A 230,686-nucleotide genomic window follows, 5' to 3' on the forward strand; every position below is an offset into this window, starting at 1 on the left:
ACAAAAAAACAGGTTTATCCTTCTGCAAAATGGGGAAAAATAACCTTAACCCTTTTTCTTTCACATATCGCCTTCAAAAAGGCGATTTTTCTTTGATGTAAAAAAAAAAGCGAAGAGCGCACAAAAAGCGACGTACGAACTGCGCCTGGCCATGCCAGGTGGCTCCATGTTGCCACGAAAAGTGGCGGTTTTAATGGAGCATTCCCCGCCGTAGGAGATAAAGGAATCACGATGAGGTACGAATCGATGATGACTTATTGTACGGAGGTGAAGGAAGTTGCGCTAGTCGCTGTGCGCTCTGAGCTAGACAAAGAAAAGCGCAGAGCACACGTATCAAGGAAGACCGACTAAGAACGCCACGCCTTGTGGCAACGCCGGCATGACCTGGATCCACCGGGCCCACGTTGCTCTTCTAACCTAGTATTCCTACATAACATACAAATGAAGTTGTCCACTTCCTAAATGACGGAATTCATGAGATAATCTAGTGTGATATTTTAGAAATACTAGCCTGACAACATGTAATACAGGCCTATCTTGCATAGGATAATATGAATCCAACAAATTAATCTGTTGGAACTTACACTCCCTGACATGTTAAATAAATTCAAACAGCTAGGTGTGGGATATTAATGAAAAAACGTAATGTAATAATACTTATTTTGCTCTCCGTTCTTATTATCGGTATCGGCATGGTTGTTATCTATTCTTACCAACCTAACTCGCAATTTAAAGATGTAACTATTATGGAAAGCGAATTGCCGGAAGAAGAGAAAGAAGACCTTGAGAAAGAAGAAGAAGAGCAGTCTGAACAAGAGTCAGCTAGCGAAACAGAACAGAAGCCCCTGTCAGAGATCGTTGTTAATGTGGTAGAAAGCACCTTGGAGTTCTTTTCATTAAGAGAGACACATGTAACGGCCATCGGTGATTCGCTCACCCAGGGGGTTGGGGCGACAAATGAACAAGGTGGTTATGTCGGAATATTAGACCGTTCCATTAACAAGGAAGAGGATCTTGTAGCATTTGATAACCTTGGAATACGCGGTAATCGCTCAGATCAGTTACTCTCTAGGTTAGAAGATCCCGAGGTAGTAGACTCCATACATCAGTCAGACATTGTCCTTATCACGATTGGTGCGAATGATATTATGCAAGTGGTAAAAGAAAATTTCACCAACCTAAAAATGGAAGACTTTGATGAAGCACGGAACTCGTATGAAGATAGATTAAGGCAAATCTTTTCTAAAATCCACGATATTAGTCCGAAATCTCAAATATACTTATTAGGTTTTTACGATCCTTTTAGTAAATATTTCCGAGAAATTAAGGAGCTTAGCGTTATCGTCGAAGAATGGAACGGTACCAGTCGTAAGGTCACGGAGGAACTGGATAATACAATGTATATTCCAACGAAAGATCTTTTCGAAGGTTCAGAAGCTGATCTGTTTTCCGAAGATAACTTCCATCCCAATGACAAGGGATATAAACGGATTGCTAAAAGGGTGCTTGAATATCTTACAAGTGAAGAAGGATGAAAACAATGACAGATCGAAAAGAACGTAGGAAAGTAAAAAGTAAATGGAAAAAGTTATTTTATAGCTTATTAGCGATAAATGTTGTAGTGGTAGTCATCCTCCTTGCGCTTATCTTCTGGCCAGTCCCTGATGCTTCCTATCCCGAAAATGAGGCTACATCTCAGGATGAAAGCTCAGAATTTGTTGTAAGAACGACAAAACAAAATCTTAATGACCTAATAAACGCTTATACAGACCAATTATTGAAGGGCACGAGTCATCACTACCGTATCGAATTAGATGAGGATGTACACCTGATTGGAGAACTTCCTGTATTCTCCGCAACGGTTCCGCTCTCTGCACACCTAGAACCATTGGTACAGGAAAATGGGGATATTATATTGAAGCAAAAATCAATATCCATAGGGTTACTTGAATTACCGAATCGAAAAATAATGGAGTATATTGGAAAGTACCTCCCAATGCCAGACTGGGTGACCGTGAATCCAAAAGAGGAAGAAATCTATGTTGCCGTAACCGAAATGGATATTCGAAGTAATTTCGAAGTTGGTGTAGAGCATATTGATCTTGAGGCAAATAATCTTGCTTTCCGTATCCGAATCCCTTATCAGACCTTAGGTATTGACTAATGTTGTTGGGAGAGGAAAAAGTAATCGTAATTGCATCGTAATTCTCTCCTAACATAAAAAAACGAGCAATAGCCCGTTTTTATCGAATAACAAATCGTTTAACTTTAGAAGATAATAGAAAAATAAATGATTGCTTTTGTTCTGTCTGCGTTCCAGTTACCAAAGTTTTCTCTTGCCTCATTAAATGACGCGGATAATGTTCTAATTTCCCTTGATAAATTAATTGCATACCTTCCAGCGTTCGTAAATCACCAGGCCTTATAAAATGGGATGGTTTCTTTACCTGGATTGTATTTACACCCTCTAGTACTGTCGCCACAAATTGTGAGCAAAACAGGGCGTTTTTACGATTTATTTTAACATGAAATAATACGCCAAAAAGTCCAATGAAATTATATCGATAATTATCTTTCTTTGCTTCAATTTCTTTTATATTTTCCATGATCTGTTCGCATTCTTCTGCTGAAACGCTACAACTGTAAACAGCACATTGGGAGTTTCTTAGAAAATCACTTGTTACGTCTTCTTCTACAAATCCTCCAATAAAAGGGTTTCTTGGACGTTTTCTTCCAAAGCTATATACTTGCCTTAGCTCTCCATCAAGAGAAATGGAAACGTGGTTTAGCGATTGCCGTGTACAAAAGTTTATGGCCTTTGCTAAGTAAGTACCTGTATCAGTAAATAGCAAATAAATTGTTCGCTCTTGCAAATCAGTCCCCCCTCTCCAATCTTACTTCTCTCTATATGTTAAGATGCTTGTTTCATAATCCCTTTTTATCTACTATTGCAAAAAACGAACAAATATACAAGTAAATTTTTAGAAAAGATTACTTCCTATTATAATATATGCGTGTTATACATTGACGAAACCTCTTAAATACCGTAATCTAACTGTGACTGCAATTTCATTTTTATTGGAGGAATCGGTTATACATGATTAATGTAAATAATGTAAGTTTACGATATGGAGATAAAAAATTGTTTGAGGATGTAAATTTAAAATTTACACCCGGCAATTGTTATGGCCTAATTGGGGCCAATGGTGCAGGTAAGTCAACGTTTCTGAAGGTTTTATCGGGGGAAGTTGAAGCCCAATCCGGAAATGTAAGTCTTTCACCAGGAGAAAGACTTGCCGTATTAAAACAGGATCATTTTGCTTATGAAGATCATCAAGTGTTGGAAACAGTTCTGATGGGTCATGAGGAACTATATGCTGTCAAACAAGAAAAAGATGCTATTTACATGAAAGGCGACTTTTCCGAGGAAGACGGTATGCGTGCAGCTGAACTTGAAGGTGAATTCGCTGAAATGAATGGTTGGGAAGCTGAATCTGATGCCGCTGTTTTATTAAAAGGACTAGGCATTGACGAATCCCTTCACATGTTACAAATGGGTGACCTTGCTGCAGACCAAAAGATTAAGGTACTCCTTGCTCAAGCATTATTCGGTAATCCAGATATTCTTCTACTGGATGAGCCAACAAACGGACTAGATATTCAAGCTATCCAATGGTTAGAAGAATTTCTAATTAACTTTGAGAATACTGTTATTGTGGTATCCCATGATCGTCACTTCTTAAACAAGGTATGTACACACATAGCGGATGTCGATTTTGGTAAAATCCAAATTTATATCGGGAACTATGATTTCTGGTACGAATCCAGCCAGTTGGCTGCACAAATGGCACAAAATGATAACAAGAAAAAAGAAGAAAAAATTAAAGAATTACAGAATTTCATTGCCAGGTTTAGTGCAAACGCCTCTAAATCTAAGCAAGCAACATCAAGAAAGAAAATGTTGGATAATATTACACTAGATGATATCAAGCCATCATCACGTAAATATCCTTACATTGCTTTCACACCTGAACGCGAAATTGGCAATGATCTTTTACGTGTAGAAGGATTAACAAAAACTGTTAGTGGTGTTAAGGTCCTTGATAATATCAGCTTTACAATGAATAAGGACGATAAAATTGCCTTAGTCGGTAAAAACGACATTGCAAAAACAACGCTATTTAGAATCCTTGCAGGCGAAATAGAGCCAGATGAAGGTACGTATAAATGGGGCGTAACAACATCTCAGTCCTACTTCCCTAAAGATAATGCTGCTTATTTTGAAAACAATGACCTACCATTGGTTGACTGGCTTCGTCAATATTCACCAGAGGATGAAACAGAAACATTCCTTCGAGGCTTCCTTGGAAGAATGCTATTCTCCGGTGAGGAAGCACTTAAAAAAGCAAGCGTCCTTTCCGGTGGTGAAAAAGTGCGTTGTATGCTTTCTAAAATGATGCTAAGCAATGCCAATGTTCTAATGTTAGATGAACCTACTAACCACCTTGATTTGGAATCCATTACTTCTTTAAATAATGGACTAATTAAATTCAAAGGTTCGATCTTGTTCACATCACATGACCACCAATTTGTGGAAAGTATTGCTAATCGTCTAATTGAAATTACTCCAAGCGGAATCGTGGACAAAGAAATGAGCTATGATGAGTATGTTGCAGATAAGAAGCTTCAAAAAGAAATTGCTGCAATGTATGCTGGTTAATCTGTTACACTAAACATGAATTCGAGCGAATAACGCAACAAGCGTAATTCGCTCTTTTTTTACCTTAAATACTCGACTTTTTTGTAAAAGTTTGCCTCCCTAAAAAAACACCCCGAAAGATAGTGCCTACCCTTCGGGGTGTTACTTATTGAATTCTTATTGTTTTACAAGCTTCTGTTCTACTTTTTCCAGCATTTCTTTTGTCATTCTATCAATATCATAATCTGCTTTAAAACCCCATTCTTTCGAGGCAACAGATGAATCTATGCTATTCGGCCAGCTGTTAGCGATGTTTTGTCGGACTGGGTCCACATCATAGCTTAATTTGAAATCTGGTATATGCTTTTGAATCGCTGTTTCGAAGTCTTCTGGCGCAGCAGATATCGCAGAAATATTAAAAGCGTTACGATGTTCCAATTTAGCAGGATCAGATTCCATTAACTGGATAATCGCATTTAAAGCATCCGGCATGTACATCATATCCATTTTCGTGCCTTCGCCTATATAAGAGTGATAGGCCTTCTTTTTAGTTGCTTCATAATATATCTCCACTGCATAATCTGTGGTTCCGCCACCCGGCGGTGCTACATAAGAAATTAGGCCAGGAAAACGTACCCCTCTCGTGTCCACACCAAAGCGGTGGTAATAATAATCAGCTAATAGTTCCCCTGCTACCTTATTTACGCCGTACATTGTGTTTGGACGCTGAAGCGTGTCCTGTGGAGTGTTATCTTTTGGCGTAGATGGACCAAATGCGCCGATTGAACTAGGCGTGAAGAATTTTAGATCCAGCTCACGCGCTACTTCAAGGGCATTTACAAGGCCGCCCATATTGATATCCCATGCGACTTTTGGATAGACCTCCGCTTTTGCAGACAGCAATGCAGCCAAGTGCATAACTGTATCTATATTGTACTTGTTTGCTACTTCATGAAGTTGTTCAGCATTCGTCACATCGACGATTTCAAAAGGGCCATCATTATGGCTGCCCTCTGCTTCTCGAATATCTGTACCAATAACATTGTCCGTGCCATAAGTCTCTCGTAGTTTGCCCAAAAGTTCGGAGCCAATTTGACCTAGGGCTCCTGTCACTAGTATTTTTTTCATTTTTTCAAACCCCTCATCTTCGTTGATGCTAGATTATACCCATCTCTTTACCTACTTTTTCATAAACCTTCAAGGCGTTATCCAGCATTTCTTTCGTATGTGCAGCAGTTGGCATGTTACGGACACGCCCCGTGCCTCGTGGAACTGTTGGAAATACAATGGATTTTGCATATACACCTTCTTCATAAAGCCTTCTGCTAAATTTTTGGGTATCATTCTCATCCCCAATTACACAAGGGGTGATTGGTGTTTCACTATTCCCAATATCAAAGCCTAATTCTTTCAAACCGGCTTTCAAGTAGTTTGCATTTTCCCATAGTTTTTCATTAAGTTCTGTGCTTTCCATTAATAACTCGATAGCTCGGGTACTTGCAACTGCATCTGCTGGTGAAACGGCTGTAGAGAAAAGAAATGGACGAGAGCGAACTTTCAGCCAATCAATTAAATTTGCCTTACCAGCGACATACCCACCAATAACGCCAATTGCTTTAGAAAGTGTCCCCATTTGGAAGTCCACTTTATCCTGCAATCCGAAATGCTTCACAGTACCAGCACCTTTACCAAGTACTCCTGATCCATGTGCATCATCCACATAGGTGATGAGATCAAACTCCTCTGCAATTTCTACTATCTCAGGAAGCTTGGCAATATCACCATCCATGGAAAATACACCATCGGTTATAATCATTACTTTATTATAATTGCCTGATTCTGTTGCCTCTTTTGCTTTCTGACGAAGATCTTCCATATCAGAGTGATTCACACGAATTATTTTCGCTTTAGATAGACGACAACCATCAATAATGGATGCATGGTTTAATTCATCTGACAAAATCGCATCATTTTTATCCATAACAGCAGAGATTGCTGCCATGTTACAGTTAAAACCAGATTGGAAGGAAATTGCCGCCTCTGTCCCTTTAAATTCAGCTAGCTTTTTCTCTAAATTTAGGTGGAGGTCCAATGTCCCATTAATCGTACGTACAGCACCAGCTCCAACACCATGTGAATCTACAGCTTCTTTCGCAACCGCTTTCAGTCTATCATCTGTTGCGAGACCTAAATAGTTATTGGAAGACAAGTTCACTAACGACTTTCCATCAATGTTAATTTCCGGTCCGTTTGCACCGATTACTGGATCAATTTCATTATATAATCCACGTTCTTTAAGTTCAGCAATATTTTCATTTAAAAAGTTATTTAGTATCTTACTACTCATTACTTTTTCCTCCTTATATGGCAACCACATGGATTTGTCCCGGTGCAACCGTCCGTAAGTCTCCCACTTCTAAACTTGAGGTGTAACTGTATGTTTTTAGTGGGAGAAAACGGACGCTAACACTCCGATTCGTTCAACTAACAATCAGTGGGGGAAGAATGAACCCCCACTGATTGAAGTTTCACTTTGTTGTACTTCTTCTTTACTTTAAGTTTAACACAAAGCCAACTAAATGTTTAATGGAAGTAGGTACCTGTTAAATAGTCTTACTCTTCTAAAACCCTTACAAATTTGTAAGAATTACCTGTAAAAATGTAACCAAAAAGCATAGATAGGAATATCAATCTCGATTATACTTAAAATATAACGTGAACCTTCAATTGGTGGTGGATTACTGTCAGTTAAGGAGGGATAAATAAATTAATGGAGGCATCAGCATCATGAAGAAGTTACTTGTAGCCTTATTTGCAGTGCTCATCGTTGGATTTGGCGTAATTGGTTATACTCAAGTCAATGATGACGCAACAGAAATAGTTGACGAAAACTCGCATTCTATTAGTGTACAATCTTAAATAATATATGTTTAATATAAAAAAATAAAAGGAAAACATCTACTAAACGATGCTTCCCTTTTATTTTATAAAGCTTATATTTAATTTTATTGTTTACTTATTCAACAACAGTAACATCTACTGTACGAACGCCCCAATCATAAGCGGCATCTTTATTGGGTACGTGCAAGTCAATTTTATTACCTTTAATTGCACCGCCGATATCGGCAGCTGTTGCGTAACCATAACCTTCCACATATACTTTAGAACCAAGTGGAATTACATTAGGGTCAACAGCGATTACTTTTGCATCAGGGTTTTTATTTAAATCAACACCTGTTGAAGTAACACCAGAGCAACCATCACAATTTGCAGTGTACGCAGTTGCTGTTACAGAGATAGTTTTCCCTTCTGCTTTTTGATCGGAATCTGAAGTTTGTTTTGTTGTTTTCTCTGCTTTCGCTTCTTGCTCTTTTTTATCGGCTTTAGCAGTGTTCTGTGTATTTACTTCTTTTTCCTCTGTTTCTTTCTTTTCAACTTTGGTAGCTGGCTTGTTTTCCTCTGCAACGTTTACACCCTGAATTTTTAACTCTTGTCCAATTGTAAGTAAATCAGAGTCTAATTCGTTCCAGTCTTTCAAATCTTCTACCGTAGTATCAAACTTTTGAGAAATACCAATTAACGTATCTCCTTTTTCTACCTCATACATTTCATTAATAAATAATGTTTGTTTTGGTAGTATTACAGTGGATTTTAATTCATTTATGTCAACTAGATCGTCTACGGTTGTATTATATTCGTCTGCAATGTCCCACAGGTTGTCTCCAGGTTTTACCTCGTACTCTTCTGCTGAAACAGTTGTTGCAGCAGCGCCAGCAATAATAATGCCTGTTGCGAATGAAGCTACTAATTTTCTCATTCGATAGTCCCTCCTTGAATTTCTGACATTGACTATCGTACCACACGGGTAGAGCCAATGCAGTTACAAGACTTTTAAGAGTCTATTACAAGCATTACCAAAACTAGCCTCAAATATTACAAATATAATAGATTTGTGTCAAATTACCTATATATCTCACTAATATTACAATAGATTGCTAATATGCCTATCTTGTTACTTAAATGCACACAGAAAAGAAGAGGATGGGACAAAGTTATTTACCCAAATGATAAATCCGAAGGAATGGTGTCTGAAAAACCGCTTCAGAAATATACTTCGCTTTCCATGGGCGGCTGGTGAGCCTCCGGATGCTCCGCATTCCGGGGTCTCGCCTATGCCTTCCTCCCATAGGACAAGGAAGACTGCGACAGCATTGCATCGCACGCAGAAAATCGTTTTTTGATTTTCAAGGAGTCTTCGTATATTTCTTACGCTTATTCTAGCTATCATCCGTCTTTTGACTAAAACTTTCTGTTATGTCCCGTCCTCTTCTATCTATTAATTAGCCTGTTTTTGTTTGTATTCTTGATTGTACTTATCATTATACAAGTGGCATGCAACCCAATGCCCTTCTGTATGCTCTTGCCATTCTGGTTCCACTTTAGCACAAGACTCCATAGCAAATGGGCATCTTGTTCTAAAACGACAACCGCTTGGCGGACTTACAGGGCTCGGCACATCGCCTTCCACTATAATACGCTCGCGAGAACGTTCTACTTCTGGGTTTGAAATGGGAATAGCACTTAGCAATGCCTGTGTGTACGGATGTAAAGGCTCAGCGTACAAATCATCACTTGGCGCAATTTCTGCCATTTTCCCTAAGTACATAACTCCTACCCGATCGCTGATATGTTTTACCATGGACAGGTCATGAGCGATGAACAAGTAGGTAAGCCCATGTTCCTTTTGTAATCTTTTAAGAAGATTAACAACCTGTGCTTGAATAGAAACATCCAGTGCAGATATCGGCTCATCCGCTACAATAAATTTAGGGTCTACTGCCAATGCACGGGCGATACCAATACGTTGACGCTGCCCTCCACTAAACTCATGGGGATACCTGTTACCATGTTCACTGTTGAGTCCCACTGTTTCTAGCAATTCATTTACCTTGTCCATTCTTTCTTTTCTTGAATGAGCCAGCTTATGAATATCAAGCCCTTCTGCAATAATATCCTTAACCGTCATACGTGGGTTTAATGACGCATAAGGGTCTTGGAAAATCATCTGCATATCCTGGTTAAACTTCTTTAATTCCTTTTTACGTTTCTTCCCATGTACGTTTTCGCCATCAAAGTCAACTTTGCCTTCTGTTGCCTCGTATAATCGCATAATGGTTCTTCCTGCAGTAGATTTTCCGCAACCAGATTCCCCTACAAGTCCAAAAGTTTCACCTTTATATATATCAAATGAAACACCATCGACAGCTTTCAATATATTTTTTCTATCTAGTTTAAAATGCTTTTTTAGATCTTTTATTTCTAGTAATTTTTCTTTGCTGCTAAGCATGTGTCTTCACCCCTTCAACTCTTGCAGATTGAGGTGGTTCCACATCAGGAGCACGCTCATCTAGCAACCAGCAGGCTGTTTTTTGTGTTGCAGAAACATCGGTATATTCCGGCATGTGATTCTCACAAACTTTCATTGCATAGGGGCAACGGGTAACGAAAGGACAACCCTTTGGAGGATCCTTTAAATCTGGTGGAGACCCTGGTATCGCCTCCAATTCTTCCGCTTTACTATCTAGACTTGGCATGGAAGAAAGCAAGCCCCATGTATATGGATGTTTTGGTTGATAAAAGATTTCATCAACATTCCCTGTTTCTACAATTTTCCCACCGTACATTACAGCAACCCTACTCGCCGCATTCGCAACTACGCCAAGATCATGTGTAATGAGAATAATAGCTGTTCCAGTTTTCTTTTGGATTTCACGCATCAGATCAAGAATCTGTGCCTGGATTGTTACATCTAAAGCCGTAGTAGGTTCATCAGCTATCAATAGCTTTGGATCACAAGCAAGTGCTATTGCAATCATAGCCCGTTGCCTCATCCCCCCCGAATATTGGTGGGGGTATTGATTGATTCTAGTTTCAGGATTTGGAATACCTACAAGTTTTAGCAACTCAACCCCACGATTATGGGCTGCTTTTTTCGACATATTTTGGTGCTTAATCAGGCCTTCAGCAATTTGCTTTCCAACTGTCATAGTTGGATTTAATGACGTCATTGGATCCTGAAAAATCATACTAATGTCTCTTCCACGAATCTCTTCCATTTGCTTGTCCGACTTATCGACAAGATTTTCGCCATTAAACATGATCGAACCGCTGGTAAATTTTCCGGGAGGCATCGGAGTTAATCTCATAAGTGATTGTGCAGTTACACTTTTACCTGAACCAGACTCTCCGACAATGGCCAACGTTTCCTGTTCATGTAGGTCAAACTCTACACCACGGACCGCCTGAACTTCTCCTCCATACGTATCAAATGCTATCGAAAGGTCTTTCACCTCTAATATTTTACTCATTTGTATCTTCCCCTTTTCTATCTTTCTTTCGGATCTAGAGCATCTCTCATTCCATCTCCAATTACGTTAAAAGCCAGCATGGTCAAACAAATGAAAAAGGCTGGAAAGAATAGCTGGAATGGGAAGTACTGAAACGATGCTAAGGCATCAGATGACATGGTTCCCCAACTAGCAAGTGGTGCAGGGACACCAAGTCCAAGAAAACTAAGGAATGCTTCTGTAAAGATTGCAGTCGGAATAGTTAGTGTTAACGTAACAAGGATCGGGCCCATTGTATTTGGCACGAGATGCTTAAATAGCAACCTTACATTACTCGCTCCTAGTGACTGTGAAGCCAGCACATATTCCTCTGACTTTAATTGCATAACCTGCCCTCTAACAATTCTGGCCATATTTATCCAACCAGTGATCGTCATTGCTATAATCAGCGTCCATAGCCCCTTTGGAAGTATTACCATAAGCAATATTACAACAAGAAGATATGGCACACCGTATAGAATATCTGCAACACGCATCATATACTCATCTACTTTTCCACCAAAGAAGCCTGCAATGGAACCCCAAATAATCCCAATAATAAGGTCAATCAAGGCTGCCATTAGTCCAATAAACAATGAAATCTTGGCACCATACCACGTTCTTGCAAAAATATCTCTACCAAGGTTATCTGTCCCAAACCAATGTTCCGCAGAAGGTTGTTTGTTTGCACTTAAAAGGTCGTTTGAAAAATAATTATGCCCTGATATCGGTCCGCCAAGAAAAGACATGATTCCTAATAGAATGATGACGACTACGCCTGAAAGTGCGAGTTTATTCTTTTTAAAACGACGCCACGCATCCTTCCAATAGGAGTTACTTTCCCCAGCAATTTTCTCAGCTTCACTTTCATCCACATATAGTGGTTCGAAATCTGAATTCTTCAATTGTGTTTGTGCCATTACGATTTGCCTCCCTTGCCAGTAACCTTAATTCGTGGATCAACGAGACCATATAATAAATCCACTAGAAGAATTGATATAAGTAGTAGTACACTAAAGAATACTGTCGTACCCATAATTACGGTGTAATCCCGATTTGTTACACTTTGTACAAACTCACTGCCCAATCCGGGAATACCAAAGATACTCTCAATAATAAAACTTCCCGTAAGGATACTGACAACCAGCGGCCCCAAATAAGATACTACTGGAAGGATGGCATTTCGAAGTCCGTGCTTGTACGTTACTACTTTTTGACTCATCCCTTTGGATTTTGCCGTCTTTATATAATCCGAATTAAGTACTTCCAGCATACTGGAACGCATAAGTCGTGCTATAAATGCTAATGGTGTCGTAGCTAGTGCAACGGCAGGAAGGATGGAATGCCAGAAGGAATCAAATCTAGCTACAGGTAACGCGCCCAGCTTTATAGCAAATATATATTGAAGAATAGTTGCCATTATAAAGCTCGGAACCGAGATACCCAGTACTGCAATTACCATTGCCGCATAATCACCAAACTTGTTATGCTTTATAGCTGCAATAACGCCGAGTAACACGCCAATTGATAAGGCGATAAGAATAGCTTCCAGTCCTAGTATTAGGGAATACGGAAAACTCCTTGCAATAATTTCCGTTACATCTTGACCAACATATTTAAAGGAAGGGCCAAAATCAAAGGAGAAAGCGTTGACCACATAATTCATATACTGTACGTGCAATGGTTCATCCAACCCATATGCTTCGTTCATTTGAGCCTCTATTGCAGGAGTCAATTTTTTTTCGGCTGCAAAGGGACCACCTGGGGCGGCCTGCATTAAGAAAAAAGTAATGGTTACGATTAAAAATAAAGAAACAACAATGTAAACAAGTCGTTTCAGCAGATATCTAGCCAAATGTACACACCTCCACTTTTCTTTCTAAATAAACGCAGTATTTAGTTAATTCCAAATTTAAAGGGGGTGAAATGGTTCACCCCCTAAAAAGTACCGAGTCACCCAACATGTTGGTGTCAGATACACAACTGATAAACAAAGCTCTAGTAGGAACTTCGCTATTATGTTCATTATTCTTTCTAGGAGTTTAATAGTCGTGTTGTTATTTCCTGGAATTTTCTATGTTAAAAGATATGGGGAGTATAGGGGTATATAAATTATATACCCCTATACTCCATTATTGTTTATTATCTTTTTTTACTCTTCTGTTAGATAACCCCACTTAAATTGTACTCCTCCAAGACCAGAAACTTCGATATTTTTAACATAGTCTTTACTTAACCATGCGTTTGTATAGAAGTATACTGGGGCAATTGGCATCTCATCCATAAACAGCTTCTCTGCTTCACGTAAGATTTCTTTACGTGCATCAGCATCGCCCTCTGTTCTTGATTGCTCAAGTAGATCGGAGTACTCTTCGCTCTCCCAATTTGTATAGTTATTTCCACCAACTGATTGGAAGATTTCAAGGAAGTTGATCGCATCGTTAAAGTCAGCTAACCAACCCATTCTTCCTGCTTGGAAGTTTCCTTCGCTCATGCTGTCAAGATATACGTTCCACTCTTCATTATTTAATTCAACATCTACACCAAGATTTTCTTTCCACATATCCTGTACGGCCTGCGCAATTGCAGCATGCCCTTCATCCGTGTTATAAGACAAGCTTATTTGTGGTAATTCGTCCATACCTAATTCTTCTAAGCCAGCTTCCAAATATTCTTTTGCTTGCTCAGCGTTATTGTCTTCAAAATATCCTTCTTCATTTTCTTCCCAGATTGATGGAGGAACTAATGCCATTGCAGGCTGTTCTTCACGCTGTGTAATACTTTGAACAATTCCTTCACGGTTAATCGCTGAAGCAAATGCTTTACGGATATTTGCATTATCAAAAGGCGACTCTTCAGTGTTAAATGCATAATAGTATACACCTGCTAGTGACGATAGATTTAACGATCCGTCCTGCTTCAAAGATGGAATTGCTGGAAGTGGTAATGAGCTTGTTGGATCCCCTGCCCAATCTAATTCTCCATCATTGTACATTTCAAGTGCTGTGTTAGCATCGTCAACCATATACATGTTAATTGTTTCAAGTTTTACAGTTTCGGCATCCCAGTAATCTTCATACTTCTTAAGTACTACCTGATCTTTATGTGCCCATGATTCCAAAGTGAATGGACCATTTGTTACATACATGTCAGATGCTTCCTGTGCCCAGTCATCATTACCTTCTACTACGTTGTGGTTAACTGGATAATAAGTATAAAATGCTGTTAGATCAAGGAAATATGGAGTTCCTTGGTTTAATTCTACGACAAGTGTTTTGTCATCTTCTACCGTGATTCCTACATCATCCAAGGATGCCCCTTCTTCTTTTGCTGCTTGAGCTCCTTTAATTGGATATAGCTGGTAAGCATAATCAGTGTCTGCATGGTCAGGATCTAATACCCATTTCCAAGCATATTCAAAATCCTGTGCTGTTACAGGATCACCATTTGACCAAGTTGCATCCTCACGAATTTTAAACGTGTATGTTTTTTGGTCATCTGAGACTTCATATGACTCAGCCATTGCTTCTTCCACTTCGCCATCTTGGTTAATTCGCATTAGACCTTCGAAAACCTGATCAAGCACAGCTCCGGAAGTAGTATCCGACGCGGTCCCTGGATTTAATGAAGGTGGCTCTGTTTTTATGTTTATATCAAATGTTTGGTCAGAAGCAAGCTTCTCTTCCCCATCTGATCCTTCTGAATTATCTGAACTGTCTTCCCCTGCATTACTGTCTCCACTGGATTCTTCTCCCGAATCATCCCCGCTACATGCTGCTAATAGAAGACCTAAAGCAAAAACCAAAGTTAATAGCAAAAACCATTTCTTCTTTAACATTCATTGACCCTCCTAATTCTTCTCTAGTTTAATTAACAGATAATTCGAAATTACCCATGAGCAAATTATACTACTAATTTAGAATTATTTCACTACTTTTTTGCAAAAAAATTAGTATTATTAGATATTTAAAATATTCAGTTATTTATCCATACACGTTTCAACCCCTTGCTATTACTTGGATATAGACTGGTAGAATTAAGAGTTTTTAACTTAAAAAATTTTGTGATTACTCTATTTAAAATACATATAACCTAAAAAGCTCCGATTACCAAATCTGATAATCGGAGCCTTCTATTTAATTAGGCAAATTAAGTTGTAGTTTCTCTCTAGTAAAACCTTTATACAATATACTTTGCTTTGTATTCTGCAAACTCTTTCTCTGAACAGCTGACAAAATGCCCTGGTGCTACTTCACGCATTTTTACCTCTTCCCCTTGCTCATACTTATGCTGACTAGCGTCATAAGTTTTTCGCACTCTTGACCGCTCGTAATCAGGGTCTGGAAGCGGAATAGCTGAGAGTAATGATTGCGTATAAGGATGCATGGGGTTACGGTATAAATCCTCTGCTGGAGCAAGTTCAACTAACTTCCCAAAATACATAACTCCAATGCGATCACTTATATATTTAATCATGGACAAATCATGCGCTATGAATAAATAAGTTAACTCTTTTTCTTTTTGCAATTTCTTCAACAGGTTAACTACTTGCGCCTGAATCGATACATCCAAAGCCGAAATAGGCTCATCAGCAATGATAAATTCAGGATTTACTGCTAATGCTCGAGCAATACCGATCCTTTGTCTTTGTCCACCAGAAAATTCATGGGGATAACGATTGGCATGTTCACGATTAAGACCTACTGTCTCCAACAATGAGTATACTTTTTCCATCCGCTCTTTTTGTGATTTGGCAAGCCCGTGGATATCCATTCCCTCTGCAATAATATCAGATACCTTCATCCTCGGATTTAAGGATGCATAAGGATCCTGGAAAATCATTTGCATTTTCTGGTTAAATTCCTTTAACTCAGAACTAGATTTTTTTCCATGAACATTTACACCTTTATACAGAACCTCACCATCTGTAGCATCGTATAAACGTATTATCGTTCTTCCGGTTGTCGATTTCCCACAACCAGATTCCCCAACAAGCCCTAATGTTTCGCCTTTATAGATATCAAAAGTTATCCCATCAACAGCGCGGACCTCTTTCGGTTTTCCAACATTAAAATGTTGCTTAAGATTTTTTACTTCCAATAGCTTTTCCGTCAAGTCACTCTCCCCCTTTCAAAGAATCAGCTTGTTTCGCGTGGAATTTAGCCATTCTTTCTTTGACCGCAGTAGGTGGCTCTACTTTTGGCGAATTAGGGTGCAGAAGCCATGTGGCTGCAAAATGAGTGTCTGACACTTTGAACATTGGGGGTTCTTCTTCCAAATCTATCATCATTGCATAAGGGTTCCTTTGAGCAAAAGCATCACCCTTAGGGGGATTAAGCAAGTCTGGTGGAGTACCAGGAATCACGTAGAGCTCCTCTTCTGTACTATCCAGGCTAGGCATTGAGCTAATTAGCCCCCATGTATATGGATGTTGTGGATTATAAAATATTTCATCCACTGTTCCAATTTCGACAATTTTACCACCATACATGACTGCTACACGGTCAGCAACATTTGCTACAACCCCTAAGTCATGCGTAATAAAAATAATCGATGTCTCAATTTGTTTTTGTAGATCTTTCATTAAGTCCAATATTTGGCCTTGTATCGTAACATCCAAAGCAGTTGTTGGTTCATCTGCAATCAGTACTTTAGGAGCACAAGCGAGTGCAATAGCAATTACCACACGTTGTCTCATTCCTCCAGAGAATTGATGCGGATATTGCTTTAGGCGAATTTCCGGTTTGGGAATTCCGACTAAATCCAACAATTTAATTGCACGTTCCTTTGCTTCCTGTTTGCTTAACTTTTGATGTTTTAATAAAGGCTCCATAATCTGCTTTCCTATTGTCATTGTAGGATTCAAAGAGGTCATCGGATCCTGGAAAATCATCGAAATATCCTGACCACGCACTTTTTGCATCTCTTTTTCCGATGCTTTGGTAAGATCTTTACCATTAAAAAGGATGTTCCCAGCCTTTATTTCAGAATTCCCTGGGGGTAGCAAGCGCATAATAGACTTGGTTGTTACCGATTTACCAGAACCAGATTCTCCTACAATCGCAAGCGTTTCTCCTTCATTTAAATCAAAGTCCACTCCACGGATTGCCTGTACTTCTCCTGCAAATGTATGGAACGATATATGAAGATCTTTCACTTCCAATAGTTTTTTCATATCCATTTCACCTCAATTTTAATCGCGCATTTTTGGATCAAATGCATCACGAAGTCCATCTCCAATTAAATTACATGTTATTAAAATAATACAAATCACAATACATGGAATAACCATTAAGTGAGGCAAGAATTGGAACGTTTTATATCCGTCGGAAATTAATGTACCTAGGGATGCTTCTGGTGCCTGTAATCCAATTCCAATAAAACTTAGAAAAGCTTCAAAGAAAATAGCACTTGGTATCGTGAACATCGTGTTTATAATAATAACGCCTGACAAATTTGGTAATAAGTGTTTGAATAGCAATCGATTGTTCTTGGCTCCAAGTGTTCTTGAAGCTAAGATATACTCCTGATCTTTTAGTTTTAATACTTGTCCACGTACTACCCTAGCCATTCCGATCCAGCCAGTGATAACCATGGCAATTGTAATGGATAAGATACCAGGATTTAAAATCAATAACATTAAAATTACAACGATCAAGTTCGGTATACCAGAAAGTATCTCGAGAATTCGTTGCATGACATTATCAACTCTTCCGCCTTTAAAACCAGAAATCAAACCGTATATCACACCAATGAGCATATCGATAACTGCTGCTAAAAGTGCTATATATAACGAAACTCTAGTTCCCAACCAAGTACGAGTGAATAAATCACGTCCAAGGCTATCTGTTCCAAACCAGTAATAATCGTCTATATTGAGATCTTCATATTTATTTACTTCTTCCCCACCAATTTTCTGGGTACCATCAAATATCCCTAATTTTTCTAAACCTTGGATACGAGGCGCAAGGTTGTTTCTTGTAACATCTTGTTCGTACCCGTCGTGAGGAGAAAGATGTGGGCCTATTATAGCCATGAGAACCACAATCGCCAAAACAACTAAACTAATGAGCGCCCCTTTATTCTTTCTAACACGAAGCCAAGCATCTTTACTAAACGAAAGTTGTGGTTTCGCGATTCTCTCATTATCACCATTCTGCTGAGGAGCAGGTGCAAACCGGTGCTTTTCTATCTCTTCTGCACTTTTTGTCATGATTTATCCCCTCCAGCCAAGCGGATTCTTGGATCAATAATTCCATAGAGTATATCGATAATCAAAATGATCACTGTTAACAAGAAAGCAAAAAACAGTGTTGTCCCCATAATGATTGGGAAATCATTTGTTTGAATGGATTTTACAAACTGCTCACCAATTCCTGGAATAGCAAATATTTGCTCTACAACCATGGAGCCGGTCATTAATCCAACGGCCATTGGCCCTAGTACAGTTATCAGGGGAATGAGCGCATTGCGGACAGCATGTTTGAAGGAAACTTCCATTCTGGAATTACCTTTTGCTTTAGCTAATGTGATATAGTCAGATCCTAAAACATCAATCAGTTCCGTTCTCATAAAACGAGCTGCTGTTGCGATAGGGAAAATTGCTAATGCAATGGTAGGCATGATTGATGAGGAAAATCCATCCCATGAAGCGACGGGGAGCCATCCGAGCTTAACTCCTATTACGTATTGAAGGAGTGCTGCAAATACAAAGGATGGTATTGATTTTCCAAATACCGCCAAAAACGTACTCCCGTAATCAATCCACGTATTTTGGAACATTGCAGCCAGTACACCAAGTAAGATACCAATTATTGTTCCTACTAGCATTGCTTGAAAACCAAGCTGTAATGATGGTCCTACTCGATTTGCTAATAGGTGCGTTACAGATTGATTGTCAAATTGAAATGATACTCCCAAATCACCTTTTACAATATTGATCATATAATTCGCATATTGTACAGGTACCGGTTGATCCAAGCCATACTTCTCATTTAAAATTTCTCGCTGTTCAACTGATAATTTTTCTTCATTTTGAAATGGGGTACCAGGCAGAAACTTCATTAAGAAAAATGTTACTGAAGCTATAATAAACAACGTAATAACTAGAAAAATTATACGCTTTGTAATATACTTCGCCATCCTGTTTCCTCCTAAACACAAATAAATGAAAATTTTCTAAATAAATGGGTACAAAAACGGGTAAAAGAGAGTATATGAAATACCCTCTTTTACCATTTTGCTGGTTATTCTTTTAATAATTACTTGCCTTACTTTTCAATTGTTACATTTTTAAGTGAATAATCTGGGCCAAATAAGTGTTCTTCTAGCCCTTTTACATATGGTTTAATCAGTGTTAATCTACCGCGTTGGTAAATAGGTGCAACTACTGTATCCTCTTGTACTAAAAGTTTTTCAGCTTCTAACATTACTTCCCAACGTTTAGCAGGATCATTTGCATATTTCACTTTAGCATCGTCAATTAACTGATCGTATTCTTCACTTGAATAACCAGTATTATTGTTTCCACCGTCTGTAACATACAAGTCAAGGAAGGTCATTGGATCTAGATAGTCAGGTCCCCAACCATGCATTACAATATCGTAATCTTGCTTCGTCACTGTATCAAGACGTACTTTAAATGGTACATTTTTCAGATTAACAGTTAGACCTTCAAGATTTGTTTCCAATTGATTTTTGAAATACTCAGACGTTTTTTTGGCATTTTCTGTATCATCACTTAGATAATCTAGGTTAAGTTCATCAACGCCTAATTCTTTCAAGCCTTTTTCCCAATACTCTTGAGCTTTTTCTACATCATAGGAAATTAAGCTTCCACTTTCTTCTCTGAAGTCTTCACCAGTCTCCGGATTTTTTGCCAAGCCTCTTGGCACATAACCGTCAGCTGGAACGGAACCGTTAGATAGTACCTGTTCAGTATAAGCCTCTTTGTCAAAAGACATAGCTAACGCTTTACGAATATTCTCATTAGCTAATGGCGTTTCTTCACCATTACGTTCTTGGTTAAACTTCAAATACCAAGAGCTTCCTTCTTCAAAGGTAGCAGCATTTTCGTTACCTTTGTACTGTTTCGCATATTCAGCGCTTAGGGCAGCTGTACGATCTGCTTTTCCAGTCTCAAATAAGTTAACCGCAGTACCTGGTTCTTTGGAAATCTGTACATTTACTTCATCTAAGCTTACGTTGTCTAAATCGTAGTATTCGTCATTTTTAGTATATTTCCAATTTAGGCCTGTGCCATCCCACTCTTCAAGTACAAATGGACCGTTTGCTAGCATATTGTCACTATTTGTACCAAAATCGTCACCTTTTTCTTCAACGAACTCTTCATTTAATGGTAAGTAAGTTCCAAATGCAAGTAATGAATTCAAATACTCAACCGGTTCTTCAAGAGTTACCTTTAAAGTGTAATCATCAGTTGCTTCTACACTCAATTCTTCTGGATCAGCTTCTCCATTTACGATCGCCGTTGCATTTTCTATAATCCCAGAAAACATGTAAGCGTATTGTGACCCAGTATCAGGATCTACTGCTCTTTTCCAAGCATAAACAAAATCGTTTGCAGTGACTGAATCACCGTTAGACCATTTTGCATCTTCACGCAATTTAAAAGTGTATTCTTTTCCATCTTCACTTATTTCAGGCTCCCCATCGGCTATTGCTGGGATAGGGTTATCATTTTCATCTAAAATATATAGACCTTCCATTGTTTGTCCAAAAACAATAAAGCTTGAGGCATCTGTAGCTAGTGCCGGGTCGCCAGTCGGAATTTCTGCTGTTTCTATCATATTTAGGACTTGTTTCCCTGAGTCTGAGGAATTGTTACTATCTCCTCCGTCACCACTGCCAGAATCTGAACCAGAGTTACAGGCAGAAAGCACTAATCCTACTGTTAAAGCTAAAGCAATAATGAGATAATATTTTGACTTTTTCACTTTTTACACTCCCTTTTCTTATTCACAATAGTTATTATACAAACAAGGAAATTAATTGTAAATTGTCTTTTAATTCGATAAAATTTGACATTTTACGTCGTAAAATAGGTCAAACTGTTGTGTTATAAGGGTTTATAAGGGGAATCTTCAAACAATTTTCGACAAAATCAGCGCTTTATTTCATAATTTTTCCAATCTTTAAAATACCAAATTCTTTCAGTAATTCCAACTAATAGTTACTTAATCACTAAGGACTTTAGACTATCTAGTGTTAATGGGTACCCCTTGTTTTACCTCTTTTTCTCTGTCCAGTAACATAGAATTTATAATTTCTAAATAACTAGTGATATAATGATTCATATATTCTTTTAAGGAAGTTGATAATATGTTAAAAAAAGTCTTGTGGTGGATTGTCATCTCACAATTATTAATCCTTTTGTTCTCTTTTATTTTTTACAAAGGGATTAACCTTCTATCCTATACAAATGTCTCCTTTATTGTTGGTACCTTCTTCATTCTTTATTCATTAGCTGGTTATGTATTAAAAGGGCGATTTTTTGATATTGTATTCTATAGTTTTCAGCATTTTTTTAGCCGCATGCAGGATAAGGACAGGCGTCCACTATCAGAACTCGTACCGCAAAACTACTTAATCCCTTTCATAGTAGGTGTAATAACAATAGCTGTAATGCTTTGCACTTTATTATGGTATAACCTATCTATTTAAGTATGGTTACGTATCTATAAAAAAATAATCACAATAAAAGCACTTATAGCCCCGCGAGGTCAAGTGCTTTTATTGTGATTTTTAAAATCTGTACTTAAATGCAATCGTTTGTAAATGGTTTTATCATTTGGTAAAGATGGATAACACCCAACCTTTGTTCCACACATCCACTAATTATATCTAGTTAAATAATCCTTTTATCATATTACTGAGAGACTGGAAAATTTCTCGGAAAAAGTTTCCTACCTTCTCCCAAAAGCTCTCATCTAAACCGAGTTCATCTGCTTTATCTTTAATTGTTGAAGCAATATCTTCTAATTGATTTTTTACCTGATCAAAATTTATATTAAGATCACGCATTCTATTAAATAAATCAACTAGCATTTGTCTATCCGCATCACTTAACGTGATGTTTAACTTGTTTAATTGATCTTCAACAATTTGTTCAACTTCCTCTTTTGTTGCAGGGTTTTGCTCAGCAATCATCTTCTTGATCTCTGCTAATAACTCACTTACTTTCTCTTGGTCCATACCTTCTTTTTCCGCAAGGTCTGTAGCAACATCGAGCTCGTCACTAGCTAATTCCATCCGTTCCTTATCGAGCTCTTCTCCCTCAACATCATACGCTTTATAAATACCTGTCAAAGCAGAATGACCACTAACCTTTACCGGTGAGGCAACATCAACGGTGGCATTTTCAACACCAGCAGTAAGCAACGCATTGGCATACATTTCCTTTGTTACTTCCGTTATATTTTCTGGTGTTACAATATTGATCGTCAGCCCATTTCCTTCCTCTTGTCGCACTATCTTTGCACTTGAATACATATTGGAGTGCACATCACCGTTAATATATTTCGCTATATCCTCTCCTGTAACATTGTATTCTTGTACTGCTGTAGCATCGGCAACCTTCAGTAAGCTACGAACCTCTTCTCTCTGTGATTCTGATAAAGTGTCACCATAAACAACAATTGGAGCTCCGAGCTTTTCATTGATACTGTCTGAATCACTGGCACCACTATCAGCCATAACCTGTACGGAAGTTCCCAACATAAATAATGCAATAAGCATAAAAATGAAGACTTTTTTTATCGTAAATTTTTTCATCTTCGTTTCCCCTTTTTCTTAAGATAATAAGAAGGTTATTGTGCGAGGGTTCAACTCCATGCGGCTTTCTGCACTTTTTAGCATATGCCTGTCCATTTGGCAATATCCCTCATTACTATTATACATTTTTCCGTAATAAATGAATACAGTTGAATTGTTAAGAAAAGGAATGCAAATAACTTTAAACAAAGGGTAAAATAAGATATATTTAGGGTAACGAAATATTTTTAAGAAAGAAGGGCATTGCAATCATTGATCATAATAGTTTAGTAAAACGAAACTTAGCTATCATGTGGTTAGCTAACTTTTTTATTGCAGGAAGTATCACAATGGTACTGCCGTTTATCTCTTTATATATAGAATCTTTGGGAAATTTCTCTGATGCTTATGTGCAAAATTGGTCTGGTTGGATCTTTGCTATTACGTTCGTATCTGCTTTTCTCTTTTCACCGATATGGGGGAGAATTGGTGACAAATACGGCAGAAAAAGGATCCTCATTATATTAGCCATTGGATTAGGTTTATCTGTATTTTTAATGGGCTATGCCACCACCGTCTGGCAGCTTTTTTTATTGCGATTGTTTATGGGTATCGTAACTGGGTTTATCCCAATGTCACAGGCGTTCATTTCTACACAAACTCCCAAAGAAATTGCTGGGAAAGTCTTAGGAACCTTGCAAACTGGGAGTATTACAGGAACGTTAATGGGTCCATTACTCGGTGGGGTCCTCGCAGATGCATTTGGCTATGCAAGCACCTTTAAATGGGTATCTCTAACCGTATTTCTTTCTGCTATTATAGTATTCTTTGGCATTAAAGAACTGAATTTGAGAATTTCTGAAGATGATTCGGATTATAAATCCTACTCGAGTAAAGAGGTCATTCTTCATATTATAAGAAAACCCGTCTTACTTGTAGTAATGTTGATTTCTGTACTTGTTCAAATAGCACACTTTAGCATTCAGCCGATCCTGTCATTGTTCGTCGCCGAAATACACGGCCCAGCGAGTATTGCTTTCTTTTCTGGCATGGCCTTCTCTGCAGCCGGGCTCGGTAATTTACTTATGACTAGAAGGTGGGGAAGGTTAGGTGATCGAATTGGCTATATCAAGATTCTCATCTTCCTTTTATTCATGGCAGGAATCGTCTACTTACCTGGTGCATTTGTTACAAATATCTGGCAATTAGTAGTTCTAAGATTTTTGCTGGGGATTTCTATTGGCGGTATTATACCAGTACGTATAGCATATATAAGGCAGGAGGCGCCACTCTCCATGCAAGGGGAAGTGCTCGGGTATAACACCAGTCTACGCTTTCTTGGAAACATTATTGGCCCTGCGTTAGGAGGAGCGCTGTCTGGATTCTTCGGCTTCTCCTCTGTATTTGTTGTGACAAGCGTACTACTTATCATTAGTGGGGTTATCATGCTTGTGACATGGTATAAACATGAATATAGTGGAGGACACAGTCATTCCTTTTCCGCCTCACGACATTAGCTAGTTAACCACCTTTTTAAAATGCATGACGCTCTATAGCATCCCAGGGAGCCTTTGCCCCCTTGGGATGTTTTTTATTGTCATCTTCTAGATGGCGAGGGACTACTTGTCCAATTGGGATAGGTATTAATGTAATAAATTTGTACCTTTTTATTTTCTCAAATAAAAGGTAGACTGTCTTTATTGCCCAGAACCAAATTGCATTTATTAAGCCATTAGTTAATGATTATATATTCTTTATTTTAAAAGGAAAGAGGGGTCTGTATGAAAGAAAATAAAACGAAGCATCTCACGTTATTCGCTCTTACGTGGCCTATTTTTGTCGAAATACTACTGCACATGCTGATGGGAAATGCCGATACACTTATGCTCAGTCAGTATTCGGATAAAGCGGTTGCCGCTGTTGGTGTATCCAACCAAATACTCTCTGTTGTAATTGTTATGTTCGGTTTCGTAGCACAGGGGGCAGCAATATTAATTGCACAAAACCTGGGGGCAAATCGCAGCAAACAAGCCGGAGAAATTTCTGTGCTTTCAATCAGCTTAAACCTTTGGTTCTCCCTTCTATTAAGCGTCGCACTGTTTTTTGGCGCAAAAGCTATCCTACGTATCATGGATCTTCCAAATGAAATTATGGGTGAAGCTACAGCCTACATGCAAATTGTTGGGGGACTTATTTTTGTTCAGGCACTCATTATGACAACTGGTGCTATTTTGCGAAGCTATGGACATACAAAGGATACAATGATGGTCACTATTGGTATGAATATCTTAAATGTGATCGGAAACTACTTCGTTATCTTTGGACCGTTCGGATTTCCTGTCTTTGGTGTAGCAGGTGTTGCTTATTCCACCGCCATTAGCCGTTTCATCGGTTTTGTTGTACTGTTATTACTCCTTATTAAACGTACGCAAGGCGAGCTAGACTTTTCGCGATTTCTTCGCTATCCAAGGCAGCATGTAAAAGGGTTACTGCAGATTGGTATTCCATCTGCAGGTGAACAGCTTTCCTATAATGCTAGTCAAATGGTTATTACATACTTTGTAGCACAGCTTGGTACAGTAGCTATTACAACCAAAGTATATGCCCAAAATATTATGATGTTTATTTTTCTCTTCTCGATTGCCATTGGCCAAGGAACTCAGATTTTAATTGGCCATATGATTGGCGCTGGGAAGATAGAAGATGCTTATGAACGTGCGATAAAGAGCCTGCGAATTTCTATTTTCATTTCCTTGGGAACAGCAGGCCTGGTCTATATACTTCACGATCAATTACTTGGCATTTTTACAGACAATCCAACCATCCTAGAAACTGGTGCCTTCCTTCTACTGATGACTGTTATTTTAGAGCCAGGAAGAGCATTTAATTTAGTAATGATCAGTTCATTACGAGCAGCTGGCGATGTAAAATTCCCCGTTTATATTGGCATTGCTTCCATGTGGGGAATCAGCGTAACGTTTGCATGGTTCTTCGGAATCTTTTTGGACCTTGGCCTCATTGGAATTTGGATTGCGTTTATCGCGGATGAATGGCTAAGAGGAGTCTTTATGTTACGTAGATGGAGGAAACGTCACTGGGTTAGCATGAGTTTTGTTGATCGGACAGAGCAATAACCATCGGGTTTGTTGACTACGCCTACATTGCTATCTAGCCAAACTTATATACACTTCCAGTGCAGTACAAAAAACCAAACGATTGATTTCTTTTAAAATATATGCTAAAACTAACAGAGTCCTATATTAGGATAGAATTTCAATAGAAGGTACGTGATCGTATGGGTATAGTCGTAGTTGAGGTCTGTGACGGAAATGCAATCACTACAATTAATATAGAAGAAATTTTGGAAAAAGAATTTCCAGAAGTAGCCGTTTTGATGAACGAATGTTTATCCTTTTGCGGTTTGTGCAGAGTAAAGCCATATGCACTTATTAATAACAGACGCATTTTCGGTAACACACCTGAAGAATGTTTAGATAAAATTCGCATAGCAATAAAAGAAGAACTGGCCGTTTATCAATAAACAGTCAGTTCTTTTTTTATATAGAAAAGCGCGGAATCATTCATAATGAGCGAATCCGCGCTCTTCTAAACATAATACGACAAAACAATTTCCCGGGAAATATTTCGTCAGATTTTATAAACTTGCTTTATAAATTTCGACAGCATCCTCTTTAGTTAGCTTCTTAAAGTTTCCAAATTCCGGACTTGCTACAACCGTCTTTTCAGCCATGTCCTGGACGCTACTCTCTTCAATATCGTAATCAGCAAGTGTTGCAGGTGCCCCAATGCTACTCCAGAATGCTCTTAACTGGTCAATTCCTTCTAGAGCTACTTCCCTGTCGGACTTCCCAGATGTCTCTACATCAAATACCCGGACTGCCATCTGCTTGAAACGTCCTTCGTTCTTCTCATCAATTACATGCTTCATCCAGTTCGGGAATAAAATTGCCAATCCACCACCATGGGGAATATCATGCACTGCTGAAACGGCATGTTCCAAGTTGTGGCTTGCCCAATCTCCTCTGAATCCCATGTTCAGCATATCATTTAAAGCAAGGGTCCCGCTTAGCATAATCGTCTCACGGTATTCATAGTTCTCCATATCTTCCAAGAGTTTTGGAGCAGTTTCCATTACTGTTTTCAGGATTGATTCACAGAATCTATCCTGTATTGGCGTGTTCGTCGTTTGATGGAAATAGTGCTCAAGCACATGTGACATCATATCAACAATGCCATAGACTGTTTGATCCCGTGGTACGGAATACGTATGGGCTGGGTCCAAGATAGAGAATTTTGGACTTGTGTATGGAGAGCCCCAACCATGTTTTTCGTTTGTCTCCCAATTGGTAATAACAGAACCACGATTCATTTCTGAACCGGTTGCTGCTAAAGTAAGAACTGTACCGAAAGGCAATGCGTCTGTTGCTTGTTCTTTCTTCGTCACAATGTCCCACATATCTGTATCTGTTTTAGCACCTGTAGCGATAGCTTTTGTGCAGTCAATTGTGCTTCCGCCCCCTATCGCAAGCAAAAACTCGATTCCTTCCGTTTTACAGATATCTACTCCTTTACGAACAGTAGAAATTCTCGGGTTTGGTTCCACTCCAGCTAATTCGAATACTTCTGCATCAATTTCATCAAGCTTTGTTAGCACACTATCATAAATTCCATTACGTTTTATGCTTCCACCGCCATAGACAATAAGCACTTTTTTCCCATATTGTGCAACCTCGTTAGGCAATGCATCCATCTGACCTCTGCCGAAAATTAACTTCGTTGGGTTATGATACGTAAAGTTTTCCAAAATATAAACCTCCTATTATTTGCGATAAACGACGACGTCCATTTCTACGAGGACATCCTTCGGTAATCGGCTAACCTCTACGGTAGCTCTCGCTGGATATGGTTCAGCTAAATACTTTCCATAAATTTCATTTACGGTCACAAAGTCATCCATGCTTTTCAAATAGATCGTAAATTTTACAACATCTTCAAATGTGGCCTTTGCTTCTTCCAGTATGGCATTTAAATTTTGTAACACTTGCTCTGTTTGACTTTCAATTCCTTCTACTACCTCACCTGAGGAAGGGTTAATCGGAATTTGCCCTGATACATAGACAAAATCGCCAGCCTCGATTGCTTGAGAATAAGGGCCAATTGCAGCAGGTGCATTATTAGTGAATATAGCTTTCCCCATAAACATTGCCTCCCTTTAATTAGATATTAATTATTCTTCTGTCTGTTCATCATATCATGTTTCACTGAGCTTCTGCTTCTATGACGTCTCGATACCCCATCACCGCTTTAACATAGTAAATGTCTCCATAGCATGCATCTAACTCACGTGAGCCTTCTCTCAAACATCGATATTTTTCTTTATCCGGATCCTGTTCATACATATACTGTGAAAAGTTGATGGCCGTCTCTTGAGTGTATTGTCCAGACCGTTCATGAACAAAATCAATAAACCCTAATCCGAAGTTATACGATTGGACAGCAAGCTGCATATCCCCGTTTGCTTCATCTAATGATTTAGAAAAATAGGAAACTCCCTGTTTTATGGAAAGCTCTGGATCCTCGATACAGTTTCTTTCCCCACAATAGCTTTCAGAAGCCTGCATGGGGTCCTGACCTCTCCCGCCAGATTCCTGCATCATAATTCCCAGGATGACATCCATATAGTTTCCGACACCATATTGCTCTGCATACTTTTTAACTAAAGGCTGGTACTGTCTGACTTCCTCACTAATCTTTGGCTTCGTACTATTTTCTGTAATACTGCTTTTCTCACTCGTCAAAAAGGAAAGGATTAAAAATATCCCACTAAATAATAAAAATAGTATTGTGGCACGTTTAATCGCCTTTATGTGACGTTTCCTAAGTTTCATGAGGGCATCCTTTCTAGCTTTTGCAAGAAGATGCCAACGATTACGCCGTATAAAAGATGCCCGATTATCCAATAAAAGATGGCGAAATAGTCAAGAAGCTCTGGGGTCCGGGTAGAGAAAGCGGTTGTCCCATAAAGCAGAATCCCTATAACACCATTTGCCAGCACATATGGGAGGACACGATACTGCATGTCCCATCGTTTGAAAATAGCATACAGGACAAAAACAACTATTACCGATACGATAAGATGCAAGACAAGTTCGGTTATAGGATGCATATTCCATTCCTTCAATACAGGAATATAGTCAACATTTATTAGTAATATATATACATATTTTGTCGTTATAATTTGAACGCCCCACAAGAATGCCCCTAAAAATAATCCTGAAATGATTCCTATGAAAGCCAATTTTAAACGTTTCACATTTATCCTCCATGCCTTTTCTTAAATAGTTCCTTCTTCCTCCATCCGCCAAACCGGTAATACAAATAAGCAACCAGACTGCTGATAAGAAAACTACTCCCCATCCCTATCGCTATACCTGTTTCACCTAGCATTCCTGAAAAGAACGCAGTTAATGGATAGCGCAATACCCAAAAGGATAGTATGTTTAATGCCAATACCTGATACATTGCACCGGCTGCTCGCACGATACCATTTAAAATGAAATTTATGCCAAGAAACGGATAGCAAAAGGCAATGATTTGCAAATAAGTGGTACCAAATGCAATGGATTGAGGATCATCAATAAACAACCGAATACCGTAATTTGCCAAGAGAAACACAAGGAACCCAACTAAGAGCATAATCGTAAAATTATATAAAACGCCATATTTAGCAATTTTATTTACCCTACCCCAGTCATCAGATCCGATGTTTTGTCCGGCCATGCTACTAACAGAGGTTCCAAGTGCATGGGCGGGCAGCATGAGAAGACTATCGAGCCTTTGCGCAGCACTAAATCCAGCCACTACACTAGGCCCAAACCCTGTTACCACACTCATAATAGCTGCCACTCCTGCAGAAATAACAGCCATTTGTAAACCAGAAGGGATACCTAGATTTAAAATCAACTTAATTTCATGCCGCTGAGGTAGCTTAGGTACAGTAAATGGTACTAGTTTACGATGGAATATGAATATCAACCCAACGATAAAAGAAATTCCTTGGGATAAAATAGTTGCATATGCAGCACCCTCGACACCAAAACCGAAGTAACTGATAAACAAAGGATCAAGGATGATGTTTAAACAAACAGCGGTTACGACGAACAATAGCGGTGTCTTACTATCACCTATAGAACGTAATATAGTACTGATAAAATTGTAGCCAAATAAAAACAAAATCCCTAGGAAATTAATCCTTAAATAACTTGCAGCCAAACCCATCATCTCTTCAGGCGTGCCCAGAACGGTTAGCAGCCAATTTGTCAGGAAAAAACCTGCAATACCCAGCCCGATAGAAATTATTGTTAATAATACAACGAAGGCGTTAAGATAATTCTTCAACCCAGTAGCATTGTTCATGCCCTTTTGTTGAGATAAGATAGTTAACGCCGCATTATTCATACCTATAACAAAAGATAATACGGTGAAGACGATCGTACTGGACACTGCGACAGCACCAAGTGCATGAGCGCCCAGCAGATTTCCCACCCATAAACTGTCGACAACCTGGTAAGACGTCTGAAGTAGGTTCGCCAGCATGATAGGTCCAGAAAAGAGTATGAGCTGTTTTAATATATTACCCTGTGTAAAATCATGCTGTTTCTTCATCCTTTTTCCTTCTTTCTTTTGTGCTTCATCCAATTATGTGATCTATCTATTTTACTATACTCCCTACTCAATAGTAACATCGCAGAGCATATTATTAGAAGAACTCGCAACGCTCGTCCTTTAGTGAATATGTACGTTTTTCTTATACTTTCCTAATGTATAAACGTGAAAAGGTGACCAGGCTATCGAGTTAGCCGGTCACCTTTTTATAGACATAATGGTCGAAAAATTAATTACTTACTTGTTGTTTTTCATCTGTCTGATTTCCTTTTTTCCAGACAAGCTGCATAACAATCATGACGATAAATGCCCCTAGTCCGAATAAGTCTGTATTTCCTTCTGGATAGATAAGGAATAGCCCGATTACTACTGATAAGATTCGTAGTGTCCAGTGTAACTTACGGTACCAGAATCCTATTAAGCCAGCCCCTATAGCAATCATCCCACTAATTGCCGTAAATAATATCCAAATGATTTCCCAGAAGTGGGTATCAATCATTAAGAGCTGTGGCTGGAGGACGAACATATACGGAATAATAAACGCCCCAATCGCCAATTTCGAAGCATTTACTCCTGTTCTAATTGGTTCACCACCAGATATACCCGTTGCCGCGAATGCTGCGAGTGCTACAGGCGGCGTAATATCTGCAACGATACCAAAATAGAACACAAACATATGTCCAGCTAAAACAGGAATTGCTACTTCAAGCTGGTCATTCAAAGCCAAGATTGCAGGCAATGCAATTGTAGAAGTAATAATATAATTTGCTGTCGTTGGCGATCCCATTCCCAAAATAATGGAAGCGATCATCGTAAAGAATAATGTCAACAACAATTGAGCTTCGGGTGAGCTTGCTAGAGAACCTGCAATATCTACAAGGCTGTTTCCAAGCTTCAAACCAAGGCCCGTTTTGGTTACAACGCCCACGATAATCCCTGCACATGCAGTAGCTGCAGCAACCCCTAATGCGGTTCTCGCACCAGACGTTAAGGCAATCACGAATTTACCTGGGGTAATCCGTGTGTCTGCTCTAAATAAACTAACTAGAACAGTAATCCCTATCCCGTATAATGCGGTTCGCTCTATACTATAGCCTTGGAACAAAAGAAGAACAATTGCCACAATTGGCAAGAGTAAATGTATTTTTTTCAATACAGATTTCTTACTCGGTATTTGTTCCTTAGGCAACCCATGCAGTCCCATTCGCTTTGCTTCCAAATGTGTCATAATCCAAATACCAGAGAAGTATAGAATAGCTGGAATTGTCGCCGCCTTAGCGATTTCCCAGTATCCAACACCTGCAAACTCAATCATGAGGAAGGCAGCTGCCCCCATTATCGGTGGCATAATTTGACCACCCGTTGAGGAGGCTGCCTCCACCGCTCCGGCAAAGTTTGGTCGATAACCAAGCTTTTTCATCATTGGAATGGTATAAGAGCCCGTTGTAACAGTATTCGCTACAGAGCTTCCAGAAATTGTTCCATTTAACGCACTGGAAAAAATCGCAACTTTCGCAGGTCCACCTGTACGTTTTCCAGCAAGCGCAATAGCAAGGTCATTGAAATAATTCCCTACACCTGTTTGTACAAGAAAAGCACCAAATAGTAGGAATAAGAAAATATACGTGGAAGATACTTGTAGCGGTGTTCCGAGTATACCTTCTGTTGTAAAGAACATGGAATCAATTAGCTGCTCAAGTGATAGACCACGGTGCGCAAGTCCTCCTGGCATGTCCGGGCCCAGCAATGCATAAATCATAAATAAAATAGCAATGATTGTAATTGGAAGCCCAACTGCTCGTCTTGTCGCCTCTAATACAAGAAGTATGGCAAGTCCACCAATGATTACCTGCGCCTGGTCAATTCCACCAATTTGCTGAACTAGCGTGTCATAATATACCGGCCAGTATCCACAAACGATGATTGATAATAAAACGAGAATATAATCATACCAGGCAACCTTCTTTTTATCCCCCTTCTTCTTACTGGCAGGAAACAAAAGAAAAATTAGGGATAGCGCAAACCCTAGGTGAACTGTTCGCTGAATATATGCTGTATATTGGCTGAAAGCACCTGTATAGAGCTGAAATAGAGAGAATGCAAGTAACCCAAAGAAAACAATTTTGGCAGCAACACCACCTAGTTTTCTTGTATTTGCTTCTGCATCATATTTTTGTATTAACTCTTCCTGGTTTGTTTCGGTTAGGTTTTCTTTCGTTGAATCACTCATGGATTCTCACTCCTTTCATAGACTGCCATAGTGAGAGTTTCTCTACCTTTAATTTAAACCATGCCCCTGGCTCAAAATATTCGTTAAAGTAAACGAGATGTTCATCGTTCTCTCCCCATACGAGGCGGTTTTCTGAGACCGTTTTGCCGTTTCTTACATTCATTGAAGGAAAGATATTGTCAAGGTCTGTTATATGGTATTTTCCATCCTTATATTCAAACTTCTCCCCTTCTTGAGCATTGGAAGGCATTCCAATCCCAAACTCTTCGTAAACAATTTCGTACTGTTTAATATCGTGGTTGTCCATTACGATGTATTTTTCTATCACATCTGTCAGGTGTATGGAGTGTGTAAATATAATTTGAAAGGTATCCCTTTCCTGCACTGGAAGAAAGGCCTCAATCTCCTCTGTATTTTCTTTATAAAATACAAGTGCTGTTCGGAAAGGAACAAATAGAAGTAGAGAGAAAAGTGCGAGTAAAATAATTAGAATAGAAACTTTTATCTTTTTATTGTGTTTCATCATTTTGCCACCTGAAATCTTAAAGAATTACGTTGAGCACGCAGAGCAATCCTCCACTCTGAACTACTTACATAACATGAAAAAATGGAGCGACCGACGCAACTCCTGACTAAAGGATTCACAGTCGGCCGCTCGTCACATCATGTTTATCCTGCATGTAACTGGCAGTATGAGCCTAACGAAAGAAAAGGAAAAGGCTAATTAGCCGTGTATCCAAATTTTCCCTAGAACGTTATGAAGTAAGGAACTACAAATTGCTTACTCAGCACTTACTCCTACTTCATCAAAGTATTTCTGTGCACCTGGGTGTACGTCAATCCCGATACCATCTAGAGCAGAATCAGTTGAAATAAACTCTGCTTTTGCGTGAGCCATTCCATCCGTGTTTTCGTAAATCGCTTTCGTAATATCGTAAACAGCATCTTCGGATAAAGAATTGGTAACAGCAAGCATCGCCAATACAGCAACTGTATTTACTTCTTCAGCCTGCCCACTATATGTTTCAGCTGGAACCGTATCTGCTGCATAGTAAGGATACTTCTCAACTAGGGCATCTACTTTTTCCTGTTCAATCGGAACAATGCTAATATCGACAGTAGCCGCTAGCCCTTCTACTGCACCAGTTGGTGTACCAGAAGTAATAAAGGCTGCATCAATATTCCCATCCTGGATCCCACCAGTTGATTCACCGAAGTCAAGGTTCTGTTGATCAATGTCATCCATCGTCATCCCATGGATTTCTAAAATCTGTTCTGCGTTAACGAAAGTACCTGAACCAGGTGCCCCAACAGAGACCGTTTTGCCTGCAAGGTCCTCAACTGATGCAATACCTGAATCGGCAGTCGTCACAATTTGGATTGTTTCCGGATACAAAGAACCAATTGCTGATACGTTGTCTACAGGGTTGCCATCAAAAGAATTAACACCGTCAATTGCATTTGCGGCTACGTCGGTTTGAACAAAAGCAAGCTCTGCTTCGCCTTCCTGAAGAGAAATCATGTTATCAGCAGAAGCATTTGAAGATACTGCATTTGTTTCCATACCTGTTTCGTCAGATATGATTTTGGCCATTTCGCCACCGAGTGGGTAATATGTACCGCTTGTTCCACCTGTTAGCATTTGTAAAAACTCAGGTGTTTCTCCACCTTCAGCAGAATCACCATCTCCATTATTAGCCTCGTCATCTCCACCGCAGGCTGCTAGGAACAAGGCAAGTACTAAAATCATAGCAAATGAAAATAGATAGTTTTTCTTTTTCATACAAACTCCCCCTATACTCTATAGTGAATTTTATTTTACAGTTGAATCTATAAAGTTGTCAAACTCTTCTCAACTCAGAGACTTTTTTTCTCCCTTCAAATTTGGCTAAATACATAGATTTGACACCTTTTAGGCCCCCTATTTTGTACCAATAATTTCTAGTTTTATACAATACTAGACTATCACATTATTAGTACATTTGTGTCTAACTTCGTTGCTTTCTTAATATAATTATTATTATTTTTACAATATTATGATATATTTGAACGAGTACTATACTACTTTTAAGGAGTTGATGAGAAATGATGCACGTCCCAATGACCGTTGGAGCTATGATGGAGCATGCAGAGAAATTTTTTCCTAAAAAACTTGTGCACTCCCAGACACATGACAAGCTACATTCGTTGACTTACAAAGAGATTGGCGAAAGGGTCAGAAAATTGATGAGCGTGTTTGCAGAACTTGGTGCTAAGAAAGGAGATAAAATTGGTACCCTTGCCTGGAACCACCACCGTCACTTAGAAATTTACTTTGCTGCACCTGGTATGCATGCAGTATTGCATACTATTAATATTCGCCTCACCCCAGAACATATCGTCTACATCATTAATCATGCAGAGGACAAAATTTTATTAATTGATGAAGACATCCTTCCACTTGTTGAACTAATAAAGGACGAATTGACCACTGTTGAAGCCTTTATTGTAATGACAGATAAGCAAGAACTTCCTGATTCATCCCTACACCCATTGTACTCCTATGAAGAATTACTCAGCACCGGCGATGCCGCATTTCCTTTCACAAAAGAAATCGATGAGAATGATCCTGCAGGCATGTGTTATACCTCAGCCACAACGGGCAAGCCAAAAGGTGTCACATACTCTCACAGGGGCATTGTGCTGCATAGCCTCGCACTAGGCTTAGCAGATTCAGCAGCGCTATCTGAGTCGGATGTATCCATGCCTGTCGTTCCTCAATTTCACGTCAATGCATGGGGGACACCTTTTGCCTGTACATGGTTTGGTTCTACACAGGTATTGCCTGGTCCCCATTTCACGCCAAAGAGGTTAGCATCTTTTATAGAGAAGTTTCGGGTTACCATATCAGCTGGAGTTCCAACCATTTGGATAGGACTTCTCCAAGAGTTAGAGGATGGCGACTATGATACTTCCAGTTTAAGAGCAGTACTATGTGGGGGCTCGGCTGCACCTTTCGGCTTAATACGAGCATTTGAAGAAAAATTTAATATTCCTTTCTATCATGCATATGGAGCAACAGAAACAACACCATTGGCAACTATTTCACGATTGAAGAGCTACCAACAGGGGTTGAGCCAGGAGGAAAAGATAAAAGAGCGTTCTAGACAGGGCATCCTTGTTCCAGGCCTTGAAATGAAGGTGAAAGGTAAAACGGGAGATATCGCATGGGATGATCAGGAAATGGGAGAATTGCTTTTACGCGGAAACTGGATAGCAAGTGAATATTATAAAGATGATCGTAGTGACCAAGCGTTCCATGACGGATGGTTCCATACTGGCGATGTCGTGACTGTTGACGAAGAAGGAACGATAAAAATAGTTGATCGTACCAAAGACTTGATTAAAAGCGGTGGAGAATGGATTTCTTCAGTTGAAATTGAAAACGCTATCATGAGTCACCCAGATGTTTTGGAAGCAAGTGTCATCGCAATTCCAGATCCAAAATGGCAGGAAAGGCCTATTGCCTGTGTTGTACTAAAAGATGGAATAAAAGAGGAAGGCACCAAAGAGAAATTACTGTCCTTCTTAGAGCCCCAGTTTGCTAAATACTGGCTACCAGATGATATTTTATTCTTAAAAAATATCCCTAAAACGTCTGTCGGTAAGTTTCTGAAACGACAGCTGAGAGAGGAAGTTAAAACCTATTACCAAATAAAGTGAAACTTCATTGGTGGGAGTGTCCCTACTTCTGCCAACAAGTGTTAGTTGAACAATATGTACCTTTACTTCCTGGTAAGGCGCATAAAAAAGATATTACTTCGTTCACTGTATAAGGGATTAGCCATAAGCTAATCCCTTTTCTTTATCCCCTTGTCCCACAAACCTTGTCCATAAAACATTTAAGGCAATTTTGCATAAGCTATTCTTGACAATTTTTCGAAAATTCAATACTATATAACTAATTATTAAATATTGTTGCAGTTTTCAATTTCGTTCTACCTACAATATACCTAGTTTTCCATTAGAAAGGACTATTCATAACGTTATCACTATCAATATTTTCTATCTGCTACTTTACTTGGAAAGGATAATGATTGTATGAATCTAGAACAGCTTAAAACATCTATCCTCGGAGAAATCCATGATCCACAAGCACAGTACTCTGTCCTTCTTACTTCAGGCGAGGGAAGCTTGGCCATTAACGAACAACAGTTACGTCCTGCTGCAAGTCTTGCTAAGATACCAATTTTGATTGAGGCATGCCAGCAAATAGATAGTGGTCGGTTACATCCTGACAAACTTGTCTACATAGAGGAAGAACAGTTTGTAGGAGGGTCTGGCATTATATCCTATCTTACAAATTCCCATATATATAGCTATATGAACTTAATTGAACTTATGATGATCGTATCTGACAATACTGCTGCCAATGTACTGCTCGAATCATTGGGAATGGAAGCTGTTAATCAAACGATAGAGCAGCTTGGCGCTAAAAACACAATTGTACAGCGTAAGTTCATGGATACGAAAGCACAGCAAGAAGGACTTGAAAATTATACGACTGCTTTGGATATGGTTACGTTATTGAAGGCAATTTCTGAAGAAAAGAACCATTACATATCTAGTAAAAGTAGAAAGTTTATGAGGAGTATACTAGCTAAACAACAGTTAACGAATAAACTTGCGAACTTTTTACACCCTAGTATGCCTGTAACGATTTTTCATAAGACTGGTGAGTTATGCGGAATAGAACATGATGCTGCTATTCTAGAGTGCAAGGAAGAAAGGGTATACATAACTGTGCTAAGTGACCACTTACCATCAAACGCAGAGGGACAGCACACTATTGCCCAAATAGGAAAGCATGCAATCGATTATGTAATAACAAGATCAAAATCTACTTTATCTAATTTTTAATAGGAGTGTCGTCATGAAGGCAAAAGTAGCGGTGTTTGGTCCAGAAAATGTGGTCGTTAGAATTCAAAAATTAAAGAAGGAATTCTCCAACTACGAATTGTTCCCCTTTATCTATTCAGAAGCTAATCAAACTCCTGATTTGTTAGAACAGGCTTTCCTATGTGATATCTTTCTATTTACAGAGTCCATTGCCTATTATTATGTTAAGGAAAAAACAAAAAAGCGACGCCTCTCAACGATTGTCATTCATTGCGATGAATACATTCTAACTACCGCTCTTCTCCACTCACTGTCCGATATGCTTCCTCAAAGTCGTATTTCACTTGATGGGACAACTGAAGAAGTAGTTCAACATGTCCTTACACCATTAAAGGAAATACAAGTTGACTTATTTCCATTCTATGAAGATGTTTGGGATGGTCGTACCGTAGAAACCATAGTGGACCACCATCGGAAACTTTGGGAGGATCGAACCACCGACTTTGCACTTACAGCTTATAGCGAAGTAGCCAAGCGCCTGCAAAAAGAAAACATCCCGGTGCGTCTTATTACGACTCCTGACCTATGTTTTAAATCTGCTCTCGAAACGGTGGAAAGACGTATCACCTTCCATAACAATACATCTGTACAACACGTCATTGGATATTTCCGTTTTAAACATCTTGAGCAACTGCCAAGCTCACTAAAAGAAATGATTCTTTTTAGAAGGCAGGCTGAATTAGACAATTTCTTGCAGAAATTTGCTACACAACAAGATGCTATTGCGTTACGTAACAATCAGCATGATATGGTATTAATTGGCTCCAAAAAATTATTAAATTATTTAACTAATCATTTCGGGAATTTCCCACCGCTACAAAAAATTGAGGAACAGATCAAGGAGCCTGTAGGGATTGGCTTTGGACTCGGGCTTACACATCACCAAGCGAAGGAGCATGCATTACTCGCATTAGAGATGACAGCTAACGAGGAAGGTAGCTCGTGCTATATCGTCAATGAAAGTCAGGCGAGTATCGGACCTGTGGGTGTGAAAAAACAAATAAACCCATCCTTTCTATATCAATCACTGATCCATAAAGCGAAATTAAACAATGACCTATCCTACAACTTTATTGAATTTATTAAGATGCGAAATAATAAACCATTTTCATCTCATGATGTGGCTAACTATTACAGCGTGACAAAACGAAGTGCAGAGCGGACAATAAATAAGTTATTATCCGCAGAAATAATTAAGGTAGCTGGGTCAGAAAAGCCTTACCAAAAAGGGCGGCCTAGAAAACTATTCGCACTTCGTTAAGATAAGGAAAGACTACGTTATTCATTTTTATACCCTTTACTCTCTGCAAGTATGGAAATCGCTTGATCGTAGTCTTCTTCCTCTACCTTTCCTTCCAATAAGTGTGTTATTTGGCCATGCTCCTCTCGATTGTTATCCGAAACGTCAGCCACCCCTAGACCCATAACTCCAGTTCCCGTGCTCATCGTTCCAGGAGTGCCCATTCCAACGATAGGAAAATAAGCGTTATGCTTTTTTGTTTCAGGTAGTTCATCTACCAAAACATTGGAGACTCGCAGTTTTTCTAATTTTGCCTTTGCTGTTTCTGCATCATTTTCCGATTTAAAGTATGCCACAAAGCTTTTTGTCATCGTGTAAACATCCTTTCTTTTTCTTTTCACTATTCCCCCGTTCAACCTGTTCTAACCAAAGTATGCAAAAAAGCCAAATGAATTCGATTCTCGTTCGTTCGAATGCTCATTTGGCTTTGAAAAACTTCTTTCTATATGTTCAATAACTCACGGACGTCATCTTCGCTAAGTCCAGAAAGCATGGTTTCACCAGGCTGGATCACCTGATCGATTAGTTCTCGTTTCTTTTGCTGGAGCTCGTAAATCTTTTCTTCGATTGTCCCTTCTGCTAAGAGACGAATGACTTGAACGACATTTTTTTGCCCAAATCTGTGTGCCCTCCCTGTAGCTTGGTCTTCCACAGCAGGGTTCCACCACAGATCGTATAAAATGACCGTGTCTGCACCTGTCAAATTGAGACCTGTTCCTCCAGCTTTTAGGGAGATAAGGAAGACACTTTTCTCCCCGTTATTAAAGCTTTCACTCATTTTCACTCGCTCTTGGGATGGTGTCTGCCCATTTAGATAAAAGTATTCAATATTTTCTTTCTCTAGTTGCTGAATAATAATCTCATGCATGCTTGTAAATTGCGAGAATATTAGCATTCGCTTCCCGTTCCCAATTGCGTTCCTAACGGTATCCATTAACTGTTCAAGCTTGCCTGATTGCCCTTCATAGTTTTCAATAAACAAGGAGGGATGACAGCAAATTTGTCTTAAACGCGTAAGACCAGCAAGAATTTTCATCCTGTTTTGCTGGAACCCACTTTCTTTCATGGACTGTGCCGCCTCAATTTGCAATTGCCTATGGTAACCGAGATAGAGATCCTTTTGTTCCTTAGTCAGCTCTGAAACATGAACAGACTCAATCTTGTCAGGTAGCTCCTTCAATACATCCTTCTTTAACCTTCGTAAGATAAACGGCCTTGTGATAAGTGCTATTTTTTCATTAGAGAGCTGTTTGAACTCTCGCTGTCTTGGCATTAGACCTGGTAGTACCACCTGAAAAATGGCCCAAAGTTCATCAATTGAATTTTCTATAGGTGTACCACTTAGCGCAAACCTTCTACCAGCTTTAATTTCCCGGATCGCCTGGGAGGTCTTGGTTACATAGTTTTTAATATACTGCGCTTCATCTAGAATCAATGTTTGAAAACGTAACTGCCTGTAATATTCAATGTCCTGCCTTAGTGTTGCATAGGAGGTAATCCAGACATCTTTCTCTTTTTCTTCCTCCAACCGCTGCCTTCTTTCTGCAGGGGTTCCTGTCAACACTGCCACAGAAAGACTTGGCATAAATTTTTCACACTCGTTTTTCCAGTTGTATACCACAGAGGAAGGTGCGACGATCAAATGTGGTAAATCACTAGGCTCAGACGCGATATAAGCAATGCTCTGCAACGTCTTCCCCAAGCCCATATCATCCGCTAAAATTCCACCTAGGTGATAATGACTTAATGACTTAAACCATTGAAATCCTGTTTGCTGGTAATTCCTCAGATTCGCTTGAAGCTCTTCCGGCAATGGATAAACCTGTTCCTCTGGTGACTTAAGCTGATGCAGCAACTTTCTAAAGGATGGATCATAATTTTTATTCGTTTCAATCAGTGCATCTACTTGCGTCCCTCGATAAACAGGAACATGTATATTACCATCATTTAGATCCTTTTTATCTACTTCCATATCCTGAAAGAACTGCTTCATGGAGCTGAATTCTTCCCCTTCCAAAGATAGAAGGGCACCACTATCTAAACGGTAATACCTTTTCTTTTCAATTACTGCTTGAAGAATACTGGAAACCTCTTCATCCTTCACACCCTCTATATCAAAGCCAATTTCCAGAAGGTTAGAGGAGGATTCAAGTCGCACACTTGTATTCGGCATAGGCTCCCTATCCATAATAAAACTGCGAATCTCCGAGGTTAAGAATAGCTCTAAGTGTTCATCAAGCAATGGTAAGACATAATAAAGGAAATCATAAATTTCTTCCTCTGCTTCTGCTTCTGCTTCAATATAGAGTTCTTTTCCATTATATTTAAAGTTGGCATATTCGATTAGCTGCATGATCTGCTGCTCTTTCTCCACATCCCGTATAATAATGATGTCATGCTCTTCCCTGCCACCAAACGGGTTGATGTAATGTTCTCCATAATAATATTCCAGTTTCCCAACAATCCAATTGTCGCTTACTTCTAAATAAAGCCTTGCCTGTAAAGGTAGCTGAATGATCTCTTCTGTTACCTTCTCAGAAATTTCCACTTCCCCGACTTTTTTCAATGAAGGCAATACTTCAGATAAGAATGTGTCTGCTTGTTGCTTCGTTATTGGCAATTGTAAATCAGATAATCCAAATTGGCTTACCTGCTCGACGACGGGAATCTGCTCCTTCGAAGGAAAATAAAACACACCATCAGAAAAAAGAATATGGTAATGGCGTAAGTATGTGCCACCTCGAAGTTCTGGCATATTTAATATTAATTCATTCCGCTCATTTTTTGATAAAGAAAACTGAAATGGTAGCTTTTCTTGCGCTATCTCTACAGGATGATAACTCTTCTTGATGGTATCCACCGTGAAATCGCGATTTACCAGCTCTTCAAGCAAAGCTTTCGCGGCTAATGGTGGGATGGTTATATAGCGAGTATCCTTATTACTGTTCCGAAAAGAGGAAAATTGTCTTTGTTCCTCATACATCTGCTCATTGTTTAATATTTCCCGCAATGTCTCAAAAATTGCTAAGTCCTCTGGCTGAAAATAATGTTGGTCAGGGCTATAAGTAAATGCCTTTGTAAAATAATGCTCTTTTCCATCTAAAACACTATCTAAAAACAGGCCAGCATCTTTGACAACATAACAGCGTTTCTCACCTGCTTTAAGTTCAAGTTGCAAGCTATTTTCTAAGGTCCAACTACAGAAGTATTGAACTTGCATCTCCCTTTTTTCCGGAAGAATATCATGTGTTGCCGTCGTTTGCGGTACATTCGTCAATGCCTGGATAAAATGATTTGTTGTTTGGTAATCAAAATGAGGGAGCGCTGGCGGGCGGTCCGTCTCTTTCTGGGAAATACCGATCAAGGTTGCTGCAACATGCTTACAGGAGCCGAATGTATCAAATGCAGGGCAGTCACAATACGTATCAATGGACCCGTCTGCAAATTGGCTCATATTTATTTCTACAAAGTAGTCCTCAGACCCTTTCACGGTTGCCGTCCAGACCTGGTAGTTAAGATCGTATAAAAGATCCATTACTTTTCCTCGTTTATAATATTCCAGCCCACGCTTATAAATAATGGCCGGAAAAAGCTTTTGGATGTTAATATCGCTGAAACTTTTCAAAATACTAGCAACCTACCTTCCACCGTTCTTCTTCTCTCCATTGTAAACGAGTTCCCTCTGTTTTTAAACTATTCCCTTTCTTAAGGATAGGATGACATCAGCTATATTATACGTTTTAGTTGTTTCTATCTTATCCGCCCCTTTCACTTTATCCATTCTTACAAAACTGTAAGCTACCTGAAAGAAAGATACATAGCAGCCTTTCTCTATACTGTTTACACTGTAAATAGATTCAATAATATTGGAGGTAAGTGTAATGAAACAGTCCGTACTTGATGTACATCAATTAAATAAGATTTATGGGAAAAAGAGCGAGAAACAATTTCATGCATTAAATAGTGTTTCTTTCGCTATGGCTGAAGGAGAGTTTGTTGGCGTAATGGGGCCATCAGGAGCAGGTAAAACCACATTACTTAATGTCATCTCAACATTGGATACCGCAACAAACGGCTCCGTTAAAATTGCTGGAACAGACATCACCGCAATGAAACAAGGTCAGCTGGCTGATTTTCGTTCAAGTCAGCTCGGCTTTATTTTTCAAGACTTTAATTTATTGGAGAATTTAACGGTTTATGAAAATATTGCCTTGCCCCTCTCCTTACAAAGTGTTGCGGTGCGAAACATTAAACCGGCTGTAGAAAGTGTTGCGACAAAGCTTGGGATTGAGGCAATTTTAAATAAGTACCCTGTCACTATTTCTGGTGGACAGAAACAGCGCGTGGCTGCTGCTCGTGCATTAGTACATGAACCTGCATTAATTCTTGCAGATGAGCCAACAGGAGCACTTGATTCTAAAAATGCTCGAAGCCTAATGGAGACGATGGTCCATTTAAATGAAAATCACGGCACCTCGATCATGCTTGTAACACATGATCCATTAAGTGCGAGCTATTGTGAGCGCATCCTATTTATCCAAGATGGAAAACTGTATAAAGAAATTCACCGAAACAGCACTAGAAGCGCATTTCATCAGGATATCCTTGACGTGCTTGCTCAATTTGCGTCACCGGATATGGACTAGGGGGGAGTGTACAATATGCTGCTAAAATTATCTTTAACGAGTATGCGAAAACTAGCAAAAGACTATTTGGTCTTACTATTTGGTTTAACAATTTCCATTTCGATTTTTTATATGTTTGAAACACTTGCCCAAAATAAAGTATTTCTTGAAGCGAATTCCCTTATTAGCTCTATTGTCTTCGTATTTCATGTAGGGACATTTATTCTTGGCATTATCACAGTTTTCTACATTTTTTATGCGACATCCTTTCTTTTATCTTTGCGGCAAAGGGAATTAGGCATGTACATGACGTTAGGTGCTAAAAAGCGTAAGATCACCCAGTTAATGTTTATGGAAACTTTTTTTGTCGGCTTAACTGCCCTCATTATCGGGATTGTACTAGGTGTTGGACTATCCTATGGGATCGCCGAGCTACTTATGTGGCAACTTGACTTTCAAGGTGGAGGATTTCAGCCACTTTACTCTTCTTCCCTTCTGATCACAGTGCTATTTTATGTCGCTTTATTCTTCCTTACTTCCATTGTAAATGCTTGGAGAGTTGGCAGGAAAAGTGTGCTTAGTCTGTTGCGTTCAGGTCAGCAACAAGATCAGATAAAAACAAGTGGATTACGTACTTTCTTTGGCGTTTTGTTATCCGTCATCTTGATTGCTGTCGGTTACTATGCAATGGTGCATATTGCAGAATTGATGCAGTTCGGTATCATACTTGCGACCGCGACCATCATACCGGGGACTTACCTTATCTTCATTTCGCTATTGCCATTTTTGGTTAAAAGACTGAAGCAAAATCGCAACTTAAATGAAACGGGCATCAACTCATTTACATTGGGGCAACTCCGATTCAGGATGCTAAACCTGATGATGGTACTAGGTACTGTGGCGATGCTTATTGCGTTAGGATTAGGGGCAATGACAGCTGGGACATCGTTTTACCATAATATCGGGATACAGGCCTCTATGTTCCATGCCAATGATGTTGTACTTTATGAGCCAAACGAAACCGAGAAACAAACATTGGCAACAATGGATGTGACAGAAGAAGAGGATTACCGCTATAAGTACAATGAGGAGGGAGTCTATTTTTTAAAAACAGACCTTGAAGCAGCACCACCTGAAGTCATGGCATTTGAAGAAGGATCGGAAGGTTTTTCACCTACTACTCCTGATGCAAAATTGTCTAAGGACGAATATGCATTATATGGTGGAGAAGGCGTGACTGAATTGCCAGGAAACTGGTGGACCGCAGTTAGTACAGAATTAGGGGCAGGCTCCATGTTTGGCAACAGATCTATTTATATCTATGGAAAATCTAGCTACCAAGAGGTAGACGGAGAAGAACAACACGTCACATTAGCGAAATTAAATGATTTTACAGCACACCTACCTGAATTAGAAAAATTGGATGCTAGCCAAAAGTCTCTCGCTGAAACATATACTGGTAATCAAGTTGAACAACTTGGTGGGAAATACAGTAATTATGTTGCACTTAAAGGGTTTGCCAGTGGAACTATTTTTATGGGAGTGTTTCTTGGTATTGCTTTTCTTATGATGATGGCAAGTGTTCTCATGTTTAAACTTCTATCTAGCGCTGGTGCGGATGTCCATCGTTATAGTATGCTACGCAAAATTGGGGTTAGGAAGACACTACTCGTTAGGTCAATTTACCGCGAGCTGTTTCTGCTATTCCTCTTCCCAGCCATTGTTGGGATTGTCCATGTTATCGTGGGAATGCAGATGTTTTCCTTTATTATTATCGAACCATACACAAAAATATGGATCCCGCTTACATTGTTCTTCGTAATCTATGGTATTTACTATTTCATTACAGTGCAAATGTACAAGCGAATTGTACTGCCTAAGCAGTTCTAAAGGGTTGCTAGTTAATCATTAGAAAAACTCGCATTCGCTCGGCCTTTAGTGAATGTGAAAGTTTTTCTTATACTTGGAACTTCAAAATTTTCACTGCGTCGACTTTGCTTCCTTGCTGAAATTTTTACTTTCCTAACGTATACAAAAGGATGCTGAAATCGAACAGATTCTAGCATCCTTTTTTAGTTTACTTTAGTTTTCTACATACCGCGCTCGTGCCTTTAACAGCAAGTAGACATATAGAATGATAGAAAGAAGTACAGATCCAGCTGCGGTTAAATAAATAATTGCATAACCGAATTGAAAAGCGAGCTGTCCAAATACGATAGCTCCGAGTCCGACACCTAAATCAAAAAAGGAGAAGAACGTAGCATTGGCCATTCCTTTTCGATTATGCGGGGCCTTATTTACAGCCCATGCCTGTAGTGCTGGCTGCACACTGCCGAATCCCAGTCCATATAAACCTGCCGCAATAAGCAGTGCAGGAGTGCTAGGAAGCCAAGAAAGCAAAAGCATAGCAATAAAAATTAATACCGTCCCAGGCAAAAACACATAGATATGGCCTCGTTTATCATAAATTTTACCCGCAAAGGTTCGTGAAAGCATAAGAAAAACAGCAAACACTAGGAAGTATAAACCGATCCCTTCGACCCCTTTCTCCTCTGCATATAATGGTAAAAAGGATGCTATCCCTCCGAATGTTACCGTAATGAAAAATAATAATACTGCTGGTTCTAAAGCTGTTTTCTCAAAAATATCAAATTTCACCGTGGTAGATTTAGCAGGGGATTCTTCTACCTTTTTATATTTAATTTTTGCTGATAGTAAAAAGGCAACAAGTCCCAATGCAGCACAGATAAGAAACAACTGTGTGAAGGAGATGATCCCTGCCAGTTGTAGACCTAATGCAGGTCCAAATGCCAAGGCAATGTTCCCTGAAAGGCCAAAGTATCCCATTCCCTCGCCACGGCGCTTTTCAGGAATCAAATCTGTTGCAATGGTACCTGTCGCAGTGGTCGAAAAACCCCAGCCTACTCCCTGTACGACGCGCATAACCAGCAATACTGCAATACTACTAATAATAGAGAAGGAGGCCACTGAAATAACAAAGATGGCAAGTCCTGTCATGTAAACAAATCTCCTGCCCTTCGAGTCAAGCGCATGTCCGGCATAGGGTCGTAACAGCAATGCGGAAAAAGTAAAAATACCAACAATAATACCAATTAGTTGATCACTTCCCCCCAGCTCATTAACAAACAGTGGAAGTGTCGGTAACGTCATCTGAAAGCCAAGAAATATAAAAAAGTTCGCAAGGCATATTAAAAAAAAGTCCTTCGTCCAGATTTTATCTGAAGAAGTCTGTGCGTTGATCGCTTTTTTTGTATCCATCAAGATCGCCCTTTCTTCGATACTCGAAATATAGTATACAGGAGATGATCCGCAAAAGGAAGGTACGAATGGAGGGACTCTATAGGATTTTAAAAGTGAGAAACATAGAAAACATACTATTATCCAGCCACTATAAAAGCCCGGAATCCTCCGGGCTTCTCTTTAACCGCCAATAACGCCACACGCGACTCGATCACCTGCATCCCCTGACGGCTGGGAAGCGTAGTCATCAGCCCCTGCATGGATAACTAATGCTGTACCATTTTCTTTGAAAACCGAATTCAGCTCCCCTTTTTTCAGGGTAACCTTTTCTGCAATTATTTCTGTATTTACCGTTCCATCCTCTGCCACTACAATATTACGCAAATCACCAGCATGCGATCCATCGTGATGCTCTTTACCATGCTTGGTATCCTCTGGATTGTAATGCCCCCCTGCTGTCGTAAAGTCTGGTGCCTTGCATTCCCCCGTTTCATGAATATGGAAACCGTGTTCACCAGGAGAAAGTCCTTGCCCTTCCAGTTTTATTTTTACATAATCATCCTCTTGCGTTAAATTCGCAACTGCTACCACATCTCCAGCAGCATCTTTAAGGGAAACCAACACCTCTTCTTCCACTACATTCGCGACATCCTGTGTTTCCTTATTTCCCATCTTATCGCTTTCATTGCTTTTGCCGCCTTGCTCCTGTTTGGTCTCATCCCCACCACACGCCGTTAGGAGAAGGACTAAAAAAGTCATAACAGCAAATATGTACATTCGTTTCACATTCATTGCTCCCTTCCTTCGTTATAGCCCTATTTATTTCCATTTAGAGAGCATTTAAACGTTAGAAGTCCTGCTTTGATTGTCGGGCACAAAAAAGCCCGGATTTCAACCGGGCTTCTTTTGATTTACTCGCTCTTAAAACTGTTATCGTTATTTGACTACGCGACCGCTAATTCTTTTTTCTCTTTCTTATTACGGCGAGGCTTATGATTTTTCAAGAATGGTACAACCCATCTGTCTAAACCAAATCGTCCGGCGTTATACCCAGCTGCTATAATAAATACGGTTAGTAAAACCATTTGTGCATTCGTGCTTACTGTTCCACTAAATAGGAAAGCGAAATTCATTGTGATTGCCATTAATGCTGCAAAGTTTGTAAAGATTCCTAAAATCAACGCTGCTCCTACAAGGATTTCACCCCACATAACCATGAAGCTGAATAAGCCTGCGTTTGGAAGAGCAACCGTTTCTAGGAAAGTGGCCCACCAACTTTGTACAGCAGGGTGATCTCCACCAGCACTGTTAATAGCACCTTGTATAAACCCAGTTGCATCAAATCCACCACCCGTTAGTTTTCCCCATCCACCTGTTAACCATTGATATCCAAGATATACTCTCAAGAACGTTAAGATAGCTGCTGCAACACTACTTTTTCTAATAAAGTTGTTCATCATTTTTACCGACTCCTTTTTATTTTTAAATGATTGCTCAATACTTCACAATATATTGTGTGTTTCCTTCTTACACTTATATCTTAGCATCTTTTTCCAATAAAAAAAGACATTTGCTCACTATTTCACAATTAAGACACAAAGTTATGGCAAACCTGTGTCGTGGTGCGCTTTGCCGTGAAGTTATGACGTGTGAATCGAGAGAAATGCTTGGCAGAATGATCATCATTGACCCTATGACGGGCATATCGAGAAAATTACCTTGGCAAACTGCACATCATCCGTTTTATCTTAAAACTCTCTTGACTTTGAATCTACTATTGACATATACTGTGTATATAAACATATACAGTATAACAGTTAAGGGGTTGAGATTATGTCAGAATGGAATCAGGCCTATCAGCTCGCTAAGCTTGAGCTACGGGCTTCAAAACTTAGTTTTATCTACGGATTTGTACTCACGATGTTCGTAACACTATTTCTCATTACCACATTGTCATCTTATTTGGACAATGGGTACGTTGGTTTTGATTTCTTTTTTCTGCTTTTATTTTCTGTAGGTGCTATTTGGGCAAAACCAAAGGAGTTTCAAATTCAAAAGGTTAGTGGTGTCCTCCTAGCATCCCCCATATTAATGATGCAGCTGGCATTACCTATAAAGCGTTCGGTGTTGGTAAAAAGCAGGTTTATCATTCAGTTTTTTTACTCTTTCCCGTATCAACTGCTTTTCTTAATCGCCTTCTATATCTTTTCTCCCATTAATAATGTATTGAGCACACAAGAATATTTAGCTTTTGCAGCATTATGGATATTGATTGGCATATTTTTTGGCTCTGCCCTGCCAATAGCAGATGCTGGGGATACGAGTAAGCTTACTACAACGGTTGCTGGATCTATTTTTTCTAGTTTAATATTACTCATTGGCTCATTCACGATCCTTACAACAGTGCATGTCAGCACAGGAGAAGGACCCGTTTATTGGAGTTTAGTAGCAGTTAAAAAATGGCCTGTCGCCTCTCTAGCGGTTGCATTACTACTTACCTTTGGGACAATGGGATATTGGATTTCCTACATGAAAAAACGAGTAGGGAAACAGGATTATCTATAAAGGAAGGATGTTTACAATGGAGTTACCAATAAGCCTTTCCAAAACTTCTCGTGAACCAATTTATCATCAAATTGAGAACCAAATAAAAGCACTCATTGCTGGTGGTTATTTAAAGGCCGGGTCTCCACTTCCCTCCATTCGCCTTATGGCAAAGGATTTAGAGACGAGTGTCATCACGATTCGTCGTGCCTATCAGAATTTGGAATACCAAGGATTTATCCAGACAGAACAAGGCAAGGGTACCTTCGTAGCAGAGATTGCCAACGAAAAGAAACAACAGATTAAGGTAACAGCCGTCTATCAGGCGTTTGAAAATGCCTTAGACGTCGCGCTCAGCTACGAGTATACAGTAGATCAAGTGAAAGAAATATTCGCGGAAGTTGTAGAATCTCGCAAGCCTAAAGGAGATGCATAAACATGAAGGCATTAGCAGAAGTAAAACAGGTACAAAAAAATGTGGACGAATTTAAACTCGGTCCAGTAAGTTTATCAATTGAAGCCGGGACGATAACAGCATTAGTTGGAACGAATGGTTCTGGAAAAAGTACGCTCCTTAAGCTGATGATGAATCTAGCTAAAGCAGATGCTGGCAATATTAAAATCCACAACATGTTTGTGAACGGTCTTAATGAAGAGTGGAAAACCCATATCGCCTACCAGCCACAAACGATGATAGGTTGGGATGCCTTTTCTGGAAAAGCGTTAAGAGACTTTATTGCACCATTATACCCGGCGTGGGATGATCAGCAATTTAACGATATTATTCAAGCCTTTTCTGTTCCATTAAATAAGCGGTTTGGAAAGCTCTCTCAAGGAATGCAACAAAAACTTATTCTTGCGTTAACTGTTCCAAGAAACACCTCCATCCTACTTCTTGATGAACCAACAGCGTTTATGGATATTCCCTCCAAGCAAAAGTTTGTTGATTTGCTTATAGAATGGATGGAATCAGGGGATCGTGCCATCGTTATGAGCACACACCAAGTTGCCGATATTATGAAACTTGCTGACTACTTGTGCGTATTACAAGAGGGAAAATGGATGGGGACATATGAAAAAGAAACGATTCAACATATGTATTGTCAATACTGGATGAGGGACGCATTACCTTCAGAGTCCCTACCCGGCGAAGTTTCCAGGGAAGGAAACCAGTTTATCACAAGCAAACCGGAAGCAATGGACGCATACATGCGAGAACATGACCTCCATTGCGTAAATCAGAAAACGTTGAACCTCGAAGAATCCCTCAGCCTATTACTGAATAAATAAGAAAAAGAAAGGAAGAGGAACATGGATAAGATGCTCTCTGTTTCAAACTTGGGGAAGGCTTTTAAAGACAAACAAGTAATTTCCAACATCTCTTTTGAAGTACACAAAGGGGAAATCATGGCTATCTTAGGCCCTAACGGTGCCGGCAAGTCTACCACCATACGCAATATTATGGGAATCATGTATCCAGATGAAGGAAGTATTCACTTTCAAAGTACCAATGGGAAGGAAATTCCAAGACATCGGATTGGTTACCTTCCCGAGGAACGAGGTTTATATAAAAATGTAAAGGTAATGGATATTCTTCTATATTTGGCTGATCTCAAAGATTATCCGCTAGATAAAGCGCGTACGAGAGCACTCGAATACTTAAAAAAGTTCGACTTGGAAGGAAAGGATAAGGTTTCTGTAGAAGAATTATCTAAAGGTATGGGGCAAAAGGTACAGTTTATTGCTTCGATAATTCATGAACCAGAACTACTCATTTTAGATGAGCCATTCTCCGGGCTGGATCCTGTTAGCCAGGAATTATTTAAAGATGAAATTCGCAATTTAGCAAAAAATGGAACAGCTATACTTCTATCTTCTCACCAAATGAACCTTGTCGAAGAAATGGCTGACCGTTTATTCATGATTCATCGTGGAAAAAAGGTTATTTACGGGACGATGGACGATGTGAAGCTAGAATATGCCAACTTCAAATGCACCATTCATGGGAATAATGATCCTAAACAATTAGAGTTACTACCAGATGTTCAGCGAATTGAAGTAAATGAGGGAAGTACCATCCTCTATTTGGATAAAGATGTTAACCCAAACAGGTGGCTTAAACAGCTACCAGAAGATCTACAAATACTTGAACTAAAAATAAACAGAGTGTCCTTGCACGAAATCTTTATTGATATAGCATCAGATAAAAACCTCTTACAGGAAAAGAAAGCGGGTGAAGTGTATGCGTAACACGTTGAAAGTCGCCAAATGGGAAATCAAGCGAAACATGAAAAATAAATCCTATCTTATTGGTCTAGTATTAACTCCTTTACTTATTATCGGATTTATGGTGATTAGTAGCCTCTTTGATGATTCCGAGGAAGAAACAGCAGATTCGGCAATGGTGTTTGTTAACGATCAACTTGATGTATATGACGAAATGGCAAGAACGTTAGAAGAAACAGGTATTAGTTGGAATTTTATGCAAACAGATTTAACAGAGGCTGAAGCACAAGAAGAACTGGAAAACAGTGAAGAAACAGCCTATATTTTCGTTGACCAGGAAGGTGTTGAAGAAGGAGCATTATCTGTTTACACGTCCGACGATATGGACTCCTTCTTTATGAGTGAAGTTCAGATATTAACTGGTCCTATTCAATCGAAGCAAATGGAAGAGCTAGGGTTAACAGACGCCCAGCTTGCGGGCATTAACCAAGGAGTTCAATTCGTAGAAGCTGGTGATGACACCGCTGCTGAGGCCAGTGAAAGCAGCTTAGCGGGAATGGAAGAAAATCCATTACAAACCTTGGTACCTGGAATCTTTGGTGGCTTTGTCCTATTATCCGTTGTCTTTACAGGGATGGCTATTTTTCAAAGTGCTTCCCAAGAGAAAAAAGATAAGATCGCAGAGATCATTCTGTCTTCACTAACGCCAACTGAATTGATGCAGGGAAAGATTATCGGTTATTTCGCTTTAGGTCTCATTCAAACGCTTGTCTCTACAGTACTTCTATTGCCAGTTTTAATGTGGCGACTGGATGAACCACTTCTAGAATATTTATTAGTTCCAGAGCTTGCCTTGTATCTACTTATTGCAATTCTTGGCTATCTGCTATTCGCCTCTATCTTTGTAGGTATTGGTGCGACGATGGCTGATGTTACAACTGCAGGAAACTTCCAAGGCTTTGTCATGATGCTACCATTTTTACCATTTGTCTTTATCGGGCCTGTATTAAGTGACCCAAGTGGACTTATGGCTCAAATAGGTACCTATATTCCATTCACATCGCCTGCAGTCCTGCTGCTTCGCTTAACCACACTGGAAGAATGGCCATGGATTGAAATTGGAATCTCCTTAGCTATTCTTGCTATAAGTGTTTGGGCATTTATGAAACTGGCAGGAAAAATATTCAAAGTGGGTATTCTGATGTATGGAAAAAATGCGACACCAGGGGAAATCATAAAATGGCTTAAAGCTTAAATTATTGTAACGATAACGGGACAAAAGGATTTACGCAAAAGATAAAGTGAAACTTCAATCAGTGGGGTTTTCATTCTCCCCCACTGATTGTTAGTTGAACCAATGGGGGGTGATAACGTCCGTGTACTCCCTCTTAAACATCACTGTTTCACCTCATATTTTTAAGTGGGAGACTTCGTATATTTCTTACGCTTATTCTAGCTGTCTTCCGTCTCTTGACTAAAAATTTTTGTTATATCCGGTCTCGTTTTTCACATGCCAAATCAAGACCCATTTTCAGCTGTAGTTTGTTGATAAAAGGTGATAAATTGTTCTAAATTACGACCCATTTCTCCATAAAGATTTCCTATTAGAATGCGTAAATCCTTTCTTGTCAGCCCTTCACTCATTTGAATAAAGGTAATGCTATCCTCTAATTCTATAGTAGCATTCAAAGCGGTTTTCAAATACATTCTTGCTTCATTACTGTAGGTTTCACTAAAGCTTAGCGTAATAAGCATATCGCGGTATGTTGCTACTTGAAAACGCAACTCCTCTAACGTATCATCAGTCATTCTCCATTCATGTTCGTTTTCCATCAAAACCTGTTCAAAAAAGTCAAAGGCCGCTACCGCTGTAGCATATGTGTTTGTTTGCTCCTTGTTTTCATTTATTAATTTCTTATATGATTGTAATGTGTCTACATATTGTTTAACTACAATAGGGTCCTGTTTTATTGTATAGGCCTTTGCAACACTTAAGCTCGCATAGGGAAACACCCACGTTACGGTAAGAATGGATAGGATCAAGATAACGATTACGATACTTATTCGTTTAACTAGGATTTTATAATTTTGCACGACGTCTCCAACTCCCATTATAGGACTTTTTTAACCTAACTAGAAAAGAACTTTACTTCTAAATTACATTATGATGAATAAACTTAATTAGACCGCTACTATATACCTCAATGAATGAAACTTATCCTCCAACCACTGTTATGGTAGCAATAGTATGCCGCAAAGCTCGAAAAACAAGGAGGGTATATAATGAAGATCGCTGTGTTTCACGGCTCCACACGAGAAAAAGGAAATACGGAATATTTAGCGTATCAGGCCGTACCAAGGGATAAGGCCACCCATCTCTATTTAAGGGATTATGAGATTCAGCCTATTACAGACTTACGCCATTCACCAGAAGGGTTTCCTGACATACAGGATGATCATTTACAATTGGTTGATCAAATGCTCGAACATGACATTATTGTTTTTGCTACCCCTATTTACTGGTATGGAATGGCCGGCCCATTAAAAGTATTTATTGATCGCTGGTCCCAAGTAATGAGGGATACGAATTATGCCCATTTCAGAGAAGAATTGGGCAAAAAGAAAGCCTACTTCATTCTTGTAGGCGGGGACCAACCAACTGTAAAAGGCTTGCCCCTTATACAACAACTGACATACATCTGCCAATTCTACGATACAAAAGTGGGAGGCTATGTCATTGGAGAGGCCCGGAAGCCTGGAGCGATAGTTGAGGACCACCGTGCACTTGAAGCTGCTTCAACGTTAATTAGCGAACTTCAATAATTTCTATTAAAACAGCTGCCCGCTTGGACAGCTGTTTTTAGTTTACCTTGGATTTCCTGAATGCCCACGAGAGAACCAGTACAATGAGAAACGAAAGTAAGACATGGAAAATGACTCAAAGAATTTTAGTGAACGCTTACTAATACTATTCTTTCTAAATATATATGGGTTTTCTGAACGCTTTAAAAGTTCTTCTTACCTAAACATATTCTACAATGGTCCTCCTTTTCCTGCTTCCTTCTCATTTCTTACTATATTCTAGTCCTTCCGATTTGTTTTCTATAAAGCACGTTTAATTTCTAGCAATCTAGGAAAATACTATGCCATAATAAAGTTATTCAATTAAAGGAGGCTATCATGAAGATTAGTAAAGCACTTATTATTTTTATTGTCTTAGTCGGAACCTTTATCTCCCTACCAAAACAAGGGAGTGCAGAAAGTGGTGACGTCTATGAAGTTGGCGACATTGTATTAAACGTAAGAAGTGAGCCATCTAGCACGGGCCCTGTAATCGGCAAATTACATAAAGGAGACCAGGTAATTGCCTTTAATGAACATTATGGCTGGCTACAAACCTATTATGATGGCGAGGAAGCATGGGTTGCAGCACATTATTTAACCAAGGAAAATCAAGAGAATCCCATTTCAAAAAGTGAACCTCAAGAGCTTGAGGTAACAGGTCAAAGTGTTTATATCCGTTCAGGCCCAAGTACAGACTTTGCCATTGTGGGTTCTGCCACTATAGGTGATACATACAGCACGGTAGAGACAGAAGCTGATTGGTACAAAATTAAACTACACGATGGTTCAACGGGATGGATTGCCTCGTGGTTAACGGACAAATCGATTAAGGCGGATGCTTCCAAGGAGAAAACCGGCAAGAAGGCGGGAACTGTTGCCGAGGAGGTAAAAGGTGTTTCCACTAGCAGCCCACTTGATGGGTATAATATCGTAATTGACGCAGGGCATGGAGGAAAAGATCCAGGCGCCATTGGACTAAATGGTACGGAAGAAAAAACAGTAAATAGTCAAACAGCAAGCGAAGTTGCTAAAGTCTTAAGCGCTAAGGGAGCTACTGTCATTCAAACTAGAAGCAAGGACACCTTCCTCTCACTCGACAGGCGCGCAGAGATAAGCAACACCTATAATACAGATGCGTTTATTAGTATTCATTATAACGCGTTTCCCGTCCAATCGGTTCAAGGCATAGGTACTTATTACTCCTCCCTGAATAAAGACCATGCATTAGCAGAAGATATTCAAAATAAACTATCCGGATCTCTCCCTCTTTATAACCGTGGGTTATTTCAAGAAGAGTTTCGGGTGTTACGTAAAAATAATGCACCAGCAATATTACTTGAATTAGGCTTTCTCACAAATCCTGGTGACTATGCAACCATTCAGACTACCGGTTATCACCACCAGGTTGCAGAAGCTATTGCAGACGGGTTGATAAATTACTTTCATTAAATGTAGACAAGGTCGGGACATAACAAAAAGTTTTAGTCAAAAGACGAATGATAGCTAGAATAAGCGTAAGAAATATACGGAGACTCCTATGGGAGGAAGGCCTAGGTGAGACCCCGGAATGCGGAGCATCCGGAGGCTCACCAGCCGCCCATGGAAAGCGGAGTATATTTCTGAAGCGGTTCTTCAAAGGACATTCATTCGGATTTATCTTTTGATTAAATGCTTTTGTCCCGTCCTCCTTTTAAATTTAATAACTTAGAAAAGATATATTGTTCACCTGATTTCCCATTGATTCTTCGACCTGTATCATGGAAACCGCTCTTTTTATATAATTGCTGTGCGACACCATTTGCACTATTAACGGCCAGAACAACTTCATCTATCGTTGGGAATGATTCTGCTAAAAACAAAGTGAGTAGTTCCATGGAACTTTTTGCAATACCTTTACCTTGAAAGGCTGTCTGAACAGAATAGGCACGCAATAGAATAGCGTTAGGATTTTTCGAATAGGGTCGTACCCCTATCTTCTCATGAAGTACGAAAAACCCTGCAGGAATTATTCCGGTTAAAATGACTAAAGGGTACCGACTTGGATCTTCCTTACACTTTTTCAGTGCATCGATTGGATGCGCTGTATATTTTAATTGCTGCTTCGTTAAATGATACGATTGCATCTGAGCCTTATTTTCAGTGGAATAAACCTGTAAGGATACCCTTTCCATTGTTTCACCTTTCATTTTCAACATGCTTCCTAGCATAAATCATACTTAAAATAGAATTAAACTGATGCGTTTCCACCGTGTAATCATGTTTCTCCAACCAATCAACTAGTTGTGAACGATCTGCATAATACTCATCTTCTATCGCCCCAATTGCTTCAACATTACCTTCTTCCCGAAAACTTTGCATGATATGCTGTCTATGTTCCTCATTTAAAAACATGAGGTCTGCTATGCAGATTTCTCCATGCCTTTTCAAAACACGATCCATTTCTTCCAACGCTAGCAACTTTTCGTCATCGGTTAAATGGTGTAAGGCATAACTGGAAACAATGGCATCTACCTGCATGTTCATTACTGGGAGAGCTAGAAAATGACCCTTCCTCGTTTCAATCTCTGGATGCTTCTCTTTACAGACAGCAAGCATTTCCTCGGATTGATCTACGCCAATAACCTTTGCTCCACTTTCTATAAAACGTGACCCCAAATTACCCGTGCCAATCCCTATATCAAGAAAAAGATCACCTGAATTTAGCTGAATCGTATCGACCACTTTATTTAACGCTGTTTCATAATCTTGATGAACATTAAATTTGTACCCATGCATTTTAATGCTTTGGTCATAGTCATGGGCTTGGCTATCAAAATTCCATTTATCCTGCCAATTTTTACGCATTGCTTTCAATGTTTTCAATTGTTTCGCCAATCCAAACAAGTCGTTGGTAACACTATCTCCTTTTCCAGCTCGTTCTGTCATCAGATCAAGAGTCTGAATCATGTCTTTCAGCTCTAACCATTGCTCATAAAGCACGCCTCGCTGCACATTTAAATAATCATCCACTCGCATATCCTTATCTTTTAATAAGCTATGAATCGCTTCAACTGGAAGTCCCACTTCACGAAGTGACAGGATCGTACTCAATCTTATCAGGTCTTCATCATTAAAAAACCGGTACTGATTGTTCTCTTCCTTTGCAGGAGTAATAAGTCCCTTTTCCTCGTAATACCTAATTGTCCGAGTTGATGTCTCTAATTTTTTGGCTACTTCTTTTATATACATATATCTCACAACCTTTCGTCTATTATACTAAACGTTAACGTGACGAGAAGGTAAAGCATTTTCTTTTTACCCTGATTACACCATGTTATACTTAAGGAAATTGTAGGTAAAGTGAGGACTAAACATGAATGAACGATTACAGGAGCTGGCTGACTCCTGCCAGAAAAATTATGGCCTTGATAATTATTACTTAGAAAGATACCATCTTTTTCGTGACGATAACAGCAACGTAGAAAACGCCTTTCTTTTCTCAATGGAATGGGTTCCGAGAGTCGTAGAAGGAGAAGTAGAGGAAGGGCTAAATCCTCCAGGTACTGCTGTGATTGAAATAGAACTTGAGTCGAAGAAACTACGTCACTTCACATTTGTACAAGACGCAAATTTAGTGGAAGAACAATTTTTTCCACAGTTAAAGGACGGTAGTGAAGCCATCATCGAATGGGTAGAAGAAACTACCGCCCTGGAATTCGGAAGACAGTTCCAGCTAAAGGATGAAGCGGAAAACGGTCTTCGCTTTTTGGCAGCAGCTGATAACATCCCCGTATTTCCTGTTGGTACAATTGAAGTAATGTTTAACGAAGAAGGTAAGCTATCCCAATTTTCCATGGATGGCAGTTTTCCGCAAGAAGATCAAGTTAAATGGGAACCATTCGCTCTTACCTCTTCTATTGTAGATCCCATTATCCTTAATCAGCTTCAATTATTGGAGATTCCTATTGAAGAGGAGGAGCGTTGGCTTCCGGTTTTTGGAACTACCACTACATTCATAACCAATGACAAGCAGCATATCATCCCGTTTGAAAAAGCAGAAATGCGGGATAGCTATGAAATCGTAGATAGAAATATAGAATGGGACTCCGAGGCTACGGAAGAAACCTTCGTTCCTCAAGAGATTGACTTATCACATGAGGTGTCTTTAGAGGAAGCTTTAGCAAACAAGCCAGACGAAAATAAACGTCCTTTAACTCCAGAAGATATAGAACGGAGTTTTGAGGCTGTAGGTGCCTTTACAAAGGAAAAATACCCAGAGGAAAGTGGCAAATGGAAGCTATACGCTATTTTCCGCGAACACGGTTATCTGATTGCAGAGATTTGGCCTAAGGTGCAGGATAAAAAAGTTATACAGCATAAGCTAAAGCTGTTTATTGATCCAGCCACATACAGGGTACTCAATTTTACAGATAACGAGTTTATACTTGAAATGTTTAACCATTTTTCTGAAGCTGAATCTCCTGTGTTAACCAGGGACAAAGCATTCGAAAAATTGCATAGCTATATTGAGATCACACCTGTCTACATTTATGAACCTAATAGTGAAACCTATCAACTTTGCGGTAAGGTCGACTGTTCTTACGGGGTAAATGCTTCGACCGGTGACGTGATTTTATTAGACGAACTATAATGAAAAAGCCAAGTCACTTATGACTTGGCTTTTTCATTTTTGATGTTAGGAAACCAGTTTCAAACCAATCACTGCACCTAATATCATTGTAATAAACATAATTCTCTTCCATTCTTTTGATTCTCCGTAGAGGATCATGCCTAAAATGGCGCCCCCTGCTGCGCCTATTCCTGTCCAAATGGCATAGGAAATTCCCATTGGAAGTGATCTCATTGCATAGGCAAGGAATAGAAAACTAGCACTAAAGCTAATGATTAACAGAATTAACGCCTGCAGATTACGATCCCTGTGCAATTTATTTATCATGGAAACTCCAAGCATTTCAAATATACCTGCTACGATTAAAGAAGCCCAAGCCATTATGATTCCACACCTTCTTTTACATTATCCTGAGTAACTAGTTTCAGTCCCATTACTCCTGCCAATAAAATCAAAATTAAAATGACTTTAGGTAAGTTGAGTGGTACCTCAAAAAACATAAAATCTGCAAGGACCGTCCCACTAGTGCCAAGCCCAACAAACACTGCATACACAGTTCCTACAGGAAGTTGTTTACTAGCCATAATCATCAAGTAAAAGCTGACATAAATAGCGATTATTGTTCCAGTCCACTCCCAAATTCCATCAGCATGCTTTAAGCCGATGACCCATAAAACCTCGAAAATCGCGGCGATTATTACTTTAACCCAGTTTGCATTCATTTTAGCCGTACCTCCATTTGTATTCCCAAAATAAAAATGCCCGAGAGAACTATAAAATCGTTCCTCCCAGGCTTTTATCCTTCCGTGACACAGCAAAGGCTGTGAGTTTTCTCTCGGACCAGACCAACGTGTTTCGTTGCGGAACCCTAGAAAACTTATCTCATATGCTATTATTCATTATTATATATCCCATAATAAATTAGTCAAGGTTCATCCCTTTTACCTTTATACGACACTGTCCGCTCCAATTGGTAGAGTACTATATAGAAGGAATCTAAGCTGTTTATGTTGAAGTAGTATATGAAAGTTCATATTTAGATTTTAATACTCTCCGTATATAGAAGGAGGAATAATGAAAAGATTAGTTATCATGACTGTTGGTAAAACACATAGTGGCAAAACTACATTTGCTAGAGCCTTAGATAAAGAATTGGATAACTCTTTCGTAATGGACCAAGACAATCAAGCAGCGTTCTTAAACACTTTTTATGCCAAACTGCAGCCAAAACAAGGACCAAACATACTTAAACACAGCCTCTCTCAGTTAATTGTTCATTATGCTATAGAAAATACTGAGTTACACCTTATTGTTTGTAACTCAAACCGAAGCCAAAAAAGTCGATTGGAGTTACTAGAAGGACTCTTTAATAAAAAACAGTTTGTTCGTATTCTGGTTCATTTTGATATCCCAGATAATGTTCTCATGGAGAGAATTATCCGAAGCAGGCGTAGTACAAATATATTTAGAGGGGCTTATACTAGTTTTGGAATTGCACCTAAGGCAACAAGCTGAATCCCAATTAGAAGACATCGTAGATCCTAAAGAGGAAGAAGCAGACTATCTATTTGTAATGAAGCATACCGAAGAAGTAGATTCCGTGATTAAGAGGATTGTGCAAATCTCTAAGATGTTATAATCACCTTTAGAGTAATTATGATAAAAAACAAAGGAGATACACATTGAAAAAGATATTAAGAAAGTGGTGGTTATACGTGTTAATTGGAATCGTTTTGTTAATCGTATTCTTTTATTATCAAAACAATTCTATCGTAATCAGTAAACATACGAAACAATCGGATAACCTGCCAGAAGTGTTTGATGGATATAAAATTGTGCAACTATCTGATTTACATAACAAGTCTTTTGGGGATGATCAAAGCTACCTAGTCGAAAAAATTAAAAAGGCAGAGCCAGATATCATTGTATTTACAGGTGATGTAATAGATTCAAGGCGATATGACGTGAAACCTAGTATCAAGTTGATGGAAAAAATCGTGGATATTGCCCCAGTGTATTATGTAACAGGAAACCACGAATGGCGGTCACAGAAATTCAATTCATTAGAGGAAAAGTTAAAAAATACTGGTGTACATGTGATGAGAAATGCAACAGAGGAAATCACTCTAGGGTCAGAGAAAATTAGACTAATAGGAGTGGATGACCCTTCGCATAACAATGGGATTGAGTCTGACGTCGTGACAACCGGAGATTATATTGAGAGTGCTTTAAAAGATGTTGACGATGAGGAGACGTTCCAAGTTTTATTATCACATAGACCTGAATTATTATCTCTTTATAGTAAATATGGGATTGACTTGGTGTTTTCAGGACACGCTCACGGAGGACAGGTTAGAATTCCATTTATAGGTGGTTTAATTGCCCCGAATCAAGGGTTATTACCTATGTATACTTCCGGTGAACATATAGCAAACGACACGACAATGATTGTAAATAGAGGGCTCGGTAACAGCCTTTTTCCACTAAGAGTTTTTAACCGCCCCGAAATTGTTGTCGTTACATTACGTACAGATGAATAAGGATTCGATTCATATAGCAAAGATGCTTGGAGATTATCCAAGCATCTTTATTTAAACTATCATTTTACAAGTCATCAAAACCGTTTAGGTCACTTGTTTTGGTATATTGTCTTGATTTCTGTTCAAAGAAATCCGTTTTTGTACCATCAAAGTTATCCACATAAGCGCGAATCCACTTCATAGGATTCTCTAAGTTCTCTGGATATATCTCGCTTAATCCAAGCATCCGAAGCATTTTGTTAGCACGATATTTAACATAGCCTGCCATCTCGTCCAAATCGATTCCTTCTACATCTTTTAGGACATAAGTGGACCATTCGATTTCTAAGTCAACAGATTCTTTAAATTGCTCATATACCCATTCAATGAACTCTGGGGTATTATAAGAAGGGTTTTCATCCAATGCTGCCCGGAATAGTTCCGCGATAAACCGGCCATGCTCTAGTTCATCCCGGTTAATATAACTAATCATCGTAGACGTCCCGACCATTTTATTATGTCTAGCCAAATTATAGAAAAAGGCAAACCCAGAATAGAAGAACATCCCTTCAAGTAATGAAGTGTAGACAATCGTTTTTAAAATGTTTTCCATTGTTGGTTCTTCCACAAAAGCATTGTATTGCTTAACGAGATTCTCATTTCGCTTTAGAAGAATGGGGTCTTTCCGCCCAAGCTGAAATGCCTCATTCTGTTCATCCAGGGAAACAACGGAAGACAACACATAAGAATAACTTTCATTATGCACTGCTTCCTGCTGGGCGATTACTGCCATAATCGATTGAACAGAAGCATCACTCGCATACAAAGAAAGCAATAATGCTGTCCGTGTTTGTGGTGCATCCAATGTTGACAAGAGACCAATAATTTTTAAATAGGCATCTTGCTCAGACTTATCCAGTGAAGCAAACTGTTTTACATCACTGGACATATTGACCTCATCGGCTTGCCAATAGTTTCCGATCAGTCGCTTGTACATCTTGTACCAGTGTGGGTAGGCAATGTCATTCCAGTTTAATATGCCGCTGGATTTCCCACCGAAAATTCCCGTCGATTTGTTTGGGTTTAACGGCTCTAGTGTTTTAGCCTTTTTAAGCATAGCTTCTTGCATAATTAAGTACTCCTTCCACCCAGTTCTTTACTTTCTTTTCCTGGCTGCCACGGGGGGATTGTTCGATTTTTAGTCCAGCCCATTTGCTGTGATAAAATGTTGTGAGCTTATCTACTGCCTTACAGAACAGTGCATCGCCCCCAAACTGGGTATCCCCTGTGCCAAAGACAGCTACGTTTTCAGGCTTGTAGCCGACTTCGAGCACAAAGTCCTTCACTTCATCAGGGGTGGAACCCATATCCCACGTAAAAGTTCCAAGAAAAATAAAATCATAATGCTGCGCATCTATAGGCTGGTCGATACCAATTCGGTGAATATCCAGCTGAAGGCCTTCAGCCTCCAGCTGTTCTCCAATAAGTTCCGCTACCTCTTTTGTATTACTACTATAAGAAAGATACGCTATTAGTGCATTCAACTTTGACACCACTCACATTCTTCGACATCGTTGGATGTAGAACGGACATAGTAGGTTGTTTTCAATCCTTCACTCCAAGCGCGCATATGAAGATCAAGTAAAACAGATGCTTTTATTGTATTTGGCACATAAAAGTTAAATGAAATGCTTTGATCAATATGTTTTTGTCTTGCAGCATTTTGCTTAATAGACCAGCGTTGGTCTACGATATACGCAGAACGACGATAGATATCGTACGTATTATGGTTTAAGTCAGGTGCCGTTGTTGGAATTTTAAAGTCCTTCTTCTCTTCGTTGTAGAAGGCCTTGAATATCGGATCAATACTTGCTGTTGAGCCTGCAATCATAGCTGTAGTTGAGTTCGGCGCAACCGCCATAAGATAACCATTTCGCATCCCGTTAGCTGCAACTTCTTCTTTTAATGCAGTCCACTTCTCGTCGGTATAACCTTTTTTCGTGAAATAGCTTCCTGTTTCCCAGTTACTTCCGGCAAACGCTGGATAGCTGCCTTTTTCCTTACTTAATTCCATACTGTTTTTAACCGTCAGATAAGCAACCTGTTCATAAAGGTCATCTGCAAATTGAACAGCTTCCTCTGTCTCCCACTTCATGTTCTTCAATGCTAGAAGGTGATGCCAGCCAAATGTTCCAAGCCCGATAGCACGGTATTTTTGGTTTGTCATTTGCGTTTGCTTGATTGGCAATGTGTTTATATCAATAACGTTATCAAGCATGCGAACCTGTATTTTAATAAGGCGGTCTAAAACACCGTCAGGGACAGCTTTACCTAGGTTAATGGAACTTAGATTACATACCACATAATCGCCAGCTTTATATTTCTTAACAATGGTATCTTCATTTTCTACATATTCTTCCAGAAATTCAGTCGGTGACTGATTTTGCGTTATTTCCGTACAAAGGTTTGAACAGTAAATCATACCATTATGCTCGTTACTGTTCTGTCTATTTACTTCGTCACGGTAGAACATGAATGGTGTACCTGATTCTAATTGTGACTTCATGATGCGTTTCATAATCGAAATAGCAGGTACTTGTTTCTTTGTAAGAAGATCAGACTGTACACACTCTTCATACTTCCTGCGCCATTCGCCATCACCTTTTTCTTCATCATAGAAATCTTCAAGGGAATATCCCATTACTTCACGGACTTCATGTGGATCAAATAGATACCAGTCTCCCCTGTTTTCTACCTGCTCCATGAAATAGTCTGGAAGGCAGACACCAGTGAAAATGTCATGTGCGCGCATTCTGTCATCGCCGTTATTCAACTTAAGATCAAGGAATGCTTCAATGTCATGATGCCAAACGTCAAGGTAGATTGCGATCGCACCTTTTCTCGTTCCAAGCTGATCGACGTTGACTGCCGTATTATTTAATTGCTTAATCCACGGCACGACACCGCTTGACATGCCTTTATAGCCTTTAATTGAGCTACCACGACCACGGATTTTACCCATATAAACACCAATTCCGCCACCGTTTTTCGATAACTTGGCAATATCTGTATTACTATCATAGATGGATTGCAGGCTATCGTCTACTGTGTCAATAAAACAGCTGGATAATTGGCCATGTGTTTTCCCTGCATTTGTTAGCGTTGGTGTTGCCACTGTCATATATAAGTTACTTAAAGCCCAATACGCTTCTGTAACAAGTTGCTCTCTTTGGGAGGATTTCTCATCTTGCATAAGATACATCGCAATAACCATCCAACGTTCCTGTGGCAGCTCGTAGATATTCTTTTCATGATCTGTTGCAAGGTAACGTGTTGCAATGGTGTGTAGTCCTAGATAATTAAATAACAGATCTCTTTCAGGGGCGATCATGTTCGCAAACTGATTAATTTCAGCTTTGGTGTATTTATCTAGCAGGTTTGATGCATAAACACCTTCATTTGTTAGTGTCTGGATCAACTCGTATAGATCTCCGTATTTTTTTTCAGGTGCGTAATGGCGGTTTTCACCCGCAAGACGGTAAAGACGATTCAGATAGATTCTACTTGCTAGATATGTCCATTCAGGTGCTGCTTCATCAATATTTTCCAGCGCATTTTTAACAAGTGTATCTGTCACTTTTTCATCAGTCATCTCAGCATGAATGGCTTTTGCCGCTTTTTGCTTATAAGCCTCTGTATTGACATTCAAACCTTGTGCTGCCTCGTCAATTAACTGCATTATTTTTTCTTCGTTGGATAGAATTACGGTATTCACGATGAATCCTCCTCTTAATCTATGTAATTGCTTCCCCTAGTTTTCTCAATATAAAACCGCTCATCAGACTAATAATGAACGATTTTTAACCGAGAATACACACGGAGATTCAAAACGTTAAGCAAAACTAGAAGTTCACTAAAATTTAACTACCTTTTCTAGGTTGTTTTATGGTAAAGTAGAACGTGCGCGATTATGCTTTTTAGCGCCGTTTTCCGGTGTTTTAATCATGTTGCTAATATATTATAAACTATAAAAAACACTATATATAGTGTTTTTTTCTTTACAATCACCAATATCTTGTATTTAAAGACTACCATATTGCAAAAATGAAATCAAGCAAAGAAGAACTCCAAAAATGCTCATAAAAATCTAGGATTTCTTATCATTTCGTTGTTTTTCACCCATTATCTATTTAAAAAATATTTTTTCTCTCTCACCTATTTTTCTAGTTAATAGAGAGGAGGGATTCTATTAAAACATGCCGAATGAATTTAAGCAGTTATTAATGCTCAACTACCATTCGGCATTTGTGTTTCCCTCAATTCTGTTTATCTCTCTCCTTCTACATATCGTCCGTGACTCGGAACGGCTATCTCTTTAAAATGATCAGCTAGATATGTTAACCCATCAAGCAACTTGTCACCCGAAACAGGTACACCATGCCCCGTGACACCATGAAGTGGTTTTAGATGTACTAATTTTTTCACTGACGCTTCTGCAGCCTCCCAATCAGGCGTAAAATACCTTGGTGGCCCATGAATCTCCATCTTCTGTTGTACAACCTCCAACATATCTTCCTGTTTCACTGTTGTAAACGCATCCCCTGCAATTAACGTCTTATCAGTAAAACGAAATGCAGAAATATGTCCTGGTGTATGGCCAGGGGTATGGATCCATTGCCAACCAGGCATGAACGGAATCGTCCCATCGTGTGGCAACTTATGAATGTGCCCTGATAGATCGACTGGTCTATTTGGGAAGAATGCAGATAACTTTGCAACCATACCACCTGACACGCTTGGATCGGGTTCATTGTAACGCGTTTCACCTGTTAGGTATGGAACTTCTAACGGGTGAGCATAAACCGGCACACCCCACTCCTCTACAAGCTCAACTACAGAACCTACATGGTCAAAGTGTCCATGTGTTAAAATAATTGCCTTTGGCTTTGCTCCTTCTCCAAACAACTGCTCTGCCTCTGCCTTAATCTTAGAAGCAGAACCTGGCATCCCTGCATCAACCAGCACCCATTCCTCTTTATCACCTACATAACATACATTCACAATTTGGTTTGTATAGCAGTGCACCTTATCAGCAACTAATTGTACGTTTCCACTCCCGACAGATGTGAAGGGCATTTTTCTCCCTTCATTCTTGTGGTTCATATGTCCTCTCCTCTCATTTATGATTGTTTATCCTTTCCCTTTGTTTCCATCCAGATAAACAAGACTTGTCGCATAGTGCTTTTGGATTATTTTTCATTTATCTTCCTAGTTTATTGGGATAATTTGCTATACTATCCATAACAAAAAGCGGGAGAGGAAACGGATGAAAAAGTGGGATGAGGCATACCAGCTTGAGCGATTTGCAAAAACAGAGGAAGAATTTGATGCGTTTTATGAAGAAGAGCTAAAAAGCGATGTTGAACGTCTGGAAGCTGAAAGAAGAAAAGCAATAGGCCTTACCAAAAAACAGGCAATGAAACTATTGCCCGCTGTTGTCGTATTACTATTAAGCTATTTCTTTTGGCCCTTTATTATAGGCTATCTATTTTTTGGCATCCTTTTTATTTGTACCTTTCTTTTTAAAGATATAGAAAGAAATCGTAGGGAACTTGAAAAAAAGATAAAGGAAGAGCTTGTCACAGATATTGTGAAGTTTATTAACCGAAGATTTACTTATTCTCGAAGAAGGTACGTTCCGCAAGAGGATTTTATTAACTCAAACATTTTCGATATCGACCCAAATCGGTATAGAGGAGATGACTTAATTAAAGGAAGTGTAGGCAGCAGTGTAAAAGGAAGTAAGAGCCAACCTAAAACGGAGCTAATGTTTTCGGAAGTTAAAGCCTTCCACGTTGTTCCCTTTAAAGATAGAGAAGGTAAGAAAAAGCAACGTATCCGCCCATTATTCAAAGGCCTCTTTTTTGTGGCTGATTTCAATAAAGATTTTGATGGGCTTACCATTGTCACCCCACAAAATGACCGGACGGTAGCCAAAAAGCAGAAAAAGAACAGTAAGGATAGGTTAGAAGCGGTAGAACTGGAAGACATCGACTTTATGGATACTTTTGATGTTCGAACAACAGATCAGATTACAGCGAGATATATCCTGACACCAAATTTCATGAACAGGTTACTTTCCTTTACAACACGGGATCGAACAAAAGAGATCCCCAAACCAGCTTCATTTAAAGAAGCATCTCAAATTGCGATGAATGCACGATACTCCCCACAATTAAACTTTGTAAATCCACCTTACTTCTCTTTTAAGGATGGTAAAATGTATTTCTTGCTACCAACAGAAAAAGAGCATTTTACGTTTAGCATCTATTTGCCTTTAACGAAAGAAGTAATGAAGGGTTACTTTCACGACATTAATATTGCCCTAGAGCTAGTGGATGAACTAAATCTTAATTTAAGAATATGGAATAAGGAATAAAGCGTAACGAGGAGGGTTTATATGGATACAGGCATGATAATTATTGTAGCGGTAGCGGTTATTTTTATTTTATTTTTTATCTTGAGCTATAACAAGATGAAGAAACAGGAAGTAAATGTGGAAAATGCTTTTAGTGATTTGGATGCTTTTTTAATGAAGCGAGTGGATCAACTGGACAATCTCGTCCAAACAGCTAGAGTTGCAACGGATAAAGAAATGGAAGTATTGAAAGATGTAACAGCGTTAAGAGCAGGTGTCATGAATGCGCCTAATATGAATGAAAAAATTAAAGCGCACAATACCCTTCAGCAAGAAATGCCTAATATTATGATGAACATGGAAAGCTACCCGGAAATCCAGTTTAATGAGAACTACCTGCATATTCAGCGTTCGATTAATAATATCGAAGAACAAATTCAAGCAGCACGTCGCAATTTTAATGCGCATACAGGGAAGTATAATCAGCTGATTTCTACCTTTCCCCGTAATCTTATAGCCGGGGCTTTTGGTTTTACAAAGAAACCTATGTTCGAGACACCGCCCGACAAGAGGGAAAACGTCGACATGAAAGCACTGTTTGATAGATAAGCTACACTGAAAATATATTTTTGACTTTATCTGCGCCCCCCTTAACATTTTAAATTAAACGTTAAGGGGGAACCAATAACACATTATAATCTCATGCTGTTCTTTTATCTGACTCTAATCCTTTAAGAAATTGACTACTGCAACCGTTTTGGCGGTGTATTCTCATGATGCTTATATTCCACTTCCTTGAAAAGCCCCTCTGAATCAACATTAGATTGTTGAACCTGGGCTGATAAAGACGCTAGCTGGTTACGTAGCTGTTCTACTTCCTTCGTTGGCGTCATGGTTTGTAAATAAGTCTTTAAATCATCAGCCAGCTGTTGAAATTCCTTTTTTGTTACTGGCTGTGAATCTGGCTTTAAGGTGAAACCAACCTGGCCATTGGGCTCAAGTGTTGCCCACTGAACGTCATTTATCCGCTGTACGTTCTGTTGGCGCAGATTCATCTCCAATTGATCTACCGTTAACCGTAGCCTCTTCAAACTCGCTTCTTGTATAACCCCATCTTTTATTAAAACCTTGGACTTACCTGTAATAAGATTTTCGAAAAAATCCCCTTTAATTTGGATAAACTCCATCGCAATTAATGTTAAAACAAGAACTGTACCTACACCTAGCGTGGTCCAAATATTCGCCCCAGCAAGTGGCTGAATTAGTAGGGAACCAATCCCAATCATAATAACCGTTTGAGCCAACGTCATTTGTGAGATTGACTTTCTACCTGCTAACCGTAATAAAAAGGTCCCTCCTAATACAATGATAATTGACTTCCAAATCCAGTCGAATTCCATCTAAACAACTCCTATGCCCTTCAATTCTTAGAGTTAGTTTGACACACATCTCTATTATTATGCTGGCATATTAGGAAGTCATCCTAGTAGGCTGCTTAAATTGAGTTTGGGTGCTTACGTCATATTCCTTATCAATAACGACTTGGTGCCACTGCATGAACATTAGAATTGTCCATAGCTTGCGAGAATAATCCCTTCTCCCGGTAGCATGACAATCCAATAACTCCATGGCAACCTGCTTCCTTAGCAAGTGATCTGTTTCGCTTTCATTAATAAGCATTTTAGCCCAATCATACAGTTCGTTTCTTAACCATTCCCTGATTGGCACAGGAAATCCTAATTTTCTTCGATCCACTACATGTTCTGGAACAATTCCCTCGGCTGCTTTTCTTAGGATTGATTTAGTGGTGCCAGATGTAAAGTTGGTTTCCACCGGTAGACATCTTGCAATCTCGAATACTTCCCTATCTAAAAATGGAACCCGAAGTTCAAGCGAATGTGCCATTGTCATTTTATCTGCTTTCAGCAAAATATCACCAGGAAGCCATGTGTGTATATCGATATACTGCATCTGATGAACCTTATGGGAATTTTGCACATTTTGATACAGTGGGGAGGTCCAATTTTCATACCTCGATTCTTTATAATAGTATTGAAGTAATTGCTCCTTATCCGCTTCCTCAAACATTTTGGCATTCCCAATGTACCTTTTTTCAAGTGGTGTCGTTCCACGTTCTAGAAAGCTTTTGCCTTTCGCCCCTTCTGGGAAAATAGACGCTAGCCAATTTAAGAGATGGAGCAGTTTCTTTGGCATATAATCAAAGCCCTTTAAAGATGCGGATTCGCGGTAAATGTTGTAGCCACCAAAAAGCTCATCTGCCCCTTCACCAGAAAGAACTGCCTTCACATGCTTCCCCGCCTCTTGGGCAACAAAATAAAGCGGTACACAAGCCGGATCTGCCAATGGGTCATCCATGTGCCACATTATCTTAGGCAGTGCATTCACATATTCTTCTGCCGTGATATGATAGCTGGAATTTTGTACCCCCAATGCTTCGGCACTTCTTTCTGCAACAGAAACCTCGGAGTAACCGTTCTCCTTAAACCCTACCGAAAAAGTTTTAATGTGTGGATTAATTTCTTTTGCAAGTGCAACAATAAAAGTCGAATCGATGCCGCCAGATAAAAAGGCTCCCAGTGGCGCATCACTTTGCATATGTTTTTCAACGGAGTCAATTAGCACGTCTCGGACACAACGAATAATTTGCTGTTCATTCCCTATTACCGGCTCAAAAGTTGCATGAAAATAACGTTGTTTTTTAATAGGCTCTTTCCATTCTTTTATAAAATAGTGCCCCGGCTCTAAACGTTTCACCCCTTCTGTTAGACTCATCGGATCTGGTACATACTGAAATGACATATAATGTTGTAATGCTCTTTCATTTATTGCTTGCTGTTGAGATAAATAGGTAATGCTCTTTTTTTCGGATGCCAGTATAAGCTCGCTGTCACTCTCCGTATAGTAGAATGGTTTAATTCCAAAGGCGTCTCTTGCACCATATATTACTTTTTCTTGTCTATCCCATATTAAAATCGAAAACATTCCCCGTAATTCTACAAAAGCATCTACTCCCTTATCTAAAAACATTGCACCAACTACCTCTGTATCTGACTTTGTAATAAACTCATATCCTTTTTCCTCAAGTTGTGAGCGTAATTGTTTAAAGTTATAAATTTCACCATTAAAGACCATACGATAGCGATCTTCTCCAAATGCCCATGGTTGTTGGCCACCTTCATGATCAATTATACTTAATCGCTTAAATGAGAGGGCTATAGTAGAATCGGAATAGAATCCATCCTCATCAGGGCCACGATGGTGAATCAGGTCGCTACTAGCCTTGATTTCGTCTAAATGATCTGGGCTAAATTGTAGTGCATCCTCTTTTAATAAAATCCCAACAAAACCACACATGTTAACACTCCTCTTCTATTCCACTATTTCAAAGCTCTCCAGCATATAATGAAAACGTGCTCCGTGACCTTCTTCCGCCTCAAGGAAATATGCCTGTTTAATAACAAACACTTGGTTTTCTCTTGTTTCTGTCACATAGTATCGGTGAATTGGTGTATCCCATTGATGTCCTGTTTTGCCAGATTCGTTCGTTGTTTCCTTCCCCATCCCTTGAATTACTTCTGCTTCAAGCGGCTCTGTTACATGTTCCTGCCTAACTACTTCTAATCCGTCAGCTGTTATTTCTTGTTCGATATCTTCCAAAACGTCTTCCGTTGTCGTATTCTCTCTTCGGCTAATCTCCATATAAACATCGGGATAACGATCACCTAACGGCTCTTTTGTTTCGATACGGTCAACTTCCTCTCCTTTAACCATTTTGTATCGGTCTTCGTCGACATAGATGACATAGCGCAATGCTTCATTCGTTTCCAGTTGGGTATTGCTCTCTTCCTTTTGACCTTCTATTTCAATTTCTTCCTGTTTTTCCTCAACAAACATATCTTTCAAATTTTGGAGCATCGCCTGGCCAGTATCTGTCATAAGCCCGAACGTAAGGAGTATAATTGCTGCTGCTATAGTACCTAATGCCGCAACGAAGCTTTTCTTCTTCGATTTGCTTGGGCGTTTAGCTTCAAATATAGTTTGATGAATTTTGTTCCATGTTTCTTCTTTTAGTTCGGAATCAACGTGAATACGTTTTTGCATTTCTTCTCGCAATTTATCATCAAATTGTTGTTTATTCCTCATCTGCGACACCCCCCATTAACGTTTTCAGCTTCCTTCGCGCTTTATACAGTCGTGATTTAACAGTATTTAGATTCAACTCAAGAATTTCCGCTATTTCCTTTTCTGTAAAATCGTTCAGGTATTTTAATATGAGTACAGTACGGTGGTTTTCTTCCAGTTTATCCATCGCATTTTCGAGATCCTCAAAATCCACTTCATCTTCTGCGCCTGTATGCAAATAATCAAGTAATTCTTCTGATTCCACACTGATTGCCTGCTTTGCCTTTTTTCCAATATACCGCCTTGCCTCGTTTACTAATAATTGATAAAACCATGGCTTAAATGGCCTTTTCATATCGAATAAGTGTATGTTTCGGTATAATTTAATAAAAACTTCTTGCACAATATCAGCCGCGTCAGCCTGGTTTCCGGTAATGCCATACGCTGTCCGGAGGGAGTAGTCGGCATACACGTCATACAATTTCTTAAACGCTCGCTGATCGCCTTTTTTAATCTTCTTTATGAGCTTGCTTTCTTTATCCATCAACAGCGCCAATCCTCCTTTTAAATAACGTTATACTCTATATACCTTAAAAATCTCACAAAAGTTTTCGCAGATAGCTTATTTATTATATTTTTCATTATGAAAATGAATGTATTAACCTATTTGTGGTTATCACATTTGCTCTTCTTTTAGCAATCGTGTACGCGTCCCCAACACCTAGGGCTATTAAATTGTATACTTTCCGAGCACAAAAAAACTGCCATAATAAGTATGCTCACTTATCATGACAGCTTTCTATTTATTCATACTGGCAAAGAAGTCACCTAAGGGATTTTCCTCTTCTTGCTCTTGCTTCACACTCTCTGTTGGCTCTATCTCCAAGCCATCTATATCGACATCATCTAAGTCAAACTCCACGTTTTCCGGAATCTGGAACTCTTCTTTCTCCGTTTGCTCCTTGGCCTCATACGTAGGTGGTTCTTTATCTAGATCATAAGCGTCTCTGTTAAGTGAAGCAAGCAAGGTTGTAGCACGCATTGGATCACTTAATAACTGATAGATAAGACTTCCGATCAGCGCTTCCGAATGTTCATGCTTAAGCCAGCTTTTTTGTTCTTTTGTTAGCTTTTGGGGGAGGGGAACGGTAATGGTTTCCCGCTCCCTTGTATGATCCTCATTTAGCCCCTTTAAGACAAATTGCGCAATTTCACTTGAAAAGTTTCTGCGCGCTGTTTCTTTTAATTGTTGAAGCTGCTTTAAAAGATAATCAGGTGTATCAGAAGGCACACGGAATGTGATCGACTGCCCTCTTTCAATTGTTTTCTTTGTCATGCACACTCACCCTACTTAGCTTTAGCTGTGGTAGTTGTCTCTTCTTTTACTTTCTCTTTTTCTTTTTCTGCTTTTCTCGCAAAGTCTGTAACTAGCTTGTAGTAAGCATTTGCCATCATCCAGATACTCTCATTTTCATCTTCAAAAAACTCGATATTGTACCCATCAAGCTTATTATTTAATGCTTTCAGATAATCTTTAAGGACAGCAGATCCGCCTCCAACAAAATAGCAAATCTCGGATTGAGAATTTTTTGCCCATACATTACGGAGGAATCTATATTCTTTCTTGGCGAGTTCAAGCAAAATGTGATCTGTAATATCATGCACATTTGTTCTGCTTCCCTTTACCATAATATGGTGTCTGTCATTATTTCTGGTTATAATGTCCACCACATCTCTACGGCTGTCCAGTTCTACACCATGTTTAATCCGTATTTCTTCGCGAATTTGCTCCAATGACTCGGATACCCCTAGATTAAAGCCTTGTGCTTTATCATCATCCACATTACGATTGCGGATAACCGCAATATCTGTTGATAAACCACCAATATCCTGAATAAGAATCTGTTTATCAATTAATTCCTTGTTGATAACGTTAAGATCGTTATCCATGATGAGGTTAACATAGGCAGCGAAGCCTTCAGGATATACCTTTACTTCATCAAATTTGATGTTTACTTTTTTACCTTGATGTTTAGGTGTAATTAAAAATTCAATTTGATGCACGGAACCTAGGAGCTGGGATCTGTAGCCAACATCCTTTCCTTCTTTTACTTCACGCAATGGTAATCCAGTACCAAGCGTGTAGTTGGCATCTATGACATCGTTTTTGCCTGCTTTGAATGCACCTGATTCTACTGCATCCAACGCTAGAGAGGCAAATAGCATTACAAGTGTTTGATCCTCTTCGGATTTATTACTTCCAATGTCCAGCTCTGTTGAGTTATTTGTTTTTGTAGCTAAATTACCAACACGATAAACGACGTTGTTCTCCTCTAGGGCAGGGGAGTGTACACGTATATGTAAATTATCTAATACATCTTTTTCATCCAATTCTTCTATTCCGATAACTGGACGGTCCTCCATGTCCTGTGCAACCACATTTGGAATATAGACGTCATTCTCCATTTTTCCAAAGTTTGCTTTCAAGGCATCATTTCCTACATCCACTGCTGCAATTCTTGATTTTGTCATAATAGAAAATCTCCTTTTTATATAGATAGGAAAATATAATTGTAAGACTAGCAAGTTCACCGCTTCCACATTACTTAATGGCCGATCTCGCTTTTCCTTGTCTAGCTCGGTCGCCCAGCAATTTGCATACTTCGATCTTCTTCCTTCAATAAGTCAACCTCGCTTCTCTTCGTTCCGCGGGTTTCCTTTATCTCCTCAGCAGCTCTCCAGTATGTCCATTGCTTAACGGGCTTCTCGCTTTTCATATTACATTAACCGTAATTACTAGGTTAATAGTTTTTTTGGAAAATAGCAATCCTACTATTTTCGCATTCTTTTATGTATACATGTGTGCATTTTTGCATTCGTTGTTATATCAGCTTGCAAGCTAGTTTGTATACATGTTTACATTATTGTTTTCTTTTGTATACATATTTGTATACATGTTTACAGATAACGCACACATCGAATCTTAGGTAAATTGATGACTAACTTTTAGCATGAGCGGGTATCGGAGAAAAACAAATTTAAAAATTGGAGATGACAACATGACAGGATTTGAAGATTTAATCGCAACCATATCCGATTTCTTTTGGACTTATGTATTATCCTTTCTCTTAATCATTACAGGGTTAGTTTACACCTTCCGTTTAAAGTTCTTTCAATTTCGGATGTTTGGACACATCATTAGCAAGACAATTGGACAAGTATTTAAAAAGAACAAACACAAGGGAACCATTACCCCTTTTCAAGCATTCACTTCTGCTCTCGCGTCAACAGCCGGTGCTACAAACATCGTTGGTGTTCCATAGCCATTTCACCCGGGGGACCGGGTGCACTTTTTTGGATGTGGATGGTAGCCTTAATAGGAATGGCTACGAGGTATAGTGAGATTGTGCTTGGTATGAAATACAGAGAGAAAAATGAAGAAGGTGAGTGGGTAGGTGGCCCGCAGTACTATATACGGAAAGCTTTAGGCTGGAAAGTAGTCGCCACCTTATTTGCAGTGTTTTTAATGCTAGAAATTATTCCTAGCGTTATGGTACAGTCAAATTCGATAGCTACACAGCTTCAAGGGGCATTTAATTGGCCAGTACAAGCAACAGGCATCGGAGTACTTCTTGTAATTGGCGTCATTATCATTGGTGGCATAAAAAGGATTGCCAACGTTACCGATAAACTTGTTCCTTTTATGGTTTTGGCGTATCTAACTCTAGCTTTAATTGTTATTATCGCAAATGCGGACCAGCTAGGAACTGTGTTTAGCTTAATTTTCACCCATGCATTTACCCCAATCTCTGCAACAGGAGGTTTTGCCGGTGCTGCAATCGCTCAGGCCATTCGCTGGGGGATCGCTCGCGGGTTGTACTCCAATGAAGCTGGTTTAGGTACTGGGCCTATCGCACATGCTCCTGCACAGACAGATCACCCTTCGAAACAAGCTTTCTGGGGAGTCTTTAGTGTTTTTATTGATACCATCGTCATATGTACGGTATCTGGTATCCTTGTCCTCATCACAGGTGCATGGACAAAAGTAGAATCAGCAAATGCCTCTAGCATGATTACCGTTGCCTTTTCCGATTTCTATGGAACAACATTTGGTGGCATATTTGTTGCTATATTCCTATTGTTCTTTGTTATTACAACGATTGGGATTCTCATATTCTTTGGAGAAAAACAGGCAGAATTCTTATCAGGATTAACCGCCGCGAAATCGATGCGTATTGTATACCTTGTGGCAATATATATTGGAGCAATTGGTGGCTTGCAATTTGTTTGGCAATTCCTTGATCTAATGCTCGCCTTTGTTGTCATCTTTAACGTGATACCAATGCTTTTCCTTAGCAAAGAAGTTAAAGCCATTACCGACGACTATGTTTACCGCTTATATAAGAAGAATGGCGGTGAACCTAGCGTAACCCTCTTTACAGACAAAGAATAACGCCATAAAAAAAGGTTCCAGTTATCACCTTATGATAACTGGAACCTTTTTTATCTCCTAGATTTTATCTTTATCCTACATCTCTTTCCCAGAAACGGTGTTGTTTTACAGCCTCTGTAAACCGAGAAACAAAGCTCTCCGTGGAATCTTCTGTAATTACACCAGCAGCTATAGAGGAGATACCGAGGTGTTTTAAGAGTTCCTCTCCGTCATGTGTAGCACCAATTGGCTTGAAATGGGAGTAGGCTTCTTTCATAAAGTATCCGGCCTTGTCCTGGAAGGTTTTGTCTTGCCCGGCCCCACCAGCTACATACACGGCGTCATATAGTACAGAATCTACTGTCAGGAAAGTGTTATCCACTTCAAACTGAGGACCTTTGTCTGTTTTCAACTTTCCTAGTTTCGAAGCAATGATTTCTGGTTCCATCCCCTGCTTCTTCAATTGCTGTACGATATTGTTTACCACCTCACCGTTATAGCCTTCATCTAGTAACACAGCGATTTTACGTGTTGCCACGGATTTTGTACTGTTTTCCTGACTTAAGGCTGGAGATACCTTTGTTACTTCTGATCCACCCTCTGTAGGTTCCTTTACTCCTATGTTGTCCGCAATTTCTCTAGCCATATCTAGATTAACATTTGCAAACATATCTACTACTTGCTGCTGAACATCTTTGCTTTGCACCTTCCCAAGCTCAAAGCAAAAAGCCTCTATGATATGTTCCTTTTCAGGTTTACTCATGCTATTCCAGAATAATGTAGCCTGTGAGAAATGATCCTTAAAACTATTGCTCCTTGCCTTCACCTTTCTTCCTTCCATCTTCTCTTGGTAATGTTCATAGCCACCCTCTTTTGGTGCTACGGTCTCCGGAGTATTATTAGCAAGGCTGTTTTTATGATAACTTACTTGGCCTTTATTAATTGTGTGTCTGCCGTATCCATCCCGCTGATTATTATGAAAAGGACACACCGGTCGATTAATAGGCAGTTCATGAAAGTTAGGTCCTCCAAGACGTATTAACTGTGTATCTGTATAGGAGAATAACCTCCCTTGTAGTAATGGATCGTTGGTAAAATCAATCCCCGGAACAACATGCCCCGGATGGAAGGCAACCTGTTCTGTCTCGGCAAATACATTGTCGACATTCCGATTTAAAGTCATCTTACCAATGATTTTTACTGGAACATCTTCTTCTGGCCAAATCTTTGTTGGGTCAAGAATATCAAAATCAAACGAAAACTCTTCTTCTTCAGGGATAACTTGGACTCCAAATTCAAACTCTGGATAATTGCCACTTTCAATTGCATCGTATAAATCAGCACGATGGAAGTCAGGGTTCTTCCCATTAATCTTCTGTGCCTCATCCCAAACGGTTGAATGAATTCCCAATTTTGGCTTCCAATGAAACTTCACAAAGTGCGCTTTTCCTTCCTCATTCACAAAACGGAAAGTATGTACTCCAAACCCTTCCATCATGCGAAAGCTTCTCGGGATTGCCCGATCTGACAAATGCCACATAATCATATGTGCTGTTTCTTGATTGTTTGCTACAAAGTCCCAAAATGTATCGTGTGCAGAAGCTGCCTGCGGTATCCCGTTATGCGGTTCTGGTTTCACGGCATGAATTAAATCCGGAAACTTCACTGCATCCTGAATAAAAAATACAGGAATGTTATTTCCCACAAGGTCATAATTTCCTTCTTCTGTGTAAAATTTGGTTGCAAATCCACGAACATCCCTTGCCAGTTCACCAGAACCCTTAGATCCGGCTACAGTCGAATATCTAACAAAGACCGGCGTCTTAGAACCCGGTTCCTGCAAGAACTTAGCTTTTGTATAAGGTTTCATTGATTCATATAATTCAAATTCCCCGTGTGCTGCGTAGCCTCGTGCATGCACAATTCGCTCCGGAATACGCTCATGGTCAAAGTGTGTCATCTTCTCACGGAAATGAAAATCTTCCATTAGCGTGGGACCTCTTTCACCTGCTTTAAGAGAGAACTCATCTTCAGCTACTTTCAATCCTTGATTTGTAGTTAGCACTTTTCCTTTGTCGTCTACTCGGTATTCTTCCAGTTGCTCATTTTTACTGTTGCCATCTACTTTACGTTTATCACTCATGCGACTTAGCCTCCTCAAATAATAGTTAATGATGTAATGTAACTAGACTCTCCCCTAAACTCTACCCGGATGATAATCTTGATAAACAACAAGGCTGTCCTACTAATAAATAATTATGATAATATTTTGAACATATTGGAAAAAAATGTGCTAATATTATAGTGAAAGTAGGATTTTATGCCTACGTTCTAGAAAGGAAGATTAGGTATGCGACTGAAACTATTTATAATAAGTATTTTCATTGTTTCATTGATTGTCGCACTATTTTATGGTGAGATTATAATTAGTAAAGCCTTGTTTTTTAAAGCAATTCTATTATATTGGCTTTTTTCTACACTTTACTCCAACCTAACTATTGTTGTTAAAAAAGGAAAAGTAAATATGGACTACGGCATCTCTTATGGTCTATCCTTTGGATTATTGGCAGGTCCACTTGGCCTGTTCATTTTTGAATTTGTTCAACGCTTTATCGTCTATTTTAATCGCAAATACTCCAACACCGCTGATTTTGATGAATTTCTACATACTTTTTACAATATTGGAGCATTTACTTTAAATAACTCTATTGCGTTTTTCCTATTCCAAGCCTTGTATCCTTCGTTTCAAGCTATTCCTTTTGGATTCTGGTTATTAGTTATTTTACTTGTAATTGTGGTCTCTCTACTATCTGATCTATATTTAATTACTATATTTTCTTTCACTGGCGATATTACTTCAAAAAAAGAAGCATGGGACTTTTTAAGAAGCCGCAGCATGCTCGACATGGGGAAAACAGCATTCTCAAATGGATTGCTTGTCCTGCTTCTCATGGAACAACAATGGGAAATGGTAATTGCTCTATTTATTTTGAACTATCTCGTCAGTCGCTCTTTCATGGTAAAATCTCAAACGATTCAGCATAAATTGGAACGGGATCAATTTGAACAAATGGCGTATACTGATTTCTTAACAGGGGTGCATAATCGCACCTATATGGATAAAATTATGCAAGAACTGAATAAAAGCGGTGAATGTATTGGGGTACTTGTTTCGGATATCGATACATTTAAACGAATTAATGATACGTATAATCATGCGGTAGGAGACCACGTGATTCAGCATTATGCCACTACATTGCAGAGCAATCTTCAGGGAAGTGATTGTTTAATAAGGAGTGGTGGCGAAGAGTTTACCATCTTCCTTAGGCACCGCTCATACCAACAATGTGTGGAGCTTTTGGAAAAAATACGACTGGATGTCGAGTGCAGCCCGGTCCAGACAGAATACAAGTCAGATCAGCTAGCCATCAACTATACTGCCTCATTTGGACTATATTATTATAAAACAGGGGCTGAAACAGAAATAAAACGAGCCTACGTCTACGCAGATGATTTACTGCTACAGTCAAAAGAAACGGGGAAAAATCGGGTCACTGCAAAAAATGGTACAGCTACCCTGCCATTATCCGCTAGGTTTAAATAAGTAATGAATCGCCTTATGCTCAATCATACTAAAAAACCTGAACCGACACTAATTAGGCCGGTTCAGGTTTTTCCTTATATCCTTATACTACGTTCGTTTTCTTTATTTGCTTACTTCGTAGCTGTCCACAGGCTGCATCGATGTCTGCGCCATTTTCCCAACGAACACCACAGTTGATTCCCTTTTCCTTCAAGGTTTCAAAGAATGCTTGAATAGTAGCAGATTCACTGCGCTGATATTGGTTATGCTCATCAACAGAGTTATATGGAATCAAGTTAACATAGGCCAAATGGCGATGGTTGTAAAGTAACTTTGCCAGTTGCTCCGCTTCTTCTTTATGGTCATTAACATCCCGTAGCATGATGTATTCGTAAGTTATACGGCGATTGGTTTTTTCCAGGTAATAATCTACAGATTTCATCAGCTTTTCAATTGGGAATGCTTTATTTATCTTCATAATTCTGGTTCTTAGCTCATTATTTGGAGCGTGGATCGAGATAGCAAGATTTACTTGAATACCTGTGTCGGCAAATTCATAAATTTTATGGGCAAGTCCACTAGTCGATACAGTGATATGGCGTGCACCAATATTTAATCCTCTATCGTCATTTACGACATATAGGAAGTCCATTAGATTTGTGAAGTTATCAAAAGGCTCGCCGATTCCCATTACGACGATATGACTAACTCTGTCCCCGTCTCCACGTTCATCCAAATGCTTCTGTACGTTCATGATTTGCTCAACAATTTCCCCGCTTGTTAAGTCTCTGTTTTTTCTTAGCAGTCCGCTTGCACAAAACGTGCAACCGATATTACAGCCGACCTGTGTCGTAACACAAACAGATAAACCATAATTGAAACGCATTAACACGGTTTCAATCAGATTGCCATCTGCTAGTTTAAACAGAAATTTAATGGTTCCATCCTTCGATTCTTGCTTAATTTCTTCGTCTAAAGTATGCAGGACAAAATGTTTTTCTAATAGCTCAATGGTCTGTTTGTTCACATTTTTCATTTCAGAAAACTGACTAACGCGTTTTTTATAGAGCCAGTTCCAAACTTGGTCAACTCGGAACCGTTGTTGACCACGTTCCATTAACCAATCAGATAATTGATCATATGTCAGTCCATAAATGGATTGTTTACTCATTTTTATATTTACCCTCATTTCCAGTAACTCCTCTTCAGAGAAGAGAATTTACTTAAAAAGCATTGCAAATTACTTACCATACTATATTACTTCATGTCACTATCTCTTGCAAACCCAATTGAAGGAATGTTACTCCTTATGTCACAAGTTGTCAAGCTAGAACCAAAAGAACTCGGACATAACTAAAGTATCAATGCTTAAATGCGAATAATACTTCTAGCATCACTTTGGCAGAACGCTCCGCTTTCTGCCTACGCTTAAATAAAAAATAACCCGAACTAAGCAATCCTTCATTCAAGGATTTACATAATAGTTCGGGTTTTCATGTAGCTAAAGTACTTTTGGCCAAGCCTATTTGTGTATGTTTATGGTAAAACTGTTTCTCCCATTAGGTAACGATCACATTCTCTTGCCACTTCTCTGCCTTCGTTTATAGCCCAAACAATGAGGCTTTGACCGCGACGCATGTCACCAGCAGCAAAAACGCCATCTACGTTCGTAGTGTATTCACCATACGTTGCTTTCACTGTAGATCTAGCTGTTGTCTCAACTTCCATTTGGCTAATAAGGTCTTGCTCAGGTCCCTTAAAGCCGATGGCAATTAATACGAGGTCCGCTGGCCAGACTTTTTCTGTCCCTGGGATTTCCTCCCTTACTTTGTTGCCATTTTCATCGAAACGTAGCTTCACATTGATCGTATGGACTTCTTTAATATGTCCCGTTTCATCACCCACAAATTTCTTTGTCATGACAGCAAAGGCACGAGGGTCCTCACCAAGTACACTTGATGCTTCCTTATGTCCATATTCTACACGATGTATTGTCGGGTACTGAGGCCATGGGTTCGTTTCGATATCCCTAACCAGCCCTTTTTTATCGTATATATCAAATTGTGTGAGACTCTTGCAATTATGTCTGACAGAGGTTGCCAGGCAATCTGTTCCTGTATCCCCACCGCCGATTACAATCACATTTTTATCTTCAGCTGATATATAGTTTTCATCCTCCAAATTAGAGTCAAGGAGGCTCTTCGTATTAGCATGTAGGAAATCCATTGCTGGATGTACGCCCTTTAAAGAACTTCCTTCTACTTGGATATCACGGTGCACGGTGGCTCCTCCGCAAAGGATGGTAGCATCAAAAGATTCCTTAAGTTCCTGCACCGAAATGTCTTTCCCAACCTCCGTATTCGTAATAAACGTGATCCCTTCTTCTTCTAAAATAGAGACACGGCGCTTTACGACATCATAGGAGAGCTTCATTTCCGGAATACCATAAGTCAATAACCCGCCGACACGGTCGTTTCTTTCAAAAACCGTTACCGTGTGTCCAGCTTTATTAAGTTGCGCTGCAGCAGCCAGACCAGCTGGTCCTGAACCGATTACAGCCACCTTTTTACCGGTACGTTTTTCTGGAGGCGTAGCTACAACCCAGCCTTCTTCAAAGCCCTTCTCAATAATGGACCGTTCAATCGTCCTTATTGCAACGGGTGGCTCATTTATCCCTAGTACACATGCCCCTTCACACGGAGCAGGACAAGCCATTCCGGTAAATTCCGGGAAATTATTCATTTCATGCTCTCTTTCCAGTGCTTCCTTCCATTTGCCTTCATAGACTAGATTATTCCATTCAGGGATAAGGTGATAAACTGGACAGCCTGAAGTAACCCCATTTAGCTCTAATCCCACATGGCAGGTAGGGACGCCGCAATCCATGCAACGTGCCCCTTGTACTTGTACTTCCTTTTCTGTCATCGGAATTGTGTAATCGTTCCAATCCTTAATTCGGACCTCCGGATCCCTCTCGTCCCTGACCTTTCTTTCATATTCCATAAAAGCCGTTTGTTTCCCCATCGATAGGTCCTCCTTTTCTATACTTGGAACACGTTATTGCAGAGCGCCTACTGCTGTTACGGTTTTCGTTTTTTCTACTGGCTGCTTACTTTCTTCAAAAGCTGTCATTTCAGCCTCAAACTTGGTTAATCCACTTTCTCTCAATACTTTAATTCGATCTTGGACTTTTACATAAGCTTTTGGAATTACCCGAACAAATTGCGGTATATATTTATCCCAATAGGTTAAAATTCGTTCAGCATGTGAGCTATTCGTGTACAGGACATGTTGTTGAATGTGCTGGTACAATGCATCCAGTTCTTCTTTATCTTTGACTTGCTCTACATTTACGAGCTCTGCATTGACTTTGGTGTGGAAGCTTTCGTCCTCATCGAGAATATACGCAACACCACCTGACATCCCTGCGGCAAAGTTTCTGCCTGCTGTCCCCAGCACAACAACCTTCCCACCTGTCATATACTCACAGCCATGGTCCCCAACACCTTCTACAACGATAGTGGCACCACTGTTTCTTACAGCAAAACGTTCACCTGCTATTCCACGAATGTATGCTTCCCCACGAGACGCACCATAAAATGCCACATTTCCAATAATGGTATTTTTCTCAGGCGGGAATGTCACGATTGGATCTGGATGGACGATAATTTTACCACCAGATAGGCCTTTTCCTACAAAATCATTGGCATCCCCAATTAAACGTAACGTCATTCCAGGCGGGATAAAGGCACCAAAGCTTTGTCCGGCAGATCCATTAAAATTCAGCTTGACTGTATCTTCTGGTAATCCTTCTTCACCGTATAATTTGGTTATTTCGCTACCAAGTAACGTACCGGTAACCCGGTTAATATTTCGGATTGCGGTAGTAAACTCTACAGGTCTCTTTTCTTCAATAGCTTTTCTGCAATTAGGAAGTAACTCTTGGTAGTCCAAAGTTCTCTCAATTCCATGGTCTTGCTTTATAGTCGCATATCTACCTACTTTAGCAGGAAGATCTGGCTGATAGAGTAGTGGGCTAAGGTCGATCCCTTTCGCTTTCCAATGATCAACCGCATCATTCACTTCAAGTACATCTGTACGGCCAATCATTTCATTTATCGTTCTGAAACCAAGCTCTGCCATTAATTCACGTGCCTCTTTAGCAATAAATCGCATGAAATTCGCGACATGCTCAGGGTCTCCCATAAATTTCTTGCGGAGTTCTGGATTTTGTGTGGCAATCCCAACAGGGCATGTATCCATATGGCAAACACGCATCATGACACAACCGAGCACAACGAGCGGAGCTGTTGAAAAACCATACTCCTCTGCTCCAAGCAAAGTGGCAAGCACGACATCGCGGCCTGTCATCATCTTTCCGTCTGTCTCTACCACAATGCGATCACGTAATCCGTTCAGCATTAAGGTTTGGTGGGTTTCAGCAAGGCCAATTTCCCAAGGAAGACCTGTATGCTTCAAACTTGTACGCGGGGCTGCGCCAGTTCCACCGTCATAACCGCTAATTAGAACTAAATCTGCTCTCCCTTTTGCAACACCTGCAGCTATCGTTCCTACACCGACAGCAGATACAAGCTTTACGCTTATTCTGGCATTTGGATTCGTATTTTTTAGGTTATGGATCAGCTCTGCCAAGTCCTCGATAGAGTATATATCGTGATGTGGTGGCGGAGAAATCAACTCAACTCCGGGTGTAGAACCGCGGACTTCAGCAACCCATGGGTATACCTTTTTACCAGGTAAGTGACCACCTTCTCCTGGTTTTGCCCCTTGAGCTATCTTTATTTGAATCTCGTCAGCATTCACAAGATAATGACTATTTACGCCAAACCGACCCGAAGCAACCTGTTTAATCGAGCTTCTTCTGGAATCTCCGTTTTCATCAGGTGTAAAACGATCAGCAGACTCTCCGCCTTCCCCTGTATTACTTCGTCCACCAATTCGGTTCATCGCAATGGCAAGTGCTTCATGCGCTTCCTGACTTATCGAGCCGTAGGACATGGCACCTGTTTTAAATCGTGCACAAATCTCTTCAACTGACTCAACCTCTTCAATTGGGACAGGAGTACGTTTTTTAAATGATAGTAACCCTCGTAGTGACTGAAGATTGTTTGTTTCATCAGTCAAAAGGCTCGTATATTCCTTAAACACATCAAAATTATTGGTACGACAAGCATGCTGAAGTGTATGAATCGTTTTAGGGTTGTATTGGTGATCTTCACCATTTCCTCTATATTGAAATTCGTCACCAGCTTCTAAGGCATAATTGGATCCGCGCGCTTCTTGAAAGGCTTTCTCATGGCGCATGATGGTTTCTTTTTCAATCATGTCCATACCAATTCCACCTAAACGAGAGGCAGTGCCGGTGAAATACCTATCAATTACGTCTGTATGGATACCAACTGCTTCAAAGATCTGCGCTCCACGATAACTTTGGATGGTTGAAATCCCCATTTTCGAAAGGATTTTGATAATACCATCCGTCACAGAGTGAACATACTGTTCCACAGCTTGATTAGGTGTAATAGCCTCTAACTCTTGCTTATCTACTAACTCATGAATAGTATCAAAGGCCAAATATGGATTAATTCCTTCCGCACCATAACCAATTAGTGTCGCAAAGTGATGCACTTCTCTAGGTTCCCCAGATTCTACAAGTAAGCTGACTTTTGTACGTATCCCTCTGCGGATCAAATGGTGATGCAACCCAGATACGGCCAGCAATGCTGGGATAGCAACTTTTCCTTCACTTACTCCTCTGTCGGAAAGAATTAACAGGGTAGTCCCTTCTGCTATTGCTTCATCCGCTTTAATAAATATCTTTTCCATTGCTTGCACAAGGTTTCCCTCTGCTTTACTACGTTTAAATAAAGTGGAAATGGTTGCGGTCTGGAACCCATCAATTTGACGAACTCTTAGTTTCTCCAACTGACCATTCGTCATGATTGGTGTTTCAAGGCGAATATGCTTACAGCTGTCAGCTTGGGGAGCAACCAGATTTCCTTCTGCACCAATTGTTGTTTCGACCATTGTAATGATTTTCTCACGAATAGCATCAATAGGAGGGTTCGTAACCTGGGCAAACAATTGCTTAAAGTAGTTATATAAAAGCTGTGGCTTTTTCGATAGAACAGCAAGCGGCGAATCGTAGCCCATCGAACCAATTGGATCTTTCCCATCTTCAACTAGCGGCTTAATAATTTTATTCAATTCTTCTCTTGTATAACCAAAAGCGAACTGCTGCTCAAGTAACTGCTTCCCCTTATACGATGGTTGGTTATTCGTGACATCAGGGATGTCTTTTAGATCAATTTTATTTTTCAACCATTCCTTGTAAGGTTCTTCTGAGGCAACTTGCATTTTGATTCCTTCATCAGGGACAATAATTCCCTTTTCCAAATCAACAAGAAGCATCTTCCCAGGCTGCAGTCTGTCTTTATACAGAATATCATCTGCGAAAATATCAAGTGCTCCAACCTCGGAGCCTAGCACGATCATCCCACTTTTCGTTACATAATAACGTGCTGGGCGCAAACCATTACGATCAAGACAGGCACCTATCTGGTTACCATCAGTAAACACTAGTGCTGCCGGGCCGTCCCATGGTTCCATTAATGTACTATGGTATTCATAAAAATCACGCTTTTCTTCCTTAATGGACGCATCATTCGCCCATGGCTCAGGTACCATCATCATGGCTGTATGCGCAAGGGATCGTCCTGATAAGTGAAGAAACTCAAATGTATTGTCAAAGATAGAGGAATCACTGCCATCTGCATCAATTACAGGGAGGATTTTTTCCATATCTTCTTCTGAAAAATGCTCTGATGCACATAATTGCTCACGAGCGCGCATCCAATTTACATTCCCCCGCAATGTATTAAATTCTCCATTGTGGATGGTATATCTATTTGGATGTGATCGTTTCCAGCTTGGAAATGTGTTCGTACTAAACCGTGAGTGAACTAGCGCTAATGCTGATTTAAAATCTGGATGATTTAAATCAATATAGAACGCATCCAACTGTTCTGGGATTAACATTCCTTTATAAACAATGGTGCGAGAAGATAAACTACTTATATAAATGTCATCATACTCAGGAATCTTAGCCACTTCCTGTTCGATTCGCTTCCGAATCACATACATTTTTCTTTCAAACGCCATCTGATCCTTAATATCTTCTGACTTCTCAATGAAAATCTGTCGTATAGTTGGTTTACTTTTCGATGCTACTTTTCCGATGAACGATTCATTTGTCGGTACCGGCCTCCAACCAAGAAATGTTTGCCCTTCTTGTTCAATAATCTCTTCAAACAATTCCTTGCTCCGCATCCTTACCTCATGATCCTGTGGAAGAAAAACCATTCCTACTCCATAATCGCCCTTGTTAGGTAACGTAATATTTTCCTTGGCACATTGTTTTTGAAAAAAACGATCTGGGATTTGTGTTAAGATCCCTGCTCCGTCCCCTGTGCTCGTGTCAGCTGACTGCCCACCCCGATGCTCCAAATTACAAAGAATATTTATCGCATTTTGAACAATATTATGTGTTGGTTTACCATTTATATTTGCAATCATCCCTATGCCGCATGCCTCATGCTCAAAATCCGGATGATAAAGTCCCTGCCTTTGCGGGAAGCCATTCCTTGTCATCACAACATCTCCCTTCTATCGTTAAGCGTACATTTTGGTCCTTGAAAAAGTTTATATGGGGGGATCAAACCAGGGTGGTTAGAACATCCGCATTCGCTCATCTTTTAGCGAATATGGAAGTTAAAAATGTTAGCTATGCTGACAGTTCTTATATAGCTAAGATTTTTAACTATTCTAACGTGTAAAAAAGGATAGTAGAAATATCATATCATAAATTACTTTTTAACTCAAAATTCTGATAAGTTATGTTCATGCATTTTTATAAAAATTCAGTAAATGTAAACGCTACCAAATCAGCGTTCTTCTTTTTTATATACGCTTACAATGTATAAAAGACAAGGGTTTTACATTACCACAGGAAAATTCACAAAAACTTTAAATTTATGACATTTTTCTTTCGTTTCTTTGTTTTAAATTTTAACCTTGAAACAAACGAAGTTTCCCAACTTCTTTTGAATTATTTCAGTCTGTTATTACCAGAAAATTGGCAGGCTGATTAGTGGACGTTTGGCGATTTTAGACGTAATATTTCTTAATAAGAAATCGTGAGGAGTGAATACGATGACAACAAAATCAAAAACATTTCAAAATATACCTCTCTCTGTCCTTGATCTTGCAGCAGTAAAAGAAGGAAGTAATCCACGAGAGTCGTTTCAAAATAGTGTACAGTTGGCACAGCATGTGGAAAAGCTAGGCTTTAACCGATATTGGCTTGCAGAGCATCATAACATGCCTGGTATTGCCAGTTCTGCAACTTCTGTCATTATGGGGCATATAGCTGAAAAGACAGAAAGAATCCGAGTGGGTGCCGGTGGTATTATGCTGCCAAACCACGCAACAATCGTTATTGCCGAACAATTTGGCACATTGGAGTCTTTATTTCCTGGTCGAATCGATCTGGGCTTAGGACGTGCACCTGGCAGTGACCAGGCTACTGCCTATGCACTAAGAAGAACACTTGGAATGAGTGTAGAGGACTTTCCTATGCAAGTAAATGAATTGCAGGACTATTTCTCAGACGAACCTGTATCACGGGTAAAAGCTGTCCCAGGTCAAGGATTAGATATTCCAATCTGGCTGCTTGGATCCAGTGACTTCAGCGCAAGGCTTGCTGCACAGAAAGGGCTCGCGTTTTCTTTTGCAAGCCATTTTGCACCAGCATACACTATACCTGCATTACGTCTTTACCGAGAGAATTTCCAGCCAACGGAGAAAATGGAGAAACCATATGCAATGGTAGGGGTTAATGTTATTGCAGCCGACACGGATGAAAAGGCTCAATATATCGCCACATCCCAACAACAGCAATTCCTAAGTATCCGCAAAGGGAAACCGACAAAACTTCAACCACCAGTAGAAAACATGGATGAAGTTTGGACGCCTATGGAGAAAGCTGCAGTGGAACAATCGCTCGATCCTCGAACTACCATTATTGGTAGCAAAGAGACGGTCAGAAAAGGGCTCGAAGCATTTCTTAACGAGACACAAGCAGATGAAATGATTATTAGTGGCCAAATCTACCATATGGAAGATCGTTTACGTTCGTATGAAATTGTAGCAGAACTAATGGATGAAGCTTAATCCTTGCTAATCAATTATCATCAAAAAAGCCGAGCAAGCATGCGCAAACTAACGCGAACTTGTTCGGCTCTTTTTTTCGTTATAGAAACGATTATTCATTCCTTCTTTTAAGTAGCGATTTAATTTCAGCCAATTCCTTTTGTACCTCTGCCAATTTAACATCTGTTGGAGAAGGTGTCTCCTCTCGGTTAGCCTCTTCCACATTGTTCACAATGACGCCAACAAAGAGATTCACGATAACAAAGGCGCCAAATAAAATAAATGTGACAAAATACCACCATGAAGATGGATCCTCTGCCAAAATTGGACGCATAACGCCACTAGCCCATGACTCAAGGGTGATAACTTGAAATAACGTTAGCAATGAATCATGCAATGTTCCAAAATATTCCGGTGCAATTGCGTGAAACAGCGTTGTACCAATCACACCATATACATAGAAGAACAAACCAAGTAGCAGCATAATTGTCCCCATGGATGGGATTGTAAGAAGCAACGCATTTACTATTTTTCGCAATGATGGAATGATAGAGATTGCTCTCAACACCCTCAAGACACGTACAATTCGTAGAACGGTTATATAATGAGAGCCTACCAATACGAGGCTAAGCAAAACGATAATAAAATCAAATACATTCCAGAAGTCTTTAAAAAAGGCTCCAAAGGATTTTGCCCCAAGCAATCGAATAACTATTTCTATTGAAAAGATACAGATCAAGATTAGATCTGCTATGTATATCCACTCTGCATTAGCAAAGATGCTATATGTCGCTAATCCAGCAAGCAGTGCGTTAAAAACGATTAATGTAATAATCACCTTTGTAAATAAAGGGTGTTCCGCAATCTGCCCACAAAATTGTTTTATCTGTTTCATGTGTGCTATCCCCTCTCTTCATCCATTTTACTTAGTACTGCCTCATTTGTCACTTTTAGTTTTAAATGTGCCCAAACGGGAATCGAGAAGAAAAAGAGATGGAAAGGAAAGATGAAAGTGGAATCTTATTTTCAGAAAGATTACGAAACCTCGAGAGCCGTTTTTCGCAGTCACTTAGACAAAGTAAAGTCAGTCTGGCCTAATGCTTCTTTAGAAACAGTAACCATCGGAAAAGAAGCAGATGACAACACCATTGATATCATACGTGCTGACGCCACAAGTGAAAAAGACAAGATTGCACTACTTTCATCAGGAGAGCATGGGATCGAAGGATATGCTGGAGCTGCTTGTATCCACATGTTTGTCGAGGAATGTATGGAACACATCGAGCCAGAAACGACTGGCATTTGCCTTGTACATGCAATTAATCCATGGGGTATGCGAAATTTTCGCAGAGTTACGGAAAACAACATTGACCTAAATCGAAATTATATTGATGAAGAAGGACCATTACCTATAGATGTGAATAAAAAGTACGAAAAAGAAAAAGAGCTTTTCCTTCCAAACGGGAAAATTAAGGATATCACGGAGGAGCAGAACAGACTATTTAAAAAACTGACGAAGGCTCTTGCTAAAGAAGGCTATGCGAACATGAAGCATGCTAAAAGTATGGGGCAGTATGAGTTTGAACATGGTGTATATTATGGTGGAAGGGCATTAGAGGAGTCCGCAAAATATGTACGATCTCTACAAATCGATCTGCTTGAACAATATAATCATATCGTCCATATGGATTGGCACACTGCTTTAGGACCAAGTAATGAACTAACAATGGTCGTTCCGCCAGATGAAGAACAAGATCTGGAAGAGATCCAATCACGTTATCCACTAAAAAATATCATGAAATTCTCGGACAAGAAAGTTGTTGGAGATTCAAATCAACACTTCTATACTGTCCAAAAGAAGCATTACCCTGATACAAAGCTTTTTTCTGCTTTATTTGAATTTGGAACCTTTGGAGATGACAAGAAAGCAGAACTAAGAGAACTTATGACAATTGTTTTAGAGAACCAGCTTTATTGGGAAGGCGCTGAAAAGGAATCTTATAGAAACTATATTTTAAATGAGTTTCAAGAGATGTTCTATCCTCAAGACGAGGTTTGGCGATGTGATGTCATTAAGGAAGCAAGAATAGCAGTTAAAGTAGTACTTGGTGAGGAAAAGATCCTTTCTTCTTAAGCTATATCTCTATAAATATGGAAGATGATGCTGTTGAAGTCAGCATCATCTTTTTCTTATATAGTGAGCCAAAACAAGTGAAAGGATTCTGGAGGCCAATTGGTTGCTGCTTAGCATTCAGGATCCTCACGCTTTACTTAACCCTTATATTTTCCATAATAAAATTGCTTTTTGGGTGTGTTGGAATACGCGTCATACTATAGGTTAAATCTTGGGGAGGAACTTCATAAGTAAGATCCTGTGTCAAGAAGGTTAAACTCGTTTGCATGAGTTCAATGGTTAACCATTCACCGGCACAACGATGACCCTTATCGTAATCTCCCCCACCCTGTGGGATAAAGTCAAAAGGACTTCCTTGCCAGTCTTTAAACCGCTCTGGTTTGAAGCGATTCGGCTCAGTCCAAAGTTCTGGACTATGATTTGTTCCATATATATCCAAGATGACCAAGGTATCTTTTTTAAAATGGTACCCCTGCCAGTCGAAGTCTATCGCTGTTAATGCCCCTGTAAAGGGTGCAAACGGATAGTACCTACGTATTTCTTGGACAAACCACTTAACATATTGTCCATCCTCATGTGTTAGTTTCTCTCTCGTTTGAGGAAAATCATAAAGCGCTAACGCCCCAAACGTAACAAACCGGGCAATTGCCACAATCGGCCGTAAAAGGTTCAGAATTTCAACAGCAGCGGTTTGTGTATCAAGTAGATTCCCATCAAGGTCACGATGCCACGCCACAACATATAATGGCTTTGTTTCCTCTACATACAATTCATCGTTGCGAACGCGTTCTACTATGTCTCTAATCCATTTTTCAGCTCGATTTCTACCCACTCGGCCTTTCCAGTGACGTGGACCAGCTGCGCCAAATGCATCAATCATGTCACTCAGATCTTTAGTGCGTATGGAGAGATCTTTAGCCCACAGTGGTACACCAACCCACTCACAGGCTGTTCGACACATAATCTTTTCTGCCTCCGGGAAAAGTTCAATCGAATCCATCGTTTCCCATTCCGTAGCTGATTGTTGCCATTTTCCTCGGCAAATCGCTGCTATCTTCTTCAGACTTTCCTTGGTCATAAGCGACATAAACAAGTGCTTTCGATGGCGATGGGATTCCCCATCCATTCCTTGCACACCGCCTACACCAAACAAGCTTTCTTTAATTCGCTTTGGTGCTGCCCCTTGGCGTTTAAAACGTTCATTATCATAAAATAATTCGGCTGCTTGTTTTCCACTAATACAAAGAGCCTTTTGACCACCCATCATGCGGGTTTGAAATATATCGGAGCGAAATCTTTGGAGTCGATTCGGAACAAAGCGATATCCCTCTCGCAATAATGCTACACTGTGGTCCATGCCTTTTTCTGTTGGTATTTGGTTACCTGAATTCACCTATATGACAACTCCTTCGCTTATATTTGCTATTAATTTAAGTTTACCCATGTCAGGATTTCTGAAACAGGGAGAGAAGGTAAATTCAGTGAGTGTAGAGTTTTCTAAGGTAGTGTAGTTTGAACTGTGGAGTTGATTGGGGCTCTCTTATGATCGATTGAGCAGCTCTTGTAGTTGATTGGAGCTCTCCTATGCTCGATTGAGCTGCTCGTGAAGTTGATTGGACCCCTCCTATGATTGATTGAGCAGCTCTTGTAGTTGATTGGAACTCCCCTACGATTGATTGAGCCGCTCTTGTAGTTGATTGGACCTCTCCTATGAGCGATTGAGCCGCTCGTGTTATTGATTGGAACTCCCCTATGATTGATTGAGCCGCTCGTGTAGTTGATTGGAACTCCCCTATGATCGATTAAGCCGCTCGTGTAATTGATTGGAGCTCTCCTATGATCTGGGATCAGCTACCGACTAAAAAACGCTTTATATAAAAAAAGGGCTGATGTCACCATCAGCCCTCTCAAAATTCATCTCTATATTAACCGTTTAGTTTTGCAGCAACTTCAACGGTACGTTTTACTTGGTGCTTCACTGCTGGTTCAACGTTCTCAACCATTTTCCCATCCTGTCCTTGCGTTACACTTGTTCCGTATGGGTTCCCACCTGCAGGGGCAATCGACTCATCGGTATAGCCAGGTGCTACGATAATTGCACCCCAGTGCATCATTGTAGTGTAGAAGGAAAGTGCTGTTGCTTCTTGTCCACCATGTGCATTTGATGCTGAAACCATGACACTGACAGCTTTGTTAACTGTTTTACCAGTAGCCCAAAGACCACCTTGTGAATCAATATATTGTTTCATTTGAGACGGGACATTACCAAAACGTGTCGGCATGCTAAAGATAATTGCATCTGCCCACTCAATATCATCAGAAGTTGCTTCTGGTACATCCTTTGTAGCTTCATAATGCTCTTTCCAAGCAGGATTTGAAGCAATTGCAGCTTCTGGAGCTAATTCAGGTGCTTTTACTACACGTACATCTGCGCCAGCTTCCTTCCCTGCTTCTTCTGCCCATTTTGCCATTTGATAGTTCGTTCCTGTAGAACTATAATAAATTACTGCTAATTTTACGTTTGCCATTGTTCAATCTCCTTCTGCCTTATAAATTATGTTAGTTGTAATGTACCCAGCCTATATTTTTCACTTGCCATCACAATTTATGCAAGGAAAACATACCATAATATACTGCTTACTTTACGTCACTATCGTAATAGAGATAGAAAGTGAAGTCAAATAACAAGCTTATAATAAGTAAGTATAAAGACCAATGCACTCTAGTTCTATCGAATCCGTTCAGAGTACCCCCACTTCAAATTTTCGTTAGGAAATTAAGTGGCGGGAGTATTCATGATATTTGTTGATAACTACCCTATCAAAGGATATAATAGGACTATGTGAAGGCTTCACAAATTCACTGCAAACATTGTAAAAATCTCAAAATCTATTATAAAGGGTGAGGACGTGGGTAAGCGAATTTTTTACTTTTTACTAACGAACGTTTTAGTACTAGCAACCATTTCAATCATTTTCACACTAATACCTGGCACGTGGAATTATATTGGACCAGATGGCACCATTCAATTTGGCACATTGCTTATTTTTAGTGCTGTTATCGGTTTTACTGGCTCGTTTATTTCTCTAGCTATGTCAAGATGGATGGCAAAGAAAATGATGGTGGTTCGCGTCCTTGATCCGAACGGAGCCTTATCTCAATCTGAGCGAGAGGTTGTCGAAAAGGTTCACCGACTTTCACGTGCAGCTGGACTTATGCACATGCCAGAGGTCGGAATTTATGATTCACGCGAAGTAAATGCTTTTGCTACAGGGCCTTCTAAAAAGCGTTCCCTAGTAGCCGTTTCAACAGGATTACTTCACGAAATGGACGACGATGCCATAGAAGGCGTTATCGCACATGAAGTGGCTCACGTTGCAAATGGTGATATGGTTACGATGACGCTATTACAAGGTGTCGTCAACACTTTTGTTGTATTCCTTGCACGGATTGCTGCCTTTGCTGTTACTCGATTTGTTAAGGAAGAACTTGCACCAATTGTCCACTTCCTTGCGATTATCTTTTTCCAAATTATTTTCTCAATACTTGGAAGTTTGGTTGTTTATGCCTACTCACGCCATCGTGAATACCATGCCGATCGTGGAGGCGCAGACCTAGCTGGTAAAGATAAAATGAAGCACGCGCTTGAGTCGTTAAAAGCATATGCTAACCGTGTACGCGGTGATGATACATCTGTTTCTACATTAAAGATTAATGGAAAACGTAAATCAAGCATCTTCTCCACCCATCCAGATCTTAATGAACGGATCCGCCGCTTATCTTAACGTAAAAGGGGCTGGGACATAGTCCCAGCCTTTTTAAAATACGAACGATAATAAACCAACTTCTTAATTACCGCTCAGGAAAATACTCCGCTTTCCGTGGGCACGGCCTCAGTCTCCTCAGAAGCAAAAATCGCTTCTTGCGGGGCCTTCGGACTCGTGCTGTTCCCACTGGAGTCTCCGCATTTTTCCTTCGCTAAAGTGTTGTTCAGATAACCCAAAATTAGGATCTATCCAAATGTATTCGAACTTTTTCTGCAATACTCCTTTAGATGTACGGCTTTTTCTTGTTTAACTTTTTTATGTCCCATCCTCTTTTTGGCTATATTGATTCCTTTTGCATTAGAAAAACGCGCATTTGCTCGTCTTTTTGCGAATGTGTATGTTTTCTTATACTTGGGACTTTAAAATTCAGCTACGTTATCATTGCCTGCCTCTTGGCTAAAACTTTATACATTCCTAATGTACAATACTAGAACCAGCCTTGCTCCTTGAATTTAGAGATCGCTTCTATCCTATTACTGACCCCTAGCTTATCTAAAATGACCGACACATAGTTTCGTACTGTACCTGTGGTAAGATACAGTTCCTTGGCTATCTCTTTTGTCGTCTTTCCATCAGCAATGAGTTTAATCACCTGTTCTTCTCTATCTGTTAAAGGACTCTCCTCACGATACGCCATATCAATTAATTCTGGCGCATATACCCGTCTGCCATCCATAATGGTCCGTACTGCATCTGCTAACTCCTCACTAGGACTATCTTTTAATAAGTAGCCACTCACATTGGCAGAACGTGCCCGCTGAAAATACCCACTTCGTGCAAAGGTCGTTAGGATAATGACGTGACAGGATTCGTCTTTCAGCTGTTCTGCTGCATCAAGTCCACTTTTTACAGGCATCTCGATGTCCATAATGCAAATCTCCGGTTGAAGGCTTTTCACCATTTTGACTGCCTCTTCCCCATTCTTCGCTTTCCCGATCACTTCCATATCCTCTTCCAAATTAAGCAAAGAACCAAGTGCACCAAGCAGCATACCTTGATCTTCTGCAATGACAATTCGTATCATTCAAGTCCTTCCTTTCCCTTTTGCTGAATCACCTTAGGAATCTTTATGGTGAGAGTTGTGCCATTTGCTGTGTCGATAGACAGATTCCCATTTACAAAATCCAGCCTTTCCCTTATACCCTGAAGCCCGTTTCCTATTTTTACTTCGCCGGTTTCTATTGCTCCTATCCCATTATCCTGAATAATGAGCACCTGCTCACTCGGGGTATTACTAATTTCAACCTGGCATACTGTCGCCTTACTATGTTTTACCACATTGGTCACAGCTTCCTTCAAACACATTCCAAGCACATTTTCCACTAAAAGTGGCAACTCATTTTTTGTGTCTTCTCTATTGAATTGAAAAGAAATACCTGCAGCCTCAAGAATGTGTCTTGCATGAATGACTTCATCCTTAAGTTTTGCGTTTTTCATATCAGATACCATTTCTCTAACTTCTTTAAGTGCCATACGTGCCGTTTGATTAATATCCTCGACTTCTTTTTTGGCTGTTTCTGGATCGCGCTCTATAATTTTTCCTGCCAGGTCACTTTTCAACCCGATAAGGGAAAGCTTCTGGCCAAGTGTATCATGAAGGTCTCTAGCAATCCGCTGACGCTCTTCGATTATCATCAATCTGGATATCTTCTTATTTGCATCCTCCAGCTTCCTCTCGAGCCGCTCCCGTTTGTTCCGACTATTTAGCGTGAGGGGAAGAAGAATAACACCGACGATACTAATGACAATAAAAGGAGTTTGGGCAATAAATTGCGGGCTTTGCATTAGAAAACCAACACTGACTGCCGAAACGGTTGTAACAAGGTTAACAATGTAGAGCACGAGAAAACCTGCTTTACTTTCTATATTACCTATGTAAAATGCCAGGAATAGCGAGAAGTAGACATAGCCGAAGTAGAGAATCATACCTATACTAATTGCCATTTCAATAGAAACAGAAACATACACTGTCCAGCCCTTTTTAATAAAAGAAAGGCGGTATGTTGCGAAAAAGAGCAGAATCAGCACAATCCCTAGCAACGTTTCCACTAGTGAGGTCGATCGGAAAATAAAATAAAAAGGAAGCAAACAAAAAACAAGCCATGCAAACGCACTAAGTCCTGTATTCTTTGGAAAAATATGATACCAATTTTGCATGGATGACACCTCTTTACCTTTGCTGTTTTCTCTATACTATACCAAAAGAAGGCAAATCAAAACCCTTCAAGACACCTTGAAGGGTTTTGTATAATTACTCTTCCTGAAAGCTTGTCTTACCTGTGTTTAACTTTAGCTTAGTCTTTTGGTTTTTCAATAACGCCTTCACTTCTCTAAAGCTTACAAATGTCCTGCTCGCCTCATCATATAAACGAAAGCGTATTGACTGCAAGCTAGTCTTCAGTGTTATCGTCGTCGCTTTTTGAAGCGGTGGTGTGGATTCGTGAGCTTCTTCCAATCGGTAATTTGGTACTCTCGGGCTAAGATGGTGAACATGATGATAGCCAATGTTACCAGTTAACCATTGCATAACTTTTGGCAATTTATAATAGGAGCTTCCATCAACGGCAGCTTTTACATAATCCCATTCTGCTTCATTTTCGAAATAGGAATCCTCAAACTGATGCTGTACATAAAACAACCAAATTCCGAGAGAGCCCGAGATAAACAGGATAGGCAGCTGGATAATCAAAAATGCCTGCCAGCCAATTGCCCAGATTAACAATGCATATATCAACACGATGGAAGCATTTATTAAATACGTATTCATTTTTTCTTTTTTCCTTGCACCTTTTCGGTTAAAGCGATTGGAGATCAGGAACAAGTAAATCGGTCCTAAACCAAACATAACGAACGGATTACGATATAAGCGGTATGCGAGCCTTCCCCAAAATGAGGCTTCTTTGTATTCTTCCACTGTCATAACCCATACATCACCTGTGCCGCGTTTATCCAAGTTACTGCTTGTAGCATGATGGATGGCATGGTCTCTTTTCCATTTTTCAAAGGCAAACAAGGTAATGATACCTGTGATAGTGCCGACTATTCGGTTTGCTTTACTCCCCTGGAAGAATGAACCATGGGTACAATCATGAAAAATGATAAAGATGCGAATGACAAATCCTGATGCAACAACAGCTAATGCTAGTGTAAGCCAAACAGAAACAGCTAGACTCTGATAGGCAAGAAACCATAACAAGAAGAAGGGAAGTACTGTGTTTAAAAGTTGTATAATACTAGCCTTACGATCTGAACCTGCAAAGGTTTTCACACTGTTTCTTAATTGAGCCTGTTTTTGTTTACTCATATATATCCTCCTACGTTTAAGTGACGATCTATCTCTTATATATAGAATATAAAAATCAGATAGATTTTATAAGTCATAAACGTCAAGAAGCATACATGACAGTTGTCATGTTTTTCAGGATATACTGCTTTCCTTTTCCAATTTTGGTTGATCTAAAAATGCAAAATTGGGTAGCAGCATTCCAAGGAGTGCTGCTATACATATTATTCCTCCGATTAATATATACAACGGCCTTATTCCCCATAATGTACTGCCTACACTTCCTAACAGTACACCGAGGGGCATCGCTCCTCTAATAATGAGTAATCGCACGGAAAATACCTTCCCCATTAGATGCTTTGGAACTAGCTTCTGGCACAGCGTTAGATTTTGTACATTGAAAACGGCCATGGCTATCCCACCCATCACCTCTGTTATAACTGCAAGGAGATAAGAGGTGGAGAAACCAAGAATAATAAAGGTTGCTCCCCCTGTTGTTAAAGCACCAAGCATGATTTGTCTTCGAGTTCCTTTTTTAATCTTTCCTACCAGAATAGAACCGAGCACATACCCCAGCGGGAAACCCGCCATGAAAAATCCATATTCTGCAGTATTTCCATTTAGTTCATTCGTAATATAAGGGAGGTTTATTACCATCGTTACCCCTACCCCAAATTGCACAAATGCAAGGAAAACACCAAGCCAGACAATAATTTTTTGCTTGAAAAAGTATTGTAGACCCTCGGTAAATTGCTGCAACCATGTACTACGGACAGGATGATGTACCCTGTTTTCATGAATCGGTAAAAGTAAAAACCCACTAACAACGAGAAAGGTCCAAACAAATAGCATTGTTGACTGTATTCCTATGTACTCTATAACAACCCCTGCTGTAACAGGGGCTATAAACATCATAAGACGGTTTGTCCCATCCACATATCCATTTGCAGTAGCTAACTGTTCCTTTCGAATGATAGATGGCAAAATTGCCTGGTTCGCTGGGACATATAGTGGTGTAATGAGACCAACAGCCAATTGCACAGCATATATGTGCCAAACTTGAAGCATATCTGTTATGAAGAGAAGGAAAAGCAAAGCAAATAAAAAACCTCGACTCCATAAAGCAATAACCATAATCCACTTTCTGCTCCATCGATCAATATAAGGTCCAATAAATAGTTGTAATACAAGCGATGGCAGAAAATAAAGTAGCCACATGCTCCCTAAGGCCATCGCGGAACTTGTCAGTGTAAAAATAAGTAGACTGTTGCAAAATGTGCCAAATGATCCTCCCAATTCCGAAATGGCATTTCCCAGCCAGATTCTTGTAAAAGCTTTATTTCTTAATACATTCATGGAATTGCCAGCCCTTCATTTACGACTACCTGTCTATTCTTGGTGAAGGTATAATTCCAGTTCTTCTGAGAGAGAGAAAAGCGCATGTTGTTTCAGGACATAACGTGAGTTCTTTATCTCTACCAATTTAGCAGAGCGAAGTATTTTAAGATGGTGATGAATAGTTGATTTTCCTAGCTTCAATAAACCTGTTAATTCATTTAAGCTACGGCTCTTTTCAAATAAAAGCTTTACTATGCGCAACCTCATTTCATCTCCTAAAGCCTTATGCCTCAGAACGAGAAAGTTATTTGGCATATACGAATCTTCAGGAGCAATACTCTCATTTGCCACTGGATAATAGAACACTTTTGTATCCTCTAAATCAGCTACGATGCTCCATGGCCTATAAATCATATGGGGAATTAAAAGCACACGATGGACTCCAGGTTCTGCTGCATAATTAATCCCTGATGTAGCCCAAGCCACTAATGCTTCTGATGTCATTTTCTCTTTCGCTAACAATTTAGCTTCTATATCGGTATGGAGGATTTTTTGCACATTTTCCTTATCAGGAGCTATAATTGCGTCATACCACCCGGTCATCACTGCTACCAAATGACGTTTAAGATCTTCCACACCTACTTTACAAATGTATTCAATATAACGAGGGAAGAATGGATTTTCCTCTGTCTTCGTCTGTAATTGCTCCATTGCTTCCTGGTCACCATCGGCAGCATCTCTCCTTAACACTTGCTCCTCCATCCCCACAAAAGGAATACATATGTAGCGGAATTCCTTTTCGTCCAGGCTATGGATAAAGGTTGCAAAATCCTTTAGATCTAAAAAATCCCTTTGATGTAGCAACTGTAGCAAAGCCTTCCAGGTGTTGTGCTTCTCCACCCATTCCAAGTGATGTCTCATATCATTAGAAAAGGTCTCTCTAACAGTTTTCCAATACTGCATCGGTTTCTCCAAGGAATCCAGCAAGGGTGTGTTTGTTATAGCAGCTATTCCAAGTGCACATTCCCACAACAAAGAGTATTTTACATCGACTTGATAGGTTTTTCTTTTTAAGCTCGTTGCATTAATTACTTCCATCTCATACCGACCTCCTTTCTACATTCTATATTAATAGAATGTATCGTTCAATATATTTAGAATTATTTATTTCTATTAAAAAACCCGCTCTATAACAAGCAGGTTTACATGTTCTATATTTTAGTTATGAAAGCGAATTAGTTAAATGCTTTGCCGCTTCCAACAAATCCTCAAATACCAAATCTGCCTTTACCTTCTCTTTATCCCGTGTGCCGACAAGTATCGTTTTAGTACCCGCCTCCCTACCAGCAATAATATCCGGCTCACGGTCCCCAATCATGTAGCTCTTACGCAAGTCGATATCCCATTTTCTTGCCAAATCATGAATCATCTGAGGCTTTGGTTTTCTGCAAGGGCAATTTTCATGTGGTTTATGAGGACAGTACGCAATCTCGTCGATATGCGCATCAAAAAATTGCAATTGTTCCTTCATGTGGTCATGCACGTTATGCAGCATTTTTTCATCCATAAATCCGAGTCCAATGCCGCCTTGATTGGTCACAACAAAAATTTTGTAACCAGCATCTTGAAGCAGACGTACCCCTTCGCCTGCCCCTGCCAGTAAATAAAATTCCTCTGGCGTGTTCACAAATTTTACTCTGTCTGTTAAAACTTCATTAATGACACCATCACGATCTAAAAATACAGCCTGATTCATTTGAAAACCGCACTCCTTTCTCCCTATAGTTTTATCTTAAGCATGGAATACATTCAGGCAATTGCACAGAGCGGTAGCATTTAACTATCAACTCAACCACGGAGGCGTTTCACTTTCTGCTCACCTAAAAACCCCCCCAAAAAAGCCACGCGTAAATGCGTGGCTTTAATCTACATCATGCTATGTGATCTTCACAGGCAATACTTTTTGAATCTCCGCGAAGTATTTCTGTTTATCTTCTTCTGTCATCCAGATATGAATAACCCCATGGTCGTTGCTTGTCCGAATTAATCGTCCAATACCTTGGCGTAAACGAAGCAACATATAAGGAACATCTACATCTGCCTCAGGACTCTCCACATGCTTACGTTTCGCCTCAAATACAGGATCTTTTGGTGGAAACGGCAGGGATGCAATAATGACTTGGGTCAGTGCCTCCCCTGGAACATCAAGTCCTTCCCAAAGATGGTAGGCACAGAGCACAGCTGATTCATCAAGTTGGAAGCCTTTGACTGTCTCACTAATTTCTCTGTCCCCTTCATACAACATAGGGAAGTCCCATTGCTGTTCGTCTGCCCATTTGCGAAATGCCTTCATCTCCTGAGCCGTTGAAAACAGAACCAAGGTTTTCCCCTTATTCTCTTTGATGTCTTTATGAATTGATTCGAATTTCTCCAGTTTATCTACCTCAACATGGCTAGACAGTTGCATTTTTTCTTCATAATCAAATGGCGAGTTAACGGAGAAGGAATCGTAGGACGTGATTCCAAGGCTGTCTGCTAGATACGTAAAATCCTCTCCCTGTGCCAAGGTAGCAGAAGAAAATACGAACGGAATGTCCTGGGAAAATACTTCTTTCCTTAACACTTCCTCCACTAGTCTCGGCATAATCACTAGACTTGTCTCACTATCTGTTTTTTCCAGCCAGTATATCCCCTCATCCTCCCGCAATAGGATAGATAGTCCATAGGAGAAAAACTCCAAATATTCTTCAATGATTTTGATATGGTAGTCATCAATGGTAAAGAGCTCCGCATCAAAGACAAGCTGCTCCAGTAACTCCTGTACATTATGATGAAGCTTTTCAGCAAGAGACTTTAACTTCCCAGTGAAGGTTATCTCATAGCGATCTGATCCTTCTACAGCAACCGCGCTCTCTTCCAGTAAGTCAAACCAATCATCGTTTAAACCGAGTATATCCTCAATTAGGAGCAAGGACTCTTCCCGCACATCCTGTCCCATATAACCTGTCAGTACCCTGCTTAGTGCATGAAAATTAAAGCGATATGTGAGACCTTTCTGTGCTGCAAATTCTAAAAGATGCCCTTCATCAAAAACAACACAGCTTGATTCTGGAAGAAGAGGCATTTGCCCTTCTCGTTTACGTGATTCTTTTGTCCAAATATGTTCCATATAAAAGTCGTGTGAGCAAATAATTAAGTCAGTAGCATGACGATAGTATTCCCTATTCAGCGTTTGCCCACTTCGATGGCGCCATTCACAGGTCGAGCACTGTTGTAATTGGTCCCACCCAATTTCTTCCCATTTCTCGTTTGGTACCCAAGGGTATTCCTTTCGATCCCCATATCGTTCAAAGGATTGCATGGAAGCCCCAGTATCAAATACGAAATCAGGAATCTCATCATGTACCCGGAGAATGTCCTCATCATCCGTTTGATTGGCAATAGGATCAAGCTTTTTCATACATACGTAATTCTCTCTCGCTTTGGCAAGACGGACATCAACGTTAAGGCCTAACGCTTCTTCTAGCTTTTCAATATCGCCGCCCTTTTTAACGAGCTGTTCAATTAACGTCTCATCCGCACAGGAAATGATCGCTGGCTTTCGTTTGTATCTCGCATAACAAATCGCGTATAGCAAATACACAAAGGTTTTACCAGTTCCCACACCTGCTTCAGCGAAAATCGTTCGTTTATTCTTAAAAGCCTGTTCCAGTTGGAAGGCCATATATATTTGTTCATCCCGTAGCTCATACCCTTTTTCCGGCAGGATATCATAAAATACATCTCCAACATAATCCCCAAGCCGGTCAAAGAAATTTTCTGTCTTTGAAACAGTAAACGGAAGCGCATTTGGTTTCGTCATGTAATACTCCTCTTTTAACATGGTTTAAAAGAGTAATTATACGTGATTTAGATGCTTCTGTCACTTGCTATATCTTTTCCGACACATGTGAAAGCTTCGAGCGAATGAAGGTTCACTTTATAAAAGTTTTAGGCATAATCGCTGTAATAACCTCTCCTTTTGCACAAAGTGTATCTTTTGCATACATTTCCGTACGGACCTGCCACTTCTTAGGGTGTATCTCCTCTACCTTACCGATTGCAGTAAGCGAAACATTCTGTGGGATTGGCTTGAGATAGTCAATATGAAGAGATGCCGTAACAAACCGTGGAGGTTCTGGCCCTTCCCCTGGCTCAAAACCATTTTTCCGATGCAGGGCCAACGCCGCTGAGGCTGTGCCATGGCAATCGATAATAGAGGCGATCAATCCGCCATAGACAAATCCGGGTATGGCCATATGCTCTGCGCGTGGAAGATAGGTCGTTACGGTTTCTTCCCCTTCCCAACGCGTCTTAATTTGTAAGCCTTGTTCGTTTAATCTCCCACAGCCGTAACACCAGGAATATTTTTCATCATAGGTGTCCTGAATAGCTGTACTAATTCGTTCTGCCATGAAAACCCCTCCTTTGTCCGTAGTATAGCATATAGGATATGTCGATTTGTGAAGAATTCAGTCTTATGGTGACATACGCTTACATATTCGCTAAAATAGAACTATACATATTTATTCTTTACTTAGAGATGGGGTTTTGTTATGAAGCGATTGGTCGTATTAGGTGGAGGATACGGGGGATTAAAAGTAGTTCTCGGATTATTACAGCATCAGTTACCGGAGTCTATTGAAATCACCCTAGTAGATAGAAATCCATATCATTCTATTAAAACAGAGTTTTACACGATAGCTGCTGGGACATCTGCAGAGAAGGACGTTCGTTTAAGCTTTCCAGATGATGACCGCGTTCAATATGTTTATGGAGAAATTATGAAGATTGATACGGAAAACGAACAGATTTCGTTCAAGGATTCAAGTAAAATTCTATCCTATGATTATTTGGTTATTGGACTCGGATGTGAAGACAATTATCATGGCATAGAAGGTGCAGAAGAATTCACTCATAGTGTACAAACGTTTGAGAAGGCTAGAAAAGCAGGGCTTGCGGTTTGTAATTTAAAAGCCTATGGAAAAGTCTCCGTGGTAGGCGCTGGTCTTAGTGGAATTGAAGTAGCTTCAGAAATTAGAGAAAGCAGACCAGACTTAAACATTCGCTTACTTGATCGTGGGGCCACTGTATTAAAAGCCTTCGATAGTAAAATTCAAGAATATGTTGCAGAATGGTTTGTGAAAAACGAGGTAGACGTCTTACACCATTCAAATGTGGAGTACGTGGAAAAAGACGGGGTCTGTAATAATGGAGTGTGTTATGTAAATGATGTAACAATCTGGACAGCAGGTGTACAGCCGAACTACCTTGTAAGAGAACTTCCTTTTAAGAAGGATACACAGGAAAAGGTCATCCTGAATGACTATTACCAGGTGCCAGATCATCCAAACGTGTATGTAGTCGGGGATTGTGCATCGTCTGAATACTCTCCAAGCGCTCAGCTTGCTGGGCAGCAAGGGGAACAAATTGCAGAAGTTTTACTAGCTGTTTTACAAGATAAAGAACCGAAAAAACCGAAGGAAATAAAATTAAAAGGGACACTAGGATCATTAGGTAAGTCCGATGGTTTTGGTAACATGATGCAAAAACCGATGACTGGCCTCCTGCCAAGACTGGCGAAGTCTGGTGTTTTATGGTTAAACAAACGACATTAGAAAAACCAACATTTATGAGTCCTTTAGCGACTAAGTATACACAAAACCCAAGCCGATAGTAGACTTGGGTTTTCATAGATTATAATAATAGCGAGATAAGAGCTGGGGAGATAATAGAGACCACCACGGCACTCATTACCATGGCAACTGTACTAACAGAGCCTTCTAATTGGCTATCTTCCATTAATGTTGCTGTACCAATTGCATGGGATGCACTGCCCATTCCAACCCCTCTTCCAAGATAGTGATCCAAACGGAATAAGCGAAATACAAGATTGTGGATCATGACACCCCCAATTCCAGCAAACATTACAAATACTGCTGCCAGTGGAATGATGCCTCCCAGCGTTTCCGTTACTGCCATGGCAACAGGAGTCGTAACCGATTTGGGCGTTAAAGCATAAATAATTGTTTCCTCAAATCCCGCCCATCTTGCCATTAGAACACCTGAGGAAATTCCTACTACAGCTCCCATTGTTGTGCCAACAATTAAGGGAACTAACAACTTTTTCAAAGTATTTCGTTGATTATATAAGGGGTATGCTAATGCAACAACTGCCGGGCCGAGTAAATGATTGATCCATTCTCCTCCAAGCATATACGTTTCATATGGGATGTGGAATACTAAAAGTACACAAATAATGAGTACAGTAGAAATGATGACAGGCGCTGTAATCGTAACATTCCACTTTCTATGAACACGTACCGAAAAAACATACGCAATACATGTAGCAATAATGGCAGCTATGCCAATTAAAAAATCACTCATGCTCTTCCGCCCTCCGTCTGACCAACCATTGACTAGTCGCCCCTGATATTCCCATGACTAACATCGTACTAACTAAAGCAATTAAAATTAACAATGCACCTTTTCCTGCAAATACATCATAGTATTCTAATATCCCAACGGTGACCGGAATAAAAAAGAGCGCGAGATTATCTACGATAAAACGAGCTCCGTTTTCTATCCATGTAACCTTGATCACTTTCAAAGATAAAAATATAAAAAGCAGGATCATTCCTATTACACTACCAGGCACAAACAGTTGAAACGTAGTTTGAATCAACAATCCCACCTGATAAAACCCAATTAACACAATCGTATGAAGGATTATCTTCCCGAAATTTAACATGATGTCTGACACTCCATTTTTAAGCGAATATAGTTATTATAGCATCAGAAAAGGTGAGCCGTGTATACAACTGCTCACCTTTTCTATCGCTATTTTCTTTTCCTATTTCTGAACAGTGTTGATAATCTTTTTCAGAATCTCCATTAAGATTACCGCGACCAATGATAATCCTGCTGCAATTCCCCACTCCTGAAAACCGAATGTGTCTGGGATGGAGAATACATCTCTCGCAAATGGCATGATGGTGACCGTATAGAGAACGAAACATAGTGCTACCGCACCAATTACATACTTGTTACGGAAGAACCCAGCACCAAAAGCAGTTTGCACATTAGAACGTGCAGCAAAGGTTTGCAGACTTCTGGCCAAAATAAGTGTAGTAAATGCCATGGCAACACCCATTTCATCGGAATGCTGTAGACCAATGTAATGGGAGATGATAACAGCAATCCCAATCAATATTCCTCTGGTCAACACTGCTGGCATTGTTCCGCCTGAAAAGATGCCTTCCTCAATGTTGCGCGGCTTCCTTTTCATAACATCAGGCTCTGACTTTTCCATACCTAGCGCAATTGCTGGTAAGGAATCATTCACCAGATTAATAAATAGCAGTTGCAATGCTGTAAAAGGATTTGCCCAATTGAAAATAACAGCAAATAAAATGGCAATGATTGCCCCAAGGTTTCCGGCAAACAAGTAGCCGATTGCTTTCTTGATATTATCGAAAACCGTTCGACCTACGCCAACCGCATTAACAATGGAGACAAAATTATCATCCGTTAATATCATTGCTGACGAGTCCTTCGCAACGTCTGTGCCGCTCCCCATCGCGATTCCAATATCTGCTTGCTTTAATGCAGGAGCGTCATTTACGCCATCCCCCGTCATCGCTGTAATACTGTTTCGCTTTTGCCAAGCTCGCACGATCCGGATTTTATTCTCTGGAGAAACCCTAGCATAAACAGAAATCTGTTCCAGCTTTTCTTCAAGTTCTGCTTCTGACATCGCATCAAGTTCCTGGCCTGTTACAGCTATATCATCCTGATCCATTAACCCGATATCACGTCCAATTGCTTGTGCGGTCGTTTTGTGGTCACCTGTAATCATGATCGTACGTATCCCGGCCTTTTTCGATTCCTCGATTGATCCATAAACTGCTTCACGAGGTGGGTCCATCATGGCTGTTAACCCAATTAAGACAAAATCCTTTTCATCCTCATGGCCTATTGGTCCTTGATCTTCCTTCATGCGTTTATACCCATAAGCTAAGACGCGGAGTGCCTGTTCAGAAAAGCTTTCATTTGCTTGCTGCAGATCATTTAACAGTTCATCTGTCATTGTCTTTTCTTCCCCGTCAACAAGTACCCAGGCCGCTCGCTCAAACATGACATCTGGCCCGCCCTTAATTAGCATACGTTTTGTTCCATCAATTGTATAAACGGTGGACATGAGTTTGCGGTCAGAATCGAAAGGAAGCTCTTCCTCTCGATCATATGCTTCACGAATCTCCTCATAGCCCCCATATACTTTATTAGCGAAATGAATTAACGCTGTTTCTGTGGGATCTCCTATCTCCTGTCCTTCCTCATTGATATAGGAGTCATTACACAGCACAGCGGTGTAAAGTAAAAGTTTTTGTGCTTCATCCCAATCTTCCTTATTCTCCGGTAGCTCTGTGTTTTGCTTTCCAGGTAAATAGTGGTCCATCACGGTCATCTTGTTTTGTGTCAATGTACCCGTCTTATCTGTACAGATGACACTTGTAGAACCAAGTGTCTCCACTGCAGGCAATTTACGAATAATGGCATGCTGTCGAGCCATTTTGTTTGTACCGACAGATAGAACAATGGTTACAATGGAAGAAAGGGCCTCTGGTATTGCTGCTACCGCTATGGCAACAGAGAACATAAGCGCATTTAAAATAGCTGTGGTTGTATCTGCATCACTATCACCTAACCAAATTCTACCGACCTGTACAGCAAAAATGAGAATACATAGAAGTAGAATCCCTATTCCAAGTTTCTTACTAAAACGATCCAATTTACGCTGTAACGGTGTCTGTTTTTCCTCCGCAGTTTCAATCATACCAGCGATTTTGCCAATTTCCGTCTCTTTTCCTGTACCCGTGACCACGAAACTCCCACGGCCATATACAATGAGGGAGCTACTAAATACCATGTTTTTCCGATCCCCAAGAGCTACTTCTTCATTAATCGTCCTCGTTTCTTTCTCAACAGCTTCCGACTCCCCAGTCAACATTCCTTCGTCGACTTTTAAAGACCCGCTTTCTAGCACCCTTCCATCTCCAGGAACATAATCCCCTGCCTCAAGGAAAACGATGTCTCCTGGCACTAGCTCTCGTGCAGGGATGGACTGCTTTGCTCCGTCCCGAATCACCTGAGCAACTGGCGCGGACATACTTCGTAAGGCTTCCAAGGATCCTTCTGCCTTTCTAGTTTGCACAACACTAATAACCGAATTGATTAATAGTACGAGGAAGATGATGAGTGATTCCATTACTTCACCTAAGAGCAATTGAATTCCTGCTGCGACTAGAAGGACAATGACCATAGAGTCCTTAAATGTTTCCAGAAACAGTTTCCAAATTGGATCTCTCTCTTTTTCTTCAATTTCGTTATAACCTTTCTCATCTAACAGTTGTTTTACGTCTGCGTTCGTTAGTCCGTTTTCAGACGTATTAAACTGATCCAACACATCTTCTGATTTTTTCTGATAATAGTCCATCAAATCTTCCTTCCTGCAATTAGTATTGACGGGTTACGAAAATAAATGACTGTGAGTATATTGAAAATATTTATTAGAAAAACTAGCATTCGCTCGCGCTTTAGCGAATGAGTTTGGTTTTTCTTATACTTGGACATCTTAACTAAATCGTCATTGCTCCCTGGCTAAAATTCACTTTCCAATGTATAAAAAAAGCGAGACCTTTGCCTATAGTTAGGCAAAGGTCTCGCTGAACAGTTTACTGTCAATAAAGCCGATGGCAAGAGCCATGTAATGACGACTTTTATTATGGAAATGGTTAACCATTTCCACCCGCTACTCCCCTTTGAGAGTCATTCATCTATTAATTTCCTTTAGTTTAGCACATAGGTGACTAGAAAACAAAGCAGAACCTTTAACATCTCGATGGCAGCTTTTCTTAATGAATTTGTTCCGCCCATTCCGAAAGTCGGGTTTCCGTATCTTGTAAATTCTTTTTAGCTATCGTGATTTGTTCCTCCACTCGTTTCTTCGCTGTTCCACCAGCAACGTCTCGCGCATTCACTACGGCCTCTGGTGTCAGGAAATCAAATACATCCCCTTCTATTATGGTGGAAAATTCTTTGATTTCCTCCAGAGTCATGTCTAGTAAATACTTGTTATGCTGGATACAATGAAGCACAATCTCCCCCACTACGGCATGGGATTCTCGAAAAGCCATTCCCTTTCCAACAAGATAATCAGCTAAATCTGTTGCATTAGAAAAGTCATTTCGTACAGCTTCATACATATTTTCCCGCTTCACATGCATCGATTCCATCATTGGAGCAAAAAGAGCGAGAGCCCCTTTTAATGTCTCCACTGTATCAAACATGCCCTCCTTATCCTCCTGCATATCTTTATTGTATGCTAATGGCAGACCTTTGAGTGTCGTCAGCATTCCAATCAGATTCCCGTATATACGACCTGTTTTCCCACGTACAAGTTCAGCTACATCTGGGTTCTTTTTTTGTGGCATCATACTACTTCCTGTACAAAAGGCATCATCTAACTCAATAAAGTTAAATTCGGCACTAGACCATTGAACCAGCTCTTCGCACAACCTTGATAAGTGGGTGGAGATAAGCGCCGCATTCCCAAGAAACTCTACAACGAAATCTCTGTCGCTTACCGCATCTAGGCTATTCTCACATATACCATCAAACCCCAATTGATCTGCTACAAACTTTCGGTCAATCCCAAAAGTAGTACCAGCAAGAGCTCCTGCTCCGAGTGGTGATTTGTTAACACGTTTCCAGCTGTCACCGAGTCTCTCTACATCCCGCTGCAACATGAAGGCATACGCTAACATATGGTGGGAAAACAGCACGGGTTGCGCTCGCTGTAAATGCGTATAGCCGGGTAAAACAGTGTCCCTATTTTCTTCTGCTTGTTGAAGCAAAGCCTCCTGCAATGCAGCCAATAGCTGACTTATATCCATCAAGGCATCACGTAAGTAAAGTCGCATATCAAGTGCTACTTGATCATTCCTGCTTCTGCCTGTGTGCAATTTGCCACCGGTCGGACCAATCTCATCTATTAGCAGCTTTTCCACGTTCATATGGATGTCTTCCTGCTCTTCACTTAATACTGCTTCCCCACTGTTTATCTTTTCTAGAACCACCTTGAGCCCTGTTGAAATATCCTTTGCGTCTTTCTCATCAAGGATTGCACATTTTTCCAGCATTGCCACATGGGCTAGACTACCTTTAATATCATACGATGCCAGTTTTTTATCAAAGTGAATGGACGCTGTATATTCATCAACTAACTGGTTCGTTGGTTTGGTAAATCTTCCTCCCCATAGCTTCATGGTTTAACAGCTTCTTTAACATCCAAAATCGCCTTTTCAATGGCTTCGTCCTTGTTTACATATGTTTGATTTACTGTGGAATGAACCTTTGTGGGCAGTCCCCATAGTTTTATAAAGCCAAGTGCAGCATTATGATCAAACGCATCTGCAGCATTATATGTTGCCAAGTCAAAGTCATATAAGGACTGTGCCGATTCACGGCCAACCACCTGTGCATGCCCTTTATATAGCTTCACTTTTACTGTTCCAGATACGTGGGCTTGTGTCTCTTCTATAAAAGCCTTTAGGGCATTTGTTAATGGCGAATACCAAAGTCCGTCATAGACAGTCTGTGCCAGCTTTTGTTCCACAATCGGTTTAAATTGGGCCACCTCGCGTGGTAATGTCAGTGCTTCAAGCTCCTGGTGTGCAGCAATCAAGGTAAGGGCTGCTGGCGCCTCATAAATTTCCCTTGATTTAATGCCCACAAGACGATTCTCTACATGATCGATACGACCAACACCATGTTTTCCAGCTATTTCATTTAACTTTAAAATTAGTTTGTCTAATGATAATGCTTCCCCATCAAGTGATACGGGGGTGCCTTCTTTGAATGTTATTTGGATGGTTTCAGGAACGTCTGGAGCGTCGACAGGGTTGACCGTTAAGTCATAGGCTTCCTCAGGCGCTTCTGCCCATGGATCTTCCAGTACGCCACATTCATTGCTGCGTCCCCATAAATTCTGATCTATACTAAATGGGTTATCAATATCGACTGGTACAGGAATGCCATTTTCCTTCGCGTACTTCATTTCTTCTTCTCTCGACATCGCCCATTCCCGAACAGGCGCGACAATTTTCAAGCTAGGGTTCAATGCTGTGAACGCTACATCAAAGCGGACCTGGTCATTTCCTTTTCCTGTACACCCATGCGCTACCGCGATTGCTCCCTCTTTTTCTGCAATGTTAACAAGGACTTTGGCAATTAACGGACGGGATAATGCTGAAATTAAAGGATATTTTCCTTCGTAAAGCAAATTTGACTTCAAAGCAGGTAAGACGAATTGGTTGGCAAACAGTTCCTTTGCATCAATAACATAGGATTTAATCGCCCCCACTTTTAATGCCTTTTCTTTAACAAATTCTAAGTCCTTCCCTTCTCCGACATCTAATGCGACAGCAATCACATCATAATTATATTTATCCTGTAGCCATTTTACAGCTACTGAAGTATCCAATCCACCTGAATATGCTAAAACAATTTTTTCCTTCCCCATCGTCAACACTCCTTCATCTTTGCTTATCTTATGAATTATTATGCAATATAATGGATAATTATTCAACAGTAAACTGACTTTTTTTTAAAAATAGTTAAAATGTATTAAATGATTACAGTTTTTAAAGAACCTAGGCAGTAATAAAATGCTTGTCCATGAATATAAATAGAAATGCCTGCTTTTTAAGGGACAACTTAAATATAGAAGGCAAGATAGACAGAGGAGGATAACGATGAAAGAAACCGTAAAAGAAGTTCTACTCTCTATCCTGCCTATTACGATAGTCATTACACTGTTGCAATTCACAATAATCCAGCTTCCTTTTGAACAATTTATGCCCTTTATTCTAGGCGTTATAATGGTCAGTGTTGGGTTAATTTTATTTTTACTCGGGGTTAATTTGAGTCTGCTTCCTCTAGGAGAGATGATTGGTTCCGCTTTGCCTAGAACAAATAAAGTGTGGGTTGTTGTATGGATCGGCTTTTTACTAGGAGTCGTCGTTACGATCGCTGAACCTGATGTGCGAATCCTATCATCCCAAGTAGAAATTGTTTCCGAAGGGGCGATACCGAAGCCTGTATTACTTTTGTCTGTTTCGCTTGGGGTTGGCATCTTTATTAGTCTTGCGTTACTCCGTATTATCTTCCAGATGAACTTAGCCTATCTTTTATTAGCCGGTTATGGGATTGTTTTTCTACTTGCAAGCCTTACTCCACCTTCCTACGTCCCTATTTCTTTTGATTCCGGCGGAGTAACCACAGGCCCCTTAACTGTACCGTTCATTATGGCACTAGGCGTTGGTGTGGCCTCTGTTATGAAAAGAAATACTGCTTCCAAAGACGCGTTCGGGCTTGTCGCACTTGCTTCCATTGGTCCCATTATTGCCGTACTTTTATTAGGAGTGGTGTACGGATGAACTCACATCTATTTCAAGGCTTCGGGCAAACGATGCTGGAGGTTGGAGCAGCCTTAACTCCATTGCTTTTTCTATTCTTAATCTTCCAGGTGCAACTCTTCCGGCTTTCAATTAAAAAAATCCTACCAATTATGACAGGCTTTCTCTTCACCTTTTTAGGTCTATCCTTGTTTCTCCAAGGTGTATATCTTGGCTTTTTACCTATCGGGAGGCTTATCGGAGCAGAACTTGGCACGTATGACTTTATTTGGTTGCTCCTGCCAATTGGCTTTCTATTGGGATTTGTAGCCACCTATGCCGAGCCAGCTGTCAATGTATTAATCCATCAGGTGGAACGGGCCTCGAGGGGATATATCCCGCAAAAATTGCTTCTGTACACCATCTCTATTGGGGTGGGACTTTCTGTCGCGGTGGCCATGCTTCGACTTATTATCGGCATCTCTTTATGGGTCTTCATTCTACCCGGATACATAGCGGCCTTCCTTATGATGCGCTACTCCCCTAGGGCCTTTATTTCCATAGCATTTGATGCAGGGGGAGTTGCAACTGGGCCTATGACTGCTACATTTATTCTGTCTATGTTTGTTGGTATTGCCGGAGAAATCGGTGAAACAAATCCTTTGCTTGATGGGTTTGGGATGGTAGCGCTAGTTGCCCTTGCCCCAATCTTATCCGTGCTAACATTAGGCATTCTATTTGGTAGAAAAGAAAGAGCACAGTAGAACGCATAGAAAAAGGACAGCCCATCATTCGGCTGCCCCTCTTTCCTTATAATGATTCTATTGCTTGTTCGATAGATTGTTCACCTGAAATTAGGTCGAAGGAGCGATAGTAGGTTTTCTCGTTATCCAACGCCTTTATAACAAGCTTGGCAACATCTTCACGCGGAATAGACCCTTGACCTAGATTCTCCGCAATGCTTACTTTACCGGTACCCGGCTCATTTAATAATAAGCCAGGACGTACAATGGTATAAGTTAATTTACTGTTCTGTAGCATTCTATCTGCATAATGTTTGGCAACATAATAGGTTCTTAAATCCTTATGCCAGTTTTCTCTATTATGGGCTTGCATGGCGCTTACCATCACAAACCGATTCACACCACTTTGTTCTGCCGCTTCCATCGCTTTAACCGCTCCATCTAAATCAATCAGTAAGGTTTTATCATCGCCTGTATTACCACCAGAACCAGCAGTAAATATGACAGCATCAGACCCTTCCATCGCTTTAGCTAAATCAGCTACGCTTCCTTCCAGGTCGGCCAGTACGGCGTCCACTCCCGAATCCTGATATTTTTCAAGTTGTTCTTGTTTTCTTACCATTGCTTTAATGGAATGTTTCTCATTGGCTTTTATTTGCTCTAATACCTGATTGCCAATTTGTCCGTTTGCTCCGATTAAAAATAGCTTCATCGTCAATCCCCTTTCCATTACAAAATCTTCTTATTTACTAGTATTTCATGAAATGGAACTGGTACACAATAAAATGAACTTCAATCAGTGGGGGACTTCGTTGTTTCCCACTGATTGTTAGTTGAACGAATCGGGGTGTTAGCGTCCGTTTACTCCCACTTAAACACCACGATTTCACTACATGTTTTGAAGTGGGAGTCTTACGGACGGACGTTTGCACCAGGATAAATCTGCCGACTGTTTAATACGGGGCAAATCCCTCCTGACTAATTAAGACATCTTCATTATCAAATACTTCATACATTCTGTTTTCCACTATCCTGTACGCGGTATCCACAGTCCAATTCTTTTTATCGATGTCATCAAACAAGTCAAAGATCCCTAATCGTTCTGTCCGCTTACCACCACTACCATCTCCCATGTAAAAATCATCAATACATACTCGGTCCGCTATACCATTTAAAAGAGAGGGGAATTTTTCTGTACTTGGCAAAACAGGGGCAATTGCTGCTTGTGTTCGTATACCATGTTTCTTCAAATCTTCCAATGCGTTTAACCTTGAGGATATGCTAGGGGCTTGAGGGGTAAAGTGTTGGCGGACAGCTTCATCATCTGTCTCAATTGTCATACTGACTCGTACCTTGTCTCCAAATTGTTTTAATATATCTATATCACGTCTGACCAACGGGCTTCTCGTTTGCACGAAAAGAAAATCCGGCTGATTCTCTACCATCGTTTCTAGTAAAAATCTTGTGACTCGCTCTTTACGTTCCACTGGCTGATATGGGTCCGTACTAGAAGACATAAAAATAGTCACTTCTCCCTTTTTCTTTTCCCTTATCAGTTCTTTTGTTAAAACCTTCTCTGCCTCTTGTTTCACATCTACCCATGTTCCCCACTCTTTTCCTTTGAATAAAGAAACAGGCAACTTCCGAACATAGCAAAATGAACAGCCAAAGGTACAGCCCACATATGGATTAAGCGAATGGCTATAACCAGAGAGATAGCCGTTCCCTTTATTCAAAATAGATTTCGGCTGCTTATACATAATATCCGGTTTCATAAGATCACCCTTTCTTACTTAATTCTCAAACTAACTATAACCAAAGTAATAACAAAATAAAAAAACAACAACAGATAGGAGTGGCAAGAAAACATTAAAAATAAATGCCGAACGAACATTCAAAGCCCTTTTTGGCTATAAACTAATTCGTTCAGCATTACTATTAGGTAAAAAACTTACTTAGCGGAGGAAAAACGTAGACTCCTTGAAAATGCATTGGCATTTTCTACGTGCGATGAATCGCTGACGAAGCCTTACTTGTCCAGTGGGAACAGCACGAGTCCAAAGACCCCGGAAGGTAGGAAAGGAACAAAGGCTAAGAGCGCCACGTCCTGTGGCAACGCCTTCGTGACCAACATCCTGTTGGCCCGATGCCGTGTCCACGGAAAGCGTAGTTTTTCCCGTAGCGCGGAATTGGCATAACTTTTTATTGAATTATTTGTCCTTAAAGTTATTCTGATGGTCTTTCTTTTACTTCTTCCCCATTTTTCCCTTCGTAACGCAATCCCCAACCTGTTAAGGCAGCGATTAGCATAACGATCACAAGGAACCAACCCTGGAAGACAAACGGGAAAACTTCTGTTGGAGACACAATAGGAAGCCATTCATATTTTTCCTGCATCGTTTGAATTGTAGTCCAACCTAAAAGAACAGGTGCACCCCATGGGAAAATGTATCCCAATGCAGAGGTAACAGCATCCAGCATATTTGCTCTTCTGTATCGGTGAATACGGTATTTCTCACCAAGTTCTTTAACAAATGGTGCTGCCGCTATCTCAGCAGCTGTATTAATGGTAATCGCACTATTCATCATCGCTACAATTCCCCACATAGAGAGTTCAGCTTTTCGGACAGATTTCCCAATCCACTTCACAAGCCCTTTTGTGATCACCTGCATTGTTCCGCCCAATTTTAATAAATGAGCAGCTGCAACAATTAGCAGGATGAGGATAGCCATATTTACATAACCGGAAATCCCTTCAATTAAAGCACCTTCTACAACATTATCAGATTCTGGATTAAACGAAATAATTTGACCGATCGTTCCTAACTTCAATATCCAAATTAATGGGATAGCTAGAATAATCCCCCATGTTAAGGATGTAATCAAGTGTTGGCCGGAAAGGGCAAGAATTAATACAAGTGCAAATGGAATAAGCATTAATAGACCGCTCGGATTCGTCTGATCCATCATCGCCCCCATAGCAGCTGGATCCGCCGTTGCATTTTCACCTCCACCAAACAAGGCAAACAATATAACGGTAGGGATTGCTGCTCCAATAGCATATTTGAAACGACTACGTACAACTCCTGGGACATCAGCCTCCTGAGTCGTGGCAGACACGATCGTCGTATCCGACACTGGTGCTAAGTTATCTCCAAATACTGCTCCAGCTAGGATTGCTGCAAACAGCATAACCGGATCTGCTTCCACCGCTATTCCAGCTGGATACATTAGCGTACAAAATGCTACGGTTGTTCCATAGCCTGTCCCAACTGCCGTTGAAAAGGTAGCAGCAAGCAAGAAGGTTAATGCAACAAACAGGCCCCCTGTTAAACCAGTAACTGCCCCAATCCAGACAAGACCTTCAACTAATCCTCCGACTTGTAAGATTTGGGCAAACATCCCTGCATAAAACCAGGCCACCATGGCAATCACACCGATTGGTTGGGCAAGCCCATCAAACATTCCCTGCGCGTAGTCTTCCCATTTACTTTTTGATAATAATAATCCTAATGTTAATCCTATTACTGCACCAAGCACAAGGCCAATTTCCGATGAAAGTTGAAGCACGCTAGTAGTAATCGCCCATATTACAAAGAACAATAAAGGTACCGCTGCTCCAAAAGCCCCCAAACGGAAATCTAGTTGTTTTACTTCGGTGCTTCCTGTAGCCCTGTCTAATGCTTCCTTGTCAGCCATCTCTATCCCCTTCCCCATTTTTCATCCCGGTGCAACCGTCCGTTAGACTCCCCTTCAAAACATGAAGTGGGAGTAAACGGGCGTTAACACCCCGATTGTTCAACTAACAACCAGTGGGGAAAGAATACCCCCTACTGATTGAAGTTTCACTTTATTTTTACTAGTCTATCACATGTGATTTAAGTTGAATAGAAGCGTTTGGCCCCCTTTTAAACACATTAAATGTCGCACATATTCTTATTTAACGTAATCCCTTTTGCGCGGTGGGCTGCAGCGAACTTCTCCAACCCTTGCCAAATGTTACCATGAAGCTCTTTTGTTACATTTATAGTTGGTTCTAGCTTGAGTTGGCGAATATGCAGCTGATTGGAACTTCTATCAAGACCAGGATCCATTCTTCCTACAAGCTGATCTCCAATAAGAATGGGCATGGCATAGTAACCGTATTGCCGTTTTACCTTTGGGATATAGATCTCCCATCGGTATGTAAAGTCAAACAGATCCACAAGCCGGTCACGTCGCCAAAGCAAATTATCTAAAGGTGGCAAAAAACGCACATCATCTTGCTCGATGGAAAACGGATTCGGGGTCCTTTCATGTCTTTTAAGTCGGTCCAAATCTTCGGCCAATATGTAGTACGTTGTTTTTATTCCTTCTATTGTAAGTCGGATGGCCACCCCGCTAGCTACCATCGTCTCCATGGCTTGTTTTCTTTGCATTGCTTTAAGCTTTTGCCAACCAAACCGGGAATCACGTGTATCAATCACACGATACGCGCGAATATATTTGGCTAGCAGTGCGCGCTCTGCTTCTTCTACCTCTATTTTATCTGCTTGGTTCAATAGCCATTGTGGAAGACTTTCTTCCGTTAGATGAAAAAATCTTTCTGATCCCTCTCTTCGAACGACACGGATGATTCCTGCATCAAGCAACAAATTTAATGCCCGAGAGGTTACCTTTGTCTTAGGTTGTGCCGTGTCCCAGCCACCATGGACCCGTTCTTCTGAGCGAAAAGCGCGGGATGGCAGCTCCCCCTCATCCTTTAGCCTGTCTAGAATATGTCGGACTATAGGTGAAAGCTTTTCAAGTTCAGGCTGAACCAGCTTCCTTAAACGAGAACGTACCGCTTTAAATACAGGGTAATCTTGCACAGGTATCGTACATGCAGCATTTGCCCAGTATTCAAACAGTTCCCCTTTAGCGAGTAGTTGATGAAGCATATCCGGTTGATAGTCGGGAACGCGTGCCATTAGAACAAGGTGTTGATTGCGCTCGACTGAGGCTACAGGGTCGAGCTGCACACACTCCAAGTTTCGAATCATTTGTATCACAGAATTTTCCTGATCCTCTTCAGGTAGTAGGTATTGCGTTTCAAGAAGAAATCGTCTTACCGCTTCTTTACTCGTAACATAGGAAGATTGCACAGTTCACCACACCTCTCATTAATACATAGCTTGCATTACAACTCTTTTAACATCTCTTCAATTGCATATGCCACACCATGTTCATCGTTTGATTTAGTTGTATATTGACATAGTGCCTTAATTTCTTCAACGGCGTTTCCCATTGCAACGCCACGCCCAGCCATTTTGAGCATACTCACATCATTAAAGTTATCCCCTAATGTCATAACATCTTTCATCTCAATCCCCATATTTTTTGCTAATTCTTCTAAAGCTATCCCTTTCTGTGCGTCTGGATGATTAAATTCAAGATTGACTTCACCTGAAGAAGTGATTGCCAAACCAGGATTTGAATCAAATATTGAATGCAGATCTTTGAGCTTTTTATTATCCAGTGAAAAGGCGAGTATTTTATGGATTTGTAAAAACTCTCGTTCAAACAGCAAGTCGTGACTTTCAATAAAATGAACTTCCTCATTCTGAAAACGTTTCTCTGCATCTCTCCGTATATCTTCCTCTGACATATCAGGATTTGCGGTCTGCAAAATGTCTATCATGACTTGTATAAATTTTTCTCTACTAGTTGAATAGACTCCATCACTTGTAAATAGTTCAATATAAATGCCCTCTTGTTCGCAGCGCAACTGAACCTCGCGCGCTGTAGCTTTATCTAATGGTGCTTCTCTTAACAGTTCCATCTTTTCCGAATATGTATTAGCTCCATTCAAGCAAATAACTGGAGCAATTAACTCTACTTCTTTTAAAGGCTTACTTGCCGCCCCGTAAGATCTGCCTGTGGCCACAACTACCTTTATACCTAGATCTATAGCCCTTTTAATTGCTCTGGCATTTTCTAAGCTTACCTGCCCTTTTGCGTTTAATAGTGTTCCGTCCAAGTCTGTTGCGATTAATTTCATGATTAGCTCTCCTATTCTTTATGCCATTTTACTAGCGCGTTCATAATTAGTAGCAACCCCATTATACACACTATGCAACCTCATGTTCTTCTCATTCGCTTATAACATCAAGCGTTATTAAGCTACTGAGGACTTTTTACCTAATTTACAAAACCTTTACATTCTGATCATACTCACTTAACATTCCCCTACTATACTAGCAGTTGAGAGAGAAAATCTTTCAAAAATTAATTAGTGCATGAAGGGGAGGACAATTTATATGAATTTCAAAAGGTTTTTAATGATTCTGCTTATCGCAGGTCTAGCTGTAGTTGTAGCAGCTTGTGGATCAGACTCAGAGGATGAGAGTGGTTCCGAAACAAGCAGTGGATCTGAAAGCGGATCTTCAGAAGAGGCAAGTGCAGAAGGCGACTCTGCAGAATTAGAAGGAAATGTCGTAATTGACGGTTCAGGTACGGTTTACCCTCTAATGTCACGACTTGCTGAAGAATATATGACAACTGAACAAGAAGGCGTATCAGTTGAAGTTAGCCGCGCAGGTACAAGCGCTGGCTTTGAAAAATTCCTTGTTGAAGACGGAACAGATTTCAATGATGCTTCCCGTCAAATTAAAGATGAAGAACAAGCCAAAGCGGACGAGCTTGGGATTGAAACAAAAGAGCTTAAAGTCGCATTGGATGGATTAACAGTTGTTATCCACCCTGACAATGACTGGGCTACTGAAATGACTCCAGAAGAAATTAAAAGTATTTTCCTTGCTGATGGCGGGGTAGAAACTTGGTCTGATATTAATCCTGAATGGCCAGATGAAGAAATCAATCCTGTAGGGCCTAACGAAAATCACGGAACTTATGAATTCTTCTATGAAACTATTCTTGAAGAACAAGATCTAGTAAGTGATATCAACCTACAACAAGAATATTCAACACTTGTTACATTAGTAGCAGATGATCCAAACGCTATTGGATTCTTCGGATTTGGTTACTATATAAACAATCAAGATTCATTACAAGCAGTAAACGTAGACTTCGGTAACGGCGCTGTGGAACCTTCACTTGATACAATTGCTGAAGATGGAGACTATGCAGATTTCACACGTCCAGTGTTTACTTACTTAAATGTAAACCAAGCAAAAGAAAAGGCCCAAGTTCTTGATTATGCAAAATATGTAATGAGCAATGCTAACGATTTTGCTGGTGAAACAGGATTTGCTCCTATTCCTGAAGAAGAAGCACAGGCACAACTTGAAGATTTAGAAGCAATTCAATAAGTGTTCATTAAAAATTAAACATACCCATTTTAAGATGAGAGCTTCCAATGCTCTCATCTTATTGTGACTTTTAATTAAATTTATAAAGAGAACAAGTATCATCATTACGTATCTGGAAATTGAAAGGGGGATCGCGATCCCATGACACCTAACGGGGATTTAAATAAGGAAAGTTCTATACGGCATTTAATAGACGAGAAGAAACAGAAACGCAATATGTCCAACTATACAGAGAGAATGATTCCTGGACTTCTGTTTCTATTCGCAGCCATCTCGATTTTAACTACAATAGGCATTGTATATACCCTGCTAACTGAAACAATATCATTTTTCAAAGCGGTACCCTTTACTGAGTTCTTTACCGGGACAGTTTTAAAGCCACTAAGCCAAAACCCTGAGTTTGGAGTATTACCATTAATAAATGGTACGATTATTTCTTCCGTGATCGCGATGCTCGTAGCGGGGCCAATAGGAATTATGACCGCTGTTTACCTGAGTGAGTATGCAACCGACAAAGTTAGAAGAGTTTTAAAACCTATACTTGAAGTGCTAGCCGGAATACCTACGATTGTTTATGGATTCTTCGCTTTCACCTTTGTAACCCCTGTACTAGAAAAGATTATTCCTACATTGGAAGCAACAAACATTCTAAGTCCAGGAATTGTAATGGGAGTTATGATTATTCCGATGATCGCCTCCCTTTCTGAAGATGCCATGACTTCTGTACCCAATGCGATGCGCGAGGGTGCTTTAGCACTCGGCGCAACCAAGTTGGAAACAACCTTCCGTGTTGTTATACCTGCAGCATTGTCAGGAATTATCGCATCCTTCGTTCTTGGGATATCCCGTGCAATTGGTGAAACAATGATTGTTACGATTGCAAGTGGTAGCTCAAAGAACTTCACTTTTGATGTTACACAATCTATGCAAACCATGACTGCATACATTGTTGAAGTCTCCGGTGGTGAAGCCCCTGCTGGATCGACTATATATTACAGCCTTTATGCTGTTGCCATGACACTTTTTGTCTTCACCCTAATTATGAACTTACTGGCAAGATACATCTCTCGTAAGTTTAGGGAGGAATATTAAAATGAAATATATAAACCAGGAACAAGTTCAGAGTAAAATGAACCGCAGATTAATAAAAAACAATATATTTAAGAAGTTATTCGCTCTTGCAACCATGTTTGGAATCGTCGTTCTAGCCATCCTAATCATTCGTGTTCTAACACAGGGACTTGCTTGGATTGATATGGATTTCATTACAGGAAAGCTTTCGACTAGCGCCGACAGAGCTGGCATTATGGGTGCTATCCTAGGCACACTTTGGCTAATGATTGTGGTCATACCAGTTACACTAATTCTTGGTGTTGCCACAGCTATTTATTTGGAACTATATGCTCCAAAAGGAAAATTCCAAGCTATTATTCAAACAAACATTGCTAACTTAGCTGGTGTTCCCTCCATTGTTTACGGTTTATTAGGGCTAACTGTTTTTGTTAGAGCTATGGATTTAGGGAATGTTGTGCTTGCAGGAGGGCTCACCTTATCTCTCCTTGTCCTACCTATCGTAATCGTAGCTTCCCAAGAAGCAATACGTGCTGTTCCACAACACCTAAGCGAGGCATCTTTCGGAATGGGTGCTACAAAATGGCAGACTGTTAAAAACATCGTCCTGCCAGCTTCACTCCCTGGGATCTTAACAGGTTCCATACTCGCTTTATCACGAGCAATTGGAGAAACTGCTCCACTTACTGTAATCGGAATACCAGCATTGTTAATACCATTTCCTGGGGGCATTTTCGACACCTTTACGATCATGCCAATGCAAATTTATTACTGGACAATTGATTCATCCCTTGTGTCAGAATATGCAAACCTAGCAGCTGCAACCATCGTTGTATTGCTGGTCATGCTTTTTATCCTGAATTCGATTGCCGTCATTATCCGTAATAAATTTCAACAAAGATACTAGTCAACAAACTTACTGGCGCAAATATAAGGAGGTATTCAAATGAGTATTAAAACTGCAACCAAGCCAACTTTTACCAATTATGCTGAAGAGACTTTTTCAAATAAAAATGTTGTTTACGATACAAAGGATTTGAACCTATGGTATGGAGAAACCCACGCTTTAAAGGATATAAACCTATCGATTTATGAAAAAGAGGTTACAGCGATTATCGGACCTTCAGGTTGCGGAAAATCAACGTATATTAAAACACTTAATCGCATGGTGGAGCTGGTCCCAACCGTACGTACTACAGGATCAATCACCTATAATGGGGTGAGTATTCTAGACAAGAAGTTTAAAGTAGAGGATTTGCGTACACGAGTAGGAATGGTATTTCAAAAACCGAACCCATTTCCTAAATCCATCTATGATAACGTCGCTTACGGCCCTAAAATTCATGGGATTCGCAACAAAAAAATTCTAGACGAAATCGTGGAAAAAAGTCTTCGCGGCGCTTCTATTTGGGATGAAGTAAAAGACAGACTTAAAGAAAATGCCTATGGATTATCTGGTGGCCAGCAACAACGTCTCTGTATCGCGCGCTGTCTTGCCATCGAGCCTGATGTTATTCTAATGGACGAACCTACTTCAGCACTCGATCCAAAATCAACACTCCGAATTGAAGAACTTGTGCAGGAATTAAAGAAAGATTACTCTATCATTATCGTGACCCACAATATGCAACAGGCAGCACGTATATCCGATAGAACTGCCTTCTTTTTAAATGGTGAAGTGGTTGAATTTGACCAAACGGACACCATTTTCACAAAACCGGCCGACAGCAGAACAGAAGATTATATTTCCGGGCGCTTTGGTTAGAAAATCTCAATATATTGTTCTTCCCTTGATCGATATAAACAACCCTCTGTCTAGACCAGGCAGAGGGTTTCTTGTAGGTTTATAAGTAGGCTTAGAGGAACCGGGCCATCCCAACTTTGACCTAAGGACGGGTTGTACTTAATCGGCAACTTCCCGTAGTGCCGTGCAATAAGTCATCATCGATTCGTTACCTCATCGTGATTCCTTTATCTCTTCCGCAGGAATGCTCCGTTAAAAACGCCACTTCGCGTGGCAACACGGAGCCACCTGGCATGGCCAGGCGCAGTTTGCTACGATTTTTAACGGCGCCCTTCACTTTTGTCCTTACTCCGTCATGTTTAGTAATTCTAGTAGATCACTTGACGCTTCTTCGTAAGACGAATCCATTATTTTTTCTTTAATCCCTTCAATTAAATCAGCAGATTCTGGGTTTGTTACGGTCAGCACCTTAACGTTCCCATTAAACATCTCATCCATTTTCTCCATAGCTTGGCCTAAATTATCATCCATCTGTGCTCCATTGCCCGCTCCATCAGGCTCACCTTTCCCTGACATTCCTTCTGTATTACTTAATAGATTACGCTGCATTGAGTCATATTCATGACTTGTATTCTCCGCTTTGTTTCTTGCAAGAATCACTGAATCATCCACAACAAATACTTTTACTCCTGTAATCCCTTCCCCTTCAAGAATCGATTCAAAATAAGAAGATATGCCACCTTCATGCACGCCAGATGTACCAATTGTACTGTAAAGATTTTGACCCATTCCACTATACGTACTGCCGCTATTATTTGTAGTATCCTTCTTATCACGTGATACTCCAGGAATAATATCTGGATCATTCATATTCTCATGTGAATAACCCACTTCCTCCATATTGGGTTGTTCGGTACTTTCCTCTGCATTGTTCCCTTCTGTACAAGCCGCCAATAGGCCTGTTGTCATCATAATTAGCAAACTCATTTTACCTATTTTCATTTTCAATACCCTCCATTCCTTATTCACGGGATAGTATACCCAACTAAAAAAAATGCATGAATGGTTATTTATGGTGACATAATAATCCCAAGCAATATGCAGGGAGGTAAAACAATGTCAGAAGAAAAGAATAATAACCAAGTTGAAAAGGAGAACCTATCCAGGAGAAAGTTCCTACGTAATTCAGGGATTGCGGTTGGCGGCCTTGCAGTTGGTGGGGTACTTGGGAGTGTTATCCCTTGGAACGCAGATACAGCAGAAAATAATCAGCAACAACAGGAAGAAACAAAAAATTTCAATCAAGCATTAATGTATTTCAACCAAGCAGAGTTTCGTACCATTGAAGCTGCCACAGAACGCATCTTCCCACAAGATGATAATGGGCCAGGAGCTCGGGAACTTGGAGTGGCCTACTACATTGATCACCAGTTAGCTGGCGCTTACGGTTTTAATGCACGTGATTACATGCAGCCACCGTTTTTCCACGGTGAAAAGGAACAGGGTTATCAAGGAAGATTGAATCGTAGAGAGATTTACAGAATCGGAATTAGAGAGATGCAAAATTATAGTCACCAAAACTATGATAAAGGATTCACTGAACTATCCGAAGAAGACCAAGATAAAGTGTTAACTGATTTTGCAGAAGAAAAAGTGAATATCACAACCATTTCCCCTGGAAACTTTTTTCAATTAATGCGGTCTATGACATTAGAAGGTGTTTATAGTGATCCCCTTTATGGTGGTAATAAGGATATGGATGGTTGGAAAATGCGGGACTATCCAGGTAATCAAATGAATTACACAGATATTATTGAAGGTGAATTTAAAGAGATTCCTCCTAATAGTCTTCGTGACCATATGTAAATAGGGTCGAAGTAGCAATAGCAAGCGTGGAATAGAAGCAATCTATGCACAAGAAAGGAAGTATGTTAGAAGATGGTTAAAACACTACCAAAAACAGATGTTGTAATTGTAGGAGTTGGCTGGGCCGGTGGGATTATTGCCTCAGAGCTAACGAAGCAGGGATTAAATGTAGTTGGCCTAGAAAAAGGCCGTGAGCGTGAGACAGAGGACTATTATATGGTTCATGATGAGCTACGTTACGCATTGCGCTATGAATTAATGCAAGACTTATCTAAAGATACCCTTACATTCAGAGGGAATGAAAAAATACGTGCACTCCCAATGAGACAATATGGTTCCTTTTTACTCGGGGATGGTTTAGGAGGGGCCGGCGTTCACTGGAACGGGCAAACATTTCGCTTTCTTCCATATGACTTTGAGATCCGCAGTAAAACCATTGAGCGATATGGTAAAAATAAAATACCTGCAGATATGACCCTCCAGGATTGGGGCATCACATATGATGAACTAGAACCGTATTATGATAAGTTTGAAAAAATGGCGGGGATTTCGGGGGAGGAAAACCCTCTTGGCGGCAAACGCTCAGACAAGTACCCAACCCCTCCTATGAAGCATTCTCCTCAAATGAGGATGTTTAAAAAAGCAACAGAAAAATTAAAATACCATCCTTATACGGTACCATCGGCTAACCTTTCAGAGCCTTATGAAAATCCGGATGGCATTTCTCGGGCTGCATGTCAGTATTGTGCATTTTGTGAACGATTTGGTTGTGAGTACGGAGCGAAAGCAGACCCTGTCGTAACCGTCATCCCTGTTGCAAAACAGACAGGAAAGTTTGACTTACGGACACATTCCTGGGTTAGAAGAATCCTACATAAGGATGGAAAAGCAACAGGAGTCAGATACACGGATGTGACAACAGGAGAAGAAATAGAACAACCAGCTGATACTGTCGTGGTAACCAGTTATGTGTTTAATAATGTAAAACTATTATTAAATTCTAAGATTGGAAAACCTTATGACCCTTCAACAGGGAAAGGCGTTGTTGGAAAGAACTATGCTTATCAAGTTGTTAAAGGCTCTGCAGTTGGGTATTTTGAAGACGAAAAGTTTAACAACTTTGCTGGGGCAGGCGCACTCGGAATGGTTATTGATGATTTTAATGGGGATAATTTTGACCACTCTGACGTCGATTTCCTTCATGGAGGTTATTTAGCCTTAACCCAAACTGGGCAACGTCCAATTCAAAACAACCCAATACCAAAAGAATCACCGACATGGGGGAAAGAATTCAAGCAAAATTCGTTAAAATATATTAATAAAACCTTGTCTGTTAGTGCGATGGGTGCCAGTCTTCCATTTAAACAGCACTATCTTGACTTAGACCCCGTTTATAAAGACACCTTCGGAGATCCAGTGATCCGCATGACCTATGACTTCAAAGACCAGGATCGCCATCTAGCACAATTTACCGCTAAAAAAGCGGAGGGAATTCTAAAAGAGATGGGCGCAGATAAAATTGATACGATGGAAGAGCTTGGCCCGTACAATATTACGACCTATCAATCCACCCATAATACCGGTGGAGTGATCATGGGTGACGATCCAAACACGTCTGCGGTTAATAATTACTCCCAAATGTGGGATATGGACAACCTATTTGTTGTCGGCGCCTCTTCTTTTCCACATAACAGCGGATACAATCCTACAGATACAGTAGGTGCGCTAGCATATCGAGCTGCTGAGGGTGTTATAAAATACCAGAAGAGTGGCGGGATTTTAGCCTAAACTTTGAAAGAAGGTAGGGAGAGCGATGTTATCAAATGTAGGTATTCCAGGTTTAATTATTATTCTGGTCATTACCCTCATTATTTTTGGTCCAAAGAAACTACCGGAAATTGGCTCGGCTTTTGGAAAAACATTGTCTGAATTTAAACGTTCAACAAATGAACTTCTAGAAGATGATGACCAGGAAGCACCTGAACCAAAGAAATAATGCAAAAACAACCAGGCATAGCGACGACTGCCTGGTTGTTTTTTAGCCTATTTTAAATCGTTCTGTTTTAGAAGAGAGGGATTCAGAGGTAGTAGACAACTTTAATCCTATTTCATGGGTAGCCTTTACGGATTCTACCTGTAGTAAACTACTCCCCAGCATCTGTTCCGCACTTGCCAGTGTTTCCTGTGATACAGAGGAAAATTCGGCTGCGATTTGTTCCAGTGATGGTAATTGTTTTTTAATTCCACTCAACTCATTCTGCATTCCCCTTAATTTACTGCCGACATCATGGATCTCATTCAGTAATCTATCAAGGGAAACTTGTGACCCGTTCGACATCTTCAGTGTGCGATGCGTTTTTTGCAGCATTTGTTCAAACTCTCTTGTTGCATGGTTGGTTATTCCTTCCATGTTATGGATGGAAGTAGTAATCTGCGAAGCAGCTTGTGAGGATTGTTGTGCCAACTTCCCAACCTCTTCCGCTACCACCGCAAAACCTTTACCCGCTTCCCCTGCACGCGCAGCCTCAATCGAGGCATTTAGGGACAAGAGCTTCGTTTGTTCTGTAATACCCTGAATTAAGCCAACTAGATCACTGATAGATCTCGCGTCCGTTTGCAACTGTCTTACCGTTTCCGTCAATTGAGCAAAGTCTTTTTCAAAGCTATGTACTGTTTGAATTAGCTGAGACATCGATTGGTTACCTGCCTCAGCAGAAGCGTGCATGTCATCAGAACTTCTGAAGACAGACTCCATATTGACAAGCATTTCTTCCATTTGTTGTTTCATCTCTCGGAAGTTTTCCGCGCTTACCTCTGAACTTGCAGCTGTTTGTTCTGCCCCTTCCTTCACAACGTGAATTGCCCCGTTTAACTCCTGGTTGGAGACAAGCGTTCCTTCAGAGGATTGCTGTAATTCATTCCCGTGTTTTTGGAGGTGTAACGTTGTTTTTCGTATATCGAGTAGCAACTGTACCATCTGCTCCATCATCGCGTCATAGCTTTTTTTAAGAGAAATAAATTCCGGTAGGGTCGTGTCAATGGCAACAGCTTGCTGTAAGTCCCCTTCCCTTACCTGTCTCATCGCTTTCCGCAATACGATTAACGGTTTTGTTAAACTGCTAACAAACCAAACGATCAGTAGTATGCTAATAGCTATACTTATAGCTATTACAAATATGGTGGAATAGGCCATCTCCTGAACAGGATCCATATAGGAAGCGACAGGCACTGCAATAACATAAGTACCATTGATCTCCTCCATCTCTTGAAAAGTGAACGTATAATCCTTCCCATTTACTCGTCCGTTTAGAACGCCATTTTGTTCTTCGGTAATCTGGGAAATCATCCGCTCCGGTACAGCATGAAGCTCCTGGTCGCCCGTGTCAAAGGGGGTAGCTTTTCCGTCTGTTATGTAAAAAAAGTCTGACTGGATCCCTTCATTATATAGTTTTTCTTGCTGTGTCCTTATATTGGCCACAAGCTGCTGTTGAAAATATGCCTCATCACTTACATAGAGAAACTTTAAATTATCCGCTATATAACCCATTAGCTCCGCTTCTCGAAGCAAGCGGTTTTCAATCGTTTCCGTCGTCATATTTTTTGCTTTCACATATGAAACTGCGCCAACAATGGAAACGGAGATAACGAAAATAGAAATAAATAGGACGAGCAATCTACTGCGTAGACTTAGTTTAGTCAATGCTTGTCTGATTTTTGAATAGAAAATATGTTTCATTTTACCCAATGGTGCACCCCCAAGTACTCTATTGTAAAAAGTATATCAAGGGGGTATTAAGTTACTGTAAATTTTTTGTAAAGAATAGTTAATTTGTACTAGATACATTCAATTCTGCTAGTAATGGAAGAAGATTATCAAAGATATGTGTATTTTGCTTGTAAACGGAATAGCCACCATAGTAGGGATCATTTTCTTCTACATTCCGGAAATCAAGCATTCGTTTATACAGTCTATCTGCTACTTCCTTTTCTCTAATTTCTAAACAATAGAGGATGAGGAGGCTATAAACAGCGGGAGATTCGTATTCTACTGTTGGAACCTTCGTCTGTCGATTATATTTACCGTATATCTTACCATTCTCTGAAAGCTCATTCTCAATAAAATCTAAAAACACTTCAGAGCTTTTCCCTTCCAAAGATAGCTGGTATGCAGTTAATGCTTGGTCGATCATATGCACTTCATTTTCGTAGATATACTGCTCACTTGTAGCATGGTAGGATTTTGGAAAAAAGCCATTTATAACAGGTGCCTGCAATAGGACATCAACTGTAGCTTCATATAGTGAACCCGCTATGAGTCCATTTCCTTTCATCTGTTTCAATGCCGCAGTATCGATATAAGATAAGGTAAGATAATCACTATTGTATCGCATTCCTTTATCATAAAAATCGGTTAATACATCTCCACTTTTGCTATAGGTACTCAGAAATTCCGCGATTTTCTCTGCCGTTTTACTGTATGGATAGCTACTATTTGGCCAATTCTTATTGGCATCCATCAGAGCGGCAATAATCCGTAAATCGTCTACCAACGCATTGGTGTACACATCACTTTTCCCCTTCTCCGTCAACTTCCAATAAACCATTCCATCTTGCTTAAGAAAATGATTAACCAACTGCATATAGGCGTTATCAAACAATTTCTTATCTTCTTTTTCGATTGCATAGCGCATCCATAATCCAAGCGATTCTGAAAGAGCTTCTCTACCTGAAACAAGGTCTTCATCCAACTGTTTGTCTGGCTTGATATATGTCGCCAATGTGCCATTATCATTCTTCAACCACTTTACAATAAACTGTTCTGTAATAACGCTGTCCTCGGTATGTTTTTCGCTTTTTAGATTAATCAACACATTTATGACTATAAGAACGAGTATGATGGCAATAATTATTTGAATTAGCATTGTCCGCACCTCTTATCTTCTCCTAGTTTGAATGATTTCCTACTATGCAGAACGGTCCTTTCTAACTAGATCCTCCTGCTTGAACCGTTTTGTTTTATACCAGGTGACTTCTTGTTTAACACTTTCTCTTTTCGTTCTTAATAAAGAACAAAAGTTAAGTAATTCCCCTTTTCTTAAACAAACTTTGTTATTTAAGTAATTTTACGGAGTTTATAGACTGTTATAACTCTTCGTTCTATATAAAGAACTTACACTAACTTTATATAGAATGCAACCCTTTTTAGTCCTTTAGATTAGGGAAACAGCATACATTTATAATAGAGAGGTCATCAATGGACAATCCTCTTCCTAGAAAATAGAAAAGGCGGCCATTCCATTTACTGGATGGTCACCTCTATGCGTTCTACTTTTTTGAGATAAATTGATTTGGTTCGTCTCCGCCTTTTGAATTGCTGTTTTTATATTGGCTTTTTCGTCCGTTACGGTGTTCACCATGATTTTTGTTTTCCTTGAACTGGTTATTTTTCTCGTCCATTTGCACATTCTCCTTTTCCAGGTTTTTATTAGTTTTACGCAGACTGTCATTTATATACATGGATGAAAAATTAGCTGTTAAAGTGCGTTATGTTTTGTTTTTTCTGAAATAAAGTTTAAAATTAAATAGAAGCGTATAATCTTTTTGCATCGGAGGGTTGTTCATATAATGTCAATAGAAACAATGATTTTCTTATTTACTTCTATGTTGCTCATGGGAGTTCTAGCCACTAAATTCTCTACCCGTCTCGGTTTACCCTCACTAGTCTTGTTCCTCCTTGTCGGAATGGGCATGAACCAATTTGTCTTCTTTGAAAATGTTGAAATCACGCAATTGATTGGAATAATGGCACTTATTATTATCCTCTTTGAAGGCGGCACACAAACGAAGTGGTCGCAGATAAAGCCGATCATTGGCTCAGCAAGTATCCTGGCAACTTTCGGGGTTCTCATAACTTCTGCTATTGCGGGACTAGCTGCAATGTACATCCTCAATTTTTCCTTATTGGAAGGTATGCTTTTCGGAGCCATCGTTGGCTCAACAGATGCCGCTGCAGTTTTTTCTGTATTAGGAAATAAAAATATTAAACGCAAGTTAACTTCTACCCTTGAAGCGGAATCTGGCTCAAATGATCCGATGGCTGTGTTTTTGACCGTCGCTTTTATTGAGATCATTCAAATACCTGATAGTTCTATCTGGACAGCCGTCGGTAGTTTCTTTTTACAAATGGGGCTTGGTCTAATACTTGGAGTGGCACTTGGAAAGTTAACTGTACTCATTATCAATCACATCAAGCTTGATACGGCTGGGCTTTATCCCGTGCTTGCTTTAGCAATGGCCTCGCTCACTTATATTTTAACTGATTCAATTGGCGGTAGTGGACTACTTGCTGTATACGTTATGGCTGTAGTTGTAGGTAACAATGACCTCCTTTACCGCTTCACGATTTTACGATTTAACGAAGGATTTGCCTGGATGATGCAAATTCTAATGTTTATTTTACTAGGATTATTAGTCTTTCCAGGTCAGTTATTGGAAATCTTCTGGCAAGGGATTGCCCTATCTATCATCTTAATGTTCGTAGCAAGGCCTATCGCAGTCTTTCTTTCACTGGTCTTCATGAAATACAATTTGAAGGAGCAAGTATTTGTTTCCTGGGCAGGATTAAAAGGAGCTGTTCCGATTGTACTAGCAACATACCCTATTATAGCGGGCATAGAGAGTAGCCAACTCATCTTCAATGCTGTTTTCTTCGTCGTATTGATATCTGCTCTCGTCCAGGGTAGCAGTCTATCCTGGCTGGCAGAAAAGCTTAAACTGACGGGGAAAGAAAAAGAAGATTTACTGCCGAGCCTCGAAATTATTAACTTAGGTACAACTGATTCCGAGATAATCGAGGTTGCTATCACTGAAAAGTCACCAGCAGTCGATACATCACTGATTGATTTGATATTACCTGATAACACGTTAATTATAGGGATAATTCGTGAGGGCGAGCTAATCACACCTACAGGAAATTCCGTCATTCATATGAACGATACGCTTTACGTTCTTAGTCACAAAAAGAGTAGGGAAAAAGCAAAAGCCGTCTTAATTGGCAAAAAGAAAGAGAAAAAGCCAAAAGTTACAGAAGCTTGAAGTTAAATCTAAAGAGGCATTCAAAGGAATTTCCTGCGAATGCCTCTACTTTATTTTCTTCTATATTCTGCCTGTAGTAAGCTATAAACAACCGTATCATGGTATTTTTCCCCATCAAAATCGGTTTGTCGCAATACGCCTTCTCTTTTAAAACCAAACCTCTCCATAAGTCTCCTTGACCCTTCATTTCCTGCAAATATATCCCCAACGATACGATTTAACCTTAATGTATGGAAGCCAAAGTCTAACACCACATCAAGTACTTCGGTCATGACTCCTTTATTTTGGTATTCTTTCCGTATCACCGCGCCCATCTCTGCCTTTTTATGCCAAAGATGCAACTTATGAAAGCGGAATTGGCCAACCACTTTCCGAGTTTCCTTGTCTAGAATCACCCATGGGATTTCCTTTTTTAGAGCAAACTTCTCGAGGTACCTTGTGACTTCCTCCTGCATCGCAGTTTCCGTTCCAACTGGATGTGGAGTAATATATTGCATTGTCTCTTGATCCCCCATAAAAAGATATAGCTCTTTTGCATCTTCTTCCTCTACACCCCGAAGCACATAATGCTCTGTGTCCAATACTGGTATCTCTTTTAGATCAATTTGCTCTATCATTTCTACCCCTCCACAAGCACGTTTTTCTCTATTTTAACAGGTTGCGATAGGTTTACGCCCCGAAAATCCTGTTTTTTTCGATAATAGAGAGGAAAAGGGCATTGGCAGACATGGAATTATGTCATTCTGATGTTGTTTGTCCAACAGTTAATCTGACATATTTCATAAGCTGTTAGTGAGCTTTAAAAATAATAGGAGGCGTTCTTAGTGAAGTTATATTTAGATCCCGGCCATGGAGGGAATGACCCCGGGGCACAGGGGAATGGTTTGAGTGAAAAGAATATTACACTAGATATTGCCCAACGGATACGTAGCATTTTGGTAAGTGATTATCGTAATGTGGATGTCCGATTAAGTCGTTCCTCTGATAGTAGTAAAAGCTTGCAGCAACGGACAAACGAGGCGAATGACTGGGGAGCGGACTATTTCCTGTCCATTCATTGTAATGCTTTTAACGGGAATGCTAGAGGGTATGAAGATTATATTCACAGCAATTTATCGGATTCCTCCAAAACCGCAGGATATCGCAACGTATTACACGCTGAAATAATAAAAGTTAATCAGTTGAGCAATCGTGGCAAGAAAAAAGCAAATTTTCACGTGTTAAGGGAATCTACTATGTCAGCAATGCTATCGGAAAATGGGTTCATTGACAACCAACAGGATGCTGCCTTAATGCGAACCGCTTCATGGAGGCAACGGGTTGCCCAGGGGCATGTCAACGGTCTTGTTAAAGCCTTTAACCTTCAGCGTAAGGAAGAAGGTAATGGAAGTGATGACCAGTTATTCAAAGTTATTGCAGGATCCTTTAAATCCAAAGCTAATGCAGAGCAGCGAGTTGAGGCTTTAAAGAAAAAAGGAATCAACTCATATGTGGATAGTTTAACCCTATCTGGTGAGCTATGGTTCCGAGTCCAAGCTGGTGCTTTTTCCAAGCGGTCAAATGCAGAAAATCAGCTTAATCAAGTTAAAAAAGCTGGTATACCAGATGCTTATATTATAAGTGATAGCTAGAAACACTTCGTACTCAGACCCATTCCTGATTTACGTACATTTTTCGCACAGTATACAAAAAGAGGACAGATACGAACTGTCCTCCTCCCCTTACGAATTTAAAATATATTTCCTAAATGCTTCTGCCACACCATCTTCATCATGATCCCCTGTTACATAAGTACACCGCTGTTTTACTTCCGCTTCCGCATTCCCCATTGCGATACTTATGCCAGCTTTTTCAAACATGGAAAGATCATTAAAGTTATCCCCAATTGCTACCGTGTTCTCCAACGGCACAGAAAAATAATCAGCGATGAGCTCTAAAGCATGTCCCTTACTTGCTTCCGGATGCCCAATTTCAAGCTTTTGCCTGCCTGAGGTTGTGATCGAAATATCTGTTCTTTCAGCAATATGATCTCGAAGTTTCTCTAATTCATCTTTCTGAAAAGACATGACAAAAAGCTTGTAAACTTGTTTGCCGGCAAAGTCAATGTCCGTGTATTGTGGGACATACTGCAAACCATACTGTTGGTACTGTATTTCTACGACCTTTTCAGCCCAACTTGGATCATCCTCACCAAGGTCTCTAATTTCTTGCTCAAGCTGCTCTCTTCCATTTTCCTCGACCAAAATCCCGTCTTTCGTATAAATTTCGAAATACAGACCACTATCAATTAAAACGTCCATCATAGAATCAAGCACCTGATCGGAAAAGTATAAATTATGGATATATTCCTCTGCATGGTACGATTTTGCGCCATTCCCTGTAATAATAGGACATGTAATATCAGCACGTCGCATTATTTCCCGCGTGTCATGCAATGACCTCCCAGAGGAGATAGCAACGACATGACCTTCCTCCTGTGCTGACTTAATAGCTTTTACATTTCCTTCACTAATTGTGCCGTTACTGGAAAGAAGTGTTCCATCTAAATCAATTGCGATAAGCTTCATCAGTTATTCCCTCCATTAAGAAACGGTCTCCCCCCAACAGAGAAAGACCAACTTCTTTTATTTTATCACTCAGAAAATACAGGAACAACTTTGACTTCGCCGGTCACCCTTAGCATTCATATGAGAAGCAGGAATAAATGAGAGGCACTAATATAACAGTCAAACCTTAGGGCAAAAGGTCATATTTTATACCTCTTTTAGCAACTCCACTAACATAGGCAATCCATCTGTAAACAAGTGAGCATCACCTTCAAGTTCAATAAATTTAGCCTGAGGAAAGTGCTTTGAATAACGTTGCATATGTTCAATTGGGACGATTGCATCCAGTTTACTATGAAGAAAGAAAATATTAGGAACGTCTGGATTTTTTTCTGATATATTGGAATGGAGGATAAAATCTTTTCGTTGCCATTCTTTATTAATACCCCAAAAGGGTGCGGCAATGGAAATCAGTTTGTTTATCGGTATGTTTACTTCTTCTTCAGCCAAAAATTTAAGCAATACAGAGCCTCCTAATGAATGGCCAATTAAAGTAACTTCTCCTTCCACTAAATCTAGTGTTCTCCGAATCACTTTCCTCCACTCTGCATAATAAGGATCCAAAGGTGATGGCATTGCTGGGTGAATAATATTATGCGTGTTAACACATTCCTTTTTCAAATAATGGGCCAGCAACTGACTACCTTCTCGACCTTCCTGTGGACCCGCACTGTGAATAAAAAGAATTGAATTCATTCTCCCAGCCCCTTACTCTACTTCAATTAAATATGCTGTGATTTCAATTATTTTCCCATCTTTATGCTTGTCCAACTTATAGATGTCACAAAAAGCGTACTTCTTATGAACACCCTCTTCCTCCATTGCCATTGTTCCTTCAATAACAGCCGTTTTCCCATGTGTAATGATCTGCTTTGTTTGATGGGCTGTTTCAAAACCCCTCATTGGCTCCATTTCTTTTTTTACGGCGTCCTTCCCTTTCAGAGCATTACTCCCTACCATATTCCAAACAATATCCTCTGAAATATTTGCAAAGATTGTGTCCACATCACCCGTCATAAAAGCATTATTTATTTTTCTAAAAAACTCCTGATTTTTAGTAATATTACTTCCTCCTCTACGTTCCTTTTCTTTATAATCACACTTATCTTATTCATCTTCTCTATTGTAATTTCCTGCTGTATCGGCAAATAAATTTCCCCTATATTTTATTCCGGATAGAAAGAAAAATGCAGGAAAAGTAGTCGTGGTAAAGAATACATTTATATGAACCAATACAAAAAGGGCACCCAAAGTTAAGATTAGATACCATACGAAAGTTGAGAAACGTACAGTTACTTAAAGGAGGAGTGTAAAGCAATGAAGAGTCCAATTAAAAATCAAATGAACACAGTGTTTGTCCATGTTAGTGACTTACTTACGTCCGTGGAATGGTATTGTCGCCTACTTGGACAAACATATGTAGCAGAAGAAGTGATAGAACCAATTTACAAAATGAATATCAATCATTATACTGGTCTACTATTAGACGCTGGGCCCCGAGGAGAGAAGAAGCAAGTGTATCCGTCGAAACATCCGACATTCAATTTCCATACGGATGAAATTGAAAATGCTTATTCTTTTGTAAAAGAACTAGGCTACCACGTTGATTCGCCAATAGGACGGTATGATGATCTGGCTTTTTTCACTGTAAAGGATCCTGATGGAAACATTATTATGATTTGTAATGCTTAAAAGTAACTATCCGCCCGTAAAACGGGCGGTTTTAGTTTCGCCCTATAAGGGCACTTTACCAACGAGGCCCCTAAAGGGGCTTCGAAATTGACCGTCAACCGTTTATATTCCTATCTATTTTTTAAATGGGTCGACATATTCACGTTTACTCATGTTGTCTCTTAGTCTATCCTCAGATTCCTGTTCACGAATGTACTTTGCCACCGTTTTTTGATTGAGCCCCACTGTACTGACATAGTAACCTTTTGCCCAAAATGTGCGGTTCCCATGATTGTACTTTAGGTTTGCATCTCTGTCGTGAATCATTAAAGAGCTTTTACCTTTTAAGTATCCCATAAAGTAAGATACTGACATCTTTGGTGGTATTTTCACCAGCATATGGATGTGGTCGGGCATGGCATGAGCCTCGATAATTTCTACATCTTTCATCTCACATAAACGCCTTAAGATCACCCCGATGTCTCTTCTTAATTTGCCATAAATTACTTTCCTTCTATACTTGGGTATAAAGACTATGTGATACTTACAATTCCATCGGGTGTGTGATAAACTATTGTCACTCGACATGAGTAGATCTCCTTTCTGTATATAGAGTCGGTTTGACGGCCAACTCTATTATACCGAAAGGAGTTTTTTTCTGTTACAACTCTACAAGTTGAATTCTCACACAGGCAGAGCCTGTGGTTTTAAAACCAGTAATAGAAAAACCTGTCAACGCAAGTTTCGCTGCTGGCAGGTTTTCTACATACTATTCTTTTGTGAGATCCTTGGTACTTCTAACAGTATCGATCGGACGTACCATTTTTTCTATTTCTTCCCTTTGCGGCTCTAGAAATGGAGGAAGTGATAGTTTTTCACCTAATGTTTCGTATGGCTCATCCCCCATGAATCCAGGTCCATCTGTCGCAAACTCAAATAGAATTTGTGGTGCTACTCTAGCATAGAGTGATTCGAAAAAGTGTCTGTTCACATAACCGGATGTTTGAAAACCAAAGTCACCCATGCGTTTAATCCATTCTTCAAGTACATTACGATCTTCTACACGGAAGGCTGCATGATGTACTGTTCCAAAGCCTTGAATTGCGTTTGGCAGAACAGGGTTATACTCTACAACTACCTGTGCACCATTGCCTCCTTCACCGACTTCAAATAAGTGAAATGCGCCTTCACTGTTAACTTCTCTAAATTGTAGTACTTTTTCTAGCACCTCTTTAAAGTAATCTAGATTAGCAATGCGAACAAAGATAGGGCCAAGGCCAGTAATGGCATGCTCTAGTGGTACCGGTCCATTTTGCCAAGGTGTACCTGAAGCTACTCCCTCATTATGTTCATCAGAGATTAGTTGGTATTGCTGGTCATCAAAATCAACGAAAGATAACGTTTTTTTACCAAATTGCTCCTTAATTCCCGAATGCTTTACTTCAAGGCGATCAAATCGTTTCACCCAATAATCTAGTGCGGCATCATCTGGAACACGGAAAGACGTTTTAAAGATTTCATTCGTGCCATGGCTCCCTTTGGGGATACCAGGAAAGTCAAAAAAGGTCATGTCCGTTCCCGCACTTCCCTTATCGTCTGCGAAGAATAAATGGTATGTTTGAATATCATCCTGGTTCACTGTCTTTTTAACAAGTCGCATTCCAAGTACATACGTAAAAAACTCATAATTTTTTTCTGCACTACTCGTAATTGCTGTAACATGGTGGATTCCTTTTAATTCGTTCACCATCCATACCTCCTATATATTCTTTTATATTTAATTAATATATTCTTAATTCAATATAAATATATCATGAATAGAAAAGGTAGTCCACTATTAGGTTTACCTAATACCTCATGTATTACAAGACATTCTAGGTTTTATTATCCCATCTAATGGCAAAATAAAAAAATCTATTCTATTCGAATAGATTTTTTTATTGGTTAGCTTGAATCTTAGAAACGAAGTGTTACGACTTCTAACTGCGGGGACGCAGGGATAGCCTAATAACATAACTTTCGGTTACGAAGGTAGGAATCCCCCACTTCAAACGTTCGTTAAGTGGGGGTCATTTAAAATTGTGATTCCCTTACAAGTTGGTTCATAAATTCATCATAATTTTTCGCACTGATTAATTTTTCCACAAGTGGCCTGCTTGCTACAATTTCTCCCAACGCTTCATACATAAATTGCAGGTCCTCCTGGCTATTCTTTTTCACACAGAGTACACAAACAAATTGGACCTGCTTTCCTTTCCATTCTATCGGTTCCTGTAAGGTACATACTGCTAAGAACGTTTGGGATGATTGCGGTGTTATTGGATGCGGAATGGCGACCAGATTCCCATACGAGGTTGGTGCTACTTCCTCTCTTTTATAAATAGATGAAAGGAATGTCTCTTCTACAAGAGACCGCTGTTTTAGTTGTTCAGCAATATACGTCATTGTTTCTTCTCTAGATTTGAAATCCATGTTCAGAAACATTAGGTCTCGCTTAAACAACCTAGATGTATTGTTTTGCTCTTTTGCCAAAAATCGATCAACCTTTTCCATGTCGTTACTACTCAATACTGCGTTTACCTCCAATATTGGAATTGGAAATTCCTCTCTAATTGGGATGGAGCTAATAATAAAGTCAATACCTTCTAAAGACCGCTTTTTCAATTTGTAATACTCTGTTGTGCCTACAACATCCAAACTTTCTCCAAATCGGTTTTTTAACCGGTAATAAATTAATTGTGCTGTCCCCAGCCCTGACGCACAAACAACCAGGCACCTTAATGGACCTGTGGTGATTTTTCTCCTTTCAATGGCGGCTCCTATATGAAGTGCTAGATAGCCTATTTCATTTTCATTTATTTTCGTTTCGGTATGTTGTTCGATCACTAATCCTGCTAATATCCCTGCTTCAAAAGCAAGTGGGTAATTCCTTTTTATATCGGCAAGCATAGGGTTGCGAATATTCATGCCGTATTTATACCGATTAATCGCTGGCTTTAAATGTAGACATAATGCCATGACCAACTCTTGATCATCCTTCACACCCAGACTTAATTCACTTTCTACTTTTTCAAGCATATTGGTCACAGTTTCTAGAATCTCTGCTTCCATTACCTGCTCCAGCCTATCTCCCTTCGCATCAAAGGTAAGCATCTTGGTTCCTAGCAAATGGATGGCGATATACGCTGTCTCCTCTTGCGGGAAAGTGATTAGAAATGTCTTTTGAATACTATCTACAATATTGTGAGCCACAACGTATTCTGTTTGTTCCTCAATTTGTTGTGCATCCAATCTGTACAATGTAACATGGTTACCGCTCCTAATTCGTTCATAAGCGATCGCGATATGTACGACAAGATTTTGTATGGCAATATCAGATAACGTAATAGAATGTGCTTTAATCTGTGTTAAAATAATGTCTTGAATTGTATCAAGTTCTGCCTTCGTCAAAAAGGAAAATAGAGGGTCCAGGTAATTAAACCCGTCCCCTTGCGTACGGTTAAACATAATTTCGGCAATACAAAACCTGACCTTTACTTCGTCCCCTTTTATCATCAATCCATGGTTTGGGCGGGAATAGAGGGTAATGTCATAAGCACGCAAAATTCTTTTGACATCCTTTAAGTCATTTTGAACTGTTGATTTGCTGACAAACAATTCTTCTGCCAAATCTTCAAGCTTAATATAAAGTTCTTCAAGCAGTAATCGAACCATAATAAAGTGGACACGCTCTTTCGGTGTCTGTGGGTGTACATCATCCCTCATGTACAAATACTCTGACATCTCAGTCAAGAAATTCCGAAAGAGCTGTTCATCCTTTATAACTAATTTATATCCTTTGCTCATTATAGATTCCACTAGAGCGCCGTAATCTGCCAGTTCTATATTTAGGTTTCGAATATCGTCCCTGGTGGTTCGAGTACTTACTTTATTAATATTTGCAAGATACTTACCAGTTACATACGTTTCCGACTGCATAAGCTCCTTTAATATCACTTTCATTCTGGAGTTCATGATCATGACTCTCCTCTACACACGTGCATTATTTCTTCATGTATACCTAAAAAGTTAACGGCCCTCTTACATTCCCAGTGTGCAAATGTGGCAATACATCTGTTTAAAACCCGTTATTTATAGATATATCCTTGAACCACCTTGCACTCTTTTTCGGTGCTCTTTCCATCGTTTCAAGATCTATGGAGAAGAAGCCATATCTATTTTTGTATGCATTCATCCAAGACCAGTTATCCATAAAAGTCCAAAGGTGGTAGCCTTTAGCATTACAACCCTCTTCTATTGCCCTGTGCAGCCATTTCAGATGCTCTCGAATAAATTCAATACGGTAATCATCTTGAATCTCACCGCCCTCGATAAAGCGTTCCTCATTTTGCACTCCCATACCATTTTCTGATATAAACGACTCAATATTCCCATAATTTTCTTTTAAGTTTATCATAATATCGTAGATGCCTTTTTCATAGATCTCCCACCCACGATATTTATTCATTTTTCTTCCAGGCATTTCGTATAGATCAAAGAACCAATCCGGCATAAACGGTGCCTCTTTATTCGGTTCATTCTCCTTCGCTTTGACACGTCGTGGCTGATAATAATTAACGCCTAAGAGGTCTACTATATTGGCGCTTATTAACTCTTTATCCCCGGGCAGTGTTTCTGGCAATTGCCCATGTTCTCCTAGAAGCTCAATTAATTCCTCAGGATATTTCCCTAATACAGCAGGATCTAAAAAACTACGATTAAAGAACAAGTCGGCAATTCGGGATGCCTTTAAGTCTGCAGGATGTTGGCTTCTTGGGTATGAAGGAGTTAAGTTCAAAATAATACCTATCTTCCCCTTTTGTCCTGGTAAACCATGAAATACTTCTACCGCTTTAGCGTGGGCAATTATCGTATGGTATGCAACCTGAACAGCCTTTTTAGCATCGACAATATTTGGGTAATGAAAATCATATAAATAACCGCCCTCAACTGGCACAATTGGTTCATTAAAGGTGAACCAAGTATTCACACGGTCGCCAAACAGCTGGAAACATTCCATAGCATAGTTCACATATGCTTCCACTACCTCGCGACTTTCCCAACCGCCCTCTTCTTGCAATTCATAAGGCATGTCAAAATGATAGAGATTTATAAACGGTTCAATATCATTATCTAACAATTCATCAATTACCGCATTATAAAACGCTACTGCCTCCTTATTGACCTCTCCCCGTCCACCAGGAATGAGGCGGGACCAGGATATCGAAAAGCGAAACGTATTATGGCCAATTTCCTTCATTAGGGCAATATCCTCTTTGTAACGGTGGTAGAAATCAGATGTTTGCTCGGGTCCCACACCTTCAAAGAAACGATTTTCTTCTGTTTCAAACCAATGGTCCCAAATATTCTTACCTCTTCCACCTTCATCTGCGGCTCCTTCTATCTGGGTAGCAGACGTTGCACTTCCCCACCAGAAATCTTTAGGGAATGTATATTTCGTTTGTTTTGTCATTTTTTATTCCTCCTACTGCACTTGATGCCTTATTACTTATTCCGGTAAATTTCAATAATTTCAATCGCAAGATCTCGAACAGTCATTGCAGTCATTAAGTGGTCCTGTGAATGAATTAACATTACGTTGATTAAGTTCTCTTCTCCATTTGCTTCTTTTTGTAGGAGTTGTGTTTGATAAGAATGGGCTTTCCCTAACTCTTCCCCAGCTTCTTCTACCAATCGATCTGCCTCAGCAAAATCTCCCTTTTTTGCCTCCTGGATTGCTTCCATAACGTTGGATTTTCCATTTCCAGCAAATAATATTATTTGAAAAGCAATTTCTGTTGTTGTCTCCACAAGCTATCCACCTCGAAAGTCTATTATTATCGTTACACGTTTACTTTTTTGAAATAATCTAGAAGCCTACTTAGCTAGCTTCTTTTCTTTCTGTCTCGTAATAGTTTTTATCCAAAATCTTTAAGAATGGCCACCATATGACAATTACTACGAGTAAATTAAAGGCTTGTAACACACCGCCCTGCCAGGCATTTCCTGTGGCTAGGAATCCATTTAATATAGGAGGTGTCGTCCATGGAACAATAACACCAGCTGGTGGTGGCACAATGCCTGAATACATTGCAAAGTAAGTGATAAGTGTTACTACTACAGGTGCAACCAACCATGGAATTAAGATTAATGGATTCATAATAATTGGCAATCCAAAAATAATTGGTTCATTCACATTAAATAATCCTGCTGGCGCCCCGAGTTTTCCTAGCTCTTTTAATTGTCTACTCTTTCCAATCATAAAGATTAAAATAATTACTGCAAGCGTCATACCAGATCCGCCCATCCCTACCAAAAACGAATCTATAAATTGCTTGGTTATAATATTCGGTAATTCCGTACCTGCCTGAAATGCTGAAAGGTTTTGATCATTAAGCGCATACCAAATCGGATCAAATACGGAGTTGACAATAATTTGACCATGCAGTCCGAAAAACCAGAAGACCTGAATTAATAAAACCGCTATGATCGTTGCAGGTAGACCGCTTCCAAGTACAGTCAATGGCTGTTGAATAACACTATAAATAAAGTTCTGTACTGTCTCAAAGCCTGTATAACTAAATATGATACGGATTAACAAGAATACCGTTAAGGTTAACGTTATCGGAATTAAGGCACTAAACGACCTGGACACAGCACCAGGGACACCCGCTGGCATTTTAATAGTCCAATCTTTTTTTACAAAATAGCGATATAATTCTGCTGATATAAACGCTGTAAAAATACCTAGAAACATTCCTTCTGCCCCAAGAACGGAGGTAGGAATAACACCAGATACCCCATCCAGAACCTGTGGTGTCATAATTAAGAATGCGGCTAATGCTACAACGCCACCATAGATGGCTTCTCCACCGTAGTGTTCCGTCAGTTTATAACCAATACCTATCATTACAAAGACACCCATAATACTTAAGGTCGCTGCAGATGCCGGACCGAGCGCGTTTTGATATGCAGTAAATGCTTCCTCACTGATCATCTTATCCAGAAAAGGAAAGTTAGCAATTACGACAAAGATAGAACCAAAAATGATTAATGGTAATGCAACCATAAATCCATCTCTTAAGGCAGACAAATAACGATTATTATTTAGCTTATCTGCAATTGGCAATAACATGTTCTCTAAAAAATTCATGAACTTACTATTCATGATCGTTCCCCCTCTTCATCTGTTAATTCTCCATTAACTCTAAGGCCTTATTGAGGACAGCTTCCCCATCCACTCTCCCATATGCGATTGGGTCAATCACATCAAGCGGGATGCCGTGTTCCTCTGCAACTACCGTGTACTTCTTTTTCATAAATCGCATCTGCGGTCCGATTAGCAGCACATCTGCTTTTTCGACTTCTTTCACCACTTTGTCCTGTGCAACTGCCCAAATGTTTACTTCTATTCCTTTCTCTGCAGCCTTCTCTTCCATTTTGGAAACGAGTAAGCTTGTAGACATTCCTGCTGAACATGCTAGCATTATATTCTTCATGTTGGTTCCTCCTTGTTTTTCTACTACATCAAGTATATTTTAAAAGCGCTTTCAACTGAACACATTGATTTTCCGTCATATAGCGGAAATGGTTAAACGCTTTAAATTTCGTAACGACTTCGCAACTACAGTTAAAAATATTGTCCATACGAAAACGCTACAGAAATCCGTGCCTCTACAAACTTTGACATTTGTTTCATTGTTCTACCTTCTACGCAAAGCCTTTCTTTATTCAAACGTAAAAGGTGCCCATTTGAGGGCACCTTTAGGGAAATTATTCTACTGAATATGTTTTTTTAAGAAAGGTAATAGACTGTGTGATGAGCTCTTTTAAGACCGATACATCTATATCGTCCAACTTATTAATATACACACAGGATTTCCCGGACTTATGCTTACCAATCTTTTTTAGCAATGCTTCTCTTTCTGTGTCACCGGTAGCAAAATACAGACTAAAATTTGCCTTTCGAGGTGAAAAGCCTACAAGCATTGCATCCCCCTGATGACCGGTTTTATATTTGTAGTGGTATGACCCAAACCCAATTATACTAGCTCCCCACATCTTAGGTGGATATCCTGAGGTTTCCGTAAAAATCTCTAAAAGCTTGTATGCGTCTTCTCGTTTTCTAGTGTTTTCTATCTGTTCAATAAACTCCACTACACTTGCCTCGTTTTCCTTTGTTTTCTGCTCATACAATGTACATACCTTCCCTTCCTTGGAATGTTATGTTGCCAAGCAATAGGTGTCAATCATGTTAGATATTCATATAGTAGCATATCTGTTCAATCATTTTTCAGACATTAGTAAATTCATGCACAAAAAAACACCTTGGCTCAGCGAAACGGAGTCTAGGTGTTTTTTTGTGCTTATTCTTTTACACTTTCGAGTACATCATCAATGATTTGAGAGTTGGCGATAGGTCCAGTATAAAGCCAAGCTGAATCCCCAGAGAATTCATAAATATTCCCTTTTTTTACTGCAGGGATATTTTGCCAGATTGGATCCTCAAGCATTTTCGATCCACTCTCACTGTCATCGTTAGCTAGAAAAATGTGATCTGCATCTAATTCAGCCAATTTTTCCAAGGAGATTTCAGACCAGTTTTGAACCGAATCTCCGGAAATTTCTTTCACGACGTTCGGTGTAGTTATTCCTAAATCATTGTAAAGCACATCCCCACTAGAGAGATTTTCATTTACAATGTAAAAAGTATCACTAAATAACCAAAGGGCTACGGCAGAGTCAGAACCGATAGCAGCATTGATTTCTTCTTTGGCACTCGCTGCCTTTTCTTCATATTCTGCTAGTACTTGTTCAGCCTTGTCTTCTTCTCCGAACACTTTTGCTACTTCTTCAAGCTCAGCACGCCACTCATTATTTTGCTCATTTCCTACTACATAAGTTGGTGCTATCTTAGAATACTGGTCATATTTATTTCCTTCTACCATTTCTGCTGAATCCATAATAAGTAAGTCGGGTTCAAAGCTTGCCACGGCCTCGTATGGAAGGTCACTTGGTATAGTTGGAACGTCGCCAAGGTCATCCTGTAAATAGTCCTGCACATCTTCTCCATCACGAACGGACCATTGCGCAACAGGTGTAATATCAAGTGCTACTAAATAATCCTCTAAGTAGGAGGCGATAACGTTTTCCGGATTGGCAGGTATCTCTACTTCATTTCCTGCTGCATCGGTAAGAGTACGAGCTTGTCCTTCCTGCGTTTCTTCGTTGCTTCCGTCCTCCGAAGCATTCTCACTATCTTCGTTTCCTCCACAAGCTGCAAGCAATAAAACTAAAAATAAAATGCCCATTAGCACGAAACTTTTATTTAATTTCATTCTCATTGTTCTCCTTTATGTTGAATATTTCAGTAACTTTCCTAATGATAACAATTTTCATTCTCATTTACAATAAAATTATTTATTCCAGATTCAAGAGAGTTTCTTATGTTATTGTTGCATGCTATCCCTTATAATATAATGGCAACAGTTTTAATTTTGTTTTATACGGGGAGTAACTTTTATGTCTTTTTTAAATAGATTTTCTGCTGCAAAGGGGTACAAGCAATCAAGGCCAATGGTGGCTACGTTTATCTTAACTGGTGGCTTGGTAATACTTATTCTTTGTATTGCCTTCTCTATTCTTTATGGGAGTGCTGATATTAAAGTAAGTACCATCTGGCAGAGTTTAGTGCAATTTGACACATTACAAACATCTCATCAAATTATACGTAATCTACGAATTCCAAGAGCCTTGGCAGCTACTTTAATTGGTGCAGCTCTCGCTGTTTCTGGTTCTATTATGCAAGGTATGACACGTAATCCACTAGCTTCCCCTTCTATTATGGGAGTCACTGCTGGTGCTACGTTTATGATGGCCGTTTCTTTCGCCCTTATGCCAGGTGCCTCAAATGTAATCGTTATGATTTGGGCTTTTCTCGGCGCCGGATTGGGTGCAGGCATCGTGTTCGGTGTCGGATCATTGTCCAAATCTGGGTTGACTCCTGTAAAGTTGGCCCTTGCTGGTACAGCAGTAACTGCTTTGCTTAGCTCCATTTCCTCTGCGATTGCCATTCACTTCAATATAGCCAAAGATTTAAGCTTTTGGTATGCAGGCGGTGTCGCCAGTGTGCAGTGGATCCATGTCCAATTGCTGGCTCCTATAGTTGTAGTAGGCTTAATAGTTGGACTGGCATTAAGCAGTTCCATTACCGTTCTCAATCTTGGTGAAGACCTTGCAAGGGGACTTGGCCAAAAAACACTTCTTGTTAAAATTATTGGGACCCTCGTTGTCTTGCTGTTGACAGGGGCTGCGGTTTCCATTGCCGGAACCATTGGATTTATTGGGCTAGTCATCCCACATATTACACGTTTTCTTGTAGGTACAGATTACCGTTGGATTATTCCGTGCTCCGCCATACTTGGAGGTATATTACTAGTGGGAGCTGACACGGTTTCCAGAATGGTTAACCCACCATTTGAAACACCTGTCGGGACCATTACGGCATTAGTTGGTGTGCCTTTCTTCCTGTATCTTGCACGTCGTGAAGGGAGAGCAAAGCAATGAAAAAACTAACCCCAACAAAAAGAGCTTGGCTAGTGGCGGCTTCTTTGTTTATAGCAATTCTCCTTACGCTTATAATTAGTTTAAACTTAGGAGTTATGCAAATTTCGCCTGTCGATGTTTGGAAAACCCTCACAGGGAATGGAACATCGCAAAGCAGCTTAATCCTATTCGACTTTCGTCTGCCACGCATGGTAATGGCCCTTCTGATCGGAGCTGGTATGGCCGTCTCTGGGGCAATCCTGCAAAGCGTGACACAAAATGAATTGGCCGACCCAGGTATTATTGGAATAAATGCTGGTGCTGGCTTTGCCGTGGTTCTATCTATTTACCTGTTTCAATCTGGTACAATAACGGCATCTACAGCGTCGGTCTTTCTGTTGCCAGCAGCAGCCCTAATCGGTTCTGTCGTGGCAGCTACCTTGATCTATGCGATTTCTTGGAAAAACGGGGTTTCCCCTATTCGACTTATCCTTGTTGGAATTGGAATTAACGCTGCATTCTCTGCTTTAATCATCGTTTTCCAATTGAAAATGGACCCAAACGATTTTACGAGAGCCACCGTTTGGCTATCAGGGAATATTTCAGGTACAGATTGGACCTACGTTTATGCTTTACTGCCATGGATCTTAATTCTTTTACCCTATACTTTTTTCAAGGCAAATACACTAAACACAATGAACCTTGGGGATGATATCGCAAAGGGCCTTGGTACAAAGGTGGAACGGGAAAGAATGCTCTTATTACTCGCTGCAGTAGCCCTTGCAGGCTCAAGTGTAGCCGTAGGCGGCGGTATTGCATTTCTTGGCCTTGTCACACCACATTTAGTCAAAAAATTAGTAGGAACGAGACATCAAGCTATATTGCCAATTACGGCACTGATGGGTGGGTTCCTTCTTCTTGTCGCTGACACAGTAGGAAGAAACATTCTTTCTCCTTCTGAAATCCCCGTAGGCCTCGTAGTTTCCGTAATCGGCGGCATATATTTCATCTACCTGCTCATTAAGTCTTAAATCAATAACAGGTAAGCAGAACTAACGAAGAAATATATTCAAATGGATGAGGAAAAAGAAAATTAAGCAAGAAAAAGGGACACTTAGGTATTGTAAAAACAGTTCGAATACTTCCGGATAATCCCTAATTTTTTGTTATCTGAATCACACTTTAGCGAAGGAAAAATGCGGAGACTCCTGTGGGAACAGCACGAGTCCGAAGGCCCCACAAGAAGCGATCTTTGCTTCTGAGGAGACTAAGGTCGTGCCCACGGAAAGCGGAGCATTTTTTCCGTAGCGGAGATTAAGCAGTCTTTTTTCTTATTTTTTTTTAAAAGGCTGGGACGTTATGTCCCAACCCTTTTTCCTTTTTTACATTTCTAATTCTTTTGGTGGCTGCCCTTTTTTATTCATTAACCGAACTGCTACTGGCTCAACTTCCAGCACCACAAGGTTCGGATCATCCGGCCCATCAAAATACAACTTCATATGGTCATTCCATAAAGCCTTCTTTACTTCTTCGGAATCATTGAAACTTACTTTACCTTCGTATTCTACAAAGCTATCTCCAAATCCTTCTCCTTCATAGCCTAAAATGATATGCGTATAAGGATTTTCTTCTATCTCTTCTGTTTTATCCGTATCTTCATTCGTAGGTGTATAAAGTTTTAACCCTTCATTATGAAACGTCATATACCTGGAATGGGGCTTGTTGTTCTTTACTGTAGCCATTGTACCCACATGACTATTATCAAGTATATGCTCAACCTCTTTTTTGATTTCATTCTGGTTGTCCATGGATATACACTCCTTTTATTATATCTATAGGTATTATTCCATTTGGCCAAAGAAATTAAACACAAATATTCTATAGCGTGCATGATTAGATAAGCTCCATGAACACGAAAAAGCGACTAGTTCAGTAAAACCAGTCGCTTTTTATTTGCCTATCCTTGATTATTAGAATTTGCGTTATAGATCAGTGTCTTCTGCCGTAAGAACCGTTTAGTCTTCGTTCCGTTTGGCTTTTCACCATACGACGAGCCTTGATAAGTAAGATGGCATCTTCTACCTCTGCTTTGCTTAGCTCCATATGACCTACAAAGAGTTTATAGTCTTCCCATGTTTTATCTAGCTGCAAGTCGATTACTATTTTATGTTTCTCTTCTTTAAGAATATCATCAACCGTTACACCAAATAACTGCGCCATTTGGCAAAGGTGTTTAGGACTTGGTTCTCTTTTTCCAAGTTCATAGCTCCAAACAACGCTTTTGGTAAAGTGCAACTCCCTTGCAATTTCCTCTGGAGTATACCCATTTTCTTCCCTTAGTTTCTTTAATTTATCCCCTATCTCGCTCATATGTACCTCCTGCTTAACCATAAACTCCCTTTTGTTAAAAATTTGTATAGTTAATATCATAGCACATTTTTCCGAAATTTAAATGGTAATTTGCACTGTTCTGAAAAATACACATTCTGTTAACAAACTGGCTCTCTGCCTGTCATGATTTTATGGTTCTTTTCATAAACATTACTCATAAGGGAACCTAGGGGGAATGATGATGAATAACACCGAAATCGTTTCTGAAGAAGATGTAAAGCGCTACGATATATTAAATAAACAAAAGAAAGAACTGGAACAAGAAATGAATCGATTAAAGAAAAAATTTCATACTTACTTAGATGAAGAGTTAGGAAAAGACAAAGCAGGAGAAATTAGTCGTGGCCATTATGAGCTAAAGCGCCAAATTCGATCTAGTATTGCTTATGAAACAGACCTAACAATTAAAAAGCTAGAAGAGGCTAATCTTCAGGATTTTGTTCTCATTGAAAAAAAACCAGATACAGAAAAGTTAGAGGCAGCAATTAAATTGGGACTAGTAGAGAAAGAAATGTTTGAAGAATGTAAAAAGATTAAGTCAACACAAGCAATTGTAGTAAAAGAAGTTTAAAGGATAGTAGCTTTATTCTTATCCATCACATAATTAAAGTTCTTTTCATATTCCCTGGTATAATGCTATGATAGAGCTTTAAGGACGTGATAAAAAATGAATGATTACAAAGTCGTAAAGGCTCTCAATAATAATGTACTAATCGCCCTGGATGATAATCAGCGCGAAGTAGTCTTAATAGGTAAAGGGATTGGCTTTAACAAAAGTAAAGATTCCATCATTCCTGAAAATACAGTGGAAAAGCTATTTGTGCTGCGTAATGAAAAGGCGCAAGAACATTATAAGAGCCTAATCCCTGATTTAGACGAAAACACGCTAAATACTATCATTTCTTCTATTGAGATCATTCGAAGAAGAACACGAACTATACTTAGTGAAAAGGTCCATGTTGCGCTGACAGATCATATTCTGTTTGCCACTACAAGACTATTAAATGGAATGGCTATCAAAAATCCGTTTTTAACAGAGACGAAAGCGCTCTACCCATTCGAATATGAGGTCGCCGCTGAGGTAGTGGAATTTATCAATCATTCCATGCAAATAGACTTGCCAGAAGGCGAAATTGGCTTTATTGCTTTACACGTCCACAGTGCGATTACGGATAAAGCCGTCTCCGATGTAAATCGCTACTCCAAACTCATTATTCAGCTGATTGAGATGATAGAAGTGCAGTTGCGCGTAACGATTGATCGGGAAGGGATGGAATACGCCCGCTTACTCCGGCACTTACGCTATACCATTGAGCGGGTACTAAATGATGAAATAGTACAGGAGCCGGAAAAAATAGCTTCCCTATTGAAATCTGAGTATCCAACATGCTACAATCTTTCGTGGAAGATTATTAAAATTATGCAGCAAACGTTAAAAAAGCCCGTTTACGAAGCGGAAGCGGTATATCTGACGATGCATCTTCAACGGCTTATAACAAAATAATGAAACTTATACGTGTTACTGATTCGGTCAGGCATGAGTAGAGACGATTATGAAAAAATGATATGGGGAAATTGCCCTTTCATCTTTTTCATCGTATCTGTTCATGCCTTTTTTGTACGCTAGGAGAGTATAACGAGACATTTATATTTCGATTTCCCGAGTATCACGTACACATTCACTAAAAGAGAAACTGATGTGAATTTTTCTTATTTGCTTTCAATAATTAATGAATCAAGTATGGGAGGGTTTCCTTTGTTTAAAAAGGCTTTTGGCATCCTACAAAAAGTAGGAAAAGCTTTAATGTTGCCGGTAGCACTCCTGCCAGCAGCTGGTTTGTTACTTGGTTTTGGTAACGCAGCTCAACAGGAATCGATGCTTGAGTATCTGCCTTTTCTGAGTGCAGACTGGATTCAACTTATGGCAACCGTCATGGAAGATGCCGGTGGCATTATCTTTAATAACTTGGCACTTATATTTGCTGTCGGAGTAGCCATCGGATTAGCCGGTGATGGCACAGCAGGTCTTGCTGCAATTGTAGGCTACTTAGTATTAAACCAGGTAATGAGTTCCTGGGTTGGCGTGACACCTGAAACGGTAGCGGCAGATCCTGGCTATGCGACTGTGTTGGGGATACCTACCTTACAGACAGGCGTCTTTGGCGGGATTATTGTCGGGCTAATTGCCGCATTCTGTTATAACCGGTTCCACGATATTGAGATGCCTTCATTCCTTGGCTTCTTTGCAGGTAAACGGTTTGTACCAATTATTACAGCTGCTATAGCATTTGTAGCAGGTTTATTGCTACTCCTTATCTGGCCACCTGTACAACACGCGATGAATAGTGCATCTTACTGGTTAATTGAAGAGGGGACTTATCTAGCAGTGTTCTTCTTTGGATTTATTAAGCGATTACTCATCCCATTTGGTTTGCATCATATTTTTCACGCGCCTTTCTGGTATGAATTTGGTTCGTATACGACAGCTTCAGGAAATATTGTTCGTGGGGACATGACGATCTTTTTCGCCCAATTAAAAGATGGCGTTGCTATTACTGCTGGTAACTTTATGGCAGGTGAATTTCCAATCATGATGTTCGGACTTCCAGCTGCAGCGCTAGCAATGTACCATGCAGCAAAACCAGCTAAAAAGAAACTCGTTGCTGGATTATTAGGTTCTGCTGCGTTAACTTCCTTCTTAACAGGGATTACAGAGCCACTTGAATTTACATTTATGTTTATTTCACCACTGTTATTTTTCCTTCACGCTGTACTGGATGGACTCTCCTTTGTACTTATGACCATGTTCAGTGTAAACGTAGGATACACGTTCTCTGGTGGTGCGATTGACTTCGCCTTATTTGGAATACTACCTAACCAGGAACCATGGTGGATCACCATTATTCTTGGATTAATCTTTGCTGTCATTTATTACTTTATCTTTCGTTTCTTCATTAAAAAATTCAATTTGATGACGCCAGGACGTGAAGAAGATGATGAATTAGAAGGCAACTCCGAAACAGAAGCTGGTGACCTTGCCTATAACGTGCTAGAAGCAATAGGTGGACAGCAAAACATTTCGCATTTAGATGCCTGTATTACAAGACTTCGTGTATCCGTTAAATCAATAAAAGATGTAGACAAAGGCAGACTTAAGAAGCTTGGTGCTGCAGGGGTACTTGAAGTGGGTAACAATATTCAGGCTATATTCGGACCGCGATCGGAAACATTAAAAGGCCAAATGCAGGATATAATTTCAGGTAGAAGACCGCGGGTTACGGATCCTGATCAACAGGAAGAAGTTAAGCAACAGATTGAAGAAATAAATCCGGAAGCGATGCAGAACGAGGGCACAACAACTGAAGCGATCCACACACCACTGGAAGGGGAGATTGTCTCTATTACAAACGTACCGGATCAAGTCTTCTCTGCCAAAATGATGGGCGATGGTTTTGCTATCATACCAACAGATGGAAAAATCGTCTCTCCAGTCAACGGAACAGTAGTCAATGTTTTCCCTACAAAACACGCAATTGGAATCGAATCCGATGGAGGGAGAGAAATCTTAATTCATGTTGGAATTGATACGGTTCACTTGGATGGAATAGGATTTGAAACACTAGTTGAGCAAGGTGAGACAGTTAAGGTCGGGCAGCCTTTACTAAGTGCAGATCTGGATTATATTGCAAAGAATGCTACATCCATTATGACGCCAGTTGTCTTTACAAATCTTCAAGAAGGCGAAAGGCTTACCCTCCAAAAACTAGGTAAGGTTGCATTGAACGAAAAAAATATCATTCATATTGAGAAGCAATAAGTTAAGAATACTATCAAATCACCATGCCGAGCAGGTTCACGAACTCATAAAAAGTCGTATGCCCGCTCGGTTTTTCCTTTTTATCCAATTACACATGCCGATCACCCCTTTACCCTTTTCTCCAATGATGCAACTCTCTTTTTTCATCATTAAGAAATTTGGAAAGATATAATTTAGGCTAAAAGTCTTCCTTTTTTCCTACTTTTTGATATATAGTAAGAAAAGACTTCTAAATATGGGGGACTGCTCAAACGGTACATTATCTTATCTTTTTGGAAAAGAAATTAAAAGCTTCTAGAAAAGGTCCATTTATTTTTTAAAAACGGAAAAACCCATCTTCCAAGGTAACGCTCCCCTACACCAGCGTAAATGCCACAAGATACACCATATTTATAAGGAAATACTCAGTTGTTGTATGGTCCTGTCTTTACTTAAAGCAAGAATAAATTGAAAAACATTTCATGATACCCTCACTTGATAAGGTCTTATTTCATATCCATTGCCCACAAGGAAAAATCACAAACCATGCTTAACTGAAGTATTCCACACGTTTTTCACCTCATAGAGGATACCATTGTCGGTCATTATTGATCCCTAAGCTTGATCATAAGATAAGTTATATTCTGTACCATATACCAAACACATTGCACGAAGCCTATTCGAAGTCTAAGAGGTGCTTTGCTCTCCCAAGAGACTTTAAGACACAAAACCTCGTAAACACACAACAAAAAGGGAGGAAATTGAATGAATGAATTTACTATAGTAGCATTTATGATTGATATAAGTATTATTTCTGGATTATTACTAGCAGGAACGATTCTGCGGGCAAAGCTAAAATGGATGCAGGCACTCTTTCTCCCTGCAAGCATGATAGCCGGTTTTATTGGACTAGCCTTTGGTCCAAATGGGTTCGATTGGCTACCCTTTTCAGATCAATTTAGTTCTTATCCCGGACTTCTAATTGCCGTTATTTTTGCAGCCATACCAATCGGTGCAGCAAAGGTAAACTTGAAGGAAATTATTCATCGCGTAAGAGAGATGTGGTCGTTTTCCATGCTATTAACCCTTCTTATGTGGGGAGCTGGTGCACTATTTGGGCTGATCGTGTTAGTACCTCTTTTCTCAGATTTACCAACTGGCTTTGGATTAATTCTAGGTGCAGGTTTCCTTGGAGGACACGGAACAGCTGCAGCAATTGGCGAAGGCTTCCAATATTACGGTTGGGATGAGGCTATGGACCTTGCCATGACGTCAGCTACTATCGGAATTTTAATTGCAGTACTTGGTGGATTGGTTTTGGTAAAACGAAGTACCGAAAAAGGACATACGAAATTCATCCAAAGCTTTAAGGATCTACCAAACGAATTGCGTACAGGGTTAATGGAAAAAACAGAGCGCACTGCAATGGGTGAAGAGACTGTATCACCTAGCTCAATTGACCCGCTTGTTTTGCATATTTCCATTATTGCGCTGGTCATCGGGATTTCCTATTGGGTATCTGACATTTTACAAAAGGCCATTCCTGCAGTGTCCATTCCATTATTTAGTATTGCTTTTATTTTGGCTCTGCTTTTTCAAGTCGCAAGCCGCAAAGTAAAGGCAGATGAGTATGTGGATCAACGGGTAATGGAACGTATAGGTGGAACAGCAACAGATTATCTTGTAGCAATCGGGATTGCTTCCATTAATATAACGGTTGTGGTAGATTACGCTCTTCCACTAGCTCTGCTCTTCCTATTTGGAACGATTTGGGCCTATATTCTGTTTCGTTTTATTGGGCCTAATATCTTTAAAGACTTTTGGGTGGAAAAATCCTTGTTCGGTTGGGGTTGGAGTACTGGTACGGTGGCAATGGGACTTGCCCTGCTTCGGATTGTAGACCCAGAGTTAAAAAGTAAAACGACCGATGATTATGCCCTAGCGTATATCGGCGTAGCACCTTTTGATATTGCGATTGTTACTTTCGCCCCTATGCTGGTGGCATTTGGGTTTACTTGGGTCATCCCACTCGTCTTGTTAGTGGCGGGAGCTATCATCATTTATGTAAATCGATCATTCGGTCTATGGGGAAGACGAAAACTCGATCAATAATTATCAAAGAAAAGCATGGCAGGAAGCCATGCTTTTCTTTGATTTATTTATTCTTTTTCTAGGAAATCTTCTGGCAAGGCAAAACGCTCATTAAGCAGCATGAGCTCCAGTGGATTTTCCTTTTCTTCATTATTATCTTCTTTTATCTGGGCCATTTTGCGGTGAATCTCTTCCATTTTACGATCCAGCTTCGTCGCAGAGTCTGCGGCTTCCTTCAGCTCTTCCGTTAGATGTGCTGGAACCTCTTTATTATATTTATAATAGATCTTATGCTCCAGGCTAGCCCAAAAGTCCATGGCAATCGTTCGAATTTGAATTTCGACATACATATGTTCTTCACGATCGGACATAAAAATGGGAACCTGCAAAATGAGGTGAAGACTCTGATACCCATTTGGCTTCGGGTTTTTAATATAGTCCTTACATTCAATCACTGTAATATCTTTTTGACGTTGAAGCATGTCACTTATTTCATAGATATCTGATATGAAGGAACATGTTATTCGTATGCCCGCGATATCACGAACATTCTCTCTAATAGCAGGGAGTGACAACTCATACCCTTTCTTTTTAACTTTCTTCAATATACTCTCAGGTGCTTTCAACCGAGAATTCACATGCTCAATTGGATTATACTCATGGATATAATGAAACTCTTGTTTAAGAATATCAATTTTAGTATTCATTTCATGTAAAGCAAATTTATAAGACATCATAAATCTAGTTAATTCTACTTTTAGTGTTTTAAGATTATTCACAGTTCCAGCGACCATTTTAAACTTCCTCTCGCGATGTCATTTGCAAAGCCCTTTTTGCAGTAGGGACAGTTCTATTTTATAATTCTCTATTGCCTGCTCGTCAGAAAGATTTCGTGAGAATTTCTCCATGATATTTCGCATTGTAACAGCTATTATAATTTGCATAACGTGTACAAGCTCATCTTCAGATCTCGTATTTAAAGCAGACATTTTAATATAAGGTCTAAGGCCATCTATCATTTCGTTACTATCCCCATAACTGAACATCTCTGCAAGCGATTGTTCCACTTTATGCGTCATATTAAGAAAGGCATGCCTTAGAAATTGGAGATTCTCTTGTGCTGGAATTTCTTGTAATAGGATGGCATACATTTCGGTCATTGTTTGAAATATATCTCCACCATGCTTCTCTAGAAGTGAAAAAAAGGTACGTCTGCGTTTCTGTGCTTGTGTATTCAACAGAAAAAAGAACACATCCTCTTTCCCCTCAAAGTACTGATAAAAGCTTCCACGCGGTATTCCAGCCTGCTTTACAATATTCGCAATAGAGGCTTCATAAACTGGTACTCGGGAAAATTCCTGCTCTGCAGCAGCAACTAGTTTTTGTTTCTTTTCTTCAGCAAGATTATAAAAAGTTAAGGTTGGCATACAATCCGCTCCAAATGTGACAATGTGTCACTTCAATATATCTCCATAATAAATGACACCAAATCATAATTCAATACATTATGACTTGGTGTCATTTATTAGACACAATTATGCTTGGCAATGTAAGCGGTAAGCTTCAACAAATGCCATAGGAGATTCCTTTACCGTATAGGAATAGACGCCCTGTGATGTGTGTAAATATAAAAGACCACCACCGTCATTGCCTATTTCACGGTAGGAAACGTCTAAAATATCTTTCATCAAAAACTCTCTGTTTTGCGTAGTAATCTTCTCATCAAATAACGTTAGGACACGCTCATGCTCGATGTCAATTTGCTCTATGCTCGTTACCTTCCGTTCCATTTTAAAATAAGGCTGTTTTGCTAAAAGGTTCATACAAACCCTCCATTCCCCTACATCTTACTATCTCATAGAACAGAGGGCAAAAGAAAAGCGGAGGGTGCGAAATGTGTACTCGCTTCTCTTAAGATGGGTTTACCGTGATAACACGACCAGTTTCTGCTGCTTGAAGCATTCCTAGTACTACTTTTAACGACCCTAGGGCGTCCCGGCCAGAAGCAATTGGTTTTTCACCCGTTGTTACGCACCGGATAAACGCGTCAATAACACCCGTATTGGTTTGGTTATCATTCGTTTGAATTGTTTCTAGCTGATAATTAATTTTCTCTCCAGTGCTTTTAATCACTTCTAATTGGTATTCGGGGTGGTGATAAATCTTCAAAATACCTGCTTCACAATAAAGAACAGTACTGTTATCTTCCTCTCCATAATAGGACCAGGAGAAGGATGCCGAGCCGAGACAACCGTTTTTTGTTTGCATACTGGCCACGACATTATCACAGACTTCAATTGGCTTACCCTGTTCATCCACTTTATTAAGCGCTCCTTGAAAAGCACTAATCTTTGTAATCTCGTCTTCCAGAAGGTAATGAATTAAATCGAGCTTGTGAATTCCCAAATCACCTGCCACTCCAAATCCGGAACGTTCTTTTTTAAAAAACCATGTAGAATTTGATTTATTCACTCCCCAGTGTTCCGGCCCTTTATGGCCAAAGGTCGTTCTAAAGGTTAGAACCTTACCTAACTCCCCACCTCGAATAATCTCTCTTGCTTTTTGGTGTGCACGAGTAAAGCGTTGATTATGATCCACCATCAATACCTTGCCTGATTTCTTCTCTGCTTCCAAGATCTCTTGTGCGTCCTTTACAGTTAGAGAAATGGGTTTTTCACAAAGTACATGCTTTCCAGATAATAAAGCCTTCGTTGAGAAAATATGATGGTTTTCATTAGAGGAACAATCACTGATCACCTTAATTGTGGGGTCTTCTATCAAGTCATTAATTGATCTCGCCACAGAGCCATTAAACATGGAAGCAAGGCGTTCAGATCGCTCGGGATTTCGGTCATAAAACACGATTTCCGAAATCTGCTTATTTGCTTTATATTCTGGTGCGTGGCGCAATTTTGCAATCGATCCACACCCAATAATTCCTGCTTTCATTTTCATCGCCCCTCTACTACTCGCGTTTTTGAAATACTACCGCTACGATGATGATCAAGCCTTTAACAAAGCCTTGCAGGTGGGGGGATACATTCATTAAGTTCATCATATTATTTAAGATACCTAGGATAAGAACACCGAAAAATGTTCCAATAATCTTCCCTCTTCCACCAGTCATTCTTGTTCCACCAATAATAACCGCAGCAATGGCATCTAGTTCGTAGGACGCTCCCGAACTTGAGGAGGAAATGGAATTGAGGCGAGAGGTTTCAATTGTAGCTGCAACACTAACCAAAAGCCCTGTTAAACTATATACCCCTATTTTCACTCTATCTACCCGAATTCCCGATAACATGGCTGCTTTTTCATTACTTCCAATTGCATAAACGTATCGTCCAAATCTGGTTTTATGCATAAGCAAATAGACAAACACTGTCATGATAATAAAAATAATAATCGGGTAATCAATCATAAGAAATTCACTATTGGCAATCGCACTAAAGCCAGACACTTCCCCTGAGATACTTCCCCCATTAGCAATGTACAAGGCAATTGACCTGGCAGCTGCCATCATACCAAGAGTGGCAATAAAGGAAGCTATCCTTCCCTTTGCGACCATTAATCCGTTAAGAAGCCCTGCAAAGGAACCGACAATAAAAGCTGTCAAAACAGCTGCAATAATACTACCCGTTGCATTTAATGCTATAACAGCAATGACACCGACCAACGCAAGCACAGATCCTACCGATAGGTCGATCCCTCCAGATAGCATGACAACCGTCATTCCAAGTGCAATGATCCCAATAATGGAAACTTGCATAAGGATGTTCATCTGATTGTTAATATCGAGAAACCTTGGACTCATAAAAGATGCTGCAATAAAAATAATTAAAAAGGCTATAATGACGCTGTACTCAGACCACAGCCAAGATAGCTTATCTTTCCAAACCGAACGCTCTTGTCTATTGTTTTGCTGTGGCTGCATTTCTGTATTTCCCACCTTTTCCACCCTCCCTTTTCGATCCCGTTGCATAGCTCATAATCAGATCCTCTGTCGCCTTATCACCATTGATACTAGCAGTAATTTCTCCTTGATACATGACGTGGATATAATGGCAAACCTTCATTATTTCTGGTGCTTCAGAAGAAAGAATAATAATTGCTTTTCCCTCTGCAGCAAGGTCAATAATATGCTGGTAGACCTCTCTTTTCGCACCAACATCAATCCCCTGTGTTGGATTATCAAAGATTAGAACATCTGGTCCTACTTCCAGCCACTTCGCAATGACGACTTTTTGTTGATTTCCCCCACTTAATTTATCTATCGAAACAGTTGGATCGTGAAGTTTTATATTTAATTTATCGCGGTAATAAGAAAACCTGCTTTTTTCTCTCTTTTCTTGAATAAAACCAGCCTGTTCAAAGTGGCTCATGGAGGAGAGCGTTAGATTATGGATAACATTTAAATCTTTAATAATCGCATTTTCTTTACGATCTTTCGGCACAAGGCCAAGCCCCGCTTTTAAAGCATGTTTAGGATGATTTATTTTCACTTGCTTGCCATTCACCTTTATTTCGCCAGTCGATTTTCTTCTATAGCCAAATAACGTTTCAATAAGCTCTGTTCTCCCATCGCCCGCAAGACCCGTAAAACCGACTATTTCTCCCTTCCTTACGCCAAAGTTAATATCACGAAATTCACCTTCGCAGCCTAAATCCTTTACCTCGAGTATTGTATCCCCAAAGGAATGCTCCTGCACAAATCGCTCTTCTGAAACGGATCTACCAACCATCATGTTTGTAATTTGATCTAACTCTGTTTCCTTTAAGCTCCCCGTTGCGACCCACTCCCCATCCCGCAGGACAGTATATCTATCACAGATCGCTTTAATTTCCTTTAACTTATGGGAAATGTAAATAATGGAGACACCTGTCTCCCGGAGTTTTGTCATGAAATTGAATAACCGTTCCACTTCATGCTCTGCAAGGGCTGTCGTTGGTTCGTCCATGATAATAATGCGGGATCTGTGTAAAAGCGCGCGCGCAATTTCAATAAGCTGTTTGTAGGACGTATCTAAATTACGAACGTATTCCTTTGGGTCAAGCCTTACGCCCAAATTTGCTAAAATGTCCTCGGTCTGTCGGCACATCTCCTCTACTTTTAGAATGCCTAGCTTGTTACGTAGCTCTGAACCTAGGAACATGTTTTCATAGATTCGTAAATCGCCAACGACATTTAATTCCTGGTGAATAAAACTGATTCCAAGTTGCTGAGATACTTTTGGTGTCGTAATGGCAACTTTTTCTCCATCCACTGTAATGAATCCTTTATCAGCTAAATGCACCCCGCCGAGTATATTCATTAAGGTAGACTTCCCAGCGCCATTTTCTCCAAGCAGTGCATGAATTTCCCCTTTTTTCACTTGTAACGAGACCTTTTTCAATACAGGGATCCTGTTAAACGATTTTTCAATATCCTTCATTTCTACAATCCAATCATTCGACATAACTATCCCCCTTTATTAAACAAAAGCGTAGAGCACCGGTTAAAAACGTAGCAACTGGAGTGAACCAACTGAAATAAAGGAATCACGGTGAGCTTGCGAACCGATGATGACTTATTGTAGGGCGATTCACGAAGTAGCCTAGTTTTTGGTGCTCGAAGCTAGACGATCAAAAGCGTAGAGCACCGTATTAAAGAACGCCGACTAAACACGACCCTTCCTAGGTCAACGTCGGCATGACCTGGGTCCTCCAGGCCCACGTAGCAACTGGAGTGAACCAACTGAAATAAAGGAATCATGCCCCTGCAAAAGGGGTATGTCGGCGTTGGCCGCAAAGGCCGGTATTAGTCGACCTACCTTAATTATCGAACCGATGATGACTTTCACCCTACGGGTATAAGTGCGACTAAGCCTCTGGTTAGCACCAATCGGCAAGTCTTCTTTATTGCAGGGCGATTCACGAAGTAGCCTAGTTTTTGGTGCTCAAAGCTAGACGATCAAAAGCTTAGATTAAACCAATCTACCCAGCCTGGGCCAAATGAGTTAAAGGAAACACAATGTTGTAACATTGTGCTTCCCCACCATTTAATTAGAATTTAGAGTCAGGATCATATTGTTCTTCTACATTGTCTTTAATGATTTCTGTTGCTTCCATAATAACCATTGTTTCCTCTGGCTCTTCTCCCTTAGCCAGCTCTGCTGCAATTTTCACACCTTCTCGAACCATTGTTGGTGAATAAAGGAAGGTTGCCGAAATAAGGCCATCATCTTTAATACTTTCGAATACTTCTTTCGCTCCCCCTGCACCTGTCACAAATTGAATATCCTCACGTCCGGCTTCTTTAATTGCTTGCACTACCCCTAATGCCATTCCATCATCTTGCGTAAACACGGCATCAATTTCCGGTTGTGCTTGCAAAATGTTTTGCATTACTTCTAAAGAAGTCTCAGTTGAAAAGTCTCCACTTTGAGATGCAATGATCTCCATGCCGTCTGTGCCCTCTATAGCCTCTTTGAAGCCAGCACCACGTTGCTCTGTAACAGAGCTAGGAGGCCCGGTAATTTCGACTATCTTTCCTTTTCCGCCTAACTTATCAATGAAGTACTCCCCAGCATTTACACCAATTCCTTCGTTATCCCCTTTTACGACTACTGTAGCTGCATCATTTTCCAGCTCACGATCGACGATTACTAATGGGATACCAGCATCTTTTACTTTTTGCCCTACTGGCGACAGTGCTGCAGATTCAATAGGAAGCATAACAATTACATCTACATCCTGTGATATCAGATCATCCACATCATTTGCCTGAGAGTTAGGATCCGCTGCATTCGTCATAATATAGTTAATACCTTCTGCCTCTTGTATCTCCTTCGCCTGACTTTCGGCATTATCAATTAACGCCCCCATCCAACCATGGGTTGCAGAAGGAAGGGATATCCCAATCGTTAGATCGCTATCTCCGCTATCTCCTCCACCTTCACTTTCCCCACTGCTCTCCTCTCCACAAGCAACTAAACCTATAACGAATAATGCCAACAAAAACAACCACAGCTTTCTCACACCAATCACCCCTTTTGTGTTTTTAAAATACTAGCCAAGCCATTGTAAACGTTTACATTTACTTATTCTAAGGCTAGCGCTCTACTATTAAAGCAGATGTTTAATAACAGAGCGCTAGTCTTAGGTAGTTATCCTGCTGTTGAGCCACGAATTACAAGTTCATGTTCTAATATGATGCTTTCGACCTGTTTTCCTTTTATCCGGTCAATGAGCATGCTTGCTGCAATCTTTCCCATCCTATACATTGGCTGGGAGATGGTTGTCAAAGTTGGATAGGTCATATTGGAAAAGTCAATTTTATCAAAACCCACAATGGCCATATCTTCTGGTACCTGTAATTGTTGGTTATTCACTTCCTTTAATGCTCCGATAGCCAACAAATCAGATACTGCAAAAACGGCTGTTGGCCTATCTTTCAGCTTTAGAATACTTTTCATTGCCTGCTGGCCATTATCAAATCCCAGTTCAGAAGCATGTAGGACATACTCTGGTCGGATTGGAATGTCATGCTTCACCAACGCATTTTGATAGCCCTGTCTCCGCTGCTGTGCATAAAGATAGGTTTCATCAGAGTTGATCATCGCAATGTTCCGGTGGCCAATTTGAATTAGATGATTTACCGCAGGGTCCATAGAGATAATACCATCAGCCATCTTGTTGCGGACAAGCTCAAAATAGATGTTCTCACGTTGTGGATTTGAATCTGTCTCGCAAAGTAAAATATTATAGTGAAGGCTAATTGCAGTTTGCTCAATTCCTTTAATTATTTCTGTGTAAAAAGGATTAGAGATTTGTGGGATAAGGATCAAAAGTATTCTGCTTTCAGAGTTTCGTAGATTTCTGCCCAGTACACTAGGTTCATAATTCAACTTGTTGATTGCTTCTTCAACCTTTAGCTTCGTCTTGTATGTAACGCTATTTTGCCCGTTTAACACACGTGATACTGTGGCGACAGATACGCCTGCTTCTTTTGCTACGTGGTGGATGTTCGTCATTATGGTGTCCCTCTTTTCAAATGCCGCCAATTGTAATCGTTTACAATTTTATAGTAATACAGTCCCAATTTTCTGTCAATATATTTTTTATATATATACAAAATGGTTGATTTATCATGTTGAATTATATATGTTTAGTAATGTAAAGGATTACAAAGTGAGTATACAAGACTAATAGAGGAGGTTGTTCAAATGAAATTAGGTGTTTTTACAGTATTATTCTCCGATAAGTCATTTGATGACATGTTAGACTACGTTTCTTCCAAAGGATTGGAAGCGGTAGAGTTAGGAACAGGTGGTTACCCTGGTGATGCACACTGTAAGGTTGATGAACTACTCAACGATGAACAGAAATTATCCGAGTTCAAACAAAAAGTGGAATCACGTGGGTTAATGATTAGTGCCTTAAGCTGTCACGGAAACCCTCTTCATCCTCAAAAGAAAATTGCAGAACCCGCAGATGAAATATTGGAAAAAACGATTATCCTTGCTGAGAAGCTTGGTGTACCGGTTGTAAATACCTTCTCTGGATGCCCAGGAGACCATGAAGGTGCCCTCTATCCAAACTGGCCAGTGACACCATGGCCACACGACTTCCAAGAGGTACTAAAATGGCAATGGGAAGAAAAGCTTATTCCGTACTGGAAGGAAAAAAATGATTTTGCAGAAAAACATGGGGTTAAGATTGGACTTGAGTTACATGGTGGCTTCTCTGTACATACTCCTGCAACCATGTTGAAACTTCGGGAAGCGTGTGGGCCGGCAATTGGTGCCAACCTTGATCCTAGCCATATGTGGTGGCAAGGCATTGATCCCGTTGAATCGATTAAAATTCTTGGCCGTGAAAATGCGATTCATCATTTCCATGCGAAGGATACGATCATTGACCAGGCCAACATGAACCGAAATGGACTTACTGATATGACCGACTATTCCCAAATGCGTGATCGAGCGTGGTATTTTAGAAGTGTCGGATTTGGTCATGACACGAAAACATGGGCCGATATTGTGAGCACCCTACGTTTAATGAATTATGATTATGTAGTTAGCATTGAACACGAAGATGGCCTCATGTCAGTAGACGAAGGCTTCACGAAAGCAGTAGAAAACCTCAAGCCAGTCATGGTTAAAGAATCCATGGGCGACATGTGGTGGGCATAGAGCAACATTACTCACTAAAAGAAAGACCGGGACAAGAGAGGTTAGAAACTCAAACCTGGGAACGCCCATACAGCCTTCGAATACGATTCCCCTTCCTACACGTTGGGGATTGGTTTAAATACGCTATATAGCGGAGGAAAATACGCAGACTCCAGTGGGAACAGCACGAGTCCGAAGACCCCCTCAGAAGCGTCCTTTGCTTCTGAGGAGGCTGAGGCCGTGCCCACGGAAAGCGTAGTATTTATCCGTAGCGAAAATTAGACACTTACCATAACTGTTCCAGTCTCTCTTAAATCTTTACTTCCCCGTCTCGGCAAATTGCTTGATTCTTTCACCTATTTGATCTCTAACACGTTGAAAGACTTGCCACTTCTCTTCCTCTGTTCCTTCTGCTTTTGCTGGATCATCAAATCCCCAGTGTTCTCTACGGACTTGGGGTGGTGTTACCGGGCATTTATCTGCCGCATCGCCGCATAACGTTACAGCCAGGTCTGCATTGTTTAAAATTTCCGGATCAATTATGTCAGAGGTCTGGTCAGAGATGTCGATGGCGATCTCCTTCATTGCCTGAACCGCTTTAGGATTTAAACCATGTGCTTCAATCCCTGCACTCTTCACTTCCCATTCATCACCAAGTAATTTTTTTGCCCAGCCTTCTGCCATTTGGCTACGACATGAGTTCCCAGTACACAAAAAATAAATAATTTTTTTAGCCATCTGCTTTTCCTCCTATAGTAAAGTTAACGTTAGATATAAACCTATAAGTGTAATAAATAAAATTGGGATCGTAAGAATAATCCCTGTCTTGAAGTATGTACCCCATGATATTTTAATTCCCTTTTGTGAGAGAACATGGAGCCATAGCAAAGTCGCAAGCGAACCAATTGGCGTGATTTTAGGTCCTAGATCTGATCCAATCACATTCGCGTAAATTAGCGCTTCTCTGATTACTCCTGTTGTATCTGTTTCCGCAATTGCAATAGCATCGATCATTACAGTCGGCATATTATTCATAACCGAGGAAAGAATGGCTGCAATGAACCCCATCGCTACTGTTGCGAAAAATAATCCCTGCTCCGCGCTCTTTTGGATCACAACGGCTAAGATGTCCGTAAGCCCTGCATTTCGTAGACCAAAGACCACCACATACATTCCAATAGAGAAAAAGACAATCGCCCAAGGTGCTCCTTTAATTACAGCAAGGGTATTAACAGCCTTGCTTGACTTAGCCATGAATAAAAAGAAAATGGCTACCACACCAGCTACAATCGAAACGGGCAGCTGAATGGACTCACTAATAAAATAACCAACAAGTAAGATTCCAAGTACATACCAGGAAAGACGGAACATTTTCTTATCCTTAATAGCATCTGCCGGTTTCATTAACTGCGTGACATCGTAGGTTGCAGGAATATTTTTTCTGAAATATAGAAATAGAACTAGAATGGTTGCTCCTAGGGAGAAGAAGTTCGGTATGATCATTCGAGAAGCATATTCGACAAATCCAATATTAAAGAAATCCGCTGACACAATGTTCACCAAATTACTTACCACTAGGGGCAAAGAGGTCGTATCTGCAATAAACCCGCTTGCCATAATAAAAGGAAAAATCATTTTTTCTTTAAACTTTAAATTTCGCACCATAGCAAGCACAATAGGCGTGAGGATTAATGCTGCGCCATCATTTGCGAACAAGGCCGCAACGATTGCTCCAAGAATACTAACATAGATAAACATTCTTACCCCATTACCCTTTGCCGCCTTGGCCATATGTAGTGCTGCCCATTCAAAAAACCCGATTTCATCAAGCACCAATGATATAAGGATAATGGCTACGAAGGCAAGTGTAGCATTCCATACAATACCGGTTACTTCGGCTACATCATGGAAGTCCACAACCCCCACCAATAAAGCAAGTACCGCACCGGAACAAGCTGACCAGCCAATGGATAATCCTTTTGGTTGCCAAATGACAAAGATTAAGGTTACCAGGAAAATGAGTAACGCTAAGATGACAGATAACAATATATTTCCCCCTAACAACAATTTATTCTTGTTCCGTTCTCCTCAAGCTCCTTTAAACGATAACTTTGATCAGGAAGCTGTTCCAATAATGGCGCAAGAAAAGTATAATACGCATTCGATTTATTCAACGAATAGAAAATCCATTGTCCTTTTCGTTCTTCCTTCACAAGACCAACGTCTCGAATCTTCCGTAAATGCTGGCTAATTGATGGTTGACTCACTTGAAAGATTTCCACAAACTCACACACACAGCAGGTATGTTCATCCAACAGCTTTAACATCGTAAGTCGGGTTCTATCCCCGAGCAGTTTAAAGATCACTGCGGCTTGCTCCATCTCTACGCTTCCCACCATTCTCTACCACCTCTTTTGCATAAGTATATAACTATATGCTTATATATGCAATACAAAAAACATGCTACTACATAGCAGCATGCCTGTTGCTTATCTAATTCCCTTTTCGGGTTCCTTCAAAATTTGGACACGTTTTAAGGTTCGGTCATCTGTCCGCAAAATGGTAAAGGTTAATCCAGCAGCTGTAAGCGTTTCCCCTTCTTCAGGAAAATAATTAAACTCCTTAATTAAATAGCCAGCAAGCACATCTTCCTCTTCAGGAATATTCGTATGAAAAATAGTATTTAAACGGTGGAGCGGTATTTTTCCATGACACACGATTTCCTTATCTGATACTTTTTCCACCAGGGCTTCACTCACGACATCTGTCTCATCTTCAATTTCAAGCCCAATTAACACTTCGATGATATCCTCATGCGTGATAATCCCTTCTGTCCCCCCATACTCATCTAACACCACAGCCATATGCTTTTTCTCTTGAATCATTTTGCGGAAAACATATTCAATTGAATGGAATTCAAACACGATGAGTGGGTCCATATCACTAAAGGATTCCAGTGTTTGGTCAGGGTCTATCGACCAGGACAATAAATACTTCGAGTGAAACACCCCTATAATATTATCCACATCTTCTTCATAAATAGGATATCGTGTGAAAGGGTTCTGGATCGCCACATCCCGCGCTTCTTCAAAGGTAGCATCATTTGGCAAGCCAACAATATCGACTCTAGGGGTTTTTAACGCATCCTTTACATTTAAATTATTGAACTCTAGAACCCCTTTAATTCGATGAGATTCATCCTGCTTAAAGATCCCTTCTGTACGGGCAATATCCACCATTGCTCGTATTTCTTCCTTCGATACAGACGCCTCTTTATCCTGTCCTTTAGATAGAATCCTTATAATAAAGCCAGTAATCGAATTTAATAGGAATGTTAACGGTTTAAAAATCAAGATAACAAACCGAATAACTGGATAGACGAGGTAGGAAATGCGATCAGGAAACGTTGCCGCAACCGATTTAGGAATAACTTCTGCAAAGATAATAATTACGACTGTTAGGATAGCAGAAGCCAAGCCAACGCTAAATCCATACTCTAGCGCAACCATGGTAACCAAGGTTGGCAGCAGTATATTTGAAATATTATTTCCAATTAGAATAGCGGTTATAAATTGCTCAGGCTTTGAAACGATATCGAGTAATTTTTTGGATTTTTTATCTTCCTTAGACTGTAATCTCATTTTATTCGTTGCAGTTAAGGCTGTTTCACTACCGGAAAAGAAAAAAGATGTAAGTATTAAAATGATTATAGCGATAATCACTTGGTAAATTCCTCCTTGGATGAATGCACTTCTTCATATTATCCATATAATAAAGTATTACCCTCCACTTGAAAAGGAAAACGAAAATCCTCACATGATTTAGTCACCACTGGTTAAATTAATAAAGGGGACATTTTCTTCAGGAGGGGATTAAATGGAGAGTACAAATGAATTCGTTAAAAAGTTTAATGAAACAAAGCAAAAGGATATACAAAATAAAAAGCGCCAAGGGTTTAATGACCCGGCCAAAAAGCTTCCAAACAAGCGGCATTAAGGAGCCACCTATGGAAAAACAACGCGTAAGGGAAATCCTAGAAGCTCCGAATTTAATTCAAGTTGATTACGCTGGGATACCGGTTTATATCCAGTCAGTTGCAGAAGATAACGGCACCGCTACTGTCTTTCCCCTTGATGAGATGGACCATGAACAGATGGTAGAAATCAGCAGACTAACGGAAACCGTTCCAGAAAAACATTAGTAGGGAAACCGCCCCGTCCATGTACTGCACATCGACGGGGAATTTCCCTACTTTTTATTTTGCCTTCGATCCATTTTAAAGTGTGCTATCTGATTTTCTGATCCGGTGAAGAGGTTTGTAATATATGTGGTGGTTAGACGATAATTCTCTTCAATCTTTTCTGCCAAATGACTAGTACGTTCGAACAAGGTAGAACGAACATGGTCAAGCTGCCTCGCCAATTTTTCCGTTAGGGCTTCTTGGTTTTCCAGACTTGCCATGACAGCTTTCTGATGCTCCTCCTGATTCGTTAGCTTTGTTTCGATTTTTTCCTGCCAATCAGATTGTTCCTGCAAACTAGCCCGTAGATCCTTATCCTCTTGTTCCCGAGACGTTATATGATCCGTCATATCTGACTGCGCCAATTGTAGATGGTTCACTTTTCCGGAAAGCTCCTTATTCATTCTTTGTGTTTCTTCTAGTAGCTTTTCCATTCTTGTATGCTTTGCCTCCATTTGTTCCAAAAGGCGAATCATTTCAGCATCACGTCTGTCTTGCATTAAATTATTTTGTTGCAATGCGTTTAACTCCGTTAGCATTTCCCGCCATTGCCCAGCATTCTTTCCTTCTTGTCTATAAAAATGCTGCTTCATTTTTACTTGCGTCTGGTGAAGCGACTCGTTTACTTTCTTTTGTTCCATTATCATTTCAGCGACATTATTTTTTATATAGATCCCTTGGTTCGGCTCTTTTAATGGTTCCTTGTTTTTAAACAAGTTTCGATGCTTGTTTCGATCCATATATAGCCCCATACCTGTCATCCTTTCTGGGTTCTTTCCATATAGAATATGCAAGGACATGGATGATGGGACAGTAGTTAGAAATTTGATACACTAGTAGAGGCTGCTCAAAAATCCGGTAAAAAAGACACATCGAATTTCTTTGTTGGCTTGCTTTTCCGTTCCTCACGTATTAAAGGAGGTAATGAACTTCTGTTAAAATCGTCCACGTCCTGTGGACAACACAGAAGTCACCACATCCTGTGAAAGCCCGGTACTCAAAGCTACACCGCCTCGAACTTCTCGGTCCTTTTTATCCTCTTTTTTGAACACGCATTATTAGTAGAGCAACACGTAGTCATTATCTTTATTTTGTTAATTTGGACACGAAAAGTTAGATGGGATGGTGGAAGGATGCTAGAGCAATGGCTTCGTGATGCAACGTATACTGTGGTATTTACAGGGGCTGGTATGTCAACCGAAAGCGGATTGCCTGATTTTCGTTCTGCAAAGCAAGGGTTATGGAATAACCTGGACCCAAGTGAGATTGCAAGTACTGATGCTTTAAATAAAAATGTGCATGCCTTTACAGAATTCTATCGCCAACGGGTGCTCGGAGTGAAAACCTATGAGCCCCATAAAGGTCACTACATTTTAGCGGACTGGGAGAAACAAGGGAAATTAAAATCGATTATTACCCAAAATGTCGATGGGTTCCATCAAAAAGCAGGTTCCCAAAAGGTAGCGGAGTTACACGGTACATTGCAAACACTGCATTGCCAGTCCTGTAACAAGAAGTATAGCAGTGAAGCGTATCTTGATAAAGAATACCACTGTGATTGTGGTGGTATTCTCCGCCCCTCTATTGTTCTATTCGGAGAGGCATTGCCACAAAGCGCTTTCCAACAGGCTTTTACAGAAGCACAGGCCTGTGACCTGTTTGTAGTACTTGGTTCCTCTCTAAGTGTGACTCCTGCAAACCAATTTCCTTTAATTGCAAAAGATAGTGGAGCAAAACTTGTCATTATTAACCGCGAGGAAACTGACTTGGATTACTATGCGGATCTTGTTATCCATAATCGCAATATTGGAGACATATTAAAGGAGCTGGATGTATAATCCAGCTCCTTTCATTATCAACTATGCCATCCATTTCGGAGGAACGTTTTTATTCCAAAATATTTCACCAATCTCCCGGTGTGTTTCGAAGCGATCATTACTTACATGGTAATGAAAATTAAACCAATAACCTTCCATTGGACGGTTATCCCGGCGTACATGGAACTTCGCGAGGGCTTTATCTGTCCGAACATCATAGAGATTAAATATCTTTTCTCCCCATCCATCTGTCGGTTGATCTGTGATCCCAATAAAAGGGTAATCCGACTCATCAACTGTAGCCAATGTTTTGGTTACTGCTTCTTCCACACCAAATAAAATGGTATCTAAGAAGACAGGATCAATTTGAGACGAAATTTTCGGGCCAAGTTTTTTCATCGTTTGTACCCTTGCCTCTGAAGTCATTGACTGGACAAAAGAGACGCTTTCATCTTCTTGGCTTTCCCCTTCTAATGGACTATCTTCTTCAACAGTAGTGGAAATATCTTCTTTTATATCGGTTTTGGCAGAGATATCGTCTTTACTCTCATCAGCATTTAAAAAAGCTGGCGGGACATACATTCCCAGCGTCATTATGGTAATGAGGACGACTGCCGCCTTTCTTAGCCAAAGTTTCATATTACGGGCCCCTTTTATCCAGGTGTGCAACCGTCCGTAAGACTTCCACTTCAAAACATGAGGTGAAAACGTTAGTTTTTAGTGGGAGTAAACGGACGCTAACACGCCGATTCGTTCAACTAACAACCAGTGGGGAAAGAATGAAAACCTCCACTGATTGAAGTTTCACTTTATATACTTACTTAAAGTTTACCACGCAAAATAAATATGTCCATACATTTTCAGAACTTTAGCGGAAATATTAAAATTTTCTAAATGATTCAATGCCACCTATTTTAGAAACAACGTTCACATAATAAATGGAATTTGAGAGAAGCTAGAAATTAACTAAACTAGCCAGGAGTGAAGGAATTTGAACGAAGAAAAAAAGATTCACTTAGACTCAGGAGAAATCGCCTCCCTTTGGACTGCTTATGTAAATGACAGCATGTCTGTCCGTATCCTCCAGTTTATGATTCAACATACTCAAGATCCTGATATTAGCCCCGCAATTCAGCACGCCTTGGATATTTCAGAGGGGCATCTTAAACAGCTAACAGCTATTTTTGAAGCAGAAGAATATGCGATTCCGAACGGATTTACGAGTAAGGATGTTCATTTAGATGCCCCATGGCTGTTTTCCGATACATTCTGTCTTACCTACGTATCCCATATGGCAAAGGTTGGCATGCTTTCTTACAGTGGTTTACTATCCATGAGTACAAAGCCTTCCATCAGGGATTACTTCACGACTTGCCTAAACCAAACAGCTTCCTTATATAATCAAACAGTAGAAATTGCGACACATAAAGGGGTTAATCCACGCATTCCTTATATTGAAATACCTAAAAAAGCGGATTACATTAACAGCAAAGAATATTATAGTGGGCTTAATCCATTTAGTGATAAACGCCCGTTGAACGCTATCGAGATCTCTCATTTATACATGAATGCCCTGTCCAACTATGTTGGCATGAAACTATGTCTTGCTTTTGCTCAAACTTCCCCTAACAAAAAGGTACAGGATTTCCTTTTAAGATCAAAGGAAATTTCTAAAAAGCACAGCAAAATATTTAATTCCCTCTTAAGTGACAATAACATTGCAACACCACAACTTCCAGATGTAGCTGTAAGCTCCTCGACGACGGAAACATTTTCTGACAAAATGATCATGTTTCATATGTCCCTGTTAATTTCTGCTGGGATTGGAAATTACGCCACTGGTGCTGCGGCCAGCCAAAGATTAGATTTGGCCGTTAATTATGAACGCCTCTCGCTTGAAGTAGCGAAACTAGCGAAAAGTGGCGCTGACCTTATGATTGAGAACCACTGGCTTGAACAACCACCAGGTACAAAGAATAAGGAACAGCTTGCTAGGAATAAAAAATAAGGAGGAGCAGCTAAGAAAATGCTGCCCCTCTTTTAAAGTGCATTAATTTAGGTATTTTAACACCATAAGACACAGGCATATTTACAAGTTTCGTTGGTATACCTTTTTCCCATCATAGGAATAGACGACTGGCTTTTCTTCTACAGAGGTTTCCATATAAACGGTCTTCCCCCATAGCTGATAAATGTAGGGCAAAACATTTTCTAGGTAGCCAATATCGAGCTCCATACCTTCATAGCTGTGTTTTAAATATAACTCGCCATTTCGCAAGTAATCTCCATTCTCTACTGTGATGTAAGGAAATCCTCCGTTTACCCTCATGGACACAAGTTGATCTCGCACTTCTTCATATTTTTTATCGGTTATCGTATAGTCTCTGCCCTTCTTTTCAAAGAGATAAAGATCCTCCCGCTGTACAAGCTCTTTTGTTAAATAGTTGCGAATAAACGAAATATCAGCTTCTATTTCCCTTACCTCAAACATTTTCTCTCTACCCGATCCAGGCTCTATGCCGAGGTCTCTCATTTCCTTTGTTGGATTGTTATAGCGTTCTTCTATATCTTCAAAGATTTTCAATCCAAGGTAATAAGGATTAATGCCTTGCTTGGATGGTTGCACCACACCTGCATTTAATGATGCAAACTCAATTGTATCCTCTGTGCTAAGATCCATCTCACGCAGAATACGCTGGTGCCAGTACGAAGCCCAGCCTTCGTTCATGATCTTTGTTTCCAGCTGTGGCCAAAAATAAAGCATTTCCTCACGCATCATAGTTAAAATATCGCGTTGCCAATCCTCTAGCTCCGTGCTGTACTCTTCAATAAATAATAGTAAATCTTTTTCTGGATGTGGCGGGAACTTTTTCCGCTTTTTCACAAACCGTTTTCCTTTGTCTGTTGTTTTATCCAAATCCCAAAGGTCATCATAAGCCGTTTTTGCTTTGTATGGTTCTTCTTCTTCCTCCTCCAAATTATAAGCAGGGAGTTTTGGTCGAACAATGGATGGATCAATATGTTCCTGAATAGCAAGAATTGCGTTTAAAAACTGCTCCACCTCTTCCTTGCCATGAACCATTTCATAGTTTGCAATTCTTTCCGCCGTAGCTGTCATGCTTTCCACCATATCACGCCGTGTATTGGAAAAACGAACGTTATTTTTAAAGAAATCACAGTGTGCAAGAACATGTGCGATGATTAATTTGTTTTGTATGAGACTGTTTGTATCAAGCAAGAAAGCATAACAAGGGTTTGAATTAATGACTAACTCATATATTTGGCTTAAGCCAAGATCATATTGCAGCTTCATTTTATGAAATTGTTTTCCAAAGCTCCAATGGGAAAAGCGGGTTGGCATCCCATAGGCACCAAATGTATAGATGATATCAGCAGGACAAATCTCATAACGCATCGTATAAAAATCCAAACCAAATCCGGTTGCAATTTCGGTAATTTCTTCAATTGCACGGGTAAGTCCTCTCGTGTCGGTCAACGAATATCCCTCCTATCATGCTTTATATAGTGTATGAGAAGGGCTATTAATGATGAACAACTTTCTAACATCCAGACATTTACAAAGAAACTCTCACAAATCGAAACAATTACTATTTACAAACCGTAACCATTACGTTATGATATGTAAAGATTAAAACGATATAAACGTAAGGGAGAGCAAACAAATGAAAAAAAGAAATTACATAGTTCTAACTGGACTATTATTTTCACTGTTATTCATAGCTGCATGTAATAGCGAGTCAGAAAATATGGCCGCTGAAAACAATGACGAATCAGATAACCCGCTTAAGATTTATACCACCTTATATCCACTTGAAGATTTCACTAAGAAAATTGGTGGTGAGTTTGTTGAAGTGGAAAGCATTATGCCACTTGGCGCAGATGCTCATACGTTTGAACCAACATCAAAACAAATGGTGGATATCGCCGGTGCTGATGCCTTCATTTATAACGGAATGGGTATGGAATCCTATGCAGAAAGCATGTCTTCCGCACTTGAAAGCGAAGACGTTGCCCTAATAGAAGCTGCAGAGGGAATTGAGACAGTGGAACACAGCCATGAGCATGACCATGAAGGCGATGAAGAAAGCACTCATGAGCACGATCACGAAAGTGAAGATGCTACCACGGAAGAGCACGATCATGAAAGTGAAGATGCTACCACAGAAGAGCACGATCACGAAGATGAAGATGCTACACATGACCATAATCACGGGGACATGGATCCACACGTATGGTTAGATCCAATTCGTGCTATTGCGCTTGCGGAAAATATTAAAGACCAGTTAGTAGAATTAAAGCCTGAAGAAGAAGAAACGTTTGAAGCAAACTTTGAAACATTGAAAGCAGACTTAGAGAACCTAGATACAGATTTTCATAATTTAATAGATTCGAAGGAAAACCCTGAGATGATTGTTTCACATGCTGCTTACGGCTATTGGGAAGACAACTATGGTGTTGTACAAATCCCGATTGCAGGACTATCTTCTAGTGAAGAGCCTTCTCAGAAGGAACTTACAGAAGTTATTAGTGTTGCAAAGGAAAAAGACTTAAAATACGTCATATTTGAGCAAAATGTAACGACAAAAGTAGCAGAAGTAATTCGTAATGAAATTGGTGCAGAACCATTGCAACTGCATAATCTTTCCGTTCTAACTGAAGAAGATGCGGAAAACGACGAAGACTATTTCAGTTTAATGGAAAGAAATCTAGAAACATTAAATAAAGCACTTCAATAAAGTTTAACGAGGACGTGTCAGATGACACGTCTTCTTCATTTTAATTTCTACTCATTTAATGGTGAATACACAACATCATCTACAGTTCTAAATTCCGCTTAGAATACACGCTCCCTTTCATTAGGGGGCGTTTTATTTTTTTATTGTAAAATCGTTGCATTTTTTTAGTTTACCGAATATAATTTGCCTTAGGTAAACTTTTTATCTATCGTATAAATATTTATCGTAATTACAACACTTACTAACACAGCATAAAATGCCATTATATTTTTTTGCCCGAGTTTTGCATAAGGGAAACAATTAGGGAGAGGGGAAGATGAAAATGAAAAAATTATTTTTAATTGGTTTTGTGTGCTTATTATTTGGATTGGTTGGATGCTCCACCAAAACAGAAAGTAATGGAGGCTCTAGCAAGGAACCAGTCAAAGTAGTAACAACGATTGCTCAAATCGGGGACATAGCAAAGCAAGTAGGTGGAGAGGCAGTAGAAGTTGAAAGTTTAATGGGGCCTGGGGTTGATCCACATTTATACAATGCAGTTCAAGGAGATATCCAAAAGCTTCACGAGGCGGATATCATTTTCTACAACGGCCTCCACTTAGAGGGACAAATGGATGAGATTTTTCAAAATATGCAGGGAGAAAAGCCAACGATTACGGTTGCTGAAAGTATTCCGAAAGAGGAGCTATTGGCAGACCCAGCCAGTCCGGATATTACCGACCCACATGTCTGGTTTGATATTGCTCTATGGAAACAAGCAACAGAAGCTGTACGCGATGGGTTAATTGATTTAGATCCAGACAACGAGTCGGTGTATAAAGAAAATACATCAGCGTATTTAACCGAATTGCAAGAACTAGAAACCTATGCAAAGGAACGGTTTACCGAAATACCAGAGGAGAGCCGCGTACTAGTTACTGCTCATGACGCGTTCAATTATTTCGGAGAAGCGTATGGCTTTGAGGTTATCGGACTACAAGGATTGAGTACTGAATCTGATTATGGTGTAAACGATATTCAACGCATTATCGATGTCCTCGTAGAACGGAATATTAAAGGGGTATTTGTTGAAAGCAGTGTCTCTGAACGATCAATTAATGCTGTTGTAGAAGGTGCAAAGGAAGCAGGTCACGATGTTTCCATTGGTGGCGAGCTATATTCCGATGCCATGGGTGAAGAAGGTACAGAGGAAGGAACCTATATTGGAATGTTCAGACATAATGTCGACACCATCGTAGATTCTTTAAAATAAGTAATACTTAAAAAGGAGGAGAGAACCAATGCATGCACTTCATGTCTCAGATCTAACTGTATCTTATGATAAAAAACCTGTTTTGGAAGACGTATCTTTTTCCATTCCGAATGGTTCAATTACAGGGATCATCGGGCCTAACGGCGCAGGAAAATCCACTTTAATAAAGTCCATATTGCGGCTAATCCCATCTATTACTGGAGAAGTAAAAGTATATGGGAAACCATACGCGCAACAAAAGAAACTGATCGGTTACGTTCCACAGCGCAGTGAAGTCGACTGGGACTTTCCAACCAACGCGCTTGATGTCGTACTGATGGGAAGGTACCGCCATATCGGCATGTTTAAACGAGCAGGAAAAGAAGAGATCGCCTGGGCTAAAGCTTGTTTACAAAAAGTGGGCATGCAGGATTACACTGACCGGCAGATTAGTCAGCTGTCTGGTGGCCAGCAGCAACGTGTCTTTTTAGCAAGGGCACTAGCCCAAGATTGCCTGGTTTACTTTATGGATGAACCATTTTCCGGAGTTGATGCCGCGACGGAGCGGGCTATTATTCAGTTGATGAAAAATTGGAAGCAGGAAGGTAAGACGGTTATCGTGGTCCACCATGATCTGCAAACAGTAGAAGATTATTTCGATCATGTCATGCTTCTGAACAAACAGCTAGTAGACTTTGGGGAAACTCCAAAGGTTTTCACACTGGAAAACTTGGAAAAAACCTACGGTGGTAAAATTGCCTTTTTACAAAAAACGCCGAGCACAGAAAAGGAGCATCATGCACATGGACACCTTGCTTTCGAGTCTGAGTAATGCTAATTTCCAATGGGTGTTAGTAGGGAGTCTGCTCTTAGGATTTGCCAGCGGCGTTATTGGTAGCTTTGTATTGTTAAAAAAACAAAGCCTAATTAGTGATGCAATGGCACATGCCGCACTGCCTGGAGTCTGTATTATGTTTCTAATCTTTGAAGTGAAAAGTATACCTATTCTTTTAATTGGAGCAGCCATTACGAGCTTCCTAGCAACCCAAGCTATTCAGTTTATTATTAACAAATCGCGAATAAAGACAGATGCTGCAATTGGGATTATTATCTCCGTATTTTTTGGATTTGGTATTGTCTTGCTAACTTATATCCAGCAAAATTCCACCGGTAGCCAAGCGGGTCTAGACACCTTTATTTTTGGGAAGGCAGCATCACTAGTAAAAAGTGATGTTCAGCTTATCACAGGGGGAGCATTCCTTTTAGTGTTAATTTCTATGCTCTTCTTTAAAGAATTTAAGCTAACCTTGTTTGATCCACAGTTTGCGAAAGGTATTGGTCTACCTGTTAGCTTTCTAAATGGCTTCATGTTGTTCCTTGTTGTTGCCATCGTTGTAATCGGAATCCAAATGGTGGGGGTCATTTTAATTGCCGCTTTATTAATTACTCCCCCTCTTGCTGCAAGATATTGGACAGAGAAACTGGGCATGATGGCGATTCTAGCTGGAATATTCGGTGCAATATCAGGAGTGCTCGGGGCTATTATCAGTACCACGATAGTTGGCTTGCCTACTGGTCCGGTAATCGTACTCAGTGCTTCCTTCATCTTTTTTATATCCTTGTTGTTTGGTAAGAAAAAAGGGCTCGTCATAAGGAGGGTTAGACAGGCATGACCTATACATTATGGATTGTAATAACTGGTTGTTTAGTAGGGCTTACATGTGGTATCACGGGCTCGCTTCTCATTTTGCGTAAGATGTCCATGATTGCTGATGCGATCAGCCACACAGTACTACTAGGCATAGTCGGCGCCTTCTTTGTAACCCAGTCTCTTAATGGTGTTCCGATGTTAATTGGCGCAGCAATTGTTGGCCTGCTTACCGCCTTCTTTGTAGAGACATTACATCGTTCTGGCGTGCAGTCAGACGCGGCAATTGGTGTCGTCTTCACCTCCCTTTTCGCGCTTGGGGTAGTACTCATTGCCTTTATTGGTGATCAAGTCCATTTGGATGTACAACATGCCTTGATGGGGGAAATTGCCTTTGTGCCATGGAACACGCTCCAAATTGGGGGAGTTTCCTTGGGCCCTGTAGCTGTTTGGATGCTTGGAGGGGTACTGTTCGTTAACTTACTTTTAATCGCAATCTTTTACAAAGAAATCAAACTATCTACCTTTGATCCGCAATATGCACTACTGATTGGCGTTCCAGTTGTGTTTATTCATTATTTGCTAATGATTATGGTATCCCTATCAACCGTTGCATCCTTTGACAGCGTAGGTGCTATTCTCGTAGTAGCGATGCTTATCGTCCCTGGATCGACTGCCTATCTTTTAACAGACAAATTTTTCACGATGTTGTGGATGAGTGGAGCGATCGGCATTTTATCTGCCTTAATTGGCTATGGCAGCGCCGTATATTTTAATGTCTCAATAGCTGGATCGATGGCTAGTTCTACGGGCATATTATTTATCCTTGCCTTTTTATTCAGTCCAAGGCATGGACTTGTTTTTAAACGACTACGTACAACGTAAACGCATTAGATATATGAACAAGGCTCTGGCTAAAAACCGGAGCCTTTTTTAACGTGCGCACTTCCTTTTTCGTCTAATTACGAATTGCCAGCTAGGTTGTTTCGCTTATAATTCGAGGTATGTTTCTATTCAAAAGGGGGAAAATAAAGTAATGGAGGGATGACAATGGACCAATACTTAACGATCGAAAAATTTAATAAGCTTTTATCGAAATGGAACGGGAAAAAAGTACGGGTAGTCAAACAGGAAATTGATGACTGTGATGAATTGATTATCGACCTCCAGGCTGTCACCTATGAATCAAATCCCCACCGTCTGGATGAGTATACCCCCCTTCATTCCCTACAACTGAATGGGACAGGGCAAGTGGAAAACAGTGCACAGAATATGGAGCAGCTCCCTTCTTCTGTTTACGAAATTCCGCTTGAGGATTCTTCGCTGTACCAATTTGATGGATCCCGCTTTTCTTTAACAACGGACAGAGGTATTTATACTATTGAAGTAATCGAATAGAAACTGCCGTCAGCTTTTTCTATGCTGGCGGCAGTACGTTGCTTATATTAATACAGGTTTATTAGTAAAAAATTGCTTCATTGCGTGGTAGACATCCTTTTTTTCTTTTAACACATAATGTCGGAACTTTTCATTCGATATCGTGCTGTATGCTCGCATTAAGGTGGACGGGCGATTATAGCTATTCACTTCACCATATCCGAACATCTGCGACAGATCCATAATTTCATTTACCAACCGAATACAGGTAGGATTATCAGACGTAATGTTTTCCCCATCAGAAAAATGAAAAGGATAAATATTATAGCTGGATGGTCTGTACGTGTCTTGGATTAGCTCTAAAGCCTTGTAATAAGCAGAGGAACAGATCGTACCGCCACTTTCCCCTTTAGAAAAGAAATCCTCTTCTGAGACTACTTTTGCTTCAGTGTGGTGAGCGATAAATTCTATCTCTACTGTTTCATACTTCGAACGAAGAAAACGGGTCATCCAGAAGAAAAAACTACGTGCTACATACTTTTCAAATGTTCCCATGGAAGCACTTGTATCCATCATTGCCAGTACGACTGCTTTGGACTCTGGCTTCGTCACCTCATTCCACGTTTTAAAACGCAAATCATCATTATATATTGGCATAATGCCAGGTCTTCCTTCTGTAGCATTACGCTTTATGGAAGTAAGAATCGTCCGCTTCTTATCAATATTCCCCATCAATCCTTTTTTCCGGATATCATTAAACTCAATTTTCTCAGTAATGATGTTGTCCTGATCCTTTTGTTCTAAGTCTGGTAGCTCCAATTCCGCAAATAATGCTTCTTCTAATTCTGCCAGGGAAACTTCTGCTTCATAATAATCTGTTCCTGGCTTATCTCCAGCCTTTTTACCCTGACCAGCACCATCTTTACCCTTTTTATTTGGCTCCCGGGCGACGACATCTCCAACCTTACTGTCTCCATTCCCTTGCCCAACATGTTTTGACTTGTCGTAATTATATCTGATCTTATACTCATCCAATGAACGTATTGGTATTTTAATAACATCGCGGCCATTCGACATAATGATACTTTCCTCACTTACTAAATCAGGGAGGTTGTTTTTTATCGCATCTTTTACTTTATCAATATGTCGTTTTTGATCTTGATAGCCTTTGCGATGGAGGGACCAGTTTTCCTGGGAGACAACAAAGGTTTCCTTTTTCTCCTGCATAACCTCTCCTCCTACTAACTTATCAAAGCAATAATGGCTTTCTCTATACTATGCAAAGACAACTTAATTATTGCATTTTTTAAACTTTTTGGACGCATTAATTGTATTGGGGTGCTTTCTTGGTTGATTAAACCGCTATACTGGTTGATTGGGCCGCTCTCTTGGTTGATTGGACTGCTTTCTTGGTTGATTAAACCGCTATACTGGTCGATTGGACCGCTCTCTTGGTTGATTGAGACGCTATACTGGTTGATTGAACAGCAATCACAATCGATTAACGAGCACCTCTCTTCCAACACAATATATTTTTGAATATTTAAAAACAAATCAAACTAAGGTATTATATACTTATAAACCCAGTTCTCCATATCCTGAACTTTCGAAAGGAGTGCTAAGCTTGAACATCTTACTGCCTTCTTATAAGCGGATCCTCATAACTTGTTTCATTGCTTTTGTTGCCTATTTTTCTACCCATGTATTTTTATCGAAAATAGCAATTGCCAGCCCAGCACTTATTCCTGAACAGCACATGATCCAAGAAGGCTATGTCGTTTCAAAATCCTGGAATGGAATTCGAATCGCCAAACAACCAATAAGTGCTTCGGACAAACTCACAAACCTTTTCAAAGGGCACACAGATAGTATTCACGTAGAGAAACATCCTGAGATTGGAGCCAAACCCTTGTTTCACGATCTTAAAATTAACCAAAAGGTAAGAATATATAGTGACTACCTACGAGAATCAAATCCTCCCAAAACGTCAGCCTACTTTATAGAGAAGCTTTCCTAACTACATCAAACGAAAAAAGCTTCCTTCTGAAAATAAATTCAAAAGGAAACTTTTATATTTTTTAAATATCCTGCCTGTCGCTTTTCTTAACGATTCAACAAGCTTCCCACATACCGCAGTAGCTCATTGGCAGATACAGAGTTGTAGCCATGTTCGTCAATCAGGCGCGAAATGACCTCATTAACCTTTTTCAATTGAGACTCATCTGGCGTTTTTGATGAGGTCGTAATTTTAACAATGTCCTTCAGATCAGCAAATAATTTCTTTTGGATCGCTTCACGCAAACGATCATGAGAATTGTAGTCGAATCGTTTTCCTTTTCTAGCATATGCAGAAATTCGAATCAAAATCTCTTCCCTGAAAGCCTTTTTCGCATTTTCCGAAATACCAATCTGCTCCTCAATCGAACGCATTAGCTTTTCATCCGGACTCATTTCTTCCCCAGTCAACTGGTCGCGTAGCTTATTCTTATTACAAAATGCCTCCACATTATCCAAGTAGTTATCCATCAATGTTTTTGCAGATTCTTCATACGAATAGACAAACGCTTTTTGTACTTCTTTTTTAGCAATCTCATCGTATTCTTTCCGTGCCACCGATATATAATTCATGTAATCTTCTTTTGCCTCATCTGAAATCGATGCATGTTGATCAAGTCCATCTTTTAACGCGCGCAAAACATCTAACGCATTAATAGAAGGCACTTCTTTTCTAATAATGGCAGAGGATATACGGTTAATAACATAACGTGGATCAATTCCATTCATGCCTTCTACAGGATATTCCTTTTTTAATTCTTCTACGTCTATCTGACTAAACCCTTCCACATTTTCTCCATCGTATAGACGCATTTTCTTCACGATATCAACACTTTGTTTCTTAGAATCTTCTAATCTTGTCAATATAGAAAATATCGCTGCAACTCTTAGGGCATGCGGGGCAATATGAACATGCTTCATATCACTCTCATTAATCATTTTTTCGTAAATACGTTCTTCCTGACTTACTCGAAGGTTATAAGGAATTGGCATAACAATAATTCTGGAATGAAGTGCTTCATTCTTCTTATTGGAAATAAAGGAGCGATACTCTGACTCATTTGTATGGGCGACAATTAGTTCGTCTGCACTTATGAGCGCAAATCGTCCAGCTTTAAAATTACCCTCTTGTGTTAGGGAAAGCAGATGCCAAAGGAATTTCTCATCACATTTAAGCATCTCTTGAAACTCCATCATTCCTCGGTTTGCCTTATTTAATTCACCATCAAACCGGTATGCACGTGGATCTGACTCAGACCCATATTCTGCAATTGTAGAGAAATCAATGCTCCCTGTAAGATCTGCAATATCCTGTGATTTGGGATCAGAAGGGCTAAATGTACCGATCCCGATCCGTTTATCTTCCGAGAGAAAAATACGTTCTACCTGGACATCTTCAATTTTCCCATCATACTCTTTATCCAGTCGCATTGTATTTAATGGCGACAGACTTCCTTCTATTCTAATCCCATAGTCATCATAAAATTCCTCGCGTAAATGCTTCGGTATTAAATGCAGGGGATCCTCATGCATTGGGCAACCCTTTATGGCATAAACTGCTCCTTCATCCGTCCTTGAATACTGCTCTAAACCACGCTTTAACATGGTAACAATGGTAGATTTTCCTCCACTGACCGGCCCCATTAATAATAATATCCGTTTTCGCACATCAAGTCGTTTCGCTGCTGGGTGAAAGTATTCCTCCACTAGTCGTTCAATCGATTCCTCCAGCCCAAAAATCTCTTCCCCGAAGAAATGGTACATCTTTCTACCATCTCTTTCACTTAAGCCGGAATGCTTTATCATATTGTACACACGCGAATGCGCAGTTTGGGCAACTTCTGGCCGCTCCCTTATGATTGCAAGGTAATCTGCAAACGTGCCTTCCCACTTCAATGTTCTCTCTTCTTCACGATACTGCTTCACTTTGTTTAGTATATCCATTAGGTTCCCTCCATCTAGGGCATGGTTTATACAGTTTATGCAGCAGGCTTATTCATCATGCCGGTTTGTTTTCCACAGGTTCATTCGTTCGCTTCACAGACCGGAAAACAAAATAGAAGTACAAGGAACCGACTAGGTAGAGACAAGCCGTAATCGTAAATACATTTGCATAGCCCCAATAAGCGCCATATTTAAGCACAATTCCGGTAGAAACAGGTCCCATAAATGCCCAACCTAAATTGAATACCATCTGATTTACAGAGTTAGCGAGGCCCTTCATCGAATCGTCCACCTGTGACATCATGAGCGAGGATTGAATTGGGTTCCCAGCATTCATTAAAGCTTGCCTGAATAAAAATCCAACCGTTGCCAACAGTAGATTATCCGTATAAGCGGTCAATAGCAGGAAAGGCAATGAAAGGAGTTGTAAGGTGACAACAGCCCGTACTTCGCCCATCTTACTCACAACAAAAGGTCCAACAAACATGGCAATAGCCGTAGCCGCCTGGCCAATAGAAATAATCAGACCAACTACAGAATTTGAGGCAGAAAACCTGTCAGCAAAATACAAGTTAAGATATGGAATGACAAGGCCGCTACCAAATCCAATTAGTAACTGTGCAATGGCGAAAAGCGCGATAATTTTAAAACCAAATTTATTATCGCTGACATACTGCTTCAGATTGAATTTCTGTTTCTTCTCTGGTTTCGGTTTACGTTGTTCGCTCAGCTTTAATATAGGAAAGAAGGATAGAAAATAAAATAAACTCCCGATAATTAAGGTATACCGAATGCTTTGTAGATCTGTTGTTAAAAGGGAAAACAAATCGGTTAAAGTCCCACCAAGAATACTCCCAATTACATTCGCAACCGTGACAAGTGCTGCGTGCAGGCTAAACAGATGCACACGTTGTTTTAGGGCAGAGTTCTCGGCAAGCCACGGTACCGTAGAAACCTGCAAGAAGGCAGTGAAGATCCCAGTAGCAAAACCTGCTACTAGTAACAAAGATTCCAGTTCTATAATACTCCGTAAAAAAAGTACCAGCCCTGCTACGAGGATGCCAAAACCCATAATGCGTTTTCGTCCCAACTTATCACTGAGAAATCCAGCTGGTACGAGAATAATCGCTGTGGCAAGTGCTGTTAGCGCGATAACCTGTCCATTTACATCCTGACTATAGCCAAGCTCCCGTATATAAAAGTTGTAAACAACCATAAAGATGCCCAGACCAACCTGGGAAAAGATATTAGCCAAAATAGCTAGTTTAATATTATTATTGTATGTTTTGAATTGCGTTACCCATTCTTGAATAAATCGCATGATGTTCGCCGCCTTATTATTTCGTGTCCCTAAATATATTAGCCACAAATGATAGAAAAGTAAATATATAATGTCTAGATTTATAGAAATTTATTTTCCACGTCGGTCATATTAAAAAGGCAAAACAAAAACCCTGGCAGGCACCAGGGTTCGTTGTTCTTATATATTTTCGATAAATCGACGGATAACATCCACTCCACCAATCAATGTTCCAAGTGAGCTTCCCAAGTTAGTCAATAATATAACTAATAGCACACGGGTCACTTTATTATGGAAAAACCCCTTCACGGTAAATACGTCCTCAGTAAGGGTTTCAAAATCACCCACATTAGGCCTCTTGAAATACGCTTGTACAAAACCAGCAAACCACCCTGCAGCAAGCAGTGGGTTTAAAGAGGTTAGTGGCGCCACGATAAAGGCAGTCAAAATAGCCAGCGGGTGGGCACGTGCGATGATTGCCCCAATAGCCGAAAGGGCGCCGTTCCAAACAACCCAACTTATTGTTTGCTGCCAACCAGCAGTCGGATTAGCAATAAAAGTGTAGACGATGACCGTCAAAATAATAAATGGAATGGCCCAGCCAATGACTTTGGGAAAGGATGATTTTGCCGGAAGCTCCGTTAGTTTGTTTAAATCATGCTCCCGTTTTATTTCTTCTTTAATCCCTGGCACATGTGCAGCTCCAAGTACGGCAACAATTTTCTTACCAGGTGCATCCTTGATTTTTTGCGACAAATATTGATCGCGTTCATCAATTAAGGGGGTTTTTAACTCTGGAAAATGCTCTGTGAATTCATGAAGAATCGTGTTAATCGTATCCTGGTTCTTCATCTTTTCCAGTTCTTCCTCTGAAATGCTTTCCTTACTAAATATGCCTGCAATTACTTGCATCAGTAAGATAGCCTTTCCTTTAAGACCAATCCCCCGCCAAATACGAGAAAAAGTCGTTTGGATATTTCGATCGGCAAGCACAAGCTCTGCCCCTGTCTCTTTAGCCGATTCAATCCCCTGGATCATTTCCTGGCCCGGATTAATATCAAACTGCTTGGCCATCCTTTTTTGGAAGGAAGATATAGCCAGATTCATCAATAATAACGTGGCCTTCTTTTCCTTAATTACCTTAAAGATGTCCATATTACGCCAGCGGTTTTCATCCTGAATGGATTGGAATCGCTGTTCATCCAGTTCCACACAAACGGCATCTGGGTTTTCTCTTTCAATAACTTCCTTCACTTGCTCTGCGCTGTGTCTAGAAACATGCGCCGTGCCGATAAGGATAAATTCTTTCTCATCTATATGTATTCGCGTTATATTCTCTTCCGTCATGGGATACCTTCCTTTTATTCCGTATAACTCCATTATACTTGAAACGAATTAAATTTTATAGAGTATCCAGTAAAAGTACAAAGTTCCAACTAAAAATAACCCTTGCATTACAAGGTAAATGATTTTATAATCAGTCTATACCTTGTATAACAAGATATAGATGAATGAGGTGAGAAATACTTGTCCACAACACAAATGATGAAGGGGATTCTTGATGGTTGTCTGCTCTCAATCATAAGCGAGAAAGAGGTTTATGGATATGAGTTGGCAGAAAAGCTAGAAGGCTATGGGTTCCATTCCTTTAGCGAAGGAACCATCTACCCACTACTACTGCGCATGCAAAAGGAAGAGCTCGTAACATCTACATTAAAGAAATCTACTGCGGGCCCAAAACGGAAGTATTATACCCTGACACCTAAAGGGGAACAGGAGCTAGATAATTTCATAACCAAGTGGAGCGACCTACAAACGACGGTTAACAACGTTTTAAACAAAAAGATATAGTAAGAGAGGAGAAGTCATAGATGAAAGAAGTTATATTATCTAAAAGAAGCCAGACATTTATTGAAGACTTGCGTGTTTATTTGTTTTCTAGTGGAAAAAAGGAAGAGGAAATCGAGGAAATCGTCACAGAGCTTGAAGATCATTTAATAGAAGCAGAGAAGCGAGGAAAATCCATCGAGGATATTATCGGCAAATCTCCGAAAACCTACATGCAGCAATTATCAAACGAGATGAAAATCGACTATAAAACATGGATGAAGTATTTTGTGATTATCATTGCCGGCGTCTTTTCGATTTCTATTATTGGTGACATACTTAATGGTCCAATTTCATATTCCTTGTTAGAAATCGGTGGTTCTCTTGTAATTAGTTTGCTTTTTATTATGCTTACCTTCTGGGTATTTAAGCTCGTTTCGTCTCGTTCCCTTACGTACGGTATACAAGGACTGTTATTTTTCCTACTCGCAATCGTTCCTCTGGGTTTATTTATTGGACTTGAATTTGCAACCAGATCCATCACCACACCAGTAGTAGAGTTCGGTATAATTGGGACATGGATAGCCGGTGGCCTCACCGTTATTTTTCTAATAGCCATATCTATATGGGCGAAAACGCTCATTCTACCAGTAATTGCTGCATTTCTCGTTCTACCAGAATACCTACTTGGATTTGCGAATATGAACGAAGAGACAATGCTAATTTGGAGCACGGTCATCACCTATGCTGGAATTGGTGCATATGTTCTATTTACGGCAAAAAGAAACAAGTAGTTTGTTAGAGGTGCTGCGTTTAAACAGCTCGCAGCACCTGGTCAGATAAGGTATACTTTAGAAGAACGACATTTGAGGAGTGATAACATGAGTAGATCAAAAGCACAAAAACATCGGCAAAAACAGATAAGGGAAGGTAGAATGGATCCAGCAAAGCTACGCAGTCCATATACTGAGCTAGATCTCCAAACAAGAAAGACCAAGACCAAAAAAGACCATCTATATCGTACGAAACACCAGAATCGTTATCCAGATCATCAAGGAGACGGTTCTTTTTTATGCTTTTTTTAGAAAAACCCCTTACCTTTTATAAAATCCACACCCAACAAAGGATTGTACTTTCATATATTGGTAGAGAATGCGTGCATGGCGGCCCTCTTTCGTATATGGATTAATTTCTTGAGCTAACCGTTCCATAAACAGACGATCACACATACAGTTCGGCCCACCATAACGTTTATAGCAACGATCGTGTTCTCGACACGCCGCATCAACCGCATTAATTGGCGGTCCCGGTCCGCTACACCCCGGACCACAGTACCTATATCCTTTCGGGAAACAAATCCCCCTGCAATTCTTCCCTCTCACCATTGCCACCTCCTTTGTACAAGGTATTCCATGAGGTAACAGAAGGTATATGCAGCTTTCACACTTCTAGAAATTTTTAACATATTGTTTACACTATCTGTAAATTGGCTTAATAAATGCTTGTTATATTAAAGAGGCACTAAACATTTATATTTGGAGGTAGAATATGCTTAAAAAGTTTGCAACATTAGGTTTAACTGTCGGACTAGCAGCTGGAATTCTAAGTGGTTGTGGAGATGCTGGAGAAGCAGAGGGATCAACTAGTTACAAACCAGAGGAATTAACTGTCCAGTTCGTGCCATCCCAAAACGCAGATACATTGGAAGCGAAAGCAAAACCACTGGAAGAGTTGCTTTCCGAGAGACTGGATATACCAGTAGAGGTTAGTGTTTCAACCAACTACAATACAATCATTGAAGCAATGGACTCTAAAAAAGTTGATGTGGGCTTCTTACCACCAACAGCTTACGTACTTGCAAAAGATAAAGGTGCCGCAGAGGTAATGCTCCAGGCACAACGCTACGGAGTAGAAGACGAAACGGGACAACCAACAGATGAGCTTGTTGATTTTTATAAATCTATCTTTGTTGTAAAAAAGGATTCTGGTATTGTAAGTCTTGAAGATTTAAAAGGAAAGAAAATTGCCTTCCAGGATGTTACATCATCAGCAGGCTATGTATGGCCGGCCGCATCATTGATGGATGCTGGGTTGGATCCACTTGAAGATGTAGAGGGAATTACAGTAAAAGGGCATGACCAAGGAATTATCTCCGTATTAAACGGGGACGTTGACGCGGCTGTTGTATTCCAGGATGCACGTAATACCGTTGCTGGCGATTATCCAGAAGTATTTGATGAAACCGAGATTATTGAATTCACCGAAGGCATTCCAAACGACACGGTTGCTGTAAGATCTGATATGGACCAAGAATGGATAGATAAGATCACCGAAGCATTTATTGACATTGGGAAAGACGAAGAAGGACATGAAATTATTAAAGAGATTTATACACATGAAGGCTATGTAGAATCAGAAGATAGCAACTTTGATATCGTTCGTGATTATGCTGAAAAGGTAAAAACGGAGTAGCATTTACACCATCCACCTATATGCTTAAAACGTAGCCAGGCGATCCTTCGTCCTGGCTACCTATTTCTAAAGAAAGTTGGTTTTAACATGATAGAGTTTCAAAATGTATCCAAAACGTATCCTAATGGCACAAAAGGATTGAAGGATATCAATGTTACCATCAATCCGGGAGAGTTTGTCGTTATTGTTGGTTTGTCAGGGGCAGGTAAATCCACGTTTTTACGTTCCATCAACAGATTGCATGAAGTTACAGAAGGCGAAATCTTTGTTGGAGGGACATCCATTACGAAAGCAAATGGGAAGCAATTAAGGAGAATGCGTCGTGACATCGGCATGATTTTTCAACAGTTTAACCTAGTCAAACGGACAACGGTTATAAATAACGTTCTGTCTGGACGTGTTGGCTATCATTCTACCTTCCGTACTATGCTTGGTATTTATCCAAAGGCTGATACGGAGCTTGCCTTACAATCTCTTGAACGCGTGAACCTTGTAGAGAAAGCTTATACGAGGTCTGACCAGCTTTCTGGTGGACAGCAACAGCGTGTTTCCATCGCGCGCACACTTGCCCAGGAGGCAAAGGTGATTTTGGCTGATGAACCAGTAGCTTCACTTGATCCTTTGACTACAACGCAAGTGATGGATGATTTGAAGAAAATCAATCAAGAGCTTGGCATTACGACGATTGTGAACTTACACTTCATCGATATTGCAAGACAATACGCCACCAGAATTATCGGCCTGAATGCCGGGGAAATTGTATTTGATGGACCGGTAGAAGAGGCAACAGATCAAAAATTAGCAGAAATTTATGGCCAAAAATTAGAAACCACCGAAGAAGAAGCAAAAGAGGTGCCTTATGTCGCAACTAGCTGAACCTTTACGCCCAACACCCCCAAGAAAACTAAAGCTTTACTTCACTATCTTCTTACTAGCACTTTTCCTTTTTGCCAGTGCTTATCAAACCGATAGTACTTTTTCGGAGTTATTTACAGGTCTACCTAATATGACGGGGCTCCTTGTGGATATGGTGCCACCAAACTGGGCCTATATTGATAACATCACTCCAGCAATGCTGGAAACAATTCGTATGGCTGTAGTAGGAACAACCATTGGAGCAGTGTTAGCAATCCCCATTGCGCTTTTGTCGGCAAGCAATGTTTTTCAAAGCTCTTGGATTTGGTATCCGGTTCGCTTTGTGCTTAACCTTGTGCGTACGATTCCAGAACTTTTACTTGCTGCAACCTTTGTAGCCATCTTTGGTTTAGGACCCTTGCCTGGGATTTTTGCATTGGGGATTTTTTCTGTTGGAATTATCGCTAAACTAACATACGAGGCGATTGAATCGATTGATAAAGGACCACTTGAGTCTATGACAGCTGTTGGAGCAAATAAGCTGCAATGGATTCGCTGCGCGGTCATCCCACAGGTTTCCGCTCACTTTATTACATATGTACTGTACACTTTTGAAGTAAACATACGTGCCGCGGCAATTCTCGGCCTCGTTGGAGCCGGTGGAATTGGTCTTTACTACGACCGCACGCTCGGTTTCTTAGAATACGATAAGGTAAGTACGATTATTCTCTTCACTCTAATTGTCGTGCTTATCATTGATTACTTTAGTGGAAAGCTTAGGGAGAAATTACTATGATGCGACCACAAAAACCGAAGAAGAAAATTGGACTGTATATATTAATCTATGGATCGCTTTTGCTACTTTACATATGGGCATTTTCCGGTGTTCCGATGGATGGTTTCAAAGATACAGCTGGACAGATTACAAAAGCAATTTTTAGTGGGATTTTCTCACCAGACTGGGATTATGTTTACTTACCTGAAGGAGAGGACTTGCTCCGCGGGCTGCTCGACACCTTAGCAATAGCGGTGCTGGGGACGTTTATATCTGCTATATTATGTATTCCGTTCGCCTTTTGGGAATCAAAAAATATGAATCGAGCGAGATTTACGACAGGCACTGGGAAATTTATGCTTAGCTTCATCCGTACTTTCCCAGAGCTAGTGATGGCGCTCCTGTTTATTAAAGCAGTAGGACCAGGCTCATTTGCAGGGGTTTTAGCTTTAGGTCTTCACTCCATTGGAATGCTAGGAAAATTATTTTCTGAGGAAGTTGAAGCAATTGACCCCGGCCCATCCGAAGCTTTGGCTGCTACAGGTGCGAACAGAATCCAGACGCTACGTCTAGCTGTCCTTCCTCAAGTACTGCCGAGTTTCATGTCTTATACGTTGTACCGATTTGAGATAAACCTCCGTTCGGCAAGCATTCTTGGCATCATCGGTGCTGGTGGAATTGGAACACCATTAATTTTCGCCATGCAGTCGAGAGATTGGGAGCGAGTGGGCATTATTTTACTCGGTATTATCGTGATGGTCGTGCTCGTTGATATGATATCAGGATTCTTGCGTAAGCGCGTTGTATAAAGTGGAGGATGATGTGAGGGGTAGAACGGGGGCATGCGGCGTAACATTTATTCGTTGATGCACAGATAAAAGACTTGGTATTTGATTTAGAAGTATCAATTGACTCTTCTGTTCATGCCCGAATAGATAAAAAAAGGCTCCCTAATTGATTAGGAAGCCTTTCTTTTATTAAAACCGGATCATATACAACCAGGTACCCCCAAAAGTAGAGTATGAGCTAAGCGAATATGGACGCAGCCTTGAAGTGATTCTTGATTCATTATGTGCATGGGGAGAAACCCACATTACGAAGGTGTAGGGAGATAAAACTGAAGTACTTGAAGAAAGCATCTTAAATAACTAGAAAAAGCGACCTGGTATAGCTACCAGATCGCTTTTTTGTACTAACTTTATTCTCTTTCCTCCAGATTTATTTCTATTGGGTCCATTTTAATAGGCTGATTCGAACTTAATGTACCAAATGGGACAATTAGGGAGTAATCACTCATAGTTAAAGCAGCATCCACCGGAAAGCTTGAGTGAAATTGGAGTGATTCTTTGTTAATCAATTCTGTTTTAACACTCCTGATTTGATGGTTGATCATTTGATTAGGATCTGTCTCTCCATTTTTCCCTGTCTGTATATCATCAGTTTTAATTAGCATAATATAGTTGGCAAAGTTATCGATTATATCCTGCGCCAGCTTTTGATCATCCACATTCCCTAATGCATAATCAACAACAAGCTGGCCATCTTTTACTTGTGTATTTGTAACGCGGATAAAATAACTAAATCTTTCACTTTCAATTTCAAAAGGGAGTGTCTGATCAATTGACGCGGTTGTATCCTGCTCATACTGTCTGATTTCTGGTTGAATGATTAGTTTACTAGCATCTCCCTCTACCTTGCTGCCAAACAATTCACGTATGTTTTTCATTACGGAATCTCCATTCTCTTCGGCCGAAATGGTGTCTGCATGATGCTTGGATAAACGATTACCTAGGTTATCTGTTATCGTCAATTGTATATTATCATGCTTTCCACTAGCAGGAAGTGCAGTATGATAAGACAACATAGTGGTTGCTTTTCCTTTAACAAGCTTTTCTAATTCCAGCGTGTAATCTCCCCATACAACTTGGCCTTCCACATCCCTTTCTACCGCGGGGATTTGTTCTATTGGAACATCAAATTGCCAATTTCCTTCTTTTCCTAATATGGATGTAAACGTTAATGGTAGACTTTCTATATCGGAAAGATCTGCTTTAGGGTTATAAAATTCCATGGTACCTACATAACCTTCCTCTGTCTCTGTTATTCCTGTAGCCCCACTTGACCACTGGTTTTGTTCATCACCGTTAAATAGATGATAGCTGTAACCTATTTCCGGTCCTTTATTTCCTCCGAGGTTATCTAATGACAGTGCTTTTCCATTTGCCTTAAAAGCCACTCCAATTACATTGCCGTCATAATAAGCATTCGATATTGTGATATCTACTCCCTTGTTAGATGTGGACTCATTTATCTCTGTTACTAGATTTCCCTTCCACAAATTCTCGCCGATATTTAATCCATATTTCTCATAGATGGATCCTATAACTGGAACATCTGCAAGTACATTAGACACAGGAGAAAAAACTAATCCTGCTGCTAAAAAGGAGGCAGCAGCTGTTGAGGATACCGTTGAAATAAGTTTATAATTCTTTTTTCGCTCTTTTCCTTTCTGATCCCTTGCACGTTGTATCCCTTTATCGATTGCTGTATCTGCTTCCATTTTGGGGAAATCAATGTTCTCCATTTCAGTTTGAAAATGCTTCTTGTTCATAGTACTTCGCCCCTTTTAGAATACTTTTAAGCTCAATTCGCGCCCTGCGCAAATAAGTTTTAACCGTGTTCTCTGATTTTCCCATCGTTTCAGCTACCTTTAAAATTGTCATGTCATGAAAATAGAAAAGAATAATTGCTGTTTGGTATTCAGAACTTAGCTTTGTAATTGCTTGAAGTAGGTCTATTCTTTCGTCTAAGTTTTCCGGGTCACTTTCTGCCATATGTACAATGTCTTCGTCTAATATAAGTCGCTTTCTTTTTCGTAATATGTCTAAAGCAGTCCGAATGACAATACTTGTCAGCCACGTTTTGAAATACTCTGGCTGTTTCACTGATCGTACAGACATATATGCTTTATATATCGATTCCTGCATTACATCTAATGCATCTTCTCTATTTCGCACATATAGAAAAGCCGTTTTATAGATTCTTTCACTGTCTGCCTTAACTAGCATCTCAAATGCTTTTTCATTTCCTTTAATTGCCTTTTTGACAAGTTTTATATCCATTTCCAAGCCCCCTTTCAATTATTAGAGCAAGCAGACCTTCAAAAAGTTTCAATCATTTATTAGACAGAAAAAAAAACTTCCCTTTACGGAAGCCTCTCTTACTTTCTCTTTTTTTCTAATCGGTATATTCCTTTACGATCACGGAGTGTGCAGCCATTTTTTATAAAAATATCTATCATAGCTTGGTTGCTAGTATCTGTGCTGCCCACATAATAGGTTGCGTTCTTCTCTTTAAGAAGGGATAGGGAAGCTAGATGCATAGAAGCTCCTAATCCACGTCCTCTCATTTCTGGGACCACGCCAAAGTAAAACATTCTGCCCTCGTCTGTTGTTCCTTCTTCAATAAGAGGGATACTTATACCGCATGCCTCTCCCTCGTGAGTAAAGGAATAACAAAAATCTCGCCAAGCAGGACCAAGCTCGCTTTTTATCGAGTTCATTACTTCCTCTATCGGCTGTTTTTTATTCTTATTAGCTGAGCCGGAACGACATCGCTCATAGAGGCTTGCATAATCTTGATCCGTTAGGCGCCCTTCACTTAAGTTGTTCCAGCGAATGGGAAAAGAGTGTTCTTCTATGTTATCCAACGTTCGTGTATACTCTACAATCGTCGATACCTTATTAAATCCCTCATCCAACAATACTGCTTCAGAGGTTTCCTCTAAAAGCACTGAAATGAAGCCATACTCTTTCGACTTCCATTCCTTTACGAGTTTGCTTAATGAAGTCTCATATAATTCTTTGGATATGCTGTCCTTCTTTAACTGGTCTACAAGCCAATATTTGCCGGGACTTTTAATTGTATGAAAATGCTCCATCCTCCACCCTCATTTCTACTAAGCGAAAAATTAACGGATTGCACTAATTTTATATTTATCGCCCTCTTTTTTTATCTCAAGGGAAAAATAACTTTCTTGCTCTACTTCCGTGCCATCTTCTTCCTCATAGACTTCTTTATACTCAAAATCATAAAGGAAATAAGATGTAGCTTTCGTTACAACCTCATTTTTAACTTCTGTAACAAGTTTTGGTTTAGGACCGGTGAATTGAATAAGCTCACTTTCTTCTTCTAACATTTTCTTCGTAAACAAATCCATTTTCACTTGATCAAACTCTTCTTTCGTTTGTGCACCTAAAAGCTGATCATATTTCTGCTTTAGTCCCTGTGCAATATCTAATAATTCTTGTTCACTATATGTAAAAAAGTCTATGTCGGCTTCCTTAATTTCATTTGTCGGCATACCCTGATCAGCTACTCGTTTACGGTTTTCCGCCAGTCCGTGTTCTCCGGCGCAAGCAACTAAAAAAAGGATAAGCAAGGTGGCACCTGCCAATAATATATATTTTAACAATGGTACTCTCTCTCCCTTTGTGAATCTGGTTGTTTTTACCTATGCTGATTATACTATATTTATAGGTATGCGGAAGAGAAATTCTAAAAATTATACCTAATATTAATAGAATTCTTTTAAATATAATGTCTATGCGGTCTGTATGACTAACTCTCCCAAGAAAGCATTATACATTCCAACGCTTTCTTCTTCTAGCATTTCCCCTTAAGAAATTTTAAAAGCTCGGTACCTTTCTATACTAGTTTTTAGACACTTCATTTATTCATAATTCTTTTTTCGTGCTCCAGTAGCCACTCTTTGCGCCACAAACCGCCCGCATAGCCAGTTAGCTTTCCGCTTGTACCAATAATACGGTGACATGGGAATATAATACTGATTTTGTTTTTGCTATTCGCACTTCCAACGGCACGTACTGCCTTATCACGCTTAATGGATATCGCAATATCTCTGTAGCTACCTGTTTCCCCATAAGGAATCTGTCTTAATGCTTGCCACACTTCTTGTTGAAAAGGCGTACCTTCCAGTTTAAAGGGAAGATTAAACTCCAAACGCTCCTCGTTAAAGTATTCATCCAGCTGTTTATAGCAATCTTTCAGCGTCTGAGGAAGGCTGTCCGAATAGGCGTATTCTACCTGCTGTTTCTCTGTATAGGATACTTCATAGATCGCTTCCTCCGTGCCCGTTATTTCAATGATACCTATTGGCGACTTATAATCTACTTTATTCATATAATGACCTCCACAAAAATATCGTTGCGTAAGCTTCCCAACCTGCCCAATCTCTCGCAAGTTCCGCTATTTCGTCTACAGTTGGCTTCCAACCAAGTTGTTGTTTTAATGCCTGGTGAATGCCGGCGTCTGCAATTGGGAAGGCATTGGGCATCTGGAAACATTTCATAAGCACATAATCTGCTGTCCAAGCACCAATTCCCCGAATGGAACGTAACGCTTTTTTCAATTCTGGATAGCTTTTCTCTTCAAGCTCTTGTAATGATAAAGTACCATCTCGCAGTTTCTTTGCTATATCTAGTACATACTCCGCTTTTCGGGAAGAAAATTGCAAGTCTCTTACTATTTCGATGTTCACGTCAGCGATAACTGCCGGTTGGGGAAATATCCAGTATGTCTCTCCCTCCCAATCCAGTTTTTCTCCAAAGCGCTCCACAAACCGGCGTTTTAGTGTATACGCAAACTTCAGATTGATTTGTTGACCTGCGATGGCCCAGACAAATGCTTCAAAAAGATCAGGAATCCCTACCACCCTTAATCCACTATACGTTTTCACAAGGTCATTTAAATATGGATCCTGCTGTGCTAGTTGATAAAAGGGCTCTACATCACGTTCCAAATCAAACCACTTTGTTACATAATCAGCTACAAAATCCTTGATTGCTTTGTCGAATTTTCCGTTTAAAAACTGAATGTATAGCTTGCCATCCTCTTCGGTAACCGAAAATACGACAGCTTCTTCCTCCACCCTCAACGCTTTAAAAACGGTCCTCCCTTTAACCAAATGAAGGATCTCTTGATCAGACCTTTTTAAGAAAACGAGCGTTTCATCAAAACGAAAGTGACTCGGACTTCCAGCTTCCAAGTACGTTTGCTTATCCTCCCATTGCATCCGTACAGCCTCCCTCCTATTCATTCGCAGTCTTCTCCCTCTCTATTAACTATTCTAACAAAATATTGTCCCTTTTACGCCCGGAACTTATTGAATCGTCAGGATATGCTGAAACATTTAAGCTGACCTTTTCGTAATACGTAATGTACAGAAGAACACATGAGCAACATTCCACCAAATATGGTGGTGCAACGTGGTAGAAAAAGGAGTGTTACATATGTCGGAAGGTCTTTTATCTCCCAACAAAAAACTTTCCAAGAAAGCAGTAAAGGTCTGGCGGCTTAGCGAAAGCCTTTCCAACGTTATTAGTATTATCGTGCTAGCTATACTGTTTTATTTGGATTATTACTTTTCTTGGGTTTATTGGATTAATTGGATTCTTATAGGGTTAGTCGTTATTGGGATTGTTGGGGGCATTTGGGGATATATTAAACCCGGATTATTGTACAAACATTGGAGGTACGATATAAGTGAGGAATTCCTGCAGCTGAAATCCGGTGCTATAAAGGAAGAACACCAGCTTGTACCCATGACAAAGATACAATCTGTCTCAACGAAACAAGGGCCATTATTGCGTAAATATGGGTTATATGCAGTAACCGTCCAAACGATGGGGTCTACCCATACCATCCCGGCACTGGAAAAAGCAGTTGCAACTGAATTGCGAAATACCATTGCCATGTATGCAAAGGTGGAGGAGATGGAGGAATGAAAGAAGCCAAACGACACCATCCCTTGCAAATCGCCTATGATCTTTGGGGATTTATTAAAAACACCTTTTTTATTATTGTCATCCTGTTTGTTTTTCAAGCAGGTTCAGACTCCTGGCTGGTCAAGTATGGGAGGATCGCATTTCTGGCATTGGTTGCCGTGACAATCATTTATCTTTTGTTTAAATGGTTCACAAACAAATATACACTTACACAAACAGCCTTTGTGTTAACTGAGGGGGTTTTTTCAAAGAAAAGAAAAACCGTACCTTATTCCAAAGTGCAGCATGCGAAGCGAGAAACAAAGTTATTCCACCGGATTTTCCGTGTCACTTCTATATCATTTGAAACAAGCTCACAAGGGGATGATAGCTCTGTGACATTCCATGTTGTGACACGTGCTGATGCAACCCGGTTGGAAAATCAGGTCTCCAAACAATACGCTGGGGTGGAAGATGCGGATCAAGCCGTTGTTTACTCCGTGGATGAGACAAAACCAGGTTCAGAGGTGGAATCAGAGGCAGATCTAGGTCGTATCGTTCACTTTAGTCCAACGAAAAAAGAGGTGATAAAGGCCTCTTTTACATCCTTAAGTTTCCTTGCCGTTATTCCAATCTTAGGTTCCCAAGTAAATAAGTTTGATGATATTCTTCCTAATGATCAGCAAGCAGAGGGGATGGTAGGATTTATTCTTGATCGGTGGTGGTTAATTGCCCTGACAATTATATTGATTGTTTGCTTATTAATGATCGGCGGGGTAATCTGGACTTTTTTAAAGTATGGCAAATACGAAATCGCCTCTGATAATGAGAAGGTGTATATCACTAAAGGAGTATTGGAAGAGACTGCCTTTTCCATTACGAAGAGAAATGTACAGGCCATTCAAATTCAACAGTCTTTCATGAAGCGGATTCTTGGACTAGCAGAAGTAAAGCTCGTGGTTGCAGGGGCACTAGGAGATGATGGTGCGGACGTTAATAGCCTTTATCCTTTTTTACCAGTAAAGAAAGCCCAACAACTCGTAGAGGAAATCCTGCCGTCTTATCGACTGACAGATTCGATGGAGTTCCTACCTCGTGAATCGTTTTGGTTCCGCATGCTGCGTCCAAGTTGGTTTTGGATCATTGCTACTGGGGTGCTTTTTTTCTGGAAGCCTGACCTTTTTGGTCTTTCTGAATATTGGTGGGTTTTTTCGCTTATCCTACTAGTACTAATCGTTATGTCACGGATTCTGGATTATAAGCATACAGGCTACACCATAAATGATACATTTATTCAGTTAAAAACAGGTGGCTTCGGAACAAATTTGTTTCTTTCCAAGCGGAGTAGCGTTATAGAGGTTGGTGTCTCACGCAATATCATGCAAAAGAAGCTTGGGTTGGCATCACTCGCAACCGTAAACCGCGCCAAGCCAGTGTTACACACTACCATGGATGACGTAACGGAAGAATGGGCTGATGAATTTCTTGCATGGTACCAAGATAGAAATCAAGAAGTTACGTTAAAGTAATCGAACAGCCTCTGATTACAAAATCCGGGATAAACCTGTTGTATCCTTATAATCCAGGCTGGATAGTGCACTATTTCCCCCAGAACCGAATAATCACTCTGTCTGTAACTTCTAAGCTCATTGACTTTCACTCACAAATGGTGTAAATTAAGCAATAGACGAACGATAATTATTAGTTCGTAAATAACATTCGGTTTTAGGAGTGTATAAAGTGGAAAACGTATTTGATTATGAAGATATTCAATTAATTCCAGCAAAATGTGTTGTAAACAGTCGCTCAGAGTGTGACACAAGCGTTACACTAGGCGGACATACATTTAAATTACCTGTCGTACCAGCAAATATGCAGACTATTATAGATGAAAAAATTGCCGTGCATTTAGCCGAAAAAGGTTACTTTTATGTCATGCACCGCTTCGAACCAGAAACGCGCCTTGGATTTATCCAGGACATGCAAAACCGTGGACTAATTGCCTCTATCAGCGTAGGGGTTAAAGATGAAGAGTATAGCTTTGTTGAGCAATTAGCAAACGAAGAAGTTATTCCAGAATTTATTACGATCGATATCGCTCATGGACATTCTAATGCCGTGATTAATATGATTAAGCATATCAAACAGCATTTACCAAAAAGCTTTGTCATCGCAGGAAATGTAGGAACTCCTGAAGCAGTTAGAGAATTGGAGCATGCGGGAGCAGACGCAACCAAGGTCGGAATCGGCCCAGGGAAAGTTTGTATCACAAAAATTAAAACAGGCTTCGGTACAGGTGGCTGGCAGCTCGCAGCATTGCGCTGGTGTGCCAAAGCTGCAACGAAACCAATTATTGCGGATGGCGGGATCCGTACGCATGGAGACATTGCTAAATCCGTACGCTTTGGCGCTACGATGGTGATGATTGGCTCCCTTTTCGCTGGACATGAAGAATCTCCAGGAGAAACAATTGAAAAAGAAGGAAAGCTTTATAAAGAGTACTTTGGTTCTGCCTCTGAATTCCAAAAAGGCGAAAAGAAAAACGTGGAAGGCAAGAAAATGTATGTCGAGCACAAAGGCTCTCTTGACGATACACTAACTGAAATGCAACAGGATCTACAGTCCTCCATTTCTTATGCTGGAGGCAGCACACTGGATTCTATCCGTACTGTTGATTATGTTGTTGTGAAAAACTCCATTTTTAATGGCGATAAAGTATACTAAATCCCTAATAATATAAGACAAAAAGAGGTGCACATTTGAATGTGCACCTCTTTTTTATGTTATTTCTATTCGTCTCCAATCTCTGCACTTTTCTACACCCTAATCATATTTTTTTGTCTCCGTGTCATAATAAGATCCTGGAGGTGTTGAAATGCCAAGTGAATCAAAGAAAAAGCGTGCTGGCATGAGTGATGAGCAAGCAGTTAGAGGAAAATTGTCAAAGCAATTTGACCATGAATTTGCTAACGAGCCACTAACCACAGCAGAAAAGTTGAATAACAAAAAAACGAAGAAAAGACAATAGTTTTTTATCCCGGAGCAACCGTCCGTAAGTCTCCCACTTCTAAACATGAAGTGAAGCCGAGTTTTTAGTGGGAGTAAACAGACGCTAACATCCCCGATTCGTTCAACTAACAATCAGTGGAAGAAAGAAAACCCCCACTGATTGAAGTTTCATTTTATAAGGCTAATTATATAAGTTAAGCGCACTAGGTAAGATCTATAATTACCGCTCCAGAAATACATTTCGCTTTCCGCGGGCGGCTGGTGAGCCACCTTGTGCTTCGCACAAGGGGGTCTCACCTATGCCTATTAATCCCGTCGGAGTCTTCATGTATTTCCTACGCTATGAATAAGCCCTGAATCATTAACGCACAAGATCACACTGCTTAATGGAAGAATAATTTATAGTAACACTATAGATATGTACGAGATATTCTTTAAAGCTTTTTCACAAATTTGGTTTTTAACTGCATTTCGCCAAGGCCATCAATTTTACAATCAATGTCATGATCGCCATCAATTAAACGGATGTTTTTAACTTTGGTTCCTCTTTTTACGACTGAGGATGTACCTTTTACTTTTAAATCCTTGATTACCGTAACGGCATCTCCATCATGAAGCACCGTTCCATTGGCATCTTTGTACACTTTCACTTCATCTTGCTGATCCGCTTCTGCTTCTCCCGTCCACTCATGTGCACACTCTGGACAAACAAAAACGTTCCCATCATCATATGTATATTCTGAATGGCATTTTGGACAACTTGGTAGTTCGTTCATAGGTAGAACCTCCTTTAACATACCGTTAGTTTACCATATCTCAAGCAGGTCGACTTTAAAAACTGGCGAGCTTTCATATATACCAAAAGACACCTATAGAAGATGATCTCTCTATAGGTGTCCCACCCTCCGAATATTTTACAATACTTCCAACGATTTCTCAGTTAATTCCCCGTCCCTCATCAAACCATGAATATCACCATTTCCAGCAAGTTCTGGATCATGGGTTACCAACACAACAGTTACTCCACTTTTATTAATTTGTTGCAAAATTGCAATCATCTTATCACGATTTTCTAAATCAAGATTCCCAGTAGGCTCATCACAGAGTAATAGCTCCGGATCATTCATTAATGCCCGTGCAATAGCAGTTCGTTGCTTTTCCCCACCAGATAGCTGATTAGGCATAAAGTTTTTCCTCTCGAGGAGACCAACACTTTCCAGCATTTGCTTTGCTTTTTCCGCTATTTCTTGTTTTGGCATATATGGTAATAGAGGGATCATCACATTTGTCAGTACATCAAATTGCTCAAAAAGTTGAAAATCCTGAAAGATATAACCTAGCGAGGTTCTGCGAAAATGACTACGTTCTTCTTCAGTTGCTTTCATTCCATTTAAGTCCCCGATTTTGACAATACCCTTATCGGCCTTTTCAATGGTCGATAAGCAACGTAAAAAAGTCGTCTTCCCGGAACCAGATGGCCCTGTAATGGTCATCCAGCTTCCTGATTCAATCGTAAACGTGATATCTTTTAGTACATTAACCGATTCTATTCCTGATTGATATGTTTTACTCATTTGTTTAACCTCAATGCGCAAAATTTCTTCCCCCTTTCTTCTCTAAACAACGCAATATATAGAGTGATCCAGCTAAGGTTAGAGCTAAAATGAAAATAGCTCCCAGTACACCTATCAAAACGCTGACAGTTGAAACATCCAAGAAATAAAGTGATATACAAATACTTCCTATCCATCCTGCCAAAATAGCAATTCCAGCCCAGAACAGTACTTCTTTTAAGTAATATTTTCTAATAGCACCTGCTCCCCAACCTAGATATAGGAATAACTGTATTTCATTTTCTCTTTTTTCCCAAAGTCTTTTGAGTGATTGATAAACTGTAGTTAGACTAAGTCCATACAACAGGATAATTATGAGAATGAATAAGCCTTCTACTTCCCCATGAACGTAATTTCCAAGTCTCGTTTGCGTAGTTTGTTCCACACTTTGTAATAAGAAAAAGGGTAAGAAGCATGTCAAAATGGTAACGATTAAAAGTTGTAACCCAGACGCCAATAATCGAAACCGATAGAACCAAATATTTTGCTGTGTAACAGTTCCTCCGCTTTGTTTCACTTTTTTCGGCTTACGTTTCTGTATGCTTGTCGTAAAAGCATATACTAAAAGGGTTAAAAGACTGACACCAACTGCTAGGATAAGGGGCAGCCATTCTTCCTGGATGATGCCATAGACAGTAAAACCTATAAAAACAAGTAACATCGGAATAACTAGGATTTGCCCTAATTCCTTATAACGTAGCCGGCGTATGAGTTTATGAGACCAGCCAAGCCTTGCCAATAGCTGCTCATCTCTCTGTCGATCTTCAAGTAAATGAAACAACGTAAACCCAATAAATATAAATGCAACCAATACATAAAGTACTGTAATCACAACTTGCAGCAGATTCCAACTAGATACAACCGTATCTGCTGCTCCTAATGTCGTAAAGGATTGCATTACTTCCCCGATACCCTCTACATCTACCGAAAGCTCTTGTAAAGAAGCCCCTGCTACTATATCGACCGTGAATCCGCCCTTTTCCCATTCATTTGCCAGTTTTCGAATAAGCGCTGCTGCCTCTTCATCGTACCCTGTGAGCCCAGCTACTTTCACCCGAATTGCATCTATTGGCGCCTCTCCTTTTATTTTTTCTGCCCAGTTCAATGATATAAGCCCATGAGCAGGCGTCGTAATAAAGCTTCCTGGTACCGCTGAAGGGTGAAGCTTCTTTGAAGGGTCAGAAGCCAAATATGGAGAGGTACTACCATAAATACCAAGTGGAGCCGAAGCTAGTTTATCCGTATTTTCTTTAATAGAGAAAAAACCTACATTGGCGAATTCAAAAGCTTCTTGTTCGTTTACAGGATCGTCATTCTCATTAAGCTTAAAATACTCTACCTCTTCAATTTCCCTATATGTAGGTGCGTGATAATCATCGTTGATCCCCGTTTGGGTTACGGAAAGCTCCTTTTCATTTTTGATATCGTATCGGACAGGAGATAGTTTATAACCAATTTGCTGAGAAAACGGAGTTCTACTCCCGCCTAAATAGTCTTCCCCTGTTCCATCATCTGGAGAAAGTTTTCCTTTCTCATCTACATAAAATGGTAAAATTTCAAAGGGCGACGGCCCATCTTCCGGACGGTAGACGTACACCTCTTCATTATGTCGACGTTTCTTACTAATATAGTTTTGTATCACTTTTTCATATTGAATCGGATTTAGATCCATTGTTTTTATCGGATTACTGTCTACAAATTTACTTGACCATGTTTTTACCTCTTCTTCTGTAGGTTCCTCTAATGAATCCACTGTTAATTTAATCGTATTAGGGACCGGGACATCCTTTAAACTTATAATAGGAATAGCAAGCTCCTGCTTCGTAATATAATTTAAAGTAAGACCATCGTCTATACCTTCATTTAACAGACTTAAATTATAATCCGTTAATCTACTTTCCTCTACCGGGTCTACCGCTACAACCTGATGATAGGAAATAGGAAAGGAGAAAGATGCTATCTCTTCCATAAAAAAGTTATTTAAGACTTCCAGAGAGGAAGGATATTGGTGAATAGATTTCATATCACTGCTAAAATCATACATATAAGTTTCTTTTCCATAAGTATAATCATTTACGCCATCACTTGTACTGTAATCCACTCCATAATATCTCAAATCATTTTCTTTTTTGATCATCCAGGTACGTTTCAAAGCTGTAAATAGTCCAACTGATGCAACTGGCGCAGCAATTTCTACCTGTGGATGTTCTTTTACATCCTCCCACTGTGTTGTAGTGATCCCCCCCTCCCCTGAGCCAAGATAATTTTCTTCAATGATACCCAGTTTTTGTTCTAAATCGGTCCTGGCATCAGGTGGTCTTAGCAAAATATCGTAGGATCCCCTCGAAAAATTGGTAATATTCTGCTTTACTTGCTCGTTCGCATCCGCTAAAGTAGCCAAGGTATAGGAAACGGTGCTTATGATTAGCACAAGCACCGTTATCATTATGTAGAAAGTTCTCTTGCTGTATAAATTTATTTTACTATTCATATACTCACACCTAATATGAAATTCTGGCTGTACCGTAAGCCCATGGACTAGGACCATATTCCATGTTAGTTACTCTTGCAGATATTGTATACTCTTTGTAAGTGTTGTTTTTATAAGTATGAGTGAAACTTCTGCTTGTACCTTCATAGCCAGAATACTCTTTACCATCACCCGGTCTAAATGTAAAGTGGTTACTTCCTCCGTGACTTGAACGTACTGTCACTGTTTTTGGCACATAATGAGTTCCATAGACTACCCCTGGAACATAAGCTCTAACAGCAGACTGAATATCAATCTTTTCTGTCTCTTTTGTATCCTCAGCAAAAGTTTGAACCCCAGCAAAACACAAAAGTAGTGTAAAAGTAAACAGTGAAGCTAATAGTATTTTTTTCATTAGAAATCCTCCTACCATTTATTTTCATACAATCTGAAAATTAATAAAATTAATTCCACATCCTATCTAGTCCATAATTTGCTGTATATGATATATATAACATATTTTTACAAATATTTAAATAATAAATTTAAAATATTTCCTTTTTTCTGCCATTTAAACTATACACTTTCGTTAATTAGCTTCATTACAATGTTCTAGAAGCTAGGTTTGCAATTGTGTTAAGGCCAAGAAAGATAGTAATGATCCACGCCAGCAAAGATACTTGCAAAAAAGTCAAAGCCGTTTACAATGTCAGCATACTGCATTAAAACAAAGCACATACCTAACAATAAAACTGCATCGCGCATTCCCCTATCAGAAAGCCAAGTGATAGCAATACTTGGAAAACAGCCATTTCTATAAATAACACCCAAACGACAATTGGCAGTAACTCCATCAATACCCCTCCCCAAATAGCTATTTACGCACTAAAAAACAGATGTGCCATTTTATACATACAGCACATCTGTAAATAGTTTCATCTTTAATTTAGTTGAAAAAGCATTACAAGCGCATAACCAAAAATTGCTAAGAAAACTGACCCAACCACACCTGCTGCAAAACCTTTCATGCCAAGTTTACGGAAGGTCTTGACCTCTACATTTAACCCAAGCCCAGCCATTGCCATTGCAATTAAGATGTAAGCAATCGAGACAATGCTATTCGCTACAGACTCTGAAACGATTCCTAATGTATTAAAACCACTCATGGCCAGAAACCCTAAAATGAACCACGGGAAGATAGAGAGACTCGGTTTGTTTCCTGCTGTTTTTTTACTTCCTCTTTGCACTAGATAACCAATGACAAAGGCTACAGGGACAAGCAATGCAACACGTGTCAACTTAACAAGAACCGCCATATCAACGGCCTCTTCTCCTCCAGCACCCGCGGCAGCAACAACATGGGCTACTTCATGCAAGGTTCCTCCTGCAAAAATACCATAGCCTGTTGAAGATAATGGTAGCAATCCGTAGATTAAGCTGTACACCAAGGTGAAAGTGGTTCCTAATAATGCTACGATACCAGCAGCCACAGCAGTTTCTGTTTCCTTCGCTTTAATTATCGGGGCAATGGCTACAACAGCTGCCGCCCCGCAAATCGCTGTTCCGCATGCTGTAAGTATTCCTAGGTTTCGATCCACACCAAACCAGCGCGCTAACAAATAAACAAGCACAAGCGCAAACACGAGATTAAGGAATGCAATAATAAACACATTTATCCCCGCATTGTAAATGTCTGCGAGATTTAAGCGCATACCTAGCAAGATGATCCCCAGTCGTAAAAGTTTTTTATTGGAAAACGTTACGCCTTTTTGAAGAACCTCAGGTAACCCCAATGCCGCCCGCCATATCATTCCCAAGATAATGGCGATAACGAGCTGGCCCATGATTGCTAAAAAGGGCAATTTTGCCAGTAAGCCTGCCAATAAGGCCAGCAAAAGTGTTAACCCAATGCCAGTAATAAAACCTTTCCCCTTGTTTTCTTGCAAAGTCTTTCCCATATGTATTCCCATAAATTAACCACGTCCTTCTTCTCTCTCCCCCTACTCTATCTAATAATTATCTATTAGTGAAATACATATAAATTATTGTTATGATTAGAAATACTAATCGCAAGGAGGGGTATCATGTACTACGATGCACTTAAAACCTTTGTTACACTTGCTGACGTTGGCAATTTCACAAGGACCTCGCAATCCTTACACATTTCACAGCCAAGTGTCAGCTTACATATTAAAAACCTAGAAAAAGAATTCCATACAGAGCTCTTTATACGTTCACCTAAATCGGTACAGATTACGCCGACAGGAAAGATCCTCTATGATCGAGCTAAACAAATCATCGCGATGTATGAGCAAACAAAAGAGGATATTGCTACCCATCATCAATCCATTCAAGGCCAACTAAAGATAGGGGCGAGTTTCTCAATCGGTGAATATATTTTACCTATGTTTCTTCAAAGGCTACAGGAAGACTTTCCTGCGTTGGAACTAGAAGTTGTCATTGGAAATACGGAGGAAATTATTGAACAAGTGCGCCTTTTCCAGGTTGACGTGGGCTTGATTGAAGGCCAAAGCAATGAAAAAGAACTCATTGTCCAGCCATTTATGAAGGACGAGCTCTCGGTCATTTGCTCTAATGATCATGAACTTGCTGACAAAGAGCATATTGCAATCAAGGATTTGCAACAGCAAACATGGATTACAAGAGAGGATGGTTCGGGGACCAGGGAGTTCTTGAATCATGTGATTCGTAGCAACGGTCTCTCTGTGAAATCATTACTTAGCATCAGTAGCAACCAGGGAATCAAGGAGAGTGTCATGAGAGGCATGGGCTTGTCTCTGCTATCCCGCAGTGTTATTTCCCGGGAAAAGGTGCACGGATCACTGACGGTGCTGGAAGTGGAGGATGTGCACTTCACACGAACCCTTTCCTATATCTATTCTCCCGTTATGCGAAGCAAAAAGAATGTAGAAACATTTATTGGTGTAGTGGAAGCTTTTAAAGGGAATACCATGGCAGATCGTCTCCCCACAGAAAAGGAGTCTTAAAATGAAAAAAATAGCATTATATGTATTTGCCATTCTCTTTATACTGGCTGGAATATCCCATTTTGCGCTGGAACCCTTTTTCACAGGGGCTATGCCTGATTGGGTTCCCTTCCGACCTGCAATTGTTTATATTTCAGGAGTCATCGAGATCCTACTAGCCATTGGCTTGCTGTACAAGCCGACACGAAGAAAAGTAGGAATTCTCATTGCAATATTTTTAGTATTAATCTTCCCAGTGAATATTTATATGGCGGTAGAACCAGAGCAGTACAGTATTCCTGCCTTTGCATTATGGTTACGTCTGCCCCTGCAATTTGTGTTAATTTGGTGGGTGTTAAAAGTCAGAAAGTTTATTTAATCCATTAAAACTTATGGTAAAATTAGTTTATTGACTAGAAGAATAAAAAACACCGTTGTCAATCCTACAGTTGGGTGTGAATTTCCTGTGTAAAGAGGGTTTCCTTCTCTACAAATAGGGACTATTTTAGAAATGTGTAGCCCCTCCTTGTAACTAGACTTAAGGAAACCTTTGAAAAACCAAACATGCTTCACATTGTTAGATAATTTATTTCAAATGTTTGATAGATTTTATTTATTAAAAGTGAGGTATGTAAATGAACAAGAAACGACTGCTCATTATTTTAACTATCCTGTTTTCTGTTAGCGTTGTCTTAAATCTTCATTTGGGAATTACGAGTTATATTAAAAGCACCTACACTCCCAATATAGATGACCAACAGATATTAGGAGAAATGACAAAGATGGTATTAGAAAATGAGCAATACCAGGAGATTGCTTCTAAGGAAACGGTTTACGCGATTAAACAGGGTGTAAGTCGATTCAATGTCTCCGATCCCTCTTCGATATTTCATTATGAAGTTTCTGTTCAAACTGAGAAACAGTCCTATATTTTCACATGTACCGATGAAAATTGTACAAATGTATCAAATGAAGGATGGACCTATTCTAGGTACAGTGAAGAAAATCCGTTACTACACGTGGATATCAACTAACCACCCAAGTAACACGCTTCTTGAAGTTTTCTATATAAATCTCTTATAGGAACGATAATTATCACATACACCAAAAAAAGCATTGACGTAACGTATTTTAAGGGGAAAGCGCCTAGTTACATTTAGCTAGCTTTTCCAATAATTTAAAGGGGGAAAATCATCTGAACCAAGTATTATTAATCATTGATGCACAGCAAGAATTAATCGAAGGAAACCGTGAAGAAAGTGCTGTTTATAATAAAGCGCAATTTATTAGGAATATCAATCTAGTTATTGAAAAAGCGATTAAATTAAGTGTCCCTGTTGTTTTTGTTAGGGATCTAGACGTAGCTGGAAGCAAAGGAGAAGGTTTTCAGGTTCATAAAGAAATTCATTTACCCACTAAAGCAATGTTTTTTGATAAAGCTGCTACGAACTCCTTCCATGGTACTGGGCTTTTAAATCATCTAACATCTCAAGAAATCAATCATATCGTTATCATGGGATGTGCAACCCAACACTGTATAGATAGTGCAGTTAGAACAGCAACTATCAGTGGTTTTGATGTCACATTAGTAGGTGACGGACATTCGACCGCGGACAGTGTTACTTTAAGCGCAGACCAAATCATAAAACATCATAACGAAACCCTTCATGGTCATTATAACGTTGAACATTTTTCAGTAGTCAGAGACGCAGAGGAAGACTTATTCTCTCCAACACACGATTCATATAGATAACGAACTTTATTAAGAGGTAAGCCCATGTTAGCATGAACGTAAGAGAGTAAAGAATGAGTGTGATCCTTGCCAAATAAGGGAAGTATCTTCTTCGTTTTCTAAGAAGAAAAACTTTACTTGAAGGGAGTGTTTACGTGCAAGAAGAGAGCAAGAAAAAGGATAGTAAAATATTGTTGTTAACAATTAGTTGGATAGCGGTGTTTATGCCTTATTTATTTAGTCCTATTGCGTTTGGCCCTTTTTCCTTCTTTCTCGGCTTAGTTCTAAAAAGAGATTATAAGGTAGGCAAGCAAGGAAAGATAATTATGGTGTTAGCAGTAGTGAATACAATTGGGGGAATGATCTTTACCAATTGGGTGCTTCGCAACTACGGCGGTTTATAGCTACTTGTTAGCCTCAATAAGATAGTGTCTGCTTCGTGCTTACCATATTTTTTGGGGGGAGAGGTCAATGGATCAATACTTTGTAGGATGGGGTACTCTAGCGTTAATAAACGCCGGGCTCGCACAAGGCAAGAATAGAACAGGATTAAACTGGTTTTTACTTTCTCTTATATTAGGCCCGATCGCAACACTCATTTTGTTGTTTGTTGAGATGAGATGACATTAATATTGTTATCATAACAAAATGGCATACGACGTTTGGTATGCCATTAACGTTATTAATATCCCTTATCATAATCAACTAGGTTCTTAGAAGGTTTTTCCCTCTCAAGGTAATTCTTAAGATTTGGAATGAAGACATCCCGCACAACACGCTCCGTATAATGCTCTGTTGACCCAGCAGTATGTGGTGTGACAATCACATTTTCCATGTCCCATAGTGGGCTATCTTCCGGTAATGGTTCTGTTGCGAACACATCAAGTCCAGCTCCAGCAATTTTGCCAGATTGGAGGGCCTCAACTAACTCATCTTCTTTTACAATCGGCCCCCTGCCAATATTGATCAGGGTCGAGCTATTTTTCATTTGGTCGAATTGTTCTTTCCTAAATAGGTTTGTTGTTTCATCTGTAAGTGGCAGTGTGATTACGACAACATCACATTGTGGAAGCACATCAGATAACTGGTCAGGTGTATACATCTCATCCACATAATCTGTGCTTTTTCCTGAATGTCGCACACCGAGTACTTTCATACCAAAAGCCTTGGCTATTTTAGCTGTCTCCAAACCAATCGCTCCAACACCGAGCACTCCAATTGTTTTCTCATGAATTTCGAGTTTTAGATCTGCATGCTCCCATTGCTTTTGCTGTTGCTGGCGGACATATGTATGAATTTTGCGGGTAAGTCCAAGCATTAAAGCAAAAATCGTTTCGGAAATTGGATAGGCGTGCACACCGTTAGCACTCGTGATGGATACGTTACGCTTACTTAGTTGTTCAAGTGGCAAGTTATTAACACCAGCACTCCAAGTCTGAATCCATTTTAATTGGTTGTTTTGCTCCAAAACTGTTTGCTCGATTGCTTTTTTCCAGTTTAGGATGACCTCTGCACCTTTTAAATCTTCTTGCAGTTCATCTGTATCTTTGCCTGAAGCAATTTCCCAGTCGGGAGCTACTTCTTTGATTTCATCGATGTATTTTTCATCTAGATCAAGATTGACTACCATTTTACGCTTGGACATTACGAACCCTCTCCTCTAAAAGTTTGTTTTATCTACTCTATACCCCAATTTCTTATGATATGCACCATAACCATGGGCTAAGCATGTGTATCCTCTAACTTTCCTTCAACCAGGTTAGGTTCTCGCTCAATGGTGTCTTCTGGAAAAATAAATGTCCATGGCATACTGCTTCTCGCCGCTAACTCCAGGTTAGGAAAGGAAAAAGTATGACTAGCAACAAGCTCCCCTTCTTCCATGTACCTTAATGGCAGCTGAGTGAAGGGCATAGCTTTATCACTAAAATTTTGGACAATTACTGTAATAAGCAGCTCCCCACGATAGTTACGCGCTTGCCAAAAAGGAATATATTTTATACGGGTAGCTTCTTCGTTAGCCTGTTCAAATGTTATTTCGATCTGTTTTCTATCCCCAAGTGAAATAGTCTTATCCCATGCTTGTTCCCAAACTAATTGTTGCATTGTCTCATTCCTTTCCTTTTACTGCTAGTAGGTTACGGTATCAGTCCATATATTTCGTAATTAATTCATAAGACCTTTCTTTTGTTAGCTGTGCTTGTGTACTTATATATTGCATGGTTTCCATGGAGCCACCTTCATATTTGGCTGCCTCTTCTTCTGCTTTTGCATCTCTGATATTGATCCATTCCCGCTGCTCTTTTCTCAAGTTTTCCATTTCTTTCTCCGGAAGCTGCTTCTCCAATTCAGCATAGACTTCGTTTAATGCATCATCCCACATATTAAAGCTTTTCCCGGCAAATTCAGTTAATTCGCGCTGTGTAGAGCCTATTTCCTGTTCCTCAGCCGCCAATTCTTCTTCTAAATCGACTAGCTTGTTACGATAGATTGTTTTCATATCAGAATCAGCTTCTTCTGAATTTTCTTCTTCCGTTGCTGTTGTATCACTCTCTTCATCCATGTTTGTTTCTTCTTCCACATTGCTCTCATTCTCAGCATTCTCATCCGTATCCTCAGCTGTAGTGTCTGTATCATTCATGCTATTATCTGCTTCCTTTGCACCCTCGTCATTCTCGTTTCCGCAGGCTGCTAATAGTAACATTAGCGCCCCGGCTAAAAGTAATTTCTTCATATTCTAATCATCTCTTTCTTTTTTTCTTATATGCTGTCTCCTTATAGTATTATCCCACTATGGACAGTGCTTGTCATTTCAAAAACTTCATTTCACTCTACGAATAATCTAGGCGAAAACATCCAACTTAAGTGGGGGAGGTGCTATTTATGGGGAAAGATCGTCAAGAAAAGAAGTTAAAGGCTAGTGGGCGTGTGGAGTCCGATCGTGATACCGGTCTACGTTATCCCGGCTCAACTAAAATGTCTAGTCCAGAAGAAGCCAGAAGATTAAACGACGGCCATAAGTAAACCGATATACGAGGGTCCTCACAGAGTGGTGGCCCTCATTTCCCTTGATACTTTTACAATAACGCATAGCTTTTACCTTTTTTACAAATGCTACAAAAAAAGGAGGGTCTATATGAATCACATAAAATCCATTGCAATTAAAGCAATCGCCACACTTGTTTTACTATTTGTTGTGTTAGGTCTTGTCTACGAGATGCCATTTGGCGACGTTGTATTTATCACAATAACCTTGGGCGTTCTATCCTACTTGATTGGAGACCTATTCATCCTTCCCCGAACTAATAATACAGTAGCTTCTATCTCTGACTTAGTCCTAGCTTTTGCTCTTATATATATGATGAGCGAAGGGTTAGAACCAACAGGCGAATGGATGGTGCCTGCTCTTATTTCTTCCATCGGTGTCGCTGCATTTGAAGCTTTCTTCCATAAATATCTGAGCAGGCAGATGGAGAACAACTCTTCCACCCCCAATGCAACAGGGAGGATGAACTTAGGTACAGAGGCATCTGAAGAGCTTGATCCCCAGGATAATTACGATAAATAAAGACATTCAATTAAAACGGAGGAATGCAATTGTTTAAGCATATAAAAGAACTGCAGTACAACGCTAAACCTACTCAGCCAGACCCGGTCTATGCTAAAAAGCTACAAGAGATTCTTGGTGGCCAATTTGGTGAAATTACCGTTATGATGCAATATCTTTTCCAAGGATGGAATTGCCGAGCAGATCAAAAGTATAAAGACATGATTCTCGATATCGGCACAGAAGAAATTGCCCATGTAGAAATGATTTCAACCATGATCGCACAGTTACTGGACGGCGCGCCTGCTAGAGACCAGGAAGAAGCTGCTAAAAACCCGGCAGTTGAAGCAGTACTTGGGGGGATGAACCCACAGCATGTCATCGTATCTGGACTTGGCGCAACGCCGACAGACAGTGTTGGGTATCCATGGAATGCACGTTACACAATAGCAAGCGGGAATTTATTGGCTGATTTCCGGGCCAATTTAAACGCTGAATCTCAAGGACGTCTACAGGTTGTCCGTCTGTATGAATCAACTACAGATCCTGGTGTAAGAGACATGCTATCTTTCCTTATCGCAAGAGATACCATGCACCAAAACCAGTGGATGGCTGCTATTGAAGAACTGGAACAAGCACAAAAAGCGATTGTACCAAGTACCTTCCCACAGAACTTGGAAAAGCAAGAGGTTTCCTATTCCTTTATGAACTTTTCCCAAGGGGAAGAAAGTGCACAAGGTCGTTGGGCCAGTGGCGAAAGCATGGATAAGCAAAGCAACTTTGAATACGTTGCAAATCCCGAAGCAATGGGGCAAATCCCTCAATTACAACAGGCGCCTGCATATATTCATAACAGTCCAGATCCAACAAAGCCCGCACCACCTAACATGGAATCAGCAAACTATGACAAACAAAATTAGATGTCACCAATAATGCGGAATTTTGTTCTAAACCTTTTTTCCCTCTAGGAGGTGTTACAGTTGACTAAAGACCACCAGAATAAACATGCAAAAACAACAAGTCGCGCGAAATCCGGAAGCGAGACAGCCATGCATAAAACAGATACAACAAAGTTTTCAAGCCCAGAAGAAGCCAGAATTCAAAACAAAACGAATAAGTAACGAGTAGCGGTCCCTTTAGAAGGGGCCGCTTTTTATTTATCCTGATACACGCTAATGGGGAGAGGTCATTTAATCTTTTCTAGTAGGATTATCCATACATGAAGATGGCTTACAGGGAGAAGATAAAGTGAGACTTCAAATAGCGGGAGTCTTACGGCCGGTTGCACCGGGATAAATAAGAGCTAAATGGGAGGAATCATCATGATGCAGAACCAGAACCAACAATCCAATCCAAATGTTGCCATGAATCAAGCGATGTCTAAAAACCACGGTGGCCATGAAATATTTGACGCCCATGAAGTACTTGCAGAGGTCATTAGCATGCTTGACCAATATCAAATGTATGATCAACATATACAAGATCCAGAACTGAAGAACATTGCCCACCGACAATACACTTTTGTTACACAAATGTATAACACAATGGTGGAGTGCTTTAAAACAGGGCAAGATCCCTCAGTCCCAACGCAGCAATATCATATGCAGCAGGAGAATGAAGTTGTTTACGGATTGAAGCCAGGGCAACCAAAGAAACCGAACAGCTCTGTCAGCCAGCTTTCCGATCAGGGTCTTTCTGCATACATGCTCGGGAACACAAAATCATTAACGTCCCTGCTTGCCATGACTGCTGCTGAAATTACGAATCCTGTGTTACGTCGTGTTGTCGCCGATAGCGTTCCGAATTTTATTGAGCTCAGTTACGAAATTTTCCTGTACCAGAACAAACATGGCTACTACCAGGTCCCACAGCTAATGGAACAAGACATGCAACAAATGCTTAACAGCTATGCCACCGTTCCCCAACAAGGGAACAACGTACACTAGAACTAGGACACTTTTTTAAGGGAATTAAAGTCGGCATTACGCGAATTCACTATCATAATTTGGGTAATCGCACGGCTTTTTCATTGATGATTCACTTTGGGGTGGTTCGATTCACTTTCTCGCGCTCTTGATTCACTTTGACTCGTTCTCGATTCACTTTCTGCCCCCACGATTCACTTTGCCTCGCTCTCGATTCACTATCGAGTGATTTCACTCTTTTCGAACCCGTTAACTTCCCTTCGCCGAGGTACCTCTTTTTCTGTCCCTTTAATAAGAAAGCCTATTCCTAATAGAAGCATGCTAACACCGATCCAGGAAATGAAGCTTAATTCTTCCCCAACAAAGAAAACTCCTAAAAATGCTGCCGTTAAGGGCTCTGCAAGCGACAATGTGACAGCAGTAGAAGATGGGATATGCGCGAGTCCTTTTGCAAATAGAAAATAGGCCAAGGCAGTGGCAATTAATCCGAGGTGGAGGCTAGCAGCTGCTCCACTTAGCTCTGTAACCCATGTCATATCATAGATAAACAATAAAGGTGAAAGCAAAATAGCACTTAGGGTAAATACCACGGCAACTACAGAGATAGAGGAAAAATCCCTTACTAAATCCTTACTAACAATCGTGTAAATTGCAAAGGATAGCCCTGCACCAAGTGCTAATAAAATACCAAGAGGGTCTACATAAACAGATGATTGGTTTAAAAAAAGCATCAGGCAACCGAGAATAGCTAAAAATGTAGACATCCACCAGACCTTTACAGGACGCCTTTTCCAGATCACCCATTCCAGTAACCCAGATAAAATGGGGGCACTACCAATCGCGATTACTGTCCCAATTGCCACACCTGTCATGGTGACTGCAGTAAAGAAGAGCGGCTGATAGGCAGCCATGCTGATCGCAGCTAAAATAGTTGGCTTAATTGGCCAGCTTTTAAGTTCTAATTTCCCCATTAGTAACACGATAATAGTAAGTGCAATACCTCCCACAGCTAAACGGGCAGTTCCAACAGCTATAGGATTGGTGCCCTCTGGGACAAGGGTTTGCACCGTTCCTGTTGTCCCCCAGAGCATTGCTGCAAATAATACCATTCCGACGGCTACCTTTCCACCCATTTCAATCCCTCCTCGAAAAACACTGCTCTTCCTTTATCTATAATTAAGTAAAAAGATAAAAAGACGCTTCACACTATTAAAGTGAAAGGTCTTTTTATCCCGGTGCAACCGTCCGTAAGACTCCCACTTCAAAACATGAAGTGAAGCCGTTAGTTTTTAGTGGGAGTAAACGGACGCTAACACCCCGATTCGTTCAACTAACAATCAGTGGGGGAAGAATGAAAACCCCACTGCTTGAAGTTTCACTTTAACCAGTTAATTTTCTTTCATTAAGTATAAAGCGAGTAGAAAAAAGTGGAAAGCGTTTCGTTTAAAAAATTTCCATTGATGTAATGCGTTAGATCATTAATGCTTCCTTCATTTTTTTCTTTACAATCTTAGCTGCATTTATCTTCGTGTGCAAAACCGGAGATATGTAGCTCGTATAGTTTCTTTGTGCAATAGCTTTTTTCAATTCTGCTACCGTATTAAATTCACCTTCAAACGTATTTTGCACAGCGCCGATGTGGATCGGATGATGGGAGTCACTACCATATACAACAGGTAGTCCAATGATTTCAGCAAATGCTTTAACATCTTTTCTCATCCGGTCAATACCATGCTCATGCATGTCTTTTCCATTTAAATCAAAGGCGTCAAGCCTTCTCAGTAATGAAGGGTCATGATGATGTAATGGTGTGGAAGGCCTCAATGGATGGCCGCCAATAAGCAATAAGTTATGCAGTTCACCTAACTGTAGTAGCTCATCAAATAGAACAAAGTTATCTTTATCTGTATGTCCGTCAAGCAATCTTCTAATCGTTAGCAGTTTGGTTTTATGTCCGATACAAAGGATATGGCCAACCTCCTTTACGTCAATCTCCATTCCTGTAAATACTTTAAAGCCATTTACATTGTAATAGTCATCGACATAAGGATAATGCTGATCAAGTTGCTCATAAATTTCATAGAAATTTTTCGTGTTAAAATGCTCTGTCATCGCTAACGCGTTCAAGCCTGATTCCTGTGCATTTAAGATAACCTCGTTAAAAAATTTAATATCAAAATCTACTCGTTTTGCTAACTTTACATGTGTATGAAAATCAATTTTCAATTAAACCAATCCTTCCTATAGAGGCATAAGGATGCCCGTTGTGTAAACTGAAGCTGTCACCAATAATGTGATTGCTAAAAACTGCACATCATACTTTTTCATTTTTAAATAACCAAGCTTTAAATCCTTTGCTACATTGTTTTCCAAGGTATAGCTGAATCCTCTTACTTCCAGTGCTTCAACTGTAGTCCGCGTACGCTTTGCCGTGTTTAGCATCATAGGATAAAATGCCACCACACACATTTTTGCGTAATAATATATATACCTTACATACAAGAAGCCCGGCTTTTCTGGTTGCTTTCCTCGTAATCGAAAGGAGTGTATGATACTTTGATATTCTTCGATCAGTATTGGTAGCATGCGATAGCCATAGGAGACCCCAAAGCTGAATTTACCTGGGACCCCCATTTTCAATAGGGCATCACTGAATTTTTCTGGGTCCATACTTGTGAAGACTGCCATTGTAGCAAGCGAAACACAGGAAACCTTAAGTGCTACTGGTATTACCGCAATCAGTGCGGCATAGCTGTTTCCTAAAAACATGGCCGCAAATACGAGGTACGTAAACTGTGAAATAACCCCTATAATAAGTAGGATAATAAGCAGCGGACTAACCCTAGACAAGTATGCCAATACTGCTGTGAAAAGTGTTAAACCAATAAGAATGGTCATATTATGGGTAAGCCACGGGATAATAGAATAGACCAGCACCCACAGAATCAACATCCTAGGATCAAGTCTAGCTAGTGGCGTTTGTTCATTACCGTATGCCGTCCGCATTAGCTCAATTTTTATATTTTCAACTGTCAACTTACTAAAAAACTTCTGAAAAACGCTCACTGGCTGCCTCCTCCAAATAAATTCTGTTTAAGAACCCTTCTATGGATAACTCAATTGGATGGATTTGCAACTGATGACAAAGGGAAACAATTTGCGGTTCGACTAAGGAGGCTTTTTTTAATAACGCTTCATTCGAGAACAATTCCATTGGTGAAACATCTGCAATAATACGTCCTTGATTGAGTACAACAACCCTTGTTGCCCACTCGGCAACAAGCTGCATATCGTGGGTAGCCACAACAGAGGCTTTCACCTGACTATCTAGCTTTTGAAGCATGGAGATCATTTCTCGCTTGGTGGCAATATCCAAGCTCGCGGTTGGCTCATCCAATAAAACCAACTCTGGCTGCATCGCCAGCCCGATCGCAAGTGAAGCCCTTCTTTGCTGTCCTCCACTTAGCAGTCTTCCGTCTCTATGTTTAATTTCATTTAAGTGGAACTGATGCATAATTTTTTCTGTCACCTGCTCCAGATTAGGATTATCTCTGACTTTTAGGAAGAATGCCACGTCCTTCACCACTTCGTCTTCAATAAACATTTCTTCAGGCTTTTGATAAATGTACGCAATCTTTTCCGCAAGTTTCTCTGGTGAAGTCTTGATTGTGGAATTTCCTTGGAAACATATTTCACCACTTAGGGGCTTCAACAGTCCAGAAATCAACTTAAGGATCGTTGACTTCCCCGCGCCATTACTACCTACGAGGGCAATTCGCTCTCCCTGCCTAATTTGCATTTGCAAGTCTTTTATAATCGGAACACGCTTGCGTGATAATGTTTTATACCCATAACTCACTTGATCAAATTCAATAAGCGGCGTTGAACCAGGCTGAACCACCAACTTAGGCATTTTTCGCGGGTGATTTTTATATTCCTTAAACCATTCAGCACCTTCTTTGACTGTCACTGGAAGCATTCTCTCCTGCTGCATTTGGCTCGCTGCTGCCATTGTTACCTGTGGTGGATGGATTTGCTTTTCTGTAAGCTCATCAACAGCGTTCAAGGCTTCCCGCACAGGTTTCTTCCACTTCACATTCCCCTGCTCTAATAAAATGACGTCATTACAATAGGAGGCAATAAATTCCGTATGATGCTCAATTACGATAATGGTAATATCATGGTCTTCATGTAACACTTTTAGTTTTTCATACAATTCAATAGCGTGTGCTGGATCTAATTGGGCAACAGGCTCATCAATAATTAAAACATCCGGGTTCAGTGCCAAAGCTCCAGCTAACGCCACAAGATGCTTTTGTCCACCGCTTAGCTGCCATACATATTCTTCTGCTAGGTGTGTTAAATCGAGAAGTTCGAGTGCACGCTCTCCCCTCTCCTGAAAATCTTCATAGCCATAATTTAAAGGAGAGAAAATGATCTCATCAATTACTCTTGGTCTTACAAGCTGGTTTTCAAAGTCTTGGTAGACATATGAGACTTTTCTTGAAAGGGAAGCTACATTAGCTGTAGCCGTGTCAACCCCGTCCACCTGTACTTTCCCTTCAAAGTCACCTACGTAATAAAAGGGAATTAAGCCATTAATTGCTTTACAGAACGTGGACTTCCCTGCACCATTCCCCCCAATGATCGCGGTAAACGAATGTTTTTCGATTGTCACAGATACATCTTTTAAGATCCAATCCTCTGTGCCAGGATAGCGGAATGATACGTGATCGAACGTTATCATAATCTCTCTCCTTTCAATAAATAAATTAAGCTGCCTCGTCTACGTCCATTTTGTTGTTTTTATTCTTTTTCACAAACTTAAAGATTACATAAATAATACCTACTGCTAAAATGGCCCAAGCACTATACCCTATCCATTTTTGATCGTCCGCAAATTGTGTAATAAAGTCTCCAGACCAGAATGCTAGGTTCATATCCATCTCTGCAATAAACTCTGCGATCATAGCCACAAAGGTCAAGACAACTATGGAGAAAATTAGTCCTGGTGTTATATAAGCACCAACCGATACTTGTACTTTAGCCTTTCGTGGATTCATGCCTAATAATGGTTCAATTTTACCGTAAAGTTTAGGCGTAAGAAGTAATGTTGGAATTAGTCCGAATAACACACCTGTGATTATCATTTCATTTAAGAAGCTCACACCTTCTAGTACTACAATACTTTCCGGTAGGCCAGGAACTGCATCAAAGCCTTCGACACCAAACCAAACCTTCCCAATATCGACGATTGTACTAAGTAACTGATCAATCCCAACTCCTACGAGTGCTGCAACTGCTAACTGCATTTTATTTAATGGGTTACGTACAAGCAGACCAGCCACATAAATTGCCAACGTAAATTCGATGAACCCTTCAATTTCTCCAATGCCACCGAAGTCACCCATTAAAAGGCCAGCGAAGACGATATTTCCAACAGAAGCACCAAGTGCTACATACAGTGGATGGAAAAGAGCTGCCAAGATAAGTGGAATAAATGCAAAATAGGAAATCGAAAATTCAATCGGTCCTACCTCGTTGGAAGGAAGAATTTCTGTAATCATTTTAGATAAACCGAACAGTGACATGGACAAAACAAACACCATCATTTTTTGCGACTGCGTTAACTTTCTTTCCTGGTTAATACTCTTCATTTCATTCACTCCCTCTTGTATTGTACTTTCAGTATAAGGGGTAAATATGAAGCCAGTTTTAACTGTATGTAAATTTTATTTCTTTTTGTATTATATGAAATTTTTCTTTCATTTTTGTTGTATAATGGATTTTATAAAGGAGATGAGGAATTTGGTAGACTTCTCGAAATGGAACCTCTCTAAAAGCCAACAAAAAATAGCAGACTACTTACATAAAAACATAGACGTCGTCCCATATATGACTGAATCCGAGCTAGCAAAAGCTTGCAATATAAGTGCTGCGACAGTATCTCGCTTTTGGAGCGCCATTGGTTTTAAAAACCTACGTGAGTTCAAACACTCCCTTTTGCAAGACTCTTCCGTCACACCTGCAAGCAAAGTAGAATCCGCATTGAAGCAGCATGAGCAATCCTATGTCCAGGTAATGCTTGATCATGCTACCAGCTATATCGCGGAGACAAAAAAGCACTTGTCCGATGATGACTTCACGCAAGCAGTGAATAGTATTGCCGAAGCGGAAAACGTACATTTATTTGGTGCTGGTTCAGCACAAAGTCTTGTTACATTGCTCAGCTTTCGCCTCAAACGTTTTAACCCACACGTATACACCCTTGCACCAAGCGGACATGAGATATTTGAAGGGGTCATTCATATTAAGGAAGGGGATGTACTGTTTATTTTTGGGTTTGTTCAAGCCTCTGTGGAAATCAATGTTTTATTGGATTATGCCGAGAAAAAAGGAGTACGGACCATTTTGATGACCGATCTTCTCGTTTCTCCCATGTTAGAACATGCTGATCATGTGTTGTTTACAAGCAGAGGAGATGCGGGGGACTTCCATTCCATGGTGGCGCCAATTGCATTAATTGAAAGCATTGTGATTAATGTAGGGAAGCAAATGGGCGTGCATGCCCTACAGAATCTCCACGATTTACACCAAGTTAGGAAGGACTATCAGGATAAACTACCGAAGAAATAGGAGATCTATGCAAAAAATAAACCCCACTCCTGACAACTAGGAGTGGGTAAACTAGATTACGTAACAGGTACGGTGTGGAGTGTACTATTTTCCGTAGGACTGAATACGCTATATCTTAAATGTTTCTTGCTCTACACCTGCAAAATCTCCCGTATATCCTCATCTGTAAGAGAAGCAACATGCTTTTCTTTCGGGTCAATGACTGCTTCAATCAGTTGTTTTTTTCGTTCTTGAAGCTCATTCATTTTCTCCTCGATAGTGCCGCGCGCAACAAGCTTAATTACCTGCACAGCATTTTGCTGCCCAATCCGATGTGCACGATCGGCGGCTTGTTGTTCAACAGCAGGATTCCACCAGCTGTCATATAAGATAACGGTATCCGCACCTGTAAGATTAAGACCTGTACCACCAGCTTTCAAGGAAATGAGAAACATATCTCGCTCCCCTTCATTAAATCGATTACACCGATCCACACGTTCCTCTGATGGCGTTTGGCCGTCCAAATAAAAATATGGGATGCCTTCTTGGCTCAGCTCTTTTCCAATTATGGATAGCATTTGGGTAAACTGCGAGAAGATAAGGACCCTCCTGCCCGCAAGGCGTGATTCCTCAACCAAGCGCTTTAATTGTTCCAGCTTAGCTGACTTTCCTTTATAACCTGTAACGAATAATGCAGGATGACAGCAAATCTGACGTAAACGCGTTAGTCCTGCAAGTATTTTTATTTTGTTTTTCCTTAACGTATCTTTATCCAGGTGCTTTAAAGTGTCATGGCGCAGTTTAGCCAGGTAGGCAGCATAAAGCTTTTTCTGCTCTTCTAGCAATTCCACAGATTCCTCTTCCTCTGTTTTCTGTGGAAGTTCAGCAAGGACCTCTTGTTTTACCCTGCGTAGCATAAATGGACGAATTCTCCTGGAAACCTGTTTTTGCGTTAGATTGCTGTATTCTTTTAGCCCTTGAAAAAGCTCAGGGAAAACAACATGAAAAATAGCCCATAATTCTTCGAGTGAGTTCTCCATCGGTGTTCCGGTTAACGCAAACCGGTAATTTGCTTTAATCTTTTTCACGGCGCGTGCTGTTTGGGTTATCGGATTTTTAAAGGCTTGTGCTTCATCAAACAGTACGGTATGAAATGCTTGTTTTTCATACCAATGGATATCTTGTCGTAACAATGGATAGGAGCTAATCACAACATCACATTCCATTGCCTGTCGCCTCATGTTAGTCCGCGCTTCCTTACTTCCATCTATAATGGTGGCATTGATAGCTGGTGCAAATTTATTTAGCTCATGTAGCCAGTTATAGGTAAGCGAGGAAGGACAGACAATCAAAGCGGGGAGCTTCTTTTTACGAATTTCCGGAAGCTCTGATAAAAGAAAGGCGATACTCTGTAACGTTTTTCCTAATCCCATCTCATCTGCAAGCACTCCACCAAATTGATAGCTGGCTAACGTCTTCATCCACCTGTACCCATCCTTCTGGTACTCTCTTAACACGTCTAACAGGCTCTCTGGGATCGAAAACGAGCTAGCTTCAGGGTGTGAAATGCGTTCAAGAAACCGCCGAAAAGAGTCTTCTTTCGTAAATAAATCGTCATCTACCACATCAAGCAGCTGGAGACCCTGAAGCAACGGAACATCTAACCCGTTCTCTAGCTCGTTATGCTGGTCAGGAACTGCGTGCAAGAAGCGTTTAATTTCTTCAAATTCCCTTGTTTCTAATGAGAGTAAGGAACCATCTCGCAGCCGATAATACTTTCGTTTTTCCTCTAGTGCTGCTAGCACCTCCCGGATATCTCGCTCGGGAAAACCCTTCATTTCAAACTTAAATTCCAGCCAGTTCGTCCGCTCACGATGGGGCTTTACCCTTATCCTTGGTTTAACCGGGCTTTTCATTACTCGGGTTCTGACCGCTGTGGTTGCATACACATTAACAAGCTTCTGTAGCTTTGGAAGCAGATGATGGAGAAAGTTATATTCCAATTCCTCATTATGTAAGAAGTAACCACCGTCTGTTTTAGCAAACTGGCCCTCCTCCATCAACTCGAGAATCCTCTCTTCCTTTTCCATATCGCGAATGATAATGCCCTGAGGTTCTATTTCATCTTCTAATGGATTAATTGTATTGTTTTCATATTGGAACTCCACGCTTGCAAGCAGGCGATTTTTCACACGATCTAAATAGAGCTTTGCCACTAACGGCGTTTTGGGCAAGTGGTCCGTTACTGTACCAGCCATATTTACGGTGCCAATTTTATTTAGACTTGGAGCGACTTTCTCTGTGAAAAAGGCTGCTTGATTTTCTGGGATTGGAAGGTGGGTTGTCTCTGCGTTTTCGAGCATCTTTTTAAGCTCAATCAAATAGGTATAATCCTTCCTGTTCAGTTCAATGATATTCCCGGATGCTAGAACAGACTCGTAAGCATGTAAAATCGTCAACTCTTCGAACCCATCAATAGCAAGTGTATAGTGGGTCCCATCTGTTTCGGAAAAATTAAACTGTAATGGCAATGGTCCTTTTGCCAAACGGATCCCTGTATAACTTCGTCCGCCGTCTTGTACCGTAATCGAAGAAATCCCAAGGACTTGTGGCAAGAGCCTTTTCCACGAAGAAGTTGGGAGGAGAAGTGTCTCCAGCTCCGTCACGGCAGTCTCTCCTTCCAAATATAGCCTCTCATCCTGAACCGCTCGGACTAACTGTTGGATAATGGTATCTTCTTGTGTGGAAAAGTAATGTCGGGCCGTATCATAGGTAAGCTTATCTGACAGGACATAGGAGCCCCCTGCTTTTACCTGTCTTAGAAATTCTCGTACATCTTGCACATTTTCATTTCCCAATTGTAACGCCACTCCAAAAAGAGTCTCGCCTGTGTTAAGGCTAATAGGTGTAAACGTAAAGGATACACGAAGGTTTTCCCGGTTCTCGAAATGTCGTTGCTCCCCACTATGGCGAACGGGTTTGTTATCAAACAGGTTTATAAACCCTGTGGCAAGCTCCTCACGATGCCGCTCACGTAACGCAAGCAATACCGCTGCGACGTGCTGACAATCCTTGTTAAAAGAAGCAAGAGAAGGACAGCTACAAGTTGTATGCAGTTTTTCTCCTTCAGCTTGTTCAATCGTCACATAAAAGTTTTCCTTGCCTGCAACAACAGCTTCACAATGAGTTGTTGTGACAGTATCCAACGTTACTTTCGTCGCACTATAAAACGCGTGACCTTTTTTAAAGGAAACCGCTCCGCATCGTTCTATAATTTTTTTGTCAGTTAGCGTAATTTTCACAGCATCTCGCCTGCTTTTCATCAGATTCCGATCAAATTGGTATCCTAATTGTATCATATAGGGAGTAGAGCAAAAAGAATGAGTGTTCGTGTTCTAAACGAGATTCTTTTCTAGGGGCTTGCTGCTTGGTATAATGGAATGAAGGAAAAATTTAGCAGGGGGAAGTGAATCATGAATAAGTCAGAAGGGTATAGAAAATTTCAGATAGGGTTCCATCTTATTATTGCCCTAATTGCCTCCGTTATTGTCTATGCATATGCAGTAAACGACTTTCAAGCAGCATATGTAATCATAGGGTCTGTTATCGCTATCTCAAGTATTTATCAATTGGTTTTATTATTGTCTCAAAAAAATAACCAAACCAAGAACCACATCCATAAGTATTTATAAGAGCAAAAGGCCAGACGAAGTCAATTCGTCCGGCCTTTTTAATACTTTGAAGCTAGTGAAATTCGCTTCAGCATGTCATTTAAGAAATTTGGTTTAATATGATTCGTAATGCTTCCTTGATTGATGTGGCAGGACGTCCCAACACGCTTTCAAAATCACTACTCACCACGTCTAACTCTCCTTCGCGTATCCCTTCTTGTATTCCAAGCAGGAAGGGAATAACAGCTTCTGGTACTCCTGCATCCTTCATTGTATCTGCATAGGTATCGTCATCTACTTGTTGTACTGCTATGTCCTTCTCAAGAACCGATTCGAGAGCAGACACTAAAGCCTCTTGAGTCAACGGGGTGCCCGATAACTCATAGATTTTATTTTCATGACCCTCTCCGGTTAAAACAGTTGCAGCTGCTTCTGCATAATCCTGCTGCAATGCCCAACCAGTTCTCCCTGTTTTAGCAGAAGTAACCCATGGCGCACCTGCAAGAACCCCTTGAATACTAGCAATTTCATTTTCCAAATACCAGTTATTTCGTAAAAAGGCATATGGAATCCCGGTTTTTAGAATCGCCGCTTCTGTTGCTTGATGGGGTGGCGCTAGGATCATCTTACTTTCACTTGCATTTGCTATACTTGTATAGGCAATAAATTGTACGTTCGCCCGTTCTGCAGCCGCGATCGCATCCGTATGCTGTCTAATTCTTTTTTCATTATCCCCGTCTGCGGAAATAATTAACAAGCGATCAATCCCTGTAAATGCTGCATCCATCGTTTCAGGCAGGTCAAAATCACCATGGCGAACCTCTACCCCACGTTCACTTAAATGTTTCGCTTTTTCCGGGTTACGTACACTTACCACTAACTGACTTGCGGGAATAGTCTCCAGTATTTTCTCCACTATCTTACTACCAAGTTTTCCGGTCGCTCCTGTTACTAAGAATTTCATTGTGACTCCTCCTGATCTCCCCCGAGGGTTGTTGTAACCATATCGATTACTTGTAATCATATTAATTACAACTTGTAAAGATGTCAACTAAAGTGCTGTAACCATTATCGTTACAAGACATTTAAATACTGGTATAATGTTGCAAGGAAGGTGATTCAATATGGCAATTAGCAGCAGGTTTTCTGTAGGAATCCATATTCTCACGCTTATAGCATTCAATAAAGACGGAGTTAGTTCGTCAGATTATTTAGCCGCAAGTGTGAATACAAACCCTGCACTTATTAGGAAAATAACAGGTATGCTTAAAAAAGCCGGATTAGTAGAGGTGCGACCAGGGGTTGCTGGCACAACACTAGCTCGAAAGCTCTCAGAGATTACATTACTGGACGTATATCAGGCAGTTGATGTCGTACAGGATAACGAACTATTTAACGTGCACCCTAGTCCAAGTCCCAAATGCGAGGTTGGTAGAAACATTCAGGAGACGATTGTACCAATCCTCTCAAGCGCCCAGTTAGCATTAGAAAAGGTACTTCAACATGTAACTATTGGAGATATCGTAAAAGACATTCACATGAAAGAGGGAATATAACCTAATGGTTGTTACAAAAGCAGCCCCTACTTGGTAAAAAACAAAGGCGACATCTTCTTTTCTTGTGAAGATGTCGCCTTTGTTAGTCTTTGTGCGGAACCCGGTCAATTTCTATTAGACCATCACTTTACAAATATCTCGTGTGAATTCAACTGGATCATTAATCGGTAATCCCTCTATAAGTAATGCTTGATTGTATAGCAGGTTTGTAAATAAATTTAATTTGTCTTTATCTTTTTCGTACGATTGTTTTAAGGATTGGAACACCTCATGGTCAACATTGATTTCCAGCACTTTATCAGCTTGAATCTGTTGGTTATCTGGCATCGCATTTATAACTTTTTCCATTTCAATGGAGATATCACCTTCTGCAGTCAAGCAAACAGGGTGTGATTTTAATCGCTTTGATGCACGAACATTCTTCACTTTACCAGTCAATACTTCTTTCATTGCATCAAATAATTCCTTGTTTTCTTCCTCTTTCTCTTTCGCTTCTTCGTTCTCTTCTTCATCAATTCCAAGGTCTCCACTTGAAACAGATTTAAATTCTTTTTCCTTATAGTTCATAAGCATCTTAATAGCAAATTCGTCAATTTCATCTGTGAAGTATAGAATTTCATAGCCTTTTTCGGCTACCATTTCCGTTTGTGGAAGCTTATCAATCCGGTCAATAGAGTCGCCGATTGCATAGTAAATATACTTCTGATCCTCTGGCATTCTTGATACATATTCTTCTAACGTTACTAGTTTCTTTTCTTTTGAGGAATGGAACAACAGTAGATCCTGCAATACCTCTTTATTTGTACCATAATCACTATATACGCCAAACTTCAGCTGCTGTCCGAATGCTTTAAAGAAGCTTTCATACTTATCACGGTCATCTCGCAGGATGTTTTGTAATTCCTTTTTAATCTTTTTGTTAATGTTCTTTTCAATTAGCTTCAATTGACGATCATGCTGCAACATCTCTCTGGAAATGTTTAAGGATAGGTCTTCTGAATCTACCATTCCTTTTACAAAACTAAAGTAATCTGGCAGTAGATCTGCGCACTTGTCCATAATTAGAACACCATTTGAGTAAAGCTCTAGCCCTTTTTCATACTCTCTCGTGTAATAATTGTATGGAGCATTTTCTGGTATATACAGAATTGCATTATAGCGAATGCTTCCATCCACGTTAATATGAAGGTGTTTCAGTGGCGTATCAAAGCCGTAATGTTTTTCCTTATAGAAGTTCTCATAGTCTTCATCCGTAAGCTCGCTCTTGTTCTTTTTCCAAATTGGAACCATAGAGTTGATCGTTTGTTCGGAGACAACTTCCTCATACTCTTCTTCTGACCCTTCTTTTGGTTTGCTTTCTGTCACATCCATTTTAATTGGGTAGCGAATGAAATCAGAGTACTTTTTCACAATTTGGCGCAAACGGTATTCTTCAAGAAACTCATCATAATTATCTTCGTCGGTGTTTTCTTTAATCTCTAAAACTATTTCAGTACCTGGCTCGTCCTTTTGTACTGGTTTAATTTCGTAGCCATCAGAGCCTTGAGATTGCCATTGGTACGCTTCATCACTATCAATAGATTTTGTAGTGACCGTTACTCTATCTGCCACCATAAAGGCAGCATAGAAACCAACACCAAACTGTCCAATAATGTCGTGCCCATCTTTAATTTCGTTTTCATTTTTAAAATTAAAGGATCCACTTCTAGCAATGGTTCCCAAATTGGATTCCAGTTCTTCCTTTGTCATGCCAATCCCTGTATCTATAACTTTTAATGTTCGTGTATCTTTATTTGGGACAAGTTTTATGTAGTAATTATCTTGCTCAAAGGAAATCTGATCGTCAGTAAGAGCGCGATAATAAATTTTATCCATTGCATCGCTTGAATTAGAAACAAGTTCTCTTAAGAAAACTTCACGCTTGGAGTAAATCGAATTGATTACCATATCCAAAAGCTTTTTTGATTCTGCTTTAAATTCCATCTTTGCCATGTGACATAACTCCCCTTCGTATTTTGTTCATTAGCACTCGGCTAGCTTGAGTGCTAATCCCTCTATGTTTTTAATACCATAATCATTTTTACATGTCAATCCTATTTGCTTCCATTCTCACTAGATATAATTGTAAGTGCTTGGCACGATTGTTTCTAGTCTGGAAAATTAATAAAAGCGTTTACAACAAAAAATACATATGTTAGGATACTTGTATACAAGTATTCATCTTCTATTTAAAGGATGTTGATTCATATGAAAGCCCTTTACCCAGAAAAGAGACTAGTAAATGCGTCAATGGGTGCAAGAGTAGTGGCAGAGTTGCGTATGCGGATTATCACAAAGGCTATTAAAGATGAAACCGTTTTAACCGAAAACCAGCTTGCCAAAGAATTTCAAGTAAGTAGATCACCCATCAGGGAAGCACTTAGGACATTAACCACTGAAAACTTAGTTCGACCTGAACGAATGGGTGTTGTTGTAGTTGGAATTTCCGAAAAAGATATTGAAGAAATATATGATATACGCCTGATGGTGGAATCCTTTGTTTTTGAGCGCTTGCTGCATAAGGATAACGGCAAACTGGTCGGTGAGCTTGAAAAGTTAATTGAAATGATGAAGATTGCGATCAAGTATAAGGATATCGACGAATTTTCTTTTCTCGACCTAGAGTTTCATGAAACGATCATCCGATCCATTGATCATCGTTATATTTCCATGCTTTGGTCGAATATTAAACCCGTTATGGAGTGTTTAATCCTTCTATCCATGCGCTACCGATTGGAAGAGAACGATAAAGACTTTGAGCGTGTGATTGCCAATCATGAATTAATCATGGAATCGATCGCAAACAAAGATACCGATTT

Annotated in this window: 214 protein-coding genes, 3 pseudogenes and 1 riboswitch (1 of these 218 cut by a window edge); of the genes and pseudogenes, 88 read left to right on the forward strand and 129 right to left on the reverse strand. The window is 40.1% G+C overall.

Annotation, left to right across the window (positions count from 1 at the left end):
* The first annotated feature begins 632 nt into the window (after positions 1–632).
* Both BN988_RS14540 and BN988_RS14545 read left to right on the forward strand, forming a co-directional pair.
* A complete protein-coding gene (locus BN988_RS14540) occupies positions 633–1,535 on the forward strand; it encodes an SGNH/GDSL hydrolase family protein (RefSeq protein WP_036577584.1) in 903 nt (300 codons plus the stop codon).
* Between the two features lie 5 nt (positions 1,536–1,540).
* Positions 1,541–2,164, forward strand: coding sequence for a YpmS family protein (locus tag BN988_RS14545; protein WP_036577585.1), 624 nt, complete (start codon positions 1,541–1,543; stop codon positions 2,162–2,164).
* Between the two features lie 79 nt (positions 2,165–2,243).
* Here the strand turns inward: BN988_RS14545 and BN988_RS14550 are convergent, their stop codons facing one another.
* Positions 2,244–2,873, reverse strand: a complete 630-nt coding sequence (locus tag BN988_RS14550; RefSeq protein WP_036577588.1) for a hypothetical protein — start codon at positions 2,871–2,873, stop codon at positions 2,244–2,246.
* Positions 2,874–3,097: 224 nt separating this feature from the next.
* Between BN988_RS14550 and BN988_RS14555 the strand changes: the two genes are divergently transcribed.
* The gene (locus BN988_RS14555) at positions 3,098–4,720 is read left to right on the forward strand and encodes an ABC-F family ATP-binding cassette domain-containing protein (RefSeq protein WP_036577590.1); all 1,623 of its coding nucleotides are present in this window, start codon (positions 3,098–3,100) and stop codon (positions 4,718–4,720) included.
* A gap of 156 nt (positions 4,721–4,876) precedes the next feature.
* On the opposite strand, the gene BN988_RS14560 is transcribed toward BN988_RS14555, so the two are convergent.
* Positions 4,877–5,827, reverse strand: coding sequence for an L-threonine 3-dehydrogenase (locus BN988_RS14560; RefSeq protein WP_036577591.1), 951 nt, complete (start codon positions 5,825–5,827; stop codon positions 4,877–4,879).
* Between the two features lie 28 nt (positions 5,828–5,855).
* Positions 5,856–7,046 carry a glycine C-acetyltransferase gene (locus tag BN988_RS14565; RefSeq protein WP_036577592.1) on the reverse strand — a complete coding sequence of 397 codons (1,191 nt, stop codon included), beginning with the start codon at positions 7,044–7,046 and terminating at the stop codon, positions 5,856–5,858.
* Positions 7,047–7,486: 440 nt separating this feature from the next.
* Here BN988_RS14565 and BN988_RS19340 point away from each other — a divergent pair, with 440 nt between their 5' ends.
* Positions 7,487–7,618: a hypothetical protein gene (locus tag BN988_RS19340; RefSeq protein WP_259343647.1), complete on the forward strand. Its 132-nt coding sequence runs from the start codon at positions 7,487–7,489 to the stop codon at positions 7,616–7,618.
* 97 nt (positions 7,619–7,715) lie between these two features.
* On the opposite strand, the gene BN988_RS14570 is transcribed toward BN988_RS19340, so the two are convergent.
* The 11 genes from BN988_RS14570 to BN988_RS14620 all read right to left on the reverse strand — a co-directional run bounded on the left by BN988_RS14570 (position 7,716) and on the right by BN988_RS14620 (position 21,041).
* Positions 7,716–8,516: a 3D domain-containing protein gene (locus BN988_RS14570; protein ID WP_036577593.1), complete on the reverse strand. Its 801-nt coding sequence runs from the start codon at positions 8,514–8,516 to the stop codon at positions 7,716–7,718.
* Between the two features lie 519 nt (positions 8,517–9,035).
* Positions 9,036–10,046 carry an ABC transporter ATP-binding protein gene (locus BN988_RS14575; RefSeq protein WP_036577594.1) on the reverse strand — a complete coding sequence of 337 codons (1,011 nt, stop codon included), beginning with the start codon at positions 10,044–10,046 and terminating at the stop codon, positions 9,036–9,038.
* Positions 10,039–11,067 (reverse strand): ABC transporter ATP-binding protein, encoded by a 1,029-nt coding sequence (locus BN988_RS14580; RefSeq protein WP_036577595.1) that lies wholly within the window; start codon positions 11,065–11,067, stop codon positions 10,039–10,041. Before BN988_RS14580 ends, BN988_RS14575 begins: the two co-directional genes overlap by 8 nt.
* A gap of 17 nt (positions 11,068–11,084) precedes the next feature.
* On the reverse strand, positions 11,085–12,005 hold the full coding sequence (locus BN988_RS14585; RefSeq protein ID WP_036577596.1) for an ABC transporter permease: 921 nt from the start codon (positions 12,003–12,005) through the stop codon (positions 11,085–11,087).
* Positions 12,005–12,940, reverse strand: a complete 936-nt coding sequence (locus BN988_RS14590; protein ID WP_036577597.1) for an ABC transporter permease — start codon at positions 12,938–12,940, stop codon at positions 12,005–12,007. The genes BN988_RS14585 and BN988_RS14590 overlap by 1 nt, the downstream gene beginning before the upstream one ends.
* A gap of 297 nt (positions 12,941–13,237) precedes the next feature.
* Entirely contained in the window at positions 13,238–14,923 is a 1,686-nt protein-coding gene (locus BN988_RS14595; protein WP_036577598.1) for a peptide ABC transporter substrate-binding protein, read from the reverse strand.
* Between the two features lie 341 nt (positions 14,924–15,264).
* Positions 15,265–16,200 (reverse strand): ABC transporter ATP-binding protein, encoded by a 936-nt coding sequence (locus BN988_RS14600; protein ID WP_036577599.1) that lies wholly within the window; start codon positions 16,198–16,200, stop codon positions 15,265–15,267.
* Between the two features lies 1 nt (position 16,201).
* Complete coding sequence (locus BN988_RS14605; RefSeq protein ID WP_036577600.1) at positions 16,202–17,260, reverse strand: ABC transporter ATP-binding protein; 1,059 nt, start codon at positions 17,258–17,260, stop codon at positions 16,202–16,204.
* An 18-nt stretch (positions 17,261–17,278) separates the two neighbouring features.
* Positions 17,279–18,298 (reverse strand): oligopeptide ABC transporter permease, encoded by a 1,020-nt coding sequence (gene opp3C / locus BN988_RS14610; RefSeq protein ID WP_036577607.1) that lies wholly within the window; start codon positions 18,296–18,298, stop codon positions 17,279–17,281.
* Positions 18,295–19,227, reverse strand: a complete 933-nt coding sequence (gene opp3b, locus BN988_RS14615; protein ID WP_036577609.1) for an oligopeptide ABC transporter permease — start codon at positions 19,225–19,227, stop codon at positions 18,295–18,297. Before opp3b ends, opp3C begins: the two co-directional genes overlap by 4 nt.
* Positions 19,228–19,355: 128 nt before the next feature.
* Positions 19,356–21,041, reverse strand: a complete 1,686-nt coding sequence (locus tag BN988_RS14620) for a peptide ABC transporter substrate-binding protein (protein ID WP_036577610.1) — start codon at positions 21,039–21,041, stop codon at positions 19,356–19,358.
* Positions 21,042–21,426: 385 nt separating this feature from the next.
* Here BN988_RS14620 and BN988_RS14625 point away from each other — a divergent pair, with 385 nt between their 5' ends.
* Entirely contained in the window at positions 21,427–21,768 is a 342-nt protein-coding gene (locus tag BN988_RS14625) for a DUF3899 domain-containing protein (RefSeq protein WP_036577611.1), read from the forward strand.
* Positions 21,769–21,948: 180 nt separating this feature from the next.
* Here the strand turns inward: BN988_RS14625 and BN988_RS14630 are convergent, their stop codons facing one another.
* Positions 21,949–22,878, reverse strand: coding sequence for a DUF1002 domain-containing protein (locus tag BN988_RS14630; RefSeq protein WP_036577612.1), 930 nt, complete (start codon positions 22,876–22,878; stop codon positions 21,949–21,951).
* A gap of 290 nt (positions 22,879–23,168) precedes the next feature.
* Here BN988_RS14630 and BN988_RS14635 point away from each other — a divergent pair, with 290 nt between their 5' ends.
* From BN988_RS14635 to BN988_RS14645, 3 genes are all read left to right on the forward strand, one after another.
* Positions 23,169–24,374, forward strand: a complete 1,206-nt coding sequence (locus BN988_RS14635; RefSeq protein WP_036577613.1) for an MFS transporter — start codon at positions 23,169–23,171, stop codon at positions 24,372–24,374.
* 264 nt (positions 24,375–24,638) lie between these two features.
* Entirely contained in the window at positions 24,639–25,991 is a 1,353-nt protein-coding gene (locus BN988_RS14640) for an MATE family efflux transporter (protein ID WP_036577614.1), read from the forward strand.
* A 161-nt stretch (positions 25,992–26,152) separates the two neighbouring features.
* A complete protein-coding gene (locus BN988_RS14645) occupies positions 26,153–26,398 on the forward strand; it encodes a DUF1450 domain-containing protein (RefSeq protein ID WP_036577616.1) in 246 nt (81 codons plus the stop codon).
* A gap of 114 nt (positions 26,399–26,512) precedes the next feature.
* On the opposite strand, the gene BN988_RS14650 is transcribed toward BN988_RS14645, so the two are convergent.
* The 8 genes from BN988_RS14650 to BN988_RS14685 form a co-directional block, all read right to left on the reverse strand.
* The gene (locus BN988_RS14650) at positions 26,513–27,682 is read right to left on the reverse strand and encodes an iron-containing alcohol dehydrogenase (RefSeq protein WP_036577619.1); all 1,170 of its coding nucleotides are present in this window, start codon (positions 27,680–27,682) and stop codon (positions 26,513–26,515) included.
* A gap of 15 nt (positions 27,683–27,697) precedes the next feature.
* Complete coding sequence (locus tag BN988_RS14655; RefSeq protein WP_036577621.1) at positions 27,698–28,075, reverse strand: RidA family protein; 378 nt, start codon at positions 28,073–28,075, stop codon at positions 27,698–27,700.
* Between the two features lie 61 nt (positions 28,076–28,136).
* Positions 28,137–28,766 carry a lysozyme family protein gene (locus BN988_RS14660; RefSeq protein WP_036577622.1) on the reverse strand — a complete coding sequence of 210 codons (630 nt, stop codon included), beginning with the start codon at positions 28,764–28,766 and terminating at the stop codon, positions 28,137–28,139.
* The gene (locus tag BN988_RS14665; RefSeq protein ID WP_051558010.1) at positions 28,763–29,191 is read right to left on the reverse strand and encodes a hypothetical protein; all 429 of its coding nucleotides are present in this window, start codon (positions 29,189–29,191) and stop codon (positions 28,763–28,765) included. The genes BN988_RS14660 and BN988_RS14665 overlap by 4 nt, the downstream gene beginning before the upstream one ends.
* A gap of 2 nt (positions 29,192–29,193) precedes the next feature.
* A complete protein-coding gene (locus BN988_RS14670; protein ID WP_036577625.1) occupies positions 29,194–30,543 on the reverse strand; it encodes an MATE family efflux transporter in 1,350 nt (449 codons plus the stop codon).
* Between the two features lie 229 nt (positions 30,544–30,772).
* Positions 30,773–32,773 (reverse strand): TRAP transporter permease, encoded by a 2,001-nt coding sequence (locus BN988_RS14675; RefSeq protein ID WP_036577627.1) that lies wholly within the window; start codon positions 32,771–32,773, stop codon positions 30,773–30,775.
* Positions 32,766–33,296 carry a DUF1850 domain-containing protein gene (locus BN988_RS14680; protein ID WP_036577628.1) on the reverse strand — a complete coding sequence of 177 codons (531 nt, stop codon included), beginning with the start codon at positions 33,294–33,296 and terminating at the stop codon, positions 32,766–32,768. Before BN988_RS14680 ends, BN988_RS14675 begins: the two co-directional genes overlap by 8 nt.
* Positions 33,297–33,554: 258 nt before the next feature.
* Complete coding sequence (locus tag BN988_RS14685) at positions 33,555–34,556, reverse strand: TAXI family TRAP transporter solute-binding subunit (protein ID WP_036577630.1); 1,002 nt, start codon at positions 34,554–34,556, stop codon at positions 33,555–33,557.
* A gap of 302 nt (positions 34,557–34,858) precedes the next feature.
* Here BN988_RS14685 and BN988_RS14690 point away from each other — a divergent pair, with 302 nt between their 5' ends.
* The 3 genes from BN988_RS14690 (at position 34,859) to BN988_RS14700 (ending at position 38,972) form a co-directional block, all read left to right on the forward strand.
* Positions 34,859–36,475 carry a long-chain fatty acid--CoA ligase gene (locus BN988_RS14690; protein ID WP_036577632.1) on the forward strand — a complete coding sequence of 539 codons (1,617 nt, stop codon included), beginning with the start codon at positions 34,859–34,861 and terminating at the stop codon, positions 36,473–36,475.
* Between the two features lie 378 nt (positions 36,476–36,853).
* Entirely contained in the window at positions 36,854–37,672 is an 819-nt protein-coding gene (locus BN988_RS14695; RefSeq protein ID WP_036577633.1) for a serine hydrolase, read from the forward strand.
* A 13-nt stretch (positions 37,673–37,685) separates the two neighbouring features.
* The gene (locus BN988_RS14700; RefSeq protein WP_036577634.1) at positions 37,686–38,972 is read left to right on the forward strand and encodes a hypothetical protein; all 1,287 of its coding nucleotides are present in this window, start codon (positions 37,686–37,688) and stop codon (positions 38,970–38,972) included.
* Positions 38,973–38,989: 17 nt separating this feature from the next.
* On the opposite strand, the gene BN988_RS14705 is transcribed toward BN988_RS14700, so the two are convergent.
* Positions 38,990–39,322 carry a hypothetical protein gene (locus BN988_RS14705; RefSeq protein WP_036577636.1) on the reverse strand — a complete coding sequence of 111 codons (333 nt, stop codon included), beginning with the start codon at positions 39,320–39,322 and terminating at the stop codon, positions 38,990–38,992.
* Between the two features lie 131 nt (positions 39,323–39,453).
* A complete protein-coding gene (locus BN988_RS14710) occupies positions 39,454–42,636 on the reverse strand; it encodes a DEAD/DEAH box helicase (protein ID WP_036577637.1) in 3,183 nt (1,060 codons plus the stop codon).
* Positions 42,637–42,892: 256 nt separating this feature from the next.
* Between BN988_RS14710 and BN988_RS14715 the strand changes: the two genes are divergently transcribed.
* Both BN988_RS14715 and BN988_RS14720 read left to right on the forward strand, forming a co-directional pair.
* The gene (locus BN988_RS14715; protein ID WP_036577638.1) at positions 42,893–43,657 is read left to right on the forward strand and encodes an ABC transporter ATP-binding protein; all 765 of its coding nucleotides are present in this window, start codon (positions 42,893–42,895) and stop codon (positions 43,655–43,657) included.
* Positions 43,658–43,672: 15 nt separating this feature from the next.
* Positions 43,673–45,526 (forward strand): ABC transporter permease, encoded by a 1,854-nt coding sequence (locus tag BN988_RS14720; protein WP_036577639.1) that lies wholly within the window; start codon positions 43,673–43,675, stop codon positions 45,524–45,526.
* A 192-nt stretch (positions 45,527–45,718) separates the two neighbouring features.
* Here BN988_RS14720 and BN988_RS14725 read toward each other — a convergent pair whose 3' ends face one another.
* From BN988_RS14725 to BN988_RS14735, 3 genes are all read right to left on the reverse strand, one after another.
* Positions 45,719–46,915: an MFS transporter gene (locus BN988_RS14725; RefSeq protein WP_051558013.1), complete on the reverse strand. Its 1,197-nt coding sequence runs from the start codon at positions 46,913–46,915 to the stop codon at positions 45,719–45,721.
* A 162-nt stretch (positions 46,916–47,077) separates the two neighbouring features.
* Complete coding sequence (locus tag BN988_RS14730; protein ID WP_187120256.1) at positions 47,078–47,689, reverse strand: superoxide dismutase family protein; 612 nt, start codon at positions 47,687–47,689, stop codon at positions 47,078–47,080.
* A gap of 152 nt (positions 47,690–47,841) precedes the next feature.
* Positions 47,842–48,357: a DoxX family protein gene (locus BN988_RS14735; protein ID WP_036577640.1), complete on the reverse strand. Its 516-nt coding sequence runs from the start codon at positions 48,355–48,357 to the stop codon at positions 47,842–47,844.
* Positions 48,358–48,730: 373 nt separating this feature from the next.
* On the opposite strand from BN988_RS14735, the gene BN988_RS14740 reads away from it, so the two are divergent.
* The 5 genes from BN988_RS14740 to BN988_RS14760 are packed head-to-tail and all read left to right on the forward strand — an operon-like array spanning position 48,731 to position 52,922.
* Complete coding sequence (locus tag BN988_RS14740) at positions 48,731–49,462, forward strand: hypothetical protein (RefSeq protein ID WP_036577641.1); 732 nt, start codon at positions 48,731–48,733, stop codon at positions 49,460–49,462.
* 16 nt (positions 49,463–49,478) lie between these two features.
* Positions 49,479–49,877, forward strand: a complete 399-nt coding sequence (locus tag BN988_RS14745) for a GntR family transcriptional regulator (protein WP_036577642.1) — start codon at positions 49,479–49,481, stop codon at positions 49,875–49,877.
* A 2-nt stretch (positions 49,878–49,879) separates the two neighbouring features.
* Entirely contained in the window at positions 49,880–50,731 is an 852-nt protein-coding gene (locus BN988_RS14750; RefSeq protein WP_036577644.1) for an ATP-binding cassette domain-containing protein, read from the forward strand.
* Between the two features lie 21 nt (positions 50,732–50,752).
* On the forward strand, positions 50,753–51,691 hold the full coding sequence (locus tag BN988_RS14755; protein ID WP_036577646.1) for an ABC transporter ATP-binding protein: 939 nt from the start codon (positions 50,753–50,755) through the stop codon (positions 51,689–51,691).
* A complete protein-coding gene (locus BN988_RS14760) occupies positions 51,684–52,922 on the forward strand; it encodes an ABC transporter permease (protein ID WP_036577647.1) in 1,239 nt (412 codons plus the stop codon). Before BN988_RS14755 ends, BN988_RS14760 begins: the two co-directional genes overlap by 8 nt.
* A gap of 263 nt (positions 52,923–53,185) precedes the next feature.
* On the opposite strand, the gene BN988_RS14765 is transcribed toward BN988_RS14760, so the two are convergent.
* Positions 53,186–53,761, reverse strand: coding sequence for a hypothetical protein (locus BN988_RS14765; RefSeq protein ID WP_036577652.1), 576 nt, complete (start codon positions 53,759–53,761; stop codon positions 53,186–53,188).
* Between the two features lie 189 nt (positions 53,762–53,950).
* Here BN988_RS14765 and BN988_RS14770 point away from each other — a divergent pair, with 189 nt between their 5' ends.
* Both BN988_RS14770 and BN988_RS14775 read left to right on the forward strand, forming a co-directional pair.
* Positions 53,951–54,490 carry a flavodoxin family protein gene (locus BN988_RS14770; RefSeq protein WP_036577653.1) on the forward strand — a complete coding sequence of 180 codons (540 nt, stop codon included), beginning with the start codon at positions 53,951–53,953 and terminating at the stop codon, positions 54,488–54,490.
* A 357-nt stretch (positions 54,491–54,847) separates the two neighbouring features.
* A complete protein-coding gene (locus BN988_RS14775; RefSeq protein ID WP_036577654.1) occupies positions 54,848–55,960 on the forward strand; it encodes an N-acetylmuramoyl-L-alanine amidase in 1,113 nt (370 codons plus the stop codon).
* Positions 55,961–56,175: 215 nt separating this feature from the next.
* Here the strand turns inward: BN988_RS14775 and BN988_RS14780 are convergent, their stop codons facing one another.
* Positions 56,176–56,697 carry a GNAT family N-acetyltransferase gene (locus BN988_RS14780; RefSeq protein WP_036577655.1) on the reverse strand — a complete coding sequence of 174 codons (522 nt, stop codon included), beginning with the start codon at positions 56,695–56,697 and terminating at the stop codon, positions 56,176–56,178.
* Complete coding sequence (locus BN988_RS14785) at positions 56,687–57,739, reverse strand: MerR family transcriptional regulator (RefSeq protein WP_036577656.1); 1,053 nt, start codon at positions 57,737–57,739, stop codon at positions 56,687–56,689. The genes BN988_RS14780 and BN988_RS14785 overlap by 11 nt, the downstream gene beginning before the upstream one ends.
* 124 nt (positions 57,740–57,863) lie before the next feature.
* Between BN988_RS14785 and BN988_RS14790 the strand changes: the two genes are divergently transcribed.
* Positions 57,864–59,141 (forward strand): hypothetical protein, encoded by a 1,278-nt coding sequence (locus BN988_RS14790; protein ID WP_036577658.1) that lies wholly within the window; start codon positions 57,864–57,866, stop codon positions 59,139–59,141.
* Between the two features lie 45 nt (positions 59,142–59,186).
* Here BN988_RS14790 and BN988_RS14795 read toward each other — a convergent pair whose 3' ends face one another.
* A complete protein-coding gene (locus BN988_RS14795) occupies positions 59,187–59,501 on the reverse strand; it encodes a DMT family transporter (RefSeq protein WP_036577660.1) in 315 nt (104 codons plus the stop codon).
* Positions 59,501–59,842 (reverse strand): DMT family transporter, encoded by a 342-nt coding sequence (locus BN988_RS14800; protein WP_036577662.1) that lies wholly within the window; start codon positions 59,840–59,842, stop codon positions 59,501–59,503. Before BN988_RS14800 ends, BN988_RS14795 begins: the two co-directional genes overlap by 1 nt.
* A gap of 61 nt (positions 59,843–59,903) precedes the next feature.
* Positions 59,904–60,003: riboswitch (guanidine-I (ykkC/yxkD leader) on the reverse strand.
* A gap of 191 nt (positions 60,004–60,194) precedes the next feature.
* On the opposite strand from BN988_RS14800, the pseudogene BN988_RS14805 reads away from it, so the two are divergent.
* A pseudogene (locus BN988_RS14805) lies at positions 60,195–60,759 on the forward strand (AAA family ATPase).
* Between the two features lie 43 nt (positions 60,760–60,802).
* Complete coding sequence (locus tag BN988_RS14810; RefSeq protein WP_036577681.1) at positions 60,803–61,660, forward strand: metallophosphoesterase; 858 nt, start codon at positions 60,803–60,805, stop codon at positions 61,658–61,660.
* Positions 61,661–61,724: 64 nt separating this feature from the next.
* On the opposite strand, the gene BN988_RS14815 is transcribed toward BN988_RS14810, so the two are convergent.
* From BN988_RS14815 to BN988_RS14830, 4 genes are all read right to left on the reverse strand, one after another.
* Positions 61,725–62,768: a ribonucleotide-diphosphate reductase subunit beta gene (locus BN988_RS14815; protein ID WP_036577682.1), complete on the reverse strand. Its 1,044-nt coding sequence runs from the start codon at positions 62,766–62,768 to the stop codon at positions 61,725–61,727.
* On the reverse strand, positions 62,749–63,183 hold the full coding sequence (locus BN988_RS14820; protein ID WP_231495257.1) for a flavodoxin: 435 nt from the start codon (positions 63,181–63,183) through the stop codon (positions 62,749–62,751). Before BN988_RS14820 ends, BN988_RS14815 begins: the two co-directional genes overlap by 20 nt.
* Positions 63,180–65,378, reverse strand: coding sequence for a ribonucleoside-diphosphate reductase subunit alpha (locus tag BN988_RS14825; RefSeq protein WP_051558064.1), 2,199 nt, complete (start codon positions 65,376–65,378; stop codon positions 63,180–63,182). The genes BN988_RS14820 and BN988_RS14825 overlap by 4 nt, the downstream gene beginning before the upstream one ends.
* Before the next feature lie 587 nt (positions 65,379–65,965).
* Positions 65,966–66,802, reverse strand: a complete 837-nt coding sequence (locus BN988_RS14830; protein ID WP_036577687.1) for an MBL fold metallo-hydrolase — start codon at positions 66,800–66,802, stop codon at positions 65,966–65,968.
* A gap of 163 nt (positions 66,803–66,965) precedes the next feature.
* Between BN988_RS14830 and BN988_RS14835 the strand changes: the two genes are divergently transcribed.
* Both BN988_RS14835 and BN988_RS14840 read left to right on the forward strand, forming a co-directional pair.
* Positions 66,966–68,078 carry a DUF3137 domain-containing protein gene (locus BN988_RS14835; protein WP_036577689.1) on the forward strand — a complete coding sequence of 371 codons (1,113 nt, stop codon included), beginning with the start codon at positions 66,966–66,968 and terminating at the stop codon, positions 68,076–68,078.
* A gap of 21 nt (positions 68,079–68,099) precedes the next feature.
* Positions 68,100–68,666 (forward strand): LemA family protein, encoded by a 567-nt coding sequence (locus BN988_RS14840; RefSeq protein ID WP_036577691.1) that lies wholly within the window; start codon positions 68,100–68,102, stop codon positions 68,664–68,666.
* 134 nt (positions 68,667–68,800) lie between these two features.
* Here BN988_RS14840 and BN988_RS14845 read toward each other — a convergent pair whose 3' ends face one another.
* The 6 genes from BN988_RS14845 to BN988_RS14870 form a co-directional block, all read right to left on the reverse strand.
* On the reverse strand, positions 68,801–69,457 hold the full coding sequence (locus BN988_RS14845) for a DUF421 domain-containing protein (RefSeq protein ID WP_036577693.1): 657 nt from the start codon (positions 69,455–69,457) through the stop codon (positions 68,801–68,803).
* Between the two features lie 70 nt (positions 69,458–69,527).
* Positions 69,528–71,432, reverse strand: a complete 1,905-nt coding sequence (asnB, locus tag BN988_RS14850; protein ID WP_036577695.1) for an asparagine synthase (glutamine-hydrolyzing) — start codon at positions 71,430–71,432, stop codon at positions 69,528–69,530.
* A gap of 15 nt (positions 71,433–71,447) precedes the next feature.
* The gene (locus tag BN988_RS14855; protein WP_036577697.1) at positions 71,448–72,221 is read right to left on the reverse strand and encodes a hypothetical protein; all 774 of its coding nucleotides are present in this window, start codon (positions 72,219–72,221) and stop codon (positions 71,448–71,450) included.
* Positions 72,211–72,744 carry an RNA polymerase sigma factor gene (locus BN988_RS14860; RefSeq protein ID WP_036578260.1) on the reverse strand — a complete coding sequence of 178 codons (534 nt, stop codon included), beginning with the start codon at positions 72,742–72,744 and terminating at the stop codon, positions 72,211–72,213. Before BN988_RS14860 ends, BN988_RS14855 begins: the two co-directional genes overlap by 11 nt.
* 255 nt (positions 72,745–72,999) lie before the next feature.
* Positions 73,000–73,536 carry a hypothetical protein gene (locus BN988_RS14865; RefSeq protein ID WP_036577701.1) on the reverse strand — a complete coding sequence of 179 codons (537 nt, stop codon included), beginning with the start codon at positions 73,534–73,536 and terminating at the stop codon, positions 73,000–73,002.
* A gap of 11 nt (positions 73,537–73,547) precedes the next feature.
* Positions 73,548–74,732: a ParM/StbA family protein gene (locus tag BN988_RS14870; protein ID WP_036577703.1), complete on the reverse strand. Its 1,185-nt coding sequence runs from the start codon at positions 74,730–74,732 to the stop codon at positions 73,548–73,550.
* A 650-nt stretch (positions 74,733–75,382) separates the two neighbouring features.
* Between BN988_RS14870 and BN988_RS14875 the strand changes: the two are divergent.
* Positions 75,383–76,653 (forward strand): annotated as a pseudogene (locus BN988_RS14875) (alanine/glycine:cation symporter family protein).
* A 70-nt stretch (positions 76,654–76,723) separates the two neighbouring features.
* Here the strand turns inward: BN988_RS14875 and BN988_RS14880 are convergent.
* Positions 76,724–78,775: a catalase gene (locus BN988_RS14880; RefSeq protein WP_036577705.1), complete on the reverse strand. Its 2,052-nt coding sequence runs from the start codon at positions 78,773–78,775 to the stop codon at positions 76,724–76,726.
* 207 nt (positions 78,776–78,982) lie between these two features.
* Between BN988_RS14880 and BN988_RS14885 the strand changes: the two genes are divergently transcribed.
* Positions 78,983–80,236 (forward strand): GGDEF domain-containing protein, encoded by a 1,254-nt coding sequence (locus tag BN988_RS14885; RefSeq protein WP_036577707.1) that lies wholly within the window; start codon positions 78,983–78,985, stop codon positions 80,234–80,236.
* An 82-nt stretch (positions 80,237–80,318) separates the two neighbouring features.
* Here BN988_RS14885 and rlmN read toward each other — a convergent pair whose 3' ends face one another.
* From rlmN to gltB, 3 genes are all read right to left on the reverse strand, one after another.
* Positions 80,319–81,386, reverse strand: coding sequence for a 23S rRNA (adenine(2503)-C(2))-methyltransferase RlmN (gene rlmN, locus BN988_RS14890; protein ID WP_036578261.1), 1,068 nt, complete (start codon positions 81,384–81,386; stop codon positions 80,319–80,321).
* Between the two features lie 365 nt (positions 81,387–81,751).
* Positions 81,752–83,239, reverse strand: coding sequence for a glutamate synthase subunit beta (locus BN988_RS14895; protein ID WP_036577708.1), 1,488 nt, complete (start codon positions 83,237–83,239; stop codon positions 81,752–81,754).
* Between the two features lie 33 nt (positions 83,240–83,272).
* Positions 83,273–87,886 carry a glutamate synthase large subunit gene (gene gltB, locus BN988_RS14900; RefSeq protein ID WP_036577709.1) on the reverse strand — a complete coding sequence of 1,538 codons (4,614 nt, stop codon included), beginning with the start codon at positions 87,884–87,886 and terminating at the stop codon, positions 83,273–83,275.
* 561 nt (positions 87,887–88,447) lie between these two features.
* Here gltB and BN988_RS14905 point away from each other — a divergent pair.
* Complete coding sequence (locus BN988_RS14905; protein WP_036577711.1) at positions 88,448–89,467, forward strand: LLM class flavin-dependent oxidoreductase; 1,020 nt, start codon at positions 88,448–88,450, stop codon at positions 89,465–89,467.
* Positions 89,468–89,558: 91 nt separating this feature from the next.
* On the opposite strand, the gene BN988_RS14910 is transcribed toward BN988_RS14905, so the two are convergent.
* Positions 89,559–90,341 carry an ion transporter gene (locus BN988_RS14910; protein WP_036577712.1) on the reverse strand — a complete coding sequence of 261 codons (783 nt, stop codon included), beginning with the start codon at positions 90,339–90,341 and terminating at the stop codon, positions 89,559–89,561.
* 111 nt (positions 90,342–90,452) lie between these two features.
* Here BN988_RS14910 and BN988_RS14915 point away from each other — a divergent pair, with 111 nt between their 5' ends.
* Positions 90,453–91,580: a M14 family metallopeptidase gene (locus tag BN988_RS14915; protein ID WP_036577713.1), complete on the forward strand. Its 1,128-nt coding sequence runs from the start codon at positions 90,453–90,455 to the stop codon at positions 91,578–91,580.
* Positions 91,581–91,713: 133 nt separating this feature from the next.
* On the opposite strand, the gene BN988_RS14920 is transcribed toward BN988_RS14915, so the two are convergent.
* Positions 91,714–92,973, reverse strand: coding sequence for a cytochrome P450 (locus BN988_RS14920; RefSeq protein WP_269147169.1), 1,260 nt, complete (start codon positions 92,971–92,973; stop codon positions 91,714–91,716).
* 532 nt (positions 92,974–93,505) lie between these two features.
* Entirely contained in the window at positions 93,506–94,108 is a 603-nt protein-coding gene (gene wrbA / locus BN988_RS14925) for an NAD(P)H:quinone oxidoreductase (protein ID WP_036577714.1), read from the reverse strand.
* A gap of 381 nt (positions 94,109–94,489) precedes the next feature.
* On the opposite strand from wrbA, the gene htpX reads away from it, so the two are divergent.
* Entirely contained in the window at positions 94,490–95,365 is an 876-nt protein-coding gene (htpX, locus tag BN988_RS14930) for a protease HtpX (RefSeq protein WP_036577715.1), read from the forward strand.
* 469 nt (positions 95,366–95,834) lie between these two features.
* On the opposite strand, the gene BN988_RS14935 is transcribed toward htpX, so the two are convergent.
* The 8 genes from BN988_RS14935 to BN988_RS14970 form a co-directional block, all read right to left on the reverse strand.
* On the reverse strand, positions 95,835–96,431 hold the full coding sequence (locus tag BN988_RS14935; protein WP_036577716.1) for a response regulator transcription factor: 597 nt from the start codon (positions 96,429–96,431) through the stop codon (positions 95,835–95,837).
* Entirely contained in the window at positions 96,428–97,564 is a 1,137-nt protein-coding gene (locus BN988_RS14940) for a sensor histidine kinase (RefSeq protein WP_036577717.1), read from the reverse strand. Before BN988_RS14940 ends, BN988_RS14935 begins: the two co-directional genes overlap by 4 nt.
* A 94-nt stretch (positions 97,565–97,658) precedes the next feature.
* Positions 97,659–98,711: a fatty acid desaturase gene (locus BN988_RS14945; protein WP_036577718.1), complete on the reverse strand. Its 1,053-nt coding sequence runs from the start codon at positions 98,709–98,711 to the stop codon at positions 97,659–97,661.
* 114 nt (positions 98,712–98,825) lie between these two features.
* The gene (locus BN988_RS14950; RefSeq protein ID WP_036577719.1) at positions 98,826–100,046 is read right to left on the reverse strand and encodes an MFS transporter; all 1,221 of its coding nucleotides are present in this window, start codon (positions 100,044–100,046) and stop codon (positions 98,826–98,828) included.
* Positions 100,047–100,079: 33 nt separating this feature from the next.
* On the reverse strand, positions 100,080–101,126 hold the full coding sequence (locus BN988_RS14955) for an ArsR/SmtB family transcription factor (protein ID WP_036577721.1): 1,047 nt from the start codon (positions 101,124–101,126) through the stop codon (positions 100,080–100,082).
* Between the two features lie 124 nt (positions 101,127–101,250).
* Positions 101,251–101,784, reverse strand: a complete 534-nt coding sequence (locus tag BN988_RS14960; protein WP_036577723.1) for a D-glycero-alpha-D-manno-heptose-1,7-bisphosphate 7-phosphatase — start codon at positions 101,782–101,784, stop codon at positions 101,251–101,253.
* Positions 101,785–101,964: 180 nt separating this feature from the next.
* A complete protein-coding gene (locus BN988_RS14965) occupies positions 101,965–103,890 on the reverse strand; it encodes an ATP-dependent DNA helicase (RefSeq protein WP_036577725.1) in 1,926 nt (641 codons plus the stop codon).
* Between the two features lie 112 nt (positions 103,891–104,002).
* Positions 104,003–104,482: a PaaI family thioesterase gene (locus BN988_RS14970; protein ID WP_036577727.1), complete on the reverse strand. Its 480-nt coding sequence runs from the start codon at positions 104,480–104,482 to the stop codon at positions 104,003–104,005.
* A gap of 141 nt (positions 104,483–104,623) precedes the next feature.
* On the opposite strand from BN988_RS14970, the gene BN988_RS14975 reads away from it, so the two are divergent.
* A complete protein-coding gene (locus BN988_RS14975) occupies positions 104,624–105,685 on the forward strand; it encodes an NAD(P)/FAD-dependent oxidoreductase (protein WP_036577728.1) in 1,062 nt (353 codons plus the stop codon).
* A gap of 79 nt (positions 105,686–105,764) precedes the next feature.
* Here BN988_RS14975 and BN988_RS14980 read toward each other — a convergent pair whose 3' ends face one another.
* The 5 genes from BN988_RS14980 to BN988_RS15000 form a co-directional block, all read right to left on the reverse strand.
* Complete coding sequence (locus BN988_RS14980; RefSeq protein WP_036577731.1) at positions 105,765–106,454, reverse strand: LrgB family protein; 690 nt, start codon at positions 106,452–106,454, stop codon at positions 105,765–105,767.
* Positions 106,447–106,818, reverse strand: a complete 372-nt coding sequence (locus tag BN988_RS14985) for a CidA/LrgA family protein (protein WP_036577733.1) — start codon at positions 106,816–106,818, stop codon at positions 106,447–106,449. Before BN988_RS14985 ends, BN988_RS14980 begins: the two co-directional genes overlap by 8 nt.
* Before the next feature lie 102 nt (positions 106,819–106,920).
* Positions 106,921–109,563: a cation-translocating P-type ATPase gene (locus tag BN988_RS14990; RefSeq protein WP_036577735.1), complete on the reverse strand. Its 2,643-nt coding sequence runs from the start codon at positions 109,561–109,563 to the stop codon at positions 106,921–106,923.
* 418 nt (positions 109,564–109,981) lie between these two features.
* On the reverse strand, positions 109,982–111,394 hold the full coding sequence (argH, locus tag BN988_RS14995) for an argininosuccinate lyase (RefSeq protein ID WP_036577739.1): 1,413 nt from the start codon (positions 111,392–111,394) through the stop codon (positions 109,982–109,984).
* Complete coding sequence (locus BN988_RS15000) at positions 111,391–112,650, reverse strand: argininosuccinate synthase (RefSeq protein ID WP_036577740.1); 1,260 nt, start codon at positions 112,648–112,650, stop codon at positions 111,391–111,393. The genes argH and BN988_RS15000 overlap by 4 nt, the downstream gene beginning before the upstream one ends.
* A gap of 232 nt (positions 112,651–112,882) precedes the next feature.
* Between BN988_RS15000 and BN988_RS15005 the strand changes: the two genes are divergently transcribed.
* Both BN988_RS15005 and BN988_RS15010 read left to right on the forward strand, forming a co-directional pair.
* Positions 112,883–113,566: a DUF1538 domain-containing protein gene (locus BN988_RS15005; RefSeq protein ID WP_036577741.1), complete on the forward strand. Its 684-nt coding sequence runs from the start codon at positions 112,883–112,885 to the stop codon at positions 113,564–113,566.
* Positions 113,563–114,288: a DUF1538 domain-containing protein gene (locus BN988_RS15010; protein WP_036577742.1), complete on the forward strand. Its 726-nt coding sequence runs from the start codon at positions 113,563–113,565 to the stop codon at positions 114,286–114,288. Before BN988_RS15005 ends, BN988_RS15010 begins: the two co-directional genes overlap by 4 nt.
* Positions 114,289–114,334: 46 nt before the next feature.
* Here BN988_RS15010 and BN988_RS15015 read toward each other — a convergent pair whose 3' ends face one another.
* The 5 genes from BN988_RS15015 to BN988_RS15035 all read right to left on the reverse strand — a co-directional run bounded on the left by BN988_RS15015 (position 114,335) and on the right by BN988_RS15035 (position 120,286).
* Positions 114,335–114,979 carry an SDR family oxidoreductase gene (locus BN988_RS15015; RefSeq protein ID WP_036577743.1) on the reverse strand — a complete coding sequence of 215 codons (645 nt, stop codon included), beginning with the start codon at positions 114,977–114,979 and terminating at the stop codon, positions 114,335–114,337.
* Between the two features lie 241 nt (positions 114,980–115,220).
* Entirely contained in the window at positions 115,221–116,042 is an 822-nt protein-coding gene (locus BN988_RS15020; protein ID WP_036577744.1) for an SPL family radical SAM protein, read from the reverse strand.
* 451 nt (positions 116,043–116,493) lie between these two features.
* A complete protein-coding gene (locus BN988_RS15025) occupies positions 116,494–117,966 on the reverse strand; it encodes a Na+/H+ antiporter NhaC family protein (RefSeq protein ID WP_036577746.1) in 1,473 nt (490 codons plus the stop codon).
* A gap of 218 nt (positions 117,967–118,184) precedes the next feature.
* Positions 118,185–119,390 carry a winged helix-turn-helix domain-containing protein gene (locus BN988_RS15030; protein WP_036577748.1) on the reverse strand — a complete coding sequence of 402 codons (1,206 nt, stop codon included), beginning with the start codon at positions 119,388–119,390 and terminating at the stop codon, positions 118,185–118,187.
* A gap of 35 nt (positions 119,391–119,425) precedes the next feature.
* Positions 119,426–120,286, reverse strand: a complete 861-nt coding sequence (locus tag BN988_RS15035; protein WP_036577751.1) for a Cof-type HAD-IIB family hydrolase — start codon at positions 120,284–120,286, stop codon at positions 119,426–119,428.
* A gap of 259 nt (positions 120,287–120,545) precedes the next feature.
* On the opposite strand from BN988_RS15035, the gene BN988_RS15040 reads away from it, so the two are divergent.
* The 4 genes from BN988_RS15040 to pstB all read left to right on the forward strand — a co-directional run bounded on the left by BN988_RS15040 (position 120,546) and on the right by pstB (position 124,392).
* The gene (locus tag BN988_RS15040) at positions 120,546–121,556 is read left to right on the forward strand and encodes a PstS family phosphate ABC transporter substrate-binding protein (RefSeq protein WP_036577753.1); all 1,011 of its coding nucleotides are present in this window, start codon (positions 120,546–120,548) and stop codon (positions 121,554–121,556) included.
* Positions 121,557–121,697: 141 nt separating this feature from the next.
* The gene (gene pstC / locus BN988_RS15045; protein ID WP_036577754.1) at positions 121,698–122,648 is read left to right on the forward strand and encodes a phosphate ABC transporter permease subunit PstC; all 951 of its coding nucleotides are present in this window, start codon (positions 121,698–121,700) and stop codon (positions 122,646–122,648) included.
* A 1-nt stretch (position 122,649) separates the two neighbouring features.
* Positions 122,650–123,534 (forward strand): phosphate ABC transporter permease PstA, encoded by an 885-nt coding sequence (pstA, locus tag BN988_RS15050; protein WP_036577755.1) that lies wholly within the window; start codon positions 122,650–122,652, stop codon positions 123,532–123,534.
* Positions 123,535–123,573: 39 nt separating this feature from the next.
* On the forward strand, positions 123,574–124,392 hold the full coding sequence (gene pstB, locus BN988_RS15055) for a phosphate ABC transporter ATP-binding protein PstB (RefSeq protein ID WP_036577757.1): 819 nt from the start codon (positions 123,574–123,576) through the stop codon (positions 124,390–124,392).
* A 324-nt stretch (positions 124,393–124,716) separates the two neighbouring features.
* Here the strand turns inward: pstB and BN988_RS15060 are convergent, their stop codons facing one another.
* The gene (locus BN988_RS15060; RefSeq protein ID WP_036577759.1) at positions 124,717–125,373 is read right to left on the reverse strand and encodes a hypothetical protein; all 657 of its coding nucleotides are present in this window, start codon (positions 125,371–125,373) and stop codon (positions 124,717–124,719) included.
* Positions 125,374–125,487: 114 nt separating this feature from the next.
* Between BN988_RS15060 and BN988_RS15065 the strand changes: the two genes are divergently transcribed.
* The 3 genes from BN988_RS15065 to tatA all read left to right on the forward strand — a co-directional run bounded on the left by BN988_RS15065 (position 125,488) and on the right by tatA (position 128,233).
* Positions 125,488–126,237, forward strand: a complete 750-nt coding sequence (locus tag BN988_RS15065) for a gluconate 2-dehydrogenase subunit 3 family protein (RefSeq protein WP_036577762.1) — start codon at positions 125,488–125,490, stop codon at positions 126,235–126,237.
* 72 nt (positions 126,238–126,309) lie between these two features.
* Entirely contained in the window at positions 126,310–128,025 is a 1,716-nt protein-coding gene (locus BN988_RS15070; protein ID WP_036577764.1) for a GMC family oxidoreductase, read from the forward strand.
* 25 nt (positions 128,026–128,050) lie between these two features.
* Positions 128,051–128,233, forward strand: a complete 183-nt coding sequence (gene tatA / locus BN988_RS15075) for a twin-arginine translocase TatA/TatE family subunit (RefSeq protein ID WP_036577766.1) — start codon at positions 128,051–128,053, stop codon at positions 128,231–128,233.
* 42 nt (positions 128,234–128,275) lie between these two features.
* Here the strand turns inward: tatA and BN988_RS15080 are convergent, their stop codons facing one another.
* The 3 genes from BN988_RS15080 to BN988_RS19345 form a co-directional block, all read right to left on the reverse strand.
* Positions 128,276–129,973: a methyl-accepting chemotaxis protein gene (locus BN988_RS15080; RefSeq protein WP_051558066.1), complete on the reverse strand. Its 1,698-nt coding sequence runs from the start codon at positions 129,971–129,973 to the stop codon at positions 128,276–128,278.
* An 88-nt stretch (positions 129,974–130,061) separates the two neighbouring features.
* Positions 130,062–131,159, reverse strand: coding sequence for a glycosyl hydrolase family 8 (locus BN988_RS15085; protein WP_051558019.1), 1,098 nt, complete (start codon positions 131,157–131,159; stop codon positions 130,062–130,064).
* A gap of 403 nt (positions 131,160–131,562) precedes the next feature.
* A complete protein-coding gene (locus tag BN988_RS19345) occupies positions 131,563–131,694 on the reverse strand; it encodes a hypothetical protein (RefSeq protein WP_259343671.1) in 132 nt (43 codons plus the stop codon).
* 168 nt (positions 131,695–131,862) lie between these two features.
* Between BN988_RS19345 and BN988_RS15090 the strand changes: the two genes are divergently transcribed.
* Complete coding sequence (locus tag BN988_RS15090; RefSeq protein WP_036577768.1) at positions 131,863–133,332, forward strand: potassium/proton antiporter; 1,470 nt, start codon at positions 131,863–131,865, stop codon at positions 133,330–133,332.
* Between the two features lie 50 nt (positions 133,333–133,382).
* Here the strand turns inward: BN988_RS15090 and BN988_RS15095 are convergent, their stop codons facing one another.
* A complete protein-coding gene (locus BN988_RS15095; protein ID WP_036577769.1) occupies positions 133,383–133,949 on the reverse strand; it encodes a GNAT family N-acetyltransferase in 567 nt (188 codons plus the stop codon).
* Between the two features lie 207 nt (positions 133,950–134,156).
* Between BN988_RS15095 and BN988_RS15100 the strand changes: the two genes are divergently transcribed.
* Positions 134,157–134,963: an N-acetylmuramoyl-L-alanine amidase gene (locus tag BN988_RS15100; RefSeq protein ID WP_036577770.1), complete on the forward strand. Its 807-nt coding sequence runs from the start codon at positions 134,157–134,159 to the stop codon at positions 134,961–134,963.
* 90 nt (positions 134,964–135,053) lie between these two features.
* Here the strand turns inward: BN988_RS15100 and BN988_RS15105 are convergent, their stop codons facing one another.
* The 3 genes from BN988_RS15105 to BN988_RS15115 all read right to left on the reverse strand — a co-directional run bounded on the left by BN988_RS15105 (position 135,054) and on the right by BN988_RS15115 (position 137,000).
* Positions 135,054–135,899, reverse strand: a complete 846-nt coding sequence (locus tag BN988_RS15105) for a Cof-type HAD-IIB family hydrolase (RefSeq protein WP_036577771.1) — start codon at positions 135,897–135,899, stop codon at positions 135,054–135,056.
* Positions 135,900–136,085: 186 nt separating this feature from the next.
* The gene (locus tag BN988_RS15110; RefSeq protein ID WP_036577772.1) at positions 136,086–136,634 is read right to left on the reverse strand and encodes an alpha/beta hydrolase; all 549 of its coding nucleotides are present in this window, start codon (positions 136,632–136,634) and stop codon (positions 136,086–136,088) included.
* 12 nt (positions 136,635–136,646) lie between these two features.
* On the reverse strand, positions 136,647–137,000 hold the full coding sequence (locus tag BN988_RS15115) for a nuclear transport factor 2 family protein (RefSeq protein ID WP_036577774.1): 354 nt from the start codon (positions 136,998–137,000) through the stop codon (positions 136,647–136,649).
* Between the two features lie 255 nt (positions 137,001–137,255).
* Here BN988_RS15115 and BN988_RS15120 point away from each other — a divergent pair, with 255 nt between their 5' ends.
* Positions 137,256–137,630 carry a VOC family protein gene (locus BN988_RS15120; RefSeq protein WP_036577775.1) on the forward strand — a complete coding sequence of 125 codons (375 nt, stop codon included), beginning with the start codon at positions 137,256–137,258 and terminating at the stop codon, positions 137,628–137,630.
* Positions 137,631–137,744: 114 nt separating this feature from the next.
* On the opposite strand, the gene tnpA is transcribed toward BN988_RS15120, so the two are convergent.
* The 9 genes from tnpA to BN988_RS15165 form a co-directional block, all read right to left on the reverse strand.
* The gene (gene tnpA, locus BN988_RS15125) at positions 137,745–138,197 is read right to left on the reverse strand and encodes an IS200/IS605 family transposase (protein ID WP_036577776.1); all 453 of its coding nucleotides are present in this window, start codon (positions 138,195–138,197) and stop codon (positions 137,745–137,747) included.
* A gap of 181 nt (positions 138,198–138,378) precedes the next feature.
* Complete coding sequence (locus tag BN988_RS15130) at positions 138,379–139,356, reverse strand: ring-cleaving dioxygenase (protein ID WP_036578268.1); 978 nt, start codon at positions 139,354–139,356, stop codon at positions 138,379–138,381.
* 326 nt (positions 139,357–139,682) lie between these two features.
* Entirely contained in the window at positions 139,683–141,623 is a 1,941-nt protein-coding gene (locus BN988_RS15135) for a BglG family transcription antiterminator (RefSeq protein WP_051558024.1), read from the reverse strand.
* A gap of 103 nt (positions 141,624–141,726) precedes the next feature.
* Positions 141,727–143,121, reverse strand: coding sequence for a glycoside hydrolase family 1 protein (locus BN988_RS15140; protein ID WP_036577777.1), 1,395 nt, complete (start codon positions 143,119–143,121; stop codon positions 141,727–141,729).
* A gap of 32 nt (positions 143,122–143,153) precedes the next feature.
* Entirely contained in the window at positions 143,154–143,459 is a 306-nt protein-coding gene (locus tag BN988_RS15145) for a PTS lactose/cellobiose transporter subunit IIA (protein WP_036577779.1), read from the reverse strand.
* Positions 143,460–143,529: 70 nt separating this feature from the next.
* Entirely contained in the window at positions 143,530–144,816 is a 1,287-nt protein-coding gene (celB, locus tag BN988_RS15150; protein ID WP_036577781.1) for a PTS cellobiose transporter subunit IIC, read from the reverse strand.
* A 22-nt stretch (positions 144,817–144,838) separates the two neighbouring features.
* On the reverse strand, positions 144,839–145,147 hold the full coding sequence (locus tag BN988_RS15155) for a PTS sugar transporter subunit IIB (protein WP_036577782.1): 309 nt from the start codon (positions 145,145–145,147) through the stop codon (positions 144,839–144,841).
* Positions 145,148–145,421: 274 nt separating this feature from the next.
* The gene (locus BN988_RS15160; RefSeq protein WP_036577784.1) at positions 145,422–145,844 is read right to left on the reverse strand and encodes a DUF1801 domain-containing protein; all 423 of its coding nucleotides are present in this window, start codon (positions 145,842–145,844) and stop codon (positions 145,422–145,424) included.
* A 170-nt stretch (positions 145,845–146,014) separates the two neighbouring features.
* Positions 146,015–146,986, reverse strand: a complete 972-nt coding sequence (locus BN988_RS15165) for an iron-hydroxamate ABC transporter substrate-binding protein (protein ID WP_315970425.1) — start codon at positions 146,984–146,986, stop codon at positions 146,015–146,017.
* A gap of 184 nt (positions 146,987–147,170) precedes the next feature.
* Between BN988_RS15165 and BN988_RS15170 the strand changes: the two genes are divergently transcribed.
* Entirely contained in the window at positions 147,171–148,214 is a 1,044-nt protein-coding gene (locus tag BN988_RS15170) for a FecCD family ABC transporter permease (protein WP_036577786.1), read from the forward strand.
* Positions 148,211–149,224 carry a FecCD family ABC transporter permease gene (locus tag BN988_RS15175; RefSeq protein ID WP_036577787.1) on the forward strand — a complete coding sequence of 338 codons (1,014 nt, stop codon included), beginning with the start codon at positions 148,211–148,213 and terminating at the stop codon, positions 149,222–149,224. The genes BN988_RS15170 and BN988_RS15175 overlap by 4 nt, the downstream gene beginning before the upstream one ends.
* 351 nt (positions 149,225–149,575) lie before the next feature.
* Here BN988_RS15175 and BN988_RS15180 read toward each other — a convergent pair whose 3' ends face one another.
* Both BN988_RS15180 and BN988_RS18435 read right to left on the reverse strand, forming a co-directional pair.
* Positions 149,576–150,001, reverse strand: a complete 426-nt coding sequence (locus BN988_RS15180; protein ID WP_036577788.1) for a pyridoxamine 5'-phosphate oxidase family protein — start codon at positions 149,999–150,001, stop codon at positions 149,576–149,578.
* Between the two features lie 181 nt (positions 150,002–150,182).
* Positions 150,183–150,563, reverse strand: coding sequence for a helix-turn-helix domain-containing protein (locus BN988_RS18435; RefSeq protein WP_051558025.1), 381 nt, complete (start codon positions 150,561–150,563; stop codon positions 150,183–150,185).
* Between the two features lie 202 nt (positions 150,564–150,765).
* Between BN988_RS18435 and BN988_RS15190 the strand changes: the two genes are divergently transcribed.
* The 4 genes from BN988_RS15190 (at position 150,766) to BN988_RS15205 (ending at position 156,492) form a co-directional block, all read left to right on the forward strand.
* Positions 150,766–151,155, forward strand: coding sequence for a hypothetical protein (locus BN988_RS15190; RefSeq protein ID WP_051558026.1), 390 nt, complete (start codon positions 150,766–150,768; stop codon positions 151,153–151,155).
* A gap of 96 nt (positions 151,156–151,251) precedes the next feature.
* Positions 151,252–152,088 carry a glucose PTS transporter transcription antiterminator GlcT gene (gene glcT / locus BN988_RS15195; protein WP_036577791.1) on the forward strand — a complete coding sequence of 279 codons (837 nt, stop codon included), beginning with the start codon at positions 151,252–151,254 and terminating at the stop codon, positions 152,086–152,088.
* Between the two features lie 252 nt (positions 152,089–152,340).
* Positions 152,341–154,401: a glucose-specific PTS transporter subunit IIBC gene (gene ptsG / locus BN988_RS15200; protein ID WP_036577793.1), complete on the forward strand. Its 2,061-nt coding sequence runs from the start codon at positions 152,341–152,343 to the stop codon at positions 154,399–154,401.
* 744 nt (positions 154,402–155,145) lie between these two features.
* Positions 155,146–156,492, forward strand: a complete 1,347-nt coding sequence (locus BN988_RS15205; RefSeq protein ID WP_036577794.1) for a sodium/glutamate symporter — start codon at positions 155,146–155,148, stop codon at positions 156,490–156,492.
* A 47-nt stretch (positions 156,493–156,539) separates the two neighbouring features.
* On the opposite strand, the gene BN988_RS15210 is transcribed toward BN988_RS15205, so the two are convergent.
* From BN988_RS15210 to BN988_RS15245, 8 genes are all read right to left on the reverse strand, one after another.
* A complete protein-coding gene (locus tag BN988_RS15210; protein ID WP_036577796.1) occupies positions 156,540–157,265 on the reverse strand; it encodes a GTP pyrophosphokinase in 726 nt (241 codons plus the stop codon).
* 21 nt (positions 157,266–157,286) lie between these two features.
* A complete protein-coding gene (locus tag BN988_RS15215) occupies positions 157,287–157,898 on the reverse strand; it encodes a TetR/AcrR family transcriptional regulator (RefSeq protein WP_036577798.1) in 612 nt (203 codons plus the stop codon).
* Positions 157,899–158,006: 108 nt separating this feature from the next.
* Positions 158,007–158,294: a hypothetical protein gene (locus tag BN988_RS15220; protein WP_036577800.1), complete on the reverse strand. Its 288-nt coding sequence runs from the start codon at positions 158,292–158,294 to the stop codon at positions 158,007–158,009.
* An 88-nt stretch (positions 158,295–158,382) separates the two neighbouring features.
* Positions 158,383–159,426: a Gfo/Idh/MocA family protein gene (locus BN988_RS15225; protein WP_036577802.1), complete on the reverse strand. Its 1,044-nt coding sequence runs from the start codon at positions 159,424–159,426 to the stop codon at positions 158,383–158,385.
* A 10-nt stretch (positions 159,427–159,436) separates the two neighbouring features.
* Positions 159,437–160,420, reverse strand: a complete 984-nt coding sequence (locus tag BN988_RS15230; protein WP_231495258.1) for an ABC transporter permease — start codon at positions 160,418–160,420, stop codon at positions 159,437–159,439.
* A complete protein-coding gene (locus tag BN988_RS15235) occupies positions 160,383–161,927 on the reverse strand; it encodes a sugar ABC transporter ATP-binding protein (RefSeq protein WP_036577804.1) in 1,545 nt (514 codons plus the stop codon). Before BN988_RS15235 ends, BN988_RS15230 begins: the two co-directional genes overlap by 38 nt.
* Positions 161,928–162,513: 586 nt before the next feature.
* Complete coding sequence (locus tag BN988_RS15240; RefSeq protein WP_036577806.1) at positions 162,514–163,488, reverse strand: substrate-binding domain-containing protein; 975 nt, start codon at positions 163,486–163,488, stop codon at positions 162,514–162,516.
* Positions 163,489–163,616: 128 nt separating this feature from the next.
* Positions 163,617–164,483, reverse strand: coding sequence for a LacI family DNA-binding transcriptional regulator (locus tag BN988_RS15245; RefSeq protein ID WP_036577808.1), 867 nt, complete (start codon positions 164,481–164,483; stop codon positions 163,617–163,619).
* Positions 164,484–164,675: 192 nt separating this feature from the next.
* Here BN988_RS15245 and BN988_RS15250 point away from each other — a divergent pair, with 192 nt between their 5' ends.
* Entirely contained in the window at positions 164,676–165,644 is a 969-nt protein-coding gene (locus BN988_RS15250; RefSeq protein ID WP_036577810.1) for a sugar phosphate isomerase/epimerase family protein, read from the forward strand.
* A gap of 297 nt (positions 165,645–165,941) precedes the next feature.
* On the opposite strand, the gene arsC is transcribed toward BN988_RS15250, so the two are convergent.
* The 4 genes from arsC to BN988_RS15270 all read right to left on the reverse strand — a co-directional run bounded on the left by arsC (position 165,942) and on the right by BN988_RS15270 (position 169,345).
* On the reverse strand, positions 165,942–166,361 hold the full coding sequence (arsC, locus tag BN988_RS15255; protein ID WP_036577811.1) for an arsenate reductase (thioredoxin): 420 nt from the start codon (positions 166,359–166,361) through the stop codon (positions 165,942–165,944).
* A 12-nt stretch (positions 166,362–166,373) separates the two neighbouring features.
* A complete protein-coding gene (locus BN988_RS15260) occupies positions 166,374–167,669 on the reverse strand; it encodes an arsenic transporter (protein ID WP_036577812.1) in 1,296 nt (431 codons plus the stop codon).
* Positions 167,670–167,680: 11 nt separating this feature from the next.
* Positions 167,681–168,022 (reverse strand): ArsR/SmtB family transcription factor, encoded by a 342-nt coding sequence (locus tag BN988_RS15265; RefSeq protein WP_036577814.1) that lies wholly within the window; start codon positions 168,020–168,022, stop codon positions 167,681–167,683.
* Positions 168,023–168,112: 90 nt separating this feature from the next.
* Positions 168,113–169,345, reverse strand: a complete 1,233-nt coding sequence (locus BN988_RS15270; protein WP_036577815.1) for a hemolysin family protein — start codon at positions 169,343–169,345, stop codon at positions 168,113–168,115.
* A gap of 154 nt (positions 169,346–169,499) precedes the next feature.
* Between BN988_RS15270 and BN988_RS18725 the strand changes: the two genes are divergently transcribed.
* Positions 169,500–169,619 carry a DUF4023 domain-containing protein gene (locus BN988_RS18725; protein WP_081779477.1) on the forward strand — a complete coding sequence of 40 codons (120 nt, stop codon included), beginning with the start codon at positions 169,500–169,502 and terminating at the stop codon, positions 169,617–169,619.
* A 10-nt stretch (positions 169,620–169,629) separates the two neighbouring features.
* Positions 169,630–169,824, forward strand: a complete 195-nt coding sequence (locus BN988_RS15275) for an H-type small acid-soluble spore protein (RefSeq protein ID WP_036577816.1) — start codon at positions 169,630–169,632, stop codon at positions 169,822–169,824.
* Positions 169,825–169,871: 47 nt separating this feature from the next.
* On the opposite strand, the gene BN988_RS15280 is transcribed toward BN988_RS15275, so the two are convergent.
* Entirely contained in the window at positions 169,872–170,615 is a 744-nt protein-coding gene (locus BN988_RS15280) for a hypothetical protein (RefSeq protein WP_036577817.1), read from the reverse strand.
* A gap of 381 nt (positions 170,616–170,996) precedes the next feature.
* On the opposite strand from BN988_RS15280, the gene BN988_RS15285 reads away from it, so the two are divergent.
* Positions 170,997–171,701, forward strand: a complete 705-nt coding sequence (locus tag BN988_RS15285; RefSeq protein ID WP_036577818.1) for an NAD-dependent protein deacylase — start codon at positions 170,997–170,999, stop codon at positions 171,699–171,701.
* A 21-nt stretch (positions 171,702–171,722) separates the two neighbouring features.
* Here BN988_RS15285 and BN988_RS15290 read toward each other — a convergent pair whose 3' ends face one another.
* Complete coding sequence (locus BN988_RS15290) at positions 171,723–172,319, reverse strand: YpjP family protein (protein ID WP_036577819.1); 597 nt, start codon at positions 172,317–172,319, stop codon at positions 171,723–171,725.
* A gap of 352 nt (positions 172,320–172,671) precedes the next feature.
* Between BN988_RS15290 and BN988_RS15295 the strand changes: the two genes are divergently transcribed.
* Entirely contained in the window at positions 172,672–173,688 is a 1,017-nt protein-coding gene (locus BN988_RS15295; RefSeq protein ID WP_036577820.1) for a DUF3231 family protein, read from the forward strand.
* Between the two features lie 81 nt (positions 173,689–173,769).
* Here BN988_RS15295 and BN988_RS15300 read toward each other — a convergent pair whose 3' ends face one another.
* Entirely contained in the window at positions 173,770–175,176 is a 1,407-nt protein-coding gene (locus BN988_RS15300; RefSeq protein ID WP_036577821.1) for a SpoVR family protein, read from the reverse strand.
* A gap of 187 nt (positions 175,177–175,363) precedes the next feature.
* Between BN988_RS15300 and BN988_RS15305 the strand changes: the two genes are divergently transcribed.
* From BN988_RS15305 to BN988_RS15330, 6 genes are all read left to right on the forward strand, one after another.
* A complete protein-coding gene (locus BN988_RS15305) occupies positions 175,364–176,437 on the forward strand; it encodes a metal ABC transporter solute-binding protein, Zn/Mn family (RefSeq protein ID WP_036577823.1) in 1,074 nt (357 codons plus the stop codon).
* A gap of 322 nt (positions 176,438–176,759) precedes the next feature.
* The gene (locus BN988_RS15310) at positions 176,760–177,689 is read left to right on the forward strand and encodes a metal ABC transporter solute-binding protein, Zn/Mn family (RefSeq protein WP_036578275.1); all 930 of its coding nucleotides are present in this window, start codon (positions 176,760–176,762) and stop codon (positions 177,687–177,689) included.
* 28 nt (positions 177,690–177,717) lie between these two features.
* Complete coding sequence (locus BN988_RS15315; RefSeq protein ID WP_051558028.1) at positions 177,718–178,500, forward strand: metal ABC transporter ATP-binding protein; 783 nt, start codon at positions 177,718–177,720, stop codon at positions 178,498–178,500.
* Positions 178,472–179,341, forward strand: a complete 870-nt coding sequence (locus BN988_RS15320) for a metal ABC transporter permease (protein WP_036577824.1) — start codon at positions 178,472–178,474, stop codon at positions 179,339–179,341. Before BN988_RS15315 ends, BN988_RS15320 begins: the two co-directional genes overlap by 29 nt.
* Positions 179,338–180,201: a metal ABC transporter permease gene (locus BN988_RS15325; RefSeq protein ID WP_036577825.1), complete on the forward strand. Its 864-nt coding sequence runs from the start codon at positions 179,338–179,340 to the stop codon at positions 180,199–180,201. Before BN988_RS15320 ends, BN988_RS15325 begins: the two co-directional genes overlap by 4 nt.
* A gap of 165 nt (positions 180,202–180,366) precedes the next feature.
* Entirely contained in the window at positions 180,367–180,714 is a 348-nt protein-coding gene (locus BN988_RS15330) for a hypothetical protein (RefSeq protein ID WP_036577827.1), read from the forward strand.
* 42 nt (positions 180,715–180,756) lie between these two features.
* Here the strand turns inward: BN988_RS15330 and yhbH are convergent, their stop codons facing one another.
* Complete coding sequence (gene yhbH / locus BN988_RS15335; protein ID WP_036577829.1) at positions 180,757–181,920, reverse strand: sporulation protein YhbH; 1,164 nt, start codon at positions 181,918–181,920, stop codon at positions 180,757–180,759.
* A 397-nt stretch (positions 181,921–182,317) separates the two neighbouring features.
* On the opposite strand from yhbH, the gene BN988_RS18440 reads away from it, so the two are divergent.
* Positions 182,318–182,710, forward strand: coding sequence for a DUF3221 domain-containing protein (locus BN988_RS18440; protein WP_051558031.1), 393 nt, complete (start codon positions 182,318–182,320; stop codon positions 182,708–182,710).
* An 86-nt stretch (positions 182,711–182,796) separates the two neighbouring features.
* Here BN988_RS18440 and BN988_RS15345 read toward each other — a convergent pair whose 3' ends face one another.
* The 3 genes from BN988_RS15345 to BN988_RS15355 form a co-directional block, all read right to left on the reverse strand.
* Positions 182,797–184,692, reverse strand: a complete 1,896-nt coding sequence (locus BN988_RS15345; protein WP_036577830.1) for a PrkA family serine protein kinase — start codon at positions 184,690–184,692, stop codon at positions 182,797–182,799.
* A 55-nt stretch (positions 184,693–184,747) separates the two neighbouring features.
* Complete coding sequence (locus BN988_RS15350; protein ID WP_036577831.1) at positions 184,748–186,013, reverse strand: MFS transporter; 1,266 nt, start codon at positions 186,011–186,013, stop codon at positions 184,748–184,750.
* A 159-nt stretch (positions 186,014–186,172) separates the two neighbouring features.
* The gene (locus BN988_RS15355) at positions 186,173–187,339 is read right to left on the reverse strand and encodes a TraB/GumN family protein (protein WP_036577832.1); all 1,167 of its coding nucleotides are present in this window, start codon (positions 187,337–187,339) and stop codon (positions 186,173–186,175) included.
* Between the two features lie 195 nt (positions 187,340–187,534).
* On the opposite strand from BN988_RS15355, the gene BN988_RS15360 reads away from it, so the two are divergent.
* The 3 genes from BN988_RS15360 to BN988_RS15370 all read left to right on the forward strand — a co-directional run bounded on the left by BN988_RS15360 (position 187,535) and on the right by BN988_RS15370 (position 188,904).
* A complete protein-coding gene (locus BN988_RS15360) occupies positions 187,535–187,843 on the forward strand; it encodes a PadR family transcriptional regulator (RefSeq protein WP_036578280.1) in 309 nt (102 codons plus the stop codon).
* A 20-nt stretch (positions 187,844–187,863) separates the two neighbouring features.
* Positions 187,864–188,613 carry an HAAS domain-containing protein gene (locus BN988_RS15365; protein WP_036577833.1) on the forward strand — a complete coding sequence of 250 codons (750 nt, stop codon included), beginning with the start codon at positions 187,864–187,866 and terminating at the stop codon, positions 188,611–188,613.
* 87 nt (positions 188,614–188,700) lie between these two features.
* Positions 188,701–188,904: a hypothetical protein gene (locus tag BN988_RS15370; protein WP_036577835.1), complete on the forward strand. Its 204-nt coding sequence runs from the start codon at positions 188,701–188,703 to the stop codon at positions 188,902–188,904.
* A 9-nt stretch (positions 188,905–188,913) separates the two neighbouring features.
* Here BN988_RS15370 and BN988_RS15375 read toward each other — a convergent pair whose 3' ends face one another.
* Positions 188,914–189,201, reverse strand: coding sequence for a phospholipase (locus BN988_RS15375; RefSeq protein ID WP_231495259.1), 288 nt, complete (start codon positions 189,199–189,201; stop codon positions 188,914–188,916).
* Between the two features lie 166 nt (positions 189,202–189,367).
* Between BN988_RS15375 and BN988_RS15380 the strand changes: the two genes are divergently transcribed.
* From BN988_RS15380 to BN988_RS18730, 5 genes and pseudogenes are all read left to right on the forward strand, one after another.
* Positions 189,368–190,291 carry a phosphate/phosphite/phosphonate ABC transporter substrate-binding protein gene (locus tag BN988_RS15380; protein WP_036577838.1) on the forward strand — a complete coding sequence of 308 codons (924 nt, stop codon included), beginning with the start codon at positions 189,368–189,370 and terminating at the stop codon, positions 190,289–190,291.
* A gap of 87 nt (positions 190,292–190,378) precedes the next feature.
* Positions 190,379–191,167, forward strand: coding sequence for a phosphonate ABC transporter ATP-binding protein (phnC, locus tag BN988_RS15385; RefSeq protein ID WP_036577840.1), 789 nt, complete (start codon positions 190,379–190,381; stop codon positions 191,165–191,167).
* The gene (gene phnE / locus BN988_RS15390; protein ID WP_036577841.1) at positions 191,151–191,942 is read left to right on the forward strand and encodes a phosphonate ABC transporter, permease protein PhnE; all 792 of its coding nucleotides are present in this window, start codon (positions 191,151–191,153) and stop codon (positions 191,940–191,942) included. Before phnC ends, phnE (BN988_RS15390) begins: the two co-directional genes overlap by 17 nt.
* Positions 191,939–192,730 (forward strand): phosphonate ABC transporter, permease protein PhnE, encoded by a 792-nt coding sequence (gene phnE / locus BN988_RS15395; RefSeq protein ID WP_036577843.1) that lies wholly within the window; start codon positions 191,939–191,941, stop codon positions 192,728–192,730. The genes phnE (BN988_RS15390) and phnE (BN988_RS15395) overlap by 4 nt, the downstream gene beginning before the upstream one ends.
* A 172-nt stretch (positions 192,731–192,902) precedes the next feature.
* Positions 192,903–193,028, forward strand: a pseudogene (locus BN988_RS18730) (winged helix-turn-helix transcriptional regulator); the annotation flags it as partial.
* Between the two features lie 91 nt (positions 193,029–193,119).
* On the opposite strand, the gene BN988_RS15400 reads toward BN988_RS18730, so the two are convergent.
* The 6 genes from BN988_RS15400 to BN988_RS15425 form a co-directional block, all read right to left on the reverse strand.
* Complete coding sequence (locus BN988_RS15400) at positions 193,120–194,532, reverse strand: DUF4179 domain-containing protein (RefSeq protein WP_036577845.1); 1,413 nt, start codon at positions 194,530–194,532, stop codon at positions 193,120–193,122.
* The gene (locus BN988_RS15405) at positions 194,507–195,043 is read right to left on the reverse strand and encodes a sigma-70 family RNA polymerase sigma factor (protein WP_036577846.1); all 537 of its coding nucleotides are present in this window, start codon (positions 195,041–195,043) and stop codon (positions 194,507–194,509) included. The genes BN988_RS15400 and BN988_RS15405 overlap by 26 nt, the downstream gene beginning before the upstream one ends.
* 98 nt (positions 195,044–195,141) lie before the next feature.
* A complete protein-coding gene (locus BN988_RS15410) occupies positions 195,142–195,861 on the reverse strand; it encodes a GNAT family N-acetyltransferase (protein WP_036577847.1) in 720 nt (239 codons plus the stop codon).
* Between the two features lie 30 nt (positions 195,862–195,891).
* Entirely contained in the window at positions 195,892–196,395 is a 504-nt protein-coding gene (locus BN988_RS15415) for a hypothetical protein (protein ID WP_036577849.1), read from the reverse strand.
* A gap of 254 nt (positions 196,396–196,649) precedes the next feature.
* A complete protein-coding gene (locus BN988_RS15420) occupies positions 196,650–197,123 on the reverse strand; it encodes a methylated-DNA--[protein]-cysteine S-methyltransferase (protein ID WP_036577850.1) in 474 nt (157 codons plus the stop codon).
* Positions 197,116–198,015 carry a DNA-3-methyladenine glycosylase family protein gene (locus BN988_RS15425; protein WP_036577851.1) on the reverse strand — a complete coding sequence of 300 codons (900 nt, stop codon included), beginning with the start codon at positions 198,013–198,015 and terminating at the stop codon, positions 197,116–197,118. Before BN988_RS15425 ends, BN988_RS15420 begins: the two co-directional genes overlap by 8 nt.
* A gap of 217 nt (positions 198,016–198,232) precedes the next feature.
* On the opposite strand from BN988_RS15425, the gene BN988_RS15430 reads away from it, so the two are divergent.
* The 4 genes from BN988_RS15430 to sspO all read left to right on the forward strand — a co-directional run bounded on the left by BN988_RS15430 (position 198,233) and on the right by sspO (position 201,734).
* On the forward strand, positions 198,233–198,727 hold the full coding sequence (locus BN988_RS15430) for a PH domain-containing protein (protein WP_036577853.1): 495 nt from the start codon (positions 198,233–198,235) through the stop codon (positions 198,725–198,727).
* A complete protein-coding gene (locus BN988_RS15435) occupies positions 198,724–200,235 on the forward strand; it encodes a PH domain-containing protein (protein WP_036577854.1) in 1,512 nt (503 codons plus the stop codon). The genes BN988_RS15430 and BN988_RS15435 overlap by 4 nt, the downstream gene beginning before the upstream one ends.
* 211 nt (positions 200,236–200,446) lie before the next feature.
* Positions 200,447–201,430 carry a GMP reductase gene (gene guaC / locus BN988_RS15440; protein ID WP_036577856.1) on the forward strand — a complete coding sequence of 328 codons (984 nt, stop codon included), beginning with the start codon at positions 200,447–200,449 and terminating at the stop codon, positions 201,428–201,430.
* Positions 201,431–201,581: 151 nt separating this feature from the next.
* Positions 201,582–201,734, forward strand: a complete 153-nt coding sequence (gene sspO, locus BN988_RS15445) for a small acid-soluble spore protein O (protein WP_036577858.1) — start codon at positions 201,582–201,584, stop codon at positions 201,732–201,734.
* 415 nt (positions 201,735–202,149) lie between these two features.
* On the opposite strand, the gene BN988_RS15450 is transcribed toward sspO, so the two are convergent.
* The 5 genes from BN988_RS15450 to BN988_RS15475 form a co-directional block, all read right to left on the reverse strand.
* The gene (locus BN988_RS15450) at positions 202,150–202,491 is read right to left on the reverse strand and encodes a zinc ribbon domain-containing protein YjdM (RefSeq protein WP_036577860.1); all 342 of its coding nucleotides are present in this window, start codon (positions 202,489–202,491) and stop codon (positions 202,150–202,152) included.
* Between the two features lie 138 nt (positions 202,492–202,629).
* A complete protein-coding gene (locus tag BN988_RS15455) occupies positions 202,630–203,310 on the reverse strand; it encodes an ABC transporter ATP-binding protein (RefSeq protein WP_036577861.1) in 681 nt (226 codons plus the stop codon).
* Entirely contained in the window at positions 203,300–205,819 is a 2,520-nt protein-coding gene (locus BN988_RS15460) for an ABC transporter permease family protein (protein ID WP_147629733.1), read from the reverse strand. The genes BN988_RS15455 and BN988_RS15460 overlap by 11 nt, the downstream gene beginning before the upstream one ends.
* Before the next feature lie 10 nt (positions 205,820–205,829).
* Positions 205,830–206,213, reverse strand: coding sequence for a hypothetical protein (locus tag BN988_RS15465; protein WP_036577865.1), 384 nt, complete (start codon positions 206,211–206,213; stop codon positions 205,830–205,832).
* A gap of 526 nt (positions 206,214–206,739) precedes the next feature.
* Complete coding sequence (locus BN988_RS15475; RefSeq protein WP_147629734.1) at positions 206,740–207,756, reverse strand: YeiH family protein; 1,017 nt, start codon at positions 207,754–207,756, stop codon at positions 206,740–206,742.
* 126 nt (positions 207,757–207,882) lie between these two features.
* Here BN988_RS15475 and BN988_RS15480 point away from each other — a divergent pair, with 126 nt between their 5' ends.
* The 6 genes from BN988_RS15480 (at position 207,883) to BN988_RS19110 (ending at position 211,141) form a co-directional block, all read left to right on the forward strand.
* Positions 207,883–208,806: a LysR family transcriptional regulator gene (locus BN988_RS15480; RefSeq protein WP_036577871.1), complete on the forward strand. Its 924-nt coding sequence runs from the start codon at positions 207,883–207,885 to the stop codon at positions 208,804–208,806.
* A 1-nt stretch (position 208,807) separates the two neighbouring features.
* Positions 208,808–209,164, forward strand: coding sequence for a DoxX family protein (locus BN988_RS15485; RefSeq protein WP_036577872.1), 357 nt, complete (start codon positions 208,808–208,810; stop codon positions 209,162–209,164).
* Between the two features lie 256 nt (positions 209,165–209,420).
* The gene (locus BN988_RS15490; RefSeq protein ID WP_036577873.1) at positions 209,421–209,819 is read left to right on the forward strand and encodes a hypothetical protein; all 399 of its coding nucleotides are present in this window, start codon (positions 209,421–209,423) and stop codon (positions 209,817–209,819) included.
* A gap of 161 nt (positions 209,820–209,980) precedes the next feature.
* Positions 209,981–210,538 carry an isochorismatase family protein gene (locus tag BN988_RS18735; protein ID WP_081779479.1) on the forward strand — a complete coding sequence of 186 codons (558 nt, stop codon included), beginning with the start codon at positions 209,981–209,983 and terminating at the stop codon, positions 210,536–210,538.
* A 134-nt stretch (positions 210,539–210,672) separates the two neighbouring features.
* Complete coding sequence (locus tag BN988_RS15495; protein WP_036577875.1) at positions 210,673–210,921, forward strand: hypothetical protein; 249 nt, start codon at positions 210,673–210,675, stop codon at positions 210,919–210,921.
* A 67-nt stretch (positions 210,922–210,988) separates the two neighbouring features.
* Complete coding sequence (locus tag BN988_RS19110) at positions 210,989–211,141, forward strand: hypothetical protein (RefSeq protein ID WP_187120258.1); 153 nt, start codon at positions 210,989–210,991, stop codon at positions 211,139–211,141.
* Between the two features lie 58 nt (positions 211,142–211,199).
* On the opposite strand, the gene BN988_RS15500 is transcribed toward BN988_RS19110, so the two are convergent.
* The 3 genes from BN988_RS15500 to BN988_RS18445 all read right to left on the reverse strand — a co-directional run bounded on the left by BN988_RS15500 (position 211,200) and on the right by BN988_RS18445 (position 213,248).
* Positions 211,200–212,162 carry a D-2-hydroxyacid dehydrogenase gene (locus tag BN988_RS15500; RefSeq protein ID WP_036577876.1) on the reverse strand — a complete coding sequence of 321 codons (963 nt, stop codon included), beginning with the start codon at positions 212,160–212,162 and terminating at the stop codon, positions 211,200–211,202.
* A 77-nt stretch (positions 212,163–212,239) separates the two neighbouring features.
* Positions 212,240–212,620 (reverse strand): SLAP domain-containing protein, encoded by a 381-nt coding sequence (locus BN988_RS15505; RefSeq protein WP_051558034.1) that lies wholly within the window; start codon positions 212,618–212,620, stop codon positions 212,240–212,242.
* A gap of 40 nt (positions 212,621–212,660) precedes the next feature.
* The gene (locus BN988_RS18445) at positions 212,661–213,248 is read right to left on the reverse strand and encodes a lysozyme inhibitor LprI family protein (protein ID WP_051558036.1); all 588 of its coding nucleotides are present in this window, start codon (positions 213,246–213,248) and stop codon (positions 212,661–212,663) included.
* Between the two features lie 149 nt (positions 213,249–213,397).
* Between BN988_RS18445 and BN988_RS18740 the strand changes: the two genes are divergently transcribed.
* From BN988_RS18740 to BN988_RS15525, 5 genes are all read left to right on the forward strand, one after another.
* Positions 213,398–213,538, forward strand: coding sequence for a YpzI family protein (locus BN988_RS18740; RefSeq protein ID WP_081779480.1), 141 nt, complete (start codon positions 213,398–213,400; stop codon positions 213,536–213,538).
* A 112-nt stretch (positions 213,539–213,650) separates the two neighbouring features.
* Positions 213,651–214,082, forward strand: a complete 432-nt coding sequence (locus tag BN988_RS15515) for a YndM family protein (RefSeq protein WP_036577877.1) — start codon at positions 213,651–213,653, stop codon at positions 214,080–214,082.
* A 29-nt stretch (positions 214,083–214,111) separates the two neighbouring features.
* A complete protein-coding gene (locus tag BN988_RS15520) occupies positions 214,112–214,981 on the forward strand; it encodes a manganese catalase family protein (protein ID WP_036577879.1) in 870 nt (289 codons plus the stop codon).
* Between the two features lie 60 nt (positions 214,982–215,041).
* Complete coding sequence (locus BN988_RS18965) at positions 215,042–215,182, forward strand: hypothetical protein (protein ID WP_155988315.1); 141 nt, start codon at positions 215,042–215,044, stop codon at positions 215,180–215,182.
* 201 nt (positions 215,183–215,383) lie between these two features.
* A complete protein-coding gene (locus BN988_RS15525) occupies positions 215,384–216,007 on the forward strand; it encodes a spore coat protein (RefSeq protein WP_390620614.1) in 624 nt (207 codons plus the stop codon).
* Between the two features lie 197 nt (positions 216,008–216,204).
* On the opposite strand, the gene BN988_RS15530 is transcribed toward BN988_RS15525, so the two are convergent.
* The 5 genes from BN988_RS15530 to BN988_RS15550 all read right to left on the reverse strand — a co-directional run bounded on the left by BN988_RS15530 (position 216,205) and on the right by BN988_RS15550 (position 221,643).
* Positions 216,205–217,119: an EamA family transporter gene (locus BN988_RS15530; protein WP_036577881.1), complete on the reverse strand. Its 915-nt coding sequence runs from the start codon at positions 217,117–217,119 to the stop codon at positions 216,205–216,207.
* A gap of 337 nt (positions 217,120–217,456) precedes the next feature.
* A complete protein-coding gene (locus BN988_RS15535; RefSeq protein WP_036577883.1) occupies positions 217,457–218,212 on the reverse strand; it encodes a PHP-associated domain-containing protein in 756 nt (251 codons plus the stop codon).
* A gap of 15 nt (positions 218,213–218,227) precedes the next feature.
* A complete protein-coding gene (locus tag BN988_RS15540) occupies positions 218,228–219,052 on the reverse strand; it encodes an energy-coupling factor transporter transmembrane component T family protein (RefSeq protein ID WP_036577884.1) in 825 nt (274 codons plus the stop codon).
* A complete protein-coding gene (locus BN988_RS15545) occupies positions 219,027–220,751 on the reverse strand; it encodes an ABC transporter ATP-binding protein (RefSeq protein WP_261796590.1) in 1,725 nt (574 codons plus the stop codon). The genes BN988_RS15540 and BN988_RS15545 overlap by 26 nt, the downstream gene beginning before the upstream one ends.
* Before the next feature lie 7 nt (positions 220,752–220,758).
* A complete protein-coding gene (locus BN988_RS15550) occupies positions 220,759–221,643 on the reverse strand; it encodes a hypothetical protein (RefSeq protein ID WP_036577887.1) in 885 nt (294 codons plus the stop codon).
* A gap of 151 nt (positions 221,644–221,794) precedes the next feature.
* Between BN988_RS15550 and BN988_RS15555 the strand changes: the two genes are divergently transcribed.
* Positions 221,795–222,622, forward strand: a complete 828-nt coding sequence (locus BN988_RS15555; protein WP_051558039.1) for a MurR/RpiR family transcriptional regulator — start codon at positions 221,795–221,797, stop codon at positions 222,620–222,622.
* 131 nt (positions 222,623–222,753) lie between these two features.
* Here BN988_RS15555 and BN988_RS15560 read toward each other — a convergent pair whose 3' ends face one another.
* Complete coding sequence (locus BN988_RS15560; RefSeq protein WP_036577888.1) at positions 222,754–225,903, reverse strand: DEAD/DEAH box helicase; 3,150 nt, start codon at positions 225,901–225,903, stop codon at positions 222,754–222,756.
* A gap of 171 nt (positions 225,904–226,074) precedes the next feature.
* On the opposite strand from BN988_RS15560, the gene BN988_RS15565 reads away from it, so the two are divergent.
* On the forward strand, positions 226,075–226,293 hold the full coding sequence (locus BN988_RS15565; RefSeq protein ID WP_036577889.1) for a hypothetical protein: 219 nt from the start codon (positions 226,075–226,077) through the stop codon (positions 226,291–226,293).
* Between the two features lie 79 nt (positions 226,294–226,372).
* On the opposite strand, the gene BN988_RS15570 is transcribed toward BN988_RS15565, so the two are convergent.
* Positions 226,373–227,236, reverse strand: a complete 864-nt coding sequence (locus BN988_RS15570) for an SDR family oxidoreductase (protein ID WP_036577890.1) — start codon at positions 227,234–227,236, stop codon at positions 226,373–226,375.
* Positions 227,237–227,396: 160 nt separating this feature from the next.
* Between BN988_RS15570 and BN988_RS15575 the strand changes: the two genes are divergently transcribed.
* On the forward strand, positions 227,397–227,828 hold the full coding sequence (locus BN988_RS15575; RefSeq protein WP_036577891.1) for an Rrf2 family transcriptional regulator: 432 nt from the start codon (positions 227,397–227,399) through the stop codon (positions 227,826–227,828).
* Between the two features lie 114 nt (positions 227,829–227,942).
* On the opposite strand, the gene htpG is transcribed toward BN988_RS15575, so the two are convergent.
* Entirely contained in the window at positions 227,943–229,820 is a 1,878-nt protein-coding gene (htpG, locus tag BN988_RS15580; protein WP_036577893.1) for a molecular chaperone HtpG, read from the reverse strand.
* A 243-nt stretch (positions 229,821–230,063) separates the two neighbouring features.
* On the opposite strand from htpG, the gene BN988_RS15585 reads away from it, so the two are divergent.
* A protein-coding gene (locus BN988_RS15585; protein WP_036577894.1) for a GntR family transcriptional regulator crosses the window boundary here: on the forward strand, positions 230,064–230,686 show its 5' portion. It continues 112 nt past the right edge of the window; only the first 623 of its 735 coding nucleotides appear in the window; it begins with the start codon at positions 230,064–230,066; its stop codon lies beyond the right edge, outside the window.

Source organism: Oceanobacillus picturae (assembly GCF_000612865.1).
GTDB classification, from domain to species: Bacteria; Bacillota; Bacilli; order Bacillales; family Amphibacillaceae; genus Oceanobacillus_B; species Oceanobacillus_B jordanicus.

Bases quoted from the DNA above. Each gene is read 5' to 3' on its own strand.
- BN988_RS14540 (WP_036577584.1), top strand. From the start codon at position 633: ATGAAAAAACGTAATGTAATAATACTTATTTTGCTCTCCGTTCTTATT.
- BN988_RS14545 (WP_036577585.1), top strand. From the start codon at position 1,541: ATGACAGATCGAAAAGAACGTAGGAAAGTAAAAAGTAAATGGAAAAAG.
- BN988_RS14555 (WP_036577590.1), top strand. From the start codon at position 3,098: ATGATTAATGTAAATAATGTAAGTTTACGATATGGAGATAAAAAATTG.
- BN988_RS14560 (WP_036577591.1), bottom strand. From the start codon at position 5,827: ATGAAAAAAATACTAGTGACAGGAGCCCTAGGTCAAATTGGCTCCGAA.
- BN988_RS14565 (WP_036577592.1), bottom strand. From the start codon at position 7,046: ATGAGTAGTAAGATACTAAATAACTTTTTAAATGAAAATATTGCTGAA.
- BN988_RS19340 (WP_259343647.1), top strand. From the start codon at position 7,487: ATGAAGAAGTTACTTGTAGCCTTATTTGCAGTGCTCATCGTTGGATTT.
- BN988_RS14570 (WP_036577593.1), bottom strand. From the start codon at position 8,516: ATGAGAAAATTAGTAGCTTCATTCGCAACAGGCATTATTATTGCTGGC.
- BN988_RS14575 (WP_036577594.1), bottom strand. From the start codon at position 10,046: ATGCTTAGCAGCAAAGAAAAATTACTAGAAATAAAAGATCTAAAAAAG.
- BN988_RS14580 (WP_036577595.1), bottom strand. From the start codon at position 11,067: ATGAGTAAAATATTAGAGGTGAAAGACCTTTCGATAGCATTTGATACG.
- BN988_RS14585 (WP_036577596.1), bottom strand. From the start codon at position 12,005: ATGGCACAAACACAATTGAAGAATTCAGATTTCGAACCACTATATGTG.
- BN988_RS14595 (WP_036577598.1), bottom strand. From the start codon at position 14,923: ATGTTAAAGAAGAAATGGTTTTTGCTATTAACTTTGGTTTTTGCTTTA.
- BN988_RS14605 (WP_036577600.1), bottom strand. From the start codon at position 17,260: ATGAAAAAACTATTGGAAGTGAAAGATCTTCATATATCGTTCCATACA.
- opp3C (WP_036577607.1), bottom strand. From the start codon at position 18,298: ATGACAAAAAGTGCAGAAGAGATAGAAAAGCACCGGTTTGCACCTGCT.
- opp3b (WP_036577609.1), bottom strand. From the start codon at position 19,227: ATGGCGAAGTATATTACAAAGCGTATAATTTTTCTAGTTATTACGTTG.
- BN988_RS14625 (WP_036577611.1), top strand. From the start codon at position 21,427: ATGTTAAAAAAAGTCTTGTGGTGGATTGTCATCTCACAATTATTAATC.
- BN988_RS14630 (WP_036577612.1), bottom strand. From the start codon at position 22,878: ATGAAAAAATTTACGATAAAAAAAGTCTTCATTTTTATGCTTATTGCA.
- BN988_RS14635 (WP_036577613.1), top strand. From the start codon at position 23,169: ATGTGGTTAGCTAACTTTTTTATTGCAGGAAGTATCACAATGGTACTG.
- BN988_RS14640 (WP_036577614.1), top strand. From the start codon at position 24,639: ATGAAAGAAAATAAAACGAAGCATCTCACGTTATTCGCTCTTACGTGG.
- BN988_RS14645 (WP_036577616.1), top strand. From the start codon at position 26,153: ATGGGTATAGTCGTAGTTGAGGTCTGTGACGGAAATGCAATCACTACA.
- BN988_RS14655 (WP_036577621.1), bottom strand. From the start codon at position 28,075: ATGGGGAAAGCTATATTCACTAATAATGCACCTGCTGCAATTGGCCCT.
- BN988_RS14660 (WP_036577622.1), bottom strand. From the start codon at position 28,766: ATGAAACTTAGGAAACGTCACATAAAGGCGATTAAACGTGCCACAATA.
- BN988_RS14670 (WP_036577625.1), bottom strand. From the start codon at position 30,543: ATGAAGAAACAGCATGATTTTACACAGGGTAATATATTAAAACAGCTC.
- BN988_RS14675 (WP_036577627.1), bottom strand. From the start codon at position 32,773: ATGAGTGATTCAACGAAAGAAAACCTAACCGAAACAAACCAGGAAGAG.
- BN988_RS14680 (WP_036577628.1), bottom strand. From the start codon at position 33,296: ATGAAACACAATAAAAAGATAAAAGTTTCTATTCTAATTATTTTACTC.
- BN988_RS14685 (WP_036577630.1), bottom strand. From the start codon at position 34,556: ATGAAAAAGAAAAACTATCTATTTTCATTTGCTATGATTTTAGTACTT.
- BN988_RS14690 (WP_036577632.1), top strand. From the start codon at position 34,859: ATGATGCACGTCCCAATGACCGTTGGAGCTATGATGGAGCATGCAGAG.
- BN988_RS14695 (WP_036577633.1), top strand. From the start codon at position 36,854: ATGAATCTAGAACAGCTTAAAACATCTATCCTCGGAGAAATCCATGAT.
- BN988_RS14700 (WP_036577634.1), top strand. From the start codon at position 37,686: ATGAAGGCAAAAGTAGCGGTGTTTGGTCCAGAAAATGTGGTCGTTAGA.
- BN988_RS14705 (WP_036577636.1), bottom strand. From the start codon at position 39,322: ATGACAAAAAGCTTTGTGGCATACTTTAAATCGGAAAATGATGCAGAA.
- BN988_RS14715 (WP_036577638.1), top strand. From the start codon at position 42,893: ATGAAACAGTCCGTACTTGATGTACATCAATTAAATAAGATTTATGGG.
- BN988_RS14720 (WP_036577639.1), top strand. From the start codon at position 43,673: ATGCTGCTAAAATTATCTTTAACGAGTATGCGAAAACTAGCAAAAGAC.
- BN988_RS14725 (WP_051558013.1), bottom strand. From the start codon at position 46,915: ATGGATACAAAAAAAGCGATCAACGCACAGACTTCTTCAGATAAAATC.
- BN988_RS14730 (WP_187120256.1), bottom strand. From the start codon at position 47,689: ATGAATGTGAAACGAATGTACATATTTGCTGTTATGACTTTTTTAGTC.
- BN988_RS14735 (WP_036577640.1), bottom strand. From the start codon at position 48,357: ATGATGAACAACTTTATTAGAAAAAGTAGTGTTGCAGCAGCTATCTTA.
- BN988_RS14740 (WP_036577641.1), top strand. From the start codon at position 48,731: ATGTCAGAATGGAATCAGGCCTATCAGCTCGCTAAGCTTGAGCTACGG.
- BN988_RS14745 (WP_036577642.1), top strand. From the start codon at position 49,479: ATGGAGTTACCAATAAGCCTTTCCAAAACTTCTCGTGAACCAATTTAT.
- BN988_RS14750 (WP_036577644.1), top strand. From the start codon at position 49,880: ATGAAGGCATTAGCAGAAGTAAAACAGGTACAAAAAAATGTGGACGAA.
- BN988_RS14755 (WP_036577646.1), top strand. From the start codon at position 50,753: ATGGATAAGATGCTCTCTGTTTCAAACTTGGGGAAGGCTTTTAAAGAC.
- BN988_RS14760 (WP_036577647.1), top strand. From the start codon at position 51,684: ATGCGTAACACGTTGAAAGTCGCCAAATGGGAAATCAAGCGAAACATG.
- BN988_RS14770 (WP_036577653.1), top strand. From the start codon at position 53,951: ATGAAGATCGCTGTGTTTCACGGCTCCACACGAGAAAAAGGAAATACG.
- BN988_RS14775 (WP_036577654.1), top strand. From the start codon at position 54,848: ATGAAGATTAGTAAAGCACTTATTATTTTTATTGTCTTAGTCGGAACC.
- BN988_RS14780 (WP_036577655.1), bottom strand. From the start codon at position 56,697: ATGAAAGGTGAAACAATGGAAAGGGTATCCTTACAGGTTTATTCCACT.
- BN988_RS14785 (WP_036577656.1), bottom strand. From the start codon at position 57,739: ATGTATATAAAAGAAGTAGCCAAAAAATTAGAGACATCAACTCGGACA.
- BN988_RS14790 (WP_036577658.1), top strand. From the start codon at position 57,864: ATGAATGAACGATTACAGGAGCTGGCTGACTCCTGCCAGAAAAATTAT.
- BN988_RS14795 (WP_036577660.1), bottom strand. From the start codon at position 59,501: ATGGCTTGGGCTTCTTTAATCGTAGCAGGTATATTTGAAATGCTTGGA.
- BN988_RS14800 (WP_036577662.1), bottom strand. From the start codon at position 59,842: ATGAATGCAAACTGGGTTAAAGTAATAATCGCCGCGATTTTCGAGGTT.
- BN988_RS14815 (WP_036577682.1), bottom strand. From the start codon at position 62,768: ATGCAAGAAGCTATGCTTAAAAAGGCTAAAACACTAGAGCCGTTAAAC.
- BN988_RS14825 (WP_051558064.1), bottom strand. From the start codon at position 65,378: ATGCAGTTAATTGACGAGGCAGCACAAGGTTTGAATGTCAATACAGAG.
- BN988_RS14830 (WP_036577687.1), bottom strand. From the start codon at position 66,802: ATGAACCACAAGAATGAAGGGAGAAAAATGCCCTTCACATCTGTCGGG.
- BN988_RS14835 (WP_036577689.1), top strand. From the start codon at position 66,966: ATGAAAAAGTGGGATGAGGCATACCAGCTTGAGCGATTTGCAAAAACA.
- BN988_RS14840 (WP_036577691.1), top strand. From the start codon at position 68,100: ATGGATACAGGCATGATAATTATTGTAGCGGTAGCGGTTATTTTTATT.
- BN988_RS14845 (WP_036577693.1), bottom strand. From the start codon at position 69,457: ATGGAATTCGACTGGATTTGGAAGTCAATTATCATTGTATTAGGAGGG.
- asnB (WP_036577695.1), bottom strand. From the start codon at position 71,432: ATGTGTGGTTTTGTTGGGATTTTATTAAAAGAGGATGCACTACAATTT.
- BN988_RS14855 (WP_036577697.1), bottom strand. From the start codon at position 72,221: ATGAGGAATAAACAACAATTTGATGATAAATTGCGAGAAGAAATGCAA.
- BN988_RS14860 (WP_036578260.1), bottom strand. From the start codon at position 72,744: ATGGATAAAGAAAGCAAGCTCATAAAGAAGATTAAAAAAGGCGATCAG.
- BN988_RS14865 (WP_036577701.1), bottom strand. From the start codon at position 73,536: ATGACAAAGAAAACAATTGAAAGAGGGCAGTCGATCACATTCCGTGTG.
- BN988_RS14870 (WP_036577703.1), bottom strand. From the start codon at position 74,732: ATGACAAAATCAAGAATTGCAGCAGTGGATGTAGGAAATGATGCCTTG.
- BN988_RS14880 (WP_036577705.1), bottom strand. From the start codon at position 78,775: ATGAGTGATAAACGTAAAGTAGATGGCAACAGTAAAAATGAGCAACTG.
- BN988_RS14885 (WP_036577707.1), top strand. From the start codon at position 78,983: ATGCGACTGAAACTATTTATAATAAGTATTTTCATTGTTTCATTGATT.
- rlmN (WP_036578261.1), bottom strand. From the start codon at position 81,386: ATGAGTAAACAATCCATTTATGGACTGACATATGATCAATTATCTGAT.
- BN988_RS14895 (WP_036577708.1), bottom strand. From the start codon at position 83,239: ATGGGGAAACAAACGGCTTTTATGGAATATGAAAGAAAGGTCAGGGAC.
- gltB (WP_036577709.1), bottom strand. From the start codon at position 87,886: ATGACAAGGAATGGCTTCCCGCAAAGGCAGGGACTTTATCATCCGGAT.
- BN988_RS14905 (WP_036577711.1), top strand. From the start codon at position 88,448: ATGACAACAAAATCAAAAACATTTCAAAATATACCTCTCTCTGTCCTT.
- BN988_RS14910 (WP_036577712.1), bottom strand. From the start codon at position 90,341: ATGAAACAGATAAAACAATTTTGTGGGCAGATTGCGGAACACCCTTTA.
- BN988_RS14915 (WP_036577713.1), top strand. From the start codon at position 90,453: ATGAAAGTGGAATCTTATTTTCAGAAAGATTACGAAACCTCGAGAGCC.
- wrbA (WP_036577714.1), bottom strand. From the start codon at position 94,108: ATGGCAAACGTAAAATTAGCAGTAATTTATTATAGTTCTACAGGAACG.
- BN988_RS14935 (WP_036577716.1), bottom strand. From the start codon at position 96,431: ATGATACGAATTGTCATTGCAGAAGATCAAGGTATGCTGCTTGGTGCA.
- BN988_RS14940 (WP_036577717.1), bottom strand. From the start codon at position 97,564: ATGCAAAATTGGTATCATATTTTTCCAAAGAATACAGGACTTAGTGCG.
- BN988_RS14945 (WP_036577718.1), bottom strand. From the start codon at position 98,711: ATGAGTAAACAAAAACAGGCTCAATTAAGAAACAGTGTGAAAACCTTT.
- BN988_RS14950 (WP_036577719.1), bottom strand. From the start codon at position 100,046: ATGAATGTATTAAGAAATAAAGCTTTTACAAGAATCTGGCTGGGAAAT.
- BN988_RS14955 (WP_036577721.1), bottom strand. From the start codon at position 101,126: ATGGAAGTAATTAATGCAACGAGCTTAAAAAGAAAAACCTATCAAGTC.
- BN988_RS14960 (WP_036577723.1), bottom strand. From the start codon at position 101,784: ATGAATCAGGCTGTATTTTTAGATCGTGATGGTGTCATTAATGAAGTT.
- BN988_RS14965 (WP_036577725.1), bottom strand. From the start codon at position 103,890: ATGACGAAACCAAATGCGCTTCCGTTTACTGTTTCAAAGACAGAAAAT.
- BN988_RS14970 (WP_036577727.1), bottom strand. From the start codon at position 104,482: ATGGCAGAACGAATTAGTACAGCTATTCAGGACACCTATGATGAAAAA.
- BN988_RS14975 (WP_036577728.1), top strand. From the start codon at position 104,624: ATGAAGCGATTGGTCGTATTAGGTGGAGGATACGGGGGATTAAAAGTA.
- BN988_RS14980 (WP_036577731.1), bottom strand. From the start codon at position 106,454: ATGAGTGATTTTTTAATTGGCATAGCTGCCATTATTGCTACATGTATT.
- BN988_RS14985 (WP_036577733.1), bottom strand. From the start codon at position 106,818: ATGTTAAATTTCGGGAAGATAATCCTTCATACGATTGTGTTAATTGGG.
- BN988_RS14990 (WP_036577735.1), bottom strand. From the start codon at position 109,563: ATGGACTATTATCAGAAAAAATCAGAAGATGTGTTGGATCAGTTTAAT.
- argH (WP_036577739.1), bottom strand. From the start codon at position 111,394: ATGAAGCTATGGGGAGGAAGATTTACCAAACCAACGAACCAGTTAGTT.
- BN988_RS15000 (WP_036577740.1), bottom strand. From the start codon at position 112,650: ATGGGGAAGGAAAAAATTGTTTTAGCATATTCAGGTGGATTGGATACT.
- BN988_RS15005 (WP_036577741.1), top strand. From the start codon at position 112,883: ATGAAAGAAACCGTAAAAGAAGTTCTACTCTCTATCCTGCCTATTACG.
- BN988_RS15010 (WP_036577742.1), top strand. From the start codon at position 113,563: ATGAACTCACATCTATTTCAAGGCTTCGGGCAAACGATGCTGGAGGTT.
- BN988_RS15015 (WP_036577743.1), bottom strand. From the start codon at position 114,979: ATGAAGCTATTTTTAATCGGAGCAAACGGACAAATTGGCAATCAGGTA.
- BN988_RS15020 (WP_036577744.1), bottom strand. From the start codon at position 116,042: ATGAAACCGGATATTATGTATAAGCAGCCGAAATCTATTTTGAATAAA.
- BN988_RS15025 (WP_036577746.1), bottom strand. From the start codon at position 117,966: ATGGCTGACAAGGAAGCATTAGACAGGGCTACAGGAAGCACCGAAGTA.
- BN988_RS15035 (WP_036577751.1), bottom strand. From the start codon at position 120,286: ATGAAATTAATCGCAACAGACTTGGACGGAACACTATTAAACGCAAAA.
- BN988_RS15040 (WP_036577753.1), top strand. From the start codon at position 120,546: ATGAATTTCAAAAGGTTTTTAATGATTCTGCTTATCGCAGGTCTAGCT.
- pstC (WP_036577754.1), top strand. From the start codon at position 121,698: ATGACACCTAACGGGGATTTAAATAAGGAAAGTTCTATACGGCATTTA.
- pstA (WP_036577755.1), top strand. From the start codon at position 122,650: ATGAAATATATAAACCAGGAACAAGTTCAGAGTAAAATGAACCGCAGA.
- pstB (WP_036577757.1), top strand. From the start codon at position 123,574: ATGAGTATTAAAACTGCAACCAAGCCAACTTTTACCAATTATGCTGAA.
- BN988_RS15060 (WP_036577759.1), bottom strand. From the start codon at position 125,373: ATGAAAATAGGTAAAATGAGTTTGCTAATTATGATGACAACAGGCCTA.
- BN988_RS15065 (WP_036577762.1), top strand. From the start codon at position 125,488: ATGTCAGAAGAAAAGAATAATAACCAAGTTGAAAAGGAGAACCTATCC.
- BN988_RS15070 (WP_036577764.1), top strand. From the start codon at position 126,310: ATGGTTAAAACACTACCAAAAACAGATGTTGTAATTGTAGGAGTTGGC.
- tatA (WP_036577766.1), top strand. From the start codon at position 128,051: ATGTTATCAAATGTAGGTATTCCAGGTTTAATTATTATTCTGGTCATT.
- BN988_RS15080 (WP_051558066.1), bottom strand. From the start codon at position 129,973: ATGAAACATATTTTCTATTCAAAAATCAGACAAGCATTGACTAAACTA.
- BN988_RS15085 (WP_051558019.1), bottom strand. From the start codon at position 131,159: ATGCTAATTCAAATAATTATTGCCATCATACTCGTTCTTATAGTCATA.
- BN988_RS19345 (WP_259343671.1), bottom strand. From the start codon at position 131,694: ATGGACGAGAAAAATAACCAGTTCAAGGAAAACAAAAATCATGGTGAA.
- BN988_RS15090 (WP_036577768.1), top strand. From the start codon at position 131,863: ATGTCAATAGAAACAATGATTTTCTTATTTACTTCTATGTTGCTCATG.
- BN988_RS15095 (WP_036577769.1), bottom strand. From the start codon at position 133,949: ATGATAGAGCAAATTGATCTAAAAGAGATACCAGTATTGGACACAGAG.
- BN988_RS15105 (WP_036577771.1), bottom strand. From the start codon at position 135,899: ATGAAGCTTATCGCAATTGATTTAGATGGAACACTTCTTTCCAGTAAC.
- BN988_RS15110 (WP_036577772.1), bottom strand. From the start codon at position 136,634: ATGAATTCAATTCTTTTTATTCACAGTGCGGGTCCACAGGAAGGTCGA.
- BN988_RS15120 (WP_036577775.1), top strand. From the start codon at position 137,256: ATGAAGAGTCCAATTAAAAATCAAATGAACACAGTGTTTGTCCATGTT.
- tnpA (WP_036577776.1), bottom strand. From the start codon at position 138,197: ATGTCGAGTGACAATAGTTTATCACACACCCGATGGAATTGTAAGTAT.
- BN988_RS15135 (WP_051558024.1), bottom strand. From the start codon at position 141,623: ATGAACTCCAGAATGAAAGTGATATTAAAGGAGCTTATGCAGTCGGAA.
- BN988_RS15140 (WP_036577777.1), bottom strand. From the start codon at position 143,121: ATGACAAAACAAACGAAATATACATTCCCTAAAGATTTCTGGTGGGGA.
- celB (WP_036577781.1), bottom strand. From the start codon at position 144,816: ATGAATAGTAAGTTCATGAATTTTTTAGAGAACATGTTATTGCCAATT.
- BN988_RS15155 (WP_036577782.1), bottom strand. From the start codon at position 145,147: ATGAAGAATATAATGCTAGCATGTTCAGCAGGAATGTCTACAAGCTTA.
- BN988_RS15165 (WP_315970425.1), bottom strand. From the start codon at position 146,986: ATGAAATTAAATAAAAGTTTCGTGCTAATGGGCATTTTATTTTTAGTT.
- BN988_RS15170 (WP_036577786.1), top strand. From the start codon at position 147,171: ATGTCTTTTTTAAATAGATTTTCTGCTGCAAAGGGGTACAAGCAATCA.
- BN988_RS15175 (WP_036577787.1), top strand. From the start codon at position 148,211: ATGAAAAAACTAACCCCAACAAAAAGAGCTTGGCTAGTGGCGGCTTCT.
- BN988_RS15180 (WP_036577788.1), bottom strand. From the start codon at position 150,001: ATGGACAACCAGAATGAAATCAAAAAAGAGGTTGAGCATATACTTGAT.
- BN988_RS18435 (WP_051558025.1), bottom strand. From the start codon at position 150,563: ATGAGCGAGATAGGGGATAAATTAAAGAAACTAAGGGAAGAAAATGGG.
- BN988_RS15190 (WP_051558026.1), top strand. From the start codon at position 150,766: ATGAATAACACCGAAATCGTTTCTGAAGAAGATGTAAAGCGCTACGAT.
- glcT (WP_036577791.1), top strand. From the start codon at position 151,252: ATGAATGATTACAAAGTCGTAAAGGCTCTCAATAATAATGTACTAATC.
- BN988_RS15205 (WP_036577794.1), top strand. From the start codon at position 155,146: ATGAATGAATTTACTATAGTAGCATTTATGATTGATATAAGTATTATT.
- BN988_RS15210 (WP_036577796.1), bottom strand. From the start codon at position 157,265: ATGGTCGCTGGAACTGTGAATAATCTTAAAACACTAAAAGTAGAATTA.
- BN988_RS15215 (WP_036577798.1), bottom strand. From the start codon at position 157,898: ATGCCAACCTTAACTTTTTATAATCTTGCTGAAGAAAAGAAACAAAAA.
- BN988_RS15220 (WP_036577800.1), bottom strand. From the start codon at position 158,294: ATGAACCTTTTAGCAAAACAGCCTTATTTTAAAATGGAACGGAAGGTA.
- BN988_RS15225 (WP_036577802.1), bottom strand. From the start codon at position 159,426: ATGAAAATGAAAGCAGGAATTATTGGGTGTGGATCGATTGCAAAATTG.
- BN988_RS15235 (WP_036577804.1), bottom strand. From the start codon at position 161,927: ATGTCGAATGATTGGATTGTAGAAATGAAGGATATTGAAAAATCGTTT.
- BN988_RS15245 (WP_036577808.1), bottom strand. From the start codon at position 164,483: ATGACGAACATCCACCACGTAGCAAAAGAAGCAGGCGTATCTGTCGCC.
- BN988_RS15250 (WP_036577810.1), top strand. From the start codon at position 164,676: ATGAAATTAGGTGTTTTTACAGTATTATTCTCCGATAAGTCATTTGAT.
- arsC (WP_036577811.1), bottom strand. From the start codon at position 166,361: ATGGCTAAAAAAATTATTTATTTTTTGTGTACTGGGAACTCATGTCGT.
- BN988_RS15265 (WP_036577814.1), bottom strand. From the start codon at position 168,022: ATGGTGGGAAGCGTAGAGATGGAGCAAGCCGCAGTGATCTTTAAACTG.
- BN988_RS18725 (WP_081779477.1), top strand. From the start codon at position 169,500: ATGGAGAGTACAAATGAATTCGTTAAAAAGTTTAATGAAACAAAGCAA.
- BN988_RS15275 (WP_036577816.1), top strand. From the start codon at position 169,630: ATGGAAAAACAACGCGTAAGGGAAATCCTAGAAGCTCCGAATTTAATT.
- BN988_RS15280 (WP_036577817.1), bottom strand. From the start codon at position 170,615: ATGGGGCTATATATGGATCGAAACAAGCATCGAAACTTGTTTAAAAAC.
- BN988_RS15285 (WP_036577818.1), top strand. From the start codon at position 170,997: ATGCTAGAGCAATGGCTTCGTGATGCAACGTATACTGTGGTATTTACA.
- BN988_RS15290 (WP_036577819.1), bottom strand. From the start codon at position 172,319: ATGAAACTTTGGCTAAGAAAGGCGGCAGTCGTCCTCATTACCATAATG.
- BN988_RS15305 (WP_036577823.1), top strand. From the start codon at position 175,364: ATGAAAAAAAGAAATTACATAGTTCTAACTGGACTATTATTTTCACTG.
- BN988_RS15310 (WP_036578275.1), top strand. From the start codon at position 176,760: ATGAAAAAATTATTTTTAATTGGTTTTGTGTGCTTATTATTTGGATTG.
- BN988_RS15315 (WP_051558028.1), top strand. From the start codon at position 177,718: ATGCATGCACTTCATGTCTCAGATCTAACTGTATCTTATGATAAAAAA.
- BN988_RS15320 (WP_036577824.1), top strand. From the start codon at position 178,472: ATGGACACCTTGCTTTCGAGTCTGAGTAATGCTAATTTCCAATGGGTG.
- BN988_RS15325 (WP_036577825.1), top strand. From the start codon at position 179,338: ATGACCTATACATTATGGATTGTAATAACTGGTTGTTTAGTAGGGCTT.
- BN988_RS15330 (WP_036577827.1), top strand. From the start codon at position 180,367: ATGGACCAATACTTAACGATCGAAAAATTTAATAAGCTTTTATCGAAA.
- yhbH (WP_036577829.1), bottom strand. From the start codon at position 181,920: ATGCAGGAGAAAAAGGAAACCTTTGTTGTCTCCCAGGAAAACTGGTCC.
- BN988_RS15345 (WP_036577830.1), bottom strand. From the start codon at position 184,692: ATGGATATACTAAACAAAGTGAAGCAGTATCGTGAAGAAGAGAGAACA.
- BN988_RS15350 (WP_036577831.1), bottom strand. From the start codon at position 186,013: ATGCGATTTATTCAAGAATGGGTAACGCAATTCAAAACATACAATAAT.
- BN988_RS15355 (WP_036577832.1), bottom strand. From the start codon at position 187,339: ATGACGGAAGAGAATATAACGCGAATACATATAGATGAGAAAGAATTT.
- BN988_RS15360 (WP_036578280.1), top strand. From the start codon at position 187,535: ATGATGAAGGGGATTCTTGATGGTTGTCTGCTCTCAATCATAAGCGAG.
- BN988_RS15365 (WP_036577833.1), top strand. From the start codon at position 187,864: ATGAAAGAAGTTATATTATCTAAAAGAAGCCAGACATTTATTGAAGAC.
- BN988_RS15370 (WP_036577835.1), top strand. From the start codon at position 188,701: ATGAGTAGATCAAAAGCACAAAAACATCGGCAAAAACAGATAAGGGAA.
- BN988_RS15380 (WP_036577838.1), top strand. From the start codon at position 189,368: ATGCTTAAAAAGTTTGCAACATTAGGTTTAACTGTCGGACTAGCAGCT.
- phnC (WP_036577840.1), top strand. From the start codon at position 190,379: ATGATAGAGTTTCAAAATGTATCCAAAACGTATCCTAATGGCACAAAA.
- phnE (WP_036577841.1), top strand. From the start codon at position 191,151: ATGTCGCAACTAGCTGAACCTTTACGCCCAACACCCCCAAGAAAACTA.
- phnE (WP_036577843.1), top strand. From the start codon at position 191,939: ATGATGCGACCACAAAAACCGAAGAAGAAAATTGGACTGTATATATTA.
- BN988_RS15400 (WP_036577845.1), bottom strand. From the start codon at position 194,532: ATGAACAAGAAGCATTTTCAAACTGAAATGGAGAACATTGATTTCCCC.
- BN988_RS15405 (WP_036577846.1), bottom strand. From the start codon at position 195,043: ATGGATATAAAACTTGTCAAAAAGGCAATTAAAGGAAATGAAAAAGCA.
- BN988_RS15410 (WP_036577847.1), bottom strand. From the start codon at position 195,861: ATGGAGCATTTTCATACAATTAAAAGTCCCGGCAAATATTGGCTTGTA.
- BN988_RS15420 (WP_036577850.1), bottom strand. From the start codon at position 197,123: ATGAATAAAGTAGATTATAAGTCGCCAATAGGTATCATTGAAATAACG.
- BN988_RS15425 (WP_036577851.1), bottom strand. From the start codon at position 198,015: ATGCAATGGGAGGATAAGCAAACGTACTTGGAAGCTGGAAGTCCGAGT.
- BN988_RS15430 (WP_036577853.1), top strand. From the start codon at position 198,233: ATGTCGGAAGGTCTTTTATCTCCCAACAAAAAACTTTCCAAGAAAGCA.
- BN988_RS15435 (WP_036577854.1), top strand. From the start codon at position 198,724: ATGAAAGAAGCCAAACGACACCATCCCTTGCAAATCGCCTATGATCTT.
- sspO (WP_036577858.1), top strand. From the start codon at position 201,582: ATGCCAAGTGAATCAAAGAAAAAGCGTGCTGGCATGAGTGATGAGCAA.
- BN988_RS15450 (WP_036577860.1), bottom strand. From the start codon at position 202,491: ATGAACGAACTACCAAGTTGTCCAAAATGCCATTCAGAATATACATAT.
- BN988_RS15460 (WP_147629733.1), bottom strand. From the start codon at position 205,819: ATGAATAGTAAAATAAATTTATACAGCAAGAGAACTTTCTACATAATG.
- BN988_RS15465 (WP_036577865.1), bottom strand. From the start codon at position 206,213: ATGAAAAAAATACTATTAGCTTCACTGTTTACTTTTACACTACTTTTG.
- BN988_RS15475 (WP_147629734.1), bottom strand. From the start codon at position 207,756: ATGGGAAAGACTTTGCAAGAAAACAAGGGGAAAGGTTTTATTACTGGC.
- BN988_RS15480 (WP_036577871.1), top strand. From the start codon at position 207,883: ATGTACTACGATGCACTTAAAACCTTTGTTACACTTGCTGACGTTGGC.
- BN988_RS15485 (WP_036577872.1), top strand. From the start codon at position 208,808: ATGAAAAAAATAGCATTATATGTATTTGCCATTCTCTTTATACTGGCT.
- BN988_RS15490 (WP_036577873.1), top strand. From the start codon at position 209,421: ATGAACAAGAAACGACTGCTCATTATTTTAACTATCCTGTTTTCTGTT.
- BN988_RS19110 (WP_187120258.1), top strand. From the start codon at position 210,989: ATGGATCAATACTTTGTAGGATGGGGTACTCTAGCGTTAATAAACGCC.
- BN988_RS15500 (WP_036577876.1), bottom strand. From the start codon at position 212,162: ATGTCCAAGCGTAAAATGGTAGTCAATCTTGATCTAGATGAAAAATAC.
- BN988_RS15505 (WP_051558034.1), bottom strand. From the start codon at position 212,620: ATGCAACAATTAGTTTGGGAACAAGCATGGGATAAGACTATTTCACTT.
- BN988_RS18445 (WP_051558036.1), bottom strand. From the start codon at position 213,248: ATGAAGAAATTACTTTTAGCCGGGGCGCTAATGTTACTATTAGCAGCC.
- BN988_RS18740 (WP_081779480.1), top strand. From the start codon at position 213,398: ATGGGGAAAGATCGTCAAGAAAAGAAGTTAAAGGCTAGTGGGCGTGTG.
- BN988_RS15515 (WP_036577877.1), top strand. From the start codon at position 213,651: ATGAATCACATAAAATCCATTGCAATTAAAGCAATCGCCACACTTGTT.
- BN988_RS15525 (WP_390620614.1), top strand. From the start codon at position 215,384: ATGATGCAGAACCAGAACCAACAATCCAATCCAAATGTTGCCATGAAT.
- BN988_RS15530 (WP_036577881.1), bottom strand. From the start codon at position 217,119: ATGGGTGGAAAGGTAGCCGTCGGAATGGTATTATTTGCAGCAATGCTC.
- BN988_RS15550 (WP_036577887.1), bottom strand. From the start codon at position 221,643: ATGAAGAGTATTAACCAGGAAAGAAAGTTAACGCAGTCGCAAAAAATG.
- BN988_RS15565 (WP_036577889.1), top strand. From the start codon at position 226,075: ATGAATAAGTCAGAAGGGTATAGAAAATTTCAGATAGGGTTCCATCTT.
- BN988_RS15570 (WP_036577890.1), bottom strand. From the start codon at position 227,236: ATGAAATTCTTAGTAACAGGAGCGACCGGAAAACTTGGTAGTAAGATA.
- BN988_RS15575 (WP_036577891.1), top strand. From the start codon at position 227,397: ATGGCAATTAGCAGCAGGTTTTCTGTAGGAATCCATATTCTCACGCTT.
- htpG (WP_036577893.1), bottom strand. From the start codon at position 229,820: ATGGCAAAGATGGAATTTAAAGCAGAATCAAAAAAGCTTTTGGATATG.